Genomic DNA, 230,686 nt, shown 5'->3' with positions numbered 1-230,686 from the left:
CTGAAAACTCCCCTCCCATGCTCGACCGCTCCGCTCTCCTCTCCGACCTGCAAAAGCTCCTCGCGAAGCTCGAAGCCGATCTGCTCGAACGGAGCGCCTCGGCCGACGTGCCCGAGGTGGGCGAAACGCTCAAAAAGGAATTTGAGCGGGCCCAGCAGGCCGAGCGGACGGCGCAGAACTATGAGGACTGGCGGAGCGACGCCGTCACGCAGCACGCCGCGGCCTGGGTGTTGTCGGCGGTGTTTGTGCGCTTCCTCGAAGACAACAGTCTGATCGAGCCGCCGTGGATTGCGGGGCCGGGGGAGCGGCTGCAGCGGGCCCGCGACGAGCACGAGCTCTACTTCCGGCAGCATCCGAAGGAGACCGACCGGGACTACCTTCTCCACACCTTCGACGAGCTGGCCGGGCTTCCGGGGACGCGGGACGTGTTTGGCGGCCACAACCCGCTCCGCGAACTGCCAAACTGGCTCTCGGGCGACGCCGCCGGCGAACTGCTGCGGTTCTTCCAGAAGATCGACGCCAACACGGGCGCCCTGGTCCACGACTTCACCGACCCGGCCCGGGACACCCGCTTCCTCGGCGATCTCTACCAGGACCTCTCCGAAGCCGCCCGTAAGAAGTACGCCCTGCTGCAGACGCCGGAGTTCGTGGAAGAATTCATCCTCGACCGAACGCTGGAGCCGGCCATCGAAGAATTTGGCCTGGGCCCCGCGGACGGAGCACCGGCCTCCGACCCTCAACTCTCAACTCTCAACGCTCAACTCTTCCGCATGATCGATCCGGCGTGTGGCAGCGGGCACTTCCTGCTCGGTGCCTTCCGACGCATCCTCGATCGCTGGCAGCGGCTCGAACCCGGCACCAATGTGCGGGTCCTCGTTCAGCGGGCGCTCGACAGCATTCACGGCGTCGATGTGAACCCGTACGCGATCGCCATTGCGCGGTTCCGGCTGCTGCTGGCGGCGCTGCGGGCCTGCGGCATCCGGCGGCTGGCCGACGCCCCAGCGTTCCGGCTGAATGTGGTCTGCGGCGATTCGCTGCTGCACGCTCCACTCAAAAGTGGGAGCAAACACTACTCAAAGGGACAATTGGAGTTCCAGGAAATCCTCGCTGAGGCATCCGAAGATACCGAGTGTGAGCACGCCTATCAAAGCGAAGACCTGTCAGCGTTGAAGTCGATCCTTCGGTCTGGGACGTATCACGCAGTCGTCGCCAACCCGCCCTACATTACGCCAAATGATCAGCAGCTCAATGAGCGTTACCGAAGACGCTTTCATTCGTGCCACATGAAGTATTCGCTGACAGTGCCATTTCTCGAACGCATCTTCCGGCTGGCGGTCGCCGGAGGGTACACGGGGCAGATCACCGGTAACGCGTTTATGAAAGCGGCCTTCGGCCAGAAGCTCATCGAGGACTTCCTCCCGACAGTAGATCTAACGCACGTAATTGACACTAGCGGCGCATATATCCCCGGACATGGCACGCCCACAGTCATTCTACTTGGGCGAAATAGACGGCCATTATCAAGCACGCTTCGGACGGTAATGGGCATTAAAGGTGAACCTGCAACACCTCGAGATCCTTCACATGGGTTAGTGTGGTCATTGATTGTCGCTCACATCGACACGCCGGAATCGCCGAATGAGTTTGTAAATGTTTCTGACTCATCACGTGCACAGTTCCAAAAACACCCGTGGTCAATAGGAGGTGGTGGGCTTTCGCAGTTGAAGGAGGCACTTGAACGCAAAAATGAACGGACCCTTCGTAGCATTGCAAGCGTGGTCGGCGTATTCGGCATGACAAACGCGGATCAGGTGATTCTTGCTCCTGAGCGTTGCTTTCAGCGCAGGAAGGTGGAACGCCACGCAATACGACGACTGATCCTAGGCGAGGAACTCAGAGACTGGGTGATCGACGATGGAGACTTTGCGTTGTTTCCGTATGGACGCACCGATCTGATCGACTTGCCTGAAATCCCCGGCGTTCATCGGTGGTGTTGGCATTGCCGCACAGTCTTGGGAAACCGCGCCACTTTCAACAAACGCACCTATTTCGAGGAGGGGCGTCCGTGGTGGGAGTGGCACCAGGTCTCACTGGAGCGACTGCTTACGAAATGGACTATTATTTACGCATTTGTTTCCACGCACAACAATTTCATTCTTGACCGCCGTGGGCAGCTCTCAAAAGAGACCTCGCGCATTATTAAGCTGATGGATGGGGCAGACGAGGGCGACTACCTTTCTGTGCTTGGCTGCCTGAATAGCTCAACTGCGTGCTTCTGGATTAAGCAGGTATGCTTTCCCAAAGGTGGTGACCACGTCGGGCAGGAGGGTGCGCGAGTCCGGCGTACTCTGTGGGACGAGAGGTTCAACTTTAATGCCACGAGCGTTGAGGATATTCCTCTTCCGGAGAGTCTTTCGGTTGCGTTGCCGCGTCTCCTTGATGTCCTCGGCCAGAAACACGAGGCAGTCTCACCAAACTCTTTGAGACGACAGGGTGTGCTTTCGCGGGATGCGATTACGCATGCTCTCGCTGTGTCGCATGAAGTCCGAGGGCAGATGATCGCCGCCCAGGAAGAACTCGACTGGGAATGCTACCGCCTCTACGGCCTGCTCGACGAAGACCTCACGCTCCCCGAACCGCCCGCGCTGCAGCTCGGCCAGCGGGCGTTCGAGATTGTGCTGGCCCGGAAGATGGCGGCCGGCGAAACGCAGACTACCTGGTTCGCCCGCCACGGCTCCACCCCCATCACCGAACTCCCCGCCGACTGGCCCGCCGATTACCGCCGGCTGGTCGAACGCCGGATCGAGCTGATCGAGACCGACCCGAACATCCGGCTGATCGAACAGCCCGAATACAAACGCCGCTGGAACACCGAGCCGTGGGAGTCGCAGCTCGAACGCGCCCTGCGCGAATGGCTCCTCGATCGGCTGGAGAGCTACTTCGACTTTGACGGCCGGATGAACGACGCCGGGACTCCGACGTCGCAGGTCGACATCGGGCTGATCTCCGTGGCGAAGCTCGCCGACATCGCCCGGAACGATCCGCAGTTCCAGGAGGTCGGGGCCCTCTACCGCGACGACCCGGCGTTCGACGTCCAGCGGCTGGTCGAAGAATTGGTCGCCGCCGAGAGCGTGCCGCTGCTGCCCGTCCTCCGCTACAAGGACAAGGGGCTCCGCAATCGGGCCGAGTGGGAAAAGACCTGGGACCTGCAGCGCCGGGAAGACGCCGGCGAGGCGGTCGGCACGATTCCCGTCCCGCCCAAGTACACCAGCGCCGACTTTCTGAAGAGCGATTTCTGGCGGCTGCGCGGCAAGCTGGATGTGCCGAAGGAGCGGTGGGTCAGTTTTCCGCACTGCGACGGGGCAGACGGGACGGCGATGATCGCCTGGGCGGGGTACGATCACCTGCAGCTCGCGCAGGCGATCAGCGCGTACTACGTCGACGTGCAGGAACGGCTGGGCGGCCGGGACGATCCCCGGCTGCCGCCGCTGCTGGCGGGTCTGGCGGAACTGGTCCCCTGGCTGAAACAATGGCACAACGCCCCGGACGCGGCTTTCGGCGGCCAGGCGATGGGGGATTATTTTGAAGGGTTCGTGCAGGAAGAGGCCCGCGAGCTGGGGCTGACGGTGGCGGAGCTGAAGGGGTGGAAGCCGCCGGCGAAGGTGGGTAAGGGTCGGAAGAAGACTTCGTAAGGGACATTGCGATGTATGTCGAGACGTTGGCGCTGGCGAACCTCCGGACGTTCGTGAGGAACGAACTGGAGTTCGTGCATCCGGACAAGGCGTACCGGCCGCGACATCCAAAGACTGAGGCGGAGGAAAAGCTGCTGCCGAAGCCGCGGCTGCCGAACGTCAACCTGCTGCTGGGGGACAACGGCTCGGGGAAGAGCACGATTCTGCGGGCGATTGCGCAGGCCGCGCTGGGGCCGGCGGCTCGGGATGCCTCGCTGGGGGACAACGCGCAGATTCGCTGGGGGGAGCAAAAGGCGATTGTGGACGCCGGTCTGCTGCTGCATGCGCAGGACCAGGCGGCGGGGCGGATGCTGAAGTCGCGGACGGTGTTTACGCGGGAAGGGGAGCTGGAGCTGGGGGAGTTCACCGAACCGGATAAGGACGCCTGGAAGCTGGTTTACAGCTCGAAGAACGACGCGTTCTTTGTGGTGGGTTACGGGGCCACCCGGCGGGTGGAGCGGGCCGAGAACGTGGACGTCGGGGCCCGGACGAAGAAGTCGTTTGCGCGGGCGCAGCGGGTGCAGAGCCTGTTTGAGGACTTCTTTTCGCTGATCCCGTTGTCGTACTGGCTGCCGCGCGAAAAGACTCACAATCCGGGGCGTTACAAGCAGGTGGTGACGCTGCTGAACCGGTTGCTGAAACCGGGGAACTATGTGTTTACGGAGGAGCAGAACGACGGGGGGGATTATCTGTTTTCGCGGGGGGGGATGCCGATTCCGTTTCAGCATCTGTCGGACGGATACCGGGCGTTTATCGGCTGGGTGGCCGATCTGCTGTACCACGTCTGTTTCGGGGCGCCGTCGGGCAAGATGCTGATCGACGGCTGCGGGATCGTAATGGTGGACGAGATCGATCTGCACCTGCATCCGAAGTGGCAGATGCAGGTGATTGGGACGGTGGCGAAGGCGTTGCCGAAGATGCAGTTCATTTTCACGTCGCACAGTCCGCTGGTGGCGGGGAGCCTGGAGTGGATGAACATCATCACGCTGAAGGCGGGGGAGAAATCGAACCGGACGACGGTGAAGCGTCTGGAGGAGAGCATTCACGGTCTGGATGCGGATCAGTTGCTGGTGTCGGGGCTGTTCGGTCTGAAGACGACGCGATCACGGGCGAAGTCCAGTGAACTCAATCGATTGACTCTGCTGGCTCGCGACGGCAATGAACAGGCCGCGAAAGCGCTGGTCGAAAGTCTCGCTCGCGGAATGGAGGAGACGCGATGATTCATTACGCGATTACGGCCGATGAGCTCTACCAGAAAATTGATGCCTGCAACAAGACGTGGCGACAACGCGCGCAGCAGCGGACCGGCGAGCTGCGTGCCGGCACCCGAACGACCATTACCGGCATATGGAGTGAGATCAAGTCCGTCTATATGGAGATTCAGGGCCCAAAGTGCGCGTTTTGCGAGCGGGAGATCGAGGCCGAGCAAGCCATTGAATGCGATGTCGAACACTTTCGCCCGAAGAATCGAGTATCGCCGTGGGCCGTCCCCGAGCATCTTGTGGAGAAAGGTGTAACTGCTTTCAAGCAGGCGCATCGGTCGAGCGGCGGTTACACATTGCTCGCTTATCATCCGCTCAATTACATCGTTTCCTGCAAAACGTGCAACACCACTCACAAGGGCGATCGATTTCCCACTTATCAGAAGCCTTTGTTTAAGAGTGACGATCCGACTGCTTTGACTGTTGAGAAGGCCTATCTCATCTACCCTCTGTCTGATCTTGATGATAAGCCGGAGGACCTAATCGCCTTCTTTGGGATTTCGCCGAAAGCCCGTCGGACAGGCTTTTCCAGGCTGCGGGCGCTGGTAACAATTGACTTTTTCGGACTGGATGAGACTGGCCCTCGGACCGGACTGTTGAAGTCCCGTGCCGAACGTTTAGAGCACGTGTATTTTGCACTTAGGCAGCGCGACAGCGCCGCGAGTTCGGTGCAAGACCGACTCCATGGAGAAGCGGCGGTTGCGAGGCTTGAGGACGCTCGCAGTCCACATGCCAATGCGGTTCGTAGTTTTGTTCGCCTGTGGAGCTCGAATCGATCAAAAGCTGAAGACGTTTACGACACAATTCATAAGTGGCTGGCGACAAAGTCGCGTTAGCTGCTCGCAAGTTCAATGGACAACTCTGTGACGCTCATCAAAGACCTCATCGACATCCCGGAACGCGTGCAGAAGGGGGACTTCGTCCTCAAGCTGACCGAAGGAAACGACCGGTCACCTGAAGACAAATCAGCGTGAGGCCAGAGACCGTGAGGAAGGGAGACACATTCGAGCTGAACGGAATGCGTTATGAATTCGTGGCCTCGTTCACGGCTGCTGTCGTCCATGCCCGTCGGATCGATGATGGCTTGGCTGTGCTGGTCCAAAAGCCAGAAGCCATTCAGGCGACGGCAACACAGATCCCCGATCGAACCCGTGAAAGGAATGGGCAGCACCAACGAACCCCGAATGTCGAACGCACCGGAGAAGAACTGAGCCGGCAAAAGCCGGTGTCCATCACGAAGCAGAGAGGGATGACACGGCGGGATCGCGAAGAGCTTCAATCGCGACTGCGGAACGAGGCCAATGAATTGGTCAATCAGATCCCTGAATTGCGGATGCTTTCCGAGGATCCCAGCCCGCTTGAAGTGGTTCTTGAACCACCTCCCCGAATTGGTGAGTCAATCATAGCAATCTTGAGCCGCGATCAGAGAGCGAGTTCTTTTGAGTATCCCTACGGTTCTGATGCTAGTGAGTACCTCGTTCATCTGGCAACCGATGCCGGATCTGTGGTCGCGAGAGTCGTCGACGGGCGTGTTCGCGAAGTTTGGCCCGAGAATCTGCCGAGAGGTCACGAGAAGTAGCACGGAACGGACAACATAACTTGATCAGATCGAAGTCGCTTGGTGCGGTCCCCGAGGGGGCCGGATAGAACAAGGGGGACCGAATGGCGGGCGAAGCTACCGTCGAGTACGGAACGAAGACGATCCTCGAATTGAGGAACCTGCAGGAGAACGGTCACCTCAATCTTGAGCCCGGCTTCCAGCGGAAGAGCGTCTGGAAGATCACGGACCGCCGAAAGCTGATCCAGTCTGTCCTGGAGGGATATCCTGTTCCGTCGATCTTCCTTTACCGTCGCGAAGAGAACGGCGTGCCGATGTACGACGTGCTGGATGGTAAGCAGCGGCTCGAAACGATTTTCATGTTTTCGCGTCTGCGGCCATTCAATCGTCTGGGCTTCGGTGTGAAATTCGAATTCTTCAGTGACGAAGGTCTTCACGAATGGGACTGGAAATCTCTCGAACGCTGGGAACGGACCGCAAACTTCCTGATGTACAAAATCCAGGTTGCTGAGGTCGGCGGTTCCTTGTCCGACATCGTGGATCTATTTGTCCGTATCAACTCGACCGGCAAGGCTCTGACGACCAGCGAAAAGCGGCATGCCAAGTTCTACAACAGCCCATTTCTCAAGGACGCAGAACGTCTCGCCAGGCGGCATCGTGAATTCCTCACGGCCCAGCGAATCGTTTCCGCCACCGACATCGACCGCATGCGCGACGTCGAACTTGTGAGTGAACTCCTGGCTTCCATCGCGTCGGGCGGTCCCATTCATAAGAAGCAGGCCGTCGACAAGGCGATTGGAAACGAAGCCGCCCCTCCCCGCGAGCTGAAGAAAGCCATTGACGAATTCTCGGCCACGCTGCGAGCCGTTAGACAAGTGTGCCCGAGCCTGAAGTCGACGCGATTCAAGAATTCAGCGGAGTTCTACACACTGTTCCTGGTGATCTGGCAGATGCTTCAGCAGAAGCTGATTTTCAACAATCGCCGGCTGAACGCGGTCGCTGCGGACCTGCTGCAGCAGTTCTCCGACGGTGTCGACGCGGTTCGCGAGCAGCAGCGGAAGGCCCGCGGACCGACTCCCGAGCAGCAAGTCTACGTGGACTACCTCATGCTGACCCAGCAGTCGACCGACAATCTGGCGCAGCGTAGACGGCGGGCGGAGATGATCGAACAACTTCTCAGCGGCCTATTCGAGGCCAAGGATGAACGCCGAATCTTCAGTCCCGAGCAGCGGCGACTCCTCTGGAACAGTGACGAGAAGAAGTGCTGCTCGTTGTGTGGCGTGCGTCTCGATTGGAACAACTTCCAGGTGGACCACATTGCCCCACACAGCAGGGGCGGCAAGACAGACCTCGCCAATGCCGCGTTGGCCTGCTCGTCGTGTAACGCATCAAAAGGGGCCGTTCGCAACGGCCGCCGGTAAGATTGCCAGGACAGTCAGCAAAGATCGCCTGATATGACGCTCATCAAAGACCTCATCAACATCCCGGAACGCGTGCAGAAGGGGGACTTCGTCCTCAAGCTGACCGAAGGGGTGACCGACCCGCAGGAGACGCTGCGGGAGTACGTCGTCACGCCCGAACTGGCGAAGTGCTTCGACGCGGCCCTGGGGTTCATCCGCAGCGCTCTTCAAGGGCATACCAGCAAGGCCACGTTTCTGCACGGCAGCTTCGGCGCCGGTAAAAGCCATTTCATGGCCGTGCTGCACCTGGTCCTGCAGGGGAACCCCGCGGCGCGGGGCATTCCTGAGCTGGCGACGGTGATCCAGAAACACAACGAGTGGCTCGCCGGCAAGAAGTTCCTGCTCATCCCCTTTCACATGCTCAATTCCCACGACATGGAATCGGGGATCCTGGGGAACTATGTCGAGTTCATGCGGCGGACGCATCCGGAGGCCCCGGTTCCTCCCGTCTACGCCTCGGCGGCGATCATTGAACAGGCGCGGGGGGAACGGGCCAGCTATGGCGACGAGCCGTTCTTCAACCGGCTGAACGCAGGGCAGGCTGGCGCCTGGGGCGATCTGACGGAAGCGTGGACCGCGGCGAAGTTCGAGGAGGCGGCTGGGGCCCCGCCGGACTCGGAGAAACATCTGCTGCTGGTCAGCACACTGCTGAAAACCGTGGCGACGTCGCACGCCGAGGTGATTACGCACCGGGGCGGGAACTTCATCCGTTTCGACAAGGGGCTGTCGGTCATCAGCCGGCACGCCTCGGACCTGGGCTATCATGCGCTGATCCTGTTCCTCGACGAACTGATCCTCTGGCTGGCGACGCATGCCGCGGACTTGAGCTTCGTCAATCGCGAAGCGGCGAAGCTGACGAACCTGGTCGAAGCACAGTCGGCGGACCGTCCGATCCCGCTGGTGAGTTTCGTCGCGCGGCAGCGGGACCTGCGGGAGCTGGTGGGAAATCACGTCCCGGGGGCGCAGCAGCTCAGCTTCGGGGATTCGCTCGACTTTCAACAGGGGCGGTTCGACACGATCACGCTGGAGGACCGGAACCTGCCGGCGATCGCCGAGAAGCGCGTCCTGAAGGTGAAGAACGCCGCGGCCCGACAGGAACTGGACGCTGCCTTCGAGCAGACGGCCCGGATGAAAGACAACGTGCTGAACATTCTGCTGACCCAGACCGGGGACAAGCAGATGTTTCGCAAGGTCTACCCCTTCAGCCCGGCCCTGATCCAGACGTTGATTGCGGTGTCGAGCGTGCTGCAGCGCGAGCGGACGGCCCTGAAGGTGATGATGCAGCTCCTGGTCGACCAGCGCGAGACGCTGCAGGTCGGGGAGATCATCCCGGTGGGGGACCTGTTCGACGTGGTGGCCCACGGCGACGAGGCCTTCAGTCCCGAGATGGCGATCCACTTCGACAACGCGAAGCGGCTCTATCACCAGAAGCTGCTGCCGCTGCTGGAGCGGACACACGGCGCCCGGCGGGAGGAACTGGAGGCATTGCCTTACGGCGATCCCAAGCGGACGGCCTTCCGCAACGACGACCGGCTGGTCAAGACGCTGCTGCTGTCGGCCCTGGTGCCGGAGGTCGAAGCGCTGCGCGGCCTGAACGCGGAAAAGCTGGCCGCCCTGAACCACGGCACGATCAAGACGCCCATCCCCGGCCGCGAAGCCCAGGAAGTTCTCCGCCGGGTGCGGAGTTGGGCGGGCGATGCGGGCGAAATCCGCATCGGTGAAGAGGCGAACCCGACGATCAGCGTGCAGCTCTCGGGAGTCGACGTCGAGGCGATCATCGCGCAGGCCCGCCGGGAGGACAACCAGGGGAACCGCATCCGCCGGGTCCGGCAGATGCTGTTCGACCAGCTCGGCGTGACGGGAGACGGGGAATTCGAGCAGTTCCACGAATTCCTCTGGCGGAACACTCCGCGGCGGGCGGAGATTCTGTTCAAGAACATCCGGGAGCTGCCGGCCAGTTCGCTGCAGAATTCCTCGGACGACTGGAAGCTGGTCATCGACTTCCCGTTCGACGAAGCGGGACGGACGCCGCGGGACGACCTGAGCGTGCTGCAGAACTTCCTGCAGTCGCATCCCGAAGGGACGAAGACCCTCTGCTGGGTGCCGTCGTTCTTCAGCGCCGACGCCCAGAAGGATCTGGGGATGCTGGTGATCCTAGAGTACGTACTGACGGGCGAGCGGTTTGGACAGTTTGCGACGCACCTGTCCCCGCAGGACCGGCTCGCGGCGAAGTCGACCCTGGAGAGCCAGCGGGGCGTGCTGAAGCAACGGGTGCAGAACCACCTCGACGCGGCCTACGGTCTCGACGCCATCATGGCGGGTTCGCTCGACACGACGCACGATCTGGAGCTGAACGAGCATTACGCGTCGCTCGATCCGGGGTTCGTCCCGCAGGCACCGGTGGCCGTGAATCTCCACGCTGCCGCCGATCACCTGCTGAGCCAGGCGCTGGCTCACGAGTATCCGGGAGCGCCGCATTTCGAGGCTGAGATCAAGCCGAGCGTCCTGAAGAAGGTCTACGAACTGGTCCTGCCGGCGACGCAGGCCCCGGACGGCCGGCTGGCGATCGACAAGCTGCAGCGGACGCTGTTGCGGCAGGTGGCCAATCCCCTGCAGCTGGGAGACATGGGGCCCGATGCCACGCACTTCGTACTGGGGCAGCACTGGAAATCGCACTTTAGCCGGATTGACGGGAACGCAGGGACCCCCGTGACGGTCGGCCAGTTGCGGCAGCGGATCGACGAACCAAAGCCGATGGGGCTGTCGAAAGAGTCCCAGAATCTGGTGATCCTGCTCTACGCCGCCCAGACCGACAAGACGCTTTACCGGCACGGCGGACCGTACGAGAGCGCGACGCTGCAGACCCTCCCCGATGAGTGTGAACTGCGGAGTACCGTACTCCCTGACGAATCGGATTGGGAAGTTGCCGTCGCACGGGCGGGGAGCGTGTTCGGACTGACGGTTTCGCGGTTGCGGAATGCGGCGAACGTCGGTCGCTTGAGCAGCGACGTGCAGCAGCAGGCGAAGGGGGTACGGACGGCCTGTCAAAAGTACCTGCAGCAGTTGCGGGACCGGTTACCGGAGTTCGAACTGAATGTGCAGGAGACTGACCGCGGCCGAACGGCGGCCGCGACACTGGCTCTGGTGGAACAGCTCGTCGCAGTCGCGACTGGAGCCGTGGTTGATGTCCTGGCAAAGGCCAAAGTCGAGACCAGCGAAGCGGCGATGGGGGAATGCCTGAAGGGGGCCGGCGAGCTCGAAGGCAGTCTCGACACTTACGGCTGGGAACTCATCGACGCGGTCCGGAAATTTACCGACCACCGCCAGGCCGCCGTGCAGTTGATCGTGGACTCGGTCCGGCAAGCCCTCGGCAGTGACGAGCACGCGCTCGCCCTGGCCCCGGCGTTGAAAGCCGCCCACGCGAAGGCGTTGCAGATACTGGCGGTGACGCCCCCACCTGGTCCCAAAGTGCTGGGACCCGTCAAACCGGACGCTGGCAAGCACATTGTGTCCGAACACAGTTCCAGTGACATCACGGTGGAAGCCGTCCAGAAACTGCTTGCGGATCTTAAGCATGGCTTGAAGCCGGGGCAGACCGCGCGGGTCAGCATCTCCTGGGTGATTGAAGAAGGAGGCCCGAAATGAGCGTGGCCAATCCGACCTTCAGCCAGATCCGGGCCCAGGTGGCAGCGATCCGTAAGAAAATGCCGCAGGCAAGGACGATCGGCATCCGCTCGACGGGCCGTTGGACGGGCGAGCTGCGAAATCAGGAGGGCGCCGAGACCTATCTCGTGCAGCAGTGCGATTCGCCGCTGGCGTTGCGGCAGGCGTTGCGCCTGCCGATGGACGGGCAGACGACAAAAATCCTGCTCACCCCGCTCGAAGACGGGGAGTTGAGTGACGATATTCGCGTCCGCCTCGCGAAACGCTGCCTGTTCCAGATTGACGCCTGGCAGATCGTGCGGACGCTGTTTCAGGCCCACGCTGTCGATCCGCGGCTGACCCGGCATGGCTGGATCGCAGATGCGCTGCTGGAATCGGTTCCGCCGGAAGGATACCCGGCCGCACGCGGAGCCTTTCTCGACGCGGAAACGGCCTGGCCCCTGCTGCTGGGGCAGAAGCTGGGCCTGTCGACAGACAGCCCGGACCTGACGGCCCTGCTGCGGTGGTCGATCACCCCGGATGCCATCGGCCTCTGGAAATGCCAGTCGGACCAGTTCCGCCGGGCGGTCACGGATTGGCTGGCGGACAAGGCTGGTCCTGTTGCCGGTGTGCTGCTGCCGGCGATGGCCGGCTGGGACCATACGGACGCGGTGCCGCTCGGGCTCGTCGCCGGTGTCCTGTTCGCTCCGGATGTGGGCGGACGACTCGACAAGGCGATCGGGAAGCTGGAGGGGGTGTATCTCGATAACCAGAGTCCTCCCGCCGACCTCATGCAGAGCTGGGGTGCGGCCGCTACTGAAGTCGTGCGGGCCATCCGCCACACGGATGCCGACCGATCTCGGCAGCTCCTGGTCCGGGCAGATACACTGCTGCAGGAGTTCGGGGCCACGGGCTTTGCTCACTTAAGCAATACGTCACCCGCAGGGTTCGACCAGCGGCTGACCAAGTTTGGGCAACTCCTGGCGGAGGTCGTGCAGCAGCAGGCCTGGAGTTCCGTCGGCAAACTGAAATCCGCCCTCGATGGGATTCGTGCTCATGATCACGCTTTACGCGACAACCGCCGGCTGGAACGAGCCGAGATGGCCCTCCGACTGGTCCGCTGGCTTGCCGGCCAAGGGATGGCCGGTCCTGGTCCGCACTCGCTGGCCGAGGCCGCCGAGGGCCACCTCACCGAAGGTGGTTTTGTGGACTGGGCCCGCCTCACCCTGCGAGCAGGCGATCCTCTGGGAACGCTTTCCGAAGCTTATGCCCGGCTCTTTGCCGCGGTGACCGAGGTCCGTGAGCGGCAGGCGGAGCAGTTTGCCCGGTTTCTCGTGGACTGGACGGCGACCGGTTCGCAGGGAGACGAAGTGCTCCCGGTGGAGCGAATTCTCACCGAGGTCGTGGCGCCGCTGGCTGCTGAGCGGTCGGTGCTGGTCATTGTCATCGACGGGATGAGCGTGGCCGTCGGCCGCGAACTGCTGGCGGATCTCCTGCAGAAAGAATGGCTCCCGCTCGCCGAACCGGGACGCGCCCATAACCGGGCGGGGATCGCCGCGCTGCCATCGGTGACGGAGTTTTCGCGGACGAGTCTGCTCTGTGGAAAACTTCAGCCCGGCAACGGCGACATCGAGCGGGTCGGGTTTGCCGAGCACCCGGCCCTGCTGAAGCACAGCCGGGCCAACAATCCTCCAATCCTGTTCCACAAGGCATCACTGCAGAAGGCCGAGGATTCCGGCCTCGCGCGGGACGTACGGGAGGCGATCCAGTCCTCGCACCGCAAGGTGGTGGGGGTCGTGGTCAACGCCGTCGACGACTTTCTGGCCAAGGGCGACCAGCTCGACGTCAGCTGGTCGCAGGACAAGCTGCACATCGTCCCGGCTCTGCTGCATGAGGCCCGCATCGCCGGCCGCCTGGTTGTCCTGCTGAGCGATCACGGACACGTGCTTGACGCGCAGACGGTCCAGCGGGCTCCCGAGGGGGCTCCCGAAGCCAGTGGCGCCCGCTGGAAGCCCACTGTGGGCCAGGCTCATCCGGACGAGTTCGCCGTCCGCGGTTCCCGAGTGACGATTCCCGGCCAGCAGTTGACGGCTCCGTGGAGTGAGCGGATCCGCTATGGCGGCAAGCAGCACGGGTACCACGGTGGACTGTCGCCGCAGGAAATGGTGGTGCCGATCATGGTGCTGTCGAGCACCGACAAGCTCCCGGAGGGCTGGCAGCTCCAGCCGGTCGATCTGCCGCTGTGGTGGGACGAGTCGCTGTCCCCCACGCCGACGGTCGCCCAGCCGACGCCGAAGCTCAAGCCGCAGAAGCCGTTGCCCACCGGCAAGCTGTTCGATCTAGAGGTTGAGGCGGAACTGGCGGTCATGCCGACTGCGAAATCGGAGAAGTCCGGCTGGATCGCTCAACTGTTGAAGTCTCCGGTCTATGAACAGCAGCAATCTCTGGCCGCGCGGGGCCTGCGGGATCCGACCGTCGTGGAGCGATTCATCCAGGCCCTCGACGATCGGGGCGGCAAGATCACCATGCTGGCGCTGGCCCGCGTACTGTCGCTGCCCGAGATGCGGGTCGCGGGCATGCTGGCCCAGTTGATCCGGCTGCTGAATGTCGATGGTTATCAGGTTGTGAGTCACGACGTGGCATCGTCCACCGTCGAGCTGAACCGGGATCTGCTGCTCAAACAATTCGATCTGGTCGAGGAGTAGCCGATGTCGCTGAGCCCCAAACGCCGGGAAGAGATTATCAATGCGCTCCGTCGCGGAACGGTGCCGCAGAACAGCCTCGACACGTTCGCCGTGGGGCTGGAGCGGTTCGAAGGGGCTCTCGATGAGGATCTGAAAAAAGTCGCCGAGGGGGGAGGAGTCTTTAAGGCGATCCGCGGCGAATACGGCTGCGGCAAGACTTTCTTTGCCCGCTGGCTGGCCGACCGGGCCCGGCAGCTTGGCTTCGCGACTGCCGAGGTGCAGGTGTCAGAGACGGAAACCCCGCTGCACCGTCTGGAAACGGTCTACCGCCGCCTGATCGAGCGGCTGGCGACGACGGGGACGCCCCAGGGCGCCCTCCGCAACATCGTCGACGGCTGGTTCTACACGCTCGAAGAGGACGTCCTCGCCGAGGGGACGGTCCAACCGGATGACGCTCCGACCCTCGTGGCCCGGACGACGGAACTCCTCGAACAGCGACTCGCCAATGTCACACGGACCGCCCCGATGTTCAGCGCCGCGTTGCGGGGGTACCGCGAGGCCCGGGGGGCGGGCGACAATGCGGGCGCAGAGGGGCTGCTGGCCTGGCTGGCCGGGCAACCCAACGTGGCTGCCGCGGCCAAGCGGCTGGGGGGCGTCAAAGGGGACATCGACCACTTCGGGGCCCTGAGCTTCCTGCAGGGGGTGCTGCTCGTTCTGCGCGATTCCGGGCATCCTGGTCTGCTGGTGGTTCTCGATGAAGTCGAAACGATCCAGCGGGTCCGCAGCGATGTCCGCGACAAGAGTCTCAATGCCCTCCGCCAGCTCATCGATGAAGTCGATTCCGGCCGGTTCCCCGGGCTCTACCTCGTCATCACCGGGACCCCGGCGTTTTATACGGGACCGCAGGGCATTCAGCGGCTGGAACCCCTCGCACAGCGGCTGCATGTCGATTTCCAGACCGACGCCCGCTTTGACAATCCCCGCGCCGTCCAGATCCGCCTCCCGGCGTTCAGTCTCGACCGCATGGTGCTGGTCGGCAGCAAGGTCCGAAACATTTACCAGGAGCACGCTCAGGCCCCGGACCGCATTGCCACCCTGTGCGACGACCAGTACGTCCGGGACCTGGCCAGTGGAGTGGCGGGAAAACTGGGGGGCAAAGTCGGCGTGGCCCCGCGGATCTTCCTGAAAAAACTCGTGGCAGACGTCCTGGACCGCATCGACCTGTTCCCCGAATTCGACCCGCGGGAGCACTACGCGCTGACCATTTCCGAGACCGAACTGACTCCCGTCGAACGGCAGGCGATGGGTGCCGCCGACGTGGACGATATTGAGCTGGAAGTGTGAGCAACTTCGAGAACTTTCATCCGGCGCTGCAGCATCACATCGTCAATAGCCTGGGGTGGCGGGAACTCCGTCCGTTTCAGGACGCGGTGATTCCGCACAGCCTGGCGGGCGAGCACCTGATCGTGCTGGCTCCGACGGCCGGCGGTAAAACCGAGGCGGCCTTCTTCCCGGTCCTGTCGCGGATGTTGTCGGAAGGCTGGCAGGGGCTCAGCGTCCTGTATCTGTGCCCGATTAAAGCGCTGCTCAACAATCTGGATCAACGTCTGCAGCGTTACTCGACGCTGCTCGGGCGTCGGGCGGCGTTGTGGCACGGCGACGTGAAGACGACCGCCCGGCAGCGGATCCTGCGCGATCCGCCCGATTGCCTGCTGACCACGCCCGAATCCCTGGAAGTGATGCTGGTGTCGCCGAAAGTCGATGCCCGCACACTCTTTTCCGGGCTGCGGGTGGTGATCGTCGACGAGATTCACGCGTTTGCCGGTGACGACCGGGGCTGGCACCTGCTGTCGGTCCTGGAGCGGATTTCCCACTTGGCCGGCCGCGAGGTGCAGCGGATCGGCCTGTCGGCAACGGTGGGGAACCCGGATCTGCTGGTCGACTGGCTCGCCGGAAGCTGCAAGGCCCCGCGGCGGGTGCTGCTCCCGCCACCTGGTCCGGCCCTCACGTCGGACGTCAAACTGGATTTCGTTGGTTCGCTGCAGAATGCCGCGGTCGTCATTAACCGCCTGCATCGCGGCGAGAAGCGGCTGGTCTTTGTCGACAGCCGTGCGCGGGCCGAGCAGCTTGGCCTGGCGCTGCGGCAGGCAGGAACGACTACGTTCGTAACCCACAGTTCGCTGAGCCAGGACCAGCGGCACCAGGCGGAGGAGGCCTTTGCCAGTCGAGACGATTGCGTAATCGTCGCCACGAGTGTGCTGGAACTGGGGGTCGACGTCGGCGACCTGGACCGAGTCATTCAGCTCGACAGCCCGTCGACGGTGTCGAGTTTCCTGCAACGGATGGGGCGGACCGGACGGCGGGCCGGGACCACGCGGAATTGTCTGTTTCTGGCGACCAGCGAGGATGCGTTGCTGCAGGCCGCCGGACTGATGGACCTGTGGGCCTCCGGCTACGTCGAACCAGTGGTGCCGCCGCCGGACCCGTATCACGTGCTGGCGCAACAGTTGATGGCCCTGGTGCTGCAGGAAGGGGGCATCGGACGGCGGACGTGGCTGGAGTGGGTCGCCGGTGTTCCCGGCTTTGCGGCAATGTCGCCCGACCAGATCACGGGCATCGTGCAGCACATGCTGGATCAGGACCTGCTGTGGGACGAGGAGGGACTGCTGGGGATCGGGCGGGCCGGGGAGAAGGCGTACGACCGGCGGCACTTCATGGAACTGATGTCGGTGTTCCTGTCACCCCCGCTGTTCCGCGTGCTCCACGGTCGCGAGGAACTGGGGCATGTGGACGCCCAGACGTTTCTGGGCAAACAGGAAGGCCCTCGCGTGCTGCTGCTGGGGGGCCGTCCCTGGCGGGTGACCCACGTCGACTGGTCGCAGCATGTGGCCTGGGTGGAGGCCTCAGACGCCCGTGGCAAGTCGAGCTGGAGAGGCGAAGGCCGGGGGCTGGGCTTCCAATTGTGTCAGGCCATGCAGCGCGTGCTGGCCACGTCGGAATCCCGTCCCGACTGGTCGCAGCGGGCCGCGGACCGGATCGAGCTGCTGCGGGACAAATTTGCCTGGCTGACCGTGGAAGGAACCGTGCTGGTCCGAGATGAGGACGGCGAAATCGTCTGGTGGACCTACGCGGGGATCGGCGCCAATGCCTCGCTGGCCCCGACGCTCTCGGAACTGGCGAAGTGCCGCGTTGTTCCGAGCAGTTTCGCCCTGACGTTCGACGGCACCATGACGCTGGCCGACGCCGAACGGGCGATCGCAGAACTGCGAGCTCCGGATCCGGAGACGCTATGGCCCGCGGTCGACGAAGCCGCCGAAAAAGAACTCAAGTTCGCGGACTGCCTCCCGCCGGGCCTGTCCCGCGAAATTCTCGCCGGGCGCCTCCGCGATCTTGACGGAGTACGCTACTCCCTCTCCGATGTAATTCGACACTGTGTGATGGCGGCGGAAGACCGTAGACCTGTTGACGGCAATTGAATCCGGCGGAGGTCGGCGTATTACGGAGTTTGAAATTGGCGGCGTGCAGGAGCGTAGATCTATGAATTGGAAAGTTGGGGCGAGCCCCGATCTGTCCATATTCGCAAGGAGGCGCCGGAGTGCGAACCGACATTGAGTTTCGGACCTCCATTCGGCAGCAACTCGTGTCCGGCGAGTTAAGACAGCGTGCAGCGTATGAGAACTATTACTTCGGCTGGCCACGCTGAGGAAGGTTCTGGACCACGACGAGCCCCCGGGCTATTGTCGGAGCCAGCCGCGAAAGACGCAGATGTTCGGGTGGTTTCTGCCGATCGTCCACGAGAGTTGTGCTGCCGCCCACGGCGAGGCGTCGACGTTCCCCTCCGCTTGGCTTGCGTCATCGTGCAGGCCGGCCCAGTGGGGCGGCAGAAAGGCGAAATTGGAGGGCATGCTCAGAGCCTTACAGCGTTAGCCAATCCGGCACACCCGGCAGCAGTACATCGAACCCTCGGCCGCCATTGGGGAATGCAGCTACCAGTTTCAAGCTGCCGGATTGGACGTCCGGATCATTCGCGCGTACAGCTCCCGCCGCAGTTCGGTCAGCAGCTCGTTGTAGAGCTTGATCACGTGAAAGCGATCGTTGACCAGCGTGGCGTGAGGCAGGTGTGTCCGCACGGCCAGAGCGTACGCCGGAGACATGTCGGCCGCCACGGCTTCGATCACGGCCCGCGAATGACGCAGCCGCTTCCAGAACGGATCGAGCGATTCGGCCCCTTTTCCCCGGCCGACAAACACCATGGCACCGCTCTCCAGATCGAGCACCACCGTCAGGAACTTCACGCTTTTGCCGAGGTAGATCTCGTCGATGGCGATCTGCGTCAGGTGTTTCAGCTTCGGCTTGCCGTACGTTTTCTGCAGGTGCCGGGCTTCGATGTCGCGGACGGTGTCCCACGACACCTGAAGATGGTCGGCGGCGTGCTGCGTGGTCGTGATCCGCGCCAGCTCCAGGGCGTACCGTTCGAATGCCCGCGTGTGCCGACGTTTCTCGTCGGCGAAGGGAATCCGCACCTGCCGGGTCAGCTCGCACCGGTCGCACCGCACACGAGGAATCGCCGCGTCGAACCAGACCGGCTGAGATCCGACGGACAGCCCCCGGAACAGTCGGGGGTTGGTTCCTTTGCGAATCACGTCCTTCGAACCGCAGCGGGGACAACGCAGCACCTGCGGCGTCGCCCGCAGCGAGAACGACAGGCAGCGGCGGTCGAACTTCTCCTGGCGGACGATTTCGTAGCCGCGGATCCCAAACGCGTGATACAACATCCAATCGGACATGCCGGCCTCCTGGTCTGAAGTCTTTTTCGCAACTCCAAACCAGAACGGCATGTCCGTCTTCTTTCAACTCAGGGACGCGTTAGTCGGATGAGCCGAAAAAAGATAAAATGAGAATCGCCCCGACGTATTTTTGTTGATCTTACAAATAATATCTTTTCTGATTGTCCAGCGATCAGCGGCGATGTTTTGTCCAGCGATCAGCGGCGATGTTGGTCCGGAGTCGGCGGAGGGGCTGGGTTCGTGGCAAACGACAAACGGCAGTTCCTGAGCGAGACGACTCTCTCCTACGCCGGATTTGAACTCCAGCTCGGTGACGTCGACAAGCCCACCGGGCAGGTCCCGACCTACGCCGGGGTGAAGCATCCGGAACAGGCCGGCGCCTCCCACGTCCGCCAGCTCCAGCAGGATCTCGTGACGCTGCGGTTCCTCAACCGGGCGCCGACGGGTCTGTTCGATATCCGCACCGAATGGGCGGTGCGCGAGTTCCAGACCTACGCCGGGCTCACCAAGGCGGCCCGGACCACGGCCACCGGGGCCGAACCGGTGGATTTCTGGAGTCGTTACGAAACGAGGATTTTGGCCGCCGAGGCCCGGCTGGCCGCCGCCGAGATCCACGGCGTCGCCACCACGACGACCGCCGCCTGCCTCCAGGTCTGGCTCCGGGACAAGCTCCGCTGCCCGGTAGTCATCAACTGCTTCCGTCTCGACGGCAACAATCGGACCGACGAAGTGCTGGCCGCCAACCTCTGGGCCCACGACGACCACACCGAAGCGTCGGGCGGCCGGATGTTCGTCCGCGACTGGACCGAGCGACCCGGGGCCAGCCGCGACGACTGGCAAGTCTTGGGATCCTACCTCACCCGCCCCAACTTCGGTGGACCCGGGTCGCAGGCCGGTCGGCATACCCTCCCCAGCGGCGCCATCACGCCCCTCCACATGGTTGGGGTGCCCGCCGACCATTTGCTTGCTTCGCAGAAGTCGACGTTTCGCGTGCTGTACGCGGGGTCGTTCCCCGAGATCGACGGCCAGCTCGACGCGGTCAACGCCTACGACAATGCCTTCCTGTCGTTTGGCCCGTGCCAGTGGACCACCTCTCCTCGGCCCGAGAACGGCAAGCACGGCAAGGGAGAGCTGCCCGGGTTCCTCGCGTGGCTCAAGGACCAGGCGGCCAGCTCGTACGGCAACCTGATGCCCGGGGTCGAGGTCATCAGCGGCGAGAAGTCGGCCCCTACGGCGAGTGACGACGATGTCGTCCAGTGGACGGGGGGCATCGTCCGCCCGGGCGAGCAGATTTACAACATGTCGCAGCGGAAGTACGAGGCGTATCTCGGGATCACAGCCTCCCGTCGGGTGGGCGCGGCCAACCCGCCGCGGTTCCTTCGCCGCCTCGATACCCTGGTCAAGCCGGGCACGCCGGCCGGGACCTATGACGAGCTCGACCTGTTCCGCTCCTGGCACTGGTTTTACCGCTTCGTCCTGGCCGCCCGCAACGACGATGCCGTCCGCGCCAACGTCTGGACGATGGCCCGGTCCCGGCTCCGCGACATCGTGATGACACCGTTCCCGCCCGGGGTCCTCAACTCGATCGTCGACGCCACGGTGGGGCGGCGGGCGCCGACCATCGGCGACGTTTTTCAGTCGGAGCTGGCGCTGGCGTACCTCCTCCGGTGGCACATCCGGCGGCCCGGCCACGTCGTCGAGGACGGGCGGGCGGGGAGTCGCCTGATCGCGGCGTGGCGAGCCGCCGGGTTGTCGACCGACATCACCACCTACACCGACGCGGACGAAAGCACGCTGATCGATCAGATCCGCGCGGCGATGATCCCGAATGTGGCGTCGGCGGACGCACTGGACAAGGTGCGCGATACCACCGTGCCCGACCTGGGAAAGGCGGGCCTGACCCGGCGCCACGATGGCAACGGGTTCCAGGGCGACTTCACCGAGCTGGTCCAGATCCCGACCCGCTACCCGGCGACTGGCAACCTCGACTGGGATAACATCAACCACCAGCGGCTCTGCCTGCCGTTCGTGCGGAGCAACCTCGCCCGCATCGGCTTCTTGTCGAGCACCAACGACAACGACCGGGCACGGGTCGCGGTCCGCGAGTTCAAGCGCGCGACCCGCGCCCTTCAGGTGGCGATCGCCAAACCGATCCCGACCGCGCCGGCCAAACCCCCGGTCGATTTTGAGTCGGTGACAGTCACGCCGCCGACCGGTTCGCCGTGGCCGACCGACGACGTGGTCGACCCCGCCGTGATGGAGGCGCTGACCCGGTGGCGGATCAGCGGGTGGGCCACCCCCCTGGTCGTCTCGTCCCGGGTCCACTCGGGCAACACCCTGGGCGACGAGGTGAAGGCCAACTTCCTCTGGAACCGCGACTGGCCCCCGGCCGACGGCAGCGACCTCTGGGTCGTCGCCCGCGACGTGGCGCCGGACTTCCCGACGATCACCGGCAACCGCCGCAACGACGGCCTGGTCGGCGTCGGGCAGCCGGCGCGGGACGCCAACGGCAAGCCCACTCCCTCGGCGTTCCCCCCCGCCCAGGCGGCGCTGTTCTGGGACCGCGAGCCCCTGGAGTTGCTGCCCAACAACTTCGCGGGCAATACCTGGTCGAATCTCTCGCCTGAGGCACAGGCCACGTTCCTGGTGCTGCGGGCGGTGAGCCATCTGGAAAACTCTGCCTTCCTCGACGGGGCCTCGGTCGACCCCAGCGGCCGGCTGGCGTTCCTTTTCGGCGGGCTGCCCGCCAGCCTGCCGGCGGCGTCCTCCCCCCTGCCCAAAAACCAACGGAGCCGGCTGGGGGCGTTCGCCGCCTACCTCAAAAAGACCGACCAGGCGACCTTCGACGCCACCTTCGGCCGCTTCGGCGTCAATCCCGAGCAGGAGTGGGGGACCAACGGCGCGGACCTGTTCCGGTCCGCCCAGCGGGTCTATTCCGCCGCACTGGTCTGGGACGCCCCCACCGTGGCCACCGTGCCGCTCCGCCACCTGGCGGGCTGGACCTGGTTTTCCCGCCTGATCCTGTTCACGCGCGCCTTTCCCGCCGCGATGGCCCGTGCGACCTGGGGGTTCGCCCGCGTCCAGCTCCGCGAGTTGTTGCGGACGCGGGTCACCCTCAAGGATTTCAAGCACCCGGCCAGCTCGACCACCCTGCCCAACCAACCCTACACCCTCGGCGAGATCTTTACCTCCCAGCGTGCCGTGGCGCTCCTGTTCGCCTGGTTCCTCCGCCGCCCGGAGGACGTGGTCAACACCGGCGGCGTCGTCTCGGTGGACACCAAGGGGGTGGGCAAGGTCCTGGTCGCCAGCAAGCCGAACCTGCCGCTGGCCAGCACCCCGGCCGAGTCCTGGACCGACGCCATCGAGCAGCTGCTCGTGAACCAGCTGGCGACCCAGCTCGCCACGGCGGCCAACCCCCCAGTCCTCAAGCAGATCCCCGGCCTCGGCGGCTGGCCGCCCGCCCCCGGTGACACCTCCGTCTGGCACCTGGCCGATGCCCAGCGCGTCGACCTAACGACCACCCGCGGGCAAGGCGACAACGCCACCTCCCGCTTCCGCTTCCCCCTCGACGTCTCGGGCCTGACCCAGCCCCCCCCGGCGTTCGCGCCCGCCCCGGCCCGCCCCGGCCCCCGCGACCAGGCTTCGCGATGGTCGGCGGAGGACGCAAGCCCGGCACCGGCCCCGCCGCGCGCGGCGCGGCTCCGCGACGATCCGGCCGAGCGGTCGGCCGTCCAGCTCAGCCGGGCCCGCGACCTCGGGGCCGGGTCGTTCGGCTTCGGCGTGGCGCTGCTGGGGGTGGCCGACCCCTCGGGCAACGGTCCGTTCCACGCCGATGGAGTAGGCTTCACTCTGCCCGATGTCGATGGCGAGACCGGCTGGGAGGTCCCGCTCGCCCAGCCGTTCGACTTTGCCCGCAGCCTGGAGCAGGAGGCCAGCACGGCGATCCGGGTCACCTCAGCCAACACCGACCCCGAGCTGCTCCCGACGTTTCGCCTGGCGGCCAACCAGGCCCCGGTGAACCTGTCGCTCCTCCTGAACCTGACGGCGACTCTGCCCGACGGCCCGCAGGCCGACTCAGCGGTGGTCCGGGTCGACGATCTCCAGCGCGACGGCAACGACACCCTCACCGGTCGGGTCCGGCTGGAGGTCACGCTCGGGGGATCCGGGGTCTCGGGCCACCCCGTCTGGGTGTTCCCGGCGGCGATCGACACCACCACGCCCCCGACCTTTGGCCCATTGCGGCTCGACCAGGGAGACAGGATCGGCATTTCCGCCGAGGTGAAACGGGACGGGTTCGCCCTGGGCCTGCCATTCTCCGGCCCGCTCGCGGGCCGTTTGTTTGTGACCCTGACCGATGACGCGGCGGTGGACGCGACGTTCGTGGAGACCCAGTCCGGCGGCGAGCTGAAGCTCGACCTGGGCTCCCCGCTGGCCCGGTTTGTCCTGCCCGCCGGCTCGCCGCTCGACTGGTCGCTTCGCGACGGCTTCCGCCTAACCGTGCCCGACGGCCAGACCCCGCAACTGCTGCTCGACCTGTTCGACAAGGCGGCCGAATCCGCCAAGGCCGTGATCGGCCATGCCTGGCAGGGGGGCAACATCGCCAGCTGGCTGATGAAGTTCGCCCAGCCGGTCGCCGACCTGCCCGACGAGCTTCGCCAGATCACCTGGGTCAACGACCGGCCGACCCTGTCGCTCGAACTGATCGCGGCGACGATCGGCGACGTCATCCCCGAGGTCGCCAGAGCCCGGGAGCTGATCGAGCTGGCGCCGCCGGGGCTGGCCAACCTCGCCCGCCTGGCGACCACGTTCTCCGAAGGGGAGCTCGGGCCCTGGCTCGACTTCCTGGACGTCCAGCGGCCGACGCTGTCCGTGCCGCTCGAATTCCACCTCAAGCCCGCCGACCAAGACGAGTTGCTCCACGCCACCGGCGTCCTGAACTTCGCCTTCGACACCGATGAGGCGGGGGGCCGGCTGTCGTTCAAGGCCAGCTCGCTCCGCTGCTCGGGTTCGGCCGACCTCCGGACCAAGCGGACGACCTCCTACAAGGCGGGCCTGGTCAAGTTGACGGTGCCCGAGGGGCTGACGTTCCGGTTCGAGGCCGGGTCGGACAAGGCGTCGCTGGCGCTGATTCGCGCGGCGGAAACGGGCCGGGGGCCGGCGGCGGCGATCCGGCTGGAGTTCCCGGCCGACATCGACCCCAACGATCCGTCGTTCAGCAAGTTCGTCTTCGAGATGAGCGAGTTCAAGGCCCACGACTCCGGTTTCGACTTTCGCGGCGGGGTCCGCGCCGGCCGGGTTGGGCTGGGGAGTGGGGACCTCACCGGCCTGAAGGCGCCGGTCGACGTCCAGCCGCCGACCACGATCGGCACCGGCGACCAGGAGCCGGCCGTCGGGGAGATCCTGGTTCGCAACAGCAAGCTCGTCGGGTGCAGCCTGTCGGCCTCGGCCGACCTGGTGTTTTTTGACTCGGCCGTCGGCAAGCTCACCCTAAAGCTCACCGAGCATGACGGCTCATTCGACGCGGCGGCGGTGCTGGAGATTATCGGCCTGCCAGTTTTCCACGTCCGCAGCCTCTTCCTCCGGTTTGACATCCCCTACCTGGTCTTCGCCACCAAGTACGAGAACAAGAAATGGACCAGCAACATCCGGATGACCGGGACAATCTCGGCGGAACCGCCCGAAAACCCGCCCAACGGGGAAATTAATGAACTCCTCTCCGGGTTCTTCGCCAAGCGGCTATCGGTCTCGTTCGAGAGCCTCGACCTGCTCCGGCTCAACGCCGAGGCCATCACCTTCCGGTGCGCCCCCCAGTCGTTCGAGATCCTCGAAATCCTCAAGATTGAGGTCGATGGGCTGCGGGTCGGCAATAAGAGGGACCCCGATTATGTCAATAACAAACGATCAACGCTGATACTGGGCATCCTGGGGCAAGCCTCGCTCAAAAATCTCGACCTGCTCAACGCCCGCCTCACCTTCGGTGGGATCACGCTGAGCCTGCCGCTGAACAACAACGTGCCGGATCTCAGTAAGACCTCGATCGACGTGGAGACGATCGGCATCGCGATCACTCCCCCGGCGGGGTTCATGGCGTCGGGCAGTATGACGCGAATGCCGGGAGGGTTCGAGGCCGAACTCGAGCTGGAGACCGACTTCCTCCCCCGGACCCGGGTAGTGGGCCGGTCGGTCCCGGTGATTGCGGGCGACGGCCGCAAGGTGCCCGGCTTCTCGGTCGCGGCCGAGGTCGACGTGACCACGCCGCTTTATGCCGGATTCTACCTCCGGTCGGTCGGCTTTGGGTTCGGGATCAACAACACCCTCGCCGGACTGGAAAAGTCCGACCTCAAGGGGGTGGACCGGGTGATCGCCCTGGTCCGGCAGCCCAACGGGCCACCCGACCCGTCGAACATCAAGGCCTGGGTCGACGACCCGCCGCCGTCCCACCGGTCGACCGAATGGACGATCGCCGGTGTCGGGGGGATCTCCTACGGCAATCTCGACGTCAAACAGGAACACCCGGTCGTCGGCCGGATCATGATAGCCGTCGACAGCCAGCTGGAAATCCTGATCGGCGCCAACCTCTGGGTCTACGCCGCGCCGGCGCGGGTGACCGACCCCGACTTCCTGGCGCGTCCGCTGGCGCGGGCGGCGATGATGGTCTTCCCGCAGGAGCCGCGGATCTCGGCCTACGCCCAGACACTGCCCAACCCGAAAATGGGGGACTCGGTGCCGGAGATCCTGGGCCAGGCAGTCTCTGCGATCCAAGCCAATCTGTCGGTCGACGCGACGCCGTCGATGTTCGAGGTCAAGGTGGGCTGGCCACGCGAGATCCGCTTCGGCTACAACTTGGGGGCAATCTTCCAGGCCGAGGTGGCCGCCGGGTTCCGATTCGGCGTGGCCGGCGGCGCCGCGACCTTCGGCCTGAACCTCGACGCCGGCCTCAACGTCAGCCTCGGCGGCAGCGCCGGGTTCGACACCTGGGCCGGGTCGGCCTCGGCCGAGATTTCGGCCAACCTCGACGCCAAGGTGGGCCTGGAACTGCTCGGCGCCCTGGCGCCGGGGGGGTCGCCGCTGCGGACCTACCTGGTGGGCCGGCTCCAAGTCTCCGCCAGCCTGTTGGTCCACGCCTCGGCGCACTGCCGGCTTGGCCCGAAGTACAGCCCGCTGAAGATTGGCTTCGACGGCGACTACCGGTTCGCCAGCGTCGACATCGACGGCGAGATCGGCATGAACGAGGGGACCGACCCGTCCTCGCTCGGGGCCCGCGCACACGTCTCGGTCTCCTTCAGCATCTGCGGCTACGACCTAAGCGGCGACCTGTCGATGGCCTGGCAGGCGGACAACGTCACCAAGGCGCGGCAAAAGATCCAGGAACTGCTGCCCGCCTCGGCGATCGTCCCCTCCGCGCGGTTCATAGGCCTGGCCCCCGCCGCCCCGAGCCGCGCTCTCGACACCGCCCGGCCCTGGCACTATCGCTTCACCCGGACCCAGGTCAACGACGACACCCGGATCGTGCGGGTCGTCCTGTTCCCGGCCTCCGGCCAGCTTTACCCAAAACCGCCGCTGGTCCCCGACGCGGCTTTCCGGTTCCGGCTCGCGCTCAAGTCGGCGGACGGGGTTGCGTTTCGCGGCTTCCGGGGGTCGGACCGGTGGGACGACGGCTGGCATATCAGCGACGGCCTGCTCCAGTGGAACGAGGATCTCGACACCAAATTCATCCCGGTCGTGGAGAACGGCCAGCCCAGCAATGTTGGCCTCCGAGAGTTGCTCCAGGCGTTCCCCGACGTACCCGAGCCACGGTTGATCCGCCCGGAACTAACCGACGCCTGGGTGAAGTCGCCCCAGGTCGCCGACGCCAGCGACGGTACCAGCGGCGTCCGCCCGCCCGACCTCTACCCGCTCCGCCGGCGCCGCCTGCCCCACTCCGAGGGCGGCTACGACAACCTCCGACTCCGCGCCTGCACCAGCCCGCCGGCCCGCACCCCCAACCCGCCCAGCGACGGCAACGGCGCCCCCCCGCCGTTCGGTCTGCCGCTTGGCTGGGTCTTCAAGGATCTGGTGAGCCTGCTCTGCGCGCCGCAGGAGGACCTGACCAAAGACAGGTTCACCCTGGCCCGTCCTTTCCGCCTGGTGCTTGAGTTCGAGGTCAAGCGTACCGCCGAGCAGACGGCGAACGCCTGGGAAGATACCTGGAAATGGAATGACCCGGACCACGACCCTGTACCTAACCTCCTTGACCTCGGCGCCATGACCCCGCCGTGGCTGGCCGGCGCGGCAGCGACCCTCGCTTCGCCGATCAAGGGCCGGACGCCGTGCTACGAGTTGGAACTGGGCAAGACGTTTTTTGATGCCACCGGGGTCGGGCTCACCTGGGACTTCCGCAGCAATGACATCGACCAGAAAAACCTTGTTGCGACCCTGGAGGACCACTTCATCGAGGTGTCCCAGATCACGGTGAAGCGGTATCGTGACGGCCGCTTCGACCGTGAGTTTCCTACCAACCCCACCTGGTTTCAGCCCCGCTATCAAAGTGACCCCCAGGCGCCGGGGTGGGTCCACGTGGAGGGCGAGGGCCAGGACGGCCAGCCCCTGGAGATGCTGCTCCGGGTGCCCTACCAGTTCATCGACAACGACGTGGCGAGCTTCCGCGAGAACGAGTGGCTGCGGTACGAGGTGGTGGTTCAGGCCCCGAACCGCGAACTGCGACGCGCCACGACCGAGGTCCGCTGGCGGACCGTCCGCCCGCTGCCGGCGATCCGCCAGTCCCAGGTGCTCCACCGGCTCAAGCCGCTCGCCGGTCGCGACGGGCCGTATGTCCCAGGGGTGTTCGAGTTCGTCGTTGCGGTGGGCAACGCCGACCGCGACGGCCCGTTCGAGTACGCCCGTGACCTGAAGATCCGCTACCAGTGGATCAGCGCCCCCCGGACCGGCCACTACGGGTTCGGAGCGCGTCGACCCGGGTCGACCGGGCCGATCCCGGCGACCGCCCCCCCCGACCCCGACTTCAACGACTTCAACGCCGAGACGGACCCGGTCCTCTGGGAACAGATCCCCGACGAGCTGCGGGGGCCGGGCGATCAACCCCTGACCTGGGAACTCCTGAAGGTCGAGGTCGAGGGACAGAATGTCGAGGGTCAGCGGCTGCTGCGGGTCGTCGTCCCGGAAAACGACCTCCAGCAACAGATCGGTGGGGCGCGGCCCGGCCAGGCCATCGAGTTCTTCGTCGGGATCGCGCCGCCGGCCGGTGCCAACCAGCCGATTACCCGGTCCCCCCTCCAAGTGATGCGTCACGCCGTCCTCCTGCCATCGCGGGGGAACACCCCGCGCCTGCTCGACGGGCCGGTGGAGGCGGAGTACTTCAGCCGGGGCAACACGGTCGAGGCGATCGAGTTCCTGGCCCGATCTGCGTCCACCGAATGGATCCTGGGCGACGTCTTCGACAGCCCGGCGGTCGGGCCGGACCGCATCGCCCTGCTCTGGCCCCACCCGGAAAGCGGATTCGACGTGGCCTCTATCCCGGTCTCCGGGTTCCGGGTCTACCGCGTCGAGGCCCTCTCGCCCCTGGGCTACCCCCGGCTCCGGTCGATCACCGCGGAAGGGTTCTCGGCCCGCTGCGAACGAATCGTCGACGTCTGGCCGCAAGAGATCTACCGCGCCTTCCCCCGCCACCTCGCCCCGCGCCGGCTCGGCTCCGGCCGCCTGACCTACGAAGCGCGAACCGACCTGACGCCGATCCGTGACCTCTGGGACGGTGGCGGCCCGCGGCCCAACGCCCGGGTCCATGCCCCCGCCCTCCGGGCCGGACCGTTCACGCCGGAGCTGTACCGCACCGCGTCGGAGCAACAGTTCTGGGTCCACCCCGCGCTGGTCGAGGTGGCCGGGATGATTGCCGGGGCGCTGGGCGCGGCGGGCGTGCCCTCGCCCCGGTTCGAGCTGACCCTGACCGAGCCGCTCCGCGACCGGGGCACCGCCACGTTCACCCCGAACCGGGCGCTGAAGGATCGGCTCGGCGACGTCCTCCGCCTGCTCCCCGCGTTCGCGGAGGACCCTTTCGGATGGTCCGCCGCCGAAGCGCTCGGCCTGAGCTGCGAATGCGTCTGGCGCGACGCGTCGGACCGGGTGATCGACACCCGCCTCTTCGACGATGAGCGGTTCCTCAACGCACTGCCCCGGCCTCTGGTGCCGCCCCCCGCGATGGTCGTCCGGTTCGTGGCCGAGGACGGCGAAACCCGGCTCGACACGGTCCGGTTGATGTTTGCCGGCTCCCCGGACGACTGGAAGGTCTGGGACGCCGACAACGCCCCCGACACGCCGGTCTTCAACACCGCGTTCGGTCTGTTACTGGTGGGTCGGGCCGACCGGGCCCAGCCCGCCGGGCTGACCGTGGCCCAGCGGACGGCGCGGCTCGGGGCGGCGCTGGCGGCGTGGCTCACCGTCGACCCGGACCCCGCCCATCCGACCTCGGTGTTCCGCCGATCGCGGCAGGACCGCTGGCACGCCGGGCAGATGATCGACCTTTACCCGGCCGAGGTGATGCTCCCGACCGAGCCGGTCCCCAACCGGGCGCGTGTCACGGTACCGATCGGCGGCGGCGGCCGGGTCCGCCTGGCGTTGCCGATCCCCAACGGGCTTCGGCACAGCTACGACGTCGGGGTTCAGATCGTCCGGCGCTACGACGAAATCTGGCTCGCACTCCGGTCGGCCGCCACGCCCGAGGCCGACCAGGGGGAGTTGACGTTCGTCCCGCCGGAGGCGGTCCACAACCTGAAGGTCCCCCGCACCGACCCGTTCGACGATGACCCCGCCAGCGGCGGCCCCGCCGTGCTGATCGCGCCGACCTCCGGCGGGGTGGCGATCACCGTCTTCCGCCACCCGGCCGAGTACGCCTCCACAGCCAACGCGGTGAGCAAGGAATTCTTCGCGTTCTCGGGCCAACACCTCAGGTTGCACCGCGACGTGGCCGGCGGCCAGACCACCTTGGAGGGTGTCTACCAGGTCTTCGCCCAGCACGTCGACGCCGACCACACGGTCCAGTGGGACGCGTATCGGACCTGGGTCCAGAGCGAGCGGGGGACCGAGCGACCCGGGCAACCGTTCCCGCTCCCGATCGGTTCCGGCGACTTGCGGGACGGGCTAAACACCGTCCTGCCCGCGTCGCTCCGACCGACCGCGAAGGCCGACGTCTTCGTCGTGCCCGCGGCGCCGGTTTATTACGATTACCTCGCCGAATCGTACTGCGAGGCGGGTCAGGTCAGATCCCCGGTCACTCAGACCGGCACCGTCCGCCCCCTGTTTCGCCGGCCCTCCCAGTGGCCTCAGGCGTCGTGCTACAACCCGAGGGCCGTCACGCTCGCCGAGCCGAACGACCAGGGGGAATCGTCGCTGACGCTCGACCTGCCGCTGCCGCACCCCCGGCAGTACCTCGCCGAGGAACTCCGCCAGTTCTGGTTCCAATCCGACATCGAGCTGAACATCGGCGCGACCTGCCCGTTCCTGCTGGGGAGCCTGCCCGACCTGTTCGCGCGGCTGACGGTCCACATGTGGGACCTTCAGCCCGACTACCAGGAAGGCGGGACCAAGGTGATCCTGCCCCTGATCGAGGTGTTCAGTCCGCTGGCTCCAAGCAACCCCAGCGGCGACGAGCCCAAGTGGTACGTCGCCCGCTGCTCTCAGCTTTCAGCGATCAGGGCCGCGGTGATCTCACTGATCCAGCCCCCCTCCGGGGCGGACGTCGGCCGGCTCGAGCTGCGTGTCCGGCTGACCTTCAAGATGAACGAGCCGAACCAGGCCGAGGTTTACCACCGTCTCCAGCGGTTGTCGGTTCAGCCGAAGACAAGGTGGTTCCACCTGCGGGTAGAGCGGTCCGGGGTCATGTCCGACTTCTGGCCGCCGCTGGATGGCGCTGGCTGCCCCGAGGAGAGCCACCAATGAGCGAGCCTGATCGCATGGTCCGGAACTTCCACCTGTACCTGCCGCTCGGTCTGACCTCGGGCCCGTTCCCGTTTCTCGACGTGAACGTCCTGCCGGTCAACCCGGGTATGATCCGCCTGCGGCCGGTCGCCATCACCGGTGTGGACGAAACAGCGGCCCCCAATGACCAGATACGGAAGACACTGGAGCGGTTCGTCTCCTCCGACGACCAGGCCCTGCGGGTCGTCGTGACGTTATACTACTTCCGGAATCAGAATGGGGTAGCCCCCAGGCAGGAGATTTTGCTGACGACCCCAGTCCGGCTGGGCCTAGGGTTCGCCGGCCAGCCCACTGGGCCGAACCCCGGCGAGGATGCACGCGTCCTGCTGCGGGGCGGGCTGACCATCCCGTTTGTCAGCAACTATCCTTTCTGGCGCCAGGGGATGGCTCGGCTCTGGCCGACCAACAACCCGGCCGACCTCCGCGCTATTCACATCGAGCCGGGGGGAATCTACCTCGAGGGGCTGCTGCCCCGGTCGTTTTACCCCGGCCGACCGGCAACGCGGGTCCCGGTCGTCCTCCGGGTGCCGCAGGGCCCGTTCACGCCACGCGTGGTCGAGTGGGGCAACGGCTCGGCCGTGCCGACCTCCGGCAACGGCCTTATCCTCCTGGGGTTCGACCCGGCCCGGTTGCTCCACCTTCGCGCCTTCGACCTGAACGGTGACCTCCTAACCGACACGGTCGAGACCGACCCCCAGCACCCCTCTGCGGCGTTCCAGCTGCTGAAGCAACGCCTGGTCGGGTTCGGACCGACCCAGCAACCCACCGGCGATCCGGCCCGCGCGATCGTCCGCGCGGCGATGGCCATCGTCGGCCAATCCTGGACCCTGAGCGACGACCCGACCAGCGCCCTGTCCGGGACCTCCCTGACGGCCAGCGCCTACGTCCGGAGCGTCCGCGACCAGTTCCGAGGGTTCGGCGGCGGGGGGGGCGGTCGGTCGTTTCTCCGCCTGATCGATGCCGACCCCGACGGCGTGGTGGTGCGGATCACCGCCGACCCCAACCCGTTCGCGGGGGACCCGACCCGCCTCCGGTGGCGAGTGGAGCGCCCCGGGGTGTCGCTCCTGATCGGCACCGGCCGGTCGGCAACCGCGTCGTTTCAACCAACGTTGCTGCGGGGGCAGGTCACCCGCCAGGCCGGGGGGGCCTGGCCGGCCGACCGCGACTGGTGGCTGACGACTTCGGACGACGACCCTGCCGCCACGGAGCGTCAGGTCGGCTTCGCCGTCCAGCAGGTCGGTGACCAGACGCCCACGGTCACGCTCGCCCTCAATGAAACTCTTGTCCCCCAGCAGATCCCCCAGACGCCGATCCCGGCCGGCACGGACGGCGTCCAGGTGTCGCGGCGGTCGTGGCTCTGCACCGCCTCCGGCTGGCTGGCGCTAGACGCCTACGCCCTGCCCCCCGCCAACCCCAGCGCGGCGGCCAACGACGACCCGAGCCAGGCCCTGCGGGGGATGATCGACGTCACCGGCATCGCCCGCGACCTGCTCCAGCGGCGGAACGCCTACGGCCTGGACGTGCTGGCCACGGCACTGGGAGCCTCCGACGTCGGGGTCGAGTACCGGAGCAACGGGACGACGGAGACCCTGCGACTGGTCATCACCCAGCCCCGGACCACGGTCACGACCGGCCCGTTCTGGGCGAGCGAACCCGGCTCCGAACCCTCCACCTTCCCCCCCCTGTGGCAAGGACCGGAGGAGCCCGACGACACCTCCATCGGCCGGGCCCTGGTGACGGCCGGGTTCGTGACCCTGTTGACCACCGAGCCCAAAACCCGCCCCGCCCCCCTGACCGTCCTGTTGCGGTGGGACCCGAACACTGGCGACCTGACCTTCCGCGCCCGCGCCGACCAGTTGACCGCCTGGCACCTGCCGGTGGGCCTACCCCTGGCGCGGAACGTGCCCGTGCCCGGCCCCGACCGCGCCGAAGGCTGGCTCGACGGTGACCGGGGCTTGGTGCCGTTCCTCCGGACCCCACACGACCAGACCAGCCCGCCGGAAGCCCTGATCAGCTTTCCCCCCGGGGCTCTGCCCCGGTACCCCGAGGGGGACACCCCCACGCTTCGGCCCCCCGTGGGACCGGACCCGCTCCCCCCCGATCCGCCGAACACGGTCGCGATGTGGGTCGTCGCGGGCCTCAGCCCGCTCGATCACTACCAGCTGACGACCCTCACCGGCGTCGAGTTCCGGCTCTCCCCCACCGCCGCGCCGGGCTGGGTCTACCGCCACGCCAACCCGAGCCTCGACCAGTGGTACGGCGAGCAGATGACCGGTCTGCCCGACGGGACGATCGGATCGGTGACCTGGGATACATCGGGCGTCGAGACCGCCTCCACGTTCCCGCTCGACCGTGCGGGGGTGGCGGTCCCCGCCCTCGGCTGGCTCCCCCCCGCGCTGGTGCCAACCGGCAACACCAACACCCCGACGCTGGACCCGGCCGGCGGCTGCCGCGTGACGGTCGAGCCCGGCTCCCCAACCCGGCTCGTGGGCGTCGACCCGGCGCTGAAGCTCACCATCCGCGATGCCGCCGGGATCGCCCTGACGCTGACCTTCCAGTATCCCACGGCGGTCGAGCCCGACCGGACCCAGTCCCTGTCCGCGACCCTGACTACGACCCTGACCCCCTCCGGCGCCAACCTCCCGAAGTTCACCGCCGGGTTCGAGGCCCCCGGTGCCGCCACCGCCTGGGCCCCGCCGCTCCTCCGCAACGGTCAACCCCTGCTCGCCGCGAAGATGGGGGACGGCACGATCGTGACCGCCGACGGCCTCGGGCTGGTCCGCGCCGAGCCGCGCGGCCCGCTCACCCGCGCGGCCACCCCGGGCGCCCCGACCGACCGCCTGGGCTGGTGCGAAACCGTGACCCTCCGCGACGACGCGACCACGAAAAGCCGGATCGTCTGCGAACTGATCGACCTGCCCCTCACCGGCGAGACCCCCGACGACGGGGCGGGCTGGTGCTGCCACGACGGCGACCACTCCTGGCCGATTCTGCTCGGCTTCCCCCTGTTCCCCATCCGGGTACAGGCGACCGGCGACGCGACCGGCCCGACCTCGTTCAGACTCACGGCGGTCTGGATGCGGACCGCCCCGGCCCCGGACCGGCGGTCGGAACGGCCGCCGACCTCCGCCCGCAACGTCGTCCGCCTCCAGTTCACCCGGACCGGCTCGAACTGGAACCTCCAAGCCAGCGGCGGAATCGACTGGCGGTTCGACGACCCGCTCCTCCGCGACGCCACCAGCGGCACCAGCGGCACCAGCGGCACCAGCCTGGCGCGGGTGGCGCTGGTGGTCGCCGGCGCCCTGGGCTCCGACGGCTCCTGGAACCTCGCCGTCACGGAGATCGCCCTGGACCATACCGTGGGCCTGCTCCGACTCCCCCCGGAGGGCTGCACCGCCCGACTCCAGCCGGGCAAGCTGACCCTCCGGGCCCAGTCCACCGCCACCGATACCCCGTTCGCCTATGACATCGCCGCCCTGGTCATCGACACCCAGGCGGCGGACCGGGGAACCGTGCCGGTCGACACCGGGTCCCTAACTTGGCGGATGGCCCGGCCGAGCGGCGATTTCTCCTGGTCAATCACCCACACGATCAGTCCCCAGCCGTTCCGGAAGGAGCACGACGCCCGCCTGCTCGCGATCGGCCGCAGGCTCAACCTCGGCTCGCGGTCCGACGCCGCGCCGCCCCAGCGGGCGGTCTGGCACGCGCTGGGGGAGGCCGGTCAGCGAGAGGTGGCCTCAGTCACGCCCAGCGCGGTGGCCACGGGCACGCTGCTCGATCAAATGATGCAGCGCCGCGACCTTTACCAGCCCCACGTCTGGTCCGAACCCCACCTCGACCCGCTCACCCGCGCCCGGATCGCGGAGGGGAAAGCCCTGGGCGAAGACGGTGTCTGGCACCGGAATTTCGCGCTGGTCCGGGCGGCGTTCGACGACGGGATCGACCCGCCGCCGCCGTGGACGTTCACTGTCACGTCGTCGCTGACGGGCCAGCCCCTGGCCCGGCTCCGCGCCCGCCTGGGCCACTTCGGCGCCAACCAGTTCCTCCTGGTCGGCGTCCCGACCCAGGAGGCGCCCACGGACCTGGTCGGCTCCTGGTTCGAGCGGCTCGACCCCAACGATCGGGGCTTCGTCGCGGTCCGGTTCGACACGCCCCTGCACGTCGTCGACCTCGGGGCCGAGATCTGGATGACCCTCACCGACCGCCACGACCCCCGGGTCACGCCGGCCGAACCCGACAGGACCCGGCTCGCGGCGCGGTTGGTGGTGAGTGGGACCCCGAACCCTCAGACCGGGGCGGACCAGGCCACGGCGCGGGTCGAGCTCACCGGCCGGTGGTCGCTCCGCAACCAGGTCCCGTACCGCCAGGGCTCGTCCACGACGGCAGCCCTGGAATGGACCGCCCGCGTCTACCTGAACCAGGCCGCCGCCCCCCTGGAAGCGGTGTTCGCCGGCCTCGGCCCCACTCCCGGCCGGGTCCTGGGCGGGGTGGCCCACCACACCGTCCGGGAGGTCGCCACCGGCAAGCAATGGGACTGGCAGGCCCCCCAGACCGTGTGGCTCCGCCGGCTCGGCGACTACCTCGGCCTGCCCGCCAACTCCACCGATGCCGACGCCACGGCACTAGTCGTCGACGCCAGCCAGGTGGCGTGGCTGGCCCCCTTCGCCACGACCAACACCCCGGCCAGGACGGCGACCACCCCGCCCCGGCCCGCCCTCACGGCGGCGGGGCTCGACCTCCAACTGCTGCCCCCGCAACCCCAGCCGTTCGACGCGATCGGCGGCCACGAGGTCCGGCTCGCCTGGGCCACCGGGGCGAAACTTGCCGGCCGCCCCGACCTGCCCGTCGTAGCGCTCGGCAATGAGCCCCCCGACCGGTCGTACCCGGAGGCGGGGATCCACCCCCGACGCCCCCGGCCGCCGGTGGCCGACACCGGAAACCAGCCCCGCGAACTGCCCCGGGACGACCAGGCCGCCTGGCTGGCGTCGACCTACCTGGCCGAAACCCTCTGGCCCGGCAGCCTCCGCGACCGCCCGGCCGGCAGCGGGCCGACCGTTCCGGCCGACCTCGGGAATTACTCCGACCTGGCCTGGCTGCTCGCCTCCTCCCCCGCCCGGCTGGCCGCCGCCGTGGTCGTCCGCCAGCACGACCCCGCCGCGACGGCGACCCTGCCCCGCGCTCGGACCCTGGTGAACTTCCCGTTCGACCTGAACGCGGTGCCGACCCAGGGGGACAACCCGAGCGTCAACCGGCAGCTCCTGCTCTACGACAGGGGCGTGTTCCGCCGGGTCGCCACGGCCGAGGGGCCCGCCGACGACAACGCGGCGCGGGCCTGGGGGCTATCCCAGTTGCTCCAGCGTCGCGTCCGCGCGGCGGGCCTGGTGGTGGTGGGCTTCGATCGCCTGATCCCGGTCGCCTCGCCCCTCGGAGTCGTCGACGAGCCCCTGGCCGGGGTCCGCCCCTGGGACCGTGACCCGGACCCGGCCAACATGACCCCCGACCCCGCCCGCCACCTGCCGCTCCTCCACATCCCGGTCCAGCCCACGCCGGGGCTGGGTGTCCTGCTCTACGACGCCCGCCCGGTCGACGGCCCGCGCGTCGGGTGCCGCTTCACCCCCGACCAGGTGAACCAGCAGGCGAAACGGATCAACGTCCCCGGGCACGGCCTGGGCGACGGCCAGGAGCTCGCCTATGTCGGGCCCGACCGGAACGGGGTCCCGGTCGGGGGCCTGACCCCGGGTCACACCTACTATGTGATCGGAGCCAGCGACGACGCCTTCGGCCTCGCCGACCGCCCAAGGGGGGCAGCTATCGAACTGATCCCGGGGGGAGGGACGGAGAACCAATTCCTGATCGGTCCACGGACCGAGTCCCCCTCGGCCACACTCTTCCGCCTGTCGCCGCTGGGCGAGGGGAGCCCAGGCACGTTCCGCCCGGCGACCGCTGTGACGCTCGCCACGGAGACCGCCACCCTGACGCTGTCGCGGCTCGACCGGGTGGCGTTCACCGCCGCAACAGTGGGCTACCCCGCCACGAACCAGGACCTGAACCACGCGCGGGTCGCCCGGGCTTGGCCCGTCGACACCCTCCGCTCCGGCGAGTACTTCCTCCCGCCTCAGATCGACGTGACGAGCTGGGCCACCCGGCCAGGCGAGGTGGTAACGTCGCAGTGGTCCACGACCCGCGACGACCGGCGGGATGGTCAAGTCGCGCGGCGGGCGGGACCGGCCCCTGCGGTCTCGCTCCGACGCCCCCGCGCCTCCGTGGGGGCACACCAGTTCGCGTCGGTGGCGCTGGATGGCGCAACGCGGTCACTCATGGGGGGGGCGTTCACCCTAGCCCGGTTGCTCCTCAACATCACTTTGGGCCAGAGCCCGCGACCAGACGTGGATGGCGTGGCCACCGTGCTTGTCACCCGCCGGGCGGTACACCCCGGGTTCCGGAGCCCTGAAGATGCGCGAGAGGCGCCGATCGTCGTCGAGTTCAAGAAGGATCAGGGCCAGCCGCTCACCCCAGGGGTCGCGCTCCAGGTAATCGCCGGTGCGAGATTCAACCCCCAGATCCTGAGCGGGAACGAGCCGGTCGTCCGCACTCTCCTCCTCCGCCTCCCACCCACCTTGGACTCGATCCCCATGGCGATCCAGGGGGACCTCGACAATGGGTTGACCAATCTCCACATTGCGGTCGCCGCCGAGTTCACCGCCGGCCCCGGCGACACCAGCCAGTGGGACGACATCGGCGGTGGCCTGGCGCGGTTCCACCCGCCGATTGGGCTGTTCCCCGCCGTCGACGGCGATTCGACCGCGGCCGCCTTCGAGCTATCGCGGTTTGAGCGAGTCGTTCAGGACAACGTCGTCGCGAGCTGGACCCGGACCACGCTCGGCGGCTGCCTCCGGCTCACCTTCGCCAAACAGGATCAGCTCGTGCCTGATGCCCCCTCGAACGCGCAGGTGCTGATCAACCCAGCCCAAAGACCGGACCTGGTCCGCTTGCTGGGGGTCGGCCGAATCGCCGCCGAAGCGTTCGGTAAGGCCCTGCCGGTCCCCGATCCCGAGGTCGTCTGGTGGCGAGGCACCGCCAGCCTCAGGGCGCTCTACCGATCGCTCGTCCAGCCGGGTGAAGGGGCCGACACCGCCATCCGCTTCGGCATCCGGCTCAACGGGCCGACCGGCGAAAGCGTCCCCCACGATGATCCAACCCCCGCCTCGCTACTCGCCCGACACCAAGCCATTGCTTTCAAGGATCATGATCTTCGGCACTGAATGCGGGCATCTCGCTCTGGACGCGACAGGGTGTCTCAATCGACTAAGGAAAACTCGCCATGAAAACGGTCTTCGGTGGGATCATATCGTTTGTTCTGCTCGGTCTCTACGCCTCCTCGGTGATTGTGGCGATCGTCCTAGTAATGAGTCACGTGCCCAACCCAGACACCGCGTTCACGGAGGGATTTCGGCTCGCCATGACCACGATCGGCGCATTGGTCTCAGCGCTTGTGATTGCGGTTCTGGCAGCCACCGACGCGGGGGAAACGCCTCTGGTCGAGAGTATGAACCAGCAGGACTTCACGCCTCGCCAAGTCAAAGTTGTGAAAGTCGCGGTGCTCGCGTACCTCGGCGTGTGGATGCTTTGCGGGCTGGGGGCATTCGTGGTCGGAGTGATGATTCAACCTGACGCACTGAAGTCCTTAAATGACCACGGAAAGGCCTGGATCGGTCTGGCGGTCGCGACCGGCTACGCTTACTTCGGCCTCAAGCCCACTTCCAAAGCGAGCGTACGCATCGCAGTTGCACACGGAGATGGCTTCCCACCGAGCCAAGGAACCGTTTAAGGAACCCTCCCGCCGGGATCGACCGATTTGCCGCGAGTATAGTGGACACCGAAAAACAGACCATCGGCTCTGCTACTCCGGTGGCCAAGTAAAAGGGAGGGGAGTTGGCGGGCAACCGGAAGACCCACACGGCGACATTCTAGCCTTAGTATTACAGTTCCACTTTACGCGATTGCGCTGAGGCGATACCACTTGCCAGACTGGAGGGCAAGATGGAGCCGGAGATTTCGGAACAGGACGTTCTGCGGTGGGGTGAGGAACTGGATCGCGTTAGCGAGCGACTTGCGCCCCGGTTTGGACGTGTGGAAGTGCAGCGGCGGGCGCCCCTGTATGTCCGCGGACTGATCGCACGGGTCGATCGCAAGAACGGCTGGCAGCTGGCGGACTACCTCGGAGATGAGACGCCCAAGAATCTGCAGCCGGTCTTTCATAGATGCCGATTGCCCGTTCGCAGTGGGGTGCGGACGAGGTTTGCAACGACCTCCGGCGGTATGTCGTCGACCATCTGGCAGACGATGAGGGCGTGCTCGTCATCGAGGAAACCGGATTTCTGAAGAAGGGGACCAAGAGTGCCGGTGTCGCACGAATGTATTCCGGCACTGCGGGCCGGATCGAGAACTGTCAGATCGGTGTGTTCCTCGCGTATGCCACTTCGAAAGGGCGCACGCTGATTGATCGAGAGTTGTATCTGCCACAAGCCTGGATCGGTGACCGGGAACGCTGTCGGGAAGCCCATATTCCCGACGAGGTCGAGTTTGCGACCAAGCCGCAACTGGCCCGACGAATGTTGCAGCAGGCGATGGCGGATCAAGTTCCGGCACAATGGGTGACGGCCGATGAAGTGTATGATTCGGACTACCGATTTCGGGCTCATCCGGCTGATGCGTACCTCATGCGATGCAGTGCATAGAGTTTGAGGCGGAAGAACTCGAAGTCCCGATAACCAAAGGCCTGGCGCTGCAGCAGCCGGATCTTGTTGTTCACGGCCTCCAGCGGTCCCGTCGAGATCGGATAGTCGTACCAGGCCAGCAGGCTCTGTCGCCGGCTGGCCAGCGTCTTCGCGAACTTCTGCAGCAGTCGGATGCCGGAGGTGTTCGCCGCCTCCAGCCACTGGTCCAGCCAGCACGCAGCGGAGTATCAGGACTTCCTGGAGAATGCCCAGCCGCGACGTGTTCCGTCCATGCCTTTGCGAGGAATCGTCACGAACCGGCTGGAACGCCATCGCCCGGAAACTGAAGCCTGGCTCAAACGACATCGCATTCCGTATGAATCGCTCCAGATGTCGCCGCACGCGACTTTTGCCGCGCGCGATCATGCCGGAGATGCAGCCTTCCGTAAGGCGGCCGCGTATGACGCCGACCCGTCACTCCTGTTGTTCGTGGAGAGTGACGATCAGCAGGCTTTGGAAATCGCCCGCCGAACTGGCCGACCTGTCTTCTCGACGGCCCGAAACAACCTGGTGTGACGCCTGTTCCCGGTCCGCTACCAGTCCTGCAGTCTGTCTCCATCCGACTGAGTACGGCCGAGCAGCCAGTCGGTTCGAGAGACCAACGCGGTGCCGGCGTCGCCGCGACACAGACGTGCATGTCATTGGCACGGTCCGCCGGACGGCGGGCCGGTGCCGGTTTTGAGGCTCCTCGATTTCCAGGTGCTGCTTGGCGTCGAGGAACTTCTCTTCAATCGACCAGGACCACGAGTCACGCCGCAAGACGGTCTCCACATCCGCGGTCAGGTCGGTCGTGTAAAACACTTCAGCCCCCCCCCGCCGCCTCGCAAATACTCGACCGCAATCACCAGAACGTCCCGACCGGGGGGCTTTGAAGAACCGGCAGACCTGCGTCGCCACACGCAAGTGATACGCCCGTCCGGCGAACAATTTGAGTACCATCCGCTGGAGCCCTTTCCGCCGGAGCATTTCCCGAGCGGTAGGCAGCCTCTACTCTCTCCTGCGAGGCCGTCCCACCTGGCGTCGATGATCAGCAGGCCGGTCACTCCGGTGATGTCGGAGAGAACCTTGTCGAGCTTCAGATTCATCTGCGTCAGCGCCTTGAGCATGTGCAGAATGTGCTGGCAGGCGTGCTCGGTCAGCATCGACCGCTGCCGCAGATAGGCCCGCAGCACGCACGTCTGTCCGAGACGGAAAACCGCAGATCAGGCTTGCGACCGACCGCCACGCACCGCCCGCCACGCGGGAAGTGGATCCTCGCATCCCGTGCCCCCTCAATCCTGTTCGGCACAAGATTTGCGCATCCCCCTGACAGTCCATGGAGACTGTCAGAATGGCAAGGCGGCGGAAAGTGCTGGTGGAATCGCAGGTAGACCTGCAGGGGACGCGCCTGGTCCGGCAGATGCGGCAACTCGTCGCCCGGCTGCACGACGCCGGCACCGCACGCGACAAGGCCGGCAACCGCACGCTGTTCTTCGACGACTACCTCTGCCTGCTGCTGGTCTACTTCTTCACGCCCGCCATCGAGAGTCTGCGAGCCCTGCAGCAGGTCTCCGGCTGGCAGCAGACCCGCCGCAAGCTCGGCATCGCGCGGACTTCGCTCGGTTCGCTCAGCGAAGCGGCCCGCGTATTCGACGCCGAACTGCTGGAACCGCTGTTGGAAGAGCTGGTCGGCCAACTCCTGCCGCTGAAGACCGGCCGCGAAGCCGAAGCCCTCCAAGGGCTGACCGCCGTCGACGGCTCGATCTTCCGCGGCCTGTCGCGGATGGCGTGGGCGCTGTGGCAGAGGGACTGCCGCGGCGTCAAACTTCATCTGCACTTCGACGTGCTCAAAGCCGCTCCGTGCCAGCTCACCGTGACGCCGGCTGCCAGTTCCGAACCGGCCCAGTTGAAGGCCACGCTGCAGCCGGACCGACTCTACGTGCTGGATCGCGGTTACGCGTCGTTCGAGCTGTTCCGGGCCATCCTCGACGCCGGTTCGTCGCTGGTCGCCCGCGTCAAAGACGACATCAGCCTGCACGTTCAGGAAGACCGGCCGCTGAGTCCGGAGTCCGAGGCCGCCGGCGTCGTGCGGGACGTGGTGCTCAAGCGGCTGGGGACGGACAAGCACAAGGACGTCGTCGGCCGGCCGATGCGGCTGGTGATCGTCCGCACGAGCGATCGCGATGGCCAGCCGACCGAACTGTGGCTGGTGACGGACCGGCTGGACCTCGCTGCGGATCTGGTGGCGCTGGCTTACCGCTATCGCTGGACGATCGAGCTGTTTTTCCGCTGGCTCAAGAGCGTGCTGGGCTGTCGGCATCTGGTGGCGGAGAACCCCAACGGCGTGCTGCTGCAGATGTATGCGGTGTTGATCGCGAGTCTGCTGATCCAGTTGCGGACCGGTCGTCAGCCGACGAAGCGGACCTTCGAAGCGATTCAGTTTTACCTCCTCGGCTGGGTCAGCGACGAGGAACTGGACGCTCATCTGGCGGCCCTCGAAAAATTACCGGGATAGCCAGAACCACCCGTGCTGCGAATTCCGCACGGCCGTGGCGGTTGACGCTGCGCGGACATCTGCCGGAGAATCGCCAAAGGCGCGTCTTGACGCTGACGAATCCTCGCCCACGACGTCACAACCCGTCTCCCGCCACCCCCGGCAATCCTTGGGCCGAACAGAATTGCGTGCCCCCTCGACGGGAGCCATGCCCCCGAAACCCCGCCCGGCGAAAGGCTGTGTGAGAAATGCGGGCCAGCACCTGACAATGCAATCAACGTATTTCAAGTGTCCTCTGAAGAGGATGACGGGCAATCCTTTGTGGCGAGTTCTTGTCGCAACGTGTTGTTGCAGTGTGACTTCCGACATTGTCCTCAACAAGGCGTTTGACCAGTGAGTTGCCATCCGCGGCCGAATCAGGCGTCGCGACACATCATAACGGCTTCGAGCACGTCACTCCTCGCCTGCCATTGGAGAATGGCTCTCTTGTCATGGAGGCATTATGCAAACATTCGTCAGGTTGGACGAGGGCCGAAATCTGGTTGGGGTCGCCGAGAACGCCGTGGCGGAGAAAGTCTCCCTGTTCGGACGAGGAGGGTTTCGTCCCGCACGAAAATGCACTCGATCGTCGGGCCTGAAGCCGGCAGACGCAAAGCCAGCTTAAAATCGGTCCAAAATGCGTCATATAAGGTAGAGCCAGTGGCATAGCTCTGGCCGAAGCCGTTTCTGGCACCATTCAGCCTGTCGGTGACCCGTGTCAGCTTCTCCTGCCTCGGCGTTCGTGAGACGCTCAGTCGGAAACAAAGCGCCGAGCTGGCCGACGAGTTTCGACGCCGAAGCTAAGTTCCCTTCAAGAACTCACGGCAGCCCTCTCGTCGACGGTCACGACGACCTAAAAACTGGTCCAAAATGCGTCATATAAGGTGATGCCCTCGGCATAGCTCTGGGCGGTTGGCCGAATGCGAATAACAGCCTCGTGAGAATCGGTTTTGGCCGGTCTTTGCGAGGCTGTTTTGTTTTCTGGGGCAGCGGTTGGACTGGCAGGCGGGACCGATGGTCGGTTCCGAGAGGGATTCCATGTACGCGGAGGATCAACGTGTCGCACATTGTTTCGATTCAGACCGAGATCCGTGACCCGGTCGCCATTCGGGCGGCGTGTGGTCGGTTGGCGTTGCCGGAGCCAGTGTTCGGCGAGATGAAGCTCTTCAACAGCTCGGCGGTGGGCTGGGCGGTGAGGTTGCCGGAATGGCGGTATCCAGTCGTCTGCGATGTCGTCACTGCGAAGATCGCGTACGACAACTTCGGGGGTCGCTGGGGTGAGCAGCGGCATCTCGACAGATTCCTGCAAACATATGCGGTCGAGAAAACTCGGATTGAGGCCAGGCGTCGGGGCCACACCGTGACCGAACAGGCGCTGGCCGACGGATCGATCAAACTGACCATTCAGGTGGGAGGTGCGGCTTGAACAAGACCATCGAGATCATCGTGGCTTCCAGCGGCCAGTCGCGCGTCGAAACGAAGGGCTTCGTCGGGAGTGAGTGCCGTCTGGCCAGCCGGTTCGTCGAACAAGCGCTTGGGCAGCAGGTTGACGAACAGCTCAAAGCGGAGTTCCATCAATCCACCGGCAGCCAGCAGTACCTGAAGGAGGGGCAATGACGACCACACCGCGCCGGCATGTGCTGCGTTCGGTCAGAGCAACGGCCGATGACTCCACCCGGCAACGCCGAATCAACGCGAAACGGACGCGACTCCAGGCCGAGCAGCAGTCGCTACTGCGATGGAAGTCGCGTCTCCAACGGGCGTTTCACGCTGTCGAGAAGCAGCAGCGAACCATCTCCCGCCTCGAACGGGAACTCGCCCGCCTCGAAAGCCGCTGATCCGCTCGACTTTTCTCTTCGTATCGGTGGACCGTCGCGTCCGCCGTTCCTCTCCCATCCACAACCCGCAAAGGACCACACATGGCGCTCTCTGAGCAGCTGGCGGAGTACGTGCGCGCGTGCTTCACCGCGATCTGGATTGAAACGCACGAACAACACGAAGGGGCAGCGGCGATCGCGCAGCTCTGCCAACGGGAACAATGGCGATTGGCCACCTGGAACATCGACCAGGGGCTGCGCGTCAGCGGGGCCGCCGTCGAACAGTCCGGAGGCGATCCCTTGGCGGCGATCCGAGTCATCAATTCACTGGCGACGCCGGACGGGACCGCGCTGCTGGTCCTGGAGAATTTTCATCGGTTTCTGTCGTCGGTGGAAATCGTGCAGGCGCTGTCGCAACAGATTCTGGCCGGGAAGCAGAATCGTACCATCGTGGTGATCCTCGCCCCGGTGATCCAACTGCCGGTGGAACTCGACAAGCTGTTCGTGGTGATCGAACACGAACTCCCCGACCGGGAACAGATGGCCGAGATTGCCCGCGGGATCGCCACCGAGGCGTCGGAGCTCCCCGCCGGACCGGAACTCGACACCATCCTCGATGCGGCGGTGGGACTGACGCGGCTGGAAGCGGAAAACGCCTTCAGCCTGTCGCTGGTGCGCCACGGCCGGATCACCAGCGAGGCGGTCTGGGAGCTGAAATCGGGCATGCTCAAGAAATCCGGTCTGCTGGAGCTGCACCGGGGCCGGGAGGACTTCGGCAGCCTCGGCGGACTGGCCGCCCTGAAGTCCTTCTGCAAGCGGGCCCTGTTGCAGCCGAACCGGGGGCATCCCCACAAGCGCCCGCGGGGCGTCCTGCTGCTGTCGCCTCCCGGCTGTGGGAAATCGCAGTTCTGCAAGGCGCTCGGGAATGAAGTCGGGCGACCGGTGCTGGTGCTGGATGTCGGCAGCCTGCTGGGTTCGCTCGTCGGGCAGTCGGAGGAACGGACCCGGCAGGCGCTGCGTCTGATCGAGGCGATGGCTCCCTGCGTGGCGATGATCGACGAGGTCGAGAAGGCTTTCGCCGGCGTCAACGGCGGCGGCGATTCCGGCGTGGCGTCGCGGATGTTCGGGACGTTTCTGTCGTGGTTGAACGACCATACGTCGGACGTCTTCGTCGTCTGCACCTCGAACGACATCTCCCGCCTGCCGCCGGAGTTCGGCCGCTCGGAGCGGTTCGACGGGATGTTTTTCCTGGATCTGCCCACGCGGCAGGAAAAGGACGCCATCTGGACGATCTACCGGGACCGGTATGCCATCGATCCCGCCGTGACAATCCCGGAGGATGCCCAGTGGACCGGGGCCGAGATCAAAGCCTGCTGCCGGCTCTCGGCGCTGCTCGATGTGCCGCTGTCCCAGGCGGCCCAGAACGTGGTCCCGGTGGCGGTCACGGCGGCGGAAAGCATCGACCGGCTCCGAAACTGGGCCAGCGGCCGCTGCCTGTCTGCCCAGCAGCCCGGGATTTTTTCCCAGTCTCCGACAGCCAAGACGGGCTCGCGGCGGAAGGTTACCCGCGATGCATCCATGAACTGATTCCCATTCTCACCCCCCCAACAGGAGTCTCCGTGCTGACGAAACGCCACCTGGCCCTCCTGCGGGCGGCCCTGCAATTCTTGAACGAAGAACTCGTGCCGCACGGCGGGGACGCCGTGCGGCCGTACCTGGATGTCGCGCTCGATCAACCGGTGACGTCCGAAGAAGTCCGTCAATTCCAGGGATTCCTGGCCGAGGTTGAACCGCGGATCGGCCTGTTCGATCGACAGACCGGCCGCATGTCAGACGCCCCGCTGCAGGAATCGATTCCCGAGAGGCCGCCTCGCGATCAGGTTCCAGTCGTCGTCCTAATTCCATCGAACCGCTGACGGGCGGACCTTCAGAGGTCGTCCATCAGCTCGGCCAGCGTGATCCCCAGCGCCCGGGCGATGGTCTCGATATTCCGCAGGGCGACATTCCGCTCGCCCCGCTCGATCCCGCCGATGTAGGTCCGATCGAGGCCGCACGCCGCGGCAAAACTCTCCTGGGAATAGCCGGATTCCTTCCGCAGCACGCGGACGCGCTCTCCAAACCGCTCCAGGATGTCCGCCGCTCGCTTGACCATGCGGACATTGGAATGTTGACAATGAGTATCGCTCCACGGACTATGAGTAGCACTTTGAACTGATGACGATGCGCATCGTCCGCGGCGGATGGTCTGGTTCCCGCAGCGGGACGGCAGGCTGCCATTCGAACCGCTGTCTCCCTTCCCATTCCAACACCACTCACTGGAGCTCCTGATGCAACCCTCTGAATCTGGATCGAGTCTTGATCCTATCGCCGGTCGGTCCGCTGAGACTTCATCCACAAAGCCCCAGCCCCCGGAGAAACGTCCGTCACGCCCTCCCTGGATCGGCTCGGCCGTGCTGCTGGCAGGGGGCGTCGTGGCTATTGTGATCCTGATGATGGGCTGGGCGGTCACTCGCTGGTGGAACAGTGACATCCACGCCGCAAGCGAGACCGTCACATTGTGCGGTTGGATCCTGTGCGGTCTGGTCATTGTGTTGTCCCTGTTGTGGCTGGGAAACAGCCTCGAACAGCGCCTAAAGCCAGCACGCACACATCAGGCGGAAACGTGGCTGGACTGGAAGACCTTCATCGCCGTGGGAATTGCAATCATGGCCACCAAGGCCGGCGAAAGAGCCATGCAGCCGGAGCGCGGGCTCTATTTCCCACTTCCGGCGGGCTCCTCCGTTACTCAGCAGCTGAGAGGTCAAATTGCAAACCCTGACTCGGCCAACTTCGCCCTTCAACAGGGGCGGACCCGTCAGGCCACGGCAACCTACTGGAAGAACGCCGTGGCCAACTTGCATGGGATCCGCTTTCGCCGTCTCACGGAGACGGACTCCATGCCTGAGGTTTTCGAGCGGTTGACGCGGGACTTGCAGCAACAGGTTGAACAGGCCCGAGCCGCTTCAACGGCGCACGTCGACCTGGAATTACTCGACATGGTCCAACGGCATCTGGAACAGGATGACCGGTTGCTCACCGTTCTGGCGCAGATTCCCCAGCTGATGCAAGCGTTTCAGGTCGACTGGGGTAACGAGTCCGCCGGGCAACGGGCTCTCCAATGGCAACAGATCCAGGCCAGGCTGATCGTTCAGCCTGAATTGATGGAGAAACTTCCGCCGGAAGCCCAGCAGCTGATCAACGATGTCGTCGCGCTAGAAGAGCAGCAACAGGCGCAGTTCCGGGAGATCGAGCTGTTGCAGGCGATCCTGCGCGAACGCTACCGCGGCGTCGCGTTTCCACTGCCACCCATCGATCCGTAGCTCGGTTCTTCACCAAAGCAGTCGTTTCTAACGCAGTTCGGTCCAGTCATTCCGGGATCGAACGGCGTTTTTCGTTTCTTTCAGGAGACAGTGTGTGCCGCGCAACCCGTTCTTTCCGCGACAGCTCAATGAACTTTCCGCCACGGAGCTGCTGGGGCTGGTCACCCAGCTCCAGCTGTTGGTCTATCAGGATGAGGAGGGTGACTGGGATCCCGATCGAGAGTGTGACTCCGAGACTCTCGGCGAGATCAGCAATCTGCTCCAGGCCTACGGGCTCGCGCCCCTGTCACCCCAGATCCCGCCACCTCATCAGGAGTCCTAACCATGCCCCTGTCGGCTGGCGATCGCGCCAACTTCGACACGCTCCTGCGGGCCGTTTGTGCCGGGGACGCGGCCCTCGTGGCATTCGCGACACTCGGCAGTGGCGAGTCCGTCTCCGTGATCTGCGCCGTCCAGCCCACATCGGGCGGCGAGGTCGAACTCGTCCCGCTCGCGCAGTTGTTTCGCGAGAACCCTTACGAACTCCTTCAACCTCTCAACTAGAATCGGATCCCCGGAATGACGACTCTCATGGATCAGATACCCACCACGGCTGCGTCGGACCGGCTCCGCAGTACAATGGCCGCAGTCCGGTTGAGCTTCACCTGGCTCGGCACCCGCAAATCCCTGACCGTCGAACAGAAGAACCAGGCTGCCGATTCGTTCGGGGCCGAAGGCAAGTTCCTGTCGGCCGGCAAGAAGCTGCTCGACACGTCGCATCCGGCCTTCAAGGCCGTGACCGCCATCAAGGGTCGCTGCCAGAGCTACTGGCGCGCCGTTTCGCTCCCGTATCCCGAACCTAGCATCCGCCTGATTCCGCAGCGGACGATCGGCGACTTCGACCGGCAGCTCGCCGGTTTCCGGGAGGAACTGGGCGAAGCGGTCGCGGAGCTGGATCGGCACTACGCCGACCTCCGATCCGCCGCCCGGCAACGCTTGGGAGAGCTGTTCGATCTGTCCGACTACCCCGCCACGCTGATCGGCCTGTTCGGGATCGAGCACGAGTATCCGTCGGTCGAACCGCCCGACTACCTCCGTCAGCTGAATCCGGCCCTGTACGAGCTGGAATGCCAGCGCGTGCAGGCCCGGTTTGACGAAGCGGTGCAACTGGCCGAGCAAGCCTTCACCGAGGAGCTGTCCCGGCTCGTCGAGCATCTGGGAGAACGACTGAGTGGCGATACCGACGGGAAGCCGAAAGTCTTCCGGGATTCGGTCGTCACCAATCTGACCGAGTTCTTCGAGCGGTTCCGCACGCTCAATGTCCGCTCCAACGATCAGCTCGACGACCTGGTGCAGCGGGCGCAGCGGCTGATGAACGGCGTCGAACCGCAGCAACTGCGGGACAACACCACGCTGCGCCAGCGGGTTGCCGCGCAACTGTCGAGCGTGCAGTCGTCACTGGACGGCCTGATGGTCGACCGGCCCCGCCGCAACATCCTTCGTAAACCACGATAGGAGGTGACATGGACCTGTTGATCGAAGCGACGGGAACGGTTCGCTGTGTCTTTGACGAAGCCATCCATCTGAACCGCCTCGGCCGGTTGTCAATTCGCCGTGGTTCGCATGTCGAGCCGACACCCGATGGCCAATGGATGGCGGATCTCTCCCCAGTTCAAGGCCCGCTGCTGGGACCGTTCCCTTCACGTTCTGCGGCCTTGACCGCTGAGGTGACCTGGCTCCAGGAACACTGGCTGCTGCCGTCAAGGTAGCTGTCATTCGTTAAGTCTGCGCCTTGCGTATGCAGGGCGGTTGTGTCTTCTCACGACCGCCTCACCGTGGGGCGGTCGTTTTCCTTCCCCGACTTCTTCAAGGAGTGAAAACGATGCCCCGACGAAACCGATACCAGCACGATCTCGATTGTGCCGTGGCCAGCGCCACCGGCGAGGACCTCGCCACGATCCGCCGCCTCGGCTTCTCGTCCATCGATCTGACGGACGACGACTTTGATCCCGAACCAAATCTCTTGCCGCCCCAGTTCATCGACTGGGACGAGTTCGATCTGTCCCGCAAAGATCCTGTGGTCTGCCAGTCCGTGAGTGCTATCCGGCGGGTGGCCTGAACTGGTCCACGACAATTCTCGCCGCCGAAAGCTCGCCCGGCTGCAAGAGGGCAGCAATCGCTATGTCGCCTTTTGGCTGCTGATCTCTTTGGTGGGATTCCCTCTGCTGGGCTGGCCCGCGCTCCTTGCGTGGGTCGGCCTGGCGTGGGGAATGGACCAGTTCATGAAGGCCATGCGCGGAACAAAGCCGCGAATCGATCAAAACCGCTCCCGGACAACTCACCCACGACAACGGAGGCGCTGCGATTGAACTTCCCCGAGACCAGATGGCCTGGATTCGCTCGACGATCGATCCGGCAGGCGTTGGGAGTGGCTCCTCCCCGTCCCGAACCGGCCATCACGTTGCTAAATCACCGGCCACGAATGTGAGGCGCGCGGCAGAGCGGAGGGATTGCAGTGGAAACGAGATGGGGAACCCTTACCTTGGAGGTATCACAACTCCAAACCAAGGAAGGAGTTCCCCATGGAAGGCATTCTTTCACCCCGGGCGGAGCGCGCCAAGCAGCGGTTGTCCGAGCAGTTGAAGTTTCTGAAGGACGCCGGGCTGAGAACGCGGTATCTGATCGTGATCCATCGACTGGAAGGACGTTCTCCCACCTGGATTGCCCGCTCGCTCAAGGTCGGTCGCAGCACCGTGTATCGGACCGAGCAGCGTTACGGGAAGGACGGCGAGATCGGTTTGTTCGACCGGCGGGGCGGCAACGGGCCACGGAAACTGACCGAGGAGTACCTGACGCAGTTGCGGGAGGTCGTGGCCGGCGATCCGCTGCAGGACGGCTGGAAGCGGCCGACCTGGACGCGGGAGATGCTGATCACAACGCTCCGTCGACGGACGAGTGTGAAGATCAGCCTGTCGACGATGAGCCGGGCCTTGCGGCTGATCGGGGCGCGGCGCGGACGACCGAAGCCAACGGTCGAGTGTCCGTGGCCGGAGGCCGAAAAACAGCAGTGTCTGGAGCAGATCGAGGAACTGGTGGCGCATCTGCCGACGGGCGAAGTGGCGGTCTGGGAGGACGAGATCGACATCCATCTCAATCCGAAGATCGGCGAGGACTGGATGCTCCGCGGGCAGCAGAAACAGGTTCTCACGCCGGGGAAGAACGAGAAGCGTTACCTGGCGGGGGCTCAGGATGCGCGGACGAAGGAGTTGATCGCGATCGAAGGCGACCGGAAGGACACGGCGTTGTTCGTACTGCTGCTGTGGGAGCTGACGCAGCGCTATCCGCAGGCGAAGAAGATCCATGTCGTCCTGGACAACTACGCGATCCATACGACCCGACTGGTGCGGGAGAGTCTGGCGACGCCGCTGGGGCGCAGGCTGCGCCTGCACTTCCTGCCGCCGTACTGTCCGGATCACAACCGGATCGAACGAACGTGGGAGGACTTACACGCCAACGTGACACGGAACCACAAATGCTCGACGATGCCGCAACTGATGCGAAACGTCCGCTCCTACATCCGCCGACACAACCACCGGCGACCGGCGGCGCTGTAGGAACGACCATCGAAGTGTTTCAGAATCGTGGCCGGTGATTTAGTCGCGTCAGATGTGCTGGACATCTCCGCCGGCAACGTAATCGTGAGAAAGTCAGATTGAGATCAGGCTCTAATACGGGCAAAATTGAGTCCCGCGAAAGACTTTCGAAAGTACCACAGAAACGGATGAACGAATGAGCGACAGCCAACCGGAAGGTCCAAGCTGGGGTGGTGCCTTTACTCTTTTGCCAAAACCAATGAGCCCGTTCCGGTCTTTGTCTGCCCACTACCGCTGGGAATCGACGCGGCGTCATCCGTATTATCTCCAGGCTTGGGCTCTGGCACGACGGTACTTTCTCCAGGAACCCAGTTCATCACTGCGCGAACTGGCCTTTCGCGAATTCGCCGTCTCTGCTTTGGGCTGCATTGGGGTGGGGAGATTGCCGGCGGATCCTGCCCTGGAATTTGACCAACTCGGGTCTGATGCGGCAGTGGAATCCTGGCTGGCGGGAACGATTCATCCGATCTCCTGTCGTGGACTGGTCGGAATGCTGATCGCAGCACTACCCAAAGAGACGCTCGCACAAATCGGACTGAATCTCCTGCGGGGGTTCACGGGGGATGGGGAACTGGACGAAATGAAACAGGCTGCCTTCCTGCAACTGGCACAACAGAATGACCCCAGCTTAGATGGTTATGTCGACGCGCCGATCTTATCGATCTCTCCTTCAGCCTCACTGCGGGCCTTGCGCCGCGATCTGCCTAGGGCGCTGCAACCTTGGCGAGAAGGGACAGCCGGGGAAGAGCGGCGGGATCGTGCGGACAACTACCCTGCTTATCTGCAGGTCTGGGATCTGCGAGAAGGCTGGCGGAATGGTCGATATGACAATGCTGCTGAGATGCGCCTGCGAGATGTCGCCGAGCGGCTCCACCTTTCGCGGGGAACAGTTCATCACCGTTATCGCCGCGCTTTCGAGCTGATCACGGGCCATTCCTATTCACCTCCCGTCTGGTTGAGAATCTTCGGCCCGGAAAAGCTGTCTGGATTCGCCGAAGCCGTTGGTCGCGCAGCGGCCCGCAGACCTCATCGGTCTCGAACCCCACGAGAAATTCCCGAAAGCGTGGTCACGCCCGCCCGGGCCAGTTCCGGACTGGTCCATGCGAATTCCATGACCACCGGTAACGAAGCCATCCTGGACTTCAAGATGGATATCCGAGATCTCGTCAACCAGGGATTAACGAATGAGGAGATCAGCCTCCGGATGGAACTCGGTCCTCAGGGGACTGCCATCGTGCAGGCATTTCGTGATCGGTTTTTCGAGGAATGACCCAGCCCGATGGCGGTCTGAAATTCCGTGAAAAGATAACGCGCGCACTATCTGGGAACAGGTAGAGGGCGAACAGCCCTCGCGTCTCTCCCCGGAAGCACTCATGCCGCAATTATCCGAAACGTCCTGCCAGAACTATCTTTCCATCAAGGAATTCTCGGCGGCTTCGACGCTCTCGGAAAGTACAATCCGCCGCCGGGTCAAGGACGGCAGCCTGAAAATCTGGCAGCCGGGTGGCCCTGGTACGCGAGTACTGATCTCTGCAAACATTCTCTCCCAGGTGTGCGAAGCCTCTCGAACCCCGGCGGGGGCACCAGCGACCGAGAGACCGCCCGCTACCTCTCCCCGCCTTCCGGGCCCCCGTCTGCACTGGAAGAAGCGATGAACATTCTTTCCGAACGCTGATTCGACGGAAAGTTCACTCACAGCAACAAGAAAGGAGAAAATCTCCGTGCCCAAACCGCGCACGAAAGAGCAAATCCAGTGCCGGTACTATCGCTGGCTGCTGGGAACACGCGATGGTGTCTATTTTGTCGATGGTCGGGTCAATATCCCATCACTAGGCCGTCGATCGCTGGGCACCCGGAATCGGGCCGAAGCGCTGCGAGATCTGGACGACTTGGACCTGAACCTGGCTGTCCAGCACGGACAGGCCCATGCCAACCTGCTCAAAACCGAATCCCGTCAGATCGTCCCTTGGGCCGAGGGCCGCAAACTCTATGAGGGCTATGTGAAGCGGCCGATCATCTCCGGCGGACCGCGTCCCTCCACGGCCAAACGCTACCGGGCGGTCCTCGACAAGTTCATCCCGTTCGCCGAGGCCCAGGGACGCCGTACCTGGAATGAACTGAACCGCCAGCTCATGGATGACTATGCCGGCTGGCTCGACGGGGAATCCTATGCGTATGCGACGGAGTACCTGGAACTGACCACGCTCAAGCAGATTTCCAAATTCCTGATCGAGAACCAGCATCTGCCGAGTTCGGCGGCATTCAGCTATCCGTTGAAGAAGCCTGACGGCACGGACACCTACTGCTGGAAGCCGACGGAAGTGGAGGCCATCCTCCAGCACTGCCAGACGCCGGAACTGGCCTGGCTACGGGAAGTCGTCGTGGGTCTGGCGGCGACCGGTCTGCGGATTTCGGAGTTGGCTTCGCTGCGTTGGTCCGACGTCAACCCGGAGAAAACGCTGATCACCCTGACCGACGAAACGACGAAAAAATCTCGACGAGGCCAGGAGAAGCGAACAACAAAGTCCGGACGCGACCGGACCTTTCCCATCCAGGAAATGCTGGGCGATCTCCTGCGAACCCTGTCGCCGCATCCCGATGGACGCATCTTCCACGGAGCGCTGGGCGGGAAGATCAAGGCCGACACGGTCCGCCGCATCCTGATTCGAGACGTTCTGACGCCGCTGGCTTCGCAGTTCCCGTCACGACCGGGCGAACCGGGCTTCATCGACGGCCGCCTGCACAGCTTCCGACACTATTTCTGTTCCAACTGCGCAAACAGCGGCACCACAGAGCGAGTGCTCATGAACTGGCTCGGCCACCGCAACAGCCGCATGGTGCACCGGTATTACCATTTGCACGACGAGGAATCGATCCGCCAGATGCAGCAGGTGAAGTTGTTTTGAAGCAGCCGCCCGTGGTCAGCGTGACGGCGGGGGAATTCGTGGGAGAAAGGGAGGCAACTCGCCCGAACGACCGTGGGGAAGCTCGTGAAAGATGCTCACCTGAACTCCGTCGCTCCCCTGATTGGCACAGTTTCGGCACAGCCGACTGTGCCAATCAGGGTTCCTGCTCGCAACTCACTGGTTTACAACAAGTTGCGGCGACGACAGCAAAACAAGCGGAGAGGGGGGGATTCGAACCCCCGGTACGGTTTCCCGTACACAGCATTTCCAGTGCTGCACAATCGGCCGCTCTGTCACCTCTCCGGGTTTCGACCGCCAGACACCCGTCGGGCGAATTCGGTTCGGGTCTGCGGCAGTGGAACGAGAATCATACCTCCCCCCGCCCGGCAGCGCCAAGAGTGGCGTTCGAGGATCTGGATTGCACAGAGCCCATGCTCGTAACGTGTTGCCCCAACAATGGTTGAGGATAACCTGCGGTCTGAGCCCCCCGGCAGCCGCGAAGGGCAAGCCAACAATCTGGGCGCAATCGCACGGTATGAGGATTCGACAATCGACTTCCAAAGACCAAACCTCGCTTCAGCGGATTGGCCGTCAATGTGTCCAAGCGCCTCACTCCAAGCGGACCAACGGTACGAAAGGTTTGGAGTCGTTGCATCAAGCGAACGTACCCGAATCTGAAGCTACTCAACCAGCGGCATTCCGGCTCCCTGCCGTCGCGTCTTTGTGGACTTCAGATCAATTGCTATGATTCCCGTATCCTTCTTGATACTGACTTGAAAGGGCGCGAAGGATGGTAAGCCAACGGGATTCATCGCGTCGGCCGTCAACGCGACTTCGTAGTCTCCTTCCGGGGCTCCATCGCCCTTGCCATAAGTGGACAGCACAAAAGTGCCATCGGCGCCTACCGTGCCATAGGCTGGCGGTTTGAGAGAATCCGGCTGCGAACTCAGCGATTGAAGCTGCAGCTCAACGTTGCCCAAGGGTTTGGAATCCAGCGTCAATGTCCCTTTCACCGGATAGACAGGCAGACGCTTTTGAGTGGAACCACCGCCACAACCAACCGTGAAGAGAGTCACAAGAGTCAATGCGATCGCGCTGATCCGAGGCCAGTAGGTCCTCACAAAGTTCTCCTCTGATGTCGTCTCTGCAAGAACGAGACTGGTGGGCCACTTAAAAGGCAATCGGGGCTCGGTTACATTGAGCAGACGACAGGCACAACTCGTCGAGCCGTCTGCTGGACCAATTTCGGCAGCTCTTGTGAGAGCTGCCCCGGAGTTCTCCAGATCAGCAGAGATCGGGAAGACTACATTCATGGGCGGGCTGATCATTCAGCCCCGACGTCCAGTCTGGCTCAGGACGTTAGAAGTCTCCAGATTGAATCTCAAGTCCAGCACCGTTCATCGTATGAATCGAGTTCCAGATCGTTCCCTGAGGAGCGACTGCGCTCCCGGCGGACCCATAGCAGACCGCCTGGATATTGTTGCTGACAAACCTTACGGTTCCGTCCGCCATCAGGACGTGCACACCACCGGTATGAGGGCTCGCTGCGCCCTCCCATTCCGACATTGGTGCTCGGAAAGAAAAGTAGGAAGGCCCCCAGGCATAAGGCGAAGGCTTCCACCAAAAAGAGCCGGAGGCTGTGTAAGTGCTGCCGTTATGAGTCGTTCCGTCCGGAGCTGTCCAGACGCCGATATTCTGCAGCGTTCGAGGGTGCTGTTGCGTGGATATCAGCAGAGCGCGAAAGACCCGACTGTTGCCACGTCGCAAACGCCCGTTCCCTCCGCCGCAGGCATTCCCGGCGAGTTCCGCGCCAGAAGCGCTGACCTCACCGATCATCACGGTGTTTGAAGTACCGTCTTTGATGGCCGAGATATTGCTGTACTGGCCGAGCGAAAAAACGCCGGCGTGCTGGTCTTCGCGGGACCACCAATCATATCCGCCGGAGGCGCCGTAACTAGTATAGGCGATCCCCTGTGGCAGATTCTGATAGGTGTCGTCCGAAGGGCAGATGAAATTGGGAAGCCGGACACTTTGGACCGTGGCACCGGTTTGAAGTGTCTGGTTCCATGAAGGGAGAGATGAATTGATCTGGTTAAACAGCGGGGCCTGATCGACGTAGGGCAGGATGGAGTAAATCCACGTGAGATGTCGCGACTGCTCCCCAGTTGGCTGCGCCCCCGGCGCCCCGCCTGCGACGACCCACGGACCGCGATTGTAGGACCATGTTCCATCGGCAGGGAATTTGTTGAACGTGTCATGGTAGTTATGCAGAGCAAGACCGATCTGCTTCAGTTGATTCTTACACTGCGTCCTGCGAGCGGCCTCGCGCGCCTGCTGCACTGCCGGCAGCAGGAGCGCGATCAGAATCGCGATAATGGCGATCACGACCAGGAGTTCAATTAGGGTAAATCCACGGGGGCGAGTTTTCGAAAGTCGGCTCATGGCGGCTCCACAAATGAAGTGACGACAAAACAACTCCACGACCGCAACAAGCGACATTGGAGTTGAAGAAAACCTGGAGTTCAAAGGCGACGGCAGAACCCGCCCGGACGTGAATTTCAAGACGAATATAGTGGCGCAGAGCCACTTCTTAGAGAACCTCGTCGCAATTGATTAAGCGCGCTACGGGTTCCGATGTCAAGGTCTTTCTTCGGAGATTACGCGGAGGAGGTGTCTCAAAGCCGCCGAATTCCGCGACGAGCCCGCCAGAGTCGTACAGAATGATAGTCACGAATCGTGATGTCCCGGAATGGCATGACAGGCGGAGCAGGCTGTATCTATGACATCGGCGGTTCGAAGCGACGATCTTGGGCCGCATTCGACAAGGTGGACCTTTCCCCGCTCCCAGATTTGCCCACGGGATTCTAGATCAGAGGGTGTCCCGGAGCAGCCGTCAGGCGTTCTCGTAATGTCTTGTCGAGTAAAGCGTTTCGGCGAAAATCGCGGCATCCAGGCTGCGGGTTGACCAGAATCGCGCAACCGATCGGGGCAGGCCTGCGTTTCAGCTCACCAAAACCGGGAGCCCGCATCTCGCGACGCGAGCTCCCGGCTCGTCGATAATCCATTCCATCCGAGCGCCTACAACGCCCGCATGAACTCCGTCAGATCCTGCTTCTCCTGCGTCGTCAGCTTCAGCTCCAGTACCAGGTTGAAGAACTCGACCGTGTCCTCCAGCGTCAGCAGGCGGTCGTCGTGCAGGTACGGGGGCGAGTCCTTAATGCCCCGCAGCGGGAACGTCTTGATCGGGCCGTCTGCCGACGCCTTGCGACCGTTGATCATCTTCTCGTTAAAGAACCGCTCCACCTTCAGATTGTGCATCAGGTTGTCGGTGTAGTAGGGCGGCGTATGGCACGAGGCGCACTGCCCCTTCCCGAAGAAGACCGCTTCGCCGCGCAGTTCGCTCTCCGTCGCCAGCTTCGGGTCGAGTCTGCCGAACACGGTCAGCTTCGGCGCCGGCGGGAAGTCGAGCAGCGCCTGAAATTCTGCCATGAAGTGGACCTGGCTCCCCCGTTCGAGCGGATTAACCCCCTTCTTCGCGGCCGTCGTAATGTCGCCGTCGAAGTAAGCGGCCCGCTGTTCGAATTCGGTAAAGTCTTCGATCGTTTTCATGGCCCGCTGCGAACCGAACAGCCGCTGGACGTTCACGCCGCGGAGCGTCGGCGTATCGATCCGGTGGCGATGTTCGTTGGGGCGGATGTCCCCGACGGTATGCGTCGAGGCGGTCGTGTGGCCGTTGGAATGGCAGTCGAAGCAGGACACGCCGAGATGCGCCATGAGCGAGCGGCGGTCGTCCGTGGCGTTGAACTGCTGCTGGGGAAACGGCGTCACCAGCAGTCGCAGGCCCTCAAGCTGCTTCGGATTGAGAATGTCCTTGAACAGTTCGTAGTAGTTGGAGATCGAGACGAGTTTCCCCTGCGAAACGTCGCCGAGATCGGGCCGGGTGGTCAGGTAGATCGGCGCGGGGAATTCCGGCAGGAAATGCTGGGGCAGATCGAAGTTGAGATCGAAGCGAGTCAGGTCGCGCCCGGTCTGCTTCTTCGTTTCGTCGATCAGCACCTGGGTGAAAATCATGCCCCCCGCTTCGTGATGCGGGTGCGGCAGGGGAAAGAAGCCGGCGGGCCACAGATTCTTCGCTTTGACGTCGGCAGGCGTCATCGCCGCAAGCTGGTCCCAGGTCACTCCCCGCGGCAGCCGCACGCGAATGCCCGACTGGACCGGCTTGCCGCGCGACATTTTCGCATCGTCGTCGGGCGTGTCCGACAGATCGTAGCGCTCCTTCAGCAGCTTCTGCTGTCGCTCGGCGAACGCAGGCTGTTCGCTCTGCAGTCGCTTGACCAGCGCACCGAAGTCTTCGTCCTGGGCGACGGCGACCGTCGCTCCCGCGAGCGCCAGCAGCGCGGTAACGGCGGTTCGACATCCCGGCAGCTTCAATTTCATGACGGTCTCCTCATTGCGAGTGCATCACGGGCCGTCGGCAACTCTCCCTGCGAGACGATGGCGAAACTCGCCAATCCGCCGACTCGACGAATTGTCGCAGAGTACCGGCTATGCTGGAAATGAGTTCTCGTTCTATCGGCCATGCGTCTGCTGCATCGCTGTAGAGGGTCCGCCTCATGGAAATCAGTCAGCTCCGATACTTTCTCAAGGTCGCCGAACGGCAGAGTTTCACGCACGCCGGCGAGGAGCTCCTGGTGAGCCAGTCGGCCCTCAGTCGGTCGATCGCCAAGCTGGAGCAGGAGATCGGTCAGCCGGTGTTCGAGCGGCAGTCGCGAAGTCTCGTGCTGACCGACGCCGGTCGGATGCTGAAGGTCCGGGCCGAACAGATTCTGTCCCTGGTCGAGGACACGCTGGCGGAGATCACTGACGACGGAGAGTCGGGGCGGATTCGCGTGGGGGCCATTCCCACAATCGCCCCCTTCCTGCTGCCGGCGGTCCTGCGGGAATTTCGCACCCGCTTTCCCCGCGCCACCGTGATCGTCTTCGAGGAAACAACCGACAAGCTGCTGCAGCGCTGCCATCAGGGGGAAGTCGACGTCGCACTGCTGGCCGCCCCGATTCCCAAGCAGCACCTGGCCGTCGAACCGCTGTTCGAGGAGGAACTGCTGCTGGTCCTGCCCGACGGGCATCCGCTCGTCGATCGCAAATCGGTGACCATCGCCGACATCGACGGCTACCCCTTCGTGCTGCTCGACGAAACGCACTGCCTGTCGGACAACATCGTTTCCTACTGCCGGCATCGGTCGTTTCAACCAGTCTCCGTCGAACGGACGAGCCAGCTCGCGACCGTGCAGGAGCTCGTAACTCTAGGGCACGGGATCTCGCTGATCCCCCGCATGGCCCGCGCGGTCGATTCCAGCGAACGGCGGAACTACCGGTCGCTCGCCGAGCCGAAGCCCGCCCGGACAATCGTGCTGGCCTGGAACCCCTATCGCTTTCAAAGCCGGATCGCGGATCGCTTCAAAGATTGTGTCCGCGAAATTGCCCCGGAATTCGGCAAGTCGGCGACCACCACCCGCACTCGCGGCCGGGCCGGTCGTTAACAGACTGTCGGTTCCGGTATGATGTCGAAGAGCATTCGAGGAGTTGAATCATGCAGATGTATCTGGGCGGACAATGGGTCGGCGCTACGGAAACGATGCCGGTCGTCAATCCGTTCGACGGGAGCGAGATCGACCGCGTGCCGCGCGGAACCCCCGCCGACGTAACGCGCGCAGTCGAGGGCCTGGTCGAGGGCGCCCGGCAGATGCGAGCGCTGTCGGCGTTCGATCGCAGTCAGTTGTTGCGGAGCGTCGCGGCGCTGCTGAAATCGAAGTCCGAAGACTTCGCCCGGACGATCAGCACGGAAGAAGGAAAGATCCTCGCCGAGGGACGCGCCGAAGTTTCGCGTTCGATCGAGACGCTGGAAGTCTCGGCGGAGGAGGCCCGGCGGGTTGTCGGCGAGATGGTGCCGCTGGACGCCGCCCCCGGAGCCGCCGGGAAACTGGGATTCACCCTCCGCGTCCCCTGCGGAATCGTCGCCGCGATCACGCCGTTCAACTTTCCGCTGAACCTCGTCTGCCATAAGATCGGCCCGGCTCTGGCCGCCGGGAACGCCGTCCTGCTCAAACCCGCCAGCGATACGCCTCTGGCGGCGCTGAAACTGGTCGAAGCGCTGCTGGAAGCGGGTGTTCCCCCGGCGGCAATCGCCTGCGTCACAGGGCCTGGTCGCGAGATTGGCGAGGCGATCTGCAGGGAGCCGCGGATCCGGAAGATCAGCTTCACCGGAAGCGCCGAGGTCGGCGAAGGGATCTGCCGGACGGCCGGTCTGAAGCGTGTGACGATGGAACTGGGAAGCAACAGCCCGGTGATCGTTCTCGAAGACGCCGATCTGGAGCTCGCCGTCCGGGCGGTCGTCGCCGGCGGCTATGCCAACGCCGGTCAGACCTGCATCTCAACGCAGCGCTTGCTGGTGAGCGAGCAGGTGGCCGATCGGCTGATTGAGGCGTTGCAGCCGCAGGTCGCCGCGCTGGCGTCTGGCGACCAGTTCGATCCGGCGACCAAGGTCGGGCCGATGGTCCGCGAGTCGGATGCCGAGCGCGTTGAAGGCTGGATTCGAGAAGCGGTTCAGGGTGGCGCGCGGTGCTTGACGGGCGGCGGGCGCCGTGGTGCGGTGATCGCGCCGGCGGTGCTGGATCGCGTCACGCCCGACATGAAGGTCAGCCGGGAGGAGCTGTTCGGACCGGCGGTCGCGATCACGCGGTTTGCCGATTTTGAGGAGGCCGTCCGGCTGGCCAACGACTCGCGCTACGGGCTGGCGGCGGGGATCTTCACGCGGGATCTGGATCGGGCGTTGCGATTTGCCCGCGAGGTCGATGCCGGAAACCTGCACATCAACTGGTCCAGCAACTGGAGGGCCGATTTGATGCCCTACGGCGGACTCAAAGACAGCGGGCTGGGCAAAGAAGGCCCTCGATATGCCATTCGCGAGATGACCGAAGAGAAAATGGTGGTCATCCACGGGTAGCCGCACGGGTGCGATGGCGCGCATTTATCTGGCGTACGACGGACGTCCTCGTCCGTCGGTCACTTTGTCGGGGCGGAAACGCCTGAGAAGACGACGGACGTGGACGACCGTCGTACGGGGATTTTGCTGCACGACGATTGAGTGCCGAGCGGTCCGACCTGCGAGCGCCTCTCATTGGGCAGGGCACAGCTCCAGGACGTGCTCCATAGTCTCCACCCGATTCCGCCCCAGATGTTTGGCCCGGTAGAGCGCGCAGTCGGCGACCTTGATCAGCTCTCCCGGTCCGGTCATCCCCCCCGCATTCTGCGCCACGCCAACGCTCAAGGTCACCGCCAGAGTCTGCCCTTCGTGCTCGATCGAGATGCCCGCCACCTCGTCGATCAGACGCTCGGCGATGGCGGCTGCTTCGCACAGAGTCGTGCTGGAGAGGACGATGCAGAATTCTTCGCCGCCGTAACGCCCGATGTCGTCGCAATTCCGGCACGCCGACTCCAGCACGTGGGCAACTTTCACCAGGACCGCATCGCCGGCCTGATGACCGTAGGTGTCGTTGATCCGCTTGAAGAAATCGATGTCGATCATCAGCAGCGACAAGGGGGCGTCGTGCCGCTCCGCCTTGAGCCACTCCCGCTTCAACCGGTCGAGCAGCTCGCGGCGATTGAGAACTCCCGTCAGCCCATCGGTCCGCGCAAGCCGCTCGGCGATGAGCCGGGCGTCGTCCAACTCGCCAATGGCCCTCGCCAGCCTGGCGTCCAGGGGACTGGTGATCCAGTAGTGGATGACCGCGGCCACAGCGACCGTCAAGAGGGGCGCGTCGAGGACGTGCCAGATGTGACCGTCGGGGTCGAACGTCACGAATGCCGCCAGGAGCAGCGACTCGACCAGAAAGACGACGACTCCCACTCGCAACAGGATTCCCTTGAGCGGGGCCGACGGACTGAATGGGAGTGTGGAAACCGACGACATGGATGCTCGATTCAGGGCCGTCGCAGCGACGGCGAGCGCGAATTGAACGACGCCGGGGCAATCCTGCGTCCAGATGCTCCAAGACTAACTTACGCTTTCGGAAGATCCGTTCTTGCGACGACGAATCTCGCCGGCAAAGCGGGGTACGGCCGAATACGCGGAAGACTCCGATTGCAGCGACTCGATCCATGCCGCGAGGCCCTCCCTGTCCGCAAACGGAACAGCCCGTGACGAGCGATCGCCACGGGCCTCCGGGATGGTGATACAGACGGCAGCAGGTTACGGCGTGGAAGCCGTCGGAGCGGCCAGCGCTGGAGGGTTGATCGTCGGCGGTGCGCTCACCGCGGGACCGACCGGAGCCGGATTGACCTGCAGGACCGGATTGGGGTTCTGCGGCTGGTTGGGATTTCCCGCGGCCGGCGGCGCCTCGGGCGGAGCCAGCTCCTCCGGCTTCTTGGTCAGAGCGTCATAGAGCGCCTGGGCCAGTTTGTCTTCAGGCTGCAGTTGGGTGACGATTTTCAATTCCTTGACGGCGTTCTCGATGTGTCCCAGCGAGAGATAGTGGTAGGCCAGGAGGAAGTCGGCAGGTGCGGACTGCGGATTCGCCCGGCTGTAAGCCTCCAGCGCCCGGAGTTGCTCGGTATAGGTCGCGGCGCTCGGATAGAGCGACCGCAACGTGTCCCAGTTCCAGCCGGGGCCGGCGGCCAGCACGGGATAAATCGTCGCCGCGGCTTCGTCGTAACGCTTGAGTGCGAAGAGCGTCAGCGCCCGAAATTCGTGCATGCTGGCGTCGCTCTGCACGAGCTTGATCGCGCCGTCGATGTCGGCGAGCGCCTGGTCATAGTTGCCGGTCATGAATGAACCGCGGGCGCTGTCGAACTTGCCCATCGCGGTCTGTTCGGTGGCGTCGGCCGGCGCCGTCGCCGGATTGACATCCATCATCTGCTGCGGGGCCGCCGGCAGCGGATTGGCGTAGTTGTAACAGGTCACGTAGGTCGTCGGGACGGTGTAGTACGGGTTGTAGTAATTGTAGCCGTACCCACTGTAACCGAGGCCTCCGTATCCGCCGAGACCGCCATAGCCGCCCCAGTACCAGCCGGGCCAGTAGCTGTAGAGGCCGACGCCCCACCACGGCCAGTAGCCGCGGTTCCAGCGGTAGCCGTAGTTCGAATGCCAGTAGTTGTGGTTCCTCCAGCCGGTGTTGTGATGAACCCAGCCGTAGCGATTCGCCCCGAAGTTGCTGTAGTTCGTATTCCTGGCGTAGTGATTCCACTGATGATTGAAGTTGCGATTCGTCGTGCCGGGGTTGAACCCCCCGTGATGATGGCCGTAATTCTGACTCACCCCGGCGTGCCACGGCGCATGGACCGCCTGTGACAATGGGGCGCGCTGGCCGCCATGCAGGGACTGCACGCCGCGATGCTGAAAGCCGCCGTTCCCCACACCGCTCTGCAGATGGTGGTTCATCCCCGGCAGATGACCGAACTGCTGCTGGCCTCCCAGGCCATAGCCGCCGCGATGGCCGCCGAAGTTCTGCCCCTGTGGCAGATGACGTTGCGGCAGGCCCGACGCGCCGAGGCCGCCGTGATGTTGCTGCGCTCCGGCCCCGATCCCCGAGCGTCCCTGGAACGATGGGCTGGCGATGCCGCCGTGATGCTGAAAGCCGCCGGACCGGAAGCCGCCCCCCTGGTGCACCGTCCCGCCGGATCGAAAGCCTCCAAAATGACCGCCACTGAAGCCGCCGGAGTGACCTCCGATGTGACCTCCATGGAATCCGCCGGAATGGCCGCCGCCGAAGCCTCCTCCCCCCATATGGCCCCCGCCGCCCATGTGACCGCCACCGCCCATATGACCTCCGCCGCCGTGTCCGCCCCCGCCGTGATGCTGGGCGAACGCCGGTGTGGATGCCAGCAGCAGAAGGCTGAAGAGTGTCAGTCCGAATCCATGGAGTCGTTTCATGATACTCCCCCCAATCCCCAGAACCGCGTGTCTCGGTCGGCGAGCGTTGACGGGAGTCAAATCGCTTCGAGCCAGGGGCACGTTGCAAAAACCGTTCGGTCAGAAACGCCCGGCACCCGGGGGTCGCCGAAGTCGAGCCCGCAATCGCAGAGTCAGAATCTTTGAGACCATTAAAGAATCTTACGGCTGTCGACGCCAGCAGGATCAATCGACCGGCTGACGATTGCGACAGGTGCCGGAAGAACCTCAAGAAACCGGGTTCCTGCGGCTCAGGCCGGAGATCCGCTACACCGGCACGGAGAGTTCCACCGTCGCCGGACCTTCGTGTTTCAACCGCAACTGGCCGCAAGCGGCGTCGATGTCGGCCCCTTTCCGCTTCCGGACCGTCGCCGGGATCCCAGATGCTTCGAGAATCCGCACGAATTCGTCCGTCCGGGGGGCGGTCGGCTCGACGTAGGGGAGTTCGGCCACGCCGTTCATCGGGATCAGGTTGACGTGCGCGATCCTCGGCTTCAACAGCCGGGCCAGCTCTCGGGCCTCCTCGGGCCCGTCGTTCACCCCCGACAGCAGAACGTACTCGTAAGTGATTCGCCGGCCGGTCTTCTGAAAATATTCGTCCGCCGCATCGAGGATCGCCTCGATCCCGATCCGGTGATTGACCTTCACCAGTTTGTCGCGGAGAGCGTTGTTTGGGGCGTGCAGCGAGACGGCGAGGTTAAACTGCTTGTCGAGCGCCGCCAGCTCGCGGATCTTGTCCGGCAGGCCCACGGTGGATACAGTAATCCTGCGTGCCCCTAATCCCATGCCTCCCTTGTCGTTGAGGCTTTCCAGGGCGGGCAGCAGCGACTTCAGGTTGGCCAGCGGCTCGCCGATCCCCATCACGACCACGTTGGTGATCCGTTCGTCAGGGCCCAGGCGACGATCCAGCCGGAGAACCTGTTCGAGGATTTCACCGGTAGTGAGGTTCCGCTTCAGGCCCAGCATGCCGCTGGCGCAGAATACGCAGCCCATCGCACAGCCGACCTGCGTGCTGATGCAAATCGTCCGCCGGTCGGTCTCGCGCATCAGCACGCATTCGATAACTTCGCCGTCATGCAGCTCCAGCAGCAGCTTCTCCGTCCGGTCGCCCGCCACCTGGTGCCGGACTTCCGTCGCGGGGAACAGCGAAAACTCCTCCGCGAGCTGCTTGCGCAGCGCCGCCGGGACGTCGTGCATGGCGTCGAAATCGTTGACGCGTTTGCCGAAGATCCAGCGGCGGATCTGCTCGGCCCGGTAGCCGGGAAAGCCTTGAGCCGTCACCCAGGCCGCAAGTTCCGGCAACGACTTTTCGTAAACTCTCGGCCGGTGCATGCAATTGTAGGGTGGGCTGTGCCCACCATCTTTTGTCGTCTCGAATGCGGAAAATGCAGAGCGGGCGCAGCCCGCCCTGCCGGGGAACTTGTCATTATTGCCGCGCGGCACCGCCGGGCACAGCCCCGACTACTTCAGGACCGTATGAATCCGGCGAACGGCTTCTTCGACGTTCGCGCGGCTGTTGAACGCGCTCAGGCGGAAGTAGCCCTCACCGCTGGCCCCGAAGCCGCTGCCGGGCGTGCCAACCAGGTGCGCCGTCGAGAGCAGTCGGTCGAAGAATTCCCAGCTCGTCGAATTCCCGGGCGTCTTGAGCCAGACGTACGGAGCGTTGACTCCGCCGTAGACGGTCAGGCCGGCGTCCCGCAGTCCCTGGCTGAGAATTGCGGCGTTTTCGAGGTAGAAACTGACGAGCTGGCGGACCTGCTCCTTGCCGGCGTCGGAATAGACCGCCTCGGCCCCCCGCTGAATGACATACGGGACGCCGTTGAACTTCGTGCTCTGTCGGCGATTCCAGAGGCCGTGCAGCTCGACGGCTTCACCAGAGGCGGTTGTGGCCTTGAGTCCTTTGGGGACAACCGTAAAGGCGCAGCGGGTGCCGGTGAATCCCGCCGTCTTGCTGAAGCTCCGGAACTCGATCGCCACCTCGCGGGCCCCCTCGATCTCGTAGATCGAGTGCGGAACGCCCGGCTCGGTGATGAAAGCCTCGTACGCCGCGTCGAAGAAGATGATTGCCTTCTCGGCACGGGCGTAGTCGACCCACTTCTGCAGAGTCTCGCGTGTGGCGACCGTTCCCGTCGGGTTATTCGGGTAGCACAGGTAGATCAGGTCGACATGCCGGTCGGGTAGCGCGGGAACAAAGCCGTTCTCAGCGGTGACGGGGAGGTACACCAGCCCGGCATACCGCCCGGCGGCATCCGCGTCCCCGGTCCGTCCGGCCATGACGTTGGTGTCGACGTACACCGGATAGACCGGATCGGTGACGGCCACCACGTTGTCGTTGCCGAAGATCTCCAGAATGTTGCCCGAGTCGCATTTGGAGCCGTCCGAGACGAAAATCTCGTCGGCGGACACGTTGCAGCCGCGGGACTGGAAATCGTTCTGGGCAATGGCGTTGCGCAGGAAGTCGTAACCCTGTTCCGGACCGTAGCCGCGGAACGACGCCCGCGTAGCCATCTCGTCGACGGCCTTATGCATCGCTTCCGTCACGGCGGCCGGCAGGGGCTCGGTGACGTCGCCGATTCCCAGACGGATGATTTTGGCGTCCGGATTCTCGGCGGCGTACTTCGAGACGCGACGACCGATTTCCGGAAAGAGGTAGCCCGCCTTGAGTTTCAGGAAGTTTTCGTTGACCAGCGCCATGCGTCCCTCTCCACCTCGTTCAAACGGTCCGCCCCGGACGGGCGAAAACCCGGACCGATGGTTGTAGAGGTGCAGGAAGTGCTTTGCAACTCAACGCGCAAGCACGAAATCCGACCAGAGCCAACGCGTACCGGGGTGGCACGCCCTGAGTCCTCGAAGGGCGTGCCCTTACGATCTGAAAAACACACCCATCCCAGAACCGCAGGGCGTGCCACCCGAGAACAGGTCTCAGCCACCTAACCGGCGGCAGCCAGCTCCGCCTCTTCCGGTTCGGCGAGGCTCAGGAAGTTGTTGCTCACCGCCTGGCGGCCGAGCGTGGTGAGCTGGTAGAGCACGCCGGCGTCCCGGGCGCCAACTTCAAACTTCAGGAAGCCGTGGGCGATCAGTTTGCCATGAATCGACGACAACACGGTCGATTCGATCCCGGGAAAGGCCGCAATCCGGGAAATCCAGGCTTCACCGTCAGCCGACTGGCTCCGCAGTTCCTGATAGCGGTCGAAATACCCCTGCAGCACCGTCTGCCATTCGGGGTGTTTCTGCAACAGAGCCAGTTCGAAGTCGTCCATGCCGCTCATATCGGACCGGCGGCAGGCAACCTCGCCAGTCGGACGGGACGCGCAGGTGCAGGCCGGATTCGCGGCGCGATCGCTGCGGGCGGCTCTTCGGGATTATCCGTTAGGGTCGAGCCGCCGCAGTGAACGGGATCTGAACGGGATGCGGCAATTCGTAACCTGTTCTCTGGAAGAGGGTTGGGAGTCGACGGAAAACATTCGGCGATTCGGGCTCCGGCGTGCGTATAATGCGGTGAGCGAAGCTGTCTCTCCAGCTTGCGGGGGGACAGGTTCTTTGCTCGCCCTGCAATGCTTACCGGCCGGCGGTGCGAGTGTCCGGAGCCGAGATTTGGTGACCGGGTGTGCCGGTCTTCGCCGAAGAGAGGATGGGCGGAGCGGTGAAAGCGGCTCAGGTTTCCTCGACCGAATCTGGACACGACTCTTCCGGTTGGCCAAAGTAGCGGCATGATTCGTTTTGCGTTGTCTTCAGTTGTACGCGAGGGGAGTGTTCCCATGTCGCAGGCAGTTCTTGCCCGACCTATGGCCGCCGACGCAGTTCCGGCAGACGATTTCGACTATCGGGTCGTCCCGCTGACGGTTCCCATCAGCGCCGGCTTCGTAGTCCTGTCCGTCCTGGCGTTCGTCTGGGAACCGCTGGTGCTGATTCCGCTCGTCGGCGTCGTGCTGGCGGGCCTGTCGCTCCTTCGGATCCGACGGGAGAGGCAGTATTTCACGGGCGGCGTGGCGGCGACAGTCACGCTCGCGCTGAACCTGCTGGTCTTCACCGGAGCATCCACTCTCCATGCCTATAGTTACGCCACCGAGGTCCCGGAGGGATTCGAGCGACTGAGCTTCGTGGGCGACATTTCCTCGAAGGAAGTGTCACAGCGAATGGACGGATCGCTCGCGGTGGACCCGTCGGTTGCTGAGTTGAGCGGCAAACCCGTCTTCATCAAGGGCTACATGTACCCGTCGCGCGATCACTTCGGCCTGAAGACCTTTGTCCTGTGCAAGGACAGCGGCGACTGCTGCTTCGGCGGAAATCCCAAGGTGACCGACATGATTCAGATCCGGATGACCGGAGATCAGGCAGCAAACTTCCGCACGGGCTTGGTCGCGGTCGCCGGGACCTTCAAAGCCGAACCGACGGTCGATCCGACGGGGCTGCAGCCAGTCTATCAGTTGGAATGCAGCTACTTTGGCCCGGCGAAGACGTCATACTGAACACTGAGCGGAGTCGTTCCGGGCGACGGTCATCCGACGATCGCGTCCGTCTTGCCGGTCTGCGAAGAAACAGGGGACTGAACCATGCGCCGACGCACTGGCTGGACGGTTGCGGGTTGTCTGGCGGCCGGAGTCTCTGCAACCCTGATCGGCTGCAATGATCCGTCGATTGGCGAATATCGCACTTACGATCAGATTCACGGCTCTGGTGAGCAGACGCCGGCTGTAGACAAACCGGGCGCCCTGGCAACCACTCAGCCGCCCGCCGTTGACGAGTTGGAAGTTGCAATTCCCGCGTCGGCGCTGGCCCCCGTTAATGTCGTCGATGGTTCCAGCGTCTCCGCAGTGCTCAATGTCGCGGACCGCGGAACGCCGACGCCCCCCGCCGATGCCCTCGATCCGCAGAATGCCGGCGCCAATCGCGTCGTGCAGATACTGATTCCCGAGAAGGAGTTCCGGACGGAAGGGGCCGGCGGAACGATCCGCGTTTCCTACGACGACCTCGACCTGCTGAAGGTCCTGAATATGGAGCCGGTCACGCCCAACGCCGTCGAAGTCATGCCAACGTGGTTGAAGGAACTCGACGGCAGGAAGATCCGCATCCGCGGATTCATGTACCCCACGTTCGAGCCGACCGGTATCGAGAAGTTCGTCCTGGCGCGCGACAACCAGATCTGCTGCTTCGGTCGCGACCCGAAGGTCTACGATCTGATCGCCATCGAAATGAAGTCCGGGAAGACGACGAACTACATCCCGAATCGTCCGTTCGACGTTGCCGGCACCTTCCGCATCGAGATGTTCGAAGACGGCGGCAAACCGCTCGGACTCTACTGGATCAGCGACGCCGAAATCTTTCAGAAGTAAGCGGCAAAATCGCCGCCTCCCGACCGTCAGGGGGCCGGAACCGGCGACGTGATCGGCGGCTGAAGATTCTGCTGCAGAATGAACAGCATCCGAATATTGTTGGATGCGGTCAACTGCTTCTCTGACAGCTTCACTTCGAGATCTCGCTCCTGCTGCAGGTTTCCGGCCAGCGGCTTCGAAGCCTCGGCCGCGTTGACGCCGAGAAACTGCACGACTTCCGGTCGATGACGCAGTTCGAAACGTTGCATCACCTGCAACTCCTCAGCACCCGCCTGGCTCGGGCTGTCGGCCCCGGATTTCCGCCGCCGATCCGTCACCGCCAGCCCCAGTCTGGGCTCGGGACCACTCGCCGCCGCAGTCCGCGAGCCGCCGGATTGATCCAGGCGTTCGGAGGCTCCGCTGAGGACTGTCCCCGCCGAATTCTGCATGGCCGTACTCCCGTACTGATTGCCATACTGAATGCCGTTGCGAACCAGAACTTCTTCGATCTGACGGGCATCGACCGGCGTCGATTCGCTGAGAAGTTCGTCGCCGGGAACCGGCGGCATCAGATCCACCTTGACAACCCACGGCTCCGATTCGAGCTGCCGAATCACCCGGCCTGCCAGTTCCGGTCCCGTCTGAACGTAAAACGCAACCAGACTCTCCGAGCGATTGCCGCTCTGCTTGCGGGCGAGACCATTCAGCCTGGTCTTCTCCTCCGGGGACTTTTCCTCGGGAGACTTGTCGCCGGACTGCGGTTTGACATCATTGCGGCTCAGCAGGACTTCCAGGCTGTCGGCGGCCTGGTCGACGTCAATCACTGTGAACTCGATCACCGACATCGCACCGTCGCGGTTCATCGCCAGATACGGAATGACCTGCCCGAGCCGGATGCTGTTGTTGGCGGTGTTCATGCTCCCGAAATCCGTCTCGCTCGACTCCTGCAGACCGCGATTGGCAAACATCGCATCCGCCGGGGCGTCCGAGAAATTCAGGACTCCAGGAAGCGCCTGCGGAGTCGTCGACGCCGACAACGGCTCGCCCGCCGGAACTCCAAACCGAGTCACCGGCGCAGGCGCAGCCGGATCCGCACGCAGCATGAACGAGTTCTGGCGGGCTTCGACGACCCGTGCGGGCGGGGCAGCTCCACCGCCAACTCCCCCCGCAGACTCCGCAAGGCCTTCCGATTCAAGTTTCTTAAAAGCGGCCCCACGAAATTCGAGACTGTCGTCGACAGTCGCCGACTTGGCGTTGCCTTCGCCCAAATGCCAGGCATTCTCACTCTTCGCAACAGCCTCCGGCGTCGCGCTGTCGAAAGCGACCAGCGCAGATTCCGTCGCCATCGAACCGACCGGCGCATGCTCGGCCTGGGGCAGCGTGTTGACCATTAGCAACACGGCGGCCGACGTCGTCAGCAGCCCCGCCAGCACCACCAGCCACTCGCGACGACGACGGGGACGGGCGATTGCGACCGGCGCGGCGGCGGCGTGCGCGAACAGCGTCTCCCGTTCCGCCCGTTGCAGGGTCGCTGAGAGCAGAAAGTCCGGCGCGGTTTCGTGCGGCAGCGACCTGAGCAGATCGGACAATCCGCCGATCTCTTCCAGTTCCTGCCGCGCCGTAATATCCCGCTCCAGGAGTTGCTCGGCGGCGGCGCGCTCCGCGGGCGTCACTTCGCGATCGAAGTACGCCGACAGCAGATCGTCAGTTCCCGGCCGAGGCATTCTCGTCACTCATCATTCTGATCGCCGACCGGCGTCGGCGACCGCTCGCAGTCTCGTTATCATTCCCGACCTCACAGGGCCGCGGACACTGTTATTCCGTTCCCGTCGCGAGGAAACTGCGAAGTTTTTCCCGCAGTTCCAGTCGTCCACGATGAATCCGGCTCCGAACCGTCCCGATCGGACAGTCCAGAATCCCCGCAATCTCCTCGTAGCTCAAGCCGTCCATTTCCTTCAGCACCACGCACGTCCGAAATTCTTCCGATAATGCCGCCAGGGCCGACCGGACTACCCGCTGCCGCTCCGCCACTTCCATCGCGTGCGCGGGGGCCGCGGAACCGCGATGATCGGCGGGCTCCTCACCCGACTGCTCGCGCATCGCCTCCACAGAAACTGTCGGCCGTCGCGGTTTCCTGCGCGAGGAAATCGCCGTATTCATCGCAATCCGGTACAGCCACGAATAAAAACCGGACTGTCCCCGGAATGTCCCCAGCTTCTGAAACGCTTGCACGAACGCATCTTGCGCCACGTCCTGGGCGTCCTCCGCGGAGCCGAGCATGTGCACAAGGGAATGGTACAAACGATGCTGGTACCGACGGACCAGCGCCCCGAACGCCTCGGAGCTGCCCGACAGGCTGCTTTCGATCAATTCCTGGTCGCAGGTCGTTTCCACAGTGGCCGTCATCTCAGACGGGGCGGCGGGCGGAAAAGTTCCCAGACTCTCCCCGGAATCCGGGGCGACGGACGCTTCCGGTTGGGCAGACTGCGGAAAAGTCGCTCTGGTCCCCGACATCCGGGGGGCTCTCGTCACGCGGAGGGAAATCGTCAAGACTGGATCGACAAAGACGGGATAGGGCCGCCGACAGGACGCCGGGAACCGGAATACCTCACGCCCGAAGAGCCGTGGCCGCCACCGGGCGTCCCCGGACCGGGAGCCGCCACAACACGAGATTGTACACGACCCCGCACAGGATGATACCGATGCTGACCCATTGAGAAATGGTCAGCGACGTCCCGAACTGGCCGAACTCGTCCCCGCGCAGCAGCTCGACCAGAAAACGGGTGGTCGGATAAATCAGCAGCGCAATCCCGAAGACCGAACCGTTGCGCTGCCGGTATGGATAATACGCCAGCGTGATGGCCGCAATCAGAAAGCCGTCGATCGCGCTATAAATCTGCGTGGGATGCAGCGGTGGAGTGAACGGCGCATCGGGCGCGAGAAACCCCCGCTCGACCAGCACCCGGAATGGAACGCTGTCATGCGGAAACGACAACCCCCACGGGAGATCGCAGCGATCGCCAAAGCAGCACCCGTTGAGCAGGCAGCCGATCCGCCCGAACCCGATTCCCAGAAACACCGACGGCGTCACAATATCCGCGAGCAGCAGCGGCTGCACCTGCCGTCGCTGGCAGAACAGGAAGTACGAAACCGCCCCCGCCAGCAGGCCGCCAAACAGCACCAGTCCGCCGTCCGGCAGATTGATCGCCGCCCACAACAGCTCTGGCCCCCGCTTGCCCGCGAAGACCTGATGTCCGTACTGGACGAGATAAAAGACTCGGGCTCCGATCAGTCCCGGAATGAACAGCCACATCGCCAGGTCCCAGATCAGATCGGGATTCAAACCCTCCCGCTTCGCCCGCCAGACCGCCAGCAGCGCCCCGCTGCCGAACCCGATCAACAGCATCAGCCCGTAACCGTAGACCGGCAGCCCCTGCGGCGCAAATTTCGGCCCGAACACCGGCGCCCAGATGATCGCCAGCGCAATGCCCAGCCATAGCCCGATCGACGACCAGTCGTCGCCGGTCCAATGCCCCCGACGGCTCCACAAAGTGCGCAACGACCACGCTCCGAACAACATCCACGCCAGCAGGACGATCCCGAACCCGAAACCGGGCCACTGACCCAGCGGGCCGAAGTCCCACGGCTTGTCGAACGGAAATCGCAGCAGAACCTGGCGCATGAAATCGTCTCAGTGGAATCGCGCTGACCGTCCGTATTCCCGTGAGTCGATCGGGGCCGGCCGCTTCTGTCCAGTATAGGCGCGCGGCCGAATCGGACCTACCCCAGTTGGGGGAGAGTCGAGTGACGAGAGTTGAGAGTCGAAAGCCAGAAAGGAATTGCCCGTCAGACGGATGACTGGGGAGTGGACGCTCCTTTGTCTATGATCCAGGAGCGATTTCTTGGATTCCCCGGAGATTTTCTGCGATGCCTCGGCAGGTCCTCAGCGTTGGTCAATGCGGTCCCGATCACAGTGCGATTTCGCGGTTCCTCAAGTCGAACTTCGACGTCGTCATTTCGACCGCGGACACGATTGTCGATGCCATGTATGACCTGCGCGCGGCGAAATATGATCTGGTCCTCGTCAATCGCAAGCTGGATGCCGACTACAGCGATGGCGGCGAACTGATCCGTCTCATAAAGGCCGACCCGGCCCTCGTCGATGTTCCAATCATGCTGGTCTCGAATTATCCCGAGCATCAGGCCAACGCCGTAGCGCTGGGCGCCGAACCCGGCTTCGGGAAGCTGGAGCTGGGGAAGGCGGACGTCGTGGCCCGGCTGGAGCCGTTCTTAAAGTAGGGCCCGCCGCTCCCGCGAGCCGAATTATGCCGCCTTCTCACACCGCAGGAGGACGCGGAGTCTCCGGGAGCGACGTACCCAGACAGAGTCTGGAAACGCGATCAATGAGACGCAACATCTTTATGCGTAATTAGTTGCGGGTGCTTCCTTCGTCTGGCTCTCCGCCTTCCGCTCTCCGCTTTCCGCCCTTCGTTGCATCCGCCGCCCGCGTTTCTCTATACTTTCCCGCTTCCACCCCCGGTTCCTGGGCGGCTGATGCTGCCTGGATCGTCGCTGAGGCGACGCCGTGTCACCGCCTTGGCACGCCCCGGACTTCCTGAACCTGAGTCGAGTCGAATGTTCGAAAGCATCACCACCAGCCTGAAGTCTGCGCTCTCGGTGTTGGGTCGCGGCGGGAAACTGACCGAAGCCAACGTCCGGGATGGTCTCGCGCAGGTCAAGCGGGCGCTGCTCGAAGCCGACGTCCACTACGACGTCGCCACCGGTTTCATCAAACGGGTGACCGAGCAGGCGCTGGGTGAGCAGGTTCTCAAGTCTCTCCGTCCCGATCAGCAGATCGTGGGCATCGTCCATCAGGAGCTCGTCAACCTGATGGGCCCGACGGACAACTCGCTGCATCTGCGGCGGGACTCCCTCAACCGCATCATGATGTGCGGCCTCCAGGGCTCCGGCAAAACGACGACCTGCGGCAAGCTGGCCCGCATGCTCAAAGAGAGCGGCCACAAAGCCATGCTGGTCGCAGCCGACCTCCAGCGCCCCGCCGCCATCGAACAGCTCAAAGTCATCGGCGCGCAGCTCGGCGTCCCCGTCTACAGCGAGCCCCCGCAGGGAACGACGCCCCTCAAAGTCTGTACCAACGCCCTGGCCGCTGCGAAGCAGGCTGGCGATATCAGCGTCATCATCTTCGACACCGCCGGCCGACTCCACGTCGACGCCGACCTGATGCAGGAGCTCGAGCTGATCGACCGCAAGGTCCAGCCCGATCAGATCCTCCTGGTCTGCGACGCCATGACCGGCCAGGACGCCGTCAACAGCGCCAAGGCCTTCAACGACGCCCTCGAACTCGACGGCGTGATCCTCACCAAGCTCGACGGCGACACCCGCGGCGGCGCCGCCCTCTCGGTCCGCGAAGTCACCGGCGTCCCCATCAAGTTCATCGGCGTCGGCGAACAGCTCGACCGCCTGGAACCGTTCCACGCCGACCGCATGGCGGGACGCATCCTGGGGATGGGCGACGTCGTCACCCTCTTCGAACGGGCCCAGCAGGCGGTTTCGCAGGAAGAAGTCGAGTCGGCCCAGAAGAAGATGGCGGCCGGCAAGTTCAGCCTGGAGGACTTCCGGACGCAGATGCAGTGGATCCGCCGGCTGGGATCGCTCAAGGACATCATGAAGATGATCCCGGGCGTCGGCGGCATGATGGATCAGCTTCCCGAGATGGCCGATCCCGAAAAGGACATGGGCCGGATCGAGGCGATCATCAGCTCGATGACGAAGGAAGAGCGGCTCAACCCCGACCGGATCGACCGGAGCCGTCGGCACCGCATCGCCCGCGGCAGCGGCACCGATCCCGCGGATGTCAGCCGGATTCTCAAAGACTTCGGCGCGATGTCCGGCATGATGCAGAAGATGTCGGGTCTGGGGATGATGGACCGCATGAAGGCCATGAGCCAGCTCGGCCAGGCCGGCATGTTCAATCCCGGCGCCAACCTGAAGCAGCAGAAGGAGCGGAGCAAGCGCGGTCCCGCCGACCAGAAACTGGCCGACGAGAAGCGCAAGAAGGCCCGCAAGGAATCCAAGAAGCAGAAGAAGCGGAACCGGTAGACGCGTTCCGGCGAGTTGTGAGAAGAGAAGGCAGGAACCACGAATGACACGAATCAGCACGAACAGGAACAGAGAGAAGTAGGGTGAGTCGGGGCTGCGAGGCTCACCACTCGTATTCCTGACTTGTGCAATTCGTGGTCAAAGAATTCACCGGGCTGCGGCCCGTGGACATCGTTTAACCCGTTTTTTTTGAGGAGTCGATTGCGTGGCAGTTCGCATCCGTATGAAGAAGATTGGACGCAAGCACCGTCCGTTCTACCGCATCTGTGTCATGGACTCGCGCGTGCACCGCGAAGGGAAGGCCATTGAGGAGGTCGGCTGGTACGACACCTCCGTCGTCGACAAGTCGAAGCGCGTCAGCGTCCAGCTCGACCGCGTCGAATACTGGCTCTCCGTTGGCGCCAGCATGTCCGATCGCGTTGCGACGCTGGTGAAGAAGGTGAAGACGAACCGGTTCGGCGTCGCCGCCGCTCCCGCTCCGCTGCAGGCCCCCAAGGTCCGCGAAACGGTGCCGGAAGTCCCCGAAGGCGCCGAAGAAGCTCCTGCGGAAGCCGCCGCCGAATAAGCGCCCCTGTCCCCGCACGATATGTCTGACCGACCATGCGCTTCGACGTCCTGACGCTGTTTCCGGAGATCTTCGCCGGCTATCTCGAACAGAGCCTCCTCAAGAAGGCGATCGAGAAGAGCCTGGTGGATGTGCATCTGTGGAACGTCCGCGACTGGGCGAGCGACAAGCACAAGTCGGTCGACGACACGCCGTACGGGGGAGGGCCGGGCATGCTGATCATGTGCCCTCCCGTCTTTGACGCGGTGGAACACGTGCAGGCGCAAGGCCCGGCGCCGGGACAACTGGTGATGTTGACGCCGCAGGGACGCCGGCTGGACCAGACTCTGGTCCGGGAGCTGGCCGACCACGAGCGGCTCCTGCTGCTCTGCGGCAGGTACGAAGGATTTGATGATCGCATCGTTCAGGGACTCAGGCCGCTCGAGGTTTCGATCGGCGACTTCGTCTGTAACGGCGGAGAGGTTCCCGCGATGCTGGTGATCGACAGCGTGATCCGGCTGGTGCCGGGTGTGCTGGGGGACGAAACCAGCAGCAAGTACGACTCGTTCGCCGAGAAGCGACTGCTGGAATACCCCCAGTTCACCAAGCCGCGGGAGTTTCGGGGCATGACGGTCCCGGAAGTGCTCCTCAGCGGCAACCATCAGGCGATCGCAGCCTGGCGAGAACAGCAGAGTCTGCTGCGGACGCGCGAGCGTCGGGCGGACCTGCTCGATGAACCCGGATCGAACAGACGCGATTGAGACAGCTTAACCGGCGGCGAACCCGCCGCCCGTGAAACAGGACCCCGCCAGCCGCGGGGTCGAGAGGAGCGTAACGCCATGCAACGTAAACTGGTCCAGCTTGTGGAAGAGTCCGGCCTGCGCGCCGAGCCGCTCGAATTCGAAATCGGCGACACCGTCGACGTCCATCAGCGGATTCTGGAAGGCGACAAAGAACGCATCCAGATCTTCAACGGCGTCGTCATCGCCCGGAACGCGGGAAGCATCCGCGAAAACTTTACCGTCCGCCGCATCGTGGCCGGCGAGGGTGTGGAGCGAACGTTCCCCATCCACAGCCCCAAGGTGGCGAAGGTGGTCGTCAAGCGGCACGGTAAGGTCCGCCGCGCCAAGCTGTTCTTCCTCCGCGACCGCACCGGCAAGGCCGTCCGCCTGGTCGAGCGCATGGAGAAGTCGGCGAAGGCCGCGAAGTAGTATTGCGGGAACGAAGGCGTTGAGCGTTGAGAGTTGAGCGTCGAGTAGAACGGCCTGCAGCCGTCGTCTTGTTGCTCTTTTTTCAACGCTCAACGCTCGCCCCTCAACGGTTCCCGCTCATGTGGTCCTGGCTGCGCACGCTCTGGCCCGGGTCAACTGCGACCGACGATCGCGGGCGGGAAGGCGAAGCGCTCGCCGAACGGCACCTGCGCGGCCTCGGTTGTCGCATCCTCGAACGCCGGCATCGCAACCGGGGTGGCGAACTGGACCTCGTTGCGCTCGACGGCGACACGATCGTCTTCGTCGAAGTCAAAGCCCGCACGAGCGACTTCGCCGGACACCCGACGGAAGCCGTCACGCTCGATAAGCGCCGGAGATTGACGGCGGCGGCCCTGGTCTATCTGAAGCGCCGCCGCTGGCTCGGCCGGCGGGTCCGGTTCGACGTGATCTCGATCACCTGGACCGACGATGGCACGCCGCCGAAACTGGAGCACTTCCGCGCCGCTTTCGAGCCGCCGGGGTTCGGGCAGATGTGGTGAGTCCGAGCGGTGCGCGCTATGGGTATCGCGCGGGGACAGTCGGCAATTGTCAGTCTACAGGTACTGATGCCATGAGGTGTCTTCGCCGGTCGAAGTGATCGTCTGCAGAATTCCAGTACGATGGACGTCCACGTCCGTCGTGATCGTGTCTGCGGCATGGCCTGGCCCACGCGGTCGACGGACGAGGACGTCCGTCGTACGACAGAGGCATCTTCGCCGAACCTCGGACTGACTCCGAGGAACTCCCCGGTCGCGGACTTCCCGCCATCGTTGACCGATGACACGCGCATCGCGCCAAAGATGCCGTCCTCCCGTCGCACGGCTGGCCGTCGGCTGCCATAATGGAGAGAGAAGCTCGCCCGCCCCGGAAGCCCCGATGTCCGCCGTCCTCCCCGCCGCCGCCCCGTCCACCTTCTGGCTGCCCGTTTACACGCTGGCCGCGAGAGAGCTGGTGCGGTTTTTCCGGCAGCGGACGCGGGTCGTCGGAGCGCTGGGGCAGCCGCTGATCTTCTGGATTCTGTTCGGGGCGGGGCTGCAGGGTTCGTTCCGCGGTCCCGCGGGGATGAGCTACCAGGAATATTTCTTCCCCGGCATCGCGGTGATGATCGTCCTGTTCACGGCGATCTTCTCGACGATCAGCATCATCGAAGACCGCCGCGAGGGTTTCTTGCAGGGCGTCCTTGCGGCCCCGGTTTCGCGGCTGGCGATCGTCTGCGGCAAGCTCTGCGGCGGCGCGCTGCTGGCCATGCTGCAGGCGGTCCTGTTTCTCGTGATCGGCCCGCTCCTGGCCTGGATCAGGCTGGCCCCGGCCATGGAAACGGGCCTCACCGCGCAGAACGTCGCGCCGGTGCTCCTCTGGCTGACGCTGCTGGCCTTCACCCTGACGGCTCTCGGCTATTGCATCGCCTGGCCGATGGAATCGACGCACGGCTTTCACGCGATCATGAGCGTGTTTCTGATGCCGATGTGGCTCCTCTCGGGCTCGTTCTTTCCCGCAGCGGAGAGCGGCTGGCTCGCCTGGGTCATTCGACTCAACCCGCTGACGTATGGCGTAGCGGGGCTGCGCCGCTGGCTGGCGCATTCGCCCGAACAGGTAGCCGGACTCCCCGGCCTGGCCCTGTGCATCGTCGTCACGCTGGCGTTCGGCGCGATCTGCATCGCCGCCGCCGCCTGGCTGACGACCCGCCGGAGCGCTCTCAACGTCCGCTGACCGCCGCAGGCGGAGGATTTTCCATGACTGAGCATCGCAATCGATCGGGCCGAGTCGGCATTTTCTTCTGGGTCGGCCTGGTCCTCTGGATCGCTGTCTTCGCGGGGCTGTTCCTCATGCGGTTCAGTCGGCAGTCCGCCGCTCCGTCGATGAAACTCGAACTCCGTTCCGACGATCCCGCCGTCGCACCGCAGACCGTGTCGATCGACATGTCCCAGGGGGAAGCCAGCATCGACATCGGCCAATTGATGGCCGGCAACGCTCAGAACGCCGCTCTCCGTCCCGACGGCCAGTCGGCGGTCCGGAATCACGCTGACAACGACACGGAGACCATCTGGAGTCTGGACGGCATCGAGGACTTTTCGCTGACCAACTGCGACGGCCGGACGATTACGAAGGCCGATCTGCTCGGCCGGCCGTGGGCCGTGGCTTTCGTTTTCACCCACTGCATCGGCCCCTGCCCGACGGTCACTCGCAAGATGAAGGACCTGCAGGATCAGCTCAAGGAGGACGACGTCCGACTGGTCCTGCTGACGGTCGATCCCAAACGCGATACGCCCGAGGTGCTCAAGAAGTACGCCGAGCAGAATGGAGCCGACCTGTCGAAGTGGTTCTTCCTGACGGGGGACGCGACGCAGATCTACGGTCTGATTCACCGCAGCTTCCTGATGCCCGTTCAGGAAGTTCCCGAGGCGGACGGCGGCTACGACGTGATCCACTCAATCTGGGTGCTGCTGGTCGACGAGCGGGGAGTCGTGCGGGCGAAGTACAACGCCGCCAAGGACAACGAGATGGCTCAGCTTCGCCGCGAACTGCAGAAACGAGCCCGGGCTCTGGCGGGAACCGCCCCGGCGGACGCCGACAACCCGGTCGCCCCGGCGGAGTAGCGAGTCTGGTCGGCGTGCGTGGCGAGGGCCGGTTTTCCGCTGGCCCGGGGGGGCTTGAGAGTCTCCAGAGTTGGGAGCTGCCCTGCCGCTCACAAAGCCCACGGGAGAGGCGGGAGGGCGCATGCCGCCTGCGGCTCTTCCCGGAATCGATTCCCCGCGCCGATTTTCTGCGGGGATCGAACTGGAAAGAGCCACGGCAGGCTCGAAGTCCTCAGTGCGATCCGCTCGTCGCCGCCGCCGGGGTTGCCCCATGCGCGTCGCCGGGCTTTGCCGGGGAGTCGACCGGCTTGTAGATCATCACCATCGCCGCTCCGACGGCGGCCAGGCCCAGACCCAGGAAGAAGGGGAGGTCCGGCAGCCGCTTCACCGGGTGGAAGTACAGGATCGTTGCAATCGTGTTGATGATCGGCGCCCCCGCGAAGACCAGCGGCGCTACGTAGATTGCTCCCCCCTTGCCGGCCGCCGTCACTGCGAAAATCACGCACAGAGCCCCGATCGCTCCGAAGGTTCCCGCCGTCAGCCCCCAACCGATCGCCAGGCTGCTGAAGTTCGGATCCCCTTTCGCGGTCGGATCGAACTTCGCCACGTAGATCATCAGCGCGGGGATCATCACGGCGACGATGAAGTACGCGACCCCCACCAGCAGAAACGCCCGCAGGTTGCTCTTGGCCATTTGAGCGGCGACGTGCACCGACGGCACATACAGACCCCAGGACAACGCCGCACCCGCCACAAACAGAAGAACGATCCACATTTTCGACATCCGCGAACTCCAGGAATCGAAACCACCACGGTTTTCTCGTCCCGACGATCATAGCCGATCGGGCGGAGACCGTCAGGCGAAGGGGATTGTACCGACCTCCCACGCACCTCCCGGAGCGGGCGACTGCCATTTCAGAAAGGTGCCTGGTCGCGGATGTTCTCCTCGGTCGCAAGAAGGGACGGACCGGTGGATTGAGGACGCCCAGCGCCGCTCGACTGTCTGGAAACGAGACAAAATCAGAAAGCCGGATCGGTCGCGAAGGACCGGTCCGGCTTTGAAAGGGTGGGATGAAATCCCGTCAGTCAACCGGCGGGATTACTGGTAGAAGGGGCTGTTCACGCCGTTGTAGCCCGTCGGGCGGACGACCGGCTGGGAGTAGCCGTTGTAGTTCGGCTGCTGATAGACCGGCTGCTGGTAAACGGGCCGGTAAGCCGGCTGATACTGCGTGCTGCGGTAGACCGGCACGTTGCCGTACTGCGGGCCGCACTGACCGTTCGGGCAATTCATGGCCCCGGCGTTCGGGAGCGGGCAGCGTCCGTTGGCGCAGTTTCCGGCGGCGTAGTTCCCGTAGCTGGCAGGCCCGCATTGACCGTTGGCGCATCCGGAGGAAACCGTCGGCCCGACGGGGAGGATTCCGAGTCCCAGCAGACCGGTGTGGCGGGCCGGGGCGGCGGAGTAGGCGGGGCGGGCGCCCCAGTTCGAACCGAAGAAGTCCTGAGCCTGGGCATTACCGCCGGCGACCATGAACAAGGCGCCGGCAATACAGACGGTGGAGACTTTCGCAAACATGATCCGTTCCTTCGCAAAATGACTTTCCAGAAGCAGACCGTTCGAGAGGGGAGCGCCGCCCGGACATTCCGGGAAGCGTGACTCGAACATCGATCGCTCAACTGCCACGGACGAGCGTTACCGGTAGTACGGACGGTTGGCGTTCCAGGTCGTGTGACCGTACGCCGGCAGGTTGTGATTGAAGGGGCCGTTGTAAGTCGTGGGCCGGTAGACCGGCCGGTACGACGAGGCGTGGTAGGGGAGCGAGCTGCCGTAGCCGGTGTTCCGGTGGTCCCAGCGATCGTTGGACCAACGGGAGCCGTATGAACTGGAGCCCCAGTGGTTGCCGGCATTGCTGGTCGGGTAGCAGCCGCCGACCGCGATGCCATTGTTGAGATTCCGCGTGCTGCTGGTCGCGTAGCCGGGGGTGCGGCCCCAGCTCAGGCCGAAGTCGTCGGCCGCGTTGACGTTTCCGGCGGCCATCACCATTGCGCCGGCCACAAACAGGGTTGAGAATTTCGCAAGCATGATCGGTTCCTTCATTCAAAAGATCATCGAGATTCCGGATTGCGTGGAGGGTTCTCCACCGTCCGGACATTCCGGACGGCGGCGCGTTGCTGTCGTTCCTTACCGATACCAGGGGTGGCTGGAGCCGTAGGTCGAGGTCGAACGGTAGCCGGGCTGCGAGTACCCGTAGCCGTTGCCGTAGCTCGGCGTCCGGTAGGCCGGCAGGTAGGACGAGCTGCGGTAGGGTTGGGTGTAGCTGTAGCCCCCGCCCCATTGAGCACCGGGCCACGCCGAGCCATAGGTTCCTCCGCGGTAGGCGCTGCTGTAGCCGTTGTTGCGGCTGTTGAAATCGCAGTCGTCGTCGCGGAAGCGATTCTGGCTGGCGGTCGAGCCGTAGTGCCCGCCGTAGTTGGAGGCGGAATATCCGGGCCGATGACCCCAGTTGCTGTTGCGGAAGTCCTGGGCCCGCAGGCTGCCGGTCGTCAGCAGCATCGCACCGGTCACGCACAGAGCGGAGAGTTTGGAAAACATCATGATTCGTTCCTTCGCGGTTGGTTTCAGGGATGAGGCTCTTGCTTGAGCCGTCCCGTGGTCAGTCTCAGCCAGCCACCGTTTGGCGTGCTTGATGGGAATCACTCTGATGCACTCTCCGTGCCAAATGTCGCTTTTTGGATCTTCCGCGGCTGTTCCGATCGATTTCCCTCCGAGCCTTTCCAGCGCATTAAGAGGTGCGACATTCAGATTCTCGCCAGGAAAGAATTGCAGGGAAAATCGTTCTGAGTGCGCTTCGGCAAAGGGAGTGTCGCAAGAATTACACATGTCCGGTGTCTGCGTGGGAGGAAGTTACATTGGCAGGTGGTTGAGAGCCCCCTGAACACGCCCGCAGGAAGGTCTTACAACTCACAAACTCCCATGAAAAATGGAGATCTGATGAGATAACGAGTCCGGCGCAGGATTGGCACGCCGCGTGCTTATTGTTCTCGCCATGACGACAGCATAAAGAATCATAACGATGTCGATCTGGCTGTCATCGAGAACTGAGAATCACGACACAGGAAGGGAAACCATGTTGATCCTGACGCGAAAACGAGACGGTGTCATCCAGATTGGCGAAGATGTGGTTGTCCGCGTGATGCGGACCGGGCGGGGGTCGGTCAAAATCGGGATCGAAGCTCCGTCTCACGTGAAGATTCTGCGGGGCGAGCTGGGTCCCGCTCATCCGGAGCCGGTCGCTGCCGAGGGCGCCGGAGCGGTGATGTTTCAGCACTGAGTGGAACGGGGCTTTGAGGCGTTGAGTTCGGAATCCTGCAATCGTCGGCCAGAAGACCGGCGGCAAAGACAACGGAAGGAACCTGATCATGACTCGTCTGTGGATTCATTTCGGAAAGCAAATCGCCGCCTGGTTCGGCCGGGCGGTCGTTGTCGCCGTGGCGACGGCCGTCGCCACGCCGGCGCTGGCTCAGTACGGCAATGACTTTGGAGCCGCACCTGACAGCTATCTGGGTCAGAGCGACTCGACGTACGACCGCTGGGATGCCCCGGCTCCGCGACGGAGCCCGGCCTATGACGATTCGTATCCCCAGGATCGACTGCGGATCGATCGACCGTTCGATGATCGTTACGGCGCTCCGCTGCGGAACGACTTCGACCGGATGCTCGACAACTACGGTCGATCCGGGAGCGACCGGTTCGACCGGGACTTCGACCTGAGGAATCGGCTTGACGACCGTGGTCAGGGACGGAGTCGGGACAGCTTCGGCGGCCGGGACCGATGGGAGCTCTCGCGGCGGTCGCCGGTCGACCAGGGGGGCTTCGACCCGTTCCCGACCAGTCGGCAGCGGGTGCCGTACGACCGGATGCCGGAGTACGATCGGGTTCCGCAGTATGGCCCGGCGGTTCCCGCCGCGCCGGCTTCGACGCTGAATCCGTCGCTCGAACAGAAGATTGCGAAACGCTACGAAGATCCGCGCGTGTTGCGGGTGCTCGGCAGCCTGGATCAGCAGCGGGGCGAAGCGTTCTATATGGAGGTGGCTCAGCTCATCGACGCCCGGCATATCGAGCCGACGTCGTACGCCCAGCGGACTCAGGCTGCATTGCGTCAGTTGTCGATCGCCGCGGAGACGCCGTCCTTCCAGCAGGCCGTCGGGCTGCGGGCCGGTTCGCAGAATGTGCGTCAGTTCCAGCAGGCGCTGCAGCAGATGCAGGCGCAGGCGAACGTGCGGACGGCGAACGACGCCATCGCCGTGATGCGGCAGGCGGGAGCGGCGGCGAATCAGATGCTCGGAATCAACCCGGCGGCGGTCGCCCTGGAATTCGTGTATGCGTCGCTCGACACGCTCGACCAGTATTCGATGTTCGTCCCTCCCGAGAAGTCGGGGTCGCCGAGCGTTGGGCTGGAGAACAACATCGTCGGCATCGGCGTCGAACTGGAAACGCATCCGCAGGGGCTGATGATTCTGAAGGTGCTCAGCGGCGGCCCGGCGGCCCAGGCGACGCTGCGGAGGGGGGACATCATCACTGCGGTGGGGGGGCAGTCGACCGCGGGGATGGATCTGGGGCGGGCGGTGGAGCTGATTACGGGGCCGGAAGGCTCGACCGTGCCGCTGACGATCCGGCGCGACGATCTGGTGGGGGATACGACTCTGATGCGTCAGCGGGTGACGATTTATAGCGTCGCCGACGTGCGGATGGAGGATCCGACGAACCGGATCGGCTACATCAAGATCGAGAAGTTTGCCGAGTCGACGACGCAGGAGCTGGATGCCGCGTTGTGGCAGCTTCAGCAGCAGGGGATGGAATCGCTGGTGCTGGATCTGCGGGGGAATCCCGGCGGGCTGCTGACGACGGCGATTTCGGTCAGCGACCGGTTCCTGCCGCAGGGGACGATCGTTTCGACCCGCGGTCGGAACGCGGCGGACAATTCTCAGGAAGTGGCCCGGAAGGAGAACACCTGGAAGGTGCCGCTGGTGGTGCTGATCGATCACAACAGCGCGTCGGCGAGCGAGATCTTCGCCGCCGCGATCCAGGATAACGGTCGCGGGGTGGTGGTCGGCGAGAGGTCCTACGGGAAAGGGACGGTGCAGACGCTGTTTCCGATTCAGTCGGTCGGCTCGGCATTGCGGCTGACGACGGCGAAGTTCTACTCGCCGAAGGGGGTGGCGATGGCCGGGGTGGGGGTTTCGCCGGACGTTCCGGTGCAGGCGATTCGCAACGACGTCAGCGCGACGGATCGGGCGCTGCAGACGGCGGTGGATGTGGCGCGGGATCCGCGGACGCGGGATCTGGCGAACGGCCTGGCCCGGACCGGTTCGATCGGCTCGGGAATCCAGGGCTGATGATTGCGTCCCGGATCAATGACGGTCCGGCGACGGTTCCAACTCCCGCCACAGGATGTGACGACGATGCAATGCGACACCATGACCAGGCCAGGGCCATCGCCCTGGCCTGTTTTTGTTGGTGCGATGAGGAAGATCTCACGCAAAGAGGAACGCAACGGCGCGGAGACGAGGAATGGCAAAAATGAAGGTATGGTCGGCAATCAACCCGCCCGTGGGTGGTCGAATCTGTTTGGAACTTGGCGTTTGACGTCTGGAGCTTCGTCAGACGGTTTAAAGTTCAACTTGCAGGACCTGGTTATCGATCAGCCGGGTGGTTCCGACGCGGGCGGCGATCAGGGCGACCATTGCTGGCAGGATTTCGGTCAATTCTTCCAGCGTGTCGGGATGCCGCAGCACGGCGTAGTCGGGTTCGACGCCGGGGGTTCCGGCGAGGATTTCGTGCATCGCCCGTTCGATGGTGGTTACGCTCTGCTCGCCGGAGTCGACGATCCGCTGAGCGAGATGCAGGGCGCGGGAGAGCGACAGTCCGGCCTGGCGCTGTTCGGGGGTCAGATAGGCGTTGCGGCTGCTCATGGCGAGCCCGTCGGGATCGCGCAGCGTCGGACAGACGCGGATTTCGGTCGGCAGGTTGAGTTCGCTGACCATCACGCGAATGATCGTCTGCTGCTGGTAGTCTTTCTGTCCGAAGTAGGCGCGGTCGGCTCCGGCGATCAGCAGCAGTTTGGTGACGACGGTGGCCACGCCCCGAAAGTGTCCGGGGCGGACGGCGCCTTCGAGGAGGGAAGACAGTCCGGCGACTTCGACGAACGTGCGGTAGTTCGGCGGATACATGACTTCGACGGGGGGGTAGAAGACGAGATCGATGCCGGCGGTCCGGCAGAGTTCGAGGTCGGCGTCGCGGGGGCGCGGATAGCGGGCGAGATCTTCGTGGGGGCCGAACTGGGTCGGGTTCACGAAGATGCTGACGATGTGGAAGTCGCATTCGCGGCGGCTGGCGTCCATGAGGCTGCGATGGCCGGCGTGCAGGGCGCCCATGGTCGGCACGAAACCGACGCTCTTGCCGGCGGCGCGGGCCGAGCGGACTGCGATTCGAACCTGGTCGACGGTTTCCGCGACAAGCATGGCGCGTCCCTTTCCGCGTGCGCGACGGCAGGGGCGGGGCGATCTGCGGAAATCGATCCGTGGAGGCGACCCGGCGACGAGACCTGCCGGTCGCCGCCGCGATTCTACATCCCGGTGGGGGAAGCCGCACGGGAGTGCGACCGGGGGATCAGGGGAAGTTGTATTTGGGGTTTTTCGGGTCGAATTCGCGGTCGTCGAGACCGAGGTTGATGCGGATTTTGGTGTAAGTGTATTCCTCGACGATCTGCGGGGCTTCGCCCGCTTTTGTCGGGAACTGATACTGCTCGACGCGGACGGGGAACTTGGTTTCGTTGTCGACCCAGAGGCGGGTGAGGTGGTATTTGAACTGATTGCGCGGCTGCGGATGGGTGGATTCGAGGACGACGCACTCGCGGCCGTCGAGCTTGGATGACGGTCGGTGCTGGACTTCGATTTCGCCGTACTGACCTTCGAACTCCCACTGCTGAATGATCTTGTCGACCAGATTCCGCATGCCGACCAGGGTGATGGGGTAGCGATTCTCGGCCATGACGGTCTTGTCGTCGGGCTTGAACTTGAAGGTTCCGAGCAATCGCGAGACGCCGTCTTCGTGGACGAGCAGCTTGCCGTCGTTGCGACCGGAGAAATAGAGGACTTCGCGGCCGGCGTTGCCAGTGTCTACGAACTTCAGGTAGACGCAGAAGGGTTCTTCGCGGATTTTGAGGTTGAGAGTGCTGGCGAGCAGTTTCCGGCCGACGATTTCGCGTTTGGAAAAGACCGCCTCGTAGTCCTGAACGGAGTCGAGCGCCTTGCGGCTTTCGTAGGCTCGTTCCAGCAGGGGGACGATCGGATGGTTCTCGTCGATTTTGGCGGTCGTTCCCGGTTTGACCTGCTCGGCGACGGAGGAGGCGGTCTGGTTGGCGCGCGGCCGTCGCAGGGGCTGTCCGCAGGCGTCCGTGGACGCAAACAGGGTGAACGTCAAACCGACGAGTGCTGCGACCGAAGTCCGCGGGCGGGCGGCGGCATCGAGCCTTGAAAACGGAGAGGTCCGCATCGAATCCATCCTCATCGGGATCGGCGCACCACCGACAGTATTTGAAGGTGGCAGGCCACTGTTTCGCCGGGTTTGCCAGACGACATCCAGTTCCGGGATCGGCCCTGCACGCCCTTGCATGCGATCCCGGAAGAGTGACAGGCTACTCCACCTTGCGATTTGCCGCAAACCGAGTTTGCGGATCCCGGGCGCAAACCGGGCTCCGGGCGGGGAGAAACCGTGCGGTTGGAAGGTCGCCCGGACCTGCCTATGATGGGGAGAGGTTCGAAGTCCAAACGACTGGGGGATTTGCGGGGATGTCCACGTCTGACGAAATGTATGATGCTGCTGTGAAGCTGAAGGACCTCGGGGATCTGGCGGGAGCCGTGCTGAAACTGCAGGAGGTGATTGCCGCCGATCCGGGTCATACGGTGAGTCATTCGGCCTTGGCTGTGTATCTGCAGAAGCTGGGCAGGCTGGATGAAGCTATCCATCATGCGCGGCAGGTTGTGGAGCTGGAACCACACGATGGATTTTCCTACACGCAGCTCTCGGTGATCTATCAGCGCTGCGGGAAGATTCCCGAGGCGGAAGAAGCGCTGGCGCGGGCCCGGATCATGAACGGCGGGCATTGAGGATCTGGCGGGTTGATGGCTGACGGGGCGCGAAATGAAAGCCGGCTGGCTGCTCCTGATGCTGTTTGTTGCGGGATGCAGCTCCGACCCCCGGCAGCAGCGCGCGATCCAGACGCTGCGCGCCGCCGGGGCGACGGTGCAGATCGATGTGCGGGGCGATGCTTCGTCGCTCGATCTGAGGCAGTGTCCGCTGACTGAGAATGTGCGCGGCGCGCTGGCGGATTTGCCGCGTTTGAAGTCGCTGACCGTGGGCGGGAATTATCGCGACGCAGACGCGGGGATTCTGTCGGGGCGGGCTTCGCTGGAGAATCTGGATCTCTCGTACTCGGGGGCGGCGGGGGCTTCGCTGGCGGCGTTGCGAACTGTGCCGGGGCTCCGGTTTCTGTCGCTGAACGGACTGGCGTTGAGCGATGCGGATCTGGAGCTGATCGCGGAGCTGCGATCGCTGGCTTCGCTGAGTCTGATTGAGGCGACGGTCTCAGACGGGGCGCTGGAGCGGCTGCGGACGGCGAGTCCGCGTTGCCTGATCGCGCGATAGCGAATCCGTCTTTCGGCTCGCAGGACTGCACTGGAGTTGTGCAGGTTCGATCGCTCGCGCGTCGCGAAAGTCTGGCTCGGAATATGGATTCCGTGTCAATTTCCGGGCAAGACTCCGCCGTTTTTGAAAACCCGTAACCGCTGTGATATCAATTCGTTGCATCGCTCTCGCGCCGAGCTCTCCAAAGCAGCCTCTTCCTGTCTGCCTTCATATCTGGCATGGTAGATGCATGTCCAAAGCAGGTTGAAGACGCTGCGTTTGGATCACGGCGTCTCCCGCCATTATTCCGTCCCATCCCGTTTCAGGATCCCTGCCCATGACAACTGCGCCACGATTTCCAAAACGCCGAGGCTTTACGCTGATTGAACTGCTGGTGGTGATTGCGATTATCGCCATTCTGATTGCGTTGCTGCTCCCTGCGGTGCAGCAGGCGCGCGAGGCCGCTCGGCGGACGCAGTGCAAGAACAACCTGAAGCAACTCGGGCTGGCGTTCCACAACTATCACGACGTCTACGACAAGTTCCCGAACGGAAGCCACCCCACGCCCGGCTGGCCAAACGGCGGATACCATATGGGCTGGGCGCCAAAGCTGTTCCCGTACTTCGACGAAGCGCCCCGGTATCAGGCGATGCAGCAGTTCGATCCGAACCCGATCTCTCGCATCTCGCCGTGGCGGCTCGATACCGCGCCCAACTATGGTTCGAATCCGATCTGGGGGCCGGTGAATGTGCTGGCGTGCCCGTCGTCAGCACTCGGCAATCGCAGTCCGGATATCACGAGCTTCACGTGGACTTCGCAGCAGGGAGCATTGCACTACCGGGCCTGCACTGGCCGGATTGAAGATATCACCAATCCTTCGGACGCGGCGAACTACCAGTGGGCCAACACCGGCATCATGTATCCCCACAGCGTCACCCGCATTACCGATATTACCGACGGTTCTTCGAACACGATCCTGCTCGGCGAATCTTCTTCCTCGCAGGGCTGGACTGCGGCCATCAAGACGGGCTGGGGCGGCATTCAGCCGTGGACGTGGGGCATTTACTGGTATCAAGACAGTAGTCAGCGGCTGACGATCGACAGCAAGAACATTCAACTCCCGATCAACTTCCGCGGGACGTTTGCCACGAACAATACGCCGTACACCAGCTTTCACACCGGCGGAGCGCAGTTCCTGATGGGTGACGGTTCGGTCCGGTTCATCAGCGAGAACATCGACCTCGGGCTGCTCAAGAGCCTGGGGACTCGCGGCAAGGGCGAAGTCGTCGGCGAGTTTTAGTCTCGCTTTCCGAACCGCTGTTCGATTCATTCCGCATCGCCCTGACGATGCTCTTTCATCCCTGGAACTGAGGAATCGATGATTGCATGTTCTGGTTCTGGTCGGACGCTGAGCGCGCTCGCCAGCGTTGTCCTCGCGTTGACAGTTTCGGGCTGCGGCGGCGACGGTCGTCTGCCGACGGCTCCGGTCAGTGGGACGGTGACGTTTGAGAGCGCTCCGGTCCCCACCGGATCGCTCCTGTTCGTGCCGGAAGGGGGCGGGCCGTCGGCGCAGGGGAATCTTGATGCCGACGGCCACTACACTCTCGGCACGTATACGACGAACGACGGCGCAATCCTGGGTCGCTTCAAGGTGATGATCACGGCCTTCACGCAGCCGACGGGGGGCGCAGGGTTGCCGGAAGACACGATCAAGGGTGACGCCGCCCCCATCTCGTTAATCTCGGAGGTCTACGGCGACCTGGAGAATTCCGGTCTGACGGCAACCGTCGTCAAAGGCAAGAACACCATCGACTTCGATCTCGAAAAGAAGGAAGACCCGCGCAGGGCGAAGAAGTAATCTGCGTCGGGACTTCTGGCTGGTAACAGGACCGGGCCTCCAGCAGTCGCAATGACTGCTGGAGGCCCGGATTCTTTTCGGAGATCGTGGTTGCCTGGAACGGCCTATTTCTGACGGATGTCGTAGCAGAGGATGTCGTCCCCTTCGCGGAGGTAGAGCCGGCCGCCGTCGATCACCGGATGAGCCCAGCTCGGACGGTCGCCGCTGCCGGGGGTTTTGAACGAGCCCGTTTCGTCGTAGCCTTCCGGACCGACTTTCGCCAGGGCGACGACGCCGTCGCTGTAACGGACGTAGAGCCGGCCGTCGGCGGCGGCGACGGAGGCGGACCCTTTGCCCGAACCCCGCTTCTGCCACTTCACTTCGCCGGTCTTGAGATCGGCGCAGTAGGGGATGCCGGCGTCGTCGGAGTCGCCGTAGAGATAGTCGCCGAACAGGACGACGCCGCCGTGCTTGTTGGCCAGGCGCGTCTGGAGGGGATAGATCTCTTTGATTTCGACGGCGCCGTCGGCGCCCGGGACTTGCTGCAGCAAGGCGCCGCCGCGTTTGTACCCGGCGACGAAGAAGACCAGGTCGCCGCGGACGATGGGGGTGGGAATGATCGCGGTCGTGCGATCGACGGGATACTGCCAGAGGAGCTTGCCGTCGCTGGCGCGCACGCCCAGCGGGCCGGAGCCGGTCGACTGGACGTAAACTTTCTCCCCTCCGACTTCGGAGATGACGACCGAGGCATGCCCTGCGCCGCGGTCACCGGGGTTGACGGTTTTCCAGATCGGTTCGCCGGTCAGCTTGTTGAGGGCGGCCAGCGTGGTCTGCTCGCCGCCGGGGGTGCAGATGAGCTTGTCGCCGTCGATCAGGACGGATTCGCTGTAACCCCAGTTGTCGGCCTTTTTGCCGCCGAACTCGGCCTTGAGATCCTGACGCCACTGTTCGGCTCCGGTCGCCGCGTCGCAGCAGACGAGGGTTCCTGCCGGGCTGAGGACGTAGACGCGATCGCCATCGACGGTCGGCGTGCTGCGCGAGCTCTGCCAGGACTCCTTCCCTTCGTTCCAGGCGGGGCCGGTCTTCGTTTTCCAGATCAGCTTGCCGTCGTCGGCGTTGTAGCACTGGAGGTATTCGTCCTTGTCAGGGGCGGTCGAGAGTCCGTCGCCGAGCGTGTAGACCTTGCCGTCGGCGATGGCGAGGCTGGAGTAGCCGCGGCCTGCGCCGACGGCTTTCCAGGCGAGGGGGGGGCCGGCGGCGGGCCATTCCTGGAGGAGGCCTTTCTCCTGGGAGACGGCGGTCCGGTCCGCGCCGCGAAACGTCGGCCAGTCGGCGTGCGCGACGGAGGCTGCGAGGAGAGCCCCCGCGCCTGCTGCCGCGCCGCATCTGGTCAGCCAATGCACCATCTTCCTGTCCCTTTCAAGCAGTACGCGGTCTGCCGGGTCCGAGAGGTGGCGAGACCGCAAAGTTCCCGGGGACATCGTAGTCGGGCGGGAGTGGCCGGCCAAGACTTGGCGCGGTTTCGAGGAGTGCGCCGCCCTTCCGAGACAGGTCAGTGCGCATTGCGGTCGGGCCCATGAGAGTCCGCGTCCGATGAGCCGGGAATCGCAATCTCGATCGGCTCCACCGTCCCCGACGAAATCCGGATTGACGTCTCCGGCGATCCCGTGCAGCATACCGCACAGGTGCACCGTACTCTCGCGGCGACATCTTTCCCCGAATTGACGAGGAGTCCGACCCATGACCCGCAACCTGGCCGTCGCGTTCCTGGTGCTGACGTCCGCCGCCTGGGCGGCCCCGCCGAAGCTGTCGCCGGTCGAAACGACGCTCGGCCCGAAGCTCTACCGCGACGGGGACGTGATCGAGATCACCGATGTTCGCGCCACGTCGCCGCAACTGGAACAGGGGGACACCGTCGTCGTGAAGGGGCGGGTCCGGCTCGACAGCAAATCCGCCGCGAAGCTCTGCCTGTATCTCACGCAGACGAAGGGGAGCGGGAGCGAGGAAACCGACGCCGCTCAAGAAGCAAGCGTCGCGTCGGGCCTGCAGGACTTCGAGCTCAAGACGACGATCAAGCACCGGGGGGTGCTGCACCTGACGCTGTACGACGCAAAGACCGGCCGCCCTTTCGGCGGAACGTATTTCGGCACGGCTGAGCAGATGAAGGGGATTGCGGACTGGAAGCTGGATTATTACCTGAAGGACTGAGGGCGGCCCGAGTCAAGCGTCTGGCGGTCATCTCCATGCTCAACCTCGGTCGTTTGATCGAACGATGGCAAGCACACGGCATTCCGCGCCCAGTCGGTGCGGCAGTCACCGCGATTCAAGCATTCGAATGCGGCCACGATGTGGTACTTCCGGCCGACATGCGGGCGTACTTCCTCGCGGTCAACGGGATGGGCGAACGCGAAACCTGGGACGACGATTTCTTCCGCTTCTGGCCACTGCAAGAACTGGTGACCATCGCCGAGGATTGGCCGGACTGCTCGGCAGGATTCCCGGACGCCCGTCGCTGTTTCATGTTCGCAGACCACTCGATTGGATTGCCAACATTTGCGATTCGTCTGTCCGCCGACGAGACGGCTCTCACTCCTGTTGCAAGCGTCTTCGCCGATCGCGGCGCCTTCAAGGTTCAATACTTCTTCGATTCATTCACGGACTTCGTTAACGGCTATCTTGACGATCCCGTCAAGAACTGCTGCCTGTTGCCCGATTAGTCGCTGGGTGGCAGATGGGCTTCCTCCTGTCGCTTCGCGACCCCGGTAGCCATTGGAATGGCAACCGGGGCCACTCTCTCTCTGACTTCCGCTCCCCCCAAATCCCCTCGCGGGCTACAATCCGGTCCGGACCACTTCCGCCCGAACCCCGGATTCCACCGCATGCCGTCGATTCCTGTCGAACTGTTGACGACTCTGTCCGGTCTGTCGACGCTAGTCATTCTCGGCGTGGCGGCCGTCCATCTGCTGGCGTTTGTCTGGCTGTCGATCTGGGCCCGACTCGATCTGCGGCGGATGGCGGGGGATCTGGACAGCTTTACTCGCGAATTGAAGCACCGGAGCGTGCTGGATCGGGGGTCGCGGCTGTCGGATCAGATCGACGCGTTCCTGGCCGACGTCCGCGATGTCCTCGATCTGCCGGCCCGCCGGGCGGATCGCATCGCGTTGTCGCAGCGGCTGCGGATCCTCGATGAAGAGCGGCGTTACCTGCAGTCGCACAGTTTCGAGACCTGCTACAACGTCTGTCGGACGATGATCGAGGCGTATCCGCTGGCGGGCGTGCTGGGGACGATCCTGGCGATCGGGGCGGCGCTGCAGCTCGGCGACGCGGATGGGGCGCAGACGGTCAACATGATCGTGAAGTCGTTCGGCGACGCGATCTGGTCGACGTTCGCCGGGCTGATGGCGGCGATGCTGCTGATGTTCATCAACAGCGTCGTGGAAACGGGCTTCCGGCGGCTGGCCGAGCACCGGCTGCACGTGCGGGAGACCGTGGCCCGTGCGAAGCGGGAGCTGGCGCTGGCGGCGGAAGGGGACGCCGCCCCATGACCGCTTACCGCCGGCTCACGTTTCAACTGACGCCGTTGCTCGACCTGCTGCTGATCGTGATTTTCGCGCAGTACCTCGATATCCGGACGAGCGTCCGGCGGGAGACGGTCCGGCTGGAGAGCGAGCGCGTCGCGGCGACGGCGGATCTGCTCAAGGCGCTGGATCAGCTTGCGGTGCTGCGGGAGCAGCTTCAGCGGGCAGATGCGGCGGTCCGGCAGTCGGACAGCCTGCAGCAGGAAGTCCGGCAATTGCGGGTCGAGCGGGACCGGGTCGGTTCGCTGGTCCGCGAGCTGTTCGGCGCGAAGGATCCCGAAGTCGCCGCCCGGCTGCGACCCGGGACGGCCGATGCGCCTGGGCTGTCGACGGCGGACATCGCCCGCATCCGGCAGCGATTTCAGGCGCTGGGGCAGGCGAAGACGGATGAGGTGGTCGATCACCTGGTGACGTTCGAAGAGATGCGGAAGCGCTGCGACGTGTGGGAGCTGTATCTCCAGGACAACGGCGTCTGCGTGCTGACATTCGGCGGCAAGCGGCTGGAGTTTCGCGGCGAGACGCGGGCCCAGTTTGCGGATCGGCTGTACGAGGCCTACAAGACGCTGCCGCAGCCCAAGAGCCTGGTGATCGTGCTGATGAGTTACGGGGACGCCCGCTTCGGGGACCGGCAGGCGGCGTTCGACGCGCTGCCCGATGCGCTCGAACGGATGCGCAACGACACGGCCGGCCGGACGCGGTTTGAATATGCGATACTGGGGTATCGGGTGACGCCGAGCGCGGCTCGATAGTCGACGGGTATGCTGTGGAGCGGATTTCGCGGGACGAAGAAATGTCGAATGACGAAGGCGGAATGTCGAAAGAGAGCCGAGAGGCAGGATGACGTTGCCAGGTTCTTGATCGCTGGCCAAGTTTGAAACGCAATGAACGGCCGGTGGAACTGGCCCTACGCGAGTGAGGAACCGCGGTTCGATGCCGCCCGTCGTTTTTTCCTGTTCGGTGGCGCCTGCTCGCAAGCCGGTGGATTGTGATCCGCCGGTGCTGGGGACGTACCGGGCTTCGGACGGTTATCCGCTGGCTTACCGGCATTGGCGGCCGCGCGGCGGTGCGGCGCGATCGACGATCGTGCTGCTGCATGGAATTCAGAGTCACGGGGGGTGGTATGCGTACTCGTGCAGCCGGCTGGCGGCGGTCGGCCACGAGGTGTATCTGCTCGATCGTCGCGGTTCGGGGTTGAATACGCTCGATCGGGGGCATGCTTCCCACGAGGACCGGCTGGTGCACGACGTGACGCAGTGGCTGGAATACGTGCGTAAGAACCAATCTCGATCACGTCCGGTGGTGCTTGCCGGCTTGAGCTGGGGGGGGAAGCTGGCGCTGTCGATCGGGTTGCGGCGGACCGAACTGGTCGACGGACTGGCGCTGCTCTATCCGGGGCTGGTCAGCCGGATCAGCGCCAGTCGCTTGCAGCGGCTGGCGCTGCAGGCGGCGTTCGTCTGCGGGGTGCGGAAAGCCCGGCTGCCGATTCCGCTGATTGCTCCGGAGATGTTTACCGACGAGCCGCACTGGCAGGAGTTCATCCGGCGGGACGAACTGGCGCTGCGAAGGGTTTCGACGTCGTTTCTGCAGGCCAATCTGCGGCTGACGGATGAGATTCAACGTGCGGCGCGGCCGCTGGCCAAGCCGTTGCTGATGCTGCTGGCGGGTCGGGACCGGATTATCGATAACGAGCGGACCCGCGAGCTGTATCGACGGCTGGACGGCGGGAACGGCCGGCTGGTGGAGTATCCCGAAGCCTGCCACACGCTGGAGTTCGAGCCGAACCCGGATCGATTCATCGCCGATCTGGTCCGCTGGCTCGATTCCGTCAGCGGCGAATCGGCGGAAGAAAAGATTTCACGCAAAGACGCAGAACGGAACGCGGAGACGCCGGGAAGAAATGTCGAATGACGAAGGTGGAATGTCGAAAGGAACAGGTCGAGAGACGAGAGTCTAGAGTCGAGAACCAGAGGAGAAGGCGGCGCGATGGTCTTTTTCTCTGGCGATCAGCAATCAGCGAATTGCGAATTGCGATAAGCACTCCTCCCTCTGGCTATTCGCTATTCGCTTACTCCTGCTCCCGTTTGCGACCCCCCGCCGCCCCGTGCTACGCTTTTCACCGTCCGCATCGGCTTCCGGTCACCCCTGCCTGAGGATCTCCCCATGTTGCTCCGCACTTTGCTGACGCTGACTCTCCTGGCGTCCCTGCCTGCGGTCTCATCTGCCCAGGATCGTTGGCCGCAATGGCGCGGACCGAATGGCGACGGCACAGCCACCGACCCAGGGTTGCCGGTGACCTGGACCGAGCAGGATGTTGTCTGGAAGACCGAACTGCCGGGCGGGGGCCAGTCTTCGCCGGTCGTCTGGTCGGACCGGATCTTTCTGACGGCGTTCAAGGATCGCGGTCGCGAACGCATCGTGCTCGGCCTCGATCGAACCAGTGGCAAGATCCTCTGGCAGGAGACGGTCTGGCAGGGGGAACCGGAGCCGGTTCACAAGATGAACGGCTGGGCTTCGGCGACCTGCGCCACCGACGGCGAGCGGGTCTACGCCTTCTTCGGTCGAGGGGGCGGGCTGTTCTGTTACTCGGCGGACGGCAAGAAGCTGTGGGAGCAGCCGCTCGGGAAGTTTGAAAGTCCGTGGGGAACCGCGGCCTGTCCGATTCTCGTTGGCGATCTCGTTGTGCAGAATTGCGATGCGGACGCCGACGCCGTGCTGCTGGCGTTCGACAAACTGACGGGCAAACCGGTCTGGCGCACGCCGCGGGAGAACCAGCGGGGCTGGAGCACGCCGGTCGTGGTGGCGTCGGCCAGCGGAACGCAACTGCTGCTCAACGGACATTCGGGGGTCCGGTCCTACGACAGCCGGACGGGCGAGGAGTTGTGGTTCTGCAAGGGCTACAACGGCCGGGGCGAGCCGACCGTGACGCCTGACGGTCACGGCAAGTTTTTCGTCGTCAACGGGCTGCCGGGCGATGTCTATTGCGTCTCCGCAGACGCCAGCCAGCGCGACGGCGAACAGCATCGCGTGTGGCATACGCCGCGGAAGGGGGGGCGGGATCTGCCGTCACCCTGCGTGGTGGGCGACCATCTGCTGGTGATGAGCATGCAGGGGATGCTGACCTGCTACAACGCCACGACCGGGGCCGTCGAATGGAGCGAGCGGATTGGGGGCAACTACTCGGCGTCTCCCACCGTCTGGCAGGGGCGGGCGTTCTTCCTGGGGGAAGAGGGGGAGACGGTTGTGATCGATCCCGAGGCCGCCGAGCATGTGGCGGCGCGGAATTCCCTGGGGGCCAGCAATCAGGAGATCTTCCGGGCGTCGATCGCCGCTCACAACGGCCAGCTCCTGATCCGTTCCGACCAGAATCTGTATTGCATTGGCGGGAAATGACGAATGTCGAAGGCAGAATGTCGAAAGGAAGAAGTCGAGAGACGAGAGTCTAGAGTCGAGAGCCAGACGGAGTTGCGCGTCGATCCGTTCCGGCTCGGGCGATCAGCGATTCGCGATAAGCCCTCTTTTCTGGGGATTTAGATTGCGCAATAGCGCACCAGCCCCGGAGGGGGCGACAGATTGACGATGGCCGGGTGCGGCCGGTCCTGATTTGCGAGAAGGATTCCATGTCTGCATTGCCGTCCGTTGTGCTGGCCAGTCGGAACAAGAAGAAGATCGGCGAAGTTCTCGAACTGCTCGCCCCGCACGGCATTGCCGTGGTCGGCGTGGATCAGTTTCCCGAGATGCACGAGGTCGAAGAAGACGGGGCGACGTTTGAGGCGAACGCCGTCAAGAAAGCCTGCGAGACGGCGCTCAAGCTGGGGCGCTGGACGATCGCCGAGGACAGCGGGCTGTGCGTCGACGCGCTGCACGGGGCGCCGGGGGTCTACTCCGCCCGCTACGCCGGCGAGCAGGGGAAGGACGAGGCGAACAATCTGAAGCTGCTCGAAGCGCTGCAGGCGGTTCCGGAGCACGAGCGGACCGCTCACTACGTCTGCTATGCGGTCCTCGCCGATCCGCACGGCAAAGTCCGGGCGGCGGCCGAAGGGCGCTGCGGCGGACGGATGCTGCGGGAGCTCCGCGGCGAGAACGGCTTCGGCTACGACCCGCTGTTTCTGGTTCCCGAATACCATCGGACGTTCGGCGAACTGGACCCGGCGGTCAAGCGGCACATCAGCCATCGCGCACGGGCCTTCGAGCGATTCATTCCACAGGTAGTCCGGGTGCTGCAGGAAGTGGCGGAGTAGAGCGTGTGGCACGCCCCGAGGTTTTGGGAAGGGCGTGTTTTTTTCGTCCGAACCACGCCCTTCGAAGACTCAGGGCGTGCCACCCGAGACGTGACCGCTACGCGGAACTGAGCGATCGAAGGAGTTCGCCGCCGCATACGATCGCTGCTTCCAGGTCGCCGGCTGGCCGATGGACCTGGCGAACAGGGCGGACCACTGGATCGCCAGAAACAGTGCGATTCCCAGCGGGTGGAGCACGGCCCCCAGCCAGGACTGGCGGAAGCGAAGCGCTCCAAGCAGACGAGGCAACCAGGCGCAGGCAACTGCGACGGCGCTGCAGCCGACGGCCGACGGAGAAGCCCCGTCAACCAGGCAGATTGGCAGCAGGAGGAACGGCGCGATCTGTCCCAGCGCCAGCAGGAGCGTGGCCGGGACGATCATTGCCGGGGCGGCCAGTCCTTCCGTGGCGTTCTTGGCAAGGCCCCGCCAGACTTCGCTGCCCGAGCGATACATCCGGCAGACGGCTGCCGGGGTGGCGTCGAACAGGTCGGTCTTGAGTCCTGCGGCGCGGTAGGCGCGGGGAAGACGGACGCCGTCGTGGAGCGATTCGCGGATGGCGGCATGCCCGCCGGACTTTTCGTAGGCGTCGCGCGTCGTCAGGAAGAACTGCCCGCAGCCTGCGCCGTAGGCGGGGTGCGTCGATCGTCGCATGCGGTCGAGCGGCAGGAACCCCAGCAGGACGAAGTGGATCAGGGGGAGCAGCAATCGTTCGAGCAGTGTGACGGTTTCCTGCCGGGGGACGCCGCTGACGAGACTCGCTCCCGACGCCTGCAGAAATCTCACAGCCTGCGCGACGCCCGACGGTTCGAGCCGGACATCGGCGTCGAGAAACAGCCAGGTGTCGAACGTCGCCAGCGTGGAGAGCACGCGGCAGGCATGCTGCTTGCCGCACCAGCCCGCCGGCAAAGGTGGCGCCAGCTCCAAGCGGACGCGTGGATCGTGGGCCGCGAATCCGCAAACGATTTCTGCAGTCCGGTCAGTCGAATGATCGTCGAGGACAATCACTTCCAGTTCGATCCGCTCGCTGTCGAGCGCCGCGTGGAGCGTGGCCCTCAGCCCCCGTTCTTCGTTTCTGGCGGGGATCAAGAGGGAGACGCGGGGCGGGCACTGAGTCGAGACGTCGACCGGTGGAGACGTTCGGTAGGCTCGCAAGTTGCGCACGAAGAGCAGGGCCGGCAGCACGGCGCAGCAGAGAGAGATGATTGACAGCACCAGCAGAGTCACGCTGACGAGCTTTCTGCAGGCTGGGACTTCGGGGATGAGCCTCTGAGCCAGCGCCACCAGCCGTAGATGTTCCCCATCCCTGCACGTCCCGCGAGAACTGTTTCGAATGGAGCGGGATCGCGGGCGATCACGCGCCGAGCAAGCCGGTCCTGCGTCACGGCGAGCCCGTCCGTCAGGGCATCCGCCCACCAGTCGGCGTGGCGCAGGCCGGCCTGGGAAATTGAGAGCGGCTCTCCAAACTCGGCAAACGCTTCCGGAAGTCGCTCGGACCAGAAGCCGTATTCCAGAGCCAGGGGGAGCACGACTCCGGTGCTGGAACGCGCGAGCAACGTCGACAGCCCGCGCAGCAATTGCGGTGGTCGCTCGCGGGCATCGGCGTACCGGCCGTGAGGCGTGATCCACAGGACCGAGTCGGGTTCGGCCAGCAGCCGCTCCCCCAGCCTCAGGAATTGAATGGCGCCGCGCCCGCTGCCGCGCTCCACCCCAAAGAATCCGAGCCGCTCGAAGAATTTGTAACCCTGCAAGGCCTCGGCATCCATCGCGGCGTAGTGGCGTCGGCCGGGAAAGCAGCTCGTCGCCAGGGTCAGCCCGATCAGGGGATCCCACCAGGACGGATGGTTCATGCAGACCACCACCGGCTGGCCGGGCGGCAGCGACCTCACACTACCGGTGATCCCACGCAGTGCGTGGAAGTGCCGCGCCAGGTAACCTCGACTGTACCGGGCGAACCAATGCAGCAGCCAGGGCGACACTCGCGGCAACGGCGTCTGCCGGGTCGCCGGAGACGGTCGATCGACGATGGCGCGCGGCATGATCACGTTCGCCCGCTGAGAGAGAGAGTTGCGTCAGGACGAGGGGCTCCGCCGCGATCCTGATCGAGCGCATCGGCGGCGATCCAGCCCGACATCATGACCATCGGCATCCCCGGGCCCGGATGAACCGAACCGCCTGCGAGATACAAGCCTTCGATGCCCGCATAGCGATTGGCCGGCTTGAACGCTCCCAGGAACCGGCCGTGACTGGCGAGTCCGTAGATGGCGCCGTGCAGCGTGCGATAGCGGTCGCGAATTCCTTCGGGCGTCAGAACCTCCTCGCAGACAATCCGACTTTCGAGATCCTTCAGCCCTGCCGTCCGTGCGAGCTTGTCGAGGATCACCCGGCGGTAATCCGGCAGGAGCTTCGACCAGTCCTGACCCGGACGGAGGTAAGGCGTGTGGACCAGGACGTACAGCGCATCGCCCCCGTCCGGTGCGACCTCGGGTTCGCTGATCGCCGGGGCGCAGAGGTAGCACGTCGGGTCGGGAGCCGGGATTCCCTGACGGTAGATGGCGTCGAACTCTTCGTGGGGATCGCGCGAGAAGACGAAGTTGTGATGCAGCAGGTCTTCGTAGCGTTCCTTAAGCCCCAGGTAAAGCACCACGCCCGAGCAGGCCGGCTCGTACTGTCGCCGTTTGTGAAAGGCTTTGTGGAACTCGGCGTCCAGCAGTTCGTCGTGCATGCGGACGCAGTCGGAGTTCGAGACGACGCCTGAGAAGCGTTCGAAGTCGGAATCGCTGGTGGCAACCCCCTGTACTTTGCGGCCGGTCGTGACAATCCGTCGGACCTCAACCCCGGTGCGGAATTCGACACCCAGCTCCTCGGCCAGTTGCCGCAGAGCTCGTGGAACGGCCGCGGTCCCCCCTTTCGGATACCAGACCCCTTCCTCAGTCTGCATGTGGGCAATGCTGCAGAGCACTGCGGGAGACGCATCCGGTGCGGAGCCGACATACTGCGTGAAATGGTCGACCATCTGGGCGACGCGTTCATCGGGAATGAATGACCGCACGGTGCCGGCGACTGACCGGCCCATGCGGAGCGACAGGACTTTCTTCAGCATTTCGAGATCGAACAGGCCGGCGCCGTCGAAGGTATCTCGAATCGAACCGACGCTCTTCCAGAAGAAGACGTCATCCGAGACCTGGTGCATCGTCTTCGAGACATCTAGAAATTTGCGGTAGCCCGCTCCGGTCCGTGGCCCCGCCGTGAATGCATCGAGCGACTGAACCATGCGGTCCACGTCGGCGAACAAGTCGAGTTTCGAGCCGTCCTCGAAGAAGCAGCGCCACTGGGGATCGAGGGGAATCAGTTCGAGGAAGTCGGCCAGCTCCCGGCCGGCTTCCGCGAAGATTCGTTTCAAGACCGACGGCACGGTGAGAATCGTGGGGCCCATGTCAAAGCGAAAGCCGTCCTTTTCCAGAACCGCCGCCTTGCCGCCCACCCAGGGGTTGGCTTCGAACACGGTGACATCAAAGCCACGGGCCGCCAGCGTACAGGCAGACGCCAGTCCCCCCAGTCCGGCGCCCACGATGGCGATGCGATTGTCGTTCATGAAGTTCACTTGGTCAGACCTTACGAACAGTCTCTGGTGAAGTCGCTGATTGAGGTTTGCGGCTCTTGATCAGGCCCCAGAGGCCGCGGATGCGAATGAGCCAGTCGGAACCGTGGGTGAACTGCAGAAGATGCCGCATCTGCTGCAAGTCCGGAGCCCCCGGAACGTCCAGGTGCGGAAGCCAGCGGGAACGCTGTTCGATCGTCGCTTTGACGCGAGTCATGGCCAGCAATCCTTCCGCTCCGCGCGTGACGCCGTAGCCACTTTCGCCCCACGCCGGAAACGGCGCCCTGGGATCGGCCGTCGGCGCAATCAGATCGTTGATCACCACCGAACCCGCCCGCAGTCGGTCGGCGAGCGTCGCGGCTTCGTCGGGAGCCCCGAAGACGCTCGCACCGAGCTGATACGGACACCTGTGATACCACTCCACGGCTTCTTCCAGATCCCGGCTGGCCATCACGCACGTGACAGGGGCAAACAGGTCAGAGCGAGCGACGGGCATCTCGGGCTGAACGTTGTCGAGAACGACCGCCTGCCAGGCTGAGGGAGACGGCTCGCCACACAGTCGGACGGCGGCCTCGGCAAGGGCAGAATCGATGGTTTGAATGACGCGGGCAGCCGCACCGGCCTCAACGACGGTTGGCGCGAAGTCCTGCAGCCGGCGGACGAGTCGAGCGACAAAATCCTGGCGAATCTCCGGGGCGATGAAGAGCCTGCGGGGGGACAGGCACGTCGCGCCGCCGTTGAGCATCAGCCCGAAGGCGACCGCGCGTGCGGCGATGTCGAGGTTGGCCGAAGCCATGACGAACACCGCGTCGCACCCGGACAGCTCCATCACGGCCGGGGTTAAGGTTTCCGACAGGTCGGCGAGGACACGCCGGCCTGTCGATGAAGAGCCGGTCAACGTGACGAAGTCCACGCCGGCCGCCAGGGCCGCGCGATACGCTCCCAGTTCTTCCGGCAGGAGTGCGACCAGATCCGTCGGAATTCCGGCAGCGATGCAAAGTTCCAGCAGGAGGCGCGCGGCCGACGAACTGCGCCGGCCCGGCTTGAGCAGGACGGCGTTGCCGGCCGCAAGAGCCTGCAGCAACTGGACGCCAGGGAGCATGAGCGGATAGTTCGAGGGGCCGAGAATCAACACGACGCCGTGCGGTTCGCGGGAGATCCGGATCCTCGTCCCGGCACACCAGAGGGGGCGGCCGCGTCGACCGACGGCCCGGGTCTGCAGCACTCGGCAGGCGTAGAGCTCCATGTAGCGGCAGGCGTCCGCCAGCGGCAGGACTTCGGCGGCGATGGTCTCGCCGGGAGATCGCTGGGGAAGTTCGATCGACTCCAGCGCCTCGTCGGCTCGATCGACGAGCAGTCGTCGAAACCGGGCGATTCGAGCGAGGCGATCGCTCAGGGACCTTTGTCCCCATCCGACTTGAGCCGCGCGGGCACGATCGATGACGTCCTGCATCGGGTCCTCCGTTTCCGGAAAGAGCGTGTCGAGAACGGCATTAGACAGCGCGGCAGTCATGAGAGTGCAGACAATCTCCAGTTCGGCTTCAGATCGACCGGGAAGATTCAGTGTGTCACCAGTTCGTGATCCGATCGGGGACAGAAGGCGGGGGCCTCCACCGGCCGCCGGCCGAGAGCTCCGCCGCGATCTTCCAGCAGCAGCCGGGTGGAAATCCGGCTCGACTCGTAGATGACCGGCAGGCCGCTGCCGGGATGAGTTCCCCCTCCGACCAGATAAACCCCTTCGAGGTCTTCGAAGCGGTTCTGCGGTCGCAGATGGAGCATCTGTTTCAGCGAATGGGCGAGATTGAACGTCGCGCCGAGATGAATCTCATGCTGCTGGTCCCAGTCCGCGGGGGTGACGATCCGTTCGTAGCGGATCCGACTGCGGAGGTCTGTCAGCCCGAAGCGTTCTTCGAGCTGGCGGAGGACAGCGTCGCGGAAACGCGGCGTCTCGACGGACCAGTCGACGTTCGGATGCTGATGCGTGACGGGGGCCAGCACGTAAAGCGTACTGCCGCCAGTCGTCGCCAGAGTCGGATCCGTGATGCAGGCGTTCTGGACGTAGACTGACGGATCAGCCGACAGGACGTGTCTTTGTTCAATGTCCGCCAGATTCCGGTCGTAGTCCCTGGCGATGTAGATGGTGTGATGGGCCAGGTGCTCGTAGAGCCCGTCGATCCCCAGGTACATCATGAACGTCGAGCAGGAGTACTGTTTTTTCTTGAGCGCCTTGTCCGACCAGCGGCGGCGGAGGGAATCGGGGACCAGCCGCTGCATCGCCCGCGAGAAGTCGGCGTTGATCACCAGCGAGTCGGTGCGGTATTCGTCCCGCCGGGTCTTGACGCCGATCACGCGCCGACCGGCGAAGACCAGTTCCTCGACCGGTTCGTCGGTCGAGATCTCGACGCCCATTTCGAGGGCGATCTGGGCCATGCGTTCGCTGACGGCGCTGCAGCCCCCCATCGGATGCCACACGCCATGTTCGTACTCCAGGAAGGAGAGAATCGAGAAGAGACTCGGGCAGCGGAACGGCGACATCCCCAGGTATTTGGACTGGAAGCAGAACGCGAGCCGCAACCGGGGGTCGTGAAAGTACCGTTTCAGATCATCATCGACCGAGGCCCACGGACGGACCCACGGCAGCATCTTGAGCATGGTGGGGGAGAGCAGGTCGGTCCATCGCGACCACGAGGACTCCAGAATGGGGCGGAACTTCGCCAGCTTGGTCCGGTTGTCTTCCAGGAACTTCCGGAAGTTCCCGGCGTCGTGCTCGCTGAATTCGCGGAGGGCGGCTTCCATTCGCGGAATATCACCGGTGGCGTCGAGCTGGCCCCCCGCACCGAACAGCAATCGGTACTGCGGATCGAGCCGGACCATCGGGACTTCCTGGTGGAGATCTCGACCGATCGACTGAAAGATTTCCTGGAGCACGCGGGGGTAAAGGAAGAACGTCGGGCCGAGGTCGAAGCGGAAATCGGGAGTTTCGAGCGCCGAGGTCCGACCGCCGACGGTACTTCGTCGTTCTAGAATTCTGACTTTGAGGCCGGCGTTGGCAAGCTGTAGAGCGGCGGCAAGGCCGCCGGGGCCGGCGCCGACGATGACCGCGTCGAATCTCTGCATCAGTTCATCCTCTGGCTCAGCCAGACGTCAGGTCTGCGTGAGGGGCGGAGGATTATTGGTACGGACCCGTTTCCGGCCAGCGTTGGATGAACGAATTTGACGATTTTTGACGCGCTACGAACTGTGTCGCGATTCATACGCGTTCCGCAACTCCATACTGAGAAATTGGTTGTGTTGGGAATCGGGCCGGCCAGCGGTAGCCGTCAGCCAGCCTTGACTCACCCTTCGAAGAACGATTTCTCTTCATGGTGCGGCGGGGTCGGATCGGCTGTCGTGGTGGACCTGTTTGGTTAGACTCACACTGGCAACCGACCCGAATCGATTCCTTCCTGTGAAGTTCCGAGGTGACTGTGGATACGCTGCTCGAACGGTTTCTGCGCTACGTCCGTCTGGATACTCAAGCGGACGAGACCAGCACGACGTATCCCAGTACCGAGAAGCAGCTCGTCCTCAGCCGGATGCTGGCCGGAGAATGCCGGGCGCTGGGACTGGCCGACGTCACCATCGACGAATTCGGGATCGTGATGGCGACGGTTCCCGCGACCGTGCCCCACGCGGCGCCGGCGATTGCGTACGTCGCGCACGTGGATACGTCGCCGGAATTCACTGCGGCCCAGGTCAATCCGGTTGTTCACGAAAACTACGACGGGAAGGACATCGTCCTGCCGGCCGAGCCGACCCGCGTTCTGAAGGTCGCCGAGAACCCCGAACTGACGACTTGTCTCGGACATACGCTGATCACGACCGACGGGACGACGCTCCTGGGGGGCGATGACAAGGCGGGGATTGCGGTGATCATGCAGGCGGCGCAGGAGCTGATGCAGAACCGCGATCTGCTGTGCGGCCCGGTCCGGCTGTGCTTTACCTGCGACGAAGAAATCGGCCGGGGGACCGACAAGCTGGATCTGCAGAAGCTGGGGGCGATCTGCGCCTATACGCTGGATGGCGGCGGGCAGGGGCAGATCGATTCCGAGACGTTTTCCGCCGACCAGGCGGTCGTGGCCGTACGCGGGATTAACACGCATCCCTCGATCGGCAAGGGATCGATGGTGAACGCGGTCCGCATTCTGAGCGCCTTCATCGACCGACTGCCGCAGGCCCGGTTGAGCCCTGAGACGACCGACGGCCGCGAGGGTTTTATTCATCCCTATCACGTCGAAGGCGGGGTCGCCGAGGCGTCCGCCCGGCTGATTCTGCGGGACTTTGAGTCGAGTGCGCTGGATGAACAGGCCCGGCTGCTGGAGAGTATTGCCGGGACGCTGCGGCAGGAGTTTCCGCGGGCGGTCATCACCGTGGAAATCCGCAGGCAATATCGCAACATGCGGGAGGGACTGGTCAAGGAACCCCGGGCGCTGACCAAAGCGGAAGCGGCTGTGAAAGCCGCCGGGCTGACGCCGGAGCACACGATTATCCGCGGGGGTACGGACGGCTCGCTGCTGACGGAAAAAGGTTTGCCGACGCCGAACCTGTCGACCGGTCAGCACAACCCGCATTCGCCGCTGGAATGGGCGAGCTTGAACGAGATGGAGTCGGCAGTCCGGGTGCTGGTCAATCTGGCGCTGGAATGGGGCCGCGAGCAGGCTTGAGCCCCGCGGTGGCAGCAAAGAGAACAGGGTCAGGAGACCTGAATCGGCCTCCTGACCCTGAGATGTTCCTTGGGCGCGCTGCGCGCCTTGCCGCCTGGGGTTCCCGCGCCTGCCCCGGACTACGCCGCGGCCTTGCCTCGTTTCTTCGCAGGCTGCTCGCGCGAGATCGCCAGATCGGCGATCCGGATTCCGGTCTGGAGCAGCGCCCGCTTCACATCTTCATTCTCTGCGAGGCGGGCTTCTTCGCAGATCACTTCGACCAGGCGGAGCGCCGAGTCGACCGTGATTTCCGCCACTTTGTTTCGAGCCATGCACAACCTCCTTGTTGTCGTCCGATTCCGAACGACCCCCGTCGCCGAACCGGGGCCGTCGGTCACCCAAGCTATCGGACAGGCGAACCCGCTCGCCTCTCGGGATTCGGTCCAAGTCGGACCCGGGCGGTCGTGATTGCGAGCCCCGGATCGCGCACTCCGCCGAGTATCGCTATTTTACGCAGGTTTCGCAGAATCTCGAAATCGGGCGGATCGGCGGATTTTGCCGATCTGGCATCGGGAGTGCTTGGAAGGACTTGGCGACCTCACTTCGGACAGCCCCTCTTGCCGGAGGTCGCCAGGATGAATCTCAAGACTCAATAAGACGTTATGGCTGATTCGGACAATCCGGACCATGGAAGGGACCGGGTTGCCGCGTTGTAAAAACGTCCGTCAGCCGCCTGGAACGCTTGCAAGACTTACAAAGGCACGGAGGCCGCCCTATGTTCCCGACGTCCCCGGCGAATCCGCAGCAGATTCCGTCCAGGCGCAGCCCGCAGCTCTGGGTCTGGCTGGTGCTGGGCCTCTTGAGCGTGGGGATCACGGCGACGATCGCCGTCCCGACGCCGATGAGCGCCGGCGATGAGTCGGTCGACAATATTCTGCTCGACTTCTCGGCGACCTGGTGCGGTCCCTGCCAGCAGATGCATCCGATCGTCAAGCGGCTGGAGCGGGAAGGCCTGCCGATCCGGCAGGTCGATGTCGACCGGAACCCCGGACTGGCGCAGCGGTTCAACGTCACTTCCATTCCGGCGTTCGTGCTGGTCTCCAATGGACGCGAAGCAGATCGAGTTGTCGGGCAGGTTTCGGAAAACCGCCTGCGCCAGATGATCGCCAAGCTGCCCGCGAGCCGCGGGACTCGCGAAGAGGCCCCCAACAACGGGTTCGCCGTGCTGGGGACTCCGCAGCCGATTCCGCGCATTCCGCGGCAGCCGACGGAGCCGCAGCAAGTCCAGTCCGGACCGCTGGAGCAGGGGATCGTTCGACAAGTCCCCTTCCCCGTTCCGGGAAGTCCGGACTTTCGTGCTCAGAATCCGGAAGCCGCGGTGTCACCCGGCGATGCCATGCCTTCGACCGTTCGGTTGCGCGTGCGGGATTCCGCCGGACAGAACTTCGGGACCGGAACCATCATTGACAGTCGGCCCGGTCAGACGCTGATTCTGACCTGCGGGCATCTGTTTCGACAGGCGTCCACGGGGCAGCAGGTGGGGGTCGAGGTCGACCTGTTTCCACAGGGCGGCAAGGTTGAGACGCTGGTCGGCCAGGTTGTCGCGTACGATCTGGAGGCCGACGTTGGGCTTGTCGGCGTGCCCAGCCAGCAGCCGCTCCCGACTGCGCCTCTTGCCGGCCCGCGTCAGCCGTTGCAGGTCGGCGAATCCCTGGTCAACATCGGGTGCTCACTGGGAGCCGATCCGACGCGAGAATCGGTGAAGTCGACGGCTCTCAACAAGTTCCAGGGCCCAGACAATATCGAATGCACCGGGCTGCCGGTGCAGGGCCGGTCGGGGGGCGGATTGTTCCGTGAGAACGGCGAACTGGTCGGGATCTGCATTCTGGCGGATGACAAAGGACGCCGCGGCATCTATGCGGCACTGAATCCGGTCTACGCGCTGCTCCAGAAGCAGAACCTGGCCCATCTCATTCCCCGCGGCGCGGCCGAATCGGAGAACGCTCCCGCGGCGCCGGGGATCGTCGAGCTTGCTCAGGACTCGCCGTCCGCTGCACGGCCGCAGGAGAATCCGCTGAGTCACGATCCCGTCGCCGAAGCCCTTCTTCGCAGCGCTACATCGTCCGGCGGCGGCGCGACCGGACCGTCGCTCGCCGAGGCCCGCGACGCCGAAGTCATCTGCATCGTCCGCCCGAAGGATCCGCTCGTGCCGAGCCGGGTGATCATTGTGAACGAAGCGAGCCCCCGTCTGCTGAACTACCTGCTCGACGATTCCGGATCGTCGATGGCCCACAGCGCCAAACCCCCGGTCGACATTCGCGCCGGAGAGGTTTCGCGGGACCAGCGATGAAGCGAGCCTCAAACAGACCGGTCCGCCGGTCGAATCCGCCTGCACGACTGACGCGCTGAAACGGTCGACACTCTCGGGATGATGAGACTGCCGATGCTGGTCGAGATCGCCGCTGCGCTCGTCATCTGGGGGCTGATCGCCACCGCCAGCCGGCGAGTCCGCCTGGGGCAGGTCTCGACATGGAGCGGCTGGCTGATTCGCTATCCGCTGCGATCGGTGGTCGCCATCGGGATTCTAAGCGGGCTGCTGTCCGTCGGCCTGACAAACTACCGCGGCATCCCGGTTCCGATGACGCACGACGAGTTCAGCTATCTCCTGGCGGGCGAAACCTACGCGCAGGGGCGGCTGACCAATCCGCCGCATCCGTTCTGGCGGCACTTCGAAGCGATGCACATCATTCAGCAGCCGACACGGATGTCGAAGTATCCGGCGGGGCAGGGAGCGGTGCTTGCGATCGGGAATCTGCTGTCAGGACGCCCCGTCGTCGGCGTCTGGCTGAGCCTGTCCCTGGCTTCAATGGCGATCGGCTGGATGCTGCTGGCGTGGCTCCCGATCCGCTGGGCTCTGCTGGGAACCTTCTGTGCCGCGTTGCGAATGGTGGGCAGCGAGTGGGGCAACGGATACTGGGGAGGCGCTGTCGCGGCCGCGGGGGGCGCACTTCTGCTGGGGGCCTTGCGACGTCTGGCGGATCGTCCCGACTGGCGCGGGGGGGCGTTGTTTGGAACCGGACTGGTGATCCTGGCGAACTCCCGCCCCTATGAGGGGCTGGTCGTGGCGTGCGCGTCGGGGCTGGTGCTCGCGGTCGCCTGGTGGCGGCTGCGGCCGTTTCATGGAGGGATGCACGTTCTGCACGTCACGGTCCCGGCGTTCCTGGTGGTGCTGGCCGGCGCCGCGGCGATGGGGATCTCGAATGCAGCCGTCACGGGCAACGCCTGGCAAATGCCGTATCAGGCCCATGATTCTCAGTATGCAGGCTGCCCGACGTTCCTGTTTCAGACGCCGGGGCCGTTGCCGGAATATCGGCATGCGGACATGGAAGGCTATTTCTCGGGCTGGGAACGAAATCGATTCGTCCGCAAGCATGTCGGCTGGGGATTCAATCTTTCGTATTTCACGAAGCTGCGCGTCTTCCTGGAGTTCTTCATCGGACCGGCGCTGCTCGTCCCTTACCTGATGATGGTGCCGTTTCCGGCAGCCTTCTGGCCCAGGTCGGCGTGGCTGATCATTGCCGCAGCGCTCCTGGGAGCAACGCAAACTCTGTATCTGTTTCCGCACTATCTCGCGCCGGTCACCGGCCTCGTCTGGTTTGTCGTCGTGCTGGGAGCGCGTCGGCTGGCGGCCTGTCGCATTCGCGGTTTCCGTCAGCCGGCGCTGATTGTGTCACTCCTGGTCGCCGCCGGGGCGGGACCGCTGATCGATGCGACGGACGATTCGAGAAGCCGATCGATCCGCGGCAATCTGGCGGAACGACTGCTCACAGAACCCGGACGGGATCTGGTCCTGCTGGATTTCGGCCCGGACTACGACTTTCACGAATCGTGGGTGTACAACGCCGCCGACCTCGACGAGTCGCCGATTGTCTGGGCGCGGTCGCTCGGCGACGAAGCCGACGCCGGGTTGCGCGGCTACTATGCCGATCGGCGCGCCTGGCGCGTGTCGGTCGGCTATCGGACGGCGATCCTGATGCCGGACGAACGGACGGCATCCCTGCCGGCGCCGTAGTCCGCAGGAATTACCAGGCGGCTTCGAGAATCGAGAGCAGATCGGCTTCGGTCGGCCGTCGACCGTTCAACAGCATCAGCCGCTTGATTCCGATCGACTTTGCCGCGAAACCCGGGAGCTGCGCGCGAGTGACGCCGAGCTCTCTCAACTTCTGAGGAATGCCGATTCGCGCCTGCAGCCTTTCGACGGCGACGATCGCCTGCTCGGCCACTTCCGGCACGGGGAGCCCCGCATCGGCGACGCCCAGCCACTCCCCGATCCGGGCGATCTCCGTCGCTCGCGCCGGCAGATTGAACCGCATGACATAGGGCAGGAGGAGTCCGTTGCCGGCGCCATGCGAGCAATGGACCGCCGCCCCGATCGGATACTCCAGCGCATGCACGACGGCGACGGCCCCGTTGGAGAAGGCCAGCCCCGCGAGCGTCGCCGCGAAGGACATCCCTTCGCGGGCGGCGAGATTCGCCGGTTCGGCCACGGCGGTCGGCAAGTGGTATCCGATTCTGCGGATCGCCGCCTCGGCGAGGACGTCGCCGAGCGGGTGTTTGCCGTCGTAGGGGAACGGCTCGGCGGCGGGGACTTCCAGCGCGTCGTACGAGGTTGCGGTGTAGGTCTCGATAGCATGGGTCAGTGCGTCGATGCCGGAGTCGGCGGTCGCTTTCGGGGGGCACGTGAGCGTCAATTGCGGGTCGACAACCGCCAGCGCCGGGCGGAGCTGCTGACTGAGCGTGCTCTCTTTGAGCTCTCTTTCCGTGTCGGTCAGAACCGCGGCATGAGAAACTTCGCTGCCGGTCCCCGAGGTCGTCGGAATGCAGACCAGCGGCTGAACCGGGCCGGGGATCTTGTCGTAACCGAAGTAGTCTCGGTAAGTGCCGCCGTGAGCAACAACAGCAGCGGTGATTTTGGCGAGATCCATGTTGCTGCCGCCGCCGAGTCCGATCAGGACGTCGGCCTGCGCCTGCCGAGCCGCCGCGATCGCCTTGTCGGCGATGGCGCAGGAGGGCTCGGCCTCCCCTTCGTTGAAGACGACGACGTCGAGGCCTGCGGCGCGCAGCGGATCGACGACCTGCGCGACAACGCCGACCTGTTCCAGAATGCGATCGGTGATGACGAGAATCCGTCGGGCCTGCCATGGCTTGAGAAACAGGGGCAGCCGGGCGACCGAGCCGGAACCGAAAACGAGACGGCCGGCCGAGTAGAAGTTCCAGAAATGGCGGGGATCGGGCTTCATGGCGTGACCTCTGGCTGGGGGGACGGGACCGTCAGTCGCTGAAAGTGATGCAGGAAGATCCCGGTCGCCACGGCGACGTTGAGCGAATCCGCGCCGGGCGCCATCGGAATCGTGAGCCGGCGGTCGCACTGTTCGACCCAGCAGTCGTCGAGACCGAACGCTTCGTTGCCAAACAAGAGTCCGAAGCGCTCCGCGCGCGGCGTCGTCGGGTCGAGCGGAACGGCGGTCGGGTCGAGAATCGTCGCGGCGAATTCGAAGCCCCATTCCGTCCGCAGCCGGAGGAGGTCCCGTTCGAGGTTGCGCGACTCGATTACCGGCTGGCGGAAGATCGCGCCCATCGAGACGCGGATCACGCGTCGAGAAAACGCATCGCTGCAGTGGGGGCCGAGCAACAGCAGGTCGACGCCGAATCCGAGGCACATCCGGACGATCGCGCCGAGGTTCTCCGGGTTGTCGCAGTTGGGGCAGACGACGACCGTAAGCCGCCGTCGATCCTGCGGCAGGACCGCGTCGAGCGTCGGGCTGCGTCGACGCCGACCGCAGGCGACGACCCCGACATGAAAATTGAAGCCGACGAGCTGATCGGCTTCCGACTGCGGAACCAGATAGACCGGGATCCGGTCCGGGATCTTCGGCAGCCACTCGTCGGCCCGGCGTTCGGTGAGGAGGACGCTGTCGGTTTCGAAATCGCTGTCGAGCAGTCGTTCGACGACGCGCACGCCCTCGGCGATGAACCACGGCCCCTGGCGGGACAGGTTCTGCGCCTTCAGGCTGCGGTACATCTGCACGCGCGGGTCGTCGAGTGTCGAGATCGGAATGGCAGGCATCGGGCGGAACACGGATCTGAAGTTCGAAATAGAGACCACCGAGCGGCGAACGGGCTGGCGCGTGGCGATCAGCCGGGTCAGAGCTTACCATGAAGTCCCGCAGAACTCCTGCTGCCGTCGCACGCGAGGGCAGGCGGCGATCACAATCGCGTGGTGGCCGTGGTCATCCCATCTTTGGCCCGAGACGCACCATCCCGTTGCGACCCAGCCCGGAAGATTTGTCATGCCCGATCCCGTCGCCATCGAATGTCCCGCCTGCCTGGCCACATTGAAAGTCCCCGAAGACAAGCTGGGGAAGAAGATCCGCTGTCCGAAGTGCACCGAAGTCTTCGTGGCGGAGGCTTCCGAAGCCGTGGAGGACTTCGACCCGGACGAAGAGCGCCGCCCTGCGCGCGGCAAGGGGGCAGTCAAGAAAGGGAGCAAGAAGTCTGGCTCGGGTCTGTTGATCGGCGGCATTGTCGGAGGCGTGGCGCTGGTCGCCGTCGCAGGAGTGGCGATCTTCCTGATGAGCTCCGGCGGCGGGAATGACGCCCCCGCGCCGCAGGGGGCGCAAATGGCCCCTGCCGTCGCGGCCTCTCCGACCCCAGCGGCCGCCGACCCGGCAGCCGCCATGGCTGCGTCGATGAGCGCTCACGGGGCCATGTCCGCCGGGGCCGCGCACGGAGCACCACAGGCGGCTCCCGCAACCGCTCCCGCTGCATCCGCAGTGACGCCTCCGACGGCGAACGCGCCAGCCGCCCCGTTCGTTTCCCAGAGCAGCAGCGGGCCGGCGAAGCTTGACCTGTCGTGGATCCCGGCGGAGTCCGAATTGATCATCGATCTGCGCCCGGCCGCCATCTGGGCCGCGCCGGCCCTGCAACAGGCGCTCAAGCATCCGTTTGTGCTTCTCGGAATCGGACAGATGCAGGCGATGACCGGCATCGCCCCGGCGGATATCGAAAGCCTGACCATCGCCCTGCGGCTGCCGGGGCCGAAAGACCCTGCAGCGCCGCCCGCCGGCATGGCCCTCTCACCAGGGGCGGAGACGCCGGAGGTCGCCGAGGTTCAACCGGTGATTGTGATGCGGCTCAAGAAGCCGGTCCTCGAGAGCCTGTGGGAGCGCCCCGATCTGCCGTTGCAGGTCGCCGACTACGCGGGGCAGACGGTAAGGAAGTTCTCGCCCCCTCCTGCGAACGGCAAGCAGTTGACGTTCGCGATCCATCAGCCGAACGAACTGATGATCGTGGCCGGTCTGGAGGGGACCGTGCAGTCGTTGATCGACGCGAAAGGGGACGCCCGATTGTTTGCCGACTGGGCGCCGCTCGACCCGAATCTGCAACTGCAGATTGCAGGGCGTCCAAAGGACCTGGCGCCGCAGTGGGCCGCCGCTCGGATGTCGGCCCCGTCGGGCGATGCCGATCAGGAACGACTGGTGGCGGCGCTGGAAAAGCACCTCCGCGCATTCTCGCTGGGCCTGCAGCTTACGGACGGCATCGAACTGGCCTCGCACTTTCAGGCCGATTCCGAGGCCGGCGGGCAGGCGCTGGCGGAAGCGCTCAAGCCCCAGCTCGCGAAAGCCCACGCGGAGTTCGCCGCGGGCTTTGAGAAAGGCTTTCAACAGACCGGCGGCCCGGCGCCCCCCGAGCTGATGAGCCTCGTCACGTCGGTTCAGGACAACAGCAAATTCACCCAGCAGGGAGCGGTCGCCAGCCTGACCTCGCGCATACCGGCGGACAAGATGGAGTTGTTCGCGCTGCTGGCGCAGAAGGCCCAGCAGAACCCGATGGCCGGCATGATGCTCGGCGGGATGCTGCCGGGCGGACCGGCCGGCCTGTCCCCCGGAGGCCCGGGAGGCATGCCTGTCGGGGAACGCTCCGGGCAGACGGAACCGGTGGCGACGAAGACTCCCGAAGCGCTCCCTCCCCATCTCGAACTCCAGGCCTCGACATTGTGGGACGCGCCGCAACCGGGAGCTGCGGGCACCCCGTTGCTCATGCAGTTTCAGGTGACGACCACGGACGATGCGATTCTGTGCGCCGCCGGCGAGTTTGAGTTTCGCCCTCCGACAACGGACTCCGGGAGATCGCTGTCGGCGATGCCCCCCCGACAGACGACGCTCTCTCCTCCCGAACAGATCCTGCGGACCTATATTGTGCCGCTCGATCCCCCGGAGGATGGCGCTGCGAACGTCGCCAAATTCCATCTGGCGTTCAAAGAGCCCGACGACAAGGCCCGGTCGCTGGTGAGCTGCGAAGGCAAGTTCCGACTCATGCGGGCGAAGTCGCAGACGGAGCTCCAGGTTCCCCTCAAGAAGCCTCTGCCCGCGAAACTGGAGCTCCCCGAGGCGCTCGCAGCGGCGGGCCTCGCCGTCAAACTGGAGCGGATCAAGTCGGGCGACAGCCCGGTCGCGGACGAACTGGTCGTCGGCGTTGGAACGTCGGCCGCCATCGCCAGGTTGCAGATCCTGGATGCCGATGGCGGCGGACCGGCCGCGGGCTGGGAAACGCCGACGATCCGGTATGTTTCCGAACGCGGAAGCGTCGTTCAGCGGATCAGCTCGGAGTCGGGCGACACACTTCCCGACCGCTTCCTGCTGAGTCTGGTCCTCTTCGATGGAATCGAGACGTTGACCGTCCCCTTCAGTTTCAACGACCTGCCGCTGCCCGACCCCGCCACCCGTCCGGTCCGTGCCCTGCCGCCGCAGTTTCCCGGAGGGCCGCTCCCCGGCGGCGCGTTTCCTCCCGGCGGTCTCCCGGGCGAACCCGGAGCGGCGGGCGACAATCGCTGATTGCTGAATGACAAGTCGCTTCTCTACCGCGATTGCACGTGCGCCGATCGTTTGATCGCCGCACGGTCGATGGTGCTGTCGTTGATCCGGTCCGGCTGGCGTCCACGGGCCTCCTGCCAGGCCGACGACGATTCATGGTCCAGTGGCTTGCCCGACGACTCGCGAATCAGAGACACTGGTGCGAATTACTTGCGGCTGCCGCCGTGCCGGTCGGCAGATCAGACGCCACACCTCGGAACGCTTCCACCACCGCCTGTCAGTTCCAAGATCCCTGTTGATGGTGAATCTGCCATGCTGCGAATGTGGATTGTGCTCTACGCCATTTGCGCCCTGACGCCTCTGCTGGAGGCCGCGGAACCGGCGGGAACGGCGGTCCCCGTCGGGGTGGCGGTCGTCGATATCACTCCCGACTACCCAATCCGCCTGAACGGCTTCGGCTTCCGCCGAGAGGAGTCCGACGGCGTCCGGCAGCATATTTTTGCCAAAGCCCTGGCCATCGGCAGCGACGCCGACGGCCCGGCAGTGCTCATCACCGTCGACACGCTGGGGATACCCGATGCGGTCGCCGAGCGACTGAGCGACGTCCTCCAGAAAGAGGCCGGCATTCGCCGCGATCGTCTGGCCGTCACTGCCACGCATACTCACACAGCGCCAATGATCAACCGGCTCTCGCCCACGCTGTTCGGAGTGCCGATCCCGCTCGAACATCAAAGCAATATTACCCTCTACTCAGACGATTTCTTCAATAAGCTGATCGAGGTCAGTCTTGCGGCGCTCAAGGACCGGCAGCCGTCGCAACTGTCGTGGGGGCTGGGCCAGGTCGGGTTCGCCAGGAACCGGCGGACGAAGGATGGGCCGGTCGATCACGACCTGCCGCTGCTGGCCGTGCGGGACATCTATGGCCGACTGCGCGCGGTCTACGTCAATTACGCCTGCCACTGCGTCTGCCTGTCCGACAACCGGATCAGCGGCGACTGGGCCGGCTATGCGATGGAGCAGATCGAACGCCAGAATCCCAAATGCGTGGCGCTGGTCTCCGTCGGCTGCGGCGCCGACGCTAACCCGCTGGAAGGAGTCGTCGGGGACAAATGGGAAGTGGCCGACCGGCATGGCCTGGAGATCGCCGCCGAGGTGAACCGCCTGCTGCAGGGGCCGCTCACGCCGGTGACCGGTCCGCTGACCACGCAGTGGGAGCGGATCGATCTGGCGTTTGCTCCCCATCCGACGCGCGAGGAGTGGGAGAAGCGGGCCGAACTGCAGACTGCAATCGGGCATCACGCCCGGACGCAACTGGCCCGGCTGGATCGCGGCGAAGCGCTTCTGACGAAGGTCAGCTACCCGATTCAGACCTGGAGTTTCGGCGACTCGCTGGCGATGGTCTTTCTGCCGGGCGAGGTGGTCGTCGACTACTCGAAGCGGCTGAAGAAGGAGCTGGACGGCCGGCGGCTGTGGGTCAACGCCTACGCCAACGCCTGCCCGGGCTACGTCCCTTCCGAACGAATCCTGACAGAGGGGGGCTACGAAGGGGGCGGAGCGATGGTCTACTACGACCTGCCCGGCCCCTACGCACCCGGTCTCGAACAGCCCATCGTCAGCGCAGTGCGGAAACAGCTCGACCCGGCGTTTGCACCGCCCGCGGAAGCCAGCCGGACGCAGGGAATTCCGCCGCGGACGCCGGCTCAGTCGATCGCGGCGCTGCGGTTGCGCGACGGGTATGTCGCCGAACTGGCCGCCGCGGAACCGCTGGTCGTCAGTCCGGTGGCGGTCGATTTTGGTCCGGATGGACGCCTGTGGGTTGCGGAGATGTACGACTATCCCGCCGGCGCCGACGGCCAGTTCAGCCCGGGCGGCCGGGTGCGCGTCCTGCACGACAATGACCGCGACGGCCGGTTCGACCGGGCGCAGGTCTTTCTGGAGGGAATTCCTTTCCCCACCGGTGTGACCGTCTGGCGCGACGGAGTGCTGGTCTGCGCGGCCCCGGACATTCTGTTCGCACGGGACACCGACGGCGACGACCGCGCCGACGACGTGCAGAAGCTCTTCTCGGGTTTCGCGACGCACAACTATCAGGCGCGGGTCAACAGCCTGGAATACGGTCTCGATGGCTGGGTCTACGGTTCGTGTGGCCTGTTTGGCGGCGAGATCACCTGTCACAAGACCGGGGACGTGGTTTCCCTCGGACGCCGGGACTTCCGGATCGATCCCGACCGGGGCGTCATCGAACCGGCGATCGGCGCCACCCAGCAGGGACGGGTCCGCAACGACTGGGGGGACTGGTTCGGCTGCAACAACAGCCAGTTCGTGCTGCATTATCCGATGGACGAAGCGGCGCTGCGACGGAACCCCCACTTCCAGCCGCCGGCCATGGCCGTCTCTGTGCCGACAGGAGGAGACGTCGGGCAGGTGTTTCCGGTGTCGGAGACGATTCGGTTCAAGCTCTCCGGGCCGGCGGGCCGCGCGACGGCGGCCTGCGGGCTGGGGATCTATCGCGATGATCTGCTGGGAGGCGAACTTACCGGAAACTCCTTCACCTGCGAGCCGGTCAACAATCTGGTTCATCGGCGGGTGCTGTCGCCGAAGGGAGTCGTGTTCCAGGGGACGCGCGCGCCGGGCGAGGAACAGGCGGAATTCGTCGCCTCGACCGACCCGTGGTTTCGTCCGGTGCAGGCGAGAACGGGCCCGGACGGCGCCCTGTGGCTCGTGGACATGTACCGGTTCGTCATCGAGCATCCGATCTGGATTCCGCCGGAGACGCTCGCCGAACTGGACCCCCGCGCCGGCGCCGATCGCGGCCGGCTCTACCGGATCGTCCCGCGCGGTGAGTCCCCCAGGGAGTGGCTGCGGCTGGCGGAACTCGACGGCCCCGGCCTGGTGGCGGCGCTCGATTCTCCGAACGGCTGGCAGCGCGACATGGCGCAGCAGCTCCTGGTCTGGAATCAGGAAGGCGGAGTCGCCGACGACCTGGCGGCGCTTGTCGGCAACGCGGACCGGCCGGTCGTGCGGATGCAGGCCCTGTGCGTGTTGGAGCGGCTCGGCGAACTGCCGGCCGAACTTCTGACTCAAACGCTGACCGATGGACATCCGGGGGTGCGGCGTCAGGCGGTGCGAATTGCGGCGGATCGACTGAAGAAGGAAGATTCATTGCTCGATGCCGTGCTGGGACGGGCAAGCGATCCCGACCTGCAGGTGCAGTTGCAGGCCGCGTACGCGCTGGGAGGATCTGACGATCCGCGGGCAGCGGTGGCGCTGGCGCGGTTGGCGCTGCAGCATTCACAGGACCCCTACCTGGTCGCGGGTGCCCTCAGTTCGTTGACCGCGGAGTCCGCGGCGGCGGTGTATCAGTCCGTGCTGAAGTTGTCGGCCGACACGCCGGCAGCGCTGCGGAAGTCTTTGCTGGCCCAGGTGGCGGCGTTGTCTCCCCCCGCAGCGCTCGGCCCGGTCATTGCCGACATCTGTCGACCCGTCGCCCCAGACCGGAAGGCGGACCAGTTCCGTTCGCTGGCCGAAGTCCTGCCGATCCTGGCCCGGCAGTCCCGCTCTGTGGCGGAGCTGTTGCCGGATGCCAGTCGCGAGCATTGGGAATCGGTGGTCTCGGCGGCGCGATCGACCGTAACCGATGCCGGGGCCGCAGAAAGTCTGCGGCTCGCTGCCATCGGACTCGTCTCGGTCCTGCCTGGCGGCAGCGCCGAGGACACCGAGCGGCTGGGGCAGCTCCTGTCGCCTCAATCGCCGGGGAAACTCCAGCAAGCCGCCATCGAGGGGCTCTCGCGTCAGTCCGGAGACGCAGTCGCCCACGTGCTGCTGACGCACTGGGGCGAGCTGAGCCCGACCCGGCGCGGCGAGGTCCTCGGCGTCTTGCTCGGCCGACCCGCCTGGACCGGGCATCTGCTGACCGCGATCGAAGGGCAGGCAATTCTGGCGGGAGAGCTGGAGACGGCCGTCCGCCAGCGGCTGCTGGAACACCCGACGGTCGCTCTCCGGGAGCGGGCTGCGAAACTGTTGACATTGCCCGGCTCGATGGACCGGAAGGAACTGATCCAGCGCTATCTGGCCGAAGCGACGGACGCGGGAAATCCGCAGCAGGGACGAGAGCTGTTCTCCAAGCGCTGCGCAACCTGCCACCGGTTGCAGGACGTCGGGCAGGCGATCGGACCGGATCTGTCCCCCTACAGCACCAAGCCGTTCTCCGCCCTGGTGACCGCGGTGCTGGATCCCAATCAGGCGGTTGACCCGCGTTACCACAACTACGCCATCTCGCTCGATGACGGACGCGTGCTGACGGGGATGATTCAGGAAGAAGCCGCCGCGGGCTTCAAGGTCGCCGCCGCCGACGGCAAAATCTTCAGCGTCCTGCGGACCGAGGTCGAGGAGCTGAAGAACTCCGGTCGTTCGCTGATGCCGGAAGGATTCGAGAAGGACCTGTCGCCAGCCGCCCTGGCCGACCTGCAGGCGTGGCTCTCATCACTGCAGACGCCACCCAAATCGCTCCCCGGCAACCAGCCGGCAGCCGTCGCGGCGGGCGCTGACGGAATTGTCGTACTGACGGCGTCGAAAGCCGCGATCTATGGCGACCAGATCACCTACGAGAAGGAATTCGGCAATATCGGCTACTGGCACTCCCCCCGGGATCACGTCATCTGGACCTGCGAAATCCCGCAAGCCGGCGAATTTGATGTCTGGGTCGATGGCGCCTGCGACGCCACCGCCGCCGGAAACCTGCTCGGGCTGTCGGTCGGAGACGCGACGCTGACGCAGAAGGTCGCATCGACAGGCAGCTGGAACCAGTACCGCCTGGTGAAACTGGGGCGCGTGACGCTGCCGGCGGGGACGCATCGCGTGCGCGTCCAGCCCGCCGATCACCAACTGGATGGAGCCCTCCTGGACCTGCGCATGGTGGCCCTGACCCCTCCCGGCAAACGCCCGCCAGGCGCTGGCGGCGCCTTGGCGGCCGCCCCGGTCATCCCCGGCGACCCGGCTTCCATGGCCCGGTTCCTCATCGATGACGCCCATCCCCGTGAACAGCGCGAGAAGCTGGTCGCCGATTACCCCCAGCATTCCGCGGCGATGATTGCCGTCATGGGAGCCACCATGGAGCCGGGAACCCCCGAAGAGTATCGGCGGATTCCGTGGGTCTGGCGAGTGGCTATCGCCGCGGGGAAGCGGAATCAGGACGCCGAGCTGCTGGGAATTCTGAAGGTCACGCTCCCCCGCGAGGGGGAGCCGTTGCGGGACTGGCAGGCGGTGGTCATCGGCGGCGGGCTGATCAACGGCGTCAGCCAGCTCAACGTCTGGCCCGGCGAGCGATTCGCAAAACTGCTGGCCAGCGAAGACGTCCTGCGGGCGCGCTGGCTGCGGAGCCTGGAGCTGTCCCTGGCAATGGCGGACAACGAGAAGGTGCCGACAGGCACGCGCTACGACGCCTTGCGAATGCTGCCGCTGCTCGGCTGGGAACGGGCTCAGGCTTCGCTGACCAAGTACGCCGCAAAGGGAACCCACGCGGAACTGCAGATGGGGGCGGTCAGCGGCTCGATCGACGTGCCGGCCCCGGAAGCGACAACCCTTCTGGCGGGGGTGCTGCCTCACGCTCCCGGGCAGAATCGCGAACTGGCCCTGGACGGCCTGCTCCGAAGTCCCGAGCGGTGCCTGGCGCTGCTGGAGGCCGTCAAAGCAGGAGCCCTCACACGCGAGCAGCTCGGCGACAAACGCATCGACGCATTGCGCCAGCACGCCGATCAAAAAGTCCGCGACACCGCGGCGAAGGTGTTGCCATAGTCGTTTCTGAATGCCACGCAGAGCGTTGCTAAGAGACATTCCCAGGCAGAGCCTGGGAACGAGTTGCAGGGAGTTTCGACTTCTGGCTTTCCGCTTTTCGCCATCAGCTTTCCGCTCCCCCCAAGGATACCCCTTCCGACATGCGACTGGGTTACAACACCAATGGACTGTCCGACCATCGCTGGGATCAAGCCCTGGAGCTCATGGCAGCGGTGGGGTATCAGTCGGTGGCGATTACCATCGATCACCACTGCCTCAATCCGTTCTCGCCGAAGCTGATCGACGACGTCAATCGCATGCGCCGGCTGCTGGATCGATACCGGTTGACCTCTGTCGTCGAGACCGGCGCGCGGTTCCTGCTGAATCCCCGGCAGAAGCACGAGCCGACGCTGGTCAGTCCGACGGAATCGGAACGGGCCGGGCGGATCGACTTCCTGCGACGCTGCATCGACATCGCCCACGATCTCGGCGCATCGGCGGTGTCGTGCTGGTCCGGCGTGCTTCGGAATGACGCCCCGGCAGAGGACGTCTGGGCGCGCCTGACGTCGAGTCTGCCGGGCGTGCTGGACTATGCAGGGACGAAAGGGCTGCGGCTCGCCTTCGAACCGGAACCCGGCATGTTCATCGAGAAACTCGACCAGTTCCGCGAGCTGAATGAGCGGCTGGGACGGGACGACCTGGGGCTGACGCTCGACATCGGACACGTCCACTGCGTCGAAGAAGGGGCCATCGCCGACCACATCCTGGCGTGGCGGGAGAAGCTGCTCAACGTCCACATCGAGGACATGGTCCGCGGCGTTCACGAGCACTTGAGGTTCGGGGCGGGGACGATCGACTTCCCGCCGGTGATCCGGGCGCTCCAGGCATCCGGCTATTCCGGGGGGGTGCACGTCGAACTGAGCCGGCACAGCCACATGGCCCCGGAGGTCCTGCGCGAGTCGTTCGAATTCCTGAGCGGACTGCTGAAAGCGGAAAGCTGAAAGCCCGCGAGGAAAACTTCTGCGGCTAAACGCGTGTTGACATGAAAGCAGGCGGGGGAGACTTCTGAGAAGTCTCCCCCGCCATTCCGTTTCAGAAGATCAGACGCGGCCGAGCATTACTGCGGCGGCAGCGGAGCCGGAGCGGCCTCGACCGGAGCCGGGGTGGCTTCCACCGCGGCCGGGACCGGAGCCGGAGCCGCACAGGCGGCCTGCGGAACGGCACAGGTGGCCGGGGCAGGAGCCGGAGCGCAGTTGCCAGGATCGGCGACGCAGCAGGTCTGGACCGGCACCCGGCGGCAGACCGTGCGGGGCACGCAGCAGGTCTTGGTTTCGACAATCTTACGGGGCACGCAACGCACCTTCGTCACCATCTTGGTCTCGCAGACCTGGCGGCAGGTCGTGTACGGCACCTTGCGGGTGCAGCACTGCGTGGTCATGGTGCAGGTGGTGTAGGGAACCTTCTTGGTCACGGTCTCACACGTCCAGGTGCAGGTCGTGTAGGGGACCTTCTTCGTGATGCACTCGCTGGTCCAGGTGCAGGTCGTGTAGGGGACCTTCTTGGTGACGCATTCGCTGGTCCACGAGCAGGTCGTGTAAGGAACCTTCTTGGTGACGGTTTCGCAGGTCCACGAGCAGGTCGTGTAGGGCACGCGCTTCGTTTCGCAGACCGGCACCCGACGGCAGACCGTGTAAGGCACCTGGCACTGCTTGACTTCCTGCTCGTAGCGGGTGCAGGTCACCGTGCGGCATTCGGTGCGCGGGCACCAGACTTTGCGGCAGCAGGTCGTCGGCGGGCACTGCTCGCAGACGATCTTGCAGCAGCCGGGCTTGTAGACGTAGCAGCAGCGGCAGGGATCCCACTCGCAGGTGCCGGGTTCCGAAACGCACTTCTGCACGACCGGTCCGGGAACCTGGTAGGTCTCGGTCTTCCACTCGCCGCATTCGACCTGAATCTGCTTCGTCTCGCAAACCGGCTTGCAGACGGTGTAGCAGACGTTCTTGTAGCAGGTTTCGGTCTCGGTCCGGTAGGTCGTGCAGCAGACGTCGCGGTAGCAGGTGTTGTAGACCGGCTTGCGGATCGTGCAGCAGACGTCGCGATAGCAGGTGTTGTAGACCGGCTTGCGGATCGTGCAGCAGACGTCGCGGTAGCAGGTGTTGTAGACCGGCTTGCGGATCGTGCAGCAGACGTCGCGGTAGCAGGTGTTGTAAACCGGCTTGCGGATCGTGCAGCAGACGTCGCGGTAGCAGGTGTTGTAGACCGGCTTGCAGACGGTGTAGCACTCGTCGCGGTAGCAGGTCTCGTAGACGTTGCGGGTGCAGGTCACCGGGCACTGCTCGCAGATCTGGTCGTAGACCGTCCGGCAGCAGGTGTAGGTCCGGGTGTCCCAGACCGTTTCACGAACGGTCTGGTAGCAGGTGCGACCGCACCGCCGGGCCGCGCAGTAGTCGCCGCTCGGGGCGCACGCGTTCGTCGGGCAACATTTGTAGCTGGCGGCCCCAAAGTAGGAAGCCTCCGCCGTCGTGTCACTTGCGAGCGCCATCACTCCCGCAAGGACGACCATCCAAGCTGCATATCTCATCGATCTGTCCTTATCCCTGTCAGAACCTGACGAGTTCTTTCGGGGGTGGTGGAACCGGCTCATCCGTGATGACAACGACAAACTCTCCCTTATCAGCAGGATCGGACGCAGGAGCCCGCCCGCTTGAACCAAAATGCGCATTTTCGCGCACCGGCAAGGTTTGACATTGTCCGGCACCGACAAACCGAGGTCCTGACAGTCACGTTCGCTGCCGCGGGCACCCCAGCGCCGAGTCCCCCATCTGCCAGTCCTTGCAGATGCGGCCCATTCCGAATCATCCCAATTCTCGGCGCATCGTTCATCGGTCCGGACTGAACGGGAACTCCCGCGCAATACGCGGCGCCCGACGGACACGCCGCAAATTCCCCAACCGGAATCGCCCGACCCCTTTCGCCAGAACGCACAATCCATCGCGTGAAACAGCCCCGCGTGAAACGCCCCGACGGGGTTGGACGAAAGTCGTCAGTTGAGGACTGCCGCCAAACCTGCGCCTTTCGCGCGAACAGCGCCATTTGTCAATCTGGGCTTCCGTCGGTTACTGTGGCGGAACACGGTTCGCGTCCCTTGTCCTTCGAGGAGGTCGGTCCATGAAGTTCGCCATCTGTCAGGAACTGTTCGAAGGCTGGGACTGGGAACGACAGTGCCAGTCCATTGCGGAAATCGGATACACCGGCATCGAAGTCGCGCCGTTCACCCTGGCCGATCGCATCGGCGACGTCAGCCCGGAGCGCCGGAGAGAATTGCGTCGCCAGGCCCAGGCTCAGGGGTTGACCATCGTCGGCCTGCACTGGCTCCTCGCGAAGACGACCGGACTCCATCTGACCGCGTTCGATCCGCGGACGCGCAACGAAACCGCCAAGTACCTTCGCGAACTCGCGCAAGGCTGCGCCGACCTCGGCGGTTCGACCCTGGTCTTCGGTTCCCCCGCGCAGCGATCGCTTGAACGAGGCATGAATCGCAAACAGGCCCTCGCCAACGCCACCGAAGTCTTCAGCGCCGTCATGCCGATCTTCGCCGACTGCGGCGTAACGCTCTGCATCGAACCGCTCACGCCCAACGAAACCGACTTCCTCAACACCTGCGCCGAAGCCAGGGTGCTCATCGAGATGGTCGATCATCCAAACTTCCGCCTAATCCAGGACGTGAAGGCGATGCTGAGCGAGCCGACGCCGATTCCGCAGTTGATCGCGCAGTACGCCGACGTCACGCGGCACTTCCACGTCAACGACGACAATCTCCTCGGACCGGGTATGGGGCCGACGGACTACAAGCCGATCTTCCAGGCCCTGCTCGACAGCAAGTACGACGGCTGGGTGTCGGTCGAAGTGTTCGACTACCGGCCCGGTCCCGAGCACATCGCGAAAGAAAGTCTGAGCTACATGCAGTCGGTGCTGCGGGAGCTGCAACCGTCGCAATGACGACCGGTCGACCCGAGCACCGCCATTCGAAACGGGGCGTTTTCACTGCGAAAACGCCCCGTTTTCGTTGCCGCGGCTCGCGATCGACGAGAGCGCGGAGCGCCGCGCTGCATCGCGCAGCGCCCCTCCGCGCATCTCGCATGCGGAAGACCGCACGCGCTGTGCAGCGAGCCGCCGCGTTCAAGCGACCATGCATTCGCGGCATTCGCGGCGCTGGCGCAGAGGCGTGGCCCGCCTCTCAAAAAACATCGTTTTCCACAGTGAAAAACGCATGTTTCTGCAAACGACGTTGCGCACTCCGCGCGCGAGTCGATGCCTGCGCGAGGACGCGACGACATGGCGCCATGCGCTGCGCGACCAGGAGACGAATTGAAAAACTCTGCATTTTTTTTGTCGCAAACCCAAACAAATGGCTTGAAGGAATCTTCGAAATGCTTAGGATGTCCGCCAGTTCTGTGTTGATGAGCGTGACACGGCTCCTGTCAAGTCAAAGAGTGATTGCTGCCGCGATGACTCGAACGACGAACCAGGGCTCACGCAAGTCGGCACGCGGCATGTCAAGGTTGGCAGGCCGGAATGGATTCGAGGGTGTGACGCGTCTTCGCCGATCAGCTTAGCCCGGTGCGCCAGCGGCAAGACGGTCACCCGAATGTCTCTCTGGAAGGAGGATTTGCGGTGGCCAAGAAGAAAGCAGCAAAGAAGGCCGTCAAGAAGGTCGCGAAGAAGGCCGTCAAGAAGGTCGCCAAGAAGGCCGTCAAGAAGGCCGCGGCGAAGAAGGCCGTGAAGAAGGTTGCGAAGAAGAAGACGGCCAAGAAGAAGGTCGCCAAGGCCGCGCCGGCTCCGACCGCCGGCAAGTAGCTTCTTCGAAGCTCACAGGCAACAACGAGTGGAGGCGACCGGTTCCTGCCGGTCGCCTTCTTCTATTGTCGAACGCGAATCCCGCAATCGGTCAATCCCGGTCGATCGGCGGCTCGGCAGACGCATCCGGCGCGTATCCCGCGGAACGGCCCTGTATCTGAAACCACGCGTTCTCCGCCGCGCGCTGTTCCGCGTCCTTCTTGTTCGGACCCCACGCCGCCGAAAACTCCTCGCCCCCGATCACCGCCGCAATGAGAAAACACTTCGAGTGGTCCGGCCCCTTCTCGTCGACGATCCGGTAAACCGGCGTCTGCCCGAGCAGCTTCTGAGTGTGCTGCTGCAGCAGGCTCTTGTAGTTCTTGCCGTGGCTCGAATGAACCACCCGGTCGATCTCCGGGCCGACCAGACCGCTCACGAAGACCCTGGCCGCATCGTAGCCCCCGTCGAGATAGATCCCCGCAATCAACGACTCGAACACCGCCGCCATCACCGAGCTCGGCACCGCGTTAAAGCCGCTGAGCCCCTTCCCGATCAAGACCTGGTCGTGCAGACTCAAATCGCCGCTGATCTTGGCGCACGTCGTCCGGCTCACCACCACCGACTTGATCCGCGTCAACTCCCCTTCCGGTTCGTCGGGGAAACGCTGGAACAGCATCTCGCACACGACCGCCCCCAGGATCGCATCCCCCAGAAACTCGAGCCGCTCGTTCGACTCCAGCCGCGTCGGAGCGATCGACGAATGCGTCAGGCAGCGACGGAGCAGGCCGCGGTCGCGAAAAGCGTACTTCAGTCGACGTTCGCACTCGGCCAACGGATCGCTGTCGCTCGCATCGTCGAAAATCTCTGCCATACGATCACGTTGCGATCGGGCGCCAATGGTCCGATCCAGGTTCCTGTCGCCTGCTGATACCCTGTCAACATCTTGGAACCGCGACCGTCCACTGTCAACCGGCCGCCAACAGCGTCTCGAGATGCAGCGCCACGCTCTCTCCCAGCGCCTGGAGGTCGTAACCCCCTTCGAGCAGGCAGACCAGCCGCCCCTCGCACCACTCACCCGCCGCCTGCTGCACCAGCTTCGTCAGCCCCCCGAAGTCTTCCGTTTCGAGACCCAGCGACCCGATCGGATCGAGCCGGTGCGCATCGAAGCCCGCGCTCACCAGCACCAGTTGCGGCCGGCAGCGCGCGCAGGCGTCCGCCAGCAACGACTCAAAACGCGAGAGAATCTCGCGCCGCGACGTTCCGAACGCCAGCGGCAGATTGAACGTCGCACCCAGCCCGGCTCCGGTCCCCGTTTCCGTCGCCGCTCCCGACCCCGGATAGAACGGAAACCGATGCGCCGACAGAAACCAGACGTCGGAACGATCGTAGAACAGGTCCTGGGTCCCGTTCCCGTGATGCACGTCCCAGTCGACGATCAGAATCCGATCGAGATCGTAGACCCGCAATGCGTGCTCGGCCGCCAGCGCCACGTTGTTGAACAGGCAGAACCCCATCGGAGACTCTGCAACGGCGTGGTGCCCCGGCGGTCGCACCAGGCAGAGCGCCTGCCTGTGCCGGCCCGAGACCACCTCATCGACGGCCGCCAGCGCCGTCCCCGCCGCCAGGCGGGCCACCTCCCACGAGCGGGGGCTCATCACGGTGTCCGCTTCGATCCGGCCGCCCCCGCCGGCGGCGAACGTCTGAATCCGGTCGACATGCTCCCGCGCGTGAAGTCGGCAGAGCTCGTCGACGCTCGCGCTGCGCAGCCGGCCCGGAACGCAGCGCGCCGCCAGCCCCGACCGGTCGAGCGCTGTGCGAATGCTCGCCAGACGGGCCGGCTGTTCCGGATGGCGTCCCGTCTGGTGCTCTTCAAAGACGGCGTCCTGATAAAGAAGTGTCATCGTCAAAGTCTCCCGAGCCAATGCCAGAAACCGGCCTCCACGCCGCAACCGCCCATGATCCGGACGCCGCCGGCTCGCAACGACTGCCATAAGTCCTTGATGCAACGTGCATTGTGTTGAGCGATCGCGTTCTCCTGCAATCCGCCGCCGGCCCTGGCCACGCCAGCCGGATAGGGGAATTCGTCGCGGAGCCGGCGTCGCCGTCGTTGCAGGAGTCACAACCGTGCATCGCCGGCATTCGACGCCGCCCGTTCCGTCCGATCCGTGTGTCCGGCGTCACCGGCAGACTTCCCGTCCGGACCCGACGCGATTCCGCCGAACGCGGGTGGCAAACGGTTCCGAGGAGAGGTAGTCTACAGGAACTGTAATTGGCAGATCTGCCAGGAAAATCCGGAGACGTTCTTGCCGCTCCTTAGAGAAGCTCTTTCGGCTTCGCATTCCGATCGGAAGGATCGCTCCGTGCCCATCTCGACCGTTCCCGCAAACTCCCTGCGGCGTAGCTCCATGTCAAAGACATTGACCGTACTGGCCTTCGTCGCCGCGTTCGGCCTGCTGCCGTGCGAGCCCGCAGCGGCGCAGCGAACGCCGGGGGCGAAAAAGAAATCCGGTTCAACCCCGCAGGCGACTGCAAAGCCGGGGGCGCCTGCACCCGCCGGCCCGATGCAGATTGATTCCGAAACGCTCCCCAAAGACTTCGAGCCGCCGCAGGCGCCTCCCGAAGTGATGCAGATCAATCGCCCGCTCCTGACTCAGGCGCAGCTCGACGCCCTCAAAAGGGTCGACAGCAAATTCAACGCGGCCGTCACCAAGAGCCAGTGGAAAGATGCCCAATCCCAGGAATTGATCCGCGGCGGCATTCAATACCGCCTGGCGCGACTCACGAATCTCGACAATCGTGAAGACTGGATGAAGGCGCGCGATGAGCTCATGCGCAGCATCAACGGCATGGGGAAGCTCTCCCCCAACGCCGACGATACGAAGAAAGCGCGCGAGTTCATGCTCGCAGAGGTCGTCAAGCAGTGCGCGCTCCTGCTCGACAACAATTTCTACGCCCGCCTCCACGCCGTCTTCATCCTGTCCGAACTGAATCTCACCGACGAAGATCCCAAGAAAAATCTGAAGACCGAAGCCTTCGTCCCCGCCGTCGAACCCCTGCTGACGGTCCTCAAGGACCCCAACCAGCCCGAGGCGATCAAAGTGCTGGCCATTCGCGGCGTCGTGCGGATTCTGTCCAACAGCAGCCCCGACGTGAAGACGAAACAGAAGGTCGCCGCCGTCCTGGTCTCCGAACTGGCGAACGAAAAAGCCCATCCCTGGTATCAGCGGCGACTGGCCTACGCGATGGCTTTCGTCGATATCTCGGTGGATCTCAACCGGAAGCCGGTGCTCGTCGAAACGCTTCAGAAGGTCGTCGCCGACCCGAAACGCGACTGGGTCACGCGGGCCGAAGCCTGTCGATCGCTGGGGCGCGTCGCCTACGACCCGTCAGTCGATACGCGGGCCGTCCTGACGACGATTACGAACTTTGTCGCCGAGGCGGCCACCGCCGCCTCAACCAGCGCCAAAAACCCCCACTGGAAATCCGTCTTCGGCCGCCTCTACCTGACCTTCAAGGAACAGGACGCCGGCGATCGCGACGTAGAGAAAAAGGGGCCGGGCGGACTGCTCAACCGCCCGCAGTTCAATCAGCCGGAGGTGAAGAAGGTCTATCCTCTCGTAGTCGACGTCTTCAACGCCACGATTGCCGGCGCCCCGATTCCCGCCGAAGCCGTCAAGGCGCTGCAGGCCCTTCAGAAGCCCGGAGCGCCCCCCAACGGCCAACCAGTCGTTGGCGCCGCTCAATAGGCGCCCACGGCCGCGGACATCCGTCGCGCTGAGCCGTTCCGCTTCGCGGCATGCTGCTGCGCCGGTCCGACCCACTCCTGCTGGTTCAGAATGTCGGCGAGTTCCCCGAGCGATTCCACCACCAGCTCGGGACGATAGGCGTACTTCAGCAGATCGGCGCGACTCGTCCCCCCGCTGAGGACCAGCACGGTCTGAAACCCGAGCTGCACGCCCCCCAGGATGTCGGTTTCCATCGTGTCGCCGATCATCGTCGTCTCCGCAGTCGCCAGCCCCAGTTCCTTGCGGGCGGCCCGCATCATCACCGGGCTGGGCTTGCCGACGCTGAAGGCCTTCACGCCGGTCGCAATCTCCAGCATCGCCACCATCGCCCCGCAGCCCGGCCGCAGCCCGTTCTGCACGGGACAGTTCGGATCGAGATTCGTCGCAATCAGCTTCGCCCCCTGCAGGATCATCCGCACCGCCTGCTCGACCAGCTCGAGATTGAACGTCCGCCCTTCCCCCACCACCACGTAATCGGGATCGTGATCCACAATCGCATAACCGTACTGGTGCATCGCGGTCAGCAGCCCCCCCTCGCCAATGACGAAGGCCGTTCCGCCCGGCTTCTGCTCGGCGAGGAACCGCGCCGTCGCCATCGCGCTCGTGAAGATATGTTCGTCCTCGACATCGATCCCCATCCGGGTCAGCTTGGCGACGACGTCCCGGCGGGCGCGCTGGCTGTTATTGGTCAGCAGCCGGAACGGGATGTTGCGCTCGCGGAGCGTGTTGATGAATTCATCCGCACGGGGGATGAGCGCGGAGCCGCGGTACAAGACGCCATCCATGTCGATCAGATACCCATGTTTTTCCGAGTTCCCTGGAATAGCCACGGACAGTTCTCACTTTGCAAAAGGCCAGCGAAGGTCGACGGAGCAGGGACCACGATCCCCGGACGCCCCAGGCACAAGGACGTCTCCGACCAGGGAGCCCGGAACGCAACTCCCATACCGCAGGCTGTGAAGAGCCCGTGAGCGCGCGGCAACATGTTGCCCGCCAATGGCTTGAGGCGTGCTGCCCCGTGTGCCCGAAAACTACGCAAGGGGTGTTTGCTGCCGGAGTTACGCGCAGCAGATGCCGGGGATGACCCCGCAGAGACGGTACGTCAAGCGCAGACAGCGTTGCCCTACGGAGCCGCGGCAGAGGCGGCGCAGTCGGCAAGGCGCAGCCGACGGCGAGAAGCTCAAGACCTTACATTCCCTCGTTCCCAGGCTCCGCCTGGGAACGCCTCTTCAGACGCTCCGCGTCCTCTTCGTCTTCCGGCTTCTCCACACGCACCACCTCTCCTCCCCATCCTCCATCCACGACCCACCAACCACTTCTTATGTGAATTCCGCGCAACAAACTCGCTATTTATGACGGGGACATAGGAGCATGCGCGTCGGCGGGCAACCGTTGGCGTTCCGGACGATTCCCGTCAAACCGGGCCTGATCAGGGCCCAGCGACGGGTCTTCCGCAAGGAGGATCCGAGGGGCGCACCCCGTGTGCGCACAGCCTCGACGTCGAGCTTTCCCCGTTCACCCGGCCAAACGACCGGCGAACCTGATCAACGTGCTTGAACCGCCGGGACTTCCACCGGCGCAACATCACCGCCAGACGGACTCCGGCGGGACGGCCGTAAGAAAGCCGGCCCGCCGGAGCCGATCGCGGTACGTACGGCGGACGTCCTCATCCGTCCGATAGAACCGCCCGGAACTCAATGATCCCGTGAGAATCACCCGCTCAACGAAGCCGTTCCAAGGCCGCCCTGCAGATCCCCCCTGACACTGATCAAGTGACCGGCGAAGAGATCGTCGTCGCAATAATAGAACTCGAACTCGCCATCTCGCTGGAAGACGACAGAATCCGGCGAGATCTGTTGCAGAAACTGCCTCCCGGACAGTTTCTTTTCACCCGGACTCCGCCAGGTACGATTCCAGAGGTCGACCAGATCGCTGGCGATCGCCTGCTCGATCTGCTTCTTCCATTCTTTCTGTGAGGCCCAGAGGGATTCGGCTGCCGCCAGGGCCTGTGCCACCGGTGAGTCCTGCTCGGCCGGTACGGACACGGTCACGGCAACTCCGTCCCACCGGCCAACACCATTGAAGTAGTCCAACGTGCGATCCAGCGCCATCCGGCCAAACTGATCGTGCCAGACGACCACCGGCTGTTGCAATTTGTCGGCGATCGCCTGCAATTCGTCGTCTGTGATGCCGGTTTCAAGCACATCTTTCACGATGGCCCGCGTTTCGTCTGTCGACAGCAGGATGCGAATACGCTGCGTTGAGTACGCCGGAAAATCCCGGAAATACGAACCGTCGGCGTCGACGGGAACTGGTCGCAGAATGGTGAGTTCGCGCTCGACGATTGGTTTGCCAGCGCGTCGCCACGCCGCCAGCGAATAGCAGTGCACCTTGAAAGTCGAAGCCTTGCCCGGCCACCCCCCCTGGCTGCTCCCGGAGACCAACCCCTCGATCATGATGCTGCGCGAGCCATACTTGCAGTCGGCACGATCAATCTCGACCAGCGACCTGATTCCTGGCGGTTTGAAGGAGTTTGCCACGGTGCCCTCGCATCTGCTTCTCGCGTCTGGAATCGAATTGCACGAGCCTGCCCTGCAACCTCACAGCCGCCCCGCCCACGTCTCCACATCCAGCACCTCGCTCAGCAACTGCTGCTGAGCGCACAGAATCGCCCGGTGCAGCTCCTCGGCCGTCACCTCCCCCGCCGGGTTCGACAGCGCCAGCGTCCCCGTCGCATCCCGCAGAAACTCGACCGTGAACCCCCGATGCACCCCCTGCCGGGCCGTCGTATCGCAGCACATGTGCGTCATGTAGCCGGCGATTGTCAACGTCGAGATCCCCCGCTCCCGCAGCCAGCTTTCGAGCGGCGTCCCGGTGAAACTGCCCGGCAGCGTCTTCTCGATCAGCAGATCGCGCGGCCGCGCCGCAACGTCCGGATGCAGCTCCCAGCCAGGCGTCCCTCTCTGAAAGATCGGAGGTGCCGGCCGCGGAAAGTGATGCTGCACGACGACCACGGGAGTCTTCGCGGCCGACGCGGCATCCATCGCCTTCAGAATCTGCGACAGATGCCCGGCGGGATGCGTGATCGGCAGCGCCCCGGTGAAGTATTCGTTCTGCACGTCAATGACGAGGAGCGCGCGCGACATCGGGAAAGCTCTCGGTGGAATCCATCAGACTGAGGATCGAACATCATGCGTCACACAAGAAACTGATGCCAGTCTCTCCACCCCCGAGCACCCGAAAAGACATGCATGCCGCCAGGAAACAAAGGCCGGACAACCCCCCCCCCTTTTCTGGCAACGGACCACGGACAACGGACCACGGACGACCGGCTCACTTCACAAACAGAAATCCCTTGCTGTTGATCAGCGCCCACAGCAGGTCTTCGTACCCTTCCTTCGGCGACGGGGACTGGGCCACGATCTGCTCGCTGGCCGAGATCTCCCCCGCGCTCGCCGGGCGGGCGAGCGTGGCCAGGTACAGCTCCTGGACGATCTCCGCGTGCGGCTTCTTCGCCGCCAGGAGCGTCGCCACCCGGCCGTCCTTCGCGGCGATCTTGTTCGCCAGGATGTCGCCGTTAAGCGTGTGCAGCGCCTGGGCCAGGTTGGCTTCCGCCGGTCGCTCGCACTCGCAGACGCTCGTCCGCCGCGGTTTGGCGAACGTCGTCAGGAAATAGTCCGGGTACTCGGCGTCGGGGATCTCAATCGCCCGCGTCCCCAGCGGCAGGTCCTTGAATTTGGTCTTCGTCCCCGCCGCGGCGTCGATCGCATCCAGCAGCGGCTCGGCGGTCAGCCGCTTCACGTGGAAGTGGCTGTAGAACCGCTCGTCTGCGGCGTTCTGCGACGTCGGCTGCGAATCGAGCTGATACAGCCGCGACGACATCACCGTCCGGATCAGATGCTTCAGGTTGAAGCCCGACTTCGTGAAGTCGTCGGACAGCGCTTCCATCAGGGCGACGTTCGTCGGCGGATTGGTCGGCCGCATGTCGTCGACCGGCTCCACCAGCCCGCGGCCCATCAGGTAGGAGACGTAGCGGTTCACGACCGCCTTCGAGAACGCCTTGTTCTCGGGTGAGGTCATCCAGGCGGCCAGCGCGATCCGACGGTCGAGCGGGTGATCGAGCGGTTCGCTGTCGAGTGGCTTGGGCGCCATCACCTTGCCGGTGCGAGGCTGGCGGACATCTCCCCCCGTCTTCAGCATGACGACCCGCTCGCGACCGAACAGACCGAATTCCTGACTGTTCTTGACACTCACGCGGGCGAAGTACGCAGCGAAGCTGTAGTAGTCGTCCTGGCTGTACTTCTCGAACGGGTGATGGTGGCATTGGGCGCAAGTCAGCCGGCTTCCGAGGAAAAGCTGAGCTGTCGACTCGGCCAGCTCGGACGGGTTGGCGTTGACCAGGAAGTAGTTCGCCGGGCCGTTCGAAAAGACGGAGCCCTTCCCCTGCACGAGCTGGCTGACGAACTTGTCGAACGTCACGTTCTGCCGGAACTGCTCCTTGATCCAGTTGTGGAGCGCCCACATCCCGGTGTCCTGCAGATCCCGGCTGTTGTTGCGGATCAGGTCGGACCACTTGAGCGTCCAGTACGCCGCATAGCGGTCATTGTAAGTCGCCTTCAGGGGCGAATCGGCCAGCCCCAGCACGCGGTCGATCCACTGCTGTCGCTTGTTCGGGTCGGTCGAGGCTTCGAACTCGCGGATTTCTTCGAGCGACGGCAGCGTGCCCGTGGCGTCGAGGAAGATCCGGCGGAGGAACGTGTGATCGTCGCACAGACCCGACGGTTCGATGCCGAGCTCGCGGAACTTGGTGGCGGCCAGTTCGTCGACGAAGTTATTGTTCGTCCAGCCCGCCAGGTCCGCCGGCTTGCCGTAGGGAATGACGAACGTGCAGAGCCCCGCCTGGCCTTCGAAGCGGACCATTACCGGTGACTGTCCCCGTCCGGCGACCGTACACAAACCATTGGTGGAGACCGTGACGACTCCTTCGTCGAGCGAATCGAAGCGGGCCCAGGCGGTGACGTCGCGAACTTCGCCGTCGGCGTAGTGGGCCTCGACCCGCAACTGCTGCTGCAGGCCCGGTTCGCCGATCCGCTGGGCCGGCGTCACCGCGAGCTGCTTGATGGCCCGTTCTTCGGGCTTGGGGGCGGGCGCCCCCTTCGCGATCCAGGCGGCGAGCAGCTTATAGTCGCGCGAGCCGAATTCGATCCGCCGGCCGCCCGCGTGGGCGGTTCGCATCGTCGGTTTCCGGAGGAGCAGGCTGTCGTCGGGATCCATGACGTTGATCCGCCGGCCCATCACTTCGCGGGCCATCGCGGCCCGGTCGGCCGCGCCGTCGAACCCGAAGACCGTCAGCTTGAAGCCCCCCTGTCCGAACTGAGCCGCATGGCAGCTTGCCATCGCGCAACCCGTTTTCGTCAGGACCGGGCGGACTTGATCGAGATAATCCACGTCCGGCTCGGCGGAGATTCCGCTGACAACAACCGGAATCGTCCGAGTCGCCCCCTCGACCTGGACGGTGACTTCCGTCGCGCCGACCGCCTTCGGCATGACGCGCCCGCCGGGAGTCACAATCGCGATGGCGTCATTGGCGGAGCGGAACTGCGCGCGGGGCGTCCAGTCTTCGACGTGTCCCGAGGCCAGGTCCCCGACCGGCGGGTTCACGAGAAGTTGGATTTCCGCGAAGTTGCCGGTCAGTCGAACTTCCGGCGGTGTGACGGCCAGGGCATCGTCCGCGAATCCCAGTCCCGGTGCGAGCACGAGACAACCGAAGACAGAGAAGAGGGTGCGAAGCATGGCGGGGCCTCCGTGGGAGGGAACAGTCGCAGGCGGGAAAGTCAGGTGGGCCGAACACATCAATTATTACGGATCGGTCAGACGGACGCCATCCCCTTCCTCGAACCGCCACCCGGTTCGGCAAAATCTGCCGCTGCCGGGAACTGGACCGGTCGTGCCGGTTGCCCTGCCAGGCTTGAGAAGAGTTTGACCACGAATGACACGAATAAGCACGAATGTCAGGAAGATGACGGGAGGCCGAGGCAGGAGCGCCCTCGTAGTGCCCCGGTCTCCTGATAGTTCCGTCTGCTCTTCGCTGTTCCGTGTCTTCAGCGGCTCAGGCCCTCTCCTTCGTCTTTTTCGTCTTTCGGATTCGTGGAGATTCGTGTCATTCGTGGTTCTCTCCGAGCCTTTCCACCTCCCCGAAACGTGAACGCACAGACACACCTCGAAATTCGGGCTCGATACAGCCTATTGCTTGAACCGACATGTAAAGGTATTTTGATGAGTGTGGGGTGGCGGTCTGTGGACCACCGTCCCGACCTGCATGTCGACCGCCTGCTTGTCCCGCCGTCCGGATTGCCTCGCCCGCTCCTCCCTGCCCCGGAGCCCTGCCATGTTGACCATCGCTTCCAAAGCCACGCGGACCTGTGACGGCGTTTCTCGCCGCAGTTTCCTCCAGGTGGGCGCCCTCGCCGGTCTGGGTGTGTCGCTCCCCTCGATGCTGGCCCAGCGGGCGGTTCAGGCCGCCACCGGTAATCGTGCCGGCGATGTGAACTGCATCGTGATCTGGACCCAGGGCGGGACGAGCCACCACGACACGTTCGATCCCAAGCCGGAAGCTCCTGTCAGCGTGAAGGGGGAGTTCGGCGTCATCGATACCGCCGTCCCCGGCGTGCAGTTCGCCGAAATTCTCCCCCGCTTCGCCCGCGAGCTGAACCGGTTCGGCGTTCTCCGCGGCTGGAATCCGGGGAACGCCAGCCACGGCGTCGCCGACCAGCACGTGCTGAGCGGCCGACGGTTCAACCCCGGCATTCACTACCCGACCATGGGCTCCGTCGTCAGCCACCAGAAGGGCTTCAAGACGGTCATGCCCCCGTATCTGCAGCTTGGAACGTCGCTCGACAACCGCTTTGGCGGCGGATCGTCAGGGATTCTGGGCCTCGAATTCAATCCGTTTACGCTGACTGCCGACCCGAACGCCGCGAACTTCACCGTCCGGGACATTACCCCCCCGGCCGGCATGGCGGGCGAGCGGGTGCAGCGCCGTCGCAATGTGTTGTCGATGGTCGAGCAGCTCCAGAAGCAGTCGAGCGTGCAGCCCAAGCAGTTCGACGCGCTCGACGAGAACTACAAGACCGCGTTTGACATGATTACCGCGTCGGAAACGAAGCGGGCCTTCCAGCTCGAACTGGAAGATCCCCGGCTCCGCGACGCCTACGGGCGGCACCGCTTCGGCCAGAGCTGCCTGCTGGCACGTCGCCTGATCGAATCGGGCGTCCGGTTCGTGACCCTGACCGACGGGGGCTGGGACACGCACCAGAATAACTTTAAGGCCCTCAAGGATGGCCGGATTCCGCCGGTCGACCAGGCTCTGCCGCAGCTCGTAATGGATCTGGAACAGCGGGGGCTGCTCGATTCGACCCTGGTTGTCTGGCTGACCGACTTCGGCCGGACGCCGACCGTCAATTCCGCCAGCGGTCGCGATCACTGGGGGAGTGCCGGTTTCGCCGTGATGGCGGGCGCGGGCATCCCCGGTGGAGCGGTCCTCGGGGCCACCGACGCCGAGGGGGGCAAGGTCATCCGCAACGAATACAGTTCGGACGACATCGTGGCGACGATTTACCACAAACTCGGCCTGCCGCCCGACCTGCACGTGCAGGCCCCGGACGGACGGCCTGTGCTGCTCAACGAGGGCAAACTGATCAAAGAATGGGTGTGAGACGCAGGCAGGCCAGCCGTGCTTCAGCTCCCAAGTTGAAGACACTGGCGGCTGAAGGCCGCCAGTGCCACCCCAAAAGAGAGTTTCGACAGATTCTGATGGGTTTTCCTCGAACAATTGCCTACGATCACGGCTGACTCGAATTCCAATTGAACCGGGCTCGGCGGAGTCCAGCGACGACTGCAGATCACACAACCAAGTGCTTTCCGCTCATTGATAGACGTTGAGGAGCTTCTCGATGCTGATCATCCCCGGCCAACCTGGCAAAGATCTCTGCGACCGGAACCTGGGCGTGACCCGTCGGGCCGTGCTCCGCGCGGGCGGCTCCGGGATGCTCGGACTCTCGCTGGGAAGCATGCTCAAGCTGCAGTCCGCCTCGGCGAACACCGTCCACGGCGGACCGGGCTGGGGCAAGGCCAAGAGCGTGGTCATGGTCTACCTGCAGGGCGGCCCCAGCCACCTGGATCTGTGGGATCCCAAGGAAAACGTTCCCGACAAGGTGAAGAGCGTCTTCGGGAACATCTCCACCAAGCTCCCCGGCGTGCAGTTCACCGAGAACCTGCCGCTGCTGGCCCAGGTCAACGATAAGTTCACGATGATCCGCTCGATGGGTTACACCCCCAACGGGCTGTTCAACCACACCGCCGCCATCTACCAGATGCAGACCGGCTACACGACCGACAAGGTCAGCCCGTCGGGGCAGCTCGAACCGCCGAGCCCGAAGGACTTCCCGCACTTCGGCTCCAACATCATCCGGCTGAAGCCGCCGACGGAGCCGATGCTGCCGTTCGTGATGCTCCCCCGCCCGCTGCAGGAGAGCAATGTCGTCGGCAAGGGGGGCACCGCCGGCTTCCTGGGACGCGAGTACGACCCGTACACGCTCTACCCGGAAGGTGACGACATGGATATGGAAAAGATGAGCCGCATCCGCGTCGACGACCTGCAACTGCGGGCCGACGTGTTTGCCGCCCGTCTGGAACGCCGGGCCAAGCTGCGGGACTCGATCGACCTGTCGATGCCGGAGATCGATAAGGCCGTCGCCGAGTATCGTCTGGACGAGTATTACGACCGGGCGCTGAATCTGGTCGTGTCGGGTCGGGCCCGCGAGGCCTTCTCGCTCGATCAGGAGCCGCGCGACGTCCGCGACCGTTACGGTCGGAACACGTTCGGTCAGAGCCTGATGCTGGCCCGCCGGCTGGTCGAAGCCGGAACGCGGGTGGTGGAAGTCATCTGGCCGAAGGTGGCCAACTCGGACAACCACTCGTGGGACCATCACGTCGGCCTCAACGAGCGGATGAAGAATCAGTCGGGTCCGATGCTCGACCGGGGTCTGGCGACGTTCATTGCGGATCTCGACGAACGGGGCCTGCTCGAAGAGACGCTGGTGGTCTGCGTGGGCGAATTCGGCCGGAGCCCGCAGAAGGGGGTCAGCACCTCCGGCAACGGCAACAGCGCGGACGGCCGCGACCACTGGCCCTACTGCTTCACGTCGGTCGTCGCGGGTGCGGGGATCAAGCGGGGGAACGTCCACGGCAAGTCGGACAAGACCGCCTCGGCCCCGCTGGAAGATCCGGTCCACCCGACCGAGCTGCTGGCGACGATCTACCACGCTTTCGGGATCGACCCGGAGACGATTGTTTACAACCACCTGAAGCAGCCGCGCGAACTGGTGAAGGCCAAGGCCATCACCCGCCTGTTCTCGTAGCTGCCTGAAGCCTGATCTCCGATTTCGACGCAGCCCGGGGACACACAACCCCGGGCTGTTTTCTTAGAAACCGTTCGTTGGAAGAAAAAGAAGGATTCACCGCGGAGACGCGGAGGACGCGGAGAAAACCGGGAGAAGACTCCGGAAAGTGAAAAGTGAGTATTGAGTAGTGATGAGTGTCAAGTGACGGAGAACATGATCTATCAGCCGGGCGGGTACTCTTTCATTTTGCACTACTCACTCATCACTACTCACTTTTCACTTTCCGGGCTCTTCTCGGTATTCGCCTTGTCTGCGTCCTCCGCGTCTCCGCGGTAAAACTTCTTCCTCGCTCTCTCGGCTCCAACCATGCCCGTTGAACCTCGTCTCGCGTTCGCCACGCTCCCCGAACTGGGGCGACGCTGGCGCGCCGGCGAATTCACCGCGCTGGAGCTGACCGACTTCTTCCTGCAGAGGCTGGAGACCATCGGCCGGGATTATTGTGCCGTCGTGACCATCACGGCGGATCGCGCCCGCGAGGACGCCCGGCGGGCCGATGCCGAGCGGAAGAGGGGGCTGGATCGCGGACCATTGCACGGGATTCCCTACGGGGCCAAGGACCTGCTCAATACCGCGGGAGTTCCGACGTCGTGGGGCGCGGGGCCGCTGCGGGACCGGACGCCGGATGCGGATGCCACCGTCATTCGCAAGCTGAGCGAAGCCGGAGCAATTCTGGTCGCGAAGCTGGCGATGGTCGAACTGGCCGGCGGCTTCGGCTACCGCCAGGCGGACTGCACCTTCAGCGGCATCACCGGCAACGCCTGGAATCGCGACCGCTGGGCCGGCGGATCCTCGTCGGGACCGGGAACCGCCGTCGCCGCCGGGCTCACCCCTTTCGCCATCGGCTCCGAAACCTGGGGGAGCATCATGACTCCCGCCGGCTACAACGGCATCTCCGGACTCCGACCAACCTACGGCCGGGTCAGCCGGCACGGAGCAATGGCCCTGAGCTGGTCGATGGACAAGCTCGGCCCGCTGGCCCGGACCGCCGAAGACTGCAGCCTGGTCCTGGCCGCGATCGCCGGCGCCGATTTCGACGACGACACCGCCGTCCCGCTGGAGTTCCGCCATGCACCAGTCGGCGGCGAACCCCGTTTCCGCCTGGCCACGCTCAAAGAGGCGGCGGACAAGGTCCAGCCGGAGGTGCGGGCCAATTACGAGAAGTCTCTCGAAGTGCTGAAGCCGTTTGCGACGTTTGAAGAAATCACGCTGCCCGACTTTCCCTACAGCGCGGTCGCCGGCACGATCATCTCGTGCGAAATGGCGGCCGCCTTTGAGGACTTCATCGCCGAGGGACAAGTCTGGGAACTCACGGCCCCCGAAGACCGCTGGGGCGGCCACTCCGGACTGACGATACCCGCGAAGGACTACATCAACGCTCTGCGAATTCGCCGGAAGCTGCAGCGGGAACTGGATGCCTGGATCGCCCCCTTTGACGCCATCGTCAGCCCCACCTTGACGACTGTCGCAGGACCGAACGACCGCCCGTTCGCCGAGTGGTCGCGGGGCTACGTCAACAGCTCCATCGGAGCGGCTGCGAATGCCGCGGGACTGCCGGGGATTACCGTTCTGAACGGCTTCGGCCAGGACGGTCTGCCAACCGGGCTGCAGTTCACGTCACGAGCCTTCGCAGAAAATCGCCTGCTGGCCGTGGCTCAGAAGTATCAACAGGTCACGGACTGGCACACCCGGACTCCCGACCTGACGACCGCCACCGGCAAGTCATCGAAATGATTCCCGAAACCTCCTGCTCGGAGCCCGAAAACGCATGTTGACGATCGAAGGACGCCGCTATGACACCGGCGAGCCGGTGCGGATCACCACCCGGGGCGATCGGATCGCCGACATTCAACCCGCCTGGCCGACGGGCGCCGTCGCCGACTGGCCGTGGGTCGCCCCGGCCCTGTTCGACCTGCAGATCAACGGCTATGGCGGAGTCTGGTTCAGCGACGATACTCTCACGCCGGAGATGGTGCTCAAGACGCTGCAACCCTACTACCGGTTCGGCGTGACCCGCCTCTGCCCGACGCTGATCACCAACTCGCAGGCCGCGCTGGAGGCGGGCTTCCACGCCATCCGCACGGCCTGCGAGCAGTCGGACTGGGCGGCGCAGATGGTGCCGGGTTGCCATCTGGAAGGTCCCTATATCTCACCGGACGACGGCGCCCGCGGCGCTCATCCGCTCGAACACGTGCGAGCCGCCAACTGGGACGAGTTCGAACGCCTGCAGGCGGCGGCAGGGGGACTCATCCGCCTCGTCACCCTGGCGCCGGAGATCCCGGGCGCGATCGAGTTCATCCGGAAGGCCGTGGCGGCGGGCGTCGTCATCTCGCTGGGTCACACCGCGGCCACGCCGGAGCAGATCCGGGCGGGGATCGACGCCGGGGCCACGCTGGGGACGCACCTGGGCAATGGCTGCGCGGCCATGATCCACCGTCACCGCAATCACTTCTGGGAGCAACTGGCCGACGATCGACTGACGGTCAGCCTGATCACCGACGGTCACCACCTGCCGGCGAACCTCGTTAAGGCGATAGTTCGTGCCAAGACGACACGTCGAGTCGTCATCACGTGCGACGCCGCCGGCTGGGCCGGCTGCCCCCCCGGCGTCTACGAGAGCAAGCTGGGAAGAAGCGAGATTCTCCCCAGCGGCAAACTGGTCGTCGCCGGTCAGCAGGAACTGCTGGCGGGCTCCTCTTTTGAGACGGACGTCTGCGTCGCGCGGATGATCGACTATGCGGGCGTTTCGCTCAAAGACGCCATCGATATGGCCAGTCGAAACCCGGCACGATTGCTCGGATTCCCGACCGTCCGACTCCGCCCGGGCGACCCTGCCGAGCTGATGGTCTTTCACTACCGGCCAGGCGACAGCCGACTCGCGGTGCAGGCCGCTGTCGGCGGGGGGGCGCTTCGTTTTGGCGAGATCGGGAAGAACGCCTGAGCGGGGCGTCCCGTCGCTGCGAAATTGCCGTCGGTTTCGGGGGATTGAGCAGTCGCGGAAGAATTGTCAAAGTTTCGTCGGCGATTCGGCTCGCGAGTTGCGTATCTGTAGCGAGTGCAGCGCAATCCTCTGAGCGGAATTGAAGGGCCAGGCGCCAATTCCGCGCATCGCGGGCGCGGGTTTGTTATGATGCATAATTCCCTCATTCCGCCGCGGGTCTGGCCCGCACGGACGGTAACTTCCGACGACGTTTCCCACGCGAACTCTGCCGCTATGAGATTCTCCAACCCCTTGGAGCTGGAAGACTTTCTGCTTCAGCAACGACTGGTGGAACCCGAACAGTTGCGGGGCGGCGGGGATCTGCCGCAGACGGCGGACGAGCTCCTGAGCGACCTGGAGCGCCGTGGCGTTCTGACATCGTATCAAACCGGCAAACTCCGCCGGGGCGAAACTGACGGTTTGCGGGTGGGGCAGTATCGCCTGCTGTATCGAAACGCGGCGGGCAGTTTCGCACGCGTCTTTCGAGGCTGCTCGGTCGAAGACGGCTCGATGGTGGGTGTCAAAGTTCTCCGCCAGCGTCTCGCCAGCGACCCCCGCGCTGTCACTCTGTTCCGCCGCGAGGGGGAACTGGGCAAGCGTCTGAAGCACAAGAACATCGTCCCCATCTACGACGTCGGGCAGGACGGGGATCAGCATTACATTACGATGGAGTTCGTCGAGGGGGGGAACTTCCGCGACTTCATCAAGATCCGCAAGAGCTTCTCGCCTGAAGAAGCGACGAAATACGTGCTCGACATCGCCGAGGGCTTGAACTACGCCCTCGGGCTGGGGCTGACGCACCGCGATCTGAAGCTGACGAACGTGCTGCTGAGCGCTCAGGGAGTGGCGAAGCTCGTCGACTTCGGCCTGGCCGGCAACGACAACGGCCTGTCGCAGTTCGAAGAGTCGGTGGATCGAGCCGTCGAGTATGCGTCGCTGGAACGCGGGACGAACGCCCCCGCGAACGATCCTCGCAGCGATCTCTATTTCCTCGGCGCGATCTACTACGAACTGCTCACCGGGGTGCCTCCCTATCCGCCGACGAAAAGTTCGGCCGAGCGCAAGGACTTCCGCCGCTACTGCAACATCCGCCCTCTGCGATCCGTGAATCCGTCGCTCCCTTCGAACGTGATCCAGATTGTCGAACGGCTGATGGAGATCAGCCCCTCGGATCGTTACCAGAAGCCTGCGGAAGTCATCGCAGACCTCAAGGACGTGCTCGGTCAGTCCGCGGACTCAAAAGCGCCGGCGACGCCCGGCCCCCAGGACCGACCTGCGCAGCCGACGGTGATCTGCGTCGAAACTCGCCCCAAGCAACAGGACGCGCTGCGCGAATACTTCACCAAGCACTCCTACCGCGTCCTCATGCTCGGGGATCCGCAGCGTGCGCTGCAGCGGATGAAGACCGAGCGTCCGGCGGGGCTGGTCGTCATGGCGGAAATGTCGGAACACGAGGCGCGCGACTTCTACGCAAAGGGGATCGCCGCCTGCCGAAAGTCCGGGACCGCATTCATTCTGGCGCTGTCGCGCGGCCTCAACTCGCTCAGAGACGAGCTCGCCGCTTCGCCAGGCGTCTCCCGCGTTCTCGCACAGCCGGTGACGCTCCGCGACATCCGCTGCGCGATCGAGGAACTGCGAGCCGCGGCGAAGTAGCCGCTCCCGTTGCCGCCAGCCCGCTATTCCGGCGCCGCTCCCGGCGGCCCCGACGTCAGCCGGATCGGCCGCTCTGTTTCGCCCGCGGGCTGACGATAACTGTTCTTCAGGGCCGCAGCCGCCAGGGCTCGCACTTGAGCATTGTCGGTCTGTCGCGTCGCGCACCACTGCAGCTCCTCCGCAGCCCCGTCGAAATCCTCCCGCTGCAGCAGCAGTTCCCCCAGCAGTCGATGAAAGCGGAAGTTCTGCGGACAGCTTTCCAGCGCCTCCCGCAACGCCGATTCCAGGAGATCCTGATCGCCAAGCTGCCGACGGGCCTCCACGGCATGCAGCCAATGGGTCTCGACAATTGCGGTCGTCGCGGCGCGCGCCAGTTCCGCGGCGCGCTCCGCGGCGACTTCCAGAATCCGATCCCGTTCCGATCCGCGACGCTTCTGTTCAAAGACCTCCGCCAGCACGCGCAACGCCGGTTCGTCGGGCTGAAACTCATCGAGGAAGAACTGGGCCGGAAACTGCCCGGCCAGCAATTCGGCAATCTCGCGCTGACGGGCCTCGCCGCCGCGAAAGGCGATCTTCCAGTGTTCGAGCGCAAGAGGCATATCGCCGGCGAGCAAAGCTTCTCGCCCGAGGAAGAACCGGACGCGACCGTCGTTCGGACGTACGGCCAGCGCCTGATTCAGCAGATCGGCCTTCAGTGCTCCTGAGGGATCATGCAGGAACGCAAGCTGCGCCAGCGTCAGGTAGGCTTCCCCCCGCAGCGGAGCCGTGCGGACGGCCCCCAAGGTCGTCTGCCAGGTCAGATCGAGTAGCCGGGCGTTCGGTCCCGCCTGCTCGGCGACCCAGTCTCGAACTTCGGCCGCGGATGTAAAGTCGCTCCCTTCGCAGGCCGTGCGAAGACGGCTGAACGTGTGGGATCGGCCCGCCGCGGCCTGCTTCAGATCGAACAGCCGCAGGTAAAACGTGGCGACGGTTTCCTGGGATCTGGGATGCAGGCGATTGGTTCTGGCGGCGCGATGCGCCAGCCGCAGGCGCTGCCTCCAGAGCTCCTGAGCCTCGACCTCGCTCAATTCCCCCTCCGGACCGTGAAACGTCGCGGCCAGATACTGGGTCCACGGGGGGGCGGCCTGCACCGCCGGGAGCAACTGGTGCACCATGAAACCGCCTGCCATCAGCAGCAGCGGCGCCGCCGCCAGAGTCCACCGTCGCGACAGCGGACGCTCGCACGGGCGGTTTCGCAGCGGCAGCGCCGTCAGCGTGTAGAGGCGGCAGGCCGCCGCCGCCAGCAGCACAACCATCAGCAGACAGGCGGGGGTATGCCAGACGAAATCCACCGCGGCGTGAGCCGCCGTGGCGAGCAAGCTGGCCAGGATTCCACAGGCGGCCGCCCGCGCCTCCGACTCGCCGCGGCGCAGCACCACTGCGCACCACCACAGGCAGGTCAGCAGCGCCACCGCTCCGATGGATGCTCCGGCAAGCCCCGTTTCCGAGGCCACTTCCAGCAGGCTGCTTTCCGCATGGACGAACTCGCGACCGTCCGAGCGCGGTTCGAGTTCGAGGTAATGCGCATCGACATGCGTTCCAGCGCCGGTGCCGAACCACGGGAATCGCTCGGCAACCGCAAGATTGGTCTGCCAGATCGCATAACGACCGTTCTCGTCGAGCAGTGCAAACCGACTTCCCAGCAGTTCGGAACTCGTCAGTGAGAACACGCCGCACACGACTCCGGTTACGGCGGCCAGCGCCAGACCCGTGCGGATCGGGATCCAGCCGCACCGGATCAGTCCGACGCTGGCGACGACGACGGCGATGAGCATCGAGACCGTACCGGCGCGAGACAGCGACAGCAGCACCGCGAGCACACCGATCGCCAGCGCCGATCCCAGCAGCGCCAGCGGCAGCGGAGAAGCGGCGGGCGGCAGTGCCTCTCGACCGGTCCGCTCCCGATGTTTGAACTGCATCGCCAGCCAGGCGATCGCCGGTCCGATTCCCAGCACGACAAACTGTGCAAAGTGGTTGCGATTGAAAAAGCTGCCGGTGGCGTAGTACGTCGTCGAGAGGTCCGGGTTTTCGAAGATCCAGTAGAACTTTCGATTGGCGGTGGCGTACTGCAGCACTCCGAACGCCGCCATGCCCAGCGAGATTCCGGCTGCGAGGCGCAAGAGGCGAAAGACATCGTCGCTCGTCCGCAGTCCCTGCACCGTCGTGGCGAAGACCGCCAGGCAGGCCCCGTAGATCACCAGGGACGATCGCGTTTCGCCCGGTGCGAAGCTGATGCAGTTCCAGGCCGCCAGACCCAGCCGGGCGCCCGACTCGGCGGACCACAGCGGCAGGACCTCAGCCTGAGCCGGTGAAATCACCGTCAGCCACGACGCGGGGAGCGGCAGGATCTGCAGGAGCAGAACCAGACCTCCGGCGAGCCCCAGGCCCAGTCCCGGCGCCGGAATCCACACGGGCGCACTCCGCCGCCAGAGGCCGACCAGCCAGCTCGCCGACAGCGCCAGAGCGCCGACGACCAGCGCCATCTGTCCGACCGGCGTTCGACCGCCCCAGATCATCGCGATCACCAGCACGAACGCGCTCGCGGCCGCGGACTGGAACCGCGAGAATGTCCACGGGGTCGACGCGGAGCCGGCGTTCCCGAAGCCGGTCGAAACCGACTGGGGCTGACGACTGGAGCTGTGACGCCGCCGCCGATGACTGTGGGAGGGCGGTTGAGCCGACATCGAGTTCTCCGCCGTCGCAATCTTCGGCTTTCAGACCGCCTGCAGCCTCTTAAGCCGCCTGCCGCAGCGTTCCCTGGGACTCAGGGCCGGGTCCCTGCTGGTCGTCCTCGACCTCGGCTTCCGGAGCTTCGTCATGTCCATAGCCGTATCCGTAGCCATAGCCGTAGCCATACCCGTAACCGTATTCGGAGCTGGAATCCATCGACAGATGGTTGACGGCCATGCCCAGCACGCGAATTCCCGCCGACTGGAAGGACTGCAGCGCGCGGGTGACGACGCGGCGGCGATTCTTGTCGGGGCGGATCACCACCACCGCCCCGTCCACCTGCCGGGCGATGATCGCAGGATCGGTCACGGCCAGGATCGGAGGTGCGTCGATCAGAATCTGGTCGTAAACCGTTTCGGCCCAGGCGATGACGTCATTGAAGCGCTCGCTGGCCAGCAGCTCCGAAGGATTGGCGGGACGTGCGCCGGATGGAATCACATCCAGCCCTTCGACGCCGACGTGAAAAATGTTGTCGAGACAGCTTTCGAAAATCGGCCGATCGTCGCGCAGAATGCTCGACAGTCCTTGCGCTCCGCGCAGTTCCAGCAGGGTCGAAAGCCCCGGCCGACGCAGGTCGGCGTCGATCAGCAGCGTCTTCTTACCCGACTGTGCAAACGCCACCGCCAGGTTTGCAAGGGTTGTGGTCTTGCCGTCGCCGGGCTCCGTGCTCGTGATCACGAGCCGCTGCGAGTCGCCGTCGGCAAACGTGATCGCGCTCCGCAGCGATCGGAAGGCTTCGGACTCCAGGCTGTCCGGACGGAAGTAGGTCTGAATGGCGTTGATGCCCGTTTCGGTCGTCTCCGGCATCTTGCGAATCATCGCCAGCACGGGCAGACCAAGCTGCCACTGGAGCTCATCCGGCGAACGGAAGCGGTCATCCAGCGTGTCGACGAGATAGATCGCGCCCAGCCCCAGAGTCATCCCCGCCATGAGAGTCAAGGCGATTGTATAGGAAAGCTTGGGGGAGACGGGCGACGAAGGAACTCGCGGTTCGCTGACGACCCGAATGCGCAGTCCGTTGTCGGATCCGAGATCGATGTCCTTCATGCGCTCCAGCACGAGATCGTAGAACGAACGCATCCGCTTCAGATCGAGCTCCAGAATCTCCTGGGCGGCGACGTGGGCGTTCATGCTCAGCGCAATGGCGTTCTCCTGCTCGAACTGCTGACGCAGCGCGGCCTCGTGCGCAGTCGCCTGATGAAACCGCTGCCGGGCCATTTCAACCAGCCGCGGACCGAGCTCCTGCGTTCGGATCTGCCGCATCCGTTCGGAGACGGCGAGCTGGCGATTGACGAGCCACTCCTCGGTCCCCTGGATTCGATCTCGCAGTTCGACCACCAGCGGGTGCGCGGCCCCGTATTGCAGTCGTCGTCGCGCCAGTTCCGAGCGATCGTCCGACAGTTGCTGTTCGAAGCGGGCCATGGTGTAGCCGTCCTGCGTACCGAGGCCCATTTCCTTCAGAAACACTTCCTTGGCCACCGCGTCGGCGGTCTGCAGGACGAACTGCTGAATGTCGGAGCCGGTCCGGACCGCTTCTTCGACGGCGACTAAAAACGCTCTCGCCTCCAGCGACTTCTTCTGCGCTTCGACGAGTGCGTCGTTGAGTTTCACCGTTCGCTCGATCAGCACGTGGGTATTTCGATCCCCCCCCGTCAGCAGAACTCCCGAGCTGCTCTTGAGCTGGATCAGCTCCCCTTCCTTCTCCTGCAGCCGCTGCTCCAGGTCGGTCTTTTCCCGTGTCAGAACCTCCAGAACCTCGCGCGAGCTGCTCCGATGGGTCTGATCCATGAACTTCAGATAGGAGTCCAGAATCGCGCCGACGACCACCGCCGCCGTCTGCGGATCGCCCGAACGAAACGTCAGCGAGATGATGTTCGTCTGCCGCGCGGAGCTGACTCCGACGCGGCCGCGAAGCGTGTCGATCCAGCGCTCTTTCGGGGAGCCGGCCAGATCGATCCGGTGCCGCGCCGGGAGGGACTTGATCGCACCCTCCAGCACGGCGGCGCTCGACAGCACTTTTTCGTACGTGGGAATCTGCTCCAGGACGCTGCGCTGATTGCTGCTGCTGGCGTCCATGACGTTGCCGCCGGTCTGCAGCACCAGAACTTCCGCGCGCGACTCGTACGACCGCTTGGCCAGTACGTAGTACGCTCCGCCGACGAGCCCCGCCAGAAGCACCGAGAGAATCAGAATCTTCTTCCGCGCGACGACGATCCGACAGAACCGGACGAGATCGGCGACGACGCTGCCGGACTGGGCCGGTTCGCCATTCGCATCGTCGATCACATCCATATTCATCCCCCCCCAGGTCGACCGTCTCAACTCCGCCGGAGTGCAGCCGTCAGAACAGCGGCACGCTCGCACCGAGGCTCATCCGGATCAGGCCCAGCGCACTCATGAAGACGGTCGCCGGCGTCGACTCGAGACTGACGACGTCGCCCGGCGACAGCAGCACGTTCGCCTGCGGGTCGCGCTTCGCCGCTCGAATACTCGCCTGGATCACCGCCGTTTCCGTGCTCTCGGGCTTGCGGCGAACGATAAACACCTTGTCGGCCACCAGCGATTCGGCGCCGCCGGCGAGCGCGAGGGCGTCGAGCATTCGCAAGTCTTCCGAAACCGGGAACTCGTAGCGGTTCGGACGCCTGACCAGTCCGATCACGTGCACCGGTTCCGGCGCCCGCTTCTCGATCATGACCACCGCCCCGTCGCTGACGTACTGCCCCCCCTCGCCGGACCGCGTCGCCGAAACCAGATCCACCTGGACCGAGGTCAAGAGTCCGGCGCCCGATTGGGAGAGCGGCAGCGGAGCGCCGGAATGACCGGTCGCCTGGACGTCGCCGGTCGCGCTCGACGCCACGGGGGCCGGCGAACTCGCTTCGGCGCTCCGGTCGGGAGTCCGAATCTCGACCATCGTCCCCGCGTCTTCCGCCAGGCCCCCGGCGGCGGTAATCGCCGCCAGCAAGTCACTCTGTCCGCGCGGCAGCTCGTAAACTCCGGATTCTTTCACGGCGCCGACGACTGTTACGCGATTGACGCGCTGCTTCTTCATCGTGACCGTCACGTGCGGATTCAGGTACAAGTCGCGCTGCACGCAGGCGGAAACGACGTTCGCTTCTGCGGCTTCGGGCTCCAGCCCCGCCAGGTAGACCTGGCCGATGACCGGCAACTGGCCGTAGCCGCTGTCGTTGATCCGGACCGGAAACTTGACGGTGTCTTTTTCGGAGAGTCCTGCAGAGATGGCGATCTCGACGACGTCGCCCCGATCCAGCACGTCGCTTTTGACCGCGGCCCGCGCCAGACGCGACAGATCGACCGTCTGGGGATTGGCCTGTCGGGTCGCCGCGAGCGCCGTCGGAACCTCCGCGTAGGAGTACTTCTCGAACCTGCGGGGCCCGATCGACTGACAGCCGGCGGTCAGACCGATCAGGAGCAGCAGACCCAGAACCGATGGCCCAGGGCGCACGCAGGCTCGAAGCGACACGCCGTCGCGGCGTTCGTCCGAGATCACCGGGTGATCGCTCATGGCGCCCTGTTGTATCGAGTGGACATCGCAGAACGGGATGACGCTGGCCGCCCGAAGACGGCAGCCCGCAATTTCTGCCGCTTCCGAGGCCCGCAACCGGCAGAAACGGCGGCGGATCGTAGGACAAGCCCCCCGAACGGTCAAGACGGATGAAAGCTTCGTCAGAAACTGAACAGATTCCGGAGGACGTCGCACCGGCGGGTCCCCTCAACTGGCGGATTTCCGGGGCGGAACTGGTGCGGGAGAGGGGCGTTGATCACCGGGCCTGCTGGTGAACACCTGCTGGAGGAAGTCGGGGCGGGCGTTGAATTCGCTCCGCCGGCGACTATCATCAAATGTCTCCGAGTCTGCGGCGAACGCCGGTTTCGCCGCCCCGCCGGTCTTCCTACCCCGTAAAGTGAGCTGGTCGTGAGCAATGTTTCCGCTGCGGCGATCGCACAGGCCAAAGAACAACTCGACGCCCACACCCGCGAAATGGTGAAGTGGCACTTCAGTCCCGAGACCGGCAGCCCGTTCTGGCTGGAGAAGGCGAAGACGTACTCTTTCGACCCGCTGCAGGACGTCAACTGTTTCGACGATCTGAAGAAGTTCCCCCTCTTCGAAGACGACTGGTTCCGCGGCGGTCCGGTCCGCCGCTGGCTCCCGAAAGGCCTCGAAGGGAAGCCCCTGTACGTCTTCGAGACCGGCGGCACCACGGGAATCCCGAAGACCCGGCTCGTCGTCGAAGATCACTGGATCGACTACGAACAGTTCAGCCACACGCTCCCCGACAAGTACTTCCCCAAAGGGAGCAACTGGCTGATGCTCGGCCCGTCCGGCCCCCGCCGGCTGCGCCTGGCGGTCGAGCATCTCGCCCAGTATCGGGGCGGCATCTGCTTCTGCGTCGACCTCGATCCGCGGTATGTGGTCAAGCTGATCAAGCGGGGCAACATCAAGGAAGCGGAAGCCTACAAGGAGCACGTCATCGATCAGGTGATGACGATCCTGTCCGCCGGGCACGACATCAAGTGCGCGTTCATGACCCCCAAGCTCCTCGAAGCGCTGGCCATGCGGCTGATCAACGAAGGCTCCAGCATCGCCGAGGCGGGCATCACCGGCATCTTCGGCGGCGGCACGGAGTTTGCGCCGCAGTGGTACCGCAACTGCGTCGAAGAGCTGCTGGGGCCGGACGTCTACATCACGCCGACCTACGGCAACACGCTGATGGGCCTGGCCTGCAGCAAGCCGTTCGACCCGGCGGACAACTACAAGATCACGTACCACGGCCCCCAGCCGCGGGCAATCATCGAAGTCGTCGACTTCAAGGACTACAACAGAGTCGTCGGGTACGGAGAAACCGGCCGGGTGAAGCTCTACACGCTGACGAAAGAGCTGTTCATCCCCGGCTTCATGGAGCGGGACGAAGGCGAACGCGAATTGCCCTGCGAAAAATTCCCCTGGGACGGCATCAGCGGCACCCGCCCCTGGCACGAAATCGCGAAGACGACGACAGTGGGGGTATATTAGATCGTTGTCAGTTGTCCGTCGTCAGTGGTCAGTGGCTAAAGACGGACTCCTGAAGGGCGGACAGCGTATGGCCAGGACGCAGTTCGAATCGTTGCAGATTTACCGGCTTGCGGAGAGCCTGTCCGATGCCGTCTGGACGATTGCCCGCGAGTGGCCGGAATTTGATCGGAGAACGGCGGGGCTTCAACTCGTACGGGCCGCTGACAGCGTGGGAGCCAACATCGCAGAAGGGAGCGGCCGAGGGACTTTCGCGGATAATCGGCGCTTCGTACGAATGGCCCGAGGATCGCTCTACGAATGCAAACACTGGCTGCGTCGGGCCTGGAACAGGCAACTTCTGAAAGCCGACGAGGTTGACCAACTGAAGACGATCGTCGATGAACTTGGCCCGAAGCTGAATGCGTATCTGAATTCGATCGGCAAAACCGGAAGCCGCGCCGTTCCGCAAGGACGCCGGTTCTCGAATCCCCAAGAAGACGCTCAATCGCCGTCTTCAAACCACTGACCACGGACTACGGACCACTGACCAATGTTAGACATCCCCATCCTCCGCATGGGCCAGGTTTACGAGAGCATGGAGAAGCAGGCGGTCGTGCATTTTGCGACCGGCGAGCCCGTGGCCCAGCTCCATCAGGCCACCGGCATGATGCTCAAGCTGGACCTCCGCAAGGCCCAGAAGGCCCGCGACGCCCTCCGCGAGATCCCCATCCCCAAGCTGCTGGAAATCTGCGCCAAGGCCAGCGACCTGTACCTCAACGCCACGCTTCCGATGGGGAACGGCGAACTCTCGCCCGCCGAGTTCTGCCGCATGCAGTCCGCGACCACCGGACTTCCCGAGCACATGTGCGCGGGCAATATGCGCAAGAACGCCTTCGTCCTCTCGCACATGGGCGAGGTCCTCGACGCGCTGACCCGCGGCGTCCCCTTTGACATCCTCACCCGCGGCTACGGGAAAGAGGCCCGCGGCGTCATGGTCAGCTACCAGGCCAATTCTCCCGTCCTTGGAGCGGTGCTGCCGTCCAATTCGCCCGGCGTCCACACCCTCTGGCTGCCGGCCATTCCGCTCCAGATCGGCCTGATGCTCAAACCCGGCACCCAGGAGTTCTGGACCCCCTACCGCATCACCGAAGCTCTCTACCAGGCCGGGCTGCCGCGCGAGGCGATCGGGCTCTATCCGGGCGGGCACGACGTCGGCGGCGGACTGATGACCGACTGCCGCCGCGTGATGGTCTTCGGCGGCCAGGCGACCGTCGAGCAGCACTACGGCAATCCCCGCATCAGCGTCCACGGCCCCGGCTTCAGCAAGATCGTCTTCGGCGAGGACATGGTCGACCGCTGGGAAGAGTACGTCGATCTGATGGCCGACAGCGTCTTCCTGAACAGCGGTCGCGGTTGCATCAACTGCTCCAGCATTTACGCGCCGCGTCACGGCGAGAAGATCGCCGAGGCGCTCGCTCAGCGGCTGGGACCGGTCGAGCCGCTTCCTCCCAACGATCCCAAGGCGACACTCGCGGCCTTCACCACCAAGGGGGTCGCCGAAGCGATGCACAACCAGATTGAAGAGGGGCTGAAGACGCCCGGGGTCACCGAGGTCTCGGCGAAGTACCGCGGCGGCAGCCGGCACGTGCCGCACGAACGGTACGACTACCTCCGTCCGACCGTGCTGCACTGCACCAGCCCCGATCACCCGCTGGCCAACACCGAATACATGTTCCCGTTCGTCTCGGTCGTCGACTGCCCGCAGGCCAAGGCGATTGCGTCGATGGGCTCGACCCTCGTCTGCACGGCGATCACCGACGACGCCAAGTTCCAGCAGCAGTTGCTCGACGCCACGACGATCGACCGGCTCAACATCGGCGCGGTGAAGACCGTCGCCCTCAACTGGCTGCAGCCCCACGAGGGGAACATCGTGGACTTCCTGTACCGCAATCGCGCGTTCCAGGACGCCCCGCCGCCGGCGCACTGACGCCTGGTCACCGCCGGGATCGGGGGAGAGGGAATAGCGAATAGCCAGAATGGGCCGAGCGATTCCCGATTCACTGGATCGGGAACTCTGAAGCTTCCGGTGCGCCGGCGCACGAGCAAGTTCCGGAGCCCCGCAGGGGGCGGATCAATGTCGCCCAGCGGCATAAGCCCTGGGCGATCTCTCTTATTTCCGCCCGCGTTCGCCGGTTCGTCGGGCCGCGCTCGGCAGTGCAGGGGCCTTGGGCGACTTCTTCCCGTTCCGCTTCAGCACCGTGGGAAGCTCTTCGGGACAGACTACCCAGCCGCGGCAGGCGGCGGCGCCGCACAGGCACTTGATCGCCCCGTCCGCACCCCAGGCGTAGTCGATCGTCAGCTCCGCCCCTTCGGGAATGTCGGCGATCGCTTCGACATGGATCTCAGGGGGCGCCGCGGTTCCGTCTTCGTACTCGCAGTCGAACGAAAAGAGCTGGCTGTTGGGTTCGCAGCAGTGGTTGAGATACCGGAACGGCGCCCGCGGTTCGAGCGACATCTCGGAGCCCAGATCGATGCAGTAGGACGACGTGTAGTCCGGGTCGTGAATCACCCGCCCCGTCACCTGCCCGATCGATTCTCCCTTGGCGATCGCCCGGCGGGCGAACAGCCCCTTGCCGAACGGAACCTTCCCGACTCGTACCAGCGGATGTGCTTCGGCCATATTACGTCGTGCTTCCTGCGGGCTTCCTGCGGGCCGGCCGAACGGGAGTCCACAACGAATCCCGGTCCCGGCGATTCGACGTCAGAATAGCGAGAGCCGCTTCGGACTGCGACGGTCTTCACGCCGGCCGCTGCGGTTCAGGGTTCCAGGGCGGCGAGCGACGGTTGCACGGCGATCAGCGCCCGGACCGGCGGCTCGGGACGGCTGAGCGGACGGGGATGGAAGTCGTCGACCACCTTGGGGGGATGCTCCGGGTCGAGCCTTGCCGGGATCAGCACGGAGAACACGCTGCCGCGGCCGAACTCGCTCTCGACGCGCACGTCGCCGCCGAGCAGCTTCGACAGCTCGCGGATGATCGACAGTCCCAGGCCGGTGCCCTCGTACTCGCGGGTCAGCGTGTCGGTCTGGCCCGGGTTGCCTTTGCCCTGCCGGAACTTCTCGAAGATCTTTTCCTGTTCTTCCAGCGGAATGCCGATTCCGGTGTCCTCGACGATCAATGCCAGTCCGACCTTGTCGCGACGCTCGGCACGGACCCGCACGCGTCCCCCTTCCGGGGTGAACTTGATGGCGTTCGACATCAGATTGCTGAGGATCTGCTCGATCTTCCCGGAATCCTGCATGACCAGCGGAACGCCGGGGTCGACGTCCCAGCCCAGGTCGATGGACTTCTTCTCGGCCAGGGGCGACATCTGGGCGACGAGCCGCTCGATCAGATCGGCGATCGAGAACTCGACGATGTGCAGCTCCATCTTGCCCGCTTCGATCTTTGCCAGGTCGAGCACGTCGTTGATCAGGTTCAGGAGGTTCTTGCCGGACGTCTGAATGTTCGAGACGTAGCGGCGCTGCTTATCGGTGAGCCCCTGGGCGTTGACCAGCACGTCGCTGAAGCCGAGGATCGAATTCAGCGGCGTTCGCAGCTCATGGCTCATCGTCGCCAGGAATTCGTTCTTCAGGTTGTTGAGTTCGTACAGCCGCAGGTTGGCCTGCGCCAGCTCGTCGACCTTCACTTCGTAACCGCGGTTGAGCTGCTGCAGCTCCTCCTGCACGGTCACCAGGTGCCGCAGCATGCGGTTGAACGCGTGAGACAGCTCTTCGAACTCGTCCCCCGTCCGGATATCCGCCCGCTGATCGAGGCTGCCGCGCGCAATGGCGTCGCTGACGTCCTTCAGGTGCAGCACCGGCTTGACGATGACGTAGCGGACGATCGCGTAGGCCGCCAGCATGGCCAGGAACGCCGTCACAATGGCGGTGGCCAGCAGAATCGCGTTGTTCCAGGCGAGGGCCCGCTGCGTTTTGTCGAGCGGGAAGGTGATCTTCACCATCCCGATCAAGTCGCCGGTCTTCAGCTCCGGGTCGCCATTGTGCTGCCGATGGCAGGCGACGCAGGTGTCGGTGGCGTAGACTCCCGCGTAATAGTTGAACTCTTCGTACTTGCGATTGGTGTCGCTGTCGAGCTTGTTCCGCAGGCGCACGATGACTTCGCGCTCTCCGTTGGCTTTGGAAATCCGCTCCAGCGCCCGGTAGCCGGCGTCGTCGGGGGGACGCGAAGCCGAATCGAAGAGACCGGCCTTCGACAGCGTCCAGTTGTACTTCTTCATGTCGGGCGGTTTGAGCTCGACCGCCATCTTGGCGACGTCTTCCGCGATGCTGAATTCGCCCCGGTTCTCCGACCACTTCCAGTGCTTTTCCATGATGATCGGGGCCACCAGCAGCCGGGCCGCGACCAGGTTCTGCTCGTCGATCAGCTTGGTGGTCTGAGACGCATAGAAGTAGAAGCTGCCGGTGATCAGCAGCAGCAGGCCGCTGCCGAACAGGAAGCGGCATTTCCGCTCCAGGCTCGTTTCGCCCAGCAGTCGTTTGATGGTCTTGTAAGACATGAACCCGTCGTGTCGGCCGTGCAGAAAACGCCGGCCGCAGAGCGACCGGCCGCAAATTACCAATCCAGTTCTAACCTGCGACTGTCTGGCAGGGCAATGTCAGCTTAGCGTTCCGGCCGCCGCCGCCAGACCCGCGACGACCGCGGCGACTCGGGCGACGGCCTCGTCGATTTCCGAGCGGGTGTTGAAGGCGCTCAGGGAAAACCGCACGGCCGATCTCCGGATCTCCTCCGGAAAACCCATCGCCGTCAGGATCGGCGCCGTCTCCAGCGCCCCGCTGGCGCAGGTTCCCCCGAGCGAACACGCCACCCCCGCCAGATCGAGCGCCACGAGGAGCGCTTCGCCGTCGATTCCAGGGAACGCGATGTTGAGCGTATTCGGCAGCCGCGGCGAATCGGCGCCGATCACCACGGTCGATGAACAGCGAGCCGTCAGCCCGGCCTGCAGGCGGTCCCGCAGTACCCGGACGTGTTCGGTCCGCGGCGGTTGATTGTCGTTCCACAGTTCCAGGGCTTTCGCCATCCCGGCGGCCAGGGCCGTCAATTCCGTTCCCGCCCGCCGGCCCGCTTCCTGGTGTCCGCCGAAATGGAGCGGTTCCAGCCGGCTCCCCTCGCGGACCAGCAGCGCGCCGATGCCCCGCGGACCATGAAACTTATGCGCGGCGCAACTCAGCGTCGTCGCTCCCAGTTCGCGGAAATCGACGGGGATCTTTCCGACCGCCTGGACAGCGTCGACATGCCACGGCACGCGCTGCTGACGGCATTGTTCGCGCAGCAGCGCCAAGTTCTGAAGGACTCCCGTTTCATTGTGCGCCAGCAGGGCTGAGGCCAGGCGGACTTCTCCCCAGGGGGCGTCGCGAATCCCCTCCGGCGTCAGCAGGCCGCTGGAATCGACGGGGAGTTCCCGCAGGGACCAGCCCCGCGCCGCCAGCGCCAGGCAGGTTTCTTTGGTCGCCGGGTGCTCTCCCGGCGCAAGAAGTATCGTTCCCGACGTTCCCCGCGCCAGACCGCGCAGAGCGAGGTTGCTGGCCTCGGTTCCGCCGCTCGTGAAGACCACTTCGGAAGCGTCCGCTCCCAGGATGGCGGCGATGGATTCCCGGCTCGACTCCAGAATCCGCCGGGCCTGCCGTCCGAACGAGTGCCGGCTGCCGGGGTTGCCGTAGGCCTCGCGCTGGACCTGCGCGACGGTTTCGATCACCTCCGGCAAGGGGAGCGTGGTGGCGTTATTATCGAGATAAATCGGAGTCACGCGGGGTCGCCTGAGGAAAGCGGTGGCTGCATCGTCGGGAGAGATTGTACCCCGCCCGCCCTCATTTGGGACGCCCGTGCGTCGCCCGTTGTACGCACGCTCCCTCCGCGGGACCGTGGTGTCACTGCCGACCCCCAACTATACTTGCGCAGCGATTGCTGTTCGGCCCCTGGCCGATGCAGCGAATCACCCACCGCCCCTGAACCGGAATTGCGCATGCTCCGTCGCTGTTGGATCTCGAGTCTCGTTGTGGCTTTGGCCGGAGTCCAGTGCGCCTGGAGTCAGGACGACGTTCCGGCGCCGAAGGGGGCCGCCGCCGGCAAGGCCGCGCCTGTGTCCCGCAGCGAGCAGTTGCAGGGGCTGATCCAGTCGCTGGAGACGAAGGCTGGCAAGCTGATTGAAGCGCTCCCGGAGGAGCCGACCGAAGAGCAGCGAGTCGCCGCCCAGAAGGAGCTGGATGCGCTCGTTGAAGCAACTCGGTCCGAAGTCTTCGCGTTCGCCAAGGCGGATCCGAAGGACCGGCCGGCGCTGACTGCGATGGAGTGGCTCAGCCAGTTTCCGGACAATCCGGAACAGTCGAAGGCGATGGAGGAGTGGCTGCTGGAGTACCACGTCGCCTCGCCGCGACTCGGCGGGCTGCTGCAGCTCCTGGAGGATGCGGAACTGACTCCCGGCCAGCGCAAGTTTCTGGAGGCCATCGGCGAGAAGAACCCGTTCCCGCAGATGAAGGGGGCGGCCCTGCTGACCCTCGCCCGATCGCTGGTTAAACAGTCGGATGCTTCCGAATTGAAAGACGCGGCCCGCAACCCGCTGCGCGACCAGGCCCGGCAGATTTTCCAGCGGCTGCAGAAGGAGTTTGCCGAAGTCGAGAGCCCCGAGGGTTCCTTCGGGGAACTGGCCGAAGACGAGATCTATATTCTCGAGAACCTGTCCATCGGCAGCAAAGCGCCGGAAGTGACGGCGACGGAGCTCACCGGAAAGCCGGTCAAGCTCAGCAGCACGCTGGGAAAAGTCGTGGTTCTCGACGTCTGGGCCACCTGGTGCGGCCCGTGCAAGGAAATGATCCCGCACGAACGGGAGCTCGTGAAGCGGTTGCAGGGCAAGCCGTTCGCCCTGGTCGGGCTGAGCGCCGACGACGACCGCCAGACCGTGACGGAGTTTATCGCCGAGGAGCCGATGCCCTGGACGCACTGGTGGACCGGCCCGGAAGGGGAAGCGCTGCAGACGTTGCGAGTTCAATTCTTTCCCACCGTGTATATTCTCGACGCCAAAGGGGTGATCCGCTTCAAGAACCTGCGTGACGAAGAACTCGACAAGGCCGTCGATGCGCTATTGAAGGAACTCGAAGCCGCGAAGTAAGGCTTGGTCCAGCGCCGCAGAATCTGAGGAACTGATCCTGAGGTTTCGGGGTCGAGTCTTCGAGCCCGCAGCTTCTCGCCACCTCGCTGGGGGCGGCCCAGAGCGGCCGACCCCAGCCACCCGATCTCAGATCCCACTTGTTTAAGGCGCTGCACGAGCGAACCCGTCTCGCTGACCGGCATCGACTTCCTGAAATCTCTTCAACAATCGGAACGCCGCACCATGTCTGAAGGGGCCGAAGAGGGGCATGGCCGCGCGGCGTTCTGGGGCCGGCTCATCGGCGTCGCGCTGTTTCTGGCGATCTGGCTGATGCCCACTCCCGCAGGAATGTCGGTCCCCGCTCAGCGGCTGGCGGCGGTGACGGCCCTCATGGCGGTCTTCTGGGTGACACAGGCCTATGCCATCGTGGCGACCAGCCTGTTCCCGCTGGCGCTCTATCCCTTCCTCGGCATCCTGCCCGCCAAGGAAGTCTGCCAGGCCTATATCAGCGACAGCTCGTTCCTGTACCTCGGCGGCTTTCTGATCGCTCTGGGGATGGAACGCTGGCATCTCCACCGGCGGATCGCCCTGCACATCATCTGCCGCACCGGCTCCGGCCCGCGGCAGATCGTCCTCGGTTTCATGCTGGCCACGTTCGTCCTTTCAATGTGGGTCAGCAACACCGCCACGACGCTGATGATGCTCCCGATCGCCATCGCGCTGCTGACCTCGCTGGAAGACAGCCTGGACCACGGACCGAAGCTGGCCCTGCAGCAAGATCCCGCGTTCCGGCACCTGGGCCAGGCGGTGATGCTGGGGATCGCCTATTCGGCCACTATCGGCGGCGTCGCGACGCCGGTCGGCACGCCGACCAACGCCGCCTTTCTGACGATCTTCGCGAACCAGTTTCCCGACGCCCCGCGTATTTCCGCCGGTCAGTGGATGATTGCCTGGGTGCCGTTCGGCATCGTCTTTCTGGGAGTGGCCTGGCTGGTTCTGACATGGGGGTTGAAGCGTCCGCCCGGTTTCGAGCGTTTTGATCGCTCGTTCTTCCGCAGCCGCCTGACCGCTCTCGGTCGCGCGACGCGCCCCGAACTGGCTATGCTCGCCGCCTTTCTGGCGATCGCCGGGCTCTGGATCTTCCGCACCGATTTCTCGATCGGCGATACGCCGCTGATTCCTGGCTGGAACCGGCTGGTGATTGCCTGGCTGCGGTCTTCCGGCGTCACCGGCGAGAACCAGGCGCTGGGGGAGTACGTCAACGACGCCGCCGTCGCCATGACCGTGGCGCTCATCCTGTTTCTGATTCCCGTCCGCGACCCGGCCAGCGGCCGACGCGTCAAGCTCATGGACTGGCGGACTGCTCGTTCCGTCCCCTGGGACATCCTGTTTCTCTTCGGCGGCGGCTTCGCCATCGCCAACGCCTTTCAGAAGACCGGCCTGTCGATCTGGGCCGGGCAGCATCTGGAAGTTCTCGGCCGCGACCAGCCGGCGATTGTCGTTGTCGCCGCGGTGACCCTGATGATGGTGTTCCTGACCGAGTTCACCACGAACGTCGCCACGGTCGCGGCGACGATGCCGCTGCTGGCGAGCCTGGCGGTGGCGCTGGAGGTCGATCCCCGCCTGCTGATGGTTCCCGCCACCATTGCCGCCAGTTGCGGTTTCATGATGCCGGTCGGAACCCCGCCGAACGCCATCGTCTTCGGAACCGGGCGGGTCCGCGTCGAGTGCATGGCCGGCTACGGGGCGATTCTGAATGTCGTGGGAATGATTCTTGTCGTTGCCGCGACCTATCTGGTGATGGCCCCGACCTGGAACGTCCGGACTAACCACAATCCGGACTGGGCGAAGCCGAAGGCGGCACAAGCGATCGACAGTGCCGCGCCCGCTCGAAGTCCAATGACTCCGGAAAGTGTCAAGTGAGTGGTGATGAGTGTAAAGTGGCGAGGGTTTCAACCTCCGGAACTTTGCACTCTTCACTCCCCACTACTCACTTTTCACTTTCCGGAACTCTTCCTCTCTGCTCTGCCGTTTCACGCGGTCGTTCCACGCAACTGGCCTTGTCGCAACCGGCGGACTCGGGTATTCCACGCCCGTTTCCGGCAGATTCTGCCGAAGCTCCGCTGGTGCAGGACGCATCGGCGGCGACCGAACGCCACCAGCCAGGGACGGGCCGTGACGCTGTTGCTGCGACCACTCGATGGTGGCTTCTGCCTGCGCCTGTTCGTCGCCGGTCTGTTCCTGCTCGCAACCCCGGCCGGCATTTGCGCCGACGAACCATTGCCATTCGCAGCAGAGAATCCACGGCGTCAGATCGCGATTCCGAATCCCCTCGATCAGGCGAACTGGGAAGTCCCGTCGCCGCTCGAACGTGCGTTGCCAGCCCGCAGCCGTCCGTCAGTCGCAAACGAAGGGGCGAATCCCCGCCGGCCGGCCGCCACACAGTCGGGTTCCCTCTGGGTGACGCTGGTCATCGTCGTGGCGACATTCGCAGGGCTGGCGGTGGTGACGCGGTGGCTGAAGACGCACGGCCCGGCCCAGTTTCGTGCACTCCCGAACGAGGCCCTGGAGCTTCTTGGCCGCCGGACGCTGGAACCCCGCGTGACGGTGCATCTCGTCCGCTGCGGCGGGCGGATCCTGATGCTCGGCGTCGCCCCGGACGGCGTCCGCACGCTCGCCGAGTATACCGATCCGGTTGAAATCGACCTGCTTGCCGGCGCGTGCCGGACGACATCGGACAATGGCGCGGCCCAGACGTTTGGAGCACTCTTCACGCAGACTGCGAAGCCCAAGCCCGGCCCGGCGTTCCAATCCAGCGAGTTCGTCATGCCCTCCAGCCTGGAGCGGACTCATGGGTAGCACGGACGACATTCGCGGTTGTGCAATGCATTCAAATGCGACGGAGATCGGTCGCAGGGTCCGCTGTGCGGACCAGCGGAACGATTGCCGGGTCGTCGCGAAGACGGTCCGCACAGCGGACCCTACGAGTTGCCGACGCTCCTCCGTGAAAACGGCACTGCTCCTGCTGCTGGCGTGGATTCTCGCCCCGCAGACCCTGCAGGCTCAGGCGACCAGCCGGACGCCTGGCGGGTTCATTCAACCCGCCGTCGAGCGGCAGATCCCGGCGGTGCAGCCTCCCAGGCTCGTTCCGCCGCTGGCGGAGAATCCGAACGGGCTGGCGAATCCGCTGGGGGTCGACGTCGGTCAGTTGACGTCGCCGCAGGGATTGACCGGTTCATTGAAGGTGATGGTCCTGCTGACGGTTCTCAGCCTCGCGCCGTCGATCCTGATGATGACCACGTGCTTTATCCGCTTCGTGGTGGTTCTGGGACTGCTGCGCCAGGCGCTGGGCACGCAGCAGTTGCCCCCCAATCAGGTGCTGATTTCGCTGGCGATGTTTCTGACCTTCATGGTGATGGGTCCGATCTGGAGCAAGGGCTACCAGGATGGTGTGCGGCCTTACACGTCTCCGGGGCCGGGGGAATCGCAGATTGATGAAATCACGGCCTTCAAGCGGGCGGTGGCTCCGATCCGCGAGTTCATGGCGGAACAGATCGACCAGGCCGGCAACGCGGAGGTCGTCTGGATGTTCGTGGACTTCCAGCGGCCGGTCGAGGGGACTCCGGAAGCGGCGCACTGGAAAGACCCGGAGACGTACGAAGACGTCTCGCTGCTGGCCCTCGCCCCGGCCTACATGCTCAGCGAGCTGAAAGTCGCGTTTCTGATCGGGTTTCAGATTTATCTGCCGTTCATCGTGATCGACATGGTGATTTCGTCGGTGCTGATCAGCATGGGCATGATGATGCTTCCGCCGGTCCTGGTGTCGCTGCCGTTCAAACTGCTGCTGTTTGTGCTGATCGACGGCTGGTTCCTGACCGTGGGGATGCTGCTGGAAAGCGTCCGGCCGTTGTCGGGGTAGGGTGGGCAGTGCCGGCCGATGCATCCTGAACCTCTGGCTTTCCGCTCTCCGCCTTCCGCTCCCGAGCTTCTTCCATGACCATCGACAGCGCCGTCGAACTCTGCCGCAATGCCGTGATGCTGACGCTGGCGATCGGCCTGCCGGTGATGGTGTCGGCGATGGCGGTCGGTCTGCTGATCAGCATCGTCCAGGCGGTGACTCAGCTTCAGGAGCAGACGCTGAGCTTCGTGCCGAAGCTGGTCACGATGGTGCTGGTGCTGCTCTACACGCTTCCGTGGGCGCTGTCGCTGCTGGTCGAGTACACCACGCATCTGTACCGCGGCATTCCCGGCACCATTTAGCTCGCAGGGGACCGCTCGTGGACGAAATGCTTCAGCCGCCGGCGATCGACCGCTTGCAAAACCTCGCCTGGCAGTTGCTGCTGCCCGGCGCCGTCGAGCAATTTCACACGTTCATTCTGGTGCTGCTGCGGCTCAGCGGGCTGCTGTTCCTCGGCCCGATCTTCGGACAGTCGACCATTCCGCCGAATGTCCGCATCCTGATCATCATGATGCTGGCGATGATCATTACTCCCACGCTGAACTCGCAGGCTCGGAGGGGCTTCGAGCGGCTCGATGAGAACGGCGACGGCCGCCTCGTCCGCGAAGAAGTCCCCCCGGGACTGGAGCCGCGCTTCGACACGCTGCAGCAGGCGGCTCACCTGTCGCCCGACATCGGCCTGGCGCCCGAGGAGTACCACGTGCGCCCGGTCTGGCCCACGAGCTGGTTCGAGCTGGCGTGGGTGGCGGCGGGGGAGATCAGCTTCGGTTTGATGCTGGGGCTGGGGGTGACGGCGATCCTGTCCGGATTGCAGATCGCCGGGCAGCTCATCGATCAGCAGAGCGGTTTCGGCCTGGGAGAAGTCTTCAATCCCGACCTGCAAACGTCCGGCTCGATCACCGGGCAGATGCTCTACATGCTCGGCACTGCGGTGTTTCTGATGCTCGATTCCGTCGGCGGGCACCTGCAGATGGTCCGCATCATGGTCGAGACCTTTCAGACGTTTCCGCCGGGGACGGCGTTTGTTTCTCACTCCTCGATCGATCTGCTGCGGGAGCTGGTCCGCCAGTCGCTGGTGATCGGGGTCCGGATCGCGGCCCCGGTGATGGTGCTGATGTCGCTGATCGATCTGACGGTCGGCTTTCTCAGCCACACCGTACCGCAGATCAATGTTCAGACGGTCGGCTTCGCGCTGCGGGCGATGTTGAGTTTTCTGTTCCTCGCCGCGACGCTCGGCGGCCTGGGGGAGTCGGTGTGGGATTTCCTGCCGGAAACGCTCGACCACTTTGGCGAGGTGCTGGTGCTGCCGGAGTCGTGAGTGCGGCGGGCTTTATGGAGTTGAGTGTTGAGAGATGAGAGTTGAGAGTCGGAGAAGAGGTGGGGCGGCAACCTCCGGCGATCAGCGATAAGCGATAAGCCACCTTGTTCTCGCGAATCCCTCCCCAACAACTGACCTTCCCAGGGCTGCATCGGCGTGGCTTCCGACGAGAATGGTGAGAAGACAGAGCTGCCGACAGATCGCCGCCGGACGCAGGCGCGCGAGCAGGGGAATATTGCGCGCAGCACGGACCTGGCCGCTGCCGTCGTGCTGATGGGGGCGACCAGTGCCTTGTACTTCTTCGGTCCGGAAGTCGTCGAGACGCTGGCCAGCTATTTGCGATCATCGCTCACCGCGACGCCGGTCTTTGAGACCGACATCCCGACGTTCACGAAGAAGACCTGGCAACTGGTGACTCTGCTGGCGGCCAGCGTGTTGCCGCTGATGCTGGTTGTCGCCGCGGGGAGCCTGGCCATCAATCTGGCTCAGGCCGGCTTCCTCTGGTCGCCGGAAGCTCTGATGCCGAAGTTCGAGCGTCTCAATCCGCTCTCGGGGGCTCAGCGGATCGTCTCGATCGCCGCCCTGGTCAAGCTGGGGGGGAGCCTGTTCAAGCTGGTCGCCATCGCGTCGATTGCGTACTGGTACGTCTCGTACCAGGTGCGGAGCGTGCACAACATCGCCGACATGGATCTGCTCCTGGTGCTGGCGCATGCCGGGCAGTCGACGGTCGAACTGGGGTACTACCTCTCCGGGACGCTGCTGATCCTCGCCATCCTGGACTACGGCTTCCAATGGTGGAAGCACGAGCAGGACATGATGATGACCAAGCAGGAGCTGCGCGAGGAAATGAAGGATATGGACGGCGACCCGCACACGCGGATGCGGCGCCGCGAGGCTCACCGCAAACTGACGGAAGGCCGGAACCTGCAGGCGGTCAAGACGGCGGACGTGGTGATCACGAACCCGACTGAGCTGGCGATCGCTATCAAGTACGACCCGGCGACGATGCCGGCGCCGACGATCGTCGCCAAGGGGGCCGACGAGATCGCCGCCCAGATCCGGAAGATTGCCGCCGAGCATGGCATCCCGATCATCGAGCGGAAGCCGCTGGCGCGGGCTCTGTACAAGTCGGTCAAAGTGGGCCAGCAGATCCCGGCCGAGATGTACGACGTTTTCATCGAGATTCTGGCATACGTCTACCGCATCACAGGTCGGCAGCCGCCGATGGCGGCGTAGCATCGCTTGCTCCGTACCGTCTCCTCTCGATTTCTGCTAGAAATGGAGTCACATTCCGCCGTCGGATCGATGGCGTCACTGGCTCGATTTCCGGCAGAGAGGTGCTGCGTTGGCTGGCAAAGCGTGGGGCGGGGCGTTCGGGGAGCATACGGATCCCCGCGTCGAAAAGTTCACCGAATCGATCAGCTTCGATGCCCGCCTCGCCGCGGTCGATATCCGCGGCTCGCAGGCCCATGCCCGGATGCTCGCCGAGGTCGGCCTGATCACCGCCGACGAATGCTGTCAGATCGTCGAAACCCTGGATGTCATCGGTGGCGAGATTGGCCGGGGGGAGTTCGCGTACCGCACGGAGCTCGAAGACATCCACATGCACATCGAGTCGGCCCTGATCCAGCGGATCGGAGACGTCGGCCGGAAGCTCCATACCGGCCGCAGCCGGAACGACCAGGTCTCGACGGACATCAAGCTCTACGTCCGCGATTGCCTCGACGCTCTCGATGCGCAACTGGTCGAATTGCAGCGGGCGTTTGTTGCGCGGACCGAGATCGACGAAGGTGTGGTTCTGCCCGGCTACACCCACCTGCAGCGGGCTCAGCCGGTGATGGCGGCCCATTACTGGCTGGCCTACTGCGAGAAGTTCGAACGGGATCGCCTCCGGCTACAGGATTGCCGCGCCCGGCTCAACGTTTCGCCTCTCGGGGCGGCGGCTCTCGCCGGGTCTTCGCTGCCGATCAATCGCCGAATCACAGCCGAACTGCTGGGCTTTGACGACGTCGCGGCCAACAGTCTCGACGTTTCCAGCGACCGGGATTACCTGGCGGAATCGATCTTTGCGATGTCGCTGATCGCGATTCATCTGAGCGGCTGGGCCGAGGAGTGGATTCTCTGGTGCACGACGGAGTTCGGCTTCCTGAAGCTGCCGGACGCCTACACCACCGGTTCGTCGATCATGCCGCAGAAGCGGAATCCCGACGTGCTGGAGCTGATTCGCGGCAAGTCGGCCCGCGTGGTCGCCGACGTCCAGCAGATCCTCACGCTGCTGAAAGGGCTGCCGATGGCCTACAATCGCGATCTGCAGGAAGACAAGCTGGCGTTCTTCGACGCCTTCGACACGGTCTACGCCTGCCTGGAACTCGCCCCTTCGGTGGTCGAGCACGCCCGGCTGCGAACCGAGACGATCGAAGCCCGCCTGGAAGAAGGCTTCCTGGACGCGACGACGCTGATGGAATATCTCATTCTGCGCGGCGTCCCGATGCGGACCGGCCACGAGGTGGTCGGCAAGCTGGTCCGCCTGTGCGAGCAGAAGAAGATTCGGCTGGCCGAGCTGCCGCTCGCCGAGTTTCAGGCGGCGAGCGACAAGATCACCGACGACGTCTACGGCGTGCTGGGGGTGCGCAACGTGGTCGCCCGGTTGCAGAGCGAGGGCTCGGGCGGGGCCGGCCCGGTGGCGACGCAGGTGCAGCGCTGGCGCGAGCGGTTGGCCTCCATGCCGCGGACCGAATGACTGGACTGAGTCGATTTGTTGAGATTGAACCCGAGGATGTCGGGCAGCGAGTCCTTGATCGCGAAGCGAATGCGACCATGACGGACCACGAAGTTCACGAATGGTTGAATCGGGTTGAAGGAGAGGACTGTGAGTTCAAGGAGGCGAAATCGAGTTTTCCGTTTGACGAACTTGCGAAGTACTGTGCCGGACTGGCTAACGAGGGTGGCGGCAAAGTCATTCTTGGAGTTTCAGATCGGCGTCCCCGCAGAATCGTCGGCAGCCAGGCCTTTCTGCAGCCCGAACGGACCCGTCAAGGGCTTCACGACAAACTGCATCTTCGAATCACGTTTGATGAGATGCAGACTCCCGCCGGTCGCGTTCTTGTTTTTCACGTTCCGGGAAGGCCAATTGGCACGCCGATTAAGTTCGACGGCAAGTACTGGATGCGACAGAACGACAGTCTGATCGAGATGTCGACGGACCGGTTGCGGGAAGTGTTCGCGGAGACCGGTCGAGATTATTCGGCGGAGCGCTGCGACGCCGCAAACTGGTCGGACCTGGATCCTGCTTCGATCCAGGCGTTTCGAGAACGCTGGATTGCCAAGTCTGGAAATCGCTCCCTGGCGACGCTGACCGATCAGCAGTTGCTGGCCGATGCAGAAGCCACGATCGACGGCAACGTCACCTACGCAGCCCTGATCCTGTTTGGAACTTCCGCTGCGATCGGCCGGCATCTGGCACAGGCGGAGATCGTGTTCGAGTATCGTTCCACAGACGCATCGGGACCTGCGCAGGAACGAAGAGAGTTTCGTCAGGCGTTCTTCGCGTGCTACGACGAGTTATGGACCGCGATTAATCGCAGAAACGATCTTCAGCACTATCAGGATGGCTTGTTCGTACTGACCGTGCCAACGTTCAGCGAGCGCGCCGTTCGCGAGGCGCTGTTGAATGCCGTCAGTCACCGGGATTACCAGCTCGGGGGAAGTATCTTTGTTCGTCAGTATCCGCGGCGACTGGAGATCGTCAGTCCGGGTGGTTTCCCTCCGGGTATCACGATCGAGAACGTCCTGGATCGACAATCCCCGAGAAACCGGCGGATCGCCGACATCTTCACGAAGTGCGGTCTCGTTGAGCGCTCCGGCCAGGGAATGAACCTGATCTTCGAAGAAGCGATCAAGTCCGGTAAGCCGGTCCCGGACTTTGCCCACACCGACCAGTATCAAGTTGCAATCAGTCTGCCGGGAACGGTGCAAGATCCGAATTTTGTGCGGTTTCTTGAGAAGGTGGGAAAGGAACGTGTCGCAGCATTCAGCACTCAGGACTTTCTGGTCCTTGACCTGATTCACCGCGAGCAGAAGCCCGGACTGCAATTCAAACCGCGCGTCGAGTACTTACTGTAACAGGGCATCATCGAACGGGTGACGCGTGGCACTTACGTGCTCTCCCGGCGGTTCTATGATTTCGTGGGAAAGAAGGGCATCTACACGCGGAAAAAGGGGCTCGATCGGGATCAGAACAGAGCCTTGCTGCTCAAGCACATTCGCGAGAGTCAGAACTCCGGAAGCCCGATCGGGGAGTTAATGCAGGTGCTGCCGGCTCAGTCACGTCGACAGATCCAGTTGCTTCTGAAGTCACTCGAACGCGACGGAGAGATTCACATGATCGGCACAACGCGAAGCAGTCGGTGGTATCCCGTGATTGAAAAGTAATCGGCAAACCAGTGTAAACCGGTGCAAACCGGTGCAATTCCTTGCGTGATAACCCGTTATCTAGAAACATGTTACCGCTAACCTTCGATTGCACCAAGCGGTTACACGAACGGTGTCAATTCCTCAGATCCTGCTCGGCACGACGAAAAACGGGAGCGAGTCGCCGAGCGCGCCGTCAATTGACGCAATGGCTTTCCCGCGATGGACTCTGATACGCGACCTCCGTGGTCCGCCCTTGATTGATAGCGAGACCCCGTCATGCAAGATTTCGAGAAGCTTGGCGCGTTTTACCTGGGCAAGACTTACGATCCCGCGGCAAAGGCCGCGCGGGATGAGTTGCTGCTCTATGACGCGAAGGATCTGACGACGCATGCCGTCTGCGTCGGGATGACCGGCAGCGGCAAGACCGGGCTCTGCCTGGCCCTGCTGGAAGAGGCGGCGATCGACGGCATCCCGGCGATCATCATCGACCCCAAGGGGGACCTGGGGAACCTGCTCCTCACGTTTCCGGATCTGCAGCCGGGCAGCTTCAAGCCCTGGCTCGATCCGGCGGACGCCACCCGCAAAGGGCTGTCGCTCGACGAGCTGGCGCAGAAAACGGCCGACGACTGGCGGAACGGCCTGGCCGCATGGGGGCAGACTCCCGAGCGGATTGCGAAGTTCCGCGAGGCCGCCGACGTGGCGATTTATACGCCGGGCAGCAGTGCGGGGCTGTCGCTGACGGTGCTCCGTTCGTTCGCGTCGCCCGGTCCCGAGACGATGGAGAACGCCGACGCTCTCCGCGAGCGGATCAACGCCGCGGTCTCGGGGCTGCTCGCTCTACTGGGGATCGACGCCGACCCGCTGCAGAGCCGGGAGCACATCCTGCTGGCCAGCCTGATGGAGCGAGCCTGGCGGGATGGCAAAGACCTCGATCTGCCCCGGCTGATCCGCGAGATCCAGTCGCCGCCGTTCGACAAGATCGGCGTGATGGATCTGGAAAGCGTCTTCCCGGCGAAAGACCGCTTCGGGCTGTCGATGAGCCTCAACAACCTGCTGGCGTCGCCCGGGTTCTCCGCCTGGATGGAAGGGGAGCCGCTCGATATCCAGCGGCTGCTGTATACCCCCGCCGGCAGGCCCCGGCTGGCGATTCTCTCGATCGCACATCTGTCCGATCCCGAGCGGATGTTCTTCGTGACGATCCTGCTCAACGAGGTGATCGCCTGGATGCGTCGGCAGTCCGGCACGGCGAGTCTGCGGGCGCTGCTCTATATGGACGAGGTCTTCGGCTACTTTCCGCCGACGGCCAATCCGCCGGCGAAGGTTCCGATGCTGACGCTGCTCAAGCAGGCGCGGGCGTATGGCCTGGGGGTCGTGCTGGCGACGCAGAACCCCGTCGACCTGGACTACAAGGGGCTTTCGAACGCGGGAACCTGGTTCATCGGGCGGCTGCAGACGGAACGGGACAAGGCCCGCGTGCTCGATGGACTGGAGGGGGCGTCCACGGCGGCCGGTGCGTCGTTCAACCGGCAGCAGATGGAGTCGATTCTGTCCGGTCTGGGGAACCGCGTGTTCCTGATGAATAACGTCCACGACGACGCGCCCGTAGTCTTCCAGACCCGCTGGGCGCTGTCGTTCCTGCGCGGGCCGCTGACGCGCGACCAGATCGCGACGCTGATGGCCGATCGCAAGGCCAACGGGGCGCCGGCGGCCGCGCAGCCGGTGGTGAATTCTGCCGTCGCAAGCCCCGCTCCAGCGACTCCGGTTCCTGCTCCGATTGCGGGCGGCACGCGTCCTGTTCTGCCGCCGGATGTCCCTGAGCTCTTTGTGCCGGTTCGTTCGCGGGGACCGGTGACCTATCGGCCGGCGCTCGTCGGGACGGCGCGGGTTCACTTTGCACAGGCGAAGAGCGACGTCGACGTCTGGGAGACGCTGCTGCTGACGGCGGAGGTCGCGGGAGACGTCTCGGCCGACGTCTGGGACGGTGCGAAGCTGGCGATCGATGAGGAGCCCGAGCTGGAGAAATCTCCGGTCGATGGGGCTTCCTTTGCGGAGCTTCCGGCAGAGCTGGCTCAGCCGAAGTCGTATGCGAAGCTTTCCACGGCGCTGAAGGACTTTCTCTACCGGACGCACGAGCTCGACATCTGGAAGTGTCCGTCGCTGAAGCAGTTTTCGCGGCCTGGCGAAAGCGAGGGGGACTTTCGCGCGCGGCTGAGCCAGGGGGCCCGCGAGCAGCGGGATCTGCTGGTGGATAAGCTGCGGTCGAAGTACGCCCCGAAGCTGGCCCTCGTGCAGGAACGAATCCGCCGGGCGCAGCAGAAGATCGAGAAGGAGAAGGCCCAGGCGAGCGAGCAGACGATGTCGGCGGCAATGTCGTTCGGCACGTCGCTGCTGGGGGCGCTGTTCGGCCGGAAGCTGGCAAGCACGGCGAACGTCGGCCGGGCGGCGACGGCGATGCGCTCGGCCGGCCGCGCGGGGCGGGAACGTCAGGACGTGACCCAGGCGGAGGAGAATCTGGAAACGCTGCAGCATCAGCTCCAGGATCTGGAGGCGCAGTTCCAGGCGGAAACGGAAGCCCTCGAAGCGACCGCCAGTCCCGACCGGCTGCTGCTGGAGGAGATCACGATCAAGCCGAAGAAGGCGGATATTTCGGTGACGCGCGTGGCGCTGGCGTGGCACGGGGAAGAAGTGGTTGGTGGATAGTGGATGGTGGGTAGTGAGGAGAAGAGGCGAGTTGAGGGGTGGTGGATGGCGAGTGGTGAGTGAAAAGACGTCGGTGCGATGGGTCGGGATGTTTGGGAGGTTGTCGCGGGGGGCTGGATTGTCCGGCTGTGGTGCAAACTGAGACGGTTGTCGCAGATTGCGGCATGCGGGACTTCGCCGTTGGGGCCTTTGCGGCGTCGATCATCGTCGGCCGGCAAGGCCTTACAGTTTTGACCGCGACTGGCGCAGAAACTGCCTGATTAAACCCTTTCAGGAGTGGCTCCTTCGCGACGTTGCCGTGAGTCAACAATGTGGACTTTTGGCAACACCTTTCTGCGTTGAGCGGAGGGGCCGGGGAAGGGAGACCGGCATGGCCATCCTGCACAGGATCGGAACTGCGTTGCTGATTGGGGTCGGGTTGGCGACGGGAGTCTGGCTCGACGCGTCGCCGGGCCTGGCTCAGGACTGGATGTATCGCCGATCGTACTTCAGCCATCGGCTGGCCGACGAGCGAGCGCCGCCGCATCCGGTTCCGGAGAGCCGCTCGGCGTATCGAACGGCCTACTACCGTGAAGGTTTCACGTTCGAGTTCCGCAGTGGCTACCGCGTCAACAACTTTGTGTTGCAGAACGGCGGGCGCGTGGACCGGACGTATTACCGCGAGGGGTGGTTCGAGGTGCGGCCGTAGGGGCTGGCATGTTGCGCGATCTCGCCGGGGGAGTGGATGGTGATTCGTGGATGGTGAGGAGAAGGCGGGGCGCGAGAGAGTTGGTTTGCCGTGGACATCGCAATTCGGCAGGCGGGAGCCTGTCCTACGCGATGAGATCCTTCGCCAGTCGTAGTAAACCCTGCAGGGTTTCTTCCGCGGCATCGACCATCCGGATCGGTCCTGCCAGACGCTGGCCGATCAGTTCCCGTAACCTCGGAAAACGCTGCGCCAGGCCGCCGGACAACACGATTCCCTGCCAGTCACGGTTTGGCTGGAGGCGACTTGCACACAGTTCGTAGTTGGCCGCCATGTTCTCGAACGCAGCCAGGAACAACTGGCCGACGGTCAGGTTTTCCAGCCGGATCCGGTCGATCCTTCCGTGGTCCCCCAGGCTGCCCGCGAAGAAGGCGAGATTGACCGACAACTCAGAGGGTTCGGCGTTTGCGACGGCTTCGGCGATCTTCGACCACGGATCGCGCAGCGGATGTCCCTCCGCTGCGGCCAGTTCCCCCAGCAGACCGACCAATGCGTTGAGCGAGCGGCCCGCTGGCAAATGCGTGATCGTGTTGAGGTATTGGCCTCCCAGATACGGCCGGGTCTGGTAGTCGCCCGGGACGAGCGACGACGTCAGGACCGCGGCCTGCGAGCCGGTCGAGATGTTGAGCGAAAGCTCCCCCTCGACCAGTTCGGCCCCATAGAGGGCGGCCTGCTGGTCGCCGATCGCCGGATAGCAGGGGATCGACTGACCAGCGATTTTGCAGCAACCAGCGGGTTCATCGTGAGCAATCAGTTCGGGCCAGGCGATTTCATTCAGCCCGAGGCGGTCGAACCAGTCGTGTTGCCAAGTCCGTGTCTGCAGATCGAGCGTGCCGAGGGCGAGGGTCGCTTCCTGGCGGGGAGGCGTCCCGCAGAGGCGTGACAGGACGTAGTCGGTCAGATTGACGGCGACGGTTCCGGCGGGGAGCAGGCCGTTCTCGCGGAGCCAGAAGAGGAGTCCGGGGGTGGAGCCGGGGCGGAGTTCGCGGCCGATGGCGGTCAGTTCGTCTTCCGTCGTTCGGCGCTGCAGTTCCTCGAAGTAGGTGCCGTGACCGCCGGGGTGAGGTTCGAGGACGCGCTGGTCGCGCCAGGAGAGGTAGTTCGTCCGGTGCTGCTGGCCGTCGGGGGTGACGAGGATCACGCCTCCCATCTGGCTGCAGGCGAGGAGGCCGGTGCAGGGGGTGGGGCTGAGATTTGCCAGTTCGGCGATCAGGTCGCGGACGTGGGCGATGACGGGTTCGGGATCAATCTCGAACCACAGAGCCGGTTGACCGGGAACGGGATCGGGAAATGGTCGGCTGCGGACGTGGGTGATTGTCCCGCTGGCCGGGTCGAGGAGGGCGGCCTTGATCGAGGTGGAACCGAGGTCGAGACCGATGAAACTCATGCTGAGACTCGGAAAACAGAAGAGGGAACCACGAAGGTCGCGAATGGACACGAAGAAAGGCCGGTGAGAGGAGAGGGCGCTCCGAGCCTGTGATTTTTCCGCAGTTCGCTTTGCACGATTCTTCGGAGGGCGCGACAACGGGCGGCAGGAATCAACCCGTCCCCGCCCTCAGTCTGCTCACGGCGTCCCCCGGTTTCAACGCGGGTGCGGGACGAGGAGGCCCAGCGGGAGAAAGGACAGGGCCCGTTCGGTCCGAGGAAAGGAGACACGCCGGTCATTGCCCGCTGGCGGGAACGGATGGGGACGGCCGCGGGGCAGGTAATCGACCGGCTGCGATCGAGTCTGGCGGAGCATCCGAACGCGGTGTTCCGCGACCGGGGTCTGCGGCAGTTCGTCGTTCGGGGTCTGGCTGGCTCGGCTGTGACCGAGGGCGAGGCAACCGGCCACGCGTCCTGACCGGACGGTGATTGGCAATGACGGAGGCTGCGGCCCGACGCCGAGACTTCGCCCGGAGGGGGCGGCTCTGTGACGGTTGGGGGGAAAGGATCACAGGCTCGGAGCGTCGTGGTCTGTCCGGTCGACTGCTTTTATGAGGGGCAGCAAATGCTCTTCATCCATCCGGACGAGTGTGTCGACTGCGGCGCGTACGTCCCGGAATGTCCGGTCGAAGCAATCTGCCACGAAGACAATGTGCCGGAACCGTGGCGGGATTACATCCCGTTGAATCGGGAAATGTCGGCTCGCTGCCCGAATATCAATGGGAATGAAGACGCCGTTGCGAGACGCCGGGGGTCAGAACAATCCCCTCGACTCTCACTGAACTGACGGCGGAGGCCCTTCAGGAACATCGCAACGGTTCCATCGAAGCCCTGGACCCGCAACGACTTTGAACTCCCACACCACTCGCCGATTCCACGCTCCTTTCTCTGCCGTTGCCCATCCCTCCCTGGAATTCCGGGATTGTTTCGCATCGTGCGCAGTCGATATGATGGAGAGAGCACCCCTGAGCCGCGATCCTGCCTGCAGGGTCGCCCCGCCTGACTGACCTGCCTGCCCCGAGAATCCTTCCATGCCCGGCTTTGCCCGCGTTTTCGGCTGCGCTCTTCTTGTCGTCTGTCTGCAGACGACGGTTCCCGCTCAGACTCCGCAACCACAGGCCGATCCCGGGGCTCAGCTCGATTATCAGAAAGACGTCCTGCCGCTGCTGACGAAGTTCTGCGGCGACTGTCACAGCGGCGATCAGCCGGATGCCGGGGTGGCGTTCGAACGGCTCAACATCGAGCTGGCCCGCACCCGCGATCGCGCGACCTGGAAAAAGGTCTTCACGCAGCTCGATGCCCACATCATGCCGCCGGCCGACGCCGAACAGCCTTCGGCGGAAGAGCGGGCCAGAATGGCCGCGTGGGTGCAGAGCCACGCCGTCACCGTGATCTGCGACGGACCGGCCTATCCGGGGCGCGTCACTCTCCGCCGGCTGAACCGGAGCGAGTACAACCGGACGATCCGCGATCTGATCGGCATCGACTACCGCCCCGCGGACAGCTTTCCTTCGGACGATGTCGGCTACGGCTTCGACAACATCGGGGACGTGCTGACGCTGCCGCCGGTGCTGCTGGAGCGGTACCTGGACGCCGCCGACGAGGTTGTCCGCCGGGCGATTCTGGTGCCGGAGCTGGACTTCGCACCGGTGGTGACCAAACCGGGCAAGGTGCTGGCGTCGGTCTCCGAGGCGGGAGATGAGTTCGAGTTCGTGGCGAATGCCGACTACCTGTTCCGCGTACAGGCGTACGGCGATCAGGCCGGTCTCGAACCGACGAAGATGGCGTTTCTGCTGGATGGCAAGGACCTGCAGACGGTCGACGTGCCGGCGACGTCGAGCGATCCGGGGACCTATGAATTAACCGCCCGCGTCGAACCGGGCAAGCATCGCGTGACGGTGAAGTTTCTGAATGACTACTACAAGCCCGACGATCCCGATCCGAAGCTCAAGGGGGATCGGAATTTGCACGTGCAGTCGGTGTCGGTGATTGGTCCGATCGGAGCGCTGCCGGAGACTCTGCCGGAATCGCATCGGCGGCTGATTCCCCACACGCCCGCGGCAGGAGCCGATCGAAACGCGCAACTGGCGGCCGTGCGGGCCAACCTGACGCCGCTGCTGCCGCAAGCCTTTCGCCGTCCGATGGCCGCGGAAGAGGTCGAGCGATACGTGGGGATTGCGAATCTGGTGCTCGACGACAAGGCCAGCTTCGAGCGGGCGATGCAGGTGGCGGTTCAGGCGGTGCTGGTGTCGCCCCGGTTTCTGTTCCGGGTCGAGCAGGACCCGCCGGCGGAAGGTCCGATCGCCGTTCGCGATCTGGATGACTTTGAACTCGCCACACGGATCAGCTACTTCCTGTGGAGCAGTCAGCCGGATGCAGAGCTGACTGCCGCGGCAAGCGCCGGCACGCTGAAGGACCCCGCGGTACTGGAACAGCAGATCCGGCGAATGCTGCAGGATCCCCGGAGCGACGCCCTCGTCGAGAACTTTGCCGGGCAGTGGCTGCAGTTGCGGAACCTGCAGACGATTTCGATGGATACGAAGCAGTTTCCGGAGTTCAACCCGGAGCTGCGCGTGGCGATGCGGCGGGAAACGGAGTTGCTCTTTACCGCGATCATCCGCGAAGACCGGAGCGTGCTGGAATTGCTCACCGCCGACTTCACCTATCTGAATGAGCCGCTCGCGAAACTGTACGGGATTGAGGGGATCAGCGGGAACGAGTTTCAGCGGGTCTCCCTGACCGGGTCGCCGCGAGGCGGACTGCTGGGTCAGGCGAGCATCCTGACGGTGACGTCGAATCCGACGCGGACATCGCCCGTGAAGCGGGGGAAGTGGATTCTGGAAAACTTGCTGGCGGCCCCACCTCCGCCACCTCCGCCGAACGTACCGTCGCTGGAAGCCCAGAAGGAGGAGACCAAGAAGACGGCGTCGCTGCGCGAACGCCTGGAGCTGCACCGGTCGAATCCGGCCTGCGCCGCCTGTCATCGGCTGATGGACCCGCTGGGGTTCGGACTGGAGAACTTCGATGCGATCGGCAAGTGGCGCGACAAGGACCACGATTCGCCGGTCGATCCGCGGGGCGAGCTGCCGGGCGGGCGGACGTTCAGCGGTCCAGTCGAACTGCGGCAGATTCTGATCGAACGCAAGGCGGAATTCCGCCGGTGCGTGGCGACGAAACTGCTGACCTATGCGCTCGGTCGGGGCCTGGAATACTTCGACGAATGCTCGCTGAACGAGGTCACGGCGAAGATGGAGTCTCGGGATGACAAGTTTTCGGTACTGGTGCTGGAGATCGTGAAGAGCACGGCGTTCCGGCAACGCGCGAGGACGGCGATGCCGGAGTAAAGAAGCAGAAGATTCACCGCAGAGTCGCGGACGACGCGGAGAAGACAGGCAGAGAGAACCACGAATATCACGAATGAGCACGAAGGACGGCAAAAGCGAAGACTGGCAGCAACCACGGAGTTCACGGAAGCCACGGAGAATGGGAAAACGGGCCGGAACTGATGGTTGAAAGCAGAATTGCGTTCCTGCGAAGGCATCAAGATGCGTTGCAAGTCTTTTCTTAAGAACGATTTGTGTTCATTCGTGTGATTCGTGGTTGTCTTGGGCTTTGGTGTCTGCCGATGAACGTTGTGGAAGTAGTCTGCGGCGGGGATTTCGCATAAAATTCAATTGATGGTTGTGAGTTCCAGAGTTCGAAGGTGACGTCAATGGGTCTGCCACGTATTTCCCGCCGGACGGCTCTCAAGGGGCTGGGAACGGCGATTGCGCTGCCGATGCTGGATGCCATGCTCCCCCGGTCGTGGGCGGCTGCGGAACAGGCGGCGAAGCCGTTGCGGATGGCGTTTCTGTACGTCCCCAACGGCAAGCACATGCCCGACTGGCTCCCGACGACCGAAGGGGCCGGGTATGAACTGCCGAAGACCCTTCAGCCGCTGGCCGGCCTGAAGGACGACTTCTGCGTCCTGTCGGGACTGACGCAGCAGAAGGCCAACGCCAACGGCGACGGGGGAGGCGATCATGCCCGCGCGCTGGCGACCTTCCTGACCGGCACCCAGGCGCGCAAGACCGACGGCGCCGACATCCGGGCTGGCGTCTCCATCGATCAACTGGCCGCTCACGAGTTCGGCAAGTCCACGCGGTTCGCCTCGCTGGAAGTCGGCGCGGATGCCGGCGGCCAGTCGGGCAACTGCGACTCGGGCTATAGCTGCGCGTACTCCTCGAACATCGCCTGGCGCAACGAGTCTCAGCCGGTGCCGAAGGAAGTCGATCCGAAGCTGATCTTCGACCGGCTGTTCACCTTCGGTCGGCCGGGGGAATCGGCAGAGGCTCGTGCCCGGCGCGAGCGCTACAACAAGAGCATTCTGGACATGGTCCGGGACGACGCACGTCGCCTGCAGAGCAATGTGGGCGTCGCCGATCGACGGAAGCTCGACGAGTACCTGACCGCCATCCGCGAACTGGAAGTCCGGATCGATAAGGCGGCCAGTGCCCCCGCCGGGCAGTCGGTGCCGATGGATCGTCCGAAGGGCGTCCCGGCGTCGTACGAAGAGCACCTGCGGATTCTGGGCGACCTCGTCGTGCTGGCGTTCCAGACCGACACCACGCGCGTCTCGACCTTCGTTTTCGCGAACGAAGGGAGCAACCGCAGCTATCCGTTCCTGGATGTGCCGGAAGGTCACCACGAGCTGTCGCACCACGAGTCGAAGGCCGAGAAGCAGGCCAAACTGCAGAAGATCAACCAGTTCCACGTCACGCAGCTCGCCTACTTCCTCGAACGGCTCAAGGCCGCGAGGGAAGGCGAAGAGTCGCTGCTCGACCGGAGCCTGATCGTTTATGGCAGCGGCATCGGCGACGGCAACGCGCACAACCACAACAACCTGCCGATCATTCTGGCGGGCAAGGGTGGCGGACTGGTCAAATCCGGTCGGCATATCGCCTACCCGGACGGCACGCCGCTGACCAACCTCTACCTGTCGATGCTCGACGGGGCGGGAATCCACGTTGAAAAACTGGGCGACAGCAGCGGCCGGCTGACGGGGCTGGATACCTGATTGACGGGTATCGGGTATGGGGATTCGGGTCTCGCAGAAAAGAGGTCCGTCGTCGGTGGTCAGCAAGTAGGGCCGGTTTCACCGGCCGCATTCCCCACGGGAAAAGCGAAAAGAGACCGGTGGAACAGGCCCTGCTTCACTGACGGGGCTGGTCCGTGAGAGCGGTCGCGAAGCTCGATCCGGACGAGAATGGGTGGCCGGGGCAGGAGCGTCTTCGCGATGCCCCGGTCCTGGCTGGATTTACCGAAGACCGGGGCTTCCCTGCGGCCCAGCGCCGGCCACCCGAAGTTGTGCGTGAAAAAATCAGATCGCATCCGGCAGGACGTCCTGTTTCCGCCGGGTGCGATTTTTGTTTCGTCGGCAGTGCGATTCGACATTCCAGTCGCCGCGAACGTAGAATTCTCGGATCACATTCCCAAAACGATTCAGCTCCGGGAGAGCACTCGATGAGCGGCTTGCGCGTCTGGCTGGGGGCGGCGGTTGTCCTTGCATTGTCTGTTGCTGCGGATCTGTCGACGGGGCGCGCGGGAACGATCGAAGAAGCCCGGGGCCGGCTCGACGCCGACGTCCGCTACCTCGCCGCCGACGACCTCGAAGGCCGGGGAGTCGGGACCGATGGCCTCAATAAGGCCGCCGACTTCATTCAAAGCGAGTTCCAGAAAGCCGGGCTCGATGTCACCCGCATCGACGGTGGCGCCTTTCAGAAGTTCGAGATCGTGACCGGGGCGACGAAGGGGCCGGTCAATTCGCTGAAGCTGGTCGCGCCCGACGGCACAGTCACCGAGCTGGAGATGGGCAAGGACTTTGAAGTCTGCTCGTTCGGCGGCTCCGGGAAGATTGATGTCGAACTCGCCTTCGCGGGCTATTCGATCGATGCTCCCAAAGAGGGCTACAGCGACTACGCCGGGTTCGACGCCAAAGGCAAGGCGCTGCTCGTGATGCGCCGCAATCCCGGCCAGACGGGCGGCGCTGATCCTCACGGCGGCAATCCGCATGCGACTGGCGAGGGGAAGGGGCCCGATCTGACGCGGCATGCCGATCTGCGCGCCAAGTTCAGCCAGGCCAGCCAGCACGAGGCCGCCGCCGTGGTGTTCATGAACGATCCGCACGCCATCGGCGAAGCCGCCGAAAGCCGGAAGTCGCAGATCAGCAAGACGGAGTCAACCGTCGTCGCCGCGGCGGAAGCCTTCATCGCCGCCGATCCCGCCAACGAAGCAGCCGTGAAAGAGGCTCAGCAGAAGCTGACCGAGGCCGTCCGCAAACTGCAGTCGGACCGGGAAGCCGCGAAGACGGCCGATTACGACGTGCTGATGAAGTTCGGTTATGCCGGCAACGGGGGCGAGGCGAAGTCGCCGCTGCCCGCCGTCCACATTACGCAGGCGATCGCCAACAAGGCCCTCGAAGGGGCGCTCGGCAAGCCGCTGAAAGTTCTGGAAGCGGAAATCGACTCCGACCTGAAGCCGCGGAGCGCCGTGCTGACCGGCTGGAAGCTGCAGGGGGAGGTCTCCGTCGAGCAGACCCGCAGTGAAGTCAAGAATGTGATTGGCGTGCTGGAAGGAGAAGGGCCGCTGGCTGGCGAAACGATCGTCATCGGCGCGCATTACGACCACGTCGGAAAGGGAGGTGCAAACTCGCTGGCGCCCGGTTCGACCGAAGTCCACAACGGCGCGGACGACAACGCCTCGGGAACGGTCGCGCTGATCGAACTGGCCCGGCACTTCGGCTCATTGCCGCAGAAGCCCGCCCGCCGGCTGGTCTTCATCGCCTTCACCGCGGAAGAGCTGGGGCTGATCGGCTCCGCGCGGTACGTGAAGGAGCCCGTCTTTCCGCTGGAATCGACGATCGCAATGTTCAACATGGACATGGTCGGCCGGCTGCAGGACAACAAGCTGACGATCTTCGGGACCGGCACCAGCCCCCGCTGGGAGCCCGAGCTGAAGGCCCTCAACGAAACCGCAAAGTTCGAGTTCGCCTTCAAGCCGGAAGGCTTCGGTCCCAGCGATCACTCGTCGTTCTACGGCAAGAAGATCCCGGTGCTGCACTTCTTCACGGGAACGCATCCCGACTACCATCGTCCGTCCGACGACGCCGACAAACTCAACGTCGAAGGCATCGCCCGCGTCACGGCTCTGCTCGAACCGCTGATCGCCGAGACGGCGGCTAATCCCGAGCGTCCGGCGTACGTCGAGGTGAAGGGGACCGCCAACCCGATGCGCGACGGCAGCCGGCCCTACGTGGGAACGATCCCGGACTTTGGCACGACCGATCCCGGTTACGCAATCTCCGGAGCGGCCCCGGGCAGCCCGGCGGATAAGGCGGGGCTCAAAGCGGGGGACCGGATCGTGAAGCTGGGCACGAACGCGATCACCGGGCTGGACGACTTCGACCTGGCGCTGCGGAAATTCAAGCCGGGGGAAGAAGCGGAGTTCACGATCATCCGGGCTGGGCTGGAGATCAAGGTAAAGGTGACATTCGCGCCGCCGCGGTAGAGCAGCGGGCGGCTCATTGCTCCACCTTCAACCCCGCCAGAATCGCGTCGACCGGAGACGCCGCAATCCGGTCGTCCCGTTGGCGGTCGGGCGGCTCGTGCTCGAAACGAAAAGCCTTCAGCGCGTCGGGCAGCTCTTCGCCGGGACTGAGCGTTTCCACAAAGGCATCCCACTCCTCCTGCTCGGCCTCAGTCAGTCCGTGGTACCACAGGCAGTAGTCGACCAGCGACTTGCCCTGCAGGACCACTTTACCGAAGCGGCTCTGCTGAGCCACAGCGTCCGGCTGGTCCCAGACGGTGTAGGTCAGCAGCGGCGGCTGGCCGGGTCGGGGGAGGAACTGGTCCGGCCAGGAGACTCGCTGGCCTTCGACGGACCAGTCGCCATTGGTCGCCACCGGTTCGCGGCCGGTGTTGAGACTGAGCCTGAGCTGGTCGCCTCCTGCCAGGACCGCGCCGGTGAGCAGCACGTCGCTATACAGCCCCAGCACGTCGAAGGAATCCGGACGCGCGAGCGTTGGATCTTCGCGCAACTTCTTCTGCCAGTCATCGAGCAGTTGCTGGAACTCCGCGGTCGTTTCCAGGTACTTGTCCAGCGAATGCTTCAGAGACTCGGGAGTCGCCAGAAACTTCAGACTTTCGGCGAAGAGGTCGTCATCAGAGCGGGCGACAATCTTCTGCCGAATGACTTCCAGCATGCGTTTTCCGTCGTCTCGACGACTGTCCGAAGCCGCGCGCATCAGCGCGGGGACTTCTTCGTAAGTGAAATACCCCCGTTCGACCAGATACTGCATGACGCGGACGAGGAACTCGGGATTGCGGTCGTCCTGTCGCGACAGCCCGGCGGTCCAGAGATACAGCGCGAGATTCAGCACGTCCCGGCGGACGTGCGAGTTGAAAAACTCCTTCAGCGACGGCCAGCCGGGATCGCTCCGGAATTCCTGTCCCAGCCAGCCGATCAGGTGATCGGTCACGCGATCGGCAGCCACCTTGCGGCGTTCCCATTCCGCGGCGACATCGTCGACGCCCCGGAAACGCTCCACGTACAGCGCGGCCGAACCGAGTGGCGTCTCCCAGCGGGTGCAGGTCCCGTGTCCGCCGATATCATCGGGCAGGCGACCGGCGAACGAGTTCTCGAACTCCTGGACTTTTGGGTTTCCGGGGAGGTCGGTGGAGTAGGCGGTGGCGAGACGCTGCAGCTCGTCCGGCGTCGCGGCTGGCCCGAGACACTTGATGTGAATCCGGCGCTGCAGCTTTTCGCCGACGGGCGTCAGTTCGACTTCGTATTCATTCTGCACGCACCCCGCGAGAGCGCCGACCAGGACCGTCAGACAGGCGATTCGAGTCATGACTGTCTCCCGAGCATGGCGCGCGCAGATTGGAACCGGGATGCAACTCCCGCCGATACGATCCTCAAATTCGTAGCATTATTCCCCGCCAGCAACTCGACGTCCGTTCTCCAGACGGAACCGGCGTCCCATCAAAATCCGCTTGAACTTCGCCTCGCATCGGGTAACATGCAGAATGCCGCTGGGGAGAGCTCTCCCCAGCGCACCCGCCTGCTCTCCCTGCCCGGTGTGAGCTACCACCGTCCTGTCGGACGGGTGGATAGGCGCGTCTCCGACCGCCGTCAAATGTTGGTTCCCGCCTGAGATTGACCGACCTTCCGCCTGCCAGCATCGTCGTCGACTGATCGATCCGTTCGCATCGGCGACCCCACTGGCTCCCTCCCGGAATCCCGGCCAGCGCAGTCCGGAAACCTCATTCGACTTAACGCCGAAGAGGTGCACCTGATGACTGTTCGCGCTCTCCCCTTGACCCTCTGGGCCGTTCTGACTCTGCCATCGGCCGCGTTCGCCGCGGACATGCCCGAGAAAGTCAGCTTCCACAAGCAGATTCGCCCCATCTTCCAGGCCAACTGCAACGGCTGCCATCAGCCCGCCAAGCCGGAAGGGGCGTTCGATACAACCTCAATCGCCAAGCTGCTCAAACCAGGCGAATCGGGCAAGGCGGGGATCGTCGCCGGCAAGCCTGACGAAAGCCATCTCCTGCAGCAGATCATTCCCAAAGATGGCAAGGCGGCGATGCCGCAAGGCAAAGACCCGCTCGTCGACCGCGACATCCAGCTCATCCGCCAGTGGATTGCCGAAGGGGCCGTCGATGACAGCCCGGCGAACGCCACCAGCTCCGTCGACGCCGAACACCCGCCGGTCTACACTCGCCCCCCGGTCATTTCTTCAATCGACTATTCGCCGGATGGTTCGCTGATTGCCGTCGCCGGCTTCCACGAAGTCCTGCTGCACAAGTCGGACGGCTCCGGCCTCGTCGCCCGGTTGATCGGCCTGGCCGAACGGATTGAATCCGTTCGCTTTTCGCCCGACGGCAAGCAGCTCGCCGTCGCGGGCGGCCTACCCGGCCGGCTGGGCGAAGTGCAGATCTGGGACGTCGAAGGCCGCAAGCTCGTCCAGTCGATCACGGTCACGTACGACGTGCTGTACGGCGTCAACTGGTCGCCGGACGGCAAGCTGATCTCCTTCGGCGCCACCGACAACAGCGTGCGTGCATTCGACGTCGCCAGCGGCGCGCAAGTCCTTTTCATGGGCTCGCACAACGACTGGCCCCGTGACACGGTCTTTTCGACCGACGGCTCGAATCTGATCTCCGTCAGCCGGGACCGCACCACAAAGCTGACCGAAATCGCCACACAACGGTTTGTCGATAACATCAGCTCGATCACCCCCGGCGCGCTCAGCGGCGGTCTGGCCGCGATCGCCCGGCATCCCCAGCGCGACGAAATCATCATTGGCGGGGCCGACGGCGTACCCAAGCTCTACCGCGTCTTCCGCCTGGTCAACCGCGTGATCGGCGACGACTCGAACCTGATTCGCGAATTCCCCGCCCTGACCGGCCGGATCTTCAGCGTCGATATCAGCCAGGACGGCAAGCGGATCGCCGCCGCCAGCACGCTCGACGGCGTCGGCGAAGTCGCCGTCTACGGCTACGAATTCGACACCGCTCTGCCGGACGACATCAAGTCGGTCATGGCCAAGGTCGCCTCGTCCCGCAACGCCGAGGAGAACGCCAAGCTCCAGAAATACATCACCGACGGCGTTCAGCAGATCTCCAAGGTCCGCATCGACGGCAGCTCGATCTACTCGGTCGCCTTCTCGCCCGACGGAACGCGGCTCGCCGCGGCTGGCGGCGACGGACAGGTCCGGTTGATCGACCCCGCCAACGGGCAAATCGTCAGCCAGTTCCCCGTGGCCGAAATCACCCCGGAATCCGGGTCCGGACGACCGACCGTGGTGATGACCGCAGCGTCCGCCGTTCCCACGCCGACCGACAAGCTCGCCGATGGTCTCCAGGTCCAGGCGCTCGAAATCTCCCCTGCGACGGTGGAGATCAGCCGCCCGTTCGACTACGCCCAGTTGCTGGTGACGGCCCGCCTGTCGACCGGCGAGGCGCTCGACGTGACCCGCATGGTGCAATGGCAGATCACCAGCCCGGTCGCGGTGATCGCGCCGGGAGGCCTGCTGACCGCCCATGCCAACGGCGAGGCCACGGTGACGGCGTCGCTGGCGGGGCAGTCGATCCAGTTGCCGGTGAAAATCGCCGGTTTCGCCGACGATTTCCGCGTGGACTACATCCGCGAGGTGACGCCGGTGATCGCCAAGCTCGGCTGCAACTCCGGCACGTGCCACGGATCCAAGGATGGCCGGAACGGCTTCAAGCTGTCGCTCCGCGGTTACGATGCGGTGTACGACATTCGCGCGTTTACGGACGATCTGTCGTCCCGACGGGTGAACGTGGCTTCGCCCGACGACAGCCTGATGCTGCTGAAGTCGACGAACTTCGTGCCGCACGTCGGCGGACAGGTCACCCGCCCCGGCGAACCCGCCTATCAGATCATTCGCAACTGGATCGCCGGCGGCGCCCGCGTCGATCTCAAGTCGCCGCGCGTCGCGTCGATCGAACTGCTGCCGCAGAATCCGGTCGCCCCGCTTGCCGGCGCGACTCAGCAGATGCGGGTCATCGCCACGTATGTCGACGGAACCCGCCGGGACGTGACGGCCGAGGCCTTCATCGAAAGCGGGAACGGCGACGTTGCGTCCGCCAATTCCAAGGGGATGCTGACCGCCATCCGTCGCGGCGAGGCGCCGCTGCTGGCCCGCTTCGAGGGGGCGTATGCGGCGACGACGCTGACCGTCATGGGGGATCGATCCGGCTTCGTCTGGCAGGACCCGCCGAAGTTCAATCCGGTCGACGAGTTCACCGCCGCCAAGTGGCAGCGGATGAAGATCCAGCCGTCCGAGCTTTGCACTGACGCTGAGTTCATCCGCCGGGTCTCGCTCGATCTGACCGGGATGCCCCCGTCCGCTGACGATGTCCGGGCCTTTCTGAACGACGCCCGCGACAGCCGCGTCAAGCGCGACGAGCTGGTCGACAAGCTGATCGACAGTCCCGCCTACGTCGAGCACTGGACCAACAAGTGGGCCGACCTGCTGCAGGTGAACCCCAAGTTCCTCGGCGGCGAAGGAGCCAAGCTCCTCCGTGACTGGATCGAGAAGCAGGTCGCCCAGAACACCCCGTACGACAAGTTCGTGCAGGAGATCGTGACCGCGACCGGTTCGAATCGCGAGAACCCGCCCGCGTCGTACTACAAGGTCCTCCGCGACCCGGTCGACACGATGGAGAACACGACCCACCTGTTCCTCGCCGTCCGCTTCAACTGCAACAAGTGCCACGATCACCCGTTCGAACGCTGGACTCAGGACCAGTACTACGAAACCGCGGCCTACTTCGCCCAGTTCGGTCTCGATCGCGACCCCGAGAGCAAAGACCGCAACATCGGCGGGACGGCTGTCGAAGGGGCCAAACCGCTGTTCGAAATCGTCGCCGATCGTCCCGCCGGGGAAGTGAAGCACGACCGGACGGGCGCAGTGACGGCGCCGAAGTTCCCGTATCCCGCGAAGTTCGAGGTCGCCGAGAACGCCACCCGCCGCCAGCAGCTCGCCGGCTGGATGACCTCGCCCGACAACCAGTACTTTGCGAAGAGCTACGTCAATCGGCTGTGGGGCTACATGTTCGGCGTGGGGATCATCGATCCGATCGACGACATTCGCGCCGGCAATCCGCCGACCAATCCCGAGCTGCTCGACTACCTGACGCAGGAGTTCCTGAAGAGCGGCTTCAACACCCGGCACGTGATCCAGCTCATCTGCAAGAGCCGGACATATCAGTTGTCCTTCGTCTCCAACAAGTGGAACGAAGACGACAAGATCAACTACTCGCACGCCATGCCCCGCCGGCTGCAGGCGGAATCGCTCTACGACGCGATTCACGCGGTGACCGGCACCCAGACGAAGTTCCCCGGCTATCCAGTCGGCACCCGGGCGGCTTCGCTGCCCGACGTCGCCTCGGCCCTCGGTGGCGGTTTCCTGCAGACATTCGGCAAGCCGCCGCGGGAAAGCGCCTGCGAATGCGAACGCCAAGGAGGCCTGCAGCTCGGACCCGTCATGGCGCTGATCAGCGGGCCGACGGTGGGCGACGCCATCGCCGATCCGAACAATCAGCTCACGCAGCTCGTCGGCAAAATCACCGACGACAAGGAACTGATCAACGAAATCTTCCTCCGCATTCTGAACCGCCCGGCGAAGGACGCGGAAACGGCGGCGGTCCTGAGCGAGATGGCGGGGCTCGACGTCGACCATCAGCAGCTCAGCATGCTGCTGGCCGAACAGGAAGCCGCCTGGGCGCCGGTCCGAATGAAAATGGATGAACAGCGGACGCAGGCCATCGCCAAAGCCGAGCAGACGCTGGCGGACTACGAGAAGGAACTGGCGCCGAAGATCGTCGAAGCCGAGGCCCAGCAGAAAGTCCGGATCGCCGATGCCGAGAAGGCGGTCAAGGACTACGAGGCCATGTTCGCCACGAAGGTCACCGAGTTCGAAACCCAGCAGAAGGATCTGCCGGTCTGGACCGTTCTCAAGGCCAAAGAACTCAAGTCGAGCATGAACGCCAAGCTCGAACAGGGCGAAGACGGCGCAATCTTTGTCGACGGACCGAACGACGTCGGCACCTACACGATCATCGTCGATACGGAACTGACCGGCGTCACCGGCGTCCGCCTCGAAGCCCTCGCCGATTCCCGCCTGGGAGGTGGCGGTCCGGGTCGGGCGGCGAACGGCAACTTCGTCCTTACCGAATTCGAAGCGAAGACCGCTCCCGTCGCCAATGCGGGGGCCGCCGGTCAGAAGCCGGCGAGCTTCGAAAACGCTCAGGCCGATTTCCAGCAGGACAGCTTCCCGATTGCCAACGCCATCGACGGCAACAACAAGGCCGCCAACAACGGTTGGGCCGTCGCTCCCAAAACCGGCGTCACCCACTGGGCGGTCTTCGAGGTCAAGGAAGCCAGCCAGTACGAGGGCGGCACGCGCTGGATCATCACCATGCACCAGCGCTACACCGACAAGACCCACCAGCTCGGCAAGTTCCGGCTGTCGTTCACGACGGACAAGAAGCCGGTGCAACTGGGATTGCCGGCCCACGTCCAGGACGCCCTGGCGGTCGCCGCCGACCAGCGGACCGACGCCCACAAGCAGGCGCTGATCGAGTTCGTCGCCGGGCAGGATCAGGAATACGCCAAGAAGAAGCAGGCCCTCGCCCAGGCGATGGCCCCGCTGCCGACCGACTCGAAGCTGGTTCAGCTTCGCAAGGAACTGGAGGAAGCCAGGGTTGAAGTGAAGGACGATCCGAAGCTGGTCCGGCTGCGGCAGGACGTGCAGCAGAGTCAGGCCCAGCTCAACAACCGCCGCCTGACGACGGCCCAGGACCTGGCCTGGGCGCTGATCAACAGCCCGGCGTTCCTGTTCAACCACTAAGCCGACCGGCGCTTGACGGATTCTGTGAACCACGAGGCCCAGCGTAAGCCGGGCCTCGTGGCGTATCAGGGCTGGCAAAGGCGACCAGGTTCTCGGACATTGTTGCGGGTGGCTGGGGTCGGTCGCTTTGGACCGCCCCCAGCAATCGCGCGAAACGCCAGAGGGTTCGAAGTCTCGGCGGACTACTCTGCAAGAGGCATCATGCGGTCGTCATGGACGAACTTCATTGAGGAACCGCGTGGCTTTTCGGAAATCCATTCAGGATCACCTGACAGGGCTGCAGATTCTGATCGTCGAAATGGTCTGGACTGATCTTGAGCCCCTCGAAGGGGGCGACGGGTTGTAGCCACGGGTGAAACGGAGTCTGTCGGCAGGCGGACGGAGTGCAACCCGTGGAATTTGTCGCCCCCCATGCACAACCGCCCCGGCAGGGGCGGAGGAATCGCGGCCATGCACCGAACGCCACCGCAGGGCTTCCCGTCTTGATGGGAACCAATCCACGGGTTGCGCGTCGGTCGGCTTCGCTGCCGCGCCGCTCCACCCGTGGCGACAGCCCGTCACCCCCTGGCGGGGCGAAGAGAGAGCCGTCAGAACCTCCGTACGTGTGGACGATCAACGGCCGACTGCACCCATCGAACAGTCGTGGCGTCTCTGGTATCGCAGGGGTTCTTGATGCTGTGTAATATTGTCCCCTCGTCAATAATCGCCTGCAAGTCCTCGTTCAGTACGCCGCAGCAGAATCAAACGTCGCTGGTCGCCGTCCCCCGCATCCATCCCGAACTCGCCGAGAGCACCATGAAGGCCCAGGAACGCAAAGCCCTGCTCCAGACGCTGCAGGAACGCTTCGAGCAGAACATGCAGAGACACAAAGGAACGGCCTGGGCCGACGTGCTGGCCCGGCTGGAGCAGAATCCCGGCGCGCTCAAGTCGCTTCGCGAAATGGAGCTGACCGGCGGCGAACCGGACGTGATTGCTCACGACCCGGAGACGGACCAATTCATCGTCTGTGATTGCTCGCCGGAGAGCCCGGCGGGGCGCAGAAGCATCTGCTACGACCGCGCGGCGCTCGACTCGCGGAAGGAGCACAAGCCGCAGGGGAGCGCCGTCGAACTGGCGGCCGCGATGGGCGTCGACCTGCTGACCGAAGACCAGTACCGCGAGCTGCAGCAGCTCGGCGAATTCGATGCGAAGACGTCGAGCTGGATCAGAACGCCGGCAGACATCCGCTCTCTCGGCGGTGCCCTCTTTTGCGACCGGCGCTTCGGCAAGGTCTTCGTGTATCACAACGGCGCGCAGTCCTACTACGCGGCCAGAGGCTTTCGGGGTTTGGTTCGGGTCTGAGTCTGAAGCCGTATCACAGATACCGCGGAATAGAGTGGGCTTCGGATGCTGTGTATAACTCTCCTCTAATCAGTGATACGTCGCGACTCCTGGCCGAGCCTGACGCATCAGAACTGACGACTCCGTGCTCGACGGCCAGATTGCGGTAATGTTCTGCAGCGATTCGGCGGTTAATTGTTTGGAGTCAGACATGCTAGCCCCCTCAAATGTATCGCTGCCGTTCTTCTCATATGGCATCTTCCAGCCGGGCGAATTGTCCCACTTTCGCATTCGACGATTTGTAACAGGAACATCAACCGCGTGGGTCAAGGGCGGCCTTCGGCTACGAGACGGACTACTAATTGCCGACCCTGGCGGGAGCGATCGAATCGCAGGTGTGGTGCTGACTTTCGACCCCGCAACCGCAAGTGACGCCTACGATGCCATTGCGGAGCTTGAACCAAAGTCGCAGTACCGATGGGAAGAGGTGCAGACAACCTCCGGTCGCGCAAACATCCTCTGGGGTGTCAGCCCAAAGAAGGGAAGCAATGCACTCGATTCAGAGTGGTCGAGCTGGGACGATCCGCTCTTCACCGATGCCATCGACTTGGTGTTCGAGACAGTTGAAGCGAATACGGCTTGGGAGTGGGATACCAAGCAAGCATTTCGCGTCCAGATGGCGTATCTGCTGCTCTGGAACTCGATCGAGCGCTACGTTTCATTGAGGTATCACTTGGGCGGCGACGCAACGCAGAAGGTACTCAAACTTGCGGAAGAACCAGCGTTCGCCGAAGGTCTACGCAGATTGAGTACTGAAGAGAGGTCAGTTCAGCGCGCCGATCAGCCGCAGACGCGTTTGAAGTTCGATCGCAACGATCCGAAGGCAGCCGTCAACTACTACTATCAAGTCAGGTCGAACATGGTTCACCGCGGCAAGAGTATGCCGCGCGATCACCGCATCGTTGTCGAGAGTTGCTCTGAACTCGTAGCTCTTTTCAAGCACGTGCTTGCCCAGGCCAAGTCGGAAGCCACGACTTAAGAACTGACATCCTCCAAAACTGGACCTGCATGCACGGCGTGCTTCCGCCGGCCCGTTGTGTCTCCGTTCGTCTATGTCCACTTGCCGCTCACGTCGGCGAATCAGACCCGCCCTTCACGCACCCATCCTGCCTTCGCCCGCCGGACCTCGGCCATCCACCACCGGATCTCTTCTCCGCGAATTGCCTCACTCCGCCGCCCGGATCACGTATTCCAGAATCGCCACGCCGTCCTCATAGTTCGTCGAGTGTCCCCCCTCGGGACGATGAATCACCAGCGGCTCCCGCCCCAGCAGCTTCAGCACGTTCGCCAGCCGCAGCACGCTGTCCGGCGGGACGAGCGTGTCTTTGCCGCCGGTCGTGACGGCGATCGGCATTGTCAGCCGTTCGGGCCAGTATTCGGCGCTCCGCTGCTTGTACTGCTCCGGCACCTCGGCCTTCGTGCCGCCGTACGACTCCGCAATCGCCTCCGGAAACTGCTGATACTCCAGCAGATTCGCCGTCCCGTTCATCGCGGCGACCCCGCTCACCAGTTCCGGATGCAGCGCCGCAAACGCCAGGGCTGACGTCCCTCCCATCGATCCGCCGCACACAAACACCCTGCCGATCCTGAGCTGCCGTTTCAGGTCGCCGAGGATCTGCACGAGGTCGGCTTCCGCCTTCGGCCCCATCCACGACGTCTTCGCCCGGTAATCGGGGGAGATGTAAAGCATGCCATGCCGGGCGGCGACGTCGCGGGCGGCCCGGCACTCGTCCCGGCCGTCCTTCGCGAACTGCCAGCGATCCGACCCGTGCCCGTGCAGCGCAATCAAAACGTCGTGCGTCGCGTTCTCGTCAAACTTCGCCGGCACGATCTGCACGTACCGCTGTTCGGAGCCGTCGCACTCGGCCTTGAAGGCGACGTCTTCGACGCGAGGTTCATCCGCCGTCGCCATCCCGGACAACGTCAACAGGCAGACCGTCGCGACCAGGACCCTTGGCAGACGCATCGTGGACTCCGCAGACTTCAGGTTTGCGACGGCGCATAGTCCCGCACCAGCACGCGGGCGCTGCGCAGACCGTCGACGGCCGCACTCACGATCCCCCCCGCGTAGCCGGCCCCCTCGCCGACCGGGTACAGCCCCGCAATGTTCTGACACTGCCGGTTCGCCAGGTCGCGATCGATCCTGACCGGCGAACTCCCCCGCATCTCGGGGCCGACCAGCATCGCATTCTTGAGAAAGTCGCCGCGGAGCTTCTGGTCCATCACCGGCAGCCCCTTGCGGATCGCCTGAGCGATCACCGGCGGCAGAAACTGGTCGAGAGCCAGCGGCCGGACACCCCGTTCGTACGAGCACTCGTACTTCGCCTTCGGATCCGGCGACCGCCCGGCGACAAAGTCCTTCGCCGGCTGGATCGGACAGTAGTAGCTCGCCCCCGCCAGCTTGTAGGCCAGGGCCTCGTACTTCCGCTGCAAGTAAACCCCCGCCAGCGGATGATCGCTGCCGAATTCGTTGGGCTCCAGCGTCACCACGATGCCGCTGTTCGCAAACGGCGTATCGTGCCGGGAGTTGCTCATGCCGTTCGAGCAGAACATCTCCGGCTCCGAAATGCTGGGAATGATCACCCCCCCCGCGCACATGCAGAACGTGAAAACATCCTTCGGCCCGCGGGCGTTCAGGGTGTAGTCGGCCGCCCCCAGCAGTTGCAGGTATTCGGGACGGCCGTACTTGTGATGATTGATCTGCGCCTGCGGCTGCTCGATCCGCACCCCGAGCTGAAACGCCTTCTGCACGATCGGCACGCCCAGTTCGTGCAGCATCTCATAGGTATCGCGGGCGCTGTGGCCGATTCCCAGAATCACATGCGTCGCGGGAATGTACCCCGACGACGTCATCAGCCCCGCCATCTGCCCGTCCCGGACGTCGAGCCGTTCGACGCAGCAGCCGAAGCGATACTCGCCCCCCAGAGCCTCAATCTTCCGCCGGAAATTCCGGCAGATCATCGGCAGCTTGTTGCTCCCCAGGTGCGGCCGGTTCTCATAGATGATCGACGGCCGGCCGCCGCACTCGACAAAGCGTTCCAGCGTCCACTCGACGTCGGGCCCTTCCAGCCGGCAGGTCAGCTTGCCGTCGCTGAAGCAGCCGGCCCCCCCTTCCCCAAACAGATAGTTGTTCTCGCGCTCGAACTCCCCCCCCGCGTCGAAAGCCCGCACGGCGGGAACGCGCTCCTTGACCGGCATCCCCCGTTCCAGGATCAGCGGTCGGTAGCCTTTGAGAGCCAGGTAGTACCCCGCCAGCAAACCCGCCGGTCCCGAGCCCACCACCACCGGCCGCTCGCGCAGCGGGGCCGTTCCGGGAGCCGGGTCCTCAAACCCCGGATGCTGGTAGGCCACCACGTCGCCCCGCAGCCGGCTCTGCAGCGATGACGACCCATACACCTCTTCGGGCAGATCGACCAGCGTCGTATAGACCCACTGCAGATCCACGGGGGACCGCGCGTCGAGGCTCTTCTTGAGGATTCGCCACCGCGTGAAGTCCTCGGGCCGCAGTCCCAGCTTCTGCGCCAGCCGGTCCGGCAGCACGTTTTCGGGAGCCTCTACCGGAAGACGTAAGTTCGAAATGCGAACGGACATAACGCGCAGACAACCAGCGGGCGGAAACGGAGGAAACCGAGGGCAAGCCGCCCATTATCGGGCCGGCGTCTCCGCCGAACAAGTCGCCGAGCGGACTTCGCGACCGGCATGACAGGGTGACTGCCGGTTTCTACAGTCAGTCAGAAGCCATTTCTGTAACAGGCTTCCAACCTCGTAAGGTCCGCTCTGTTTCGCGCAGACATCGGCGGCAAATCAGGTATGACTAAGAGGCCTCGCACTTTCACCTCTCTTGACGTCGCCCACGACGACTGCGGGTCGTCGTTGTTCCGCAGAACCTCCAGTCCGCCAACTCCACGACTCTCACTCACCGAGGACGATCATGAAACGCCGCCTGTTGAAGGGATTTGTCTGCGCGATGCTGTGCGTCGCGACGTTGCCTGCCCTGGCGCAAACCAACAACGGCGGCGGCAATAACAGCGGCGGCAACTCGGGCGGCAATAATAACAATAATAACAGGAGCAGCTCCGGAATTCGGATCGATGCGGCGGGGTTAATGACCGCCGTGCTGCCGTCCGATTCCGACGCCGCTCTCGACCATCGACGTCGGACAGCCCTGGCCAGGAAGTCCGAGGCGGGCGACTGGACGAAGCCGAGTGAATGCCGCAAGGTGTCGCTCAATCGCCTCGAAGAAGCCTATACCGCCGCAAAAAAGGCCGGTCAGGCTTTGCCGACCGACCTGACCCAGTTGGCCGGTCTGCAGCAGATCGACTACCTGTTTGTTCTCCCGGAGAGCCGGGATCTGGTGATCGCCGGCCCGGCGGAAGGCTGCGTCCCGGATGCCATCGGGCGGATGGTCGGCGTTGAGTCGGGACGCCCGGCGCTCAATCTCGAAGACTTCTGCGTGATCTGGCGAACGCTGGCGACGGCGCCCGTCGTCGGCTGCTCCATCGACCCCGAACCGGCCCGCCTCGCTCAACTGCAGAAGTTCCTGGCGCAGAACAGCACCGCGGCGACCATCAACGTCGTCGAACAGCGTTTTCAGATGATGCCGGCGATTCTCGGTCCGCAAAATGTCAGCGTAACCGGGGTTCCCGCCGATTCGCACGCCGGCGCCGTTCTCGTCGAGGCCGACTGGCGGATGAAGCGCATCTCGCTGGGGCTCGAAAATCACCGTGTCAAAGGCCTGCGGAGTCATCTGGACATGCTGACGACCGCCGGCGGCAACAGCATGCAGCGCTGGTACTTCGTTCCGCTCTACGACGAGCTCGTGAAGAGCCAGGACGGAATGACGTTCGCCTTTCGCGGACAGCGCGCCCAGCTCGTTTCCCAGGAAGAACTGACCGACGCCAGCGGAACACGATCGGAGGCCCCGACGACGCGCCTTTCGACTACGGCCTTTGCGAAGCAGTTTACGAAGCGGTTCCCCGATCTGGCGGCCAGGTCGCCGGTCTTCGCAGAACTGCAGAATCTCGTCGACTGGACGCTGGTGGCTTCGCTGATCCGCCGGGACGGTCTGGCGGAGAAGGTCGGCTGGTCGGTTGAAGTCTTCAGCGATCCGCTTCAGAGCGACTACACCCACGGCGCCGCACCACGGACCGTCGCGTCCCTGGTCAACGCCAAACGCGCCGGCAATACGGTCATCGGTCTTGTCGGCGGCGGCGTTTCCATCGGACAGAAGCGGCTGCTCGACGCCGGCGCCTGGCAGGCCGAGAACGGACAGCGCCTGGACGGACAGCGGACCACGGCCGTCGAAGGAGCTCGCTCCGCAGCTCACCCCTGGTGGTGGGACTGATCGGATCACAGGAAAAAGTCGAACGTGCGGCATGCTCGCCCGACTCCGGCGAGCATGCCCTTTACTTCAACGGCGGCCCGGCCACCGGCTCGCCGTTCGTCGTCAGCACCTGAATCTCGTGGGCCTTGTGCGGTCCGGTATACTGCCAGACCACCTGTTTCTCGCGGGTCACTTCCAGCACCTTCACAGACCCGCGCGTGCCGTAACTGGCAATCACCGTATTGCCGTTCGGCAGTCGCTGGGCGCCGCACGGATCGGCGAGCGGCGCTCCCTCCAGATCGTCGTTGGTCAGCTTCCAGACCACCTTGCCCGTGGCATCCAGTTCCACCACCTTGTTGCCGTGCGTCAGCGTGACCAGCGTATTTCCGTTGACCAGCCGGATCGCCGTGAAGGGCCAGTTCTCCGCAGCCCGGCCGCCAAGCTCAGGCAGATCGGTCGCGAAGGCGGAGACGACTTTCCCCTCGGGCGTGTACTCCTTGACCTGGAACGCCAGCAGGTGTGGTACGAGATAGTTGCCGCTCGTCAGCTTCCGGGCCATCCGCGTCTGCATATGCGCGTTGTCAGTCTCCGGCTGCAGCGGGAACTCCAGCACGATCTTGCCAGCCGCATCGACCTCCAGCAGCCGGGGCTTCGGCCCCAGTTCGGTCATCAGCGTCCGCCCGTCCGCCAGTCGCTCAACCGTCCCGATCTCCTTGTTCTCCGCCGACTTCTTGTAGGCGAAGATGACCTCCTTGCCGCGCGTGAACTCCTTGACCTCGTCGCCCCAGGCAATCAGCACATTCTCGTTTGGCAGCACGAATCCATCCCGCGCCGCCGGTCGGCCGGAGTCCCACTCCGGCTCGCCGTCCTCCCCGATGATCCCCGTGAACGTCGGCCCCGCGATGAAGAACGAGTGCCGCACTGCGGACTGTTCGGCCGCCAGCCACCGGACGGCGTTCTCGACCACCTTCAGCGATTCGGGCTGCTGATAGACGTCGAACGTCTCGTGCCCCGGACGATAATAGAAAACTTTGCCCCGGCCGATGTTCCAGACCAGCCCGCTCCGAAACGTCTCGCCCGCTTCCCACGACTCTTCAAACAGCGCCTCGTCGGCGGGCGGAACGTGGAACGGGTCGTTGTACATTTCGGTGTGCGGAATCACGAATGTCGCCGGCAGTCCCTGCGAAACCGGGTGGTCGGCCCTCAGCAACCTGATCGTGCTCGGTTTGCCATCCGGGCGGTAGTCCGGGAAGCAGCAGTTCGGCAGATCGACCCGCACGTGCAGCACGTTGCCGCCCCGCTTCGTCGCGTAGTACGCCGGCGTCTTCAGCGAACCCTGCGCCGGAACCGTATAGGCCAGCGGCGGCGCGACGTATTCGAACTCGACCTTTCCGCCGGCGGGGGCGGGAAACTGGCGGGCCGCATCCTGCCGCGTCCGTTCGTACATCGCCTCGACGAACGGCGTCGACCAGTGAGCCGAGTGCAGCGCGATCAGCGACAGCCTCCCCGCCTTGATCCGCGCCACGATCTCCCGACCCTTCTCGGCGGAGACTTCGCGATTCCGGACATGCCCCCACCAGACGAGGACCTGAGCCGAATCGAGCGTTTCGGCGGAGAGCCCCTGCTCGGGGGCGTCGAGCCGGACCGACGTCACCTCAATCCCCGGCTGCAGACCGAGGTACTTCGCGATCGCGTTGCCCAGGAAGTTGTCGTACGCCTGCTTCTGAGCCGGCTGTTGTTCGTCCCAGACAACCACTCGGATGGGATCGGCCGCCCCGCATGGCAGACTGGCGGCGAGCAGCAGCAGCAGCGTGAACGAGAATGGACGGATCATGAGAAGTTGCCCAGAGGGAAGTGCGACAGAGGAAGTGGCGGCGAGCCGAGCGTAGCCGGGGGCCGGGCGCGGAACAAGCGGGGGCCGCCCGAGTCGCCTCCAGCCATCACGCCTCTTCCGACAACGGCGTTCGTGCGATTCCTTCAAGACGTGGTTGAGAATCGCGTACGGATCTTGTGTCCATGTGTCGTCGCCGGTCCGTCGCCCAAACGCTGCAGAAGACAGGCGATTTCTGACACGAAATGATGCGTCCTTCGTACCACCGGCCTATCGCAGGACGGGTTGCGGAAATTGGCGGCCTCTCCTCTTTTCTTCGGCAGGAACACCCGTTACCATGTCGATAACGCATCCAGATGTGCTTACCTGAGAGTCCGTCGCACCCCGGCCCGCTGCCGTCTCGTTACCGTGCCAAGGATTGTCTCATGCCCGCCGACTTCGCCCACGCCCGCGGTCACCAGCTCGCCTCCGCGTTCTCCGCCTTTCAGCCCGCCCCGAACGATCTGTTCCGCGCCGGCTCGCGCCGCTGGTTTCTCCAGACCGGCATGGCCGGCCTTGGCGGACTCTCCATGGCCCAGCTCGCCGCGGCGAAAGAGGCCTCCGGCGCCGGTTCCGGCCGGAAAAAATCGGTCATTCTGTTCTGGCTCTCCGGCGGTCCCAGCCACATCGATATGTGGGACCCCAAGCCCGAAGCTCCCGCCGAAATCCGCGGCCCCTGGTCCGCGATTCCCACCAAGGTCCCCGGACTCCAGCTCTCCGAGCATCTGCCGTTGCAGGCCTCGATCGCCGACAAGCTGTCGTTCCTGCGAGCCGTCGACTGCCGGGCCAGCAACCATACGCCGATCACCTTTCAGGCCGGTAACCCGCTGGCCCGCCGGACCGACAACGGCCGGGACGGCGACGGCTGGCCCTCGATGGGCTCCGTCGTTTCCAAGTTCCGCGGCCCCAACCACCCGGACATGCCGGCCTTCGTCGGTCTGGCCCCGGCCTGGAAGGCCGACGTCTACGAAGCCGGCCAGCTCGGCCCCGCCTACGCTCCCGTCAACGGCCTCGATCTCGTCGGCAAATTCGGCCTGCCCAAGGGCGTCCAGGTCGACCGGCTGCAGGATCGCGAATCGCTGCGGGCGTCCTTCGACCGCATGCGCGACGACCTCGATCGCAGCGACGTGCTGAACAAGCTCGACCGCTACAACCGCCAGGCCTTCGAAATGGTCCTGGGAGGGAACGTCCAGCGGGCTTTCGACATGAAGGACGAAACCGACGCCACCCGCGACGAATATGGCCGCAACAGCATCGGCGAGAAGGCGATCCTCGCCCGCCGGCTGGTGGAAGCGGGTTCGACGTTCGTGCTGGTCAGCGGCGCGTGGGGCTACTTCGATCATCACGGCGACAACGTCCAGTGGGGCGGCATCGTCAAGGGGCTCACGCCGCTGATGCCCCACGTCGACCGCGCGCTCTTCGGCCTGGTCAACGACCTCGAACGCCGGGGCCTGCTCGACGACACGCTCGTTGTGATGATGGGCGAGTTCGGCCGTTCGCCGGTGATCAACAAGGAAGCCGGACGCGAGCACTGGACCAACGTGATGTCGATGGTTCTGGCGGGCGGCGGCCTCCGGCACGGTCAGGCAGTCGGCAGCACCGACTCGCGCGGTTACGACATCAAGGAAGGCCTCGTCCGCCCGCAGGATCTCGCCGCAACGGTCTTCCGGCACCTGGAAATCGACCTGCAAACCCACTGGATCAGCCCACAGGGTCGCCCGACCCCCATCGTCGTCGAAGGCGGCCGCCCGATCCCAGAGCTGGTGTAAACTCGTTGATGGTCGATCGATGATCGTCGATGGCCGGAGTTGAAGCATCGCTCGCCGCAACGTACGACGGACGTCCTCGTCCGTCGGGAACGTCATTCGTGCAATGCATGCCCGCGGAGCAAAGCGAGTCCCCCGCGGTGCGCGAGTTCTGGGTTGAGCGAGAATGGCTGAGGCGGGATGATCCCGTTCAGTTTCTCTGACCATCGACGATTCACCATCGACGACTCAACCCTCAAGGTTCGCATATGACCCCGCTGAAATCGCTCCTTCTCGCCACCCTCCTCCTCGCCCCGCTCTCCACCCCCCTCCACGCCGACGGCAAATACTTCGTCGTCGAGTACCCGCCATCTAAGGTTGAAGGCGAACTCCCCTACGGCGTGACCTATACACTGTGGGTGCCCGACGGAGTCCAGACGCTCCGCGGCGTCATCGTCCATCAACACGGCTGTGGCGAAGGAGCCTGCAAGGGGGGCGAAACCGCCGCATACGACCTGCACTGGCAGGCTCTCGCCCGCAAGTGGGACTGCGCGCTCCTCGGCCCCTCCTATCACCAGAAGGACGGCGAGAACTGCCGGCTCTGGTGCGATCCTCGCAACGGCTCCAACCAGACCTTTCTGCGCTCTCTCACCGACCTCGCCAGGCAGTCCGGCCACCCCGAAGTGGAAACGGTTCCCTGGTGCCTGTGGGGACATTCGGGAGGCGGCTTCTGGGCCAGCCTGATGCAGACCATGCACCCCGAACGGATCGTCGCCATCTGGTTCCGCTCCGGCACCGCCTACGCCACCTGGGAAAAGGGCGAGATCCCCAAACCGCAAATCCCCGCCGCCGCCTACGGCATTCCGATGATCCTCAACCCCGGGATCAAGGAACGGGACGATCAGCGCTTCGCCGGGGCTTGGACCGGCTCGATGGCGATGTTCAAAGCCTATCGGCCGCAAGGCGCCCTCGTCGGCTTCGCCCCCGATCCTCGCACCGCTCACGAATGCGGCGACTCGCGCTATCTGGCCATCCCTTTCTTCGACGCCTGCCTGGCGCAACGCCTCCCCGATCCGGGCGCCGCCGATCAGGCCCTCAAGCCGATCGACCCGAACTCCGGCTGGCTCGCCCCGCTCGAAGGGGACGCCGCCGTCCCCGCCTCCCAGTTCACCGGCAACTTGCTCGACGCGAGCTGGCTCCCCGGCGAAGCCTTCGCCCGCACCTGGGCGGAGTACGTCAAAACGGGCGTCACCAGCGACACGTCGCCCCCCGCGCCGCCGCGCGATGTCCGCCTGACGCGCGACCCCGACGGCAACGCCGTGTTGACCTGGGACGTGCAGGCCGACTTCGAATCGGGCGTGGGCGGCTTCCTGATCCGTCGGGACGGAAAAGACCTCGTCACGCTGCCGGAGAAGCCCGTCGCCCGCTTCGGCCGCCCGCTCTTCCAGGGGATGTCGTACCACGACACGCCGGAGAAGCCGGTCGCCGAGTTGAGGTACGTCGATCGGGCGGCGGGATCCGATCCGCAGCACAAGTACGAGATCGTGACAATCAACAGCGCGGGGCTGAAGTCGGAACCGGCACTCGCGAAGTAACCTGCTTCGGGTGTCGGGTGGCCCAGACGCCGCTTTGGGCGTCTGGGTGCCAAAGGCACATGACGTCGGGTGATTGCCACACTGGGCCAGCGAGTGCAGCGATCCATGGTTGTCACATCAATTGACTGGTCCGATGCGCTGTCGGCGCTGAACTCACTTCTGCCGAATAGCCGGGATTCCATCCGCGATAAGCGCGGCTTTCTTCCTGACAGGATCGCAGATGCCGCCAGTGCGGCCGGCCTGAGTTTTACGTTCCTCCCGATGAAAGATTACGAATCCCTTGATGACCTCGATATCCTGGCCCGGATTCTTCCGGAATCGCGAGTCTGTGGCGCAGATGTCATTGTGATTACGGACGAGTCATTCGTGCGTGGCGGTCCGTTTCGAACGGCCGCCGACTCATTGAACGAGTTCGCATCCTGGCATCGTTTGACGTTCGGTCGCTTCGTGTTCGACGGCGACGTGATTCTCTTGTTTCCCGCCCGCTCACAAATCGTGCTCTTTCACCACGAAGGATACTACGCTTCGATTGATTGCCTCTCGCATTAACAGCATTCGCTCCGGCCCGATAACACGGCCTGCCCGGCCTGACAGGACTCCCGCATCGTCGGTCGCTGGCCGGTGAACCACGCGAATTGCGACGCCATGAAGATGCTCAGCGTCAAACTCAACCCGGCGTCATCCCACGCAGGCCGACCCGAATCGCAACGGTAAGCAGAGGCCCGGAATTCGCGTGCTGCCCCGCCCCGCCCGTTCCGTTACCATGCCTCCACCACTCGCGATTCTCCCCCGAGGACCGACCCCATGCTCCGTCCCTTCTTTTTCGCTCTGCTCTGCGCCGCCACAACCAGTCTCTCCGCCGCCGACCGGCCCCCCAACATCTTCATCGCCATGGCCGATGACTGGGGCTGGCGGCATGCCGGCGTCTACGGCGATCCCGTCGTCCGCACGCCGACGTTCGACCGGCTGGCGAAAGAAGGCGTCCTGTTCGCCAACGCATTCGTCTCGTCCCCCTCCTGCACCCCCTCCCGTGGGGCGCTCCTGACCGGCCAGTACCACTGGCGACTGGAGGAGAACGCCAACCTCTGGAGCACCCTGCAGACCAAGTTCCGCACCTATCCCGAAATCCTCCGCGACGCCGGCTACGCCACCGGACACAGCCGGAAGGCCTGGGGGCCCGGCCGCCTCGAAGCCGGCGGCCGCAAAGAAGACCCCACCGGCCCCCTCTTCCGCAACTTCGGCGAATTCCTCAAACAGCGACCGGAGGGGAAACCCTTCTGCTACTGGTTCGGTTCCTCCGATCCCCATCGCCCCTACGTGGCGGGAACCGGCGTCAAGTCGGGCCTCGACCTCGGCAAGATTCGCGTGCCGGGCTGCTTTCCCGATCACGAAACCATCCGCAGCGACATCGCCGATTACTACTTCGAAGTCGAACGCTTCGACCGCGAAGTCGGCGAAGCCCTCGAACAGCTCAAAGCCGCCGGCGAGCTCGACAAGACCATCATCGTCATGACCGGCGATCACGGCATGCCGTTCCCCCGCGGCAAGAGCAACCTCTACGACCTGGGAACCCACGTGCCCCTCGTCATCCGCTGGCCGGGCCAGTTTCCGGCAGGCACAGTCGTCGAGGACTTCGTCAGCACGACCGATCTGGCCCCGACGTTTCTCTGGACCGCGGGTCTGCAGATTCCTGCGGAGATGACCGGCCGCAGCCTGATGGCCCAACTCACGCCAATGCAGACCGGCCAAAAGGATCCGAGCCGCGATCACGTGATCTTCGGCAAGGAACGGCACGTCCCGTCGCAGGAGCGGGGCAACACCGCCGGCTACCCCGGCCGGGCCATCCGCACCCGCGACTTCCTCTACATCCGCAACTTCCGCCCGGAGCTCTGGCCCAACGGCATTGCCGACGGGAAAGCCTCCGAAAAAGGAAACGCCTTCGCCGACTGCGACGACGGCCCGACCAAGAGCTTCCTCGTCACGCACCAGCACGACCCGGCGATCACGCCCTTCTTCGATCTGGCCTTCGCCAAACGCCCCGCCGAAGAGCTCTACGACCTCAAGTCGGATCCGGAGCAGCTCGTCAACGTCGCCGACCGCCCCGAGTTCCGCACCCAGCGCGATCGCCTCTGGCAGCAGCTCGAAAGCGAACTCAAAGCGTCGCAGGACCCGCGCGTCATCGGCGGCGCCGAGAAATTCGACGCCTACCCCTACCTGGGCGGACGCACCGGCGATCCCCCCAACCGCAAAAAGAAGTCGTAAGACGGGCCCTCGCCGAATCGTCTCTGCGAGTCCGTCAGGCTTTTCTCGCGCGGCCAACGAAAGCACCCTCCAGCATGAGACTGGAGGGTGCAGATTGAGCGAGAACTCTGTCGCCGGGTTACTTGTCGTCGAGCAGCTCGACCGCGACGAACTTCTTCCCTTCCAGCATCTCCAGGCTCGCGCCGCCGCCGGTGCTGACGTGCGTCACCTTGTCGGCGAGGCCGAACTCCTGGATCGCCGCCGCGCTGTCCCCGCCGCCGATGATGCTGACGGAACTGCTTTCGACGATCGCGTTCGCCACCGCCCGCGTCCCGGCGTCGAACGGCGGCATCTCGAACACCCCCATCGGGCCGTTCCAGACAACCGTCTTCGCCGACTTCACGATCTCGGCATACTTCTTCTGCGTCTCCGGGCCGATGTCCAGGCCTTCGAACGTGTCGGGAATCTGCCCCGCTTTGACGACGACCTTGTTGCAGTCGGGGCTGAAAGCGTCGCCGCAGTGGGTATCGACGGGCAACTCCAGTTTGCCGGCTCCGCTCGCCATCAGTTCCTTCGCCAGGTCAACCTTGTCCGGCTCGACCCGGCTCTTGCCCGTCTTGCCTCCCTGGGCGAGGACGAAGGTGTAGGCCATCGCACCCCCGATGAGAACCTTATCGCAAATGTTGAGCAGGTTCTGGATGACGTTGATCTTATCGGAGACCTTGGCCCCGCCGACAATCGCCACGAACGGCCGGCCGGGATTGGCAATCGCTTCGGAGAGGAACTTGATTTCCTTCTCGACCAGGAACCCGCAGACCTTGGGCTTGCCGGTCATCGCATTCGGGACGGCGACCATGCTCCCCTCAGTCCGGTGGCAGGTGCCGAACGCGTCGTTGCAGTAGACATCGCCGAACGAAGCCAGCACTGCGGCGTAGTCCGGGTCCCCCTTCTTCTCGCCCTTGTTGAAGCGAACGTTTTCCAGCAGCAGGACTTCGCCGTCCTTGACCGCTTTCGCCTTGGCCTGGGCGTCCGGGCCGACGGTGTCGCTGGCGAAGTGGACCGGGCAGCCGAGCAGCTTCTGCAGACGGTCGGCGACCGGCTTGAGGCTGTACTTCGCGTCGGCGGCGGGATCCTTTCCTTCGGGGCGACCGAGGTGACTCATCAGGATCACCCGGCCGCCGCGGTCGAGGACCGACTTGATCGACGGCAGCGCTTCGGTGATCCGGCGGTCGTCGGTGATCTGCAGCGCATCGTCGAGCGGGACGTTGAAGTCGCAGCGCATCAGGACGGCTTTGCCTTTGACGTCGACGTCGGCGATTGTCTTCTTGGCCATGGGAGCGTGTGCTTTCGAGTAACCGGAGTACGGGCGGCGGAACCCGACGGTCCCGAAGGAGTGCCGCCCGTCACAAATCGAAGTTTGCTGATGTCAAGGACCGTCAATTCTCCTAGATGGTAGGCCGCCTGTAGAACGGTGCCAAGTCCGTCGATACGGGCAGGCGGTCACGGCCGGAGCTCACGCTTCGGGCTTCTGCCAGGCCAGCGTCCAGTGGCGGTCGCTGGTGGCCCGCACTGCGTCGCCGGGAATGTCCAGGGGAGCGACCAGTTGCCGGACTTCGTCGACGGTCAACGCCGCATGGAAAGACTGCCGGAAGAGCTGCTGCTGATGGGGATTCGAGCCGCCGGCGTAGAGGGCGACCAGCCGTTCGACTTCGCCGTCGGTCGCCGGACGAAAGAGATCCCGGATGAAAAGCAGCCCGCCGGGACGCAGGATCCGGACCAGTTCGGCCAGGACGGCGAACGGTTCCGGGATGTGGTGGATGATGCTGTTGGACATGACGATGTCGTAAGCGCCATTGGCGTCTGCGATCCTCTTGCAGTCGACGAGAGCGGTGGTGATCTGTTGGGAAATCCCCGAGCGAGCGATGTTCTGCCGCGCGAGCTGGAGCATTTCGTCGGCGGCGTCGGCGGCGACGACGGAAAGGGAGCCGCCGCGACCGACCAGTTCGATCGGAATCAGGGCGGTGCCCGTGCCGGCGTCGAAGACGCGGTAACTGCCGCCAGAAAGAAGACTTAGCGTCTGTATTGCCGCCTGCAGGTCGTCCACAAACATGCGGTTGACCTGGGAATGGTCCATGGCGTCGTAGTCCTGGGCCTCCTCGGCGGATTCCATGACTTCGGGTTCGAGAACTCGGGGCAGCATCGGTGAGTTTCTTCTCAATGAAAGACGGAGAAAAGCCGTAGATCAGTCTGGCGGATTTTCGCCTCTGGAACCACAATCAGAAGGCCAGTGCAGGTCAAATGCATCTCAGGAGATGTCCCGGTGGCGAAGAAAAAATCGGTCAAGAAGACCGTCAAGCAGGTGGCCAAGGCTGTCAAGAAAGCGGCTGGAAAGCCGTCGGCGAAGAAGGCCTCCGCCGGAACGGCCAAGCCGAAAGCGGTCACGAAGAAAGCCACTCAGAAAAAGACGGCCAAGAAGAAGGCCGCCAAGCCGTCCAAACGATCGGCGATCGACCGGATCGGCGACGCTCTGCAGTTTCCGGATCTGTTCTCTGCGGAGGATGTCCGCCAGCCGCCCGCGATCGTGACCAGGCTGCTGAAGTCGATCGGCATCAGCGACCCGGCCCAGCTTGATCTGAACGGCATTGAAGAGGTTGCCAACAAGCTCGCCAGTCATCCGGAGTGGCAGGAGTTCCGCGCCGGCCTGCTGTCATACTTCGGGATGACTGGCGACGAATGGTATATGACGTTCGACGACGACCAGCCGCTGATGTGTTACGAAGTCAAAGTGACTCTCAAGCACACCAGGCCCGCGGTCGAACGCGTGCTGCATCTGCCGGAGATGTCGTTCGGCGAGCTGCACGACTGTATTCAGGTGGCGATGGGCTGGGAGAACTGCCACCTGCACGAATTCGACGTCGGCGAAGATCGCGTCGGTCCGGTGCCGGACGAAGAAGACGAGGGGGCGTGGGACCAGGATCCGGACGTGCTGCCCGAGGAGGACGTCGCCATCGGTCAGGCCTGGCAGGCGGGATATAAGAAGTTCCGTTACACCTACGATTTCGGAGACAGTTGGGAGCATGACATCACGCTGGTGAAGGCGTGGCCCGTCAACGACGAGCGACCGACGCCGAAGTGCGTCAGCGGCAAGCTGGCCTGCCCCCCCGAAGACTGCGGCGGCATTCCGGGATATGAGGAATCGATCGATCTCTTGAAGCGGCCGGCGGCGAAACTCGATGAGTTCGAGCTGGAGCGTCGCGAGTGGCTTGGCGATTGGAATCCCGAGGTCTTCGACATCGACGACGTCAACAACACCTTTGCCCAGTGGGATACGCCCGCGGCGGACGGCGCGTTGGATTCGGACGACGACGCCTTCCATTGAGCGTTCTGTCGCTCCGGGAAATGAAACACGCCGGCTCGGGAATCCATCCCCGGGCCGGCGTGTTTTTCGTTCCTCCCTGCCCCGGCGATCCTGCCGGGGCGAAATGGGGAGGCTGGTTTCAGGCCTGGATGACGAAGCCGTGATAGGCCTCGTTGCCATGTTCGCCGTGATCGAGCCCCTCGATCTCCTCGGCCTCGGTGACGCGGATGCCCATGATTGCCTTGAGGACCAGCCAGAAGCCCAGCGAGAGGGTGAAGACGAAGGCCGCGGTGAACCCGGCTCCGACAAGCTGAGTAATGGTCTGGTCCATGCCGCCGCCGTAGAACAGGCCGGGCTTATGGAGAGCGTTGGCACTGCGGGCGATCCGGTCCGGATGGCTGAAGAGCCCGACGCAGATCGTGCCAAACACGCCGTTGACGAGATGCACCGACGTCGCGCCGACAGGATCGTCGATCTTGATGCGGTCGAACATCATCACGGAGAGCACTACGAGGACGCCCGCGATTGAGCCGACGAGCGCTGAGGCTTCAACGGTGAAGAAGGCGCAGCCGGCAGTGATGGCGACGAGACCCGCCAGGCAGCCGTTGAGGGTCATGCCGACATCCGGTTTTCCAAGGAGCAGCCACGCAGTCAGCGTGGCAGTCAGCGTGGCGAACGCGGCCGCGGTGTTCGTGGTCACGGCAACTTCCGCGGCGACGGCGCCGCCGTCGCCGGAGACGCCCATGGTGCTGCCGGGGTTGAAGCCGAACCAGCCGAACCACAGGACGAGGCAGCCGATGAAGGCCAGCGACATGCTGTGGCCGGGGATCGCATTGACCTTACCGTCAGGTCCGAACTTACCGATGCGGGGGCCAAGGACGATGATCCCCGCAAGAGCCGCCCAGCCGCCGACGCTATGAACTTGAGTCGAGCCCGCGAAGTCGACGAAGCCCCACTTCATCTGCAGGTAGCCGCCGCCCCAGATCCAGTGACCGACGACCGGGTAGATCAGCATGGTCAGGAACAGCGAGAAGATAATGAAGGAGAGATACTTGATGCGTTCGGCGACGGCGCCCGACACGATGGTCGCCGCCGTTCCGCAGAACACGAGCTGGAAGAAGAACTTGGCCCACAACGGCACGCCGGTCCAGTTGATGGCGCCGTAGTCGCCGGTGTAGTCGGCGAGGGTGGCGGGGCTGTTGTCGGTTCCGCTGACGAGCCAGAGTCCGCTCTTGCCGATCCAGTCGTCGCCGTTGCCGAACATCAGGCCCCAGCCGAGGATCCAGAAGCCCACGGTCGACACGGCGAAGACGATGAAGTTCTTCGACACGATGTTGACGCAGTTCTTGGCCCGGCACATCCCCGACTCGACGCAGCCGAAGCCGAGATTCATGAAGAAGACGATCATCGCTGCGAGCAGGACCCAGACGCAGTCCACGGCGACAGTCAGCGTACCGAGCTTTGCGGTCAATGCCTCGACGGGATCGACGGGCGCCGCCGCTTCGGCGGGCTTCTCCTCGGCCGGCGTTGTTTCACCGGCCGGTGCGGCCGCGGCAGGATCGACCGGCGCGGCGTCCTGCGCCATCAGTGGTGCTGCAGTGAGACACCAGCAGAGCAGGAGCCCCGCCATTGAAGAGAGCCCGAGCAATCGCAACATTCGCTAGTCCTTTCCCCTGATAAAGGCTTTCCGCCGCATGTGTCCGCGTCCTCTAAGGACGACCTGAAATGTTTCCCTGAACGATCGTGAGAGGGACCCCATCCGATGCGGCCGCCTTGCGCCTGACGCAATTCCCACTGCGGACTCGCTTCCCGCAGCGCAGGGTCCCTGACGCAACTGGTGTGCCCACAAACAGGGCGAAGCCGGAAATCAGTTGCTAACGGTTGCAGGGGAAAGGCTTTAGGAATCGCGAAGATGTGGCGAGTGCGCGGAAGTTGGGCAGAATCCGAGAGTCGCTTGCGCGCCCTCTCAGCACTTATGCCCTCTCTCCGGGCTGGCAATTGCCTGAATCACGGCATCCCGCTCAAAACGCGCGCAACAGGCCGCGAGTCGTCGACATCAGGCGTCTGGCTCCCGATCCGGTCGGCCGTCCCGCGGCGGGAGTCTGGCAAGCCGGTCTGTCGCTGGATATGCTTCGTTTCAACCAAACTTGATGGGTGCGGCGGCGACCTGCCCGCCGGCTCCGGGGTTTCTGCGAAGGAGAGTGTCTGTGCTGGTCCAACGACTGTCCTGGGCGGTCTGTGCGCTGCTGGTGTGCGCCGCGGCAAATCTGAACGCCGCCGATAACGTCCCTCCCGAGGGATTCACCGCGATCTTCAATGGCAAAGACCTGACCGGCTGGTATGGCCTGGAACACTTCGATCCTCGCAAGCTGTGGGCGATGACTCCCGAGGAGCAGGCGGCCAAGCGCGAAGCGAATCAGAAGGAGTTCGAAGCCCACTGGACCGTGCAGAACGGTGATCTGGTCAACGACGGCTTCGGCCCCTATGCCACCACGCTGAAGGACTACCGGGACTACGAGTTCTGGATTGACTATAAGACGGTTGCCAAGGCGGACAGCGGCATCTACCTGAAGGCCTCGCCCCAGGTGCAGATCTGGGACTCGACCGACCCGTCCAAGTTCAATCTGGGCGCCGACAAGGGTTCGGGGGGGCTCTGGAACAACTCGCCCGGCGCGGCCGGCAAAGATCCGCTGGTGAAGGCCGACAAGCCGTTCGGCGAGTGGAACAGTTTCAAGATCACGCAGGTCGGCGCCCGCACGACGGTGGTCTACAACGACAAGCTGGTCGTCGATAACGCGCTGCTGGAAAATTACTGGGACCGCAAGGCGCCGCTGTTCCCGCAGGGACCGATTCAGCTCCAGACTCACGGCGGCGAGATTCGCTGGAAGAATATTTATGTCCGCGAGCTCTCCGCCGCCGAAGCGAACAAGCTGCTGGCGGCCAGGGGAAGCGAAGGGTTCAAGTCGATTTTCAACGGGAAGGATCTGACGGGCTGGGCGGGAAAGGTCGACGAATATGAAGTCGTCGACGGCGCCATCCGCTGCAAGCCGGGCAAAGGGGGCGTGCTCCACACCGCCGACGAGTACGGCGATTTCGTCGCCCGCGTGGAATTCAAGGTGCCGCCCGGCGGCAACAACGGCCTGGCGATCCGCTATCCGGGCGAGGGAAATCCCGCCTACGCCGGCATGACCGAGCTGCAGGTGCTCGACAACGAATCCGAGAAGTACGCGAAGCTCGACGCCCGCCAGTACCACGGCTCGGCGTACGGCATGGCGCCCGCCGCCCGCGGCTTCCTCCGCAAGGCGGGGGAGTGGAACTTCCAGGAAGTGACGGTCAAGGGCTCGACGATCAAGGTCGAACTCAACGGCAACGTGATCCTCGATACCGACCTGTCGACGATCACCGAGTACATGGCCAACAGCGCGCACCCGGGGAAGGAACTGACGAAGGGTTACTTCGGATTCGCGGGCCACTCGGACCCGGTCGAGTTCCGCAACATCCAGATCAAGGTGCTGACCGAGTAAATTCGGCGGTCCGATGAATTGATGCTTCGGCAGGGCGGGAATCTTCCCGCCCTGTTTTGTTTTCCAGATCCGAAACATCGACAGGGAGCAGACCCCGAGAGTGAAAAGCGAGTAGTGGGTACTGAAAAGTGCAAAGTTGTAAGACGGCCGGAGCGCCAGGCAGTCCGGCACTTTGCACTCATCACTACTCAATACTCACTTTTCACTTTCATCCTCTTCGCCGGGTCTCTCGTCACCCGCGCCGTCCCCGCGTATCATGTCTTCTCTGATTGACCGCTCGTTCGCAGGAAATCCGGCTCCATGTCTCAGGTTCGCACGCGATTCGCTCCGAGTCCCACCGGCTACATGCACATCGGCGGCATGCGCACGGCGTTGTTCTGCTGGCTCTGGGCGCGCCACAACAACGGCACGTTCATTCTGAGGATTGACGACACCGACCAGGGACGGAACGTCGAGAGTGCGCTGGGGCCGATCTTTCGCGCCTTCCGCTGGCTGGGACTCGACTGGGACGAAGGTCCGGACGTCGGCGGCGAGTTCGGGCCTTATTACCAGTCGCAGCGCACCGACCTGTACCAGGCCGAGGTCAACAAGCTGCTGGCGACCGGAAAGGCGTTCAAGGACTTCGACACTCCCGAGCAGATCGCCGCGGACCGGACCGCCGCAGAGAAGCGCAAAGAGACGTTCGTCAACATTCGCCGGTCGCTGGATCTCACGGAGGCGGAGCGGGCTCAGTTCGAGGCCGAGGGCCGACCGTACGTTGTGCGGTTTCTGATCCCGCGAGAGACCCGGGTCGCGATCGACGACGCCGTCCGCGGGCACGTCGAGTGGGACTGCGCGCTGATCGCCGACCCGATCATCATGCGCAGCAACGGCTCGGTCCTCTACAACTTCGCGACGGTCGTCGATGACGCAAGCATGGAGATCACGCACGTCATCCGGGCGGAGGAGCATCTGACGAACACGGCGGTGCAGGCGCTGATGCACGAGGCGCTCGGCAACCCCCTGCCCGTCTTCGCGCACATTCCGTTTATCACCGCACCGGGCTCGACGAAGAAGCTCAGCAAGCGGGATCTGGAGAAGCTGCGCACCAGCCCGCAGCTCAAGAAAATGTTTGACCGGGCCGACGAGGTCTTTCCACGGCTCGGGCTGGGGGACTCGACGACGCTCAACCCGGTGATGGTCGAATACTATGAGCGACTGGGGTATCTGCCCGCCGGGGTGCTCAACGCGCTGTCCCGGCTGGGCTGGTCGCTCGACGACAAGACCGAGCTGATGTCGCTGCAGTCGGTCGTCGAAAACTTCACGCTCGACCGGATCGTCAAGAAGCCGGCGGCGCTCGACATCGACAAGCTCATCAGCTACCAGACTCACTGGATGGGGCAGTTGTCGCTCGACGAAAAGGTCGACGGCTGCGTCCCGTTCCTGATGCAGGCCGGGCTGCTGCCGACCGATGGAGTTCTCCGGCCAGTGACCATCGCCTCGCCAGTTCCCGCCGAAGAGGTTCCACAACCGGCCGTCGTTCCTGCCGAGACGCGCGCGTACCTCGCGCAGATCGTCACGGCGATCGGGGACCGGCTGAAGATCTTCAGCGACATCCTGGACTACACCGAGTTCTTCTTCGCCGACGAGGCGCTCCCCGTGGAGGAAAAAGGATTCCGGCAGAAACTGGTCACGGCGCCGGAGTCAACCGGGCTGCTGCAGGGGATCCGGGTCGAGCTGGCGAGTTGCGAGTCGTTTGCGACGGCGGATCTGGATCACCTCGTGCACCGGTTTGTCGAGAAGCAGGGGATCAAGATCGGCCAGATCATCCACCCGCTGCGGCTGGCGACGACCGGGCGGACGGTGGGGATCGGACTGTTCGAGGCGCTGAGCCTGATCGGCCGGGAGCGGTGTCTGCGGCGGATTGACGTGGTGCTGGAGAAAGTGGCGGCGGCCGGGGCGGCCGACGCTGAGTCGGCGAAACAACCGGATGGTGGCCAATCTGGAACGTGAAAAGTGATGATTGAGTCGTGATGAGTGCAAATTGATTGAAAGCGGGTACGACTGACATCCCGGGAGACGACACATGCGGCAACATCATCGGCGGGACTGGCTCAAGCTGGCGGGTGCGGGACTGGCGGCAGGACTCTGGGGGCGGGGAGCCTACGCCGCGGCGACGATCGAGGACCGCCGGATCATCAGTTGGAAGCCGCCGCTCTATCACGGCTGGCCGACGCTGGCCCGGCGGAAGAATGGCGAGTTGCTGCTGGCGTTCTCCGGCGGACGGGAAACGCACGTCTGTCCGTTCGGTCGACTGGAGCTGATGCGGTCGAAAGACAACGGTCTGACCTGGGGCTGGCCGCAGGTGATCTATGACGGACCAATCGACGACCGCGATGCTGGGGTCGTCGAGACGGCGCAGGGCTCGCTGCTGATGACGACGTTCACGTCGCTGGCCTATCAGCCGATTCTGGAGAAGGCGGAGAAGATTCCCGCCGGTCAGCCGGGAGCGTGGGATCCGCACCTGCTGGCGGAGTGGCAGGCGGTGCACGGTCGGCTGACGGCCGAGCAGCGGCAGCAGGAACTGGGCTGCTGGATGCTCCGTTCGACGGACGGCGGCGTGAACTGGTCGGCCCGCTATCGCGTCCCGGTCGACAGCCCGCACGGGCCGGTGGCGCTGACGAACGGCGACGTGCTGTATCCGGGGGTGGCGTTGTGGACGCCCGAGCGGAAGGTCGGCGTCTGCCTGTCGAAGGATGACGGCGTCTCGTGGGACTGGATTGCGGACATGCCGACCCGGCCGGGGGACGATCCGCTGCAGTATCATGAGCTGCACGCGGTCGAGGCGGCGGACGGGACGCTGATCTGCCACATCCGCAATCACAACAAGCCGAACGCCCAGGAAACGCTGCAGAGCGAGTCGAGCGACGGCGGCAAGACGTGGTCGACGCCGCACGCGATCGGCGTGTGGGGGTTGCCGTCACATCTGCTCCGGCTGCGGGACGGCCGGCTGCTGATGAGCTACGGCTATCGACGGAAGCCGTTCGGCAATCAGGCGCGACTCAGCGAAGACCATGGGAAGACGTGGGGCGAGCCGGTCACGCTGTCGGACGATGGCGCCGGCGGCGACCTGGGGTATCCGTCCACGGTCGAGTGCGACGACGGCACGCTGGTGACGGTCTGGTACGAGAAGCTGAAAGATTCGCCGCTGGCCCAGTTGCGTCAGGCCCGCTGGCGGCTGGGGTGAGAATCGTTGATCGTTGAGGGTTGAGGGTTGAGGGTTGAGGGTTGAGGGTTGAGGGTTGAGAAGACCGTAGGGCCGGCTCCCGCCGGCCGGCGCGTGCCGGGTGGCACGCCCAGAGGCTCTGCGATGGGCGTGGGAATTCATGTCGCCGACCACCCAGCGTCTCAGTCGAGAACAGGCATCGCACCGCCGCCTTGTTCGGCGCGGAGCAGCAGTGTAAGGCTGTAGATCACGACGACCGAGACCACAGCGATGCCGAGCTGCAGGATGAACTTTCCCGTCCTGGGGCGGTAGTGGGCCACGATTTCGGCGATCGCGCAGACGAAGCCGACCATGAAGAACTTGAAGTAGATCATCCCCTTCAGACCCCAGTGATGCAGGAAGAACTGCGCGACGGGGTTGGACTCGTTGAAGTAGACTCCCCCTGAGTCTTTCGGCCGGGAGAGCAGGATCCAGGTCATCAGGATGTCGAACAGGCTGACCAGGATGAACAGCGAGATCTCGTGCTCGTGACGCAACGCCCCCGCCAGACGCTTGACGTCCTGCCAGACGGAGGCGGGGGGTGGTTTGCGGGAAGGCATGGGGGGAAGTTCCAAATCACAAACACCAAATCACAAACCGGAATCGCATTGTGACGTCCGTTCTGTGATTTGGTGTTTGGTGTTTGGAGTTTCTTCGGTCAGGCGTGAATCAGCTCTCTGAGCTGTTGAAGGTGCTTCGGCACCGCGACGAACGGGTCTTCGGCGGCTTCGTACTCCAGGACGACGTAGCCGCGGTAGTTGGCGTCGCGGAGGATTTTGACCATGCGGGCGAGGTCGGCCGGCTGCTTGGGGCCGTTGTTGGGCATGACCTCGACCTTGACCTGTGCGTTGATCGCGTAGGGGGCGATCTTTTCGAGGTCGCGATAGGGATCGTCGGTGTGGAAGTTCCCGCCGTCGAAGTTGATCCCGAACCACGGCGAGGATTTGACGCCGGCAACGATTTTCAGGAGCTGCTCCGGCGTCGCGGTGATTCCGCCGTGGTTTTCGAGGGCCAGGAAGACGCCTCGTTTGGCGGCGTGGTCGAGGGCCTGGTTGATGCCGTCGATGCAGCGTTCGCGGGCGGCGTCTTCGGAGTCCCCCTTGGGGACGTTGCCGGCGAAGATCCGGATGACGGGCGCTCCGAGGACGGCGGCGCGATCGATCCAGGCCCGGCAGTCGTCGAGCTGTTTCTTGCGGGCGTCGGCGGCGGCGACGCAGAAGTCATTGCCGATCGCGGTGCCGGAGACATCGAGCCCAAGGCGGAAGGTCCGTTCCTTCAGGCTGACCAGATAGTCGTCGTTCGGATCTTTGGGGAAGTAATACGAGGTCAGCTCGGTCCCGTCGAGCTGCTGCTCGGCGCAGAAGTCGATGAACTGCTCCAGCGTGAACTTGGCGCCGGTGATCTGCTCGGGGAGCCAGTTCTTCAGCAGCATCCGATTGAAGGAGTACGCCGCCAGGCTGAGCTTCATGTGCGACTTGCCGTTGCGGACGGGCGGGGTCGCGGCGAGGAGCGGCGAGGTCCCGGCGAGTGTGACCGCCGACGCGCCGGCGAATGCGGCTCCGAACCACTGACGTCGATTGAGGGAAGTGGCGGGGGTAGGAGGTTGAGCGGGGAATGACATCGGCATTTCCTGGTGGCGAGGTTGGAAACCGGCGAGGAGGATATTCTGGGCAGACCCGGCTCTGCGGGACAAGGGGCGGTGCGACGAGTTTGAGCCGGCGCAGACGAGCGGCCCGGTGTACGACTTCTGATGGACCGAGTCAGATGCGTGTGTACTTTCGCGTCGGACGGCGACTATAATCCTTCAGGAGCCGCATTGCCGTCGAGTCGCGACGCTCAGCAATGCCTGTTGCTGCAACAGGTTACGCAGGGTCGATGTCCGGGCGTGGTGTGGCTTTCCCGCCTGACTCCCCGCACGCTGGTGCGGCCTGCCGGCTGAGATTGGCCTTCCTCGACTTCCAGGTGATCCCGCCCCATGTGGATGCATCCCCGCTGGTCCGTGTGCCGTTTTTCCCTGGTGGCGATCGCTACGGCTGGCCTGTCGGCGGTTTCGAGCGGCTGCCGACCCACGGATGGGATCGCTCATTATGAAGTGCTGAAGCACGCCGAGCTGCAGAAGGAACGGGGCGGTACGGCCGCCGCGGCTGTTGCGCCGGAACCGGCCAAACCGGCGCGGATGCTGGGGGCGATTCTGCCGCACGGCGATCAGCTCTGGTTCTTCAAATTGACCGGCGATCCAGAACCCGTGGCCGGGGTGGAGCCAGCCTTTCGCGAGTTCCTGAAATCGATCACGTTCCCGACGCCGGAGGCCCCGACGTGGACGCTGCCGGAGGGCTGGCGGTCGTCGGACCAGTCGCACCCGATGCGGTTTGCGACGGTGCTGATCGGAACCGGTTCGCCGCCGCTGGAGTTGACCGTCAGCATGTTGTCGCAGGGATCCGGCGAGCTGCCGCAGATGCTGCTGGCGAACATCAACCGCTGGCGCGGCCAGCTCGGATTGCGCCCCGTCGCCGATGGCGAACTGAAACGGGAGTCCGAGGAGCTGGAAACCTCCGCCGGCACGGTCGTGCTGGTGAATCTGCTGGGTGAGAGTTCCGGCGGAGGGGGCATGGGAGCGGCGCCGTTCGCCGGAGGAATGGGTCGGGGATCGCTGCCGCCGACGGCGGCCGCCCCCGCAGCGCCCGCCATCAAGTATGAGACGCCCGAAGGCTGGCAGCCCGGCCGGGTGGGTGGCTTGCGGAAGGCCGCGTTCACGGTGACCGACGACGAGCTGGGCAAGGTCGAGGCGACGGTGATTGATCTGCCGCGTGAAGCGGGCGGGGACCGGCTGGCCAATGTGAATCGCTGGCGGATGCAGGTCGGCCTGAAGGAGATCGACGAGAAGGAGCTGAAGGAACAGCTTCAGTCGCTGGAGATCGGCGATCTCAAGGGGGATTACTGCATCCTGGTGGGCGAGCCGAGCGGCGGCCGGACCCAGACCATTCTGGGAGTTCTGCTCGATCGCGACGATCTGACGTGGTTCATCAAGCTGCAGGGGGATGCGAAGCTGGCGGAGCGCGAACGCGAGCGTTTCGAGTCTTTTGCGAAATCGTTGCGGTTCGAGTGAAGCACGAAATCCGAAACTCGAAATCCGAAGAGAACGGATGGTTTCGGGTGGCACGCCCAGAGGCTTTGCGAAGGGCGTGGATTTGAAATGACCACGCAGAGCGTGGTGGAAGAGCGTTCCCAGGCAGAGCCTGGGAACGAGGGAAACGAGAGAAGATTGAGAAACCTCGACCTGACCGTCGGGCGTCGCTGAGAAGATCGGGAGATTTGAGATGTCTGCATCGCTGGCAATCGACCCGGACGAAGTGGACCGGACCGATCATGGACTGCCGCCCGTCGTCGAGCAGATCCTGCGGCCGATCGCATCGCTGAAGCTGACGGTCGGGCTGTTCGCCGCGGCGATCTTCATCATCCTGGCCGGTACGCTGGCGCAGGTTGACGCCGACATCTGGCAGGTCATCAACGAGTATTTCCGGACGGCGATCGCCTGGATTCCGCTGCAGATCTTCTTCCCGCCCTCGTTCTTCCCCGGCATGCCGAAGATCTCCGGGGGCTTCTACTTCCCCGGCGGCTGGCTGATCGGCGCGGTCATGTCGTTGAACCTGTTGGCGGCGCACCTGATCCGCTTCCGCGTGCAGGCTTCGGGCGGGCGGCTGGTTTCGGGGCTGATCGTGCTGCTGGCGGGGATGGTGCTGACGTATGCCGTCATCCAGAGCGGTTTCAACAAGGATGGCGTCCAGGAAGATCACTGGCTGTCGTATCGCGTCGTCTGGATCGTGTTTCAGGCGAGTCTGTTCTGCGGGCTGTTCGGGGCGGCGGCGGGCTGGTTTATGACGGAGCCGTCGCGCAAGACAACCCGCTGGCTGCTGGCGGGCGCCACGGTCGTCCTGGGGACCGGGATCGCTGCGATGTTCTACGCCGGGCTGCTGAATCAGCCGGGGGACGCCTCGATGCGGATTCTGTGGCAGCTCACCAAGAGCGGCGCGGCGGCGGCGGCGCTCCTCGCCGGCTGCATTCTCGTATTCCGCAAGCGCGCAGGAGTCGTGCTGCTGCACGGCGGCGTCGGCCTGATGATGTTCGGCGAACTGCTGGTCGGCATGTCCGCCGTCGAAGGCCAGATGCACCTCAAAGAAGGCGAAGTCGTCAACTACGTGCAGGATATCCGCACGGTCGAGCTGGCCGTCGTCGATCCGTCCGATTCGCAGAAGGATCGCGTGACGGTCATTCCGAGAAACGTCCTCGCCGCGGCGGCGGACTCGAAGCAGCCGATCAACGACGAGAGTCTTCCGTTCCGGGTGCAGGTCGATCAGTTTCTGCAGAACTCGGACGTGCGTCGCGCCCGGCCGGCGGACGAGAAGAACCCGGCTACCGCAGGGCTGGGCAAAGAATGGATCGCCGATCCGGTGAAGGCCGGCACCGGTGTCGACACGGATTCCAAGGTCGACATGTCCGCGGCCTATGTGACGTTGTTGCCGAAGACGGGCGACACGCCGATCGGGACGTATCTGGTCGGCATTCTGTTTTCCAGCAGCGGGGCGGCCGACACGGTCGAAGTCGACGGCAAGCCGTACGAGATCTCACTGCGGTTCAAGCGGATGTACAAGCCGTATTCGGTCAAGCTGGTCGATGTTCGGAAGGACGACTACGTGGGGACCGATACGCCGCGGAACTACTCCTCCGACGTGCAGCTTGTCGATCCCGACCGGCATGTCGATCGCCCGGTTCACATCTGGATGAACAATCCGCTGCGGTTCGCAGGTGAGACGTTCTACCAGAGCGGCTACTTCAAAGACGCTTCGACCGGGGTCGAGCAGACGACACTGCAGGTGGTTTCGAACACGAGCTGGATGATTCCCTATGTGAGCTGCATGATCGTGGCCCTGGGGATGCTGGCCCACTTCGCGATTACGCTGATGCGGTTCCTGAACCGGGCGGAGCGCGCGCCGGGAGCGCCGATCGAAGTTTCCGTCGCAAAGAATCTGCCCGAAGGGGTGGCCCGGCCCAAGGCAGTTGAGCCGGTTATCGAAACGGCCGAGGCGCCGGTCTGGATTGCCTATGGCATCCCGGCGGTCGCGCTGGCGATCGGCCTGGCGGTCATCGCCGTCGGTCTGACGCCCCGTAAGCCGAAGGACGATCAGCTCGACTTGAGCCGGTTCGGCGAGATTCCGGTGATCTCGCAGGGACGGGCGAAGCCGCTCGACACGCTGGCGCGTCACAGCCTGCTGGCGACGTCGTCGCGAGAGACGTTCAAGGACGCCAACGACAAAACGCAGCCGGCGATTCGCTGGCTGATGGATCTGCTGACCGACCGCGAAGCCGTCCTGGACCATCGGACGTTTCAGATACCCAATCTCGAAGTCCAGCAATTGCTGGGGCTGGAGCCGCGCGAGCACTTCCGATACTCACCGACCGAGTTCCTGCCGAAGCTGAAGGAGCTGACCGAGGAGGCCGAGGCTGCCCGTGCGAAGCCGGCGGAACAGTTGTCGGTGAAGGAACGGAAGATCCTGGAGCTGGAGCGGAAGTTGGGGATTCTGGATCTGCTGTTCCAGTCGTTCACGATGCCGCCGATCCGGACGGACGCCGACCATCTCGCCCAGGATCTGCTGGGAGCGATTCAATCGCAGCAGCGGCTGCTGAAGCGGAGCACTCCGCCCCCGCTGGCGATTCCGCCGATGAAGTCCGCGATGGAGAAGCCGGAAGGCGAGCGATCCCCGCTGGATTCCGCCGAGTGGGAGACGTACGCCAACGCGGCGGTGAAGGACATCATCAAGAGCCAGTTCAAGAGCGAGTCGCGGAACCCCGCGTACGAAAAGTTCGAGGCGATCCTCGCGGCGTATCGCGAGAAGGACGCCAAGTCGTTCAACGCGGCGATCGACGACTACATGGCCTATCTGAAGGCCGGGGAGTACCCGGGGCTGGATCTGCCGAAGTCCGAGTTCGAGGCGTCGTTCAATCGCTTTGCCCCGTTCTTCCTGTCGCGCTGGCTGTATGTGTTTGCGTTCGTGCTGGCGGCCTTTGGCTGGCTGACGCTGCCGAAGACCTTCACGCGGGCGGCGGTGTGGCTGACGATTCTGATTCTGATGCTGCATACGTACGCGCTGGTGGGCCGGATCTACATTTCCGGACGACCGCCGGTCACGAACCTGTATTCGTCCGCGGTCTTCATCGGCTGGGGCGGAGCGGTGCTGGCGCTGATTCTGGAACGGATCTTCCGCAACGGACTCGGCGTCGTCGTGGCGACCGTCGCCGGCTTCCTGAGCCTGGGCGTCGCGGAACACCTCGCCTCGGACGGCACCGATACCTTCGCCGTGCTGCAGGCGGTGCTCGACACGCAGTTCTGGCTGTCGACCCACGTCGTCTGCATTACGCTCGGCTACTCGACCACGTACCTGGCGGGGCTGCTCGGCGTATTGTTCGTCGGCCTGGGAGTCTGCACGCCGCTGCTGAACGGCAAATTGTCCCGCGATCTCGTGCGGATGATCTACGGCACGCTCTGCTTCTCGATCTTCTTCAGCTTCGTGGGAACCGTGCTGGGGGGACTGTGGGCGGACGATTCGTGGGGCCGTTTCTGGGGCTGGGATCCCAAAGAGAACGGCGCGCTGATCATCGTCCTGTGGAACGCCCTCTGCCTGCACGCCCGCTGGGGCGGCATGGTGAAAGATCGGGGGCTGGCGCTGCTGGCGGTGGCGGGAAACATCGCCGTGAGCTGGTCGTGGTTCGGCGTCAACGAACTGGGCGTCGGCCTGCACTCGTACGGCTTCCGCGAGGGCCTGCTGATGTGGCTGGGCGTCTTTGTCCTGTCGCAGCTCGCCGTCATCGGACTGGGCAGCATCCCCCGCCAGTACTGGCTGAGCCGGAAGTCGGCGGACTGAGACCGGGGCCGATAGATCAGTTCCGGAACCGATGGTGAATTCGCCGGGTGGCTGGGGTCGAGTCTTCGAGCCCCCAGAAATTCGCGCATGGACCGGGGACGGCCCCAAGCGGCCGTCCCCAGTCTCCAGTCTTCGACTCGATCTGCGCGAGACGCTGCGCCAGATCCTTGTTATCGCTCCCATTTCCAGCCGGTGACGCCCGGCAGGTTGCGGATGCAGGGGGCGGGCCAGCCCCCCTGCGAGAGGGTGACAATCGTATTGGCGGCCATCGTCAGCGTGTCGCGCTGCGATTCGTGATCGAGGCCGGCGATGTGGCCGCTGAGCATGACATTGCTCATCGACAGGAACGGGCTCCCGGTGGGCAGCGGTTCGACGGCAAACACGTCCAGACCGGCCGCTCGTAGGTGTCCCGACTGCAGCGAGGCGATCAGGGCCGGCTCGTCGACCAGCGCGCCGCGGGCGGTGTTGATAAAGACCGAGCCCGGCTTCATCAGCGCGAACGTCCGGGCGTTCATGATCTGCTTCGTCTCCGAACTGACCGGCAGGTGCAGCGAGACGTAGTCGGATTGCTGGAGGAGATCCTCGAAGCCGACCATCCGGATGTCCCACTGCTCGGCGAACTCGACGGGCGGGAACGGATCGAAGGCCACGACCTTCAGGCCGACGCCGCGGGCGCGCGTGGCGACGGCCCGTCCGATGCGGCCGAGTCCCACGATTCCCAGCGTCGAGCCCATGATTCGCGGAGTCTCGCGCCGCGTCCACTTGCCGACGCGGACTTCCTGGTCGCGAACGGGAAATTCGCGCGCCAGACCGAAGAGAAAGGCGAACGTCTGCTCGGCGACGGCATGGTGGTTGACGCCCGGCGTCGTCGCCACCACGATCCCCAGCCGGTCGCAGGTCGGGACGTCGATCGCGTCGAAACCGACCCCCGTTCGGGAGAGGACCCGCAGCTTCGGCAACTGTTCGAGCAGGTGCGGCGGATAGGATTCCGAACCGGCGACGACGGCCTCGCAGTTCTGCACGACCTTCAGCAGGTTCGCCGGCTCGTACAGGTTCAGATCCCGCGGCGGATGCAGAATTTCAAAGCCCGCGGCTTCGAGAATCGGAATGTGCGGACCGGTTTCGGTATTCAACGACGTACAAAGCACCCTGGGCACGGCGGAAATCCTTGGTGAAAGCGTGAGAGACTGCGGCGTCGCAACGTCCGAAGGCGCAGCAAGCGTAGCGAACCGCCGATGCGTCGTCGAGGTTTCCGCATCCCGGCGGGCCGGCCCCGAACGCACGACGCACATTGCGCCCTGGCGGTTATCGGATGCATCCTGTGCCGGGAAAGTCGACGTTGTTCGTCGGCCGCCCTGCCGTTCAATCTTGCGCTGATGCAGCCGCGGGGCCGTCCGACCATTGCGGCCGCCTTGCAGGTGCTGCGGGACGACAGCGAGTATCGGAGCCTCGTGCGCTGATTGGCCATCAGCGCGCGGCGGTGAGCGTCAAACAGCAGTCATGCAGGTGAATTCAAATCCGGTGACCGGTTATCGGCCGATTGGATTCACGACTTCCCAGACACCCGCGGTAAAGAACAACAGCAGGCATTCGTCTGCCTTCCGAACCATCCGATCCGGATCGTACAAGAGCACGTGCGCCTGGATTGTGTCCTGCTCAATGTAGCCGAATTGGACCGTGCACGGGCTCGAAAGCAGGGTAAATGCGTCGGACCGCTGCGGGCTTCCAGCGGTGTGGAATGTCAAAACGAGAAAATCGTTCTCTGCCTCTAGGATTAGCTCGACTTCGAACTGCGACTTGAAGGCCTCGATGGCTGCGTCAAACTCATCCTGCTTTGCCGTTCCGAACAGCTCGATGTAAAGAACGTGTCCGTGGTAGAAACTGAGATTGCGGCGCAACAGGTGCTCAGACGCTCTCGCAGAACCAGCGTCAAAAAGCAACCGGCAAAGCCGTAGACACTCGTCATCAGATTCTTCGCCGCGGTTCATGAGATTGACCAGTCTCGCGATTTCCCTGGCTGCTTCAGGGTCTGTCTCGGCGAGCGCAACCAAGTCCGTTTCGCCGATGTTCGCAGCCGGGATCCCATGATCCATTCGGTCATTCATCCTTACGGTGCCCTCTGGTCGTATAAGCTCATTCTTCGCTGATCGTTGCGAGAATACTCGCCGTCGAGCGACTGTGGAATATACCGGAGGCGTTGAGTTCTGTCTCGCGAGTCTGGTCTCCACGGAGGAGATCCCGCGCGCTGATGGACGATCAGCGCGCACCCGCCAAATGTTAGCCTCGTGCTGCGAACATGCCGCGACCGCCATTCGCGAGTAACGCGCGTTTGTACTCCATCGAGTCGGTGTCGGGGCAGGTCAAGACGGCCCGCTGGAACTCCTCAGGTGGCTGATACCAATGAGCGGCGATGTAGTGTATTGCCAGCTCTGGCATGGCATAGATCACGCCGTCGCCCGGAATCAGAAGGTTCCGCGAGCCTCCGGGGCCATCAAATTGGCAGAGGTCGCACTGATGGATCCCCGGGATCGCGGCTATCTGGAGGGCCCGAGACGTGAGGACCTTTAGGCGCTCGAACAACGACTCTTCAACGTCACCCGTCGAGAACGGCTGGCCGCCCCTCAACCAGCCGATCGCTCGAAGAACGGATTTGTGCTCCTTCCCGAAGTAGTCGAGCGGCTGCAAGTCGGCGTAAAAGGTCATGTAGTTGCCCGGCTGACTCGGTTTTAGAACGTTCCTGCGTGTCTCGCTAAGGCCGAAGGCTTGCGGCGTAACGCACAGACAACTGGTCGTTGCAAGTCGCAAGTTTAGCAGGGAGTTTCTTCTCGGTAACAGTGTTTCGAAGTTGACGGGTCGCTCCCTTTGCATTCCCGATCGCATCTGGCCCCTGCGCGCTGATAGTTAATCAGCGTCGTTTCCCTCCCCCCGGTCGTGAGGCCAGGATCTCGTCCCCATGCGCGCTGATCGACAATCAGCGCGCAAAAGAAAACCGCGGGATGGCATCTTTGCGGCCCCGCGGTTGAACTCTCTCGTTTCGCGACCAGCCCAACAGAGCGTGGGGCAGGACCTTTCAACGTGGTTTCGTGCGGAATCAGAAGAGGCGCAGCGGGCCGCCGCGGTCAGTTTAACTTCATCCGCAGCGACTTGATCCCGATGTTCTGAGCGCCGTACTGCGGTGAGAACGTCCCGATCGCCACGTGCCCTTCCGAGTAGTTCGGCATCGCTTCGTCTCTGAAGACGTAGGCTCCTGCCGCCTGCAAGGAAATTGTCTTGTCCTTCACGCGGACTCGCAATGGGCCTTCGCCTGAAGCGTCTTTTGTCGCCAACCTCCGGACGCTGTTCGCGTCAAATTGGCCGCCAACGATTTCGACGACATACCAGAACGATCCGCTGACGCGGAGTTTCGTGTCGTAGATCATGTAGCCCGACTTCGATTCGATGTCCCAGCCGACGAGCATCAGCCAGCCGCCAGCCCCCTCCAGGCTGACAATTCCCTCCAGGTCAAAGTCTTGGGCCGGAGGCAGGTGCAGGAGGGCGGTATTCCCGAATTCGCGACGGAGATACCCGCCCCGCACGATGAACTCCCCGTCGGTGTTGAAGTCTCCGGGGTGATGCGCGTCGATCTTCGGACATGTGAACGAGTAGCCCTTCGGAAAGTTCCAGACCGGCATTTTCTCCGGAATCGGTCCTTCGCCGGTCGCTTTGCCGTCGAACACGACCAAGTTGGTCCATCGCTTGGTCAGCTTGATGTCAGGTCGCTCCGACTTGTCGTCGTCCTTCTGCTCGGCCTTTTTCTCAGGCGGCGCCGCGGTCAAGTCCGCCTGTCCAAGCGTGAAAATGCTCCCGAGCAAAGCGCCGACCGCGATGCTTCGTACGAGAGTACGTGTGCGGGGGTTCTCGAAACGTGAAGACAGCAACAGGTCGGACTTGATGGGTGAGTGTCGATCAGCCATTGAGAGACTCCTGCTGAGAATTCTGACAATTCCAGCACATACCACCAGACCAATGGACGCAGGTCAAGGGGCGCGCGTCGCTCCGACGTCCTGCCTCAGCCGAGGAGTCGTTCGACGCAGACTTCTGCGGGGACGGTAACAGCCGAGGAGCTGTACCGGGCGATTCTGTGTGCTCAGCAGCAGTTGCTGAGCGAGGTGCTGGATGTGGAGTCGTGGGCAGGGCGGCCGTTACGACGCGCCAATCCGACGGCTCATCAGCAGCTCGCCCGATTCGACGCTCCCACCGGGCCAGGCGTCTGTCGGAACCGGCGCGAATCCCAGACGCTCCAGCAATCCCCGCGAACGCACGTTCTCTTCCTTCAAGACGGCCCAGAACATCTGCACGCCATACTCGCCGACCAGTTCCTGAATCATCGCCTCGACCGCCCGCCCGGCGAAGCCCTTTCCCCAGCAGGAACTCGACAGCGCATAGGCGATGCCGGCGCTGCCATCGTCGCGGACCGTGGCCTGCACGTAGCCAATGGAAGGTCCCCCGGCGAGTCGGATCACCCAGTTCAGCCAGCGCTCCCGCCCATCGGGCGACCGCCGGGATTCGAGCCTCAAAAATCGCGCCCGCAGCCACTCCTCCGACGCCGGCGGCTCCAGCTCGTACTCGTAAAGCGCCGGATCGGAAAGGACGGCGAACATCTCCGCCGCATGCGCCGCAACCTGCGGCTCCAGAATGAGCCCGTCAGCATCGAGCGTCTTCATGCCGATCCCATCAAACGACAACCCCCGCAATTCCCTCGTTCCCAGGCTCCGCCTGGGAACGCACTCTTCAGACGCTCCGAGCCTGTGATTTTTTCCGCAGTTCGCTTGGCACGATTCTTCGGAGGGCGCGACAACGGGCGGCAGGAATCAGCCCGCGCCCCGCCCTCAGTCTGTTCACGGCGTCCCCCGGTTTCAACGCCGGTGCGGGACGAGGAGGCCCAGCGGGGGAAAGGACAGGGCCAGTTCGCTCCGAGGAAAGGGGACACGCCGGTCATTGCCCGCTGGCGGGAGGGGGGCGGCTCCGTGACGGTTGGGGGGAAAGGATCACAGACTCGGAGCGTCGGCGGCTACGACCTGGCCACCGGGAAAGAACGCTGGACGGTCCGGAGGATCTCGCGAACAGTCTGCATGACGCCGTCGGGCGGCGATGACGGCTGCCTGTATGTCGCCGGCGGGGCGGCCGGCGGGGACGTGGGAGGCGACCCGCTGGTGATCCTCCCGTTCGAGGAGATCATCGGGACGTCCGACAAGAATCAGAACGGCGGCTTCGAAGAAAGCGAACTGGGAAAGCGAACTGGAGTCGGGCGCGATCGAGCAGCGGTTTACTCAGATCGATCGCAACAAGGACGGTGCGATCACGCGGGAAGAATACGAGCACTTCCGCAGTCTGGCCGGAAGCGGCCGCAATCTGGTTCTCTCGATCCGCCCGAGTCCCGGAGGGGAAGCGACCGAGACGCACGTTCGCTGGCAGCAGGCGAAACTCGTTCCGTTCTGCGCTTCGCCGCGGCATGTCGACGGACTGGTCTTCACGGTCAAGGACGGCGGAATCGCCTCATGTCTGAGCGCGGCCACCGGTAAGCCGACGAAGCAGCGCCGACTCGAAGCGAACGGGAACCATTATGCCTCCCCCGTTGCGGCGGACGGCCGGGTCTACCTTCGCACGGCCAAAGCGCTCTACCCGCTGGGAAGCCGTTGATCGGCGTTCGCTGCCGTCGACGACACGGCGACCATCGGCGCCCCCTCGCGCTCCGACGGAGGAGTTTCGGGCAGGATCACTGTAATCGTGGTCCCTTCGCCGAGCCGGCTGGCGACTTTGACGGTTCCGGAGTGATTCTGGATAATCGCGTTGCAGATACTCAATCCCAGTCCATTGCCGCGCTGCTCCGGCCCGCGCCGCCGCGCGCGATCGACCTGATAAAATCGTTCGAAAATACGGGGGACATCGTCGGCGGGAATTCCGGCGCCGGTGTCCTGCACCTGCAATTCAGCGAGATCTTCGATCAGCGAACGGAGCCTCACGGTCACCGTTCCCCCCGCGGACGTGAATTTGATCGCGTTATCGACCAGGTTCGTCACGAGCTGTCGCAATTGGCGTTCTTCGCCCCAGGCGGTCACGTTCGAGTCGCATTGCGACACCAGGGAGACTCCCCGTTCCTCGGCGACCGGGCCGAACATTTCGACGGTTCGCTCGACGATTTCGTTCAGCAGGACCGGCGTTTTTCCGAGCTGAGAGACTCCCGCTTCGCTTTCGGCGAGCTGCAGCAACTGGTTGACGAGGAGCGACAGATGCCGACACTCGTCATCGATCGAATACAGCAACTCCTCGTACTCTTCCGGGCTGCGCGACTTCTGGAGCGTGACTTCGACGGAGCTCATGATCGCCGTCAGCGGCGACCTCAATTCGTGAGCCGCGTTGGCGAGAAAGTCGCGATTTCGTCGGATGTATTCGGCGATCTGGTCCAGGAACTGATTGATTTTGTAGGCCAGTTGATCGAGCTCGTCGCCGACGCCGCGGAGCGGAATCCGCTCGTCCATTCGACTGGGCCGGAGTCTCTCGGTGAGGCGGATCAGGTTCTGCAGCGGATCGATGGCCCGTTCGGCGAGCAGGAATCCGCCCATGGGCGCCAGGAGCAGAATCATCAGTCCGACCGGGGCCAGAACTGCCGTCAGCCGTTCGACGTCCTTGGTGACGAACGTCAGGGGCGTGCCGACGCGCAGATAGTACTCCGGCAGCTTCGAGCTCTTAAGCTTGCGCTCGACCGACATCATCGACTCGGAGGTCCAGACCGTGTAGTCGGGACCCGCCCGCAGCAGTTGCGGGAGAGGGGATTCGGCCGCATTGTCGCTGGCCCAGATCGTCCGGCTGCGTTTGACGTCGAGCCAGCGGATGTGCCAGTCGCTTGCTTTGTGGCCGTCGGCGATCCGCTGCAACTGGACGATGGTCTGCGCCTCGTCCGGATAGACGGCCTCGATCGCCAGCAGCGCAACTTTGGCTTCTTCGTTGAGGACGCTTTCAATCTCGTTCGTGAGGTAAAACCGGAGCCCTTCGCGTACGCCGTAGAGCGCGACCACCACGGCGATCAGCACAACCAGCGTGTTCCAGAAAACCAGCCGGGATCGGAGCGTGCGGAAGACGACAAACCAGGATTGGTCAGGCGGCCGGTAGGGCATATCCGCGACCCCGCACTGTCTTGATGAACGAGACGTCGCGTCCGCGGTCGAGCTTGTTGCGGAGCCGGTTGATGTGGACTTCGATCACATTGGTGGTGCCGTCCCAGTTGAAGCCCCAGACATGCTCGCAGAGCATCTTGCGGGTCACAACCTGGCCGGCATAACGCATCATCAGCTCAAGGAGGCTGAACTCGATCGGCGTCAAATCGACGTCGACGCCGCCGCGCGTCACTCGTCGCGTGGTCAGGTCCAGCGTGAGGTCGCCGACGGAGACGATCGCCGCGGGGCGGACGCTGGTCCGGCGAGTGACCGCGTGCAGACGAGCCAAGATCTCTGCGAACTCGAAGGGCTTGACGATGTAGTCGTCGGCGCCGGTGTTCAGGCCTCCAACACGCTCCTCGACCGAACCCAGGGCCGTGACGAGAATGACCGGGCAGAGGACTCCCTGGCCGCGGATCTCCTTAAGGACTTCCAGCCCGTTCTTCTTCGGCAGCATCTGGTCCAGGATGATGGCGTCGAACTGCTGCGAGCGCGCGGATTCAGAACCGGCCTGGCCGTCCTGAACCCACTCGGCCCGGTGCCCGGCTTCGGTAAAGCCTTTGACGAGCGCCCGGCCGGTCACCGCGTCGTCTTCGATGATCAGGACCTGCATCTGTGGTTTCCCGTCCAGGATCAGTTCCTCCACAACCTGACAAGAAGTGTAGCACAACCCGTTACCAGTGTAGTACCCCCGAGCGGCTCGTCTGCCCCGCTCGCCTCGCTTCTTCGCAAGGTTCTCGGACGGGGACCGCGCGGCAGCGGCGCCCAGACCGGTCCGCAGTTTGTCGGATGCCGCGGTCATCAACGCGAGCGGCCGGCGTGGAGTCGATTCCTCCGCGACCGGCCTCTCCGCACCGTTCCGGTCCGCGGGTGCGGCAGTTAGAATCGGGACGTTCCCCGATCGTCTTTCTGCATGGCTGCCGCAAGAAGAGAATTTTCCATGACCGAGTTTCGCACCGAACACGATTCAATGGGCCAGGTTCAGGTTCCCGCCGGCGCCTACTACGGCGCCCAGACGCAACGGGCCGTCGAAAACTTTCCCGTCTCCGGCTGGGCGTTGCGACCGGAGCTGATTCGGGCGATGGGGCTCGTGAAATGGGCCTGCGGCGTCGCCAACCGGGACCTGGGAAAACTGACCGGGACCGGCAAGAACCCGCTCAACGACGCCCAGGTCGCGCAGATGCTCGAAGCCGCCCGGGAAGTCGCCGGCGGAAAGTTCGACGGCGAGTTTCCGATCGACGTCTTTCAGACGGGGTCGGGCACCAGCAGCAATATGAACTGCAACGAAGTGATCTCGAACCGGGCGATCGAGTTGGCCGGCGGAGACCGCTTTCAGGACAAAAAGCCGATTCACCCCAACGATCACGTCAACATGGGGCAGAGTACGAACGACACGTTCCCGACGGCGATTCATGTCGCCGTCGCGATGTCGATTCAGAGCCGGCTGATTCCGGCCCTCGAATCCTTCCGCGACGTGCTGCGGGAGAAGGCCCTGGCCTGGGACAAGATCATCAAGATCGGCCGGACGCATCTGGCCGACGCTACGCCGCTCCGGCTCGGGCAGGAGTTCGGGGGCTTCGCACGTCAGCTTGAGCTGTCGGTCGACCGCGCCCACAAAGCGCTCAAGCCGGTGCTGGAATTGCCGGTGGGCGGAACGGCCGTGGGGTCGGGAATCAATACGCATCCGGAGTTTGCGGGACGGGTCTGCAAAGCCCTGGCGGACGAAACGCAGTTGGGGTTTTTCGAAGCCGAGAACCACTTCGAAGGGAACGCCCAGCGGGACGGGCTGGTGGAATGCCACGGGCAGTTGCGGACGATCGCCGTGACGCTGTTCAACGTGGCGAACAACATCCGCTGGCTGTCGTCCGGGCCGCGCTGCGGATTCTTCGAAATCAAGCTGCCGGACCGGCAGCCCGGGAGCTCGATCATGCCCGGGAAAGTGAACCCGGTGATGTGCGAGAGTCTGATGCAGGTGGCGGCGCGCGTGATGGGGAACGACCAGACGGTCTCCTTCAGCGGTGCAACGGGGGGACAGTTCCAGCTTAACATCATGATGCCGGTGATGGGGCACGCCTCGCTCGAAAGCGTGGCGCTGCTGGCCCAGGGGACGCAGGCCTTCGTCGACCTGTGCGCCCGCGAGATGGAAGCAAACCCGGAAGCCTGCGAGGCCTCGGTCGAGCAGAGTCTGGCGATGGTGACCAGCCTGAACCCGTACATCGGTTACGAAAAGGCCGCCGCCCTCGCCAAAGAAGCTTTCAAGACGGGTAAGACCATCCGCGAACTGTGCCGGGAACAGAACATTCTTCCGGACGACGAACTGGCGAAAGCGCTCGATCCCTGGAGCATGACCGAACCGCAGGCATAGGAGGCGGGCTTCGAACCTCGTAGAAGCCGACGGACTGTCGGGATTCGCTCAACACGCCGAGTTGTCGGCGGCTGGAACGTCTTCGCGAAACCCCGGTCGAGCGCCTGCCCAGCAAGGCAGGCGTTCTCGTCGGCTGCGTCAGACGGCAATCGGTTCGGCCGCCGCTCGCAGGACCGCAATCGGTTCGGCGATCGGATCGCTGTGACGAAACGTCCGAAGCTTATGCAGATGGTCTTCGGTCAGCTCGGTGCCGGATTTCAGCAGCAACAGGCCGCGTGTCGTCGCGACGTGTCCCGCAAGCACCATTCCCGCCCGGAGGTCGCGCAAACCGACCTCCGCCGGCTCCGGCGCGTCCAGTTCGTCCTTCAGATGCGCCTCTAGGGCCTCAACCAGACGCGGATCGAACTGTTCGCCGCCGTGGAGAACCACTTCAGCCAGCGCCGACGCAGGCGAAGACTGCGCAAACCGCGTCCGGCTGTTGAGCGCGTGGTCGTACGCATCGCAGACGGCGATGATGCGCGCGCCCAGCGGTATCTGACTCCCCGCGAGACGGTCCGGATAGCCGGCGCCGTCCCAGCGCTCGTGATGACCGCGGACCAGCGGCGCGGCGTCGCTCAGATTGGGAACCATGCCGGTGATCCGCTCCCCTTCGACGACATGCCGCTTGAGCATCTCCCGCTCGGCCTGATTCAAGGCGGCGAAGTCTCGCGAAACCAGTTCGGCTGGCAGGGCCGTCATCCCGATATCGTGCAGCAGCGCGGCCGCATAAATCGTAAAGACCTCCTCGCGGCTCAGGCCCAGCTCTTCGGCCAGCGCCTGAGCCAGGCGGGCGACCCGTTTGCTGTGGCTGCCCACCACGGGACTGTGCATCTCGCCGAGTTGAGCGATGACGAAGATCGACGCCGCAAAGCCTCGGCGCAGGTCCTGATTCAGTCGGGTGATCTCAGCCGTCCGTCCGGCCACGCGGGCTTCGAGATTCTCATTCAGTTCCCGCAGCTCCGCGTTCTGGCGCTGCGTCAGCTCCTGCAGCCGACGGTTCTCGGCGCGGAGATTGTAGCTGGCGACGGCGTCGTTGATCTCGCGACGCAGGACGTCGTCCTCCCAGGGCTTGGTGAGAAATCGGGAGACCGAGCCGCGATTGATGGCGTCGATCGCCGCGTCCTTGTCGGCATACCCGGTCAATGTGATGCGCACGGCATCGGGCGCAATGGACCGCGTCTGCTCCAGCAGTTCCGTTCCCGAAATCTCGGGCATTCGCTGGTCGGAAATGATCACCGCGTACTCCTGCGCCTGGATCGCCCGGAGAAGCTCGGCAGGCGACGAGGTCGACGTCACTTCGACGGGTTCGCGACGAAGAACGCGTTCGAGAGCCCGAAGCACGCCCGGTTCGTCGTCGATCAGCATCACGCGGTTGCAAGGCATCTCATTGCTCCTCACGAAGCGCGGTTGCCGATGCCTGAGGCGTCGAGCGGTCGGATTCGCCCAGTCTCTCAAGACGGCTGCGAATCTCGTCGGACTCGAGCGGCGGACGAAACGCGGAGCCGCAGCTCCCGTAAACGTGGCAGGCCTCCGCAACTTCAGCCGGCAGGTTCGAAGCCAGATCGTTGAGCTGTTCGAGCGTCAGCGACGATCGCAGCAGCGCTCGCAACGCCGCCGCGTCCAGGCAGGTATTGCCGCTCGCCCCGATTTCCAGCAGTTGCGCCAGGACATTGGCTCCCGCCAGCGCCAGGTCGATCGGCCCGTTCTGTCCCGGTTCGTGGTGCATCCGCACCACGCGGGTCAGCGAAGGCGGTAGGCCCCAGAGCTCGCAGAGCCGGCCGGCGATCTCGCCGTGATCGCAACCGAACGTCTCCCGTTCCAGCACCGCCGGGTCGCAATGCCGTTCCGCGGCGGCCGACAGCACCTGACAATACGTTTCGGCATCGATCGCCGCCAGGAACGGCTTTCCGAGGTCGTGAATCAGACCCGCGAGAAACGCTTCGTCGGCGTTGGCGGGGTCGAGGATCGTCGCGATGCGGCGCGCGGTGATGGCGACCGCCAGAGTGTGATCGAGAAAGGCGTAGTAGTTCAGACCGCTCGCGGCGGACAGCTTCAGTCCGAAGACCTCGTTCGCATCGGGATCGGGAAGCAGTGCCACTCCGACGGCCAGATTGCGGACCCCCTGAATGCCGAGAAC

161 protein-coding genes, 1 tRNA gene and 3 pseudogenes (1 of these 165 only partly in view) are annotated in these 230,686 nt (G+C 64.3%); 101 read left to right on the top strand and 64 right to left on the bottom strand.

From position 1 onward, the window contains the following. The first annotated feature begins 17 nt into the window (after window positions 1-17). The 9 genes from pglX to SH412_RS26680 all read left to right on the top strand — a co-directional run bounded on the left by pglX (window position 18) and on the right by SH412_RS26680 (window position 17,813). Window positions 18-3,692: a BREX-2 system adenine-specific DNA-methyltransferase PglX gene (gene pglX / locus SH412_RS26720; protein WP_336521096.1), complete on the top strand. Its 3,675-nt coding sequence runs from the start codon at window positions 18-20 to the stop codon at window positions 3,690-3,692. 11 nt (window positions 3,693-3,703) lie between these two features. Continuing rightward, window positions 3,704-4,951, top strand: coding sequence for an AAA family ATPase (locus SH412_RS26715; protein WP_336521095.1), 1,248 nt, complete (start codon window positions 3,704-3,706; stop codon window positions 4,949-4,951). Continuing rightward, entirely contained in the window at window positions 4,948-5,829 is an 882-nt protein-coding gene (locus SH412_RS26710; protein ID WP_336521094.1) for an HNH endonuclease family protein, read from the top strand. The genes SH412_RS26715 and SH412_RS26710 overlap by 4 nt, the downstream gene beginning before the upstream one ends. 182 nt (window positions 5,830-6,011) lie before the next feature. Continuing rightward, entirely contained in the window at window positions 6,012-6,572 is a 561-nt protein-coding gene (locus SH412_RS26705; protein ID WP_336521093.1) for a hypothetical protein, read from the top strand. An 83-nt stretch (window positions 6,573-6,655) separates the two neighbouring features. Further along, window positions 6,656-7,972 (top strand): GmrSD restriction endonuclease domain-containing protein, encoded by a 1,317-nt coding sequence (locus tag SH412_RS26700; protein ID WP_336521092.1) that lies wholly within the window; start codon window positions 6,656-6,658, stop codon window positions 7,970-7,972. A gap of 33 nt (window positions 7,973-8,005) precedes the next feature. Further along, window positions 8,006-11,656, top strand: coding sequence for a phage resistance protein (locus tag SH412_RS26695; protein ID WP_336521091.1), 3,651 nt, complete (start codon window positions 8,006-8,008; stop codon window positions 11,654-11,656). After that, on the top strand, window positions 11,653-14,358 hold the full coding sequence (gene pglZ, locus SH412_RS26690; protein WP_336521090.1) for a BREX-2 system phosphatase PglZ: 2,706 nt from the start codon (window positions 11,653-11,655) through the stop codon (window positions 14,356-14,358). Before SH412_RS26695 ends, pglZ begins: the two co-directional genes overlap by 4 nt. A 3-nt stretch (window positions 14,359-14,361) precedes the next feature. Then, window positions 14,362-15,681 carry a BREX system ATP-binding protein BrxD gene (gene brxD, locus SH412_RS26685; protein WP_336521089.1) on the top strand — a complete coding sequence of 440 codons (1,320 nt, stop codon included), beginning with the start codon at window positions 14,362-14,364 and terminating at the stop codon, window positions 15,679-15,681. Next, window positions 15,678-17,813, top strand: coding sequence for a DEAD/DEAH box helicase (locus SH412_RS26680; protein WP_336521088.1), 2,136 nt, complete (start codon window positions 15,678-15,680; stop codon window positions 17,811-17,813). The genes brxD and SH412_RS26680 overlap by 4 nt, the downstream gene beginning before the upstream one ends. Before the next feature lie 258 nt (window positions 17,814-18,071). On the opposite strand, the gene SH412_RS26675 is transcribed toward SH412_RS26680, so the two are convergent. Both SH412_RS26675 and SH412_RS26670 read right to left on the bottom strand, forming a co-directional pair. After that, window positions 18,072-18,242: a hypothetical protein gene (locus SH412_RS26675; protein ID WP_336521087.1), complete on the bottom strand. Its 171-nt coding sequence runs from the start codon at window positions 18,240-18,242 to the stop codon at window positions 18,072-18,074. A 90-nt stretch (window positions 18,243-18,332) separates the two neighbouring features. Then, entirely contained in the window at window positions 18,333-19,124 is a 792-nt protein-coding gene (locus SH412_RS26670) for a transposase (RefSeq protein WP_336521086.1), read from the bottom strand. A gap of 240 nt (window positions 19,125-19,364) precedes the next feature. Between SH412_RS26670 and SH412_RS26665 the strand changes: the two genes are divergently transcribed. From SH412_RS26665 to SH412_RS26650, 4 genes and pseudogenes are all read left to right on the top strand, one after another. Beyond that, complete coding sequence (locus SH412_RS26665; RefSeq protein ID WP_336521085.1) at window positions 19,365-31,052, top strand: peptidoglycan-binding domain-containing protein; 11,688 nt, start codon at window positions 19,365-19,367, stop codon at window positions 31,050-31,052. After that, window positions 31,049-38,353 carry a hypothetical protein gene (locus SH412_RS26660; RefSeq protein ID WP_336521084.1) on the top strand — a complete coding sequence of 2,435 codons (7,305 nt, stop codon included), beginning with the start codon at window positions 31,049-31,051 and terminating at the stop codon, window positions 38,351-38,353. Before SH412_RS26665 ends, SH412_RS26660 begins: the two co-directional genes overlap by 4 nt. Window positions 38,354-38,412: 59 nt before the next feature. Continuing rightward, window positions 38,413-38,919 (top strand): hypothetical protein, encoded by a 507-nt coding sequence (locus SH412_RS26655; protein WP_336521083.1) that lies wholly within the window; start codon window positions 38,413-38,415, stop codon window positions 38,917-38,919. Window positions 38,920-39,131: 212 nt separating this feature from the next. Next, a pseudogene (locus tag SH412_RS26650) lies at window positions 39,132-39,787 on the top strand (IS701 family transposase); the annotation flags it as partial. 2 nt (window positions 39,788-39,789) lie between these two features. On the opposite strand, the gene SH412_RS28735 reads toward SH412_RS26650, so the two are convergent. Continuing rightward, window positions 39,790-39,993: a transposase gene (locus SH412_RS28735; protein WP_419555830.1), complete on the bottom strand. Its 204-nt coding sequence runs from the start codon at window positions 39,991-39,993 to the stop codon at window positions 39,790-39,792. A 7-nt stretch (window positions 39,994-40,000) separates the two neighbouring features. Here SH412_RS28735 and SH412_RS26645 point away from each other — a divergent pair, with 7 nt between their 5' ends. Continuing rightward, entirely contained in the window at window positions 40,001-40,384 is a 384-nt protein-coding gene (locus SH412_RS26645; RefSeq protein WP_336521082.1) for an HAD family hydrolase, read from the top strand. 488 nt (window positions 40,385-40,872) lie between these two features. Here the strand turns inward: SH412_RS26645 and SH412_RS28730 are convergent. Continuing rightward, a pseudogene (locus tag SH412_RS28730) lies at window positions 40,873-41,049 on the bottom strand (IS110 family transposase); the annotation flags it as partial. A 149-nt stretch (window positions 41,050-41,198) separates the two neighbouring features. On the opposite strand from SH412_RS28730, the gene SH412_RS26635 reads away from it, so the two are divergent. The 6 genes from SH412_RS26635 to SH412_RS26610 all read left to right on the top strand — a co-directional run bounded on the left by SH412_RS26635 (window position 41,199) and on the right by SH412_RS26610 (window position 46,113). Further along, window positions 41,199-42,362: an IS4 family transposase gene (locus tag SH412_RS26635; RefSeq protein WP_336521081.1), complete on the top strand. Its 1,164-nt coding sequence runs from the start codon at window positions 41,199-41,201 to the stop codon at window positions 42,360-42,362. 1,075 nt (window positions 42,363-43,437) lie between these two features. Further along, window positions 43,438-43,806 carry a DUF1257 domain-containing protein gene (locus SH412_RS26630; RefSeq protein ID WP_336521080.1) on the top strand — a complete coding sequence of 123 codons (369 nt, stop codon included), beginning with the start codon at window positions 43,438-43,440 and terminating at the stop codon, window positions 43,804-43,806. After that, window positions 43,803-43,997, top strand: coding sequence for a DUF2997 domain-containing protein (locus SH412_RS26625; protein WP_336521079.1), 195 nt, complete (start codon window positions 43,803-43,805; stop codon window positions 43,995-43,997). The genes SH412_RS26630 and SH412_RS26625 overlap by 4 nt, the downstream gene beginning before the upstream one ends. Next, window positions 43,994-44,218 carry a hypothetical protein gene (locus SH412_RS26620; RefSeq protein ID WP_336521078.1) on the top strand — a complete coding sequence of 75 codons (225 nt, stop codon included), beginning with the start codon at window positions 43,994-43,996 and terminating at the stop codon, window positions 44,216-44,218. Before SH412_RS26625 ends, SH412_RS26620 begins: the two co-directional genes overlap by 4 nt. Window positions 44,219-44,299: 81 nt before the next feature. Continuing rightward, window positions 44,300-45,784 carry an AAA family ATPase gene (locus tag SH412_RS26615; RefSeq protein WP_336521077.1) on the top strand — a complete coding sequence of 495 codons (1,485 nt, stop codon included), beginning with the start codon at window positions 44,300-44,302 and terminating at the stop codon, window positions 45,782-45,784. A 32-nt stretch (window positions 45,785-45,816) separates the two neighbouring features. Continuing rightward, window positions 45,817-46,113: a hypothetical protein gene (locus SH412_RS26610; RefSeq protein WP_336521076.1), complete on the top strand. Its 297-nt coding sequence runs from the start codon at window positions 45,817-45,819 to the stop codon at window positions 46,111-46,113. An 11-nt stretch (window positions 46,114-46,124) separates the two neighbouring features. Here the strand turns inward: SH412_RS26610 and SH412_RS26605 are convergent, their stop codons facing one another. Next, window positions 46,125-46,349, bottom strand: coding sequence for a helix-turn-helix domain-containing protein (locus tag SH412_RS26605; RefSeq protein WP_336521075.1), 225 nt, complete (start codon window positions 46,347-46,349; stop codon window positions 46,125-46,127). A gap of 319 nt (window positions 46,350-46,668) precedes the next feature. Between SH412_RS26605 and SH412_RS26600 the strand changes: the two genes are divergently transcribed. The 9 genes from SH412_RS26600 (at window position 46,669) to SH412_RS26560 (ending at window position 54,094) form a co-directional block, all read left to right on the top strand. Beyond that, a complete protein-coding gene (locus tag SH412_RS26600) occupies window positions 46,669-47,556 on the top strand; it encodes a hypothetical protein (protein WP_336521074.1) in 888 nt (295 codons plus the stop codon). 94 nt (window positions 47,557-47,650) lie between these two features. After that, a complete protein-coding gene (locus SH412_RS26595) occupies window positions 47,651-47,878 on the top strand; it encodes a hypothetical protein (RefSeq protein WP_336521073.1) in 228 nt (75 codons plus the stop codon). Window positions 47,879-47,880: 2 nt separating this feature from the next. Beyond that, on the top strand, window positions 47,881-48,099 hold the full coding sequence (locus SH412_RS26590; protein ID WP_336521072.1) for a DUF6117 family protein: 219 nt from the start codon (window positions 47,881-47,883) through the stop codon (window positions 48,097-48,099). Window positions 48,100-48,114: 15 nt separating this feature from the next. Next, window positions 48,115-49,050 (top strand): hypothetical protein, encoded by a 936-nt coding sequence (locus SH412_RS26585; protein WP_336521071.1) that lies wholly within the window; start codon window positions 48,115-48,117, stop codon window positions 49,048-49,050. Window positions 49,051-49,058: 8 nt separating this feature from the next. Beyond that, the gene (locus SH412_RS26580; RefSeq protein WP_336521070.1) at window positions 49,059-49,304 is read left to right on the top strand and encodes a hypothetical protein; all 246 of its coding nucleotides are present in this window, start codon (window positions 49,059-49,061) and stop codon (window positions 49,302-49,304) included. Between the two features lie 113 nt (window positions 49,305-49,417). Next, window positions 49,418-49,654, top strand: a complete 237-nt coding sequence (locus SH412_RS26575; RefSeq protein ID WP_336521069.1) for a hypothetical protein — start codon at window positions 49,418-49,420, stop codon at window positions 49,652-49,654. Between the two features lie 463 nt (window positions 49,655-50,117). Further along, window positions 50,118-51,149, top strand: coding sequence for an IS630 family transposase (locus SH412_RS26570; RefSeq protein WP_336518647.1), 1,032 nt, complete (start codon window positions 50,118-50,120; stop codon window positions 51,147-51,149). A gap of 175 nt (window positions 51,150-51,324) precedes the next feature. Further along, a complete protein-coding gene (locus SH412_RS26565; RefSeq protein ID WP_336521068.1) occupies window positions 51,325-52,458 on the top strand; it encodes a hypothetical protein in 1,134 nt (377 codons plus the stop codon). Window positions 52,459-52,909: 451 nt separating this feature from the next. Beyond that, the gene (locus SH412_RS26560; RefSeq protein WP_336521067.1) at window positions 52,910-54,094 is read left to right on the top strand and encodes a tyrosine-type recombinase/integrase; all 1,185 of its coding nucleotides are present in this window, start codon (window positions 52,910-52,912) and stop codon (window positions 54,092-54,094) included. A gap of 216 nt (window positions 54,095-54,310) precedes the next feature. On the opposite strand, the gene SH412_RS26555 is transcribed toward SH412_RS26560, so the two are convergent. The 4 genes from SH412_RS26555 to SH412_RS26540 all read right to left on the bottom strand — a co-directional run bounded on the left by SH412_RS26555 (window position 54,311) and on the right by SH412_RS26540 (window position 58,531). Further along, window positions 54,311-54,397 (bottom strand) — tRNA-Ser (locus SH412_RS26555). Between the two features lie 377 nt (window positions 54,398-54,774). Then, window positions 54,775-55,407, bottom strand: coding sequence for a hypothetical protein (locus SH412_RS26550; RefSeq protein WP_336521066.1), 633 nt, complete (start codon window positions 55,405-55,407; stop codon window positions 54,775-54,777). A 46-nt stretch (window positions 55,408-55,453) separates the two neighbouring features. After that, window positions 55,454-56,536 carry a DUF1559 domain-containing protein gene (locus SH412_RS26545; protein ID WP_336521065.1) on the bottom strand — a complete coding sequence of 361 codons (1,083 nt, stop codon included), beginning with the start codon at window positions 56,534-56,536 and terminating at the stop codon, window positions 55,454-55,456. A gap of 636 nt (window positions 56,537-57,172) precedes the next feature. Next, the gene (locus SH412_RS26540) at window positions 57,173-58,531 is read right to left on the bottom strand and encodes a cytochrome B6 (protein ID WP_336521064.1); all 1,359 of its coding nucleotides are present in this window, start codon (window positions 58,529-58,531) and stop codon (window positions 57,173-57,175) included. Window positions 58,532-58,707: 176 nt separating this feature from the next. Here SH412_RS26540 and SH412_RS26535 point away from each other — a divergent pair, with 176 nt between their 5' ends. Further along, complete coding sequence (locus tag SH412_RS26535; RefSeq protein WP_336521063.1) at window positions 58,708-59,634, top strand: LysR family transcriptional regulator; 927 nt, start codon at window positions 58,708-58,710, stop codon at window positions 59,632-59,634. Window positions 59,635-59,684: 50 nt separating this feature from the next. After that, entirely contained in the window at window positions 59,685-61,097 is a 1,413-nt protein-coding gene (locus SH412_RS26530) for an aldehyde dehydrogenase family protein (protein ID WP_336521062.1), read from the top strand. A gap of 171 nt (window positions 61,098-61,268) precedes the next feature. On the opposite strand, the gene SH412_RS26525 is transcribed toward SH412_RS26530, so the two are convergent. From SH412_RS26525 to SH412_RS26505, 5 genes are all read right to left on the bottom strand, one after another. Further along, window positions 61,269-62,063 (bottom strand): GGDEF domain-containing protein, encoded by a 795-nt coding sequence (locus SH412_RS26525; RefSeq protein WP_336521061.1) that lies wholly within the window; start codon window positions 62,061-62,063, stop codon window positions 61,269-61,271. A 279-nt stretch (window positions 62,064-62,342) separates the two neighbouring features. Next, window positions 62,343-64,022: a tetratricopeptide repeat protein gene (locus SH412_RS26520; protein ID WP_336521060.1), complete on the bottom strand. Its 1,680-nt coding sequence runs from the start codon at window positions 64,020-64,022 to the stop codon at window positions 62,343-62,345. Window positions 64,023-64,307: 285 nt separating this feature from the next. Continuing rightward, window positions 64,308-65,372: a dual-specificity RNA methyltransferase RlmN gene (gene rlmN / locus SH412_RS26515; protein ID WP_336521059.1), complete on the bottom strand. Its 1,065-nt coding sequence runs from the start codon at window positions 65,370-65,372 to the stop codon at window positions 64,308-64,310. A 129-nt stretch (window positions 65,373-65,501) separates the two neighbouring features. After that, complete coding sequence (locus SH412_RS26510; protein ID WP_336521058.1) at window positions 65,502-66,734, bottom strand: LL-diaminopimelate aminotransferase; 1,233 nt, start codon at window positions 66,732-66,734, stop codon at window positions 65,502-65,504. 236 nt (window positions 66,735-66,970) lie between these two features. Further along, window positions 66,971-67,300, bottom strand: a complete 330-nt coding sequence (locus SH412_RS26505; protein WP_336521057.1) for a hypothetical protein — start codon at window positions 67,298-67,300, stop codon at window positions 66,971-66,973. Window positions 67,301-67,798: 498 nt separating this feature from the next. Between SH412_RS26505 and SH412_RS26500 the strand changes: the two genes are divergently transcribed. Then, window positions 67,799-68,509 carry a hypothetical protein gene (locus tag SH412_RS26500; RefSeq protein WP_336521056.1) on the top strand — a complete coding sequence of 237 codons (711 nt, stop codon included), beginning with the start codon at window positions 67,799-67,801 and terminating at the stop codon, window positions 68,507-68,509. Window positions 68,510-68,593: 84 nt separating this feature from the next. Beyond that, window positions 68,594-69,373: a hypothetical protein gene (locus tag SH412_RS26495; protein ID WP_336521055.1), complete on the top strand. Its 780-nt coding sequence runs from the start codon at window positions 68,594-68,596 to the stop codon at window positions 69,371-69,373. Window positions 69,374-69,399: 26 nt separating this feature from the next. On the opposite strand, the gene SH412_RS26490 is transcribed toward SH412_RS26495, so the two are convergent. From SH412_RS26490 to SH412_RS26480, 3 genes are all read right to left on the bottom strand, one after another. Further along, complete coding sequence (locus SH412_RS26490; protein WP_336521054.1) at window positions 69,400-71,076, bottom strand: anti-sigma factor family protein; 1,677 nt, start codon at window positions 71,074-71,076, stop codon at window positions 69,400-69,402. Window positions 71,077-71,167: 91 nt separating this feature from the next. Further along, window positions 71,168-71,746, bottom strand: a complete 579-nt coding sequence (locus SH412_RS26485; RefSeq protein WP_336521053.1) for a sigma-70 family RNA polymerase sigma factor — start codon at window positions 71,744-71,746, stop codon at window positions 71,168-71,170. A 214-nt stretch (window positions 71,747-71,960) separates the two neighbouring features. After that, window positions 71,961-73,034 carry a prolipoprotein diacylglyceryl transferase gene (locus SH412_RS26480; RefSeq protein WP_336521052.1) on the bottom strand — a complete coding sequence of 358 codons (1,074 nt, stop codon included), beginning with the start codon at window positions 73,032-73,034 and terminating at the stop codon, window positions 71,961-71,963. 245 nt (window positions 73,035-73,279) lie between these two features. Here SH412_RS26480 and SH412_RS26475 point away from each other — a divergent pair, with 245 nt between their 5' ends. The 8 genes from SH412_RS26475 to SH412_RS26440 all read left to right on the top strand — a co-directional run bounded on the left by SH412_RS26475 (window position 73,280) and on the right by SH412_RS26440 (window position 79,863). Continuing rightward, window positions 73,280-73,651 carry a response regulator gene (locus SH412_RS26475; RefSeq protein ID WP_336521051.1) on the top strand — a complete coding sequence of 124 codons (372 nt, stop codon included), beginning with the start codon at window positions 73,280-73,282 and terminating at the stop codon, window positions 73,649-73,651. Window positions 73,652-73,987: 336 nt separating this feature from the next. Then, on the top strand, window positions 73,988-75,472 hold the full coding sequence (gene ffh / locus SH412_RS26470; protein WP_336521050.1) for a signal recognition particle protein: 1,485 nt from the start codon (window positions 73,988-73,990) through the stop codon (window positions 75,470-75,472). Between the two features lie 205 nt (window positions 75,473-75,677). After that, window positions 75,678-76,037, top strand: a complete 360-nt coding sequence (rpsP, locus tag SH412_RS26465) for a 30S ribosomal protein S16 (RefSeq protein WP_336521049.1) — start codon at window positions 75,678-75,680, stop codon at window positions 76,035-76,037. A gap of 35 nt (window positions 76,038-76,072) precedes the next feature. Continuing rightward, window positions 76,073-76,777 (top strand): tRNA (guanosine(37)-N1)-methyltransferase TrmD, encoded by a 705-nt coding sequence (trmD, locus tag SH412_RS26460; protein ID WP_336521048.1) that lies wholly within the window; start codon window positions 76,073-76,075, stop codon window positions 76,775-76,777. 78 nt (window positions 76,778-76,855) lie between these two features. Beyond that, window positions 76,856-77,227, top strand: coding sequence for a 50S ribosomal protein L19 (rplS, locus tag SH412_RS26455; RefSeq protein WP_336521047.1), 372 nt, complete (start codon window positions 76,856-76,858; stop codon window positions 77,225-77,227). A gap of 119 nt (window positions 77,228-77,346) precedes the next feature. Next, on the top strand, window positions 77,347-77,766 hold the full coding sequence (locus tag SH412_RS26450) for a YraN family protein (protein WP_336521046.1): 420 nt from the start codon (window positions 77,347-77,349) through the stop codon (window positions 77,764-77,766). Window positions 77,767-78,142: 376 nt separating this feature from the next. Further along, entirely contained in the window at window positions 78,143-78,976 is an 834-nt protein-coding gene (locus SH412_RS26445) for an ABC transporter permease (protein WP_336521045.1), read from the top strand. Between the two features lie 23 nt (window positions 78,977-78,999). After that, on the top strand, window positions 79,000-79,863 hold the full coding sequence (locus SH412_RS26440; protein WP_336521044.1) for an SCO family protein: 864 nt from the start codon (window positions 79,000-79,002) through the stop codon (window positions 79,861-79,863). Between the two features lie 211 nt (window positions 79,864-80,074). Here the strand turns inward: SH412_RS26440 and SH412_RS26435 are convergent, their stop codons facing one another. The 4 genes from SH412_RS26435 to SH412_RS26420 form a co-directional block, all read right to left on the bottom strand. After that, a complete protein-coding gene (locus tag SH412_RS26435) occupies window positions 80,075-80,617 on the bottom strand; it encodes a hypothetical protein (RefSeq protein WP_336521043.1) in 543 nt (180 codons plus the stop codon). A gap of 324 nt (window positions 80,618-80,941) precedes the next feature. Further along, window positions 80,942-81,415, bottom strand: a complete 474-nt coding sequence (locus SH412_RS26430; protein WP_336521042.1) for a hypothetical protein — start codon at window positions 81,413-81,415, stop codon at window positions 80,942-80,944. Between the two features lie 117 nt (window positions 81,416-81,532). Then, a complete protein-coding gene (locus tag SH412_RS26425; RefSeq protein ID WP_336521041.1) occupies window positions 81,533-81,922 on the bottom strand; it encodes a hypothetical protein in 390 nt (129 codons plus the stop codon). Window positions 81,923-82,021: 99 nt separating this feature from the next. Continuing rightward, complete coding sequence (locus SH412_RS26420; RefSeq protein ID WP_336521040.1) at window positions 82,022-82,435, bottom strand: hypothetical protein; 414 nt, start codon at window positions 82,433-82,435, stop codon at window positions 82,022-82,024. A 532-nt stretch (window positions 82,436-82,967) separates the two neighbouring features. On the opposite strand from SH412_RS26420, the gene SH412_RS26415 reads away from it, so the two are divergent. Continuing rightward, complete coding sequence (locus tag SH412_RS26415) at window positions 82,968-83,171, top strand: carbon storage regulator (RefSeq protein WP_336521039.1); 204 nt, start codon at window positions 82,968-82,970, stop codon at window positions 83,169-83,171. Between the two features lie 88 nt (window positions 83,172-83,259). Beyond that, window positions 83,260-85,236: a S41 family peptidase gene (locus SH412_RS26410; RefSeq protein ID WP_336521038.1), complete on the top strand. Its 1,977-nt coding sequence runs from the start codon at window positions 83,260-83,262 to the stop codon at window positions 85,234-85,236. A 273-nt stretch (window positions 85,237-85,509) separates the two neighbouring features. On the opposite strand, the gene panC is transcribed toward SH412_RS26410, so the two are convergent. Beyond that, window positions 85,510-86,361, bottom strand: a complete 852-nt coding sequence (gene panC, locus SH412_RS26405; protein WP_336521037.1) for a pantoate--beta-alanine ligase — start codon at window positions 86,359-86,361, stop codon at window positions 85,510-85,512. Window positions 86,362-86,509: 148 nt separating this feature from the next. Continuing rightward, window positions 86,510-87,394, bottom strand: coding sequence for a DUF1571 domain-containing protein (locus tag SH412_RS26400; RefSeq protein ID WP_336521036.1), 885 nt, complete (start codon window positions 87,392-87,394; stop codon window positions 86,510-86,512). Between the two features lie 296 nt (window positions 87,395-87,690). On the opposite strand from SH412_RS26400, the gene SH412_RS26395 reads away from it, so the two are divergent. From SH412_RS26395 to SH412_RS26380, 4 genes are all read left to right on the top strand, one after another. Next, window positions 87,691-88,008, top strand: a complete 318-nt coding sequence (locus SH412_RS26395; protein WP_336521035.1) for a tetratricopeptide repeat protein — start codon at window positions 87,691-87,693, stop codon at window positions 88,006-88,008. A gap of 34 nt (window positions 88,009-88,042) precedes the next feature. Then, the gene (locus tag SH412_RS26390; RefSeq protein WP_336521034.1) at window positions 88,043-88,546 is read left to right on the top strand and encodes a hypothetical protein; all 504 of its coding nucleotides are present in this window, start codon (window positions 88,043-88,045) and stop codon (window positions 88,544-88,546) included. 316 nt (window positions 88,547-88,862) lie between these two features. Then, entirely contained in the window at window positions 88,863-89,825 is a 963-nt protein-coding gene (locus SH412_RS26385; RefSeq protein WP_336521033.1) for a DUF1559 domain-containing protein, read from the top strand. 78 nt (window positions 89,826-89,903) lie between these two features. Continuing rightward, complete coding sequence (locus tag SH412_RS26380; protein ID WP_336521032.1) at window positions 89,904-90,383, top strand: hypothetical protein; 480 nt, start codon at window positions 89,904-89,906, stop codon at window positions 90,381-90,383. Between the two features lie 104 nt (window positions 90,384-90,487). Here SH412_RS26380 and SH412_RS26375 read toward each other — a convergent pair whose 3' ends face one another. Beyond that, entirely contained in the window at window positions 90,488-91,768 is a 1,281-nt protein-coding gene (locus tag SH412_RS26375; RefSeq protein ID WP_336521031.1) for a PQQ-like beta-propeller repeat protein, read from the bottom strand. Window positions 91,769-92,102: 334 nt separating this feature from the next. Between SH412_RS26375 and SH412_RS26370 the strand changes: the two genes are divergently transcribed. The 7 genes from SH412_RS26370 to rdgB all read left to right on the top strand — a co-directional run bounded on the left by SH412_RS26370 (window position 92,103) and on the right by rdgB (window position 98,178). Continuing rightward, on the top strand, window positions 92,103-92,570 hold the full coding sequence (locus SH412_RS26370) for a hypothetical protein (protein WP_336521030.1): 468 nt from the start codon (window positions 92,103-92,105) through the stop codon (window positions 92,568-92,570). A 35-nt stretch (window positions 92,571-92,605) separates the two neighbouring features. Beyond that, the gene (locus tag SH412_RS26365; protein ID WP_336521029.1) at window positions 92,606-93,079 is read left to right on the top strand and encodes an SMI1/KNR4 family protein; all 474 of its coding nucleotides are present in this window, start codon (window positions 92,606-92,608) and stop codon (window positions 93,077-93,079) included. A gap of 162 nt (window positions 93,080-93,241) precedes the next feature. Then, the gene (locus SH412_RS26360; protein ID WP_336521028.1) at window positions 93,242-93,907 is read left to right on the top strand and encodes a MotA/TolQ/ExbB proton channel family protein; all 666 of its coding nucleotides are present in this window, start codon (window positions 93,242-93,244) and stop codon (window positions 93,905-93,907) included. Further along, complete coding sequence (locus tag SH412_RS26355) at window positions 93,904-94,689, top strand: hypothetical protein (RefSeq protein WP_336521027.1); 786 nt, start codon at window positions 93,904-93,906, stop codon at window positions 94,687-94,689. Before SH412_RS26360 ends, SH412_RS26355 begins: the two co-directional genes overlap by 4 nt. A gap of 181 nt (window positions 94,690-94,870) precedes the next feature. Continuing rightward, window positions 94,871-95,848, top strand: a complete 978-nt coding sequence (locus SH412_RS26350) for an alpha/beta fold hydrolase (RefSeq protein WP_336521026.1) — start codon at window positions 94,871-94,873, stop codon at window positions 95,846-95,848. 252 nt (window positions 95,849-96,100) lie between these two features. Continuing rightward, window positions 96,101-97,330 carry an outer membrane protein assembly factor BamB family protein gene (locus SH412_RS26345; protein ID WP_336521025.1) on the top strand — a complete coding sequence of 410 codons (1,230 nt, stop codon included), beginning with the start codon at window positions 96,101-96,103 and terminating at the stop codon, window positions 97,328-97,330. A 227-nt stretch (window positions 97,331-97,557) separates the two neighbouring features. After that, window positions 97,558-98,178 (top strand): RdgB/HAM1 family non-canonical purine NTP pyrophosphatase, encoded by a 621-nt coding sequence (gene rdgB, locus SH412_RS26340; RefSeq protein WP_336521024.1) that lies wholly within the window; start codon window positions 97,558-97,560, stop codon window positions 98,176-98,178. Window positions 98,179-98,247: 69 nt separating this feature from the next. Here the strand turns inward: rdgB and SH412_RS26335 are convergent, their stop codons facing one another. From SH412_RS26335 to crtI, 5 genes are read right to left on the bottom strand one after another with little or no spacing between them, the layout of a single operon-like run. Beyond that, window positions 98,248-99,441, bottom strand: coding sequence for a glycosyltransferase (locus SH412_RS26335; RefSeq protein WP_336521023.1), 1,194 nt, complete (start codon window positions 99,439-99,441; stop codon window positions 98,248-98,250). Next, entirely contained in the window at window positions 99,438-100,253 is an 816-nt protein-coding gene (locus tag SH412_RS26330; RefSeq protein ID WP_336521022.1) for a lysophospholipid acyltransferase family protein, read from the bottom strand. The genes SH412_RS26335 and SH412_RS26330 overlap by 4 nt, the downstream gene beginning before the upstream one ends. A gap of 2 nt (window positions 100,254-100,255) precedes the next feature. After that, window positions 100,256-101,809 (bottom strand): phytoene desaturase family protein, encoded by a 1,554-nt coding sequence (locus tag SH412_RS26325; RefSeq protein ID WP_336521021.1) that lies wholly within the window; start codon window positions 101,807-101,809, stop codon window positions 100,256-100,258. A 13-nt stretch (window positions 101,810-101,822) separates the two neighbouring features. Continuing rightward, the gene (locus tag SH412_RS26320; RefSeq protein WP_336521020.1) at window positions 101,823-103,328 is read right to left on the bottom strand and encodes an aldehyde dehydrogenase family protein; all 1,506 of its coding nucleotides are present in this window, start codon (window positions 103,326-103,328) and stop codon (window positions 101,823-101,825) included. Window positions 103,329-103,375: 47 nt separating this feature from the next. Further along, a complete protein-coding gene (gene crtI, locus SH412_RS26315) occupies window positions 103,376-104,932 on the bottom strand; it encodes a phytoene desaturase family protein (protein ID WP_336521019.1) in 1,557 nt (518 codons plus the stop codon). 350 nt (window positions 104,933-105,282) lie between these two features. Here crtI and pepT point away from each other — a divergent pair, with 350 nt between their 5' ends. Next, window positions 105,283-106,518 (top strand): peptidase T, encoded by a 1,236-nt coding sequence (pepT, locus tag SH412_RS26310; protein ID WP_419555829.1) that lies wholly within the window; start codon window positions 105,283-105,285, stop codon window positions 106,516-106,518. Window positions 106,519-106,637: 119 nt separating this feature from the next. On the opposite strand, the gene SH412_RS26305 is transcribed toward pepT, so the two are convergent. Further along, on the bottom strand, window positions 106,638-106,829 hold the full coding sequence (locus tag SH412_RS26305; RefSeq protein WP_336521017.1) for a hypothetical protein: 192 nt from the start codon (window positions 106,827-106,829) through the stop codon (window positions 106,638-106,640). 443 nt (window positions 106,830-107,272) lie between these two features. Here SH412_RS26305 and SH412_RS26300 point away from each other — a divergent pair, with 443 nt between their 5' ends. Both SH412_RS26300 and SH412_RS26295 read left to right on the top strand, forming a co-directional pair. Then, entirely contained in the window at window positions 107,273-108,847 is a 1,575-nt protein-coding gene (locus tag SH412_RS26300) for a thioredoxin domain-containing protein (protein WP_336521016.1), read from the top strand. Between the two features lie 78 nt (window positions 108,848-108,925). Next, window positions 108,926-110,569, top strand: coding sequence for a hypothetical protein (locus tag SH412_RS26295; protein ID WP_336521015.1), 1,644 nt, complete (start codon window positions 108,926-108,928; stop codon window positions 110,567-110,569). 10 nt (window positions 110,570-110,579) lie between these two features. Here SH412_RS26295 and SH412_RS26290 read toward each other — a convergent pair whose 3' ends face one another. Both SH412_RS26290 and SH412_RS26285 read right to left on the bottom strand, forming a co-directional pair. Continuing rightward, entirely contained in the window at window positions 110,580-111,797 is a 1,218-nt protein-coding gene (locus SH412_RS26290) for an iron-containing alcohol dehydrogenase (protein ID WP_336521014.1), read from the bottom strand. Next, complete coding sequence (locus SH412_RS26285) at window positions 111,794-112,624, bottom strand: TrmH family RNA methyltransferase (RefSeq protein ID WP_336521013.1); 831 nt, start codon at window positions 112,622-112,624, stop codon at window positions 111,794-111,796. The genes SH412_RS26290 and SH412_RS26285 overlap by 4 nt, the downstream gene beginning before the upstream one ends. Before the next feature lie 223 nt (window positions 112,625-112,847). Between SH412_RS26285 and SH412_RS26280 the strand changes: the two genes are divergently transcribed. From SH412_RS26280 to SH412_RS26270, 3 genes are all read left to right on the top strand, one after another. Continuing rightward, a complete protein-coding gene (locus SH412_RS26280; RefSeq protein WP_336521012.1) occupies window positions 112,848-115,391 on the top strand; it encodes a zinc-ribbon domain-containing protein in 2,544 nt (847 codons plus the stop codon). 291 nt (window positions 115,392-115,682) lie between these two features. Then, a complete protein-coding gene (locus tag SH412_RS26275; protein WP_336521011.1) occupies window positions 115,683-121,163 on the top strand; it encodes a PVC-type heme-binding CxxCH protein in 5,481 nt (1,826 codons plus the stop codon). Window positions 121,164-121,303: 140 nt separating this feature from the next. Then, window positions 121,304-122,143, top strand: coding sequence for a sugar phosphate isomerase/epimerase family protein (locus SH412_RS26270; protein WP_336521010.1), 840 nt, complete (start codon window positions 121,304-121,306; stop codon window positions 122,141-122,143). 116 nt (window positions 122,144-122,259) lie between these two features. Here SH412_RS26270 and SH412_RS26265 read toward each other — a convergent pair whose 3' ends face one another. Beyond that, a complete protein-coding gene (locus SH412_RS26265) occupies window positions 122,260-123,723 on the bottom strand; it encodes a hypothetical protein (protein WP_336521009.1) in 1,464 nt (487 codons plus the stop codon). A gap of 587 nt (window positions 123,724-124,310) precedes the next feature. On the opposite strand from SH412_RS26265, the gene SH412_RS26260 reads away from it, so the two are divergent. Both SH412_RS26260 and SH412_RS26255 read left to right on the top strand, forming a co-directional pair. Further along, window positions 124,311-125,141 carry a sugar phosphate isomerase/epimerase family protein gene (locus tag SH412_RS26260; protein WP_336521008.1) on the top strand — a complete coding sequence of 277 codons (831 nt, stop codon included), beginning with the start codon at window positions 124,311-124,313 and terminating at the stop codon, window positions 125,139-125,141. A 675-nt stretch (window positions 125,142-125,816) separates the two neighbouring features. Beyond that, window positions 125,817-125,999, top strand: a complete 183-nt coding sequence (locus tag SH412_RS26255; RefSeq protein WP_336524192.1) for a hypothetical protein — start codon at window positions 125,817-125,819, stop codon at window positions 125,997-125,999. Between the two features lie 91 nt (window positions 126,000-126,090). Here SH412_RS26255 and rnc read toward each other — a convergent pair whose 3' ends face one another. Together rnc and SH412_RS26245 are read right to left on the bottom strand one after the other, a co-directional pair. After that, window positions 126,091-126,849, bottom strand: a complete 759-nt coding sequence (rnc, locus tag SH412_RS26250; protein ID WP_336521007.1) for a ribonuclease III — start codon at window positions 126,847-126,849, stop codon at window positions 126,091-126,093. A 94-nt stretch (window positions 126,850-126,943) separates the two neighbouring features. Further along, complete coding sequence (locus SH412_RS26245) at window positions 126,944-127,879, bottom strand: histone deacetylase family protein (RefSeq protein WP_336521006.1); 936 nt, start codon at window positions 127,877-127,879, stop codon at window positions 126,944-126,946. 504 nt (window positions 127,880-128,383) lie between these two features. Between SH412_RS26245 and SH412_RS26240 the strand changes: the two genes are divergently transcribed. Further along, window positions 128,384-129,724, top strand: coding sequence for a HEAT repeat domain-containing protein (locus SH412_RS26240; RefSeq protein WP_336521005.1), 1,341 nt, complete (start codon window positions 128,384-128,386; stop codon window positions 129,722-129,724). Here the strand turns inward: SH412_RS26240 and SH412_RS26235 are convergent. From SH412_RS26235 to SH412_RS26220, 4 genes are all read right to left on the bottom strand, one after another. Continuing rightward, the gene (locus tag SH412_RS26235) at window positions 129,718-130,548 is read right to left on the bottom strand and encodes an HAD-IIA family hydrolase (RefSeq protein ID WP_419555828.1); all 831 of its coding nucleotides are present in this window, start codon (window positions 130,546-130,548) and stop codon (window positions 129,718-129,720) included. The genes SH412_RS26240 and SH412_RS26235 overlap by 7 nt on opposite strands. Before the next feature lie 927 nt (window positions 130,549-131,475). Next, window positions 131,476-132,303 (bottom strand): DUF2262 domain-containing protein, encoded by an 828-nt coding sequence (locus SH412_RS26230; RefSeq protein ID WP_336521003.1) that lies wholly within the window; start codon window positions 132,301-132,303, stop codon window positions 131,476-131,478. A 60-nt stretch (window positions 132,304-132,363) separates the two neighbouring features. Further along, window positions 132,364-132,909, bottom strand: coding sequence for a cysteine hydrolase family protein (locus SH412_RS26225; protein WP_336521002.1), 546 nt, complete (start codon window positions 132,907-132,909; stop codon window positions 132,364-132,366). A 187-nt stretch (window positions 132,910-133,096) separates the two neighbouring features. Continuing rightward, entirely contained in the window at window positions 133,097-135,556 is a 2,460-nt protein-coding gene (locus tag SH412_RS26220; RefSeq protein ID WP_336521001.1) for a DUF1549 domain-containing protein, read from the bottom strand. A 595-nt stretch (window positions 135,557-136,151) separates the two neighbouring features. On the opposite strand from SH412_RS26220, the gene SH412_RS26215 reads away from it, so the two are divergent. From SH412_RS26215 to SH412_RS26195, 5 genes are all read left to right on the top strand, one after another. Further along, entirely contained in the window at window positions 136,152-137,477 is a 1,326-nt protein-coding gene (locus SH412_RS26215) for a DUF1501 domain-containing protein (RefSeq protein WP_336521000.1), read from the top strand. 238 nt (window positions 137,478-137,715) lie between these two features. After that, complete coding sequence (locus SH412_RS26210) at window positions 137,716-139,182, top strand: DUF1501 domain-containing protein (RefSeq protein WP_336520999.1); 1,467 nt, start codon at window positions 137,716-137,718, stop codon at window positions 139,180-139,182. 348 nt (window positions 139,183-139,530) lie between these two features. After that, the gene (locus SH412_RS26205; protein WP_336520998.1) at window positions 139,531-140,955 is read left to right on the top strand and encodes an amidase; all 1,425 of its coding nucleotides are present in this window, start codon (window positions 139,531-139,533) and stop codon (window positions 140,953-140,955) included. 34 nt (window positions 140,956-140,989) lie between these two features. Then, window positions 140,990-142,162, top strand: a complete 1,173-nt coding sequence (locus SH412_RS26200; RefSeq protein ID WP_336520997.1) for an N-acetylglucosamine-6-phosphate deacetylase — start codon at window positions 140,990-140,992, stop codon at window positions 142,160-142,162. A gap of 273 nt (window positions 142,163-142,435) precedes the next feature. Continuing rightward, window positions 142,436-143,854 carry a serine/threonine-protein kinase gene (locus SH412_RS26195; RefSeq protein ID WP_336520996.1) on the top strand — a complete coding sequence of 473 codons (1,419 nt, stop codon included), beginning with the start codon at window positions 142,436-142,438 and terminating at the stop codon, window positions 143,852-143,854. A 23-nt stretch (window positions 143,855-143,877) separates the two neighbouring features. Here the strand turns inward: SH412_RS26195 and SH412_RS26190 are convergent, their stop codons facing one another. From SH412_RS26190 to SH412_RS26180, 3 genes are read right to left on the bottom strand one after another with little or no spacing between them, the layout of a single operon-like run. Then, a complete protein-coding gene (locus tag SH412_RS26190) occupies window positions 143,878-146,577 on the bottom strand; it encodes an O-antigen ligase family protein (protein WP_336520995.1) in 2,700 nt (899 codons plus the stop codon). Between the two features lie 49 nt (window positions 146,578-146,626). After that, on the bottom strand, window positions 146,627-148,915 hold the full coding sequence (locus SH412_RS26185; RefSeq protein WP_336520994.1) for a GumC family protein: 2,289 nt from the start codon (window positions 148,913-148,915) through the stop codon (window positions 146,627-146,629). Between the two features lie 49 nt (window positions 148,916-148,964). Then, entirely contained in the window at window positions 148,965-150,146 is a 1,182-nt protein-coding gene (locus SH412_RS26180; RefSeq protein WP_336520993.1) for a polysaccharide biosynthesis/export family protein, read from the bottom strand. A 408-nt stretch (window positions 150,147-150,554) separates the two neighbouring features. On the opposite strand from SH412_RS26180, the gene SH412_RS26175 reads away from it, so the two are divergent. The 3 genes from SH412_RS26175 (at window position 150,555) to SH412_RS26165 (ending at window position 153,618) form a co-directional block, all read left to right on the top strand. Next, window positions 150,555-151,652, top strand: coding sequence for a hypothetical protein (locus SH412_RS26175; RefSeq protein WP_336520992.1), 1,098 nt, complete (start codon window positions 150,555-150,557; stop codon window positions 151,650-151,652). A gap of 67 nt (window positions 151,653-151,719) precedes the next feature. Further along, entirely contained in the window at window positions 151,720-152,157 is a 438-nt protein-coding gene (locus SH412_RS28725; protein WP_419555761.1) for a four helix bundle protein, read from the top strand. Between the two features lie 24 nt (window positions 152,158-152,181). Next, a complete protein-coding gene (locus SH412_RS26165) occupies window positions 152,182-153,618 on the top strand; it encodes an aldehyde dehydrogenase family protein (protein ID WP_336520990.1) in 1,437 nt (478 codons plus the stop codon). 183 nt (window positions 153,619-153,801) lie between these two features. Here SH412_RS26165 and SH412_RS26160 read toward each other — a convergent pair whose 3' ends face one another. The 3 genes from SH412_RS26160 to SH412_RS26150 form a co-directional block, all read right to left on the bottom strand. Beyond that, entirely contained in the window at window positions 153,802-154,311 is a 510-nt protein-coding gene (locus SH412_RS26160) for an SET domain-containing protein (protein WP_336520989.1), read from the bottom strand. Between the two features lie 137 nt (window positions 154,312-154,448). Further along, window positions 154,449-156,188: a sensor histidine kinase gene (locus tag SH412_RS26155; RefSeq protein WP_336520988.1), complete on the bottom strand. Its 1,740-nt coding sequence runs from the start codon at window positions 156,186-156,188 to the stop codon at window positions 154,449-154,451. Between the two features lie 99 nt (window positions 156,189-156,287). Then, window positions 156,288-157,436, bottom strand: coding sequence for a cysteine desulfurase family protein (locus tag SH412_RS26150; RefSeq protein ID WP_336520987.1), 1,149 nt, complete (start codon window positions 157,434-157,436; stop codon window positions 156,288-156,290). A 216-nt stretch (window positions 157,437-157,652) separates the two neighbouring features. Here SH412_RS26150 and SH412_RS26145 point away from each other — a divergent pair, with 216 nt between their 5' ends. The 11 genes and pseudogenes from SH412_RS26145 to SH412_RS26090 all read left to right on the top strand — a co-directional run bounded on the left by SH412_RS26145 (window position 157,653) and on the right by SH412_RS26090 (window position 171,851). Continuing rightward, window positions 157,653-158,795: a TlpA family protein disulfide reductase gene (locus tag SH412_RS26145; RefSeq protein WP_336520986.1), complete on the top strand. Its 1,143-nt coding sequence runs from the start codon at window positions 157,653-157,655 to the stop codon at window positions 158,793-158,795. Between the two features lie 222 nt (window positions 158,796-159,017). After that, entirely contained in the window at window positions 159,018-160,697 is a 1,680-nt protein-coding gene (locus SH412_RS26140; protein WP_336520985.1) for an SLC13 family permease, read from the top strand. A gap of 252 nt (window positions 160,698-160,949) precedes the next feature. After that, window positions 160,950-161,633 carry a FliO/MopB family protein gene (locus tag SH412_RS26135; protein ID WP_336520984.1) on the top strand — a complete coding sequence of 228 codons (684 nt, stop codon included), beginning with the start codon at window positions 160,950-160,952 and terminating at the stop codon, window positions 161,631-161,633. 145 nt (window positions 161,634-161,778) lie between these two features. Further along, window positions 161,779-162,693 (top strand): flagellar type III secretion system pore protein FliP, encoded by a 915-nt coding sequence (gene fliP / locus SH412_RS26130; protein WP_336520983.1) that lies wholly within the window; start codon window positions 161,779-161,781, stop codon window positions 162,691-162,693. A 74-nt stretch (window positions 162,694-162,767) separates the two neighbouring features. Beyond that, on the top strand, window positions 162,768-163,034 hold the full coding sequence (gene fliQ, locus SH412_RS26125; protein WP_336520982.1) for a flagellar biosynthesis protein FliQ: 267 nt from the start codon (window positions 162,768-162,770) through the stop codon (window positions 163,032-163,034). Between the two features lie 26 nt (window positions 163,035-163,060). Continuing rightward, a complete protein-coding gene (locus tag SH412_RS26120; RefSeq protein WP_336524181.1) occupies window positions 163,061-164,050 on the top strand; it encodes a flagellar biosynthetic protein FliR in 990 nt (329 codons plus the stop codon). Between the two features lie 156 nt (window positions 164,051-164,206). Next, on the top strand, window positions 164,207-165,286 hold the full coding sequence (gene flhB / locus SH412_RS26115) for a flagellar biosynthesis protein FlhB (protein WP_336520981.1): 1,080 nt from the start codon (window positions 164,207-164,209) through the stop codon (window positions 165,284-165,286). 109 nt (window positions 165,287-165,395) lie between these two features. Next, on the top strand, window positions 165,396-166,790 hold the full coding sequence (gene argH / locus SH412_RS26110) for an argininosuccinate lyase (protein ID WP_336520980.1): 1,395 nt from the start codon (window positions 165,396-165,398) through the stop codon (window positions 166,788-166,790). Window positions 166,791-166,867: 77 nt separating this feature from the next. Beyond that, window positions 166,868-168,481, top strand: a pseudogene (locus SH412_RS26105) (ATP-binding protein). A 258-nt stretch (window positions 168,482-168,739) separates the two neighbouring features. Further along, complete coding sequence (locus SH412_RS26095) at window positions 168,740-171,163, top strand: ATP-binding protein (RefSeq protein ID WP_336520977.1); 2,424 nt, start codon at window positions 168,740-168,742, stop codon at window positions 171,161-171,163. Between the two features lie 370 nt (window positions 171,164-171,533). After that, entirely contained in the window at window positions 171,534-171,851 is a 318-nt protein-coding gene (locus tag SH412_RS26090) for a hypothetical protein (RefSeq protein WP_336520976.1), read from the top strand. Window positions 171,852-171,975: 124 nt separating this feature from the next. Here the strand turns inward: SH412_RS26090 and SH412_RS26085 are convergent, their stop codons facing one another. Continuing rightward, window positions 171,976-173,295 (bottom strand): sedoheptulokinase, encoded by a 1,320-nt coding sequence (locus SH412_RS26085; RefSeq protein WP_336520975.1) that lies wholly within the window; start codon window positions 173,293-173,295, stop codon window positions 171,976-171,978. Between the two features lie 525 nt (window positions 173,296-173,820). Between SH412_RS26085 and SH412_RS26080 the strand changes: the two genes are divergently transcribed. The 4 genes from SH412_RS26080 to SH412_RS26065 all read left to right on the top strand — a co-directional run bounded on the left by SH412_RS26080 (window position 173,821) and on the right by SH412_RS26065 (window position 180,878). Further along, a complete protein-coding gene (locus tag SH412_RS26080; protein WP_336520974.1) occupies window positions 173,821-174,120 on the top strand; it encodes a 4Fe-4S dicluster domain-containing protein in 300 nt (99 codons plus the stop codon). 244 nt (window positions 174,121-174,364) lie between these two features. Next, on the top strand, window positions 174,365-176,677 hold the full coding sequence (locus tag SH412_RS26075; protein WP_336520973.1) for a DUF1592 domain-containing protein: 2,313 nt from the start codon (window positions 174,365-174,367) through the stop codon (window positions 176,675-176,677). A gap of 368 nt (window positions 176,678-177,045) precedes the next feature. Beyond that, a complete protein-coding gene (locus SH412_RS26070) occupies window positions 177,046-178,389 on the top strand; it encodes a DUF1552 domain-containing protein (protein ID WP_336520972.1) in 1,344 nt (447 codons plus the stop codon). A gap of 446 nt (window positions 178,390-178,835) precedes the next feature. Then, window positions 178,836-180,878, top strand: coding sequence for a M20/M25/M40 family metallo-hydrolase (locus tag SH412_RS26065; protein WP_336520971.1), 2,043 nt, complete (start codon window positions 178,836-178,838; stop codon window positions 180,876-180,878). Between the two features lie 13 nt (window positions 180,879-180,891). Here SH412_RS26065 and SH412_RS26060 read toward each other — a convergent pair whose 3' ends face one another. Further along, the gene (locus tag SH412_RS26060; RefSeq protein WP_336520970.1) at window positions 180,892-182,223 is read right to left on the bottom strand and encodes a hypothetical protein; all 1,332 of its coding nucleotides are present in this window, start codon (window positions 182,221-182,223) and stop codon (window positions 180,892-180,894) included. A gap of 444 nt (window positions 182,224-182,667) precedes the next feature. On the opposite strand from SH412_RS26060, the gene SH412_RS26055 reads away from it, so the two are divergent. The 3 genes from SH412_RS26055 to SH412_RS26045 all read left to right on the top strand — a co-directional run bounded on the left by SH412_RS26055 (window position 182,668) and on the right by SH412_RS26045 (window position 190,114). Further along, complete coding sequence (locus SH412_RS26055) at window positions 182,668-187,755, top strand: DUF1549 domain-containing protein (protein WP_336520969.1); 5,088 nt, start codon at window positions 182,668-182,670, stop codon at window positions 187,753-187,755. Between the two features lie 795 nt (window positions 187,756-188,550). Further along, window positions 188,551-189,096: a DUF4256 domain-containing protein gene (locus SH412_RS26050; protein WP_419555827.1), complete on the top strand. Its 546-nt coding sequence runs from the start codon at window positions 188,551-188,553 to the stop codon at window positions 189,094-189,096. Window positions 189,097-189,220: 124 nt separating this feature from the next. Further along, complete coding sequence (locus tag SH412_RS26045; protein ID WP_336520967.1) at window positions 189,221-190,114, top strand: hypothetical protein; 894 nt, start codon at window positions 189,221-189,223, stop codon at window positions 190,112-190,114. Between the two features lie 186 nt (window positions 190,115-190,300). Here the strand turns inward: SH412_RS26045 and SH412_RS26040 are convergent, their stop codons facing one another. Both SH412_RS26040 and SH412_RS26035 read right to left on the bottom strand, forming a co-directional pair. After that, window positions 190,301-191,101, bottom strand: a complete 801-nt coding sequence (locus SH412_RS26040; protein ID WP_336520966.1) for an alpha/beta hydrolase family protein — start codon at window positions 191,099-191,101, stop codon at window positions 190,301-190,303. Between the two features lie 17 nt (window positions 191,102-191,118). Next, the gene (locus SH412_RS26035) at window positions 191,119-192,726 is read right to left on the bottom strand and encodes an NAD(P)/FAD-dependent oxidoreductase (RefSeq protein ID WP_336520965.1); all 1,608 of its coding nucleotides are present in this window, start codon (window positions 192,724-192,726) and stop codon (window positions 191,119-191,121) included. Window positions 192,727-193,066: 340 nt separating this feature from the next. Here SH412_RS26035 and SH412_RS26030 point away from each other — a divergent pair, with 340 nt between their 5' ends. Then, on the top strand, window positions 193,067-194,479 hold the full coding sequence (locus SH412_RS26030) for a DUF1598 domain-containing protein (RefSeq protein ID WP_336520964.1): 1,413 nt from the start codon (window positions 193,067-193,069) through the stop codon (window positions 194,477-194,479). Between the two features lie 61 nt (window positions 194,480-194,540). On the opposite strand, the gene SH412_RS26025 is transcribed toward SH412_RS26030, so the two are convergent. After that, window positions 194,541-196,292, bottom strand: a complete 1,752-nt coding sequence (locus SH412_RS26025; RefSeq protein ID WP_336520963.1) for a ThuA domain-containing protein — start codon at window positions 196,290-196,292, stop codon at window positions 194,541-194,543. Window positions 196,293-196,714: 422 nt separating this feature from the next. On the opposite strand from SH412_RS26025, the gene SH412_RS26020 reads away from it, so the two are divergent. The 4 genes from SH412_RS26020 (at window position 196,715) to SH412_RS26005 (ending at window position 201,930) form a co-directional block, all read left to right on the top strand. Continuing rightward, a complete protein-coding gene (locus SH412_RS26020) occupies window positions 196,715-198,097 on the top strand; it encodes a DUF1501 domain-containing protein (protein WP_336520962.1) in 1,383 nt (460 codons plus the stop codon). A gap of 245 nt (window positions 198,098-198,342) precedes the next feature. Then, window positions 198,343-199,668, top strand: coding sequence for a hypothetical protein (locus SH412_RS26015; protein ID WP_336520961.1), 1,326 nt, complete (start codon window positions 198,343-198,345; stop codon window positions 199,666-199,668). 105 nt (window positions 199,669-199,773) lie between these two features. Beyond that, window positions 199,774-200,217 (top strand): hypothetical protein, encoded by a 444-nt coding sequence (locus tag SH412_RS26010; RefSeq protein WP_336520960.1) that lies wholly within the window; start codon window positions 199,774-199,776, stop codon window positions 200,215-200,217. A 255-nt stretch (window positions 200,218-200,472) separates the two neighbouring features. After that, the gene (locus tag SH412_RS26005; RefSeq protein WP_336520959.1) at window positions 200,473-201,930 is read left to right on the top strand and encodes a sulfatase family protein; all 1,458 of its coding nucleotides are present in this window, start codon (window positions 200,473-200,475) and stop codon (window positions 201,928-201,930) included. A 118-nt stretch (window positions 201,931-202,048) separates the two neighbouring features. Here SH412_RS26005 and SH412_RS26000 read toward each other — a convergent pair whose 3' ends face one another. Together SH412_RS26000 and SH412_RS25995 are read right to left on the bottom strand one after the other, a co-directional pair. Then, entirely contained in the window at window positions 202,049-203,242 is a 1,194-nt protein-coding gene (locus tag SH412_RS26000) for a phosphoglycerate kinase (protein ID WP_336520958.1), read from the bottom strand. 180 nt (window positions 203,243-203,422) lie between these two features. Then, complete coding sequence (locus tag SH412_RS25995; protein ID WP_336520957.1) at window positions 203,423-204,109, bottom strand: class I SAM-dependent methyltransferase; 687 nt, start codon at window positions 204,107-204,109, stop codon at window positions 203,423-203,425. Between the two features lie 120 nt (window positions 204,110-204,229). Between SH412_RS25995 and SH412_RS25990 the strand changes: the two genes are divergently transcribed. Next, window positions 204,230-205,288, top strand: a complete 1,059-nt coding sequence (locus tag SH412_RS25990; protein WP_336520956.1) for a plasmid pRiA4b ORF-3 family protein — start codon at window positions 204,230-204,232, stop codon at window positions 205,286-205,288. A gap of 118 nt (window positions 205,289-205,406) precedes the next feature. Here SH412_RS25990 and SH412_RS25985 read toward each other — a convergent pair whose 3' ends face one another. Beyond that, entirely contained in the window at window positions 205,407-206,924 is a 1,518-nt protein-coding gene (locus SH412_RS25985; RefSeq protein ID WP_336520955.1) for an ammonium transporter, read from the bottom strand. Window positions 206,925-207,474: 550 nt separating this feature from the next. Here SH412_RS25985 and SH412_RS25980 point away from each other — a divergent pair. From SH412_RS25980 to SH412_RS25970, 3 genes are all read left to right on the top strand, one after another. Next, window positions 207,475-208,791, top strand: coding sequence for a 3-keto-disaccharide hydrolase (locus tag SH412_RS25980; RefSeq protein ID WP_336520954.1), 1,317 nt, complete (start codon window positions 207,475-207,477; stop codon window positions 208,789-208,791). A gap of 300 nt (window positions 208,792-209,091) precedes the next feature. Then, entirely contained in the window at window positions 209,092-210,783 is a 1,692-nt protein-coding gene (gene gltX / locus SH412_RS25975; protein ID WP_336520953.1) for a glutamate--tRNA ligase, read from the top strand. Window positions 210,784-210,856: 73 nt separating this feature from the next. Further along, window positions 210,857-212,017: a sialidase family protein gene (locus tag SH412_RS25970; RefSeq protein WP_336520952.1), complete on the top strand. Its 1,161-nt coding sequence runs from the start codon at window positions 210,857-210,859 to the stop codon at window positions 212,015-212,017. Between the two features lie 161 nt (window positions 212,018-212,178). On the opposite strand, the gene SH412_RS25965 is transcribed toward SH412_RS25970, so the two are convergent. Further along, window positions 212,179-212,595: a DUF5658 family protein gene (locus SH412_RS25965; RefSeq protein ID WP_336520951.1), complete on the bottom strand. Its 417-nt coding sequence runs from the start codon at window positions 212,593-212,595 to the stop codon at window positions 212,179-212,181. Between the two features lie 98 nt (window positions 212,596-212,693). Further along, entirely contained in the window at window positions 212,694-213,656 is a 963-nt protein-coding gene (locus SH412_RS25960; RefSeq protein WP_336520950.1) for a sugar phosphate isomerase/epimerase family protein, read from the bottom strand. Between the two features lie 354 nt (window positions 213,657-214,010). Here SH412_RS25960 and SH412_RS25955 point away from each other — a divergent pair, with 354 nt between their 5' ends. Both SH412_RS25955 and SH412_RS25950 read left to right on the top strand, forming a co-directional pair. Further along, a complete protein-coding gene (locus SH412_RS25955; RefSeq protein WP_336520949.1) occupies window positions 214,011-215,141 on the top strand; it encodes a hypothetical protein in 1,131 nt (376 codons plus the stop codon). 211 nt (window positions 215,142-215,352) lie between these two features. Further along, window positions 215,353-218,952, top strand: a complete 3,600-nt coding sequence (locus SH412_RS25950) for a cytochrome c biogenesis protein (protein WP_336520948.1) — start codon at window positions 215,353-215,355, stop codon at window positions 218,950-218,952. A gap of 170 nt (window positions 218,953-219,122) precedes the next feature. Here SH412_RS25950 and SH412_RS25945 read toward each other — a convergent pair whose 3' ends face one another. From SH412_RS25945 to SH412_RS25915, 7 genes are all read right to left on the bottom strand, one after another. Next, a complete protein-coding gene (locus SH412_RS25945; RefSeq protein WP_336520947.1) occupies window positions 219,123-220,109 on the bottom strand; it encodes a phosphoglycerate dehydrogenase in 987 nt (328 codons plus the stop codon). Between the two features lie 372 nt (window positions 220,110-220,481). Next, complete coding sequence (locus SH412_RS25940; protein ID WP_336520946.1) at window positions 220,482-221,045, bottom strand: hypothetical protein; 564 nt, start codon at window positions 221,043-221,045, stop codon at window positions 220,482-220,484. 184 nt (window positions 221,046-221,229) lie between these two features. After that, window positions 221,230-221,655: a DUF7919 family protein gene (locus SH412_RS25935; RefSeq protein ID WP_336520945.1), complete on the bottom strand. Its 426-nt coding sequence runs from the start codon at window positions 221,653-221,655 to the stop codon at window positions 221,230-221,232. 416 nt (window positions 221,656-222,071) lie between these two features. Beyond that, window positions 222,072-222,905 carry a hypothetical protein gene (locus SH412_RS25930; RefSeq protein WP_336520944.1) on the bottom strand — a complete coding sequence of 278 codons (834 nt, stop codon included), beginning with the start codon at window positions 222,903-222,905 and terminating at the stop codon, window positions 222,072-222,074. 228 nt (window positions 222,906-223,133) lie between these two features. After that, a complete protein-coding gene (locus SH412_RS25925; RefSeq protein ID WP_336520943.1) occupies window positions 223,134-223,676 on the bottom strand; it encodes a GNAT family N-acetyltransferase in 543 nt (180 codons plus the stop codon). A 933-nt stretch (window positions 223,677-224,609) separates the two neighbouring features. After that, window positions 224,610-226,106 carry a sensor histidine kinase gene (locus tag SH412_RS25920; RefSeq protein WP_336520942.1) on the bottom strand — a complete coding sequence of 499 codons (1,497 nt, stop codon included), beginning with the start codon at window positions 226,104-226,106 and terminating at the stop codon, window positions 224,610-224,612. Beyond that, complete coding sequence (locus SH412_RS25915; RefSeq protein WP_336520941.1) at window positions 226,087-226,758, bottom strand: response regulator transcription factor; 672 nt, start codon at window positions 226,756-226,758, stop codon at window positions 226,087-226,089. Before SH412_RS25915 ends, SH412_RS25920 begins: the two co-directional genes overlap by 20 nt. A 327-nt stretch (window positions 226,759-227,085) precedes the next feature. On the opposite strand from SH412_RS25915, the gene SH412_RS25910 reads away from it, so the two are divergent. Then, complete coding sequence (locus tag SH412_RS25910; protein ID WP_336520940.1) at window positions 227,086-228,510, top strand: class II fumarate hydratase; 1,425 nt, start codon at window positions 227,086-227,088, stop codon at window positions 228,508-228,510. A gap of 138 nt (window positions 228,511-228,648) precedes the next feature. Here SH412_RS25910 and SH412_RS25905 read toward each other — a convergent pair whose 3' ends face one another. Both SH412_RS25905 and SH412_RS25900 read right to left on the bottom strand, forming a co-directional pair. Further along, window positions 228,649-229,932 carry a response regulator c-di-GMP phosphodiesterase, NosR family gene (locus SH412_RS25905; RefSeq protein WP_336520939.1) on the bottom strand — a complete coding sequence of 428 codons (1,284 nt, stop codon included), beginning with the start codon at window positions 229,930-229,932 and terminating at the stop codon, window positions 228,649-228,651. Between the two features lies 1 nt (window position 229,933). Beyond that, on the bottom strand, window positions 229,934-230,686 hold the 3' portion of the coding sequence (locus tag SH412_RS25900) for an HDOD domain-containing protein (protein ID WP_336520938.1). Its footprint extends 246 nt past the window's final position; 753 of the gene's 999 nt are visible here — the last part of the coding sequence; its start codon lies off the right edge, out of view; its stop codon occupies window positions 229,934-229,936.

It is taken from the genome of Planctellipticum variicoloris (assembly GCF_030622045.1).
In the GTDB taxonomy this organism is placed as follows: domain Bacteria; phylum Planctomycetota; class Planctomycetia; order Planctomycetales; family Planctomycetaceae; genus Planctellipticum; species Planctellipticum variicoloris.
This window is presented reverse-complemented; position numbering and strand designations above follow the sequence as displayed.

Coding starts and splice junctions, on each gene's coding strand:
- SH412_RS26245 (WP_336521006.1), bottom strand. CDS start 127,879: ATGACACTTCTTTATCAGGACGCCGTCTTTGAAGAGCACCAGACGGGA.
- SH412_RS25960 (WP_336520950.1), bottom strand. CDS start 213,656: ATGTCATTCCCCGCTCAACCTCCTACCCCCGCCACTTCCCTCAATCGA.
- SH412_RS26695 (WP_336521091.1), top strand. CDS start 8,006: ATGACGCTCATCAAAGACCTCATCAACATCCCGGAACGCGTGCAGAAG.
- trmD (WP_336521048.1), top strand. CDS start 76,073: ATGCGCTTCGACGTCCTGACGCTGTTTCCGGAGATCTTCGCCGGCTAT.
- SH412_RS25935 (WP_336520945.1), bottom strand. CDS start 221,655: ATGACCTTTTACGCCGACTTGCAGCCGCTCGACTACTTCGGGAAGGAG.
- panC (WP_336521037.1), bottom strand. CDS start 86,361: ATGCTTGTCGCGGAAACCGTCGACCAGGTTCGAATCGCAGTCCGCTCG.
- SH412_RS26295 (WP_336521015.1), top strand. CDS start 108,926: ATGATGAGACTGCCGATGCTGGTCGAGATCGCCGCTGCGCTCGTCATC.
- SH412_RS26430 (WP_336521042.1), bottom strand. CDS start 81,415: ATGTTTGCGAAAGTCTCCACCGTCTGTATTGCCGGCGCCTTGTTCATG.
- SH412_RS26065 (WP_336520971.1), top strand. CDS start 178,836: ATGAGCGGCTTGCGCGTCTGGCTGGGGGCGGCGGTTGTCCTTGCATTG.
- SH412_RS26710 (WP_336521094.1), top strand. CDS start 4,948: ATGATTCATTACGCGATTACGGCCGATGAGCTCTACCAGAAAATTGAT.
- SH412_RS26410 (WP_336521038.1), top strand. CDS start 83,260: ATGACTCGTCTGTGGATTCATTTCGGAAAGCAAATCGCCGCCTGGTTC.
- SH412_RS25910 (WP_336520940.1), top strand. CDS start 227,086: ATGACCGAGTTTCGCACCGAACACGATTCAATGGGCCAGGTTCAGGTT.
- SH412_RS26185 (WP_336520994.1), bottom strand. CDS start 148,915: ATGGATGTGATCGACGATGCGAATGGCGAACCGGCCCAGTCCGGCAGC.
- SH412_RS26445 (WP_336521045.1), top strand. CDS start 78,143: ATGTCCGCCGTCCTCCCCGCCGCCGCCCCGTCCACCTTCTGGCTGCCC.
- SH412_RS26585 (WP_336521071.1), top strand. CDS start 48,115: ATGACGACTCTCATGGATCAGATACCCACCACGGCTGCGTCGGACCGG.
- SH412_RS25995 (WP_336520957.1), bottom strand. CDS start 204,109: ATGCTGCCCCGAGTTCTCGAACCCGAAGTCATGGAATCCGCCGAGGAG.
- SH412_RS28725 (WP_419555761.1), top strand. CDS start 151,720: ATGGCCAGGACGCAGTTCGAATCGTTGCAGATTTACCGGCTTGCGGAG.
- SH412_RS26360 (WP_336521028.1), top strand. CDS start 93,242: ATGCCGTCGATTCCTGTCGAACTGTTGACGACTCTGTCCGGTCTGTCG.
- SH412_RS26055 (WP_336520969.1), top strand. CDS start 182,668: ATGACTGTTCGCGCTCTCCCCTTGACCCTCTGGGCCGTTCTGACTCTG.
- crtI (WP_336521019.1), bottom strand. CDS start 104,932: ATGCAGAGATTCGACGCGGTCATCGTCGGCGCCGGCCCCGGCGGCCTT.
- SH412_RS26380 (WP_336521032.1), top strand. CDS start 89,904: ATGATTGCATGTTCTGGTTCTGGTCGGACGCTGAGCGCGCTCGCCAGC.
- SH412_RS26495 (WP_336521055.1), top strand. CDS start 68,594: ATGCGCCGACGCACTGGCTGGACGGTTGCGGGTTGTCTGGCGGCCGGA.
- SH412_RS26530 (WP_336521062.1), top strand. CDS start 59,685: ATGCAGATGTATCTGGGCGGACAATGGGTCGGCGCTACGGAAACGATG.
- SH412_RS26075 (WP_336520973.1), top strand. CDS start 174,365: ATGCCCGGCTTTGCCCGCGTTTTCGGCTGCGCTCTTCTTGTCGTCTGT.
- SH412_RS26285 (WP_336521013.1), bottom strand. CDS start 112,624: ATGCCTGCCATTCCGATCTCGACACTCGACGACCCGCGCGTGCAGATG.
- SH412_RS26225 (WP_336521002.1), bottom strand. CDS start 132,909: ATGTCGCGCGCGCTCCTCGTCATTGACGTGCAGAACGAATACTTCACC.
- SH412_RS26550 (WP_336521066.1), bottom strand. CDS start 55,407: ATGAATGTAGTCTTCCCGATCTCTGCTGATCTGGAGAACTCCGGGGCA.
- SH412_RS26475 (WP_336521051.1), top strand. CDS start 73,280: ATGCCTCGGCAGGTCCTCAGCGTTGGTCAATGCGGTCCCGATCACAGT.
- SH412_RS26320 (WP_336521020.1), bottom strand. CDS start 103,328: ATGACTGCCGCGCTGTCTAATGCCGTTCTCGACACGCTCTTTCCGGAA.
- SH412_RS26490 (WP_336521054.1), bottom strand. CDS start 71,076: ATGCCTCGGCCGGGAACTGACGATCTGCTGTCGGCGTACTTCGATCGC.
- SH412_RS26655 (WP_336521083.1), top strand. CDS start 38,413: ATGAAAACGGTCTTCGGTGGGATCATATCGTTTGTTCTGCTCGGTCTC.
- SH412_RS26615 (WP_336521077.1), top strand. CDS start 44,300: ATGGCGCTCTCTGAGCAGCTGGCGGAGTACGTGCGCGCGTGCTTCACC.
- SH412_RS26165 (WP_336520990.1), top strand. CDS start 152,182: ATGTTAGACATCCCCATCCTCCGCATGGGCCAGGTTTACGAGAGCATG.
- SH412_RS26385 (WP_336521033.1), top strand. CDS start 88,863: ATGACAACTGCGCCACGATTTCCAAAACGCCGAGGCTTTACGCTGATT.
- SH412_RS26290 (WP_336521014.1), bottom strand. CDS start 111,797: ATGAAGCCCGATCCCCGCCATTTCTGGAACTTCTACTCGGCCGGCCGT.
- SH412_RS25970 (WP_336520952.1), top strand. CDS start 210,857: ATGCGGCAACATCATCGGCGGGACTGGCTCAAGCTGGCGGGTGCGGGA.
- SH412_RS26580 (WP_336521070.1), top strand. CDS start 49,059: ATGGACCTGTTGATCGAAGCGACGGGAACGGTTCGCTGTGTCTTTGAC.
- SH412_RS26645 (WP_336521082.1), top strand. CDS start 40,001: ATGCCGGAGGTGTTCGCCGCCTCCAGCCACTGGTCCAGCCAGCACGCA.
- SH412_RS26480 (WP_336521052.1), bottom strand. CDS start 73,034: ATGCGCCAGGTTCTGCTGCGATTTCCGTTCGACAAGCCGTGGGACTTC.
- SH412_RS26635 (WP_336521081.1), top strand. CDS start 41,199: ATGGCAAGGCGGCGGAAAGTGCTGGTGGAATCGCAGGTAGACCTGCAG.
- SH412_RS26565 (WP_336521068.1), top strand. CDS start 51,325: ATGAGCGACAGCCAACCGGAAGGTCCAAGCTGGGGTGGTGCCTTTACT.
- rplS (WP_336521047.1), top strand. CDS start 76,856: ATGCAACGTAAACTGGTCCAGCTTGTGGAAGAGTCCGGCCTGCGCGCC.
- SH412_RS26120 (WP_336524181.1), top strand. CDS start 163,061: ATGCTTCAGCCGCCGGCGATCGACCGCTTGCAAAACCTCGCCTGGCAG.
- SH412_RS26035 (WP_336520965.1), bottom strand. CDS start 192,726: ATGTCCGTTCGCATTTCGAACTTACGTCTTCCGGTAGAGGCTCCCGAA.
- SH412_RS26070 (WP_336520972.1), top strand. CDS start 177,046: ATGGGTCTGCCACGTATTTCCCGCCGGACGGCTCTCAAGGGGCTGGGA.
- SH412_RS26020 (WP_336520962.1), top strand. CDS start 196,715: ATGCCCGCCGACTTCGCCCACGCCCGCGGTCACCAGCTCGCCTCCGCG.
- SH412_RS26620 (WP_336521078.1), top strand. CDS start 43,994: ATGACGACCACACCGCGCCGGCATGTGCTGCGTTCGGTCAGAGCAACG.
- SH412_RS26090 (WP_336520976.1), top strand. CDS start 171,534: ATGGCCATCCTGCACAGGATCGGAACTGCGTTGCTGATTGGGGTCGGG.
- SH412_RS25915 (WP_336520941.1), bottom strand. CDS start 226,758: ATGCAGGTCCTGATCATCGAAGACGACGCGGTGACCGGCCGGGCGCTC.
- SH412_RS26275 (WP_336521011.1), top strand. CDS start 115,683: ATGCTGCGAATGTGGATTGTGCTCTACGCCATTTGCGCCCTGACGCCT.
- SH412_RS26215 (WP_336521000.1), top strand. CDS start 136,152: ATGTTGACCATCGCTTCCAAAGCCACGCGGACCTGTGACGGCGTTTCT.
- gltX (WP_336520953.1), top strand. CDS start 209,092: ATGTCTCAGGTTCGCACGCGATTCGCTCCGAGTCCCACCGGCTACATG.
- SH412_RS26350 (WP_336521026.1), top strand. CDS start 94,871: ATGCCGCCCGTCGTTTTTTCCTGTTCGGTGGCGCCTGCTCGCAAGCCG.
- SH412_RS26425 (WP_336521041.1), bottom strand. CDS start 81,922: ATGCTTGCGAAATTCTCAACCCTGTTTGTGGCCGGCGCAATGGTGATG.
- rlmN (WP_336521059.1), bottom strand. CDS start 65,372: ATGCACCGGCCGAGAGTTTACGAAAAGTCGTTGCCGGAACTTGCGGCC.
- SH412_RS26605 (WP_336521075.1), bottom strand. CDS start 46,349: ATGGTCAAGCGAGCGGCGGACATCCTGGAGCGGTTTGGAGAGCGCGTC.
- SH412_RS26300 (WP_336521016.1), top strand. CDS start 107,273: ATGTTCCCGACGTCCCCGGCGAATCCGCAGCAGATTCCGTCCAGGCGC.
- SH412_RS26330 (WP_336521022.1), bottom strand. CDS start 100,253: ATGCCGCGCGCCATCGTCGATCGACCGTCTCCGGCGACCCGGCAGACG.
- SH412_RS26590 (WP_336521072.1), top strand. CDS start 47,881: ATGCCCCTGTCGGCTGGCGATCGCGCCAACTTCGACACGCTCCTGCGG.
- SH412_RS26510 (WP_336521058.1), bottom strand. CDS start 66,734: ATGGCGCTGGTCAACGAAAACTTCCTGAAACTCAAGGCGGGCTACCTC.
- SH412_RS26095 (WP_336520977.1), top strand. CDS start 168,740: ATGCAAGATTTCGAGAAGCTTGGCGCGTTTTACCTGGGCAAGACTTAC.
- SH412_RS26420 (WP_336521040.1), bottom strand. CDS start 82,435: ATGATGTTTTCCAAACTCTCCGCTCTGTGCGTGACCGGTGCGATGCTG.
- SH412_RS26240 (WP_336521005.1), top strand. CDS start 128,384: ATGTCAAAGACATTGACCGTACTGGCCTTCGTCGCCGCGTTCGGCCTG.
- SH412_RS26570 (WP_336518647.1), top strand. CDS start 50,118: ATGGAAGGCATTCTTTCACCCCGGGCGGAGCGCGCCAAGCAGCGGTTG.
- SH412_RS26355 (WP_336521027.1), top strand. CDS start 93,904: ATGACCGCTTACCGCCGGCTCACGTTTCAACTGACGCCGTTGCTCGAC.
- SH412_RS26040 (WP_336520966.1), bottom strand. CDS start 191,101: ATGCGTCTGCCAAGGGTCCTGGTCGCGACGGTCTGCCTGTTGACGTTG.
- ffh (WP_336521050.1), top strand. CDS start 73,988: ATGTTCGAAAGCATCACCACCAGCCTGAAGTCTGCGCTCTCGGTGTTG.
- SH412_RS26005 (WP_336520959.1), top strand. CDS start 200,473: ATGCTCCGTCCCTTCTTTTTCGCTCTGCTCTGCGCCGCCACAACCAGT.
- SH412_RS26395 (WP_336521035.1), top strand. CDS start 87,691: ATGTCCACGTCTGACGAAATGTATGATGCTGCTGTGAAGCTGAAGGAC.
- SH412_RS26450 (WP_336521046.1), top strand. CDS start 77,347: ATGTGGTCCTGGCTGCGCACGCTCTGGCCCGGGTCAACTGCGACCGAC.
- SH412_RS26505 (WP_336521057.1), bottom strand. CDS start 67,300: ATGGACGACTTCGAACTGGCTCTGTTGCAGAAACACCCCGAATGGCAG.
- SH412_RS26000 (WP_336520958.1), bottom strand. CDS start 203,242: ATGGCCAAGAAGACAATCGCCGACGTCGACGTCAAAGGCAAAGCCGTC.
- SH412_RS26025 (WP_336520963.1), bottom strand. CDS start 196,292: ATGATCCGTCCATTCTCGTTCACGCTGCTGCTGCTGCTCGCCGCCAGT.
- SH412_RS26715 (WP_336521095.1), top strand. CDS start 3,704: ATGTATGTCGAGACGTTGGCGCTGGCGAACCTCCGGACGTTCGTGAGG.
- SH412_RS26435 (WP_336521043.1), bottom strand. CDS start 80,617: ATGTGGATCGTTCTTCTGTTTGTGGCGGGTGCGGCGTTGTCCTGGGGT.
- SH412_RS26325 (WP_336521021.1), bottom strand. CDS start 101,809: ATGAACGACAATCGCATCGCCATCGTGGGCGCCGGACTGGGGGGACTG.
- SH412_RS26540 (WP_336521064.1), bottom strand. CDS start 58,531: ATGAAATTGAAGCTGCCGGGATGTCGAACCGCCGTTACCGCGCTGCTG.
- SH412_RS25985 (WP_336520955.1), bottom strand. CDS start 206,924: ATGTTGCGATTGCTCGGGCTCTCTTCAATGGCGGGGCTCCTGCTCTGC.
- SH412_RS26345 (WP_336521025.1), top strand. CDS start 96,101: ATGTTGCTCCGCACTTTGCTGACGCTGACTCTCCTGGCGTCCCTGCCT.
- SH412_RS26675 (WP_336521087.1), bottom strand. CDS start 18,242: ATGCCCTCCAATTTCGCCTTTCTGCCGCCCCACTGGGCCGGCCTGCAC.
- SH412_RS26415 (WP_336521039.1), top strand. CDS start 82,968: ATGTTGATCCTGACGCGAAAACGAGACGGTGTCATCCAGATTGGCGAA.
- SH412_RS26660 (WP_336521084.1), top strand. CDS start 31,049: ATGAGCGAGCCTGATCGCATGGTCCGGAACTTCCACCTGTACCTGCCG.
- SH412_RS26190 (WP_336520995.1), bottom strand. CDS start 146,577: ATGTCGGCTCAACCGCCCTCCCACAGTCATCGGCGGCGGCGTCACAGC.
- SH412_RS26085 (WP_336520975.1), bottom strand. CDS start 173,295: ATGAGTTTCATCGGTCTCGACCTCGGTTCCACCTCGATCAAGGCCGCC.
- SH412_RS26145 (WP_336520986.1), top strand. CDS start 157,653: ATGCTCCGTCGCTGTTGGATCTCGAGTCTCGTTGTGGCTTTGGCCGGA.
- SH412_RS26375 (WP_336521031.1), bottom strand. CDS start 91,768: ATGGTGCATTGGCTGACCAGATGCGGCGCGGCAGCAGGCGCGGGGGCT.
- brxD (WP_336521089.1), top strand. CDS start 14,362: ATGTCGCTGAGCCCCAAACGCCGGGAAGAGATTATCAATGCGCTCCGT.
- SH412_RS26280 (WP_336521012.1), top strand. CDS start 112,848: ATGCCCGATCCCGTCGCCATCGAATGTCCCGCCTGCCTGGCCACATTG.
- SH412_RS26210 (WP_336520999.1), top strand. CDS start 137,716: ATGCTGATCATCCCCGGCCAACCTGGCAAAGATCTCTGCGACCGGAAC.
- SH412_RS26545 (WP_336521065.1), bottom strand. CDS start 56,536: ATGAGCCGACTTTCGAAAACTCGCCCCCGTGGATTTACCCTAATTGAA.
- SH412_RS26030 (WP_336520964.1), top strand. CDS start 193,067: ATGAAACGCCGCCTGTTGAAGGGATTTGTCTGCGCGATGCTGTGCGTC.
- SH412_RS26200 (WP_336520997.1), top strand. CDS start 140,990: ATGTTGACGATCGAAGGACGCCGCTATGACACCGGCGAGCCGGTGCGG.
- SH412_RS25950 (WP_336520948.1), top strand. CDS start 215,353: ATGTCTGCATCGCTGGCAATCGACCCGGACGAAGTGGACCGGACCGAT.
- SH412_RS25965 (WP_336520951.1), bottom strand. CDS start 212,595: ATGCCTTCCCGCAAACCACCCCCCGCCTCCGTCTGGCAGGACGTCAAG.
- SH412_RS25930 (WP_336520944.1), bottom strand. CDS start 222,905: ATGGCTGATCGACACTCACCCATCAAGTCCGACCTGTTGCTGTCTTCA.
- pglX (WP_336521096.1), top strand. CDS start 18: ATGCTCGACCGCTCCGCTCTCCTCTCCGACCTGCAAAAGCTCCTCGCG.
- SH412_RS26015 (WP_336520961.1), top strand. CDS start 198,343: ATGACCCCGCTGAAATCGCTCCTTCTCGCCACCCTCCTCCTCGCCCCG.
- SH412_RS26155 (WP_336520988.1), bottom strand. CDS start 156,188: ATGTCTTACAAGACCATCAAACGACTGCTGGGCGAAACGAGCCTGGAG.
- fliQ (WP_336520982.1), top strand. CDS start 162,768: ATGACCATCGACAGCGCCGTCGAACTCTGCCGCAATGCCGTGATGCTG.
- SH412_RS26060 (WP_336520970.1), bottom strand. CDS start 182,223: ATGACTCGAATCGCCTGTCTGACGGTCCTGGTCGGCGCTCTCGCGGGG.
- SH412_RS26270 (WP_336521010.1), top strand. CDS start 121,304: ATGCGACTGGGTTACAACACCAATGGACTGTCCGACCATCGCTGGGAT.
- SH412_RS26440 (WP_336521044.1), top strand. CDS start 79,000: ATGACTGAGCATCGCAATCGATCGGGCCGAGTCGGCATTTTCTTCTGG.
- SH412_RS26520 (WP_336521060.1), bottom strand. CDS start 64,022: ATGAAACGACTCCATGGATTCGGACTGACACTCTTCAGCCTTCTGCTG.
- SH412_RS26365 (WP_336521029.1), top strand. CDS start 92,606: ATGCTCAACCTCGGTCGTTTGATCGAACGATGGCAAGCACACGGCATT.
- rnc (WP_336521007.1), bottom strand. CDS start 126,849: ATGGCAGAGATTTTCGACGATGCGAGCGACAGCGATCCGTTGGCCGAG.
- SH412_RS25920 (WP_336520942.1), bottom strand. CDS start 226,106: ATGCCCTACCGGCCGCCTGACCAATCCTGGTTTGTCGTCTTCCGCACG.
- SH412_RS26390 (WP_336521034.1), top strand. CDS start 88,043: ATGAAAGCCGGCTGGCTGCTCCTGATGCTGTTTGTTGCGGGATGCAGC.
- SH412_RS26265 (WP_336521009.1), bottom strand. CDS start 123,723: ATGAGATATGCAGCTTGGATGGTCGTCCTTGCGGGAGTGATGGCGCTC.
- SH412_RS26235 (WP_419555828.1), bottom strand. CDS start 130,548: ATGGATGGCGTCTTGTACCGCGGCTCCGCGCTCATCCCCCGTGCGGAT.
- SH412_RS26535 (WP_336521063.1), top strand. CDS start 58,708: ATGGAAATCAGTCAGCTCCGATACTTTCTCAAGGTCGCCGAACGGCAG.
- SH412_RS26010 (WP_336520960.1), top strand. CDS start 199,774: ATGGTTGTCACATCAATTGACTGGTCCGATGCGCTGTCGGCGCTGAAC.
- SH412_RS26370 (WP_336521030.1), top strand. CDS start 92,103: ATGACCCGCAACCTGGCCGTCGCGTTCCTGGTGCTGACGTCCGCCGCC.
- SH412_RS26195 (WP_336520996.1), top strand. CDS start 142,436: ATGAGATTCTCCAACCCCTTGGAGCTGGAAGACTTTCTGCTTCAGCAA.
- SH412_RS26050 (WP_419555827.1), top strand. CDS start 188,551: ATGAAGGCCCAGGAACGCAAAGCCCTGCTCCAGACGCTGCAGGAACGC.
- SH412_RS26140 (WP_336520985.1), top strand. CDS start 159,018: ATGTCTGAAGGGGCCGAAGAGGGGCATGGCCGCGCGGCGTTCTGGGGC.
- SH412_RS26305 (WP_336521017.1), bottom strand. CDS start 106,829: ATGGCTCGAAACAAAGTGGCGGAAATCACGGTCGACTCGGCGCTCCGC.
- pglZ (WP_336521090.1), top strand. CDS start 11,653: ATGAGCGTGGCCAATCCGACCTTCAGCCAGATCCGGGCCCAGGTGGCA.
- SH412_RS26260 (WP_336521008.1), top strand. CDS start 124,311: ATGAAGTTCGCCATCTGTCAGGAACTGTTCGAAGGCTGGGACTGGGAA.
- SH412_RS26180 (WP_336520993.1), bottom strand. CDS start 150,146: ATGAGCGATCACCCGGTGATCTCGGACGAACGCCGCGACGGCGTGTCG.
- SH412_RS26400 (WP_336521036.1), bottom strand. CDS start 87,394: ATGCGGACCTCTCCGTTTTCAAGGCTCGATGCCGCCGCCCGCCCGCGG.
- SH412_RS26575 (WP_336521069.1), top strand. CDS start 49,418: ATGCCCCGACGAAACCGATACCAGCACGATCTCGATTGTGCCGTGGCC.
- SH412_RS25955 (WP_336520949.1), top strand. CDS start 214,011: ATGTGGATGCATCCCCGCTGGTCCGTGTGCCGTTTTTCCCTGGTGGCG.
- SH412_RS25905 (WP_336520939.1), bottom strand. CDS start 229,932: ATGCCTTGCAACCGCGTGATGCTGATCGACGACGAACCGGGCGTGCTT.
- SH412_RS26160 (WP_336520989.1), bottom strand. CDS start 154,311: ATGGCCGAAGCACATCCGCTGGTACGAGTCGGGAAGGTTCCGTTCGGC.
- SH412_RS26205 (WP_336520998.1), top strand. CDS start 139,531: ATGCCCGTTGAACCTCGTCTCGCGTTCGCCACGCTCCCCGAACTGGGG.
- SH412_RS26500 (WP_336521056.1), top strand. CDS start 67,799: ATGTCGCAGGCAGTTCTTGCCCGACCTATGGCCGCCGACGCAGTTCCG.
- SH412_RS25940 (WP_336520946.1), bottom strand. CDS start 221,045: ATGGATCATGGGATCCCGGCTGCGAACATCGGCGAAACGGACTTGGTT.
- SH412_RS26700 (WP_336521092.1), top strand. CDS start 6,656: ATGGCGGGCGAAGCTACCGTCGAGTACGGAACGAAGACGATCCTCGAA.
- SH412_RS26220 (WP_336521001.1), bottom strand. CDS start 135,556: ATGCTTCGCACCCTCTTCTCTGTCTTCGGTTGTCTCGTGCTCGCACCG.
- rdgB (WP_336521024.1), top strand. CDS start 97,558: ATGTCTGCATTGCCGTCCGTTGTGCTGGCCAGTCGGAACAAGAAGAAG.
- SH412_RS26705 (WP_336521093.1), top strand. CDS start 6,012: ATGCGTTATGAATTCGTGGCCTCGTTCACGGCTGCTGTCGTCCATGCC.
- SH412_RS26670 (WP_336521086.1), bottom strand. CDS start 19,124: ATGTCCGATTGGATGTTGTATCACGCGTTTGGGATCCGCGGCTACGAA.
- SH412_RS26525 (WP_336521061.1), bottom strand. CDS start 62,063: ATGTCGTCGGTTTCCACACTCCCATTCAGTCCGTCGGCCCCGCTCAAG.